Source organism: Nocardia sp. NPDC051929, from assembly GCF_044548645.1.
Taxonomy (GTDB): Bacteria; Actinomycetota; Actinomycetes; order Mycobacteriales; family Mycobacteriaceae; genus Nocardia; species Nocardia sichangensis.
Genome location: NZ_JBIUCG010000012.1, coordinates 1 through 223,977, shown reverse-complemented (window position 1 = coordinate 223,977; position 223,977 = coordinate 1). Strand labels below are relative to the sequence as shown.

Genomic DNA, 223,977 nt, shown 5'->3' with positions numbered 1-223,977 from the left:
GGCGTCCTGCGCGCCGCGCTCCACGTTGTCGAGTTCCTCGCGGGAGAGCGTGAACGGCACCCGCAGTTCGACCAGCGGCGCGACCACCCGCTGACGGGCGAACACCCCGGCGTCCGGCGAATCGATCGCCGTGGTGTGCCCGGTGCCCACCGCCGAGTAGTCGACGCCGTGCGGGCCGGACAGGTCGACGACGCGTCGGCCCGCGATGTGCCGCTTGAACGTGCGCGTCGCCTCCTCCTCGATGGCCGCCCACGCCTCGGAGGTGATCGGCGCTAGTTCGCGATGGAGGTTGTTCATGACCGGATGCTCCTTTTCAACGAGCCGATACCGAGGGCGCCGTCGCCCGCGGGCGCGGCGATGCCGGGCGGATCTGCGGGACCAGCGCCGTCGGTGTCCACGGACACCGCGGATTCCGCCGCCTCCCACGGCGCAGGCGGCAGATCGTCGAGGAAATCGACGGTGGGTGCGAAGAACGAGGTGCCGGTGTGGGCGACGGAGAAATCCAGGATGCGGTCGTAAGCGGCCTCGTCGGTGCCGAGGAACATCCGGGTGAGCATGCGTTCGGTGACGCTCGGCGTGGCCGCGTAGGCGATGTAGTAGGTGCCGAACACGCCCTCGCGCACGCTGCCGAAGGGCATGTTGCCGCGCAGGATTTGGCGTTCGGTGCCGTCCGGATCGATCAGCGTGTTGACCTCGACGTGCGAGTCGGCCGGCTTGATCTCGTCGGGGAGTTCGAAGTCGTCCAGTTTGGTGCGGCCGATGACGCGCTCTTGCTCTTCCACCGACAGCGCGCGCCAGTCCGCCAGCGGGTGCGTGTACTTCTGCACGATCACGTAGCTGCCGCCGGTGAAGTCCGGGTCCTCCTCGCCCACCAGCGCCGCCGCGTAGGCCGCGCGACCCTCCGGATTCTCCGTGCCGTCCACGAAACCGAGCAGATCGCGCTGCTCGAAGTAACGGAAGCCGACCGTCTCGTCCACGATCGTTCCCGCACCGGCCAGCCGATCGCCGATCGCCATGGCCAGCTCGAAACAGGCGTCCTGCACCTCGGACTTGATGTGGAACAGCAGGTCGCCCGGCGTCGCGGGCGCGGTGTGGCGTGCGCCGACGTAACCGGGGAACGGATGCAGCTCAGCCGGTTTCGGGCCGGCGAACAGGCGGTCCCATGCGTCGGAGCCGATCGAGGTGACGCAGGTGAGGTTCGCGCCCGGCAGGCGGAAGCCCACCGAGCGGCGCAGGCCGGTGATATCGGCGAGCAGGTCGCGGACCGTCGCTTCGCCACCCTCGTCGATCGTGGCGACCAAGAAGATCGCGGACGGTGTGAGCGGTTCGAGGATCGGCTGCGGCTCACCCATGATCGACACCCTAATGCCCGACCGGTCCGGCCGGGCTACGGACCCGCATCGTGGTGGCTACATCGCCACCGTCAGCAGGAACGCGACGTCGTCGATCGCCTTGACGCTGTGGCGCGCCTTGGGTATCACGATCAGGTCGCCCTCGGAGCCTTTCCATTCGTTGGCGCCGCTGAGCAGCACCAGGGTGCCGCTGAGCACCTGCAACGTGGCTTCGCCGGTGTTGTCGTGTTCGGCCAGGCTGTGCCCGGCCGTCAGGCCGACCACCGTTTGCCGCAGCGTATGCGTGTGGCCGCCATAGATTGTCTGTGAACTGCGCCCGCTCGTGGCGAGGGCGGCCAGCTTCAGTTGCTGGCGCGCTACCGCAGTCAGCGATTTCTTTTCCATGGACCGCCTTTCGCAGAGCACCACAGCCGGTGCCGGGCTGGTGGCAACGGCTCGAGGCGGGCGACCGGACGCGGGTCCGGCCGCCCGCATATCGAGGAGTATGCCCGAGTCCGTCGCGGCGCGGGCCGGGTTCGACCGTCCCCGCCCGTGGGGGCGGCGTTCGCGGAGCCTCTTGGCGTGGCGCGCTAGGCGGGCCGCCGGGTGTAGTGCCGGATGCGGTAGCGCAGGCCGGTGGCCGAGGTGCGCCACGGCTCCGGGTCGTCGGGCCGCCACTGCGGTCCGATCGACGGCGCGAAGGCGTCGCCCTCGACCGCGGTATCGATCTCGGTGACGCGCAGGTCGGTCGCGAACTCGAGTGCGGCGCGGTAGATCTCGCCGCCACCGGCCACCCAGACCGCGTCCGGGGCGCACTTGGCCAGCGCCTCCGGCACCGATGACGCCCGCTCGGCGCCTTCGGCCGACCAGTCCGGCTGTCTGGTCACCACGATATTGCGCCGCCCGGCCAGCGGCCGGAACCGCGGCGGCAGCGAATCCCAGGTCCGTCGGCCCATCACCACGGGATGTCCCCAGGTGACGTCCTTGAAGTGCGCCATGTCCTCCGGCAGCCGCCAGGGGATGGTGTTGCCGGACCCGATCACCCCGTCCAGGGTCTGCGCCCAGATCAGCCCGACCGTCCGCTCGCTCACACCGCCACCGGGGCCTTGATGGCCGGATGGTGCCGGTAGTCGATCACCTCGACGTCCTCGTAGCGGTAGTCGAACAGCGTCGGCGCGGGATGCAGCCGCAGCGTGGGGAACGGGTAGGGGTCGCGGGCGAGTTGCTCGGCGACCTGGTCCAGGTGGTTGTCGTAGATGTGGCAGTCCCCGCCGGTCCAGATGAAGTCACCGGGCGCCAGCTCGGTCTGCTGGGCGACCATGTGGGTGAGCAGGGCGTAGCTGGCGATGTTGAACGGCACGCCGAGGAACAGGTCGGCGCTGCGCTGGTAGAGCTGGCAGGACAGCTTCCCGTCGGCCACGTGGAACTGGAAGAACGCGTGGCAGGGCGCCAGCGCCATCTTGTCCAGGTCGGCGACGTTCCACGCCGAGACGATGATGCGCCGGGAGTCGGGGTTGGTGCGCAGCGTGTGCAGCACCTGGGAGATCTGGTCGATGTGCGTTCCGTCCGGCGCGGGCCACGATCGCCATTGCACGCCGTAGACCGGGCCGAGTTCGCCGTGGGCGTCGGCCCATTCGTCCCAGATGGAGACGCCGTGCTCGCGCAGCCAGCCGATGTTGGAGTCGCCGCGCAGGAACCACAGCAACTCGTAGACGATCGACTTGAGGTGGACCTTCTTCGTGGTGATCAGCGGGAAGCCCGCCGCGAGGTCGTAGCGCAACTGGTGGCCGAAGACGCTGCGCGTTCCGGTGCCGGTGCGGTCGGCTTTCTTCGTGCCGGACGTCAGCACCAGTCGCAACAGGTCCTCGTACTGGGTGTCGGGAGCCGATGCCGGATCGAGCGCGTCATGAGCCACGTCTGGCAACTCTAGTCTTCGTGCTCGCACACTCGGCGAGCCGATCGGGCGCGTCCCTGGCCACGCCTGACGACGGTGGCCCGCCGCGGCCCTGGCAAGCTCGAGCCCATGCGCAAGCTCTACGTGATCGGCATCGGTGCAGGCGACCCCGACCAGGTCACCGTGCAGGCGGTCAAGGCGATGCGGCAGGTCGAGACGTTCTTCGTCATCGGCAAGGGGGAGGCCAAGCGGGAACTGGTCGACGTGCGGACGGCGATCTTGGCCGAACACATGGATCGGCCGTACCGGATCGTGCCGATCGCCGATCCGCCGCGGGACCGCACGGCCGCCGACTACGTGGACGTGGTCGACGACTGGCACGATCGCCGCTCGGCACTGCTGGAATCGGCGTTCGCCGCGGCCGACGGCGTCGGCGGCATCCTGGTCTGGGGTGATCCCGCGCTCTACGACAGCACGCTGCGGATGATCGAGCGGGTGCTCGCCCGCGGCGTGGTGCGTTTCGACTACGAGGTGATTCCCGGCATCACCAGCGCGCAGGCCCTGGCCGCCCGGCATCGGATCGTGCTGCACGGCATCGGTGAGCCGGTACGCATCACCACCGGCCGTCGCCTGCGCGACGAGGGACTCGGCGCGGAGAACGCCTTGGTGATGCTGGACGGCGACTGCTCGTTCACCACGATTTCGGCCCCCGACGCGCACATCTGGTGGGGCGCCTACCTCGGCATGCCGGACGAGACGTTGATCGAGGGGCCGCTGTCGGAGGTGAGCGAGGAGATCGTGCGCCGCCGCGCCGAGCTGCGCGACCGGAAGGGCTGGATCATGGACATCTATCTGCTGCGCCGCGGGGAGTGAGCCGCCCGCTGCCGTGTGCGAACCGGGCAGGTTGTCGGTAGGGCTGGGTAGTCTGAACCCCGTGCCTGAGCTACCGGAAGTGGAGGCGTTGGCTCAGTTCCTCCGGGAGCATGCGGTCGGCGCCGTGGTCGGCCGCGTCGACGTGGCCGCGTTGAGCGCCGTCAAGACGTTCGAGCCCCCGGTCACCGCACTGTCCGGTCGAGACGTCACCGGCGCGGGGCGCTGGGGCAAATTCCTCGGCATGGAATGCGACGGGCTGTGGCTGGTCACGCACCTGTCGCGGGGTGGATGGCTGCGCTGGATCGATGAGCCGAGCCCGACGCCGCCCAAGCCGGGCGGCAAGAGCCCGCTGGCGCTGCGGGTGCACTTCTTCACGCCCGAAGGGGCGACACCAGCGTTCGACCTCACCGAGGCCGGCACGAAGAAGCGGCTCGCGGTGTACGTGGTGGCGGACCCGAAGGCGGTGCCCGGTATCGCGCGCCTGGGCCCCGACGCGCTGGAGGTGACCGAGGCGCAGTTCGCCGAGATCCTGCACGGCACGTCCCAGCGGATCAAGACCGCGCTCGTGGACCAGGCGCTGCTGGCGGGCGTCGGCAACGCCTACTCCGACGAGATCCTGCATACGGCGCGGATCTCGCCGTTCGCGAACACCAAGACCCTTCCGGCGGACAAGGTGGCCGAGCTGTACACCGCCATGCGCACCGTGCTCACCGACGCGGTGCGGCGCTCGGTCGGACAGGACGCCGCCCGCCTCAAAGGCGAGAAGCGCTCCGGTATGCGGGTGCACGCGCGGACCGGGCAACCCTGCCCGGTCTGCGGCGACACGGTCCGCGAAGTCTCCTACGCCGAACGGTCCTTCCAGTACTGCCCGACCTGTCAGACCGGCGGCAAGATCCTCGCGGACCGGCGGATGTCGCGCTTGCTGAAGTAGCGGCCCGGCTCAGGTCAGCGTCGGGACCCGCACGCCCTGCCAGGCGAGTCGTTTCTCCCGGTCGGGGTCGTGTTCCACGCGCGTGGGGTAGTCGATGATCAGGGTGGACCTGCGGGCCTCCGTGTAAGCGGGCCAGGACGGCAGCGGAGTTCCGGTGCGCGCGAAAGCCAGCCAGTTGTCCTGGAACTGTTCGGTGACCGCCCGCAATCCGCGTCTGCCGCCCGCGGCGGTGAAGGCCCGGCCGATCGGCGTATCCGTCACGCCGAAGACCGGAATGAGATCGGTCGCGTGCGTGGCGCCGATCCCGGCGAGTTGCAGGGCGCGCGGGGCGAAGTCGTAACGGTAGGCGTAGGTAGGCGCGTGCCTGCTGTGACCTTCCATGACCGTCACCGAAGGACGCCAGAAGGTGTAGTCGCCACCCGCCCGCACCGCGGCCTTCGGCCGCGGATAGCCGGAATACGCCGCCTTGATCCTGGACTCCGCCTCGGTGGAGTTACCGAGCGCCGAGCGCAGCCGGTCCGGGGTGGTGGGCAGTTCGTCGGCGAACCTGGCGAACAGCGTGCCCTCGTCGCGGTTGGTGCCGATGATCAGCGGCACCCGGTGCGCGGAGCCGTCGGTGATCGCGTCGACCGGGGAAACCGGCAGGAACTCGCCGTCCACCACCGGGCACACCGGAAAGGCGCCGGGCTGTTCCCGCACCACCTGGCCGATGGTGCGGTCGACCGCGCGGCGGATGTCGTTGGCGCCTGCGGTGCGCAGGGCGGTGTGCGCGGTGTCCGGCGTCGCGCCAAGCGCGGCGACGCAGCGGCGCGCGAAGCCGCGGGCTTCCTCGGCCGTCACTGCCCAGTCCGCGGGTGGGCTCTGAGAAATGGCCTGATGGAAAAGCCCTTTGGCTTTCGGTGTGGCCAGGAGACCGAGTACGGCATGCGCCCCGGCCGACTCGCCGAAGATCGTCACGTTGCCCGGATCGCCGCCGAAGGCCGCGATATTGGTGCGCACCCACTCCAATGCGGCGAGCTGATCACGCAAGCCGAGGTTGGAGTCGAACGGTTCCTGCGCGGTGCCGAATTCGCTGAAGTCGACGTAGCCGAACGCACCCAGCCGGTAGTTCAGCGAGACCACCACCACATCGCCACGCAGCGCCAGTCGCGCGCCGGAGTACAGCCCGAGCGCGGAGGTTCCGATGAGATAGCCGCCGCCGTGGATGAACACCAGCACCGGGCGCGGGCTCGCCGCCGGTGTCGCGGGCACGGTGACATTGAGTGTCAACGCGTCCTCGCTGGTCGGCTGATAGGCGCGCGGCCCGATCCGTGCCCCGGAGCGATGCTGCATCGCCGCGGAGGTGAAGTCCGTCGCCGCCCGAACGCCGGACCAGGGTTCGACCGGCTGCGGAGCGCGAAACCGCAGGTCTCCGATGGGAGGAGCCGCGTAGGGAATGGACCGCCAGCGCAGGACGCGGCGGCCCCTGCGACCGCGGACGACTCCGTCGGCGGTCGCGATATCCGTTGTTGCCACCATTTAGAAATGGTAGCTACGCGCGCCGCGCCTCCAACAGGCGCAGCCAGAACTCGCTGACCGCCGGGAAAGCTGGCACGGCGTGCCAGAGGGTGGACAGCGGCACCCCGCCGACCACGGCGATCGTCGCCGCGTGCAATTGCTCGCCCACGTCGGGGCCCACGAAGGTGGCGCCGAGCAGCGTGTCGGTGGCGCGGTCGATCACCAGTTTCGCGTGGCCCGCGTAGTCGTCCCGGGACAACGCCGACCCGGCCACCTCGATGTCGAGTTCGACGGTCTCCACCGAGTGCCCCGCGTCCCTGGCCGCCGCCTCGGTCAGGCCGACCGCCGCGACCTCCGGCGCGGTGAACACCACTTGCGGCACCTTGCCGTGATCGGAACTCGCCACGAACCGCGGATCCTCCAGCGGCTTGCCCTCGGCCCGCGCGGCGATCACGTCGCCGCACACCCGGCCCTGGTACTTGCCCATGTGGGTGAGCGCGGCGCGGTGGTTGAGGTCGCCGACCACATACAGCCACTCGCCCTCGACATCGCGCGCGGTGAGGTGGTCGTCGACCGCGATGTAACCGTCGGACAGCCCGACCGCGTCCAAGCCCAGCCCTTTCGTGGCCGGTGCGCGCCCGGCCGCCACCACGATCTCGTCCACCTCCAGCGCCGACTCGCCTTCGGGACCCCGCAACCGGACCGTGACGGAACCGCCGTGGATCCGGCCTTCACCGGTGTCCTTCGCGACCGGGCGCTCGACGGAGGTGGGCTCGGTGCGGAAACGCACTCGCACGCCCGCGTCGGTCAGCGCCGCCGCCACCCGTTCGCCCGCGAACGGCTCGTTGGCGGCCAGCAGCGCCGAGCCGCGCACCAGCAGGGTGACCTCGGCCCCGAGCGCGGCCAGCCAGGTCGCCGCCTCACTGGCCACCACGCCGCCGCCGACCACGGCGACCCGGCGCGGGACCTCGTGCAGATTGGTGGCGTCGCGGGAGGTCCACGGCAGCGCGGCGCGCAGGCCGGGCACATCGGGCACGTTCGCGGTGGTGCCGGTGGCGAGCACCACGGCATGCCGGGCGCGCAACTGCCGCCCGTCGACCTCGACCGAGCGCGTGCCGGTCAGGCGGCCGGTGCCGCGAACGACGTCGATGTGGTTGCCGCGCGCCCAGTCGACCTGGGCGGAATCGTCATGGTCGTGCACGAAGGCGTCGCGCCGCCGCAGCACCGCCTCGACGTCGAGGCCGGTGGCCGAAACGCCCGGCATCGCCCGCGCGGCCGCCAGGACGTGGCCCGGTCGCAACAGCGCTTTGCTCGGGATGCAGGCCCAATAGGAACATTCGCCACCGATGAGTTCACGCTCCACGATGGCGGCCGTGCGGTCGCTGCCCGCGACGGCGTAGGCGGCGGCGTTCTCGCCCGCCGGTCCGCCACCGATCACGATGACGTCGTAGTCGGCTGGTGTGCTCGACATCGCCGCGCCTACTGCAGGTAGCCCTCGACCTGCGAGACCGTATTGGCTTGGACCGCGTCCGGGGATTGGCCCTGATCGATCCGCGCCCGGCGGTGACGGAGCAGGTCCCAGGCCTGATCCAGCATCACTTCCAGTTCGGCCAGGCGCTGGCGTTCGGTCCTCGGGTCCAATTCGCCGCGAGTCGCCTGCGAGCGCAGCTGGTGCTCCTGGTCGACCAGTTCCTTGATCCGCGCCAAGATGTCCTGTTCGCTCATGGTCCGTCCTTTCCGGCAGGTGCGGGGCTCCGCGTGATCACGCTGCGCTGCCGCCTCCGGGCCTGTTCGCTGACCCCGACCATGCTACGGCCGGGCGAGGCACGCGGCGGCCTTCGGGACGGCCGCGGCGAGTTCCGGCCAGGACAGCGCCGTGTAGCCGAGCGCGACGCCGAAGTGGTCCCGGCGCGATCCGAGGTGATGTCTGGCCAACCCGTCCAGCGCGACACCGTGCGCCAGGCCTTCCGCGACCACGCGCAGCTCGTCCTCGGCCGACTCCACCGGCACGACGACGTGCGAACCCGCGTCGTCGCCGAGCACGCCGAGTCCGCGGCGGCGCAGTTCGGTCACCGCCAGCGCCCGGCGCGGCGGCAGCATGCGGCGCAGCCTGCGCAGGTGCCTGGCCAGATCACCGTGTGCGGCGAAAGCGGCGAGCACGCGCTGGCCCGCCGTGCTCGGGCCGGTGCCGGTGCGCTCGCGGTGGGCGAGCACCGCCCCGGCTATCTCCGGAGCGGCGAGCAACCAGCCGACACCGAGACTGGGGGACAGGATCTTGCTAGTCGTGCCCAGGTGGACGACGACGTCCGGAGCCATGGTGGCCAGCAGCGGCAGCGGCGCGGTGTCGTAGCGCAATTCGCCGTCGTAGTCGTCCTCGATGACCAAGATCCCGGAGCGGCGCGCATGCTCCACCAGCTCGACCCGTCGCGCCGCGGGCATCCGCGCGCCGAGTGGGAATTGATGCGCCGGAGTGCAGTACACCGCTTTGATCCGGGACGGCAGCGCGTCGACGCGCAGTCCGTGCGCGTCGACGGGAACCGGGACGACCTCGAGACCGGCCGCCGCGAATGCCCCTGCGGCGCGCTGATAGCCGGGATCCTCCATGGCGACGGCATCGCCCGGCCGCAGCAGCGCCACGGCCAATTCGCCTACGGCGGAACTGGTTCCCGCCGTCGCGAGCAGCACGGTGTCGCTGCCCGCGCCGATCCCGCGGTGGCGCAGCAGATGCTCGGTGACCGCCGTGCGGAACTCCGATTCGCCCGCGCGGTCCTTGCGCACGAGCGGGGAGTGGTCCGCCGCGGCGCGCCAGGCGCGGCGCCATGCGGCGGGATCGATGGCGTCGACGCACGGCGCACCGGGGCCGAGGTCGAACAGCTGCGGCGCGGCGTCGGTGTCGTCCACGGCGTCGGTGCGCGCGGGCGCGGCGGCCGGTGCGGTCGTCAAGTAGGTTCCGGAGCCGCGTCTGCCGTCGAGCCAGCCCTCCGCGTGCAATTGGTCGTAGGCGGCGGCGACCACTGTGCGGCTCACGCCGAGCCGCCCGGCCAGCGCGCGAGTGGACGGCAACCGGTCGCCGCCGCGCAGCGGCCCGCTGGTCGCCGCGCGGCGCAGTTGGTCGGCGATCTGCACCGACAGCGGTCGCGCCAGGTCGCGATCGAGGTCGAGGGGAAGGTCGTCCAGCACGGCTCCTCCTCGAAGTGGACTGCTGAGAATCATTTGAATTGGCACTTTGATAATGCCATTAGCGGATCGATGCTGGGTTCATGACCGAAACAGTCAGCCCACGGGCTCCCCTCTCGCCGACGCCGCGCAGCACGCCGACCCGGCTGACCGACCGTGCCCGCACCGATCGCGCCGACTTGGACGCGGTGCTCGACGCCGGGCTGATCTGCCACTTCGGTGTGCTGCTCGGCGGCACGCCGGTCGTGTTGCCGACCGCCTACGGCCGCGACGGCGACACGCTCTACCTGCACGGCTCCACCGGCGCGGGAAACCTGCGCGCGGCGCTCGCCGCCGACATCTCGGTGGCGGTGACCTTGGTCGACGGCGTGGTCTACGCGCGTTCGGCCATGCACTTCTCGATGAACTACCGCTCCGCGGTCGTGCTCGGCCGGGCGCGGGAGGTGACCGAGCACGACGAACGCCTGCACGGGCTGCGCGTGATCGTCGAGCACGCCGCACCGGGCGCGTGGTCGCGCGTGCGGCCCCCGAGCAAGAAGGAGCTCGCCGCCACGAAGGTGCTCGCTCTCGACCTCACCGAGGCATCGGTGAAGGTCCGTGCGGGCGGCCCGAAGGACGACCCGTCGGACGTCGACAACGGCGGCGTGTGGGCCGGTGTCCTCCCGCTGCGCCAGATGTGGGACGCCCCGATCGACTCCACGGACCTGGACCCCGGCGTCCCGGTCCCCGCGGACGTCCTGGAGCGCTCGGCCTCCGTCCGCTGACCACTTGTGGGGTGTGGACGACGAGCACGAGTCCGGAGGTGGCGGCGAGATCGACCGCTGAGCGTGAACGGCCGCTCGCGTTTTCGTGCGCGTCACAGCGGGTGCGGCGCGTCGATCCGCTGCGCGGGCGTGGACTCGTGGCGGGCCGCCGAGGCGGATGGGAGGCAGGCGAGCAGCGCCGCGAAGGCCAGCAGCCAGAGGCTCCACAGCACATAGCCCACGAAGTTGGTCTGCGCCATGAGCGGGATGTCCAGCGGGACGAGTACTCCGCTGAGCACCAGGACGGCGCAGACGTAACCGAGCACGCTCCACGCCGCGGGCATTCTGTGCCGCAACGCGATGGCGACCAGGGCCGTCCACGCGGCGGTGAGGGTGTATCCGGCCGTCTCGCCGAGGCCGGTGCCGAGCGCCGCGCCCAGCACCTCGAAAGTGCGCACGGCCGAGGAGCCGGGGCCTTCCTCGGCGGCCCGCGCCGCCAGCGCCGGAACCGCGACGGGCCAGCGCAGCAAGCCGATCGCCTGCACGGCGGCGGCCGCGACGCCCGGCGCGACGGCGGCGCGCATGGCCGGTGTGCGGTCCAGCTTGCCGATCAGAACCGCCAGCGGCGCCAGTGCGGCGGCTGCGACGGCCAGCACGACGAACCAGGCGACGACGGCGCTTTGGTTGTGCCGGAACAGGGTGAGCACTTCGGCCGCGGGTTCGCGTAACACGTGCGGATAGTCGAAGGCCGAGCCGAGTCCGGCGAAGGCGACGTTCAGGGTGATCGGCGCGGCCACCAGCAGGGCGATGGCGGGCCAGGGGCGTGCGGGCATGGCGTCTCAATTCTGGCTGTACGGGGTACAGGTAGCTGTACGGGGTACAGTCAACCGCGTGGCAACGGCGAAGTCAACACCAGGAGAACGCAGGACCAGGCCCGAGCGACGGGCGTTCAGCGACACGCAGATCGTCGATGCCGCCATGGAACTCATGGACGAGGGCGGTGTCGCCGCGGTGTCGATCCGATCGGTCGCGACTCGGCTGGGCGTGAATCCGAACGCGGTCTACACCTACGTCGCGAGCCGGGCCGACCTGGAGCGCGCGGTGGTCGAACGGGTGCTCGGAGCGGTGCCGGTCGCCGTGCTCGCCGACCCGGGCGTCGAACCCCGCGCGGCCGTCCTGGAATTCGCCCGTGGACTACGAACCGAGGTGCGGAGACATCCCGCGGTGGCGGGGTTGATGATGAGCGCGCCCATGGACGGCGACGCCGCACGAGACGTCGGGGAGGCGTTGCTGAACTGTCTGGCCAGAACCGGCCTCTCCGAGGAGGACTGCGCCCGCGCGGCCTACGCCGTGATGGTCCAGGTCATCGGCTCGCTCGCCATGGAAGTCGCGGAAACCGACGGAAGACCACCGCTGGCGCCGGAATCCGAGCGGATCGCCGGTCGCGCGGCCGCGTTCGACACCGTCGACGGTGATCGTTGGCCGCGCACCCGGGCGAGTGCCGCCGTACTGGCGCAATGGATCTCGGACGCGCAGTTCGACTGGGGACTGCGCGCGCTGCTGGACGGATTGGTGCGGCGCGACGGTCAGAACCAGAACGGGGCACCATAGCCGGTCGTTTGCGCGGTTGCCCTTTTCGAATCGGCCCGTACGGTGACAAAAGGCATGGCCGAGGCCGGTGAAAGGCAACCGCTGACATTCAACGGGGTATTCGTGTGCGCGAAAGTGTAAGGGAATTCGGATTCCCCGTCGATTTCCGCCGCGCCGACCACCGCCGCCGTGACCGAACCGGGGGCCAGATTCACCGCGAGTTCGCCGGCGACGCCCGCCTCGACGCCGATACTGGGCTGGATGGCGACGGCGGCGCCGACGCTGACGCTCGGCGGCGCCATCAGTTGCAGGGAGGGCATCATCATGTGCTGATCGGGCATGTTCATCTGCAAGGAGGGCGCCTCCCAGGTAAGGGACCCCTCCAGGCCGAAGGAGGGCGCGATCCCGGCGTTGATTCCGACGCTGGGTGAGATACCGATCGAGATGCCGTTGGAGATGTCGACCGCGCAGCCGACCAGATATCCGACGGCGATCTCTCCGCCGCGCAGCGCCGTGGGGCCGTCGAGAGACACCGAGAAGTCTCCGGACACCCGCACCGAGTGCACGAACGGAATTCCCGGCGCGATGTCACCGGCGGCCGCGAAGTTGTTGGCGTTCGCCGACGCGATCAGATGCAGTCCACCGGCGTTGATCTCTCCTGGCGCGGCGCCCGCTGCGGAATCGGAAACAGCGAAAGCGCCGGTAGCGGTCACCACCACCGCGATGATCGCGGCGAGAGTACGCGAATGCCTTCGGTTCATCATGCTCCAGTCGAGTATCGATGGAATCGGAACTTCTTGCGCGAAACGGACTTGCACGGCAAATGGGTCGTCGCGGCCCTCGCTCGGCATACGCCGCAGACTTTATCGGGCAGTGCCGCCGACGACGGTGATCCTGCCGACACGGCGAGTCGGCCGACCCGACCGATCGCGGTCGTCGGCATTCGCGCGAATCGCCGTGACCGGCGAGCGAAACTATCGGATTTCATACCAGGTCGACAAAACTCACCGCTGTTCGCCGAAATTTTGCGCGTGTCGTTTGAACTCACCGCGCGAAAATCCGTGAGTCGGCTGCGCGCCCGTGGATATGCCCGCCCTCGGCGGGCGCGCCCGTGGCTCGGCGTGTCAGTTCGCGGGATTCACCACGCGGATGCGTGCAAGCCCGCGGATTTCGCCGCGCGCACCGCCAGTTCGCGCAGCACACCGGCGGACTCGATCCGCTCCGGGTCGAGCGAGACCAAGCTCAGCACGTAATCGTCGCCGATACGGCAGAGGTAGCCCGAGAGTCGGGTGCGGGGCAGTCGCGAACTGGTGAGGCCGGGATGGATGGCGCGAGCGGCGACGCCGGTGCAGCGGTGTGGGCCGAGTTCGAGCAACGAGGCCGGGAGCGTGCCGATATTGGAGCACAGAACGTCTCGTTCGCCCGCACCTTTGGACAGTGCGTAGGCCCAGCGGTCCGGAATCACCTGGAGGAGTTCTTCGGGCATGTCGTTCGGCGCGGACATGCGGTGCTCATAGGCGGAACGGGCCAGCGCGCGGATTGTCGCCGGGGTGTCGGCGCGGGTGATCGCGATGCGCGTCATGGCGAGATCGTTGTCGACGCGGGGTTCGTCGCGGGTGTCGACGGGCAGACTGGTCTCGATCGTGTCGCCGGGAAACCCGCTGTCCCAGAGCACGCTCGCGACGAGGTGGATGAACAGGCTGTTGGCCGTGCCGCCGTCGCGCGCCGCCACGCGATCCCACTCCGCGGCCGGGCATTGCAGGATCGCGCTGTGCGTCGCGTTGTCGGCCCTGCGCGTCCGCTCGTCCCGGCTCGGCGCGGCGGGTTGCCGCGGAACTCCGTGCCGTAGCGCCGCCGCGGTACCGCGCAGGACGATCGACCACTGGCGGCGGGCGTCGGCCCAGTCCGATTCCCGTGCGGAGAGATCCGCCGGACGTACCCGAGCGCCGCCCAGGGCGTCGTCCACCGCGAGCACCAGCGCGCGCCCGTCGGCCAGCACGTGCGAGCACGTGAGGGAGACGACCGAACCACCGTCATCCAGCGCCGCGGTCGAAAGCCGCCACCCAGGGCCGTATTCCGGATCGAGCCCGGCGCCCTGCGCGTCGGCCCAGTCGAGCAGGTTCGTGACCGGGAGGACGCCCTCGGCGCGGCGTATCGGATACGCCCGGACATTCGGCCGCCAGGCCCGGCGAGCTCCCGGCACGCGCGGGCGAACCACTCTGCGTCCCAACGGGCCCGACCGCAACGCCTCGTGCACCCGCACCAGCAGTGCGGGGTCCACCCGGTCGGCTGTCCGCCACAGCCCCTGCAAGGCGATCGGCGTGCCGAGCCCCCGGTGGCCACGCAGGAAGATCTCGTCGACGACGCTCAGCCGGCCCATGAGGCTCAGGCGCGAGCGCCGTGCCGGCCCGCGCCGGCCGCGAAGCGCTGCGCGCCGTCCAGCGCGCCGTCGGCCAGCGCCGTCAGCCCGTGGCGGAACTCGTTGCGCAGCGCGGACTCCTCGGTCATCCCCTCCTGCTCCAGCATCGACATCCGGTCCGAGCGCAGGCAGGTCTGCGGCAGCGCGGCCAGTTCGGCGGCAAGCGCCTCCGCCGCGCGGCGGGCTTCGCCGGTGGGCACCACGCGATTCACCAGCCCGATTCGCAGCGCCTCCTCGGCGGCGACCGCGCGGCCGGTGAGCACCAGGTCCATGGCGCGGCCCGCGCCGATGATCTGCGGCAGCCGGACAGTGCCGCCGTCGATCAGCGGGACGCCCCAGCGGCGGCAGAAGACGCCGAACGTGCTGTCCTGTTCGGCGACCCGCAGATCGCACCACAACGCGAGCTCGAGCCCGCCCGCCACCGCGTAGCCGGAGACCGCGGCGATCACCGGCTTGGACAGCCGCATCCTGGTCGGTCCCATCGGGCCGTCACCGTCCTCGGCGGCCCGGTTGGAGCGCTCGGTACCGAGTGCCTTCAGGTCGGCTCCCGCGCAGAAGGTGCCGCCGTCGCCCCATAGCACCGCGACCGCCGCATCGGGGTCGGCGTCGAACTCACGGAAGGCGTCGGCCAGCGCCGCGGCGGTCGGCCCGTCCACGGCGTTGCGTGCTTCGGGCCGGTGCAGGATCACGGTCGTCACGGGGCCGTTGCGTTCGATGAGTACCGTCACGCGCTCGACCATACGCCGTAAAAGCACCCTTGTGTGAAGAAATGAATTCGTGCTTCACTTCTTGGGTGGCCTACCGCAGAACTCCCGCTGTGCAGGCCCGCCTGGACGCTCAGGCGGGGCTGATCGTGCAGGCCGCGACGAAGGTGCTTTCGCGCGGCGGCTACGCCGCGCTGTCCATGGCGGCGGTCGCGACCGAGGCGGGCTTGGCCACCGGCACCGTCTACAAGAACTTCGACGGCAAGTCCGCGTTGGTGCGGGCGGTGTTCCGGAAGGTGGTCGCCCGCGAGGTCGCCGCCGTGGCCGCGGCGGGCGCGCTCGGAACGGCCGTCGAGCGGGTCACCGCGGCCGTGGAGACCTTCGCGGGCCGCGCGCTGAAGAACCCGAACCTGGCCTACGTGCTGCTCGCCGAGCCGGTCGACGCGGCCGTGGACAGTGAACGCCTGCACTTCCGGCGGGCGTTCGCCGAGACCTTCGAATCGGCGGTGGCCGAGGGCATCGCGCGGGGCGAGATCCCGCCGCAGGACCCGAGGATCAGCGCGGCCGCGTTGGTCGGCGCGATCGGCGAGGTGCTGGTCGGGCCGCTCGCCGACGCGCCGCACGGCGAATCGGTCGTCCCCGAACTCACCGCTTTCGCGATGCGCGCACTCGGCGTGCGCGACGACCCGGGCGCGGGTGGCGCCCGGCTGGAAACAGGAGTGTCAGATGCAGACGCATGAAGTCTTCAACCAGGTGCCCGACATCGTGCCGTTCGACGTGTCGCGAAATCCGGCGCTGCTCGAGGGCCTGCACCGGGAAGGGGCGGGCTGGGCGGAAGCCGAAGTGCGAGAACTGGGCGCGCTCGCAGGCGGCGCGCAGGCGCAGGAGTGGGGCAGGCTGGCCAACGAATACCCGCCGGTGCTGCGCACGCACGACCGTTACGGGCACCGCATCGACGAGGTCGAGTTCCATCCGCACTGGCACGACCTGATGCGCGTGGCCGTCGAGCACGGCCTGCACGGCGCCCCGTGGCTGGACGACCGGCCGGGCGCGCACGTGGCGCGTGCGGCGAAGTTCTACACCTGGGGCACCGCCGACGCGGGCCACATGTGCCCGATCTCGATGACCTACGCGGTGGTCCCCGCGTTGCGGCACAACCGGGAACTGGCGGCGAAATACGAGCCGCTGCTCGGCTCCCGCGTCTACGAATTCGGGTTGCGTGAGCCGTCCACCAAGGCCGGGCTGATCGCGGGCATGTCGATGACCGAGAAGCAGGGCGGCTCGGACGTGCGCGCCAACACGACCACCGCGACGCCGCAGCCGGACGGCTCCTACCGGATCGTCGGCCACAAGTGGTTCACCTCCGCGCCGATGTCGGACATGTTCCTCACCCTGGCGCAGGCGCCCGGCGGCCTGTCCTGTTTCCTGCTGCCCCGGGTGCTGCCGGACGGCACCCGCAACCCGATCCGCATCCAGCGACTGAAGGACAAGCTGGGCAACAAGTCCAATGCCTCTTCGGAGATCGAGTACGAGAACGCCTCGGGCTGGCTGGTCGGCGCGGAGGGCGCGGGCGTCAAGACCATCATCGAGATGGTGAACATGACCAGGCTGGACTGCGTGATCGGCTCCGCGACCGGTATGCGGGCGGGCGCGGTGTACGCCGTGCACCACGCGCGGCACCGGAAAGTATTCGGCGCCGAGCTGATCGACCAGCCCGCCATGCGCAACGTGCTGGCCGACCTGGTGATCGAGTCCGACGCCGCGACCACCGTCATGATGCGGCTGGCCGGGGCCACCGACCGGGCGGGCGGCGATCCGGCCGAGGCGGCACTGCGGCGCATCGCGCTCGCGGTCACCAAGTACTGGGTGTGCAAGCGGGCGCCCGCGCATGCGGCCGAGGCGCTGGAATGCTTCGGCGGCAACGGATATGCCGAGGAATCCGGTATGCCACGGCTGTACCGGGAGGCGCCGCTGATGTCGATCTGGGAGGGGTCGGGCAATGTCGCCGCGCTGGACGCGCTGCGTGCCATGGGGCGTCAGCCGGAGACGGTCGAGGCGTACTTCAACGAAGTGTCGCTCGCCAAGGGCGAGAATCCGCGCCTGGACGACGCGATCGCCCGGGTCGGCAAGGAGTTGTCGGATCTCAACGACATCGAGTACCGCGCGAGGCGCGTCGTCGAGCTGATGGCGCTGGTGCTGCAAGGCGCGCAGCTGGTCCGGCACGGTCATCCCGCCGTCGCCGACGCGTTCTGCGCGACCCGGCTCGGCGACGACTGGGGCATCGCGTTCGGCACGCTGCCCACCGGCGTCGACACCGGCGCGATCATCGAACGGGCATTCGTCTGAGCTTGCCGAGCAACCGGGGACCGGTTCGGGTGAAGCGGTCCCCGGAGGCGAGGTGTCCGAATCGGCCCAGGAGTCCCCGCGCCGCAGATCTCAGAGGGCGTCGAGCCAGGTGAACATGTGGTGGAGCAGGGTGGAACGGGCGCCATAGGCGCAGTGCTCCCCGGCGCCATCGACACTATGCAGGGGAACCAACGTTGTGGGGCAGGTCAATTCGCGGTGTAGGCGCTCGGGCTGGCCCGCGAAGAAGTGGTCGTTGTCCGGGGCGAAGATGAGGGTGGGCGCCGTGATGCGATCGGCGAGGCCGTCGAGGGTGTATTCCCTTGTGCGGCGCAGGTATTCGGAAATGGTGGCGGTGCCGAAGGACCACGGGCCGTTGCGCAGCGCCCACCGTGTGCCGGTGTGGTTGGCCATCATCAGATGCGCGACCGGATCCGCGACGTCATCGCGGCCTGCCATGACCCACTCGGCGGCGACGGCCGGGATGCTCGCGAAGTTCACGTCGTAGTAGCTGTAGATGCCGCCGTCGAGAATCAGCCCGGCGACGCGGTGTTCGAAGGCGGCGGCCCGCGGGGTCAGGAAGCCGCCCAGGCTGTAGCCGTACAGGTAGACGTGCTCGGCGTCCACTTCTGCCCGCGTCAACGCGTAGTCCACGACCGGGGTGAGGACCGCTTCCCAGTCGGGGCGGAAGAACAATCGCTGATGCCGCAACGCGGCACCCTGGCCGGGGCCGTCGTAGGCGAGGACGTTGTAGCCGCGCGGCAGTGCCGCGGCCGCGAGGGCGAAGTACGCCTCCTCGGCCGGGGAATCGAAGCCGCTGGTGAGAATGATGGTCGGCCGGGGTGCGCCGGAGTCGTCGGCCAGGAACAGCAGGCCGGGCAGATGGGTGTCCTGGTAAGGGATCTCGACTGCCTCAACGGGCGTGTCCATGAGTTGGGCGGCTTCGGCGAAGGTGTCCTGGGCCCGTGCGAACAGGTCCTTCGCGACGGGATCGTCGAACGGATCGTCGCGGCGGAAGAACTCGGCGGTGCGGTAGTAGTTCGAGGCGCGCAGCAGCGCCTGTCTACCTCCGAGCGCGCGCGCCCGGTCTCCCGCGACGGTCCACTGTGTGCACCATGCCTCCTCGTCACCGTCGGGAACGGCGCGTGCGACAGCCAGCACCTCGCCGAGATCGGCGCCGCCGAACTCGGCGAAGCAGGCGGTCCGCAGCGCCTCGAAGGCAAAGGACTCGTCATCGAACAGGAACTTCACCGGAATCTCCTACGTCTATCCGACTACGTCAACACGATGGCGTATCGACGTTGAAACCGTAGATTACAACTACGTGTAAACGCAACCGTATCGTCGTGGCATGATGGGGGCATGACAGCCGAACGACGCCGTCCCGCCGGGGCCGCCGTAATGCAACCGCAGGTGACGGAGGCCATCACCGAAGCGGTGCTCGCCGAATTGGCGGAGGTCGGCTACGGCCGGCTCTCGATGGAGGCGGTGGCGCGGCGGGCCGGCGTCAGCAAGCCGACGGTCTACCGGCGTTGGCGATCGAAGGAGGAGATGGTGACCGCTCTCGCCTCGACTCTGGCGGTCGCGGCCGCCGAGACTCCGGACACCGGCACCCTGCGCGGTGATGTCCGGGCCTATCTGGAGTCGGCGGCGGGCATGCTGTCCCATCCGTTGGCGGCCAGGGTCATTCCCGATCTGTTGGCGGAGGCGTCGCGCAATCCGACACTGGCGCAGTCGCTTCTGGTCGGTGCGCGGGACACGCGGCGCGAGCGGGCCGCCGATATGCTGCGGCGGGCTATCGCCCGCGGCGAGCTGCCCGTGGATCTGAACCTCGATCTGGCGCTGGACATGCTCGCCGGACCGCTTTATTGGCGGCTGATGATCGTGGGAATTCCGATCGAGCCGGACTATTTGGGCCGGCTCACCGACCTGCTCATCGCGGGTTGGCGAGGCTGAGTCCTGCCTCTCAGGCGGGGCGGGTCAGCACGCGTTCGACCAACGCGGTGTCGCAGTACTCGACCACCTCGCGCAGCTTCCCGTCGGCGACCCGAAAGACGAAGCAATAGGTCTGGTTGTAGGTCTCCCCGCGCGTGGTCACGGCCTCGGCGCGGGCCTGCACGACGACGCGGTCGTCGGCTGCGACGATCGTGTCCGCGGCCGAGCGGTATGCGGTGAACTGAGCCATCAGCGGACGCAGGAGTCCTTCCAGCACAGCTGATTTCGGCTGCCACGTACCGCTCCAGGACCAGTCGCCGGGGAAGACCCAGCGGAAGTCGTCGGCCATGGCGTCGCTGAGTGCGCGGGTGTTGCCGAGGGACATCTGCTCGAAGATGTCGGTGAGCAGCTTCTTGTTGTCGAGCGCGGTCATGCCCACGACGCTAGGGCCGCCCAAGGTATGCGACAAGCGACTGTCTTGCATATGTGGTATGAGAATTGCGCATGGATGAGTTCACCGTCTCCGGTCTCCGCGTGGTGCGGGAAGCCGCCGCCTGCGGGTCCTTCTCGACGGCCGCGGAGAACCTCGGTTACACCCAGTCCGCGGTGTCCAGGCAGATCGCGCTCATGGAGCGGGCGGCGGGCCGCGCGCTGTTCGAGCGACACGCCCGCGGCGTGCAGCCCACCGAGGCGGGGCGGATCGTGCTGCGGCACGCGGACGTGATCCTCGGCGAACTGGAGCAGGCCCGGCACGACATCCGTCATCTCACGGCGCGCCCGGCGGGCCGCCTGCGCGTCGGTGCGTTCTCCACCGCGATGGCCGCCTTGGTGCCCGGGGCGATCTCCGCGACCCGTGACCGGCAGGTGCGGATCTCGCTGCGCGAGGGGCTCAGTCCCAGACTGCTCACCGCCGTCTCGCGCGGACGCCTCGACCTCGCAGTGGTGACCGCGCCGGACCCCTTGCCCTCCGGCGTGGAGATCGAACCCCTGGTGGACGATCCGTTGCTGGTCGCGGTCCCGCCCACGCATCCGCTCGCGGGCGCCACCAGCGCGACCCCCGAGGTATTGCGCGATGAGCGATGGATCGCGGGCAGCCAGGAGCCGTCCGCCACCCTCCTCGGTGCTTGGCGCGACCCGGACTGGGAGCCGGACATCGCGTTCGTCGCGCGTGATTGGTTCGCCAAACTCGGTCTCGTCGCGGCCGGACTCGGTATCACGGTGGTCCCCGGCATCGCCGTCCCCGTGCTGCCGCCGACCGTCGCGCTGCTGCGCATCGACCACCCCGCCGCGGTTCGGCGCACGGTCATCGCGCATCGTGGCGACCGCGGAGCCGCCGATTCGCGCGGTGCGTTCGCCGAAGCGCTGCGCGACCGAGCGGCCGACTTGTCCGCCCAGGTACGCCAGCGCCTTCGCTGATCGCCGCGTTGTTCTCGTGGACCGGAACCACGGGGGCAGCGCCACGAACGGACACGGCGACAAGCCCGCGCCGCATACGCTTCCGCTCCCGCCCTCCTGGAGCGTGATCCGCGCCTTGCCCAGCTGGAGCCGGGCAAGCGCGCGCGGCATCACTCTGTGGACGAGTGTGGATACCTTTGCGAGGCGCGAGCGCCGGTCAGCGGAAGTGGCGATCCGAAGCGGTGGACCGCCGGTAGGGTGGCGGCGGTGGCAGGGCAGTTCGTCGACAGACCGTTGAGCTGGTTGGTCCGGCGGGTGCTGGATCGGGCCGGGCGGGGAAGGTATCTGCTCGGCATCACGGGGCCGCCCGGCGCGGGCAAATCCGCCTTGTCGATCGCGTTGCGCGACGCGATCAATACCGAGGTGGACGGAGCGGTCGCCGAAATCGCGCCCATGGACGGATTCCACCTGTCCAACGACGTCCTGCGGGCGGCAGGAAGCCTTGCGCGCAAGGGTGAGCCGGACACTTTCGATGTCGACGGTTACGTTTCGGAGCTGCGCCGCCTGCGCACCACGCCGGTAGGCGAGCCGGTGCCGTGGCCCACATTCGACCGGTCCATTGATGCCCCGGTTCCCGGTGGCGTGGTGTTCGACCGGCAGTCCATCGTCCTCACCGAGGGCAACTACCTACTGCTCGATGACTTCGGGACGCGGCGGTGGTCCGCGGTTCGCCCATTGCTGGACGAGTGCTGGTACCTGGACGCCGCGCGCGACGTGATCGCGAATCGCCTGCTGGACCGGCACATTCGCGGTGGCCGCACCCCCGCGGCGGCACACGACAAAGTGCACCACAGCGACTTGCGCAACGCTGACCTGGTCGCGACCACCCGCGAGCGCGCCGACCTCTTGCTGCGCTGGCATGCGGGAGGCTATGCGGTGGCCGGTCCGCCCCGGGCATCAGCAGTCGATCCGAGCATCTCGTAGCCGACGCATCCCTGGGATCGCAACGCGCATCGTCCGGCGCGTGCGGCGTCTCTTGCGCTCCACCTGGGCCGATGATGGAGGAATGACGGAGAATCGCGCAGTCGGCAGGTTGTCGCGTGCTTTGCACAACCTGCTGGCCGTGGTGTGCGCTCTGCTGTTCTACTACTTCCTGCCGCTGAAGGCTTTGCATCTGGGCCGGTTGTCCGGCGTGTCGGCGCTGCTCGCGTTCGTCGTCGGCGTCGCGGGCTTGATCTGGCTGGCCCGGTGGCGCATCCGGCGGTACATCATGGATCCGCGCGCGACCGTCGGGCGCATCAACGACGTGCTGCTCGTGGTCTGTGTCGTCGTCACGTTCTTCGCCCTGTACTACTACGTGCTGGAATCGCGCGCACCCGGCCAGTTCGAGGGCCTGCACACGCGGACCGACGCGCTCTACTACACGGTGGTCACGCTGGGCACGATCGGCTACGGCGACGTGCACGCGGTGGGGGACGCCGCGAAGGTGGCCACCATGGTGCAGGTCGCCTTCGACCTGGGCGTCATCGGCATCCTGATCGCGATATCGACCTCACACATCATCCAGCAGTTGAACGAGGCGCAGCGCAACCGTCCGACGGGCGGCGGCGACTAGCGCCGAGCGTCGCACGCGATCAGCGGTTGGCGCGGTACCAGCGAATGAGCGAATCGGTCGACGAGTCGTCCTGCGGTTCGGGGTCTTCCGCCGACGTGAGCAGCGGCGCCAAGGCGAGCGCCTGCTGTTTGCCGAGTTCGACACCCCACTGGTCGAAACTGTCGATGCCCCAGATCGTGCCCTCCACGAACACCTGATGCTCGTAGAGCGCGATCAGCTGACCGACGACCGACGGGGTGAGTCGCGGCGCGAGGATGGTGGTGGAGGGACGGTTGCCCGGCATCACCTTGTGCGGCACGATCGCCGGATCGGTGCCCTCGGCGGCGATCTCCTCCGCGGTCTTCCCGAAGGCGAGCACTTTGGTCTGCGCGAACAGATTGCTCATCAGGATGTCGTGCATGCTGCCGGTGCCGTCGCTGGTCGCCAGATCGTCGGTGGGCTGGGCGAATCCGATGAAATCCGCTGGAATGAGGCGGGTGCCCTGGTGCAGCAATTGGTAGAAGGCGTGCTGGCCGTTGGTGCCCGGCTCGCCCCAGAAGATCTCGCCGGTGGAGGTGGAGACCGGGGTGCCGTCGGCGCGGACCGACTTCCCGTTCGACTCCATGGTCAACTGCTGGAGGTAGGCGGGAAAGCGGGCCAGATCGTTCGAGTACGGCAGCACCGCATGCGATTCCGCCCCGAAGAAATTCGAGTACCAGACACCGAGCAGGCCGAGCAGCACCGGAGCGTTCGCCTCCAGCGGCGCCTGGGCGAAGTGCCGATCCACCGCGTGCATACCGGCGAGGAACTCCGCGAAGCGCTCCTTGCCGACGGTCGCCATCACCGACAGGCCGATCGCGGAGTCCACCGAGTAGCGGCCGCCGACCCAGTCCCAGAAACCGAACATGTTCGCGGTGTCGATCCCGAACCTCGCGACCCGCTCGGCATTGGTGGACACCGCGACGAAGTGCTTGGCCACGGCGTCCTCACCGAGCGCGGCGACCAGCCAGCGCCGGGCCGCGGTCGCGTTGGTGAGCGTCTCCAGGGTGGAGAAGGTCTTGGACGCGACGATGAACAGGGTGGTGGCCGGGTCGAGCCCGGCCAGCTTCGCGACCAGGTCGGCGGGATCGACGTTGGAGACGAACCTGGCGCCGATGCCCGCGTCCTCGTAGTGCCGCAGCGCCTGGTGCACCATGACCGGACCCAGATCCGATCCGCCGATGCCGATGTTGACCACCGTCGTGATGCGCTCGCCGGTCGCTCCCCGCCACGCGCCGGAGCGCAGCGCGTCGGTGAACTCGCCCATCCGCCGCAGCACCTCGTGCACCTCGGCGCCCGCGTCGACGCCGTCGATGACCATGGTCTCGCCTTCGGGCAACCGCAGCGCGACGTGGCCGACCGCGCGGTCCTCGGAGGTGTTGATGTGCTCGCCACGGAACATCGCGTCGCGACGATCGGGCACGCCCGCCTCGCGCGCCAATTCCACCAGCAGATGCAGGGTTTCGCGGTTCACGCGGTGCTTGCTGTAGTCGATGCGCAGGTCCGCCACCTGGACGGTCAGCTCGCTGCCCCGGGCCGGGTCGTCGGCGAAGAACTCCCTCAGGTGTCGTCCCGCGACGGTGCCGTGGTGATCGTGCAGTTTCCGCCATGCCGCCGTCGCGGTGATGTCGCTGCTCACGTTCGCCGAGACTACAAGCAGGCACCGCCGCGCGCACGGCTGCGGGCGCGGAAGTCGGTCGAATCGGCGTCGAAGGTGGACACCCGTTGCCACACCGGACTTACCCCGACCGTGCACACGAGGGCGCAACGCGCGAGCCCATGCGGTGGACGTGGGTCCGATCCGGGGTCCGCGTCCGTTCCAGGATGAGGTCTCGCGGCATAGGCTGGCCGCATGGTGTCCGAACGTGAACTTCTCGAATCCGTGCCGACGCAGTTGTGGATCGGAGGGCGGGCCGTCGACGCCACCGGTGCGGGTACCTTCCCGGTGCACAATCCGGCGACCGGGGAGGTGCTGGCGAACGTCGCGGACGCGACGCCGGAGGACGCGCTGCGCGCGCTCGACGCGGCCGTCGCGGTGCAGGACGAGTGGGCGGCCACGCCCGCCAGGGAGCGCGGGGAGGTCCTGCGCGCGGTGTTCGAGCGGATCACCGCCAGCGCGGAGGAGTTCGCCCTGCTGATGACCCTGGAAATGGGCAAGGCGCTGCCGGAGAGCCGCAACGAGGTGCGCTACGGCGCCGAATTCTTCCGCTGGTTCAGCGAGGAGGCCGCCCGCGTGCACGGGCGCTATCTGCACGCGCCTTCGGGCACCGGCCGGATCATGGTGCACAAGCAGCCGGTCGGCCCATGTCTGGCGATCACGCCCTGGAATTTTCCGCTCGCGATGGGGACGCGCAAGATCGGCCCCGCGCTGGCGGCGGGCTGCACGATGATCGTCAAGCCCGCCTCGGCGACGCCGCTGACCATGCTGCTGCTCGGCAAGCTGTGCAGCGAGGCGGGACTGCCCGACGGCGTGCTTTCGGTGCTCACCTCCAGCCACTCCGGCGCGGTGACCCAACCGTTGATCGACGACGCCCGGCTGCGCAAACTCACCTTCACCGGCTCCACCGAGGTGGGCAAGAAGCTGGTGGAGAAATCCGCGAACCGGTTGCTGCGCACCTCGATGGAACTCGGCGGGAACGCGCCGTTCGTGGTGTTCGCCGACGCCGACGTCGATGCCGCGGTGCAGGGCGCGATGTTGGCGAAACTGCGCAACGGCGGCGAGGCGTGCACCGCCGCCAATCGCTTCCACGTGCACAACAGCGTGCTCGAGGAGTTCACCACCAAGCTGGTCGAGGCGATATCCAGCAGTGTGCGGCTCGGGCCGGGCGCCGACCCGGACACGACGCTGGGCCCGCTGATCAACGAGGAGCAACTGCGCACGGTCGGCGAATTGGTCGACGACGCCGTCGCGAAGGGCGCACAGGTGCTGATCGGCGGCAAGGCGCCCGACGGCCCCGGCTGGTACTACCCGGCCACCGTGCTGCGCGACGTCCCGCCGCAAGCCAGGATCCTGCGCGAGGAGGTCTTCGGCCCGGTCGCGCCGATCGTCGGCTTCGACACCGAGGAAGAGGGGCTCGCCGCCGCCAACGACACCGAATTCGGGCTGGTCAGCTACGTCTACACCCGCGACCTCGATCGCGCGCTGCGGATCGCCGAGGGTTTGGAATCCGGCATGGTGGGCGTCAACCGCGGCGTCATCTCCGACCCCGCCGCCCCCTTCGGCGGCGTCAAGGAGTCCGGCTTCGGCCGGGAGGGCGGCACCGAGGGCATCGAGGAATACCTCTCCACCAAATACATCGCGCTCACGTGAGAGCGTGCCGCGGATTCCGCGCCACTGAAGGCGATCGATCGCGCACCTGAGGGTCGAATCCGGCCTGTCGGCGCCGACCCGCGCAGCCCCCCTGCTTTCCGGGGGACGACTTCGTCGATCATCGACACTAGCCTCTACCTGAGGTCCGAGGAGGCGGCGAAGGGGCTGATTGTGAGAAGGTGCGGGTGCCGGTGACGCCTGATTGAGCAACGGCATCGTCAGAGCCTTCTTGCGGGCCGTGGACGATCTGAAACGGCTGACCAAGAGGGAAGCCGAGGGCCTCGCGGACATGAAAACAGGCGCGGCCCGCGCTTCCCGGGAAGTCGTCGATGTGCACACGCACGGGGACGCCGACGGTGCGCTCGCGATCCGACGCGCGGCAGGTGGCGATGCCGGTCCCTTGCGGGATCTGTGCCCCCCGCCGCCGGACCGAGCGTCGCTGAGCCGGGCCGGACAGAGACTCGAAGCCGAACTGAATCGACGTTTCGGCGAGAACGGACCGACCGACGAGGACCTGTATGACTTCATAGCCAACCGTCGGCTGTCCCGGCTGGAGCAATACGCCATCATCGACCGGAGAATCGAGGAAACAGCGGCTTCTCTCGGCCGGGACAGCGCCGACCTACGCGAGCAGATGCGGCGTGAACTGAAGGACGCGCTCGACGGGAAACCGCTCGCCATCCGCGTCCGCGACGACAAACTCGTGGCACTTCTCGAGGAAGGGCGAATCAGGGGGAGCCGCAACCCCGTGGGCGTTCGCGCTCATGCCGAAGAAGAGTGGTTCGGCCCGCACGTCCACGACAACCCGCCCGTCTACGGCTACGTTGCCGTGGACGGAGTGCGTCCTTCCCAAGACGGCATGATCGATGGGTTGTCGGAGCTGAACTACGGCGACAATCAGATCTACCTGAAGCCGGAGGTCCGGTCACGAACGACCATCACGTTCGGTGACTCGCTGGTGGAAAGGGAACGGGCGATACCCTCCCCCCTGGACAACCCGTCGGAATATTCCTATGGCGTCGGAGTGCGCGATCTCGCTCCTATCGGCCGCGACTATCTCGGAGCAGATTTTCGCGCCAGCCATTTCATCGAAGCCCAGATGTTCGATCTCACAACCGCGGACATAGATTTCATCGGGTTGCACCAGTCACCCAGTCCGGCGTTGCGACAGGCGCTGGACCAATCCGGAGTGGATTGGCGTGTCCTGACCAATCGCACGATCGCGGCGGAGGGCAGCCCCGCGGAACGAGCGGCCGCGATCGAACGGACAAGTCAAGACCTCGAGCATCTTCGCCATGTGCATCCCGTTATGCGCTCGCATGCCGAACCGCTCGAAGCAGAGCTGAGGGCCGACCTGCGGGCGCTGAACGATTCCACCTCAGGTGATGGACCGGCCGCCGAACCCGGATAGCGTCGGTGGACGCCTTCCACCAAGCCGACGGTCTGAAAACCTTCCGCGCTCCTCTGGGGGCGGACATGAAGTGACCGCCCCGGGTGGCATAGCCCGGGGCGGTCTATTCGAAAGCGACGGTCTCGCGAGCGCCGCGTTGGGGTCAGATCAGTGGCCGAGACGACCGCGGCCGAGGCGAAGCAGCAGCATGGCGAGGGTGTGGCCCTCTTGGCCGAGCTCGCTGAAGCGCTCCAGCACCTTCATCTCGCGACTGTGCACGAGGCGCGGCCCGCCTGACGCCATGCGCGTCCGGCCGATGATCCGGGAGATCTCCGTCCGGCGCTTGATCGCGGCCAGGATCTCCGCGTCGAGACGGTCGATCTCCTTGCGGAGCTTGTCGATCTCGGCCTCGGTCTGCGGCAGCGCGGATTCGGACCCGGTCGTCGTGGCAGGGGTGCTCATCATTCATCTCCTCGTGTCAGAACATGGATCGGCGGGTGCCGAAGGCTCGTTACCGATCAGTTCTTTCACCGTGAAACAGACCTGGTGGGGCCTTGTATTGTCCCCCCAGAAGGCGTGCTCAGGTACAGGCTCCGCGATCCCGGCGTTCGGCTGGCAGCCGAATCGGATGTCTTGCGAAAGCGCTGAGCATGTCGCCAGTGTGCCACGGGTAGGGGGGTATGCAAAACGTATACGTTTGGCAATGTCGCGAGAAACGCAGGTCGTTTCGCCCGCCCTTCCCACCAGGGGGAGTTCACCCGCCGTTCAGTCGACCGGCGCCGAACCGATACCGATGTCACCCGGGGCTTCATCTCTGTCGGTGCCCGCCGGTAGCGTGGATGGACGATGGACATCACGGTGGCTCCCAAGACGCAGGGCGGTCGGGTCGTGCACCCGGATCCGACATCGAAACCGCAGCTCGCCGGCGGTAACGCGGCGGAGGGGCGGCAGCCTGCCTCCGTTCCCGAGGCGCCGCCAACGGACGCCGAGCGCGAACGGCAGCGCGTCGAGCGGGAACAGCGGCGCGCCGAGGAGGCCGAGCGCCTGCTCGACAGCCTCAATCCACAGCAGCGCGCGGCGGTGGTGCACACCGGATCCCCGCTGCTCATCGTGGCGGGCGCGGGCTCGGGCAAGACGGCCGTGCTCACCCGCCGCATCGCCTACCTGCTGGCCGCCCGCGGTGTCACGCCGGGCCAGGTGCTGGCCATCACATTCACCAACAAAGCCGCCGCGGAGATGCGGGAGCGGGTGACCGGGCTGGTCGGCCCGCGGGCGAACGCCATGTGGGTGTCGACGTTCCACTCCAGTTGCGTCCGCATCCTGCGGACCCAGGCGGCGCTGCTGCCCGGCCTGAACTCGAACTTCTCGATCTACGACGCGGACGATTCCCGGCGCCTGCTCACCATGATCAGCCGCGACCTGGACATCGACGCCAAGAAGTACTCGGCGCGCCTGCTCGCGACGGCGATCTCGAACCTCAAGAACGAACTCATCGACCCGGCCCGCGCCACCGCCGACGCGGAATCGGACGACACGGAGCTGCCCGGCCTGGTGGCCAAGGTCTACACCGAATATCAGCGCAGGCTGCGCTCGGCGAACGCGCTGGACTTCGACGACCTGATCGGCGAGACCGTGGCGCTGCTGCAGCACCACCCGCAGGTCGCCGAGTACTACCGCCGCCGGTTCCGGCACGTGCTGGTGGACGAGTACCAGGACACCAACCACGCGCAGTACGTCTTGGTCCGCGAGCTGGTCGGCCACCACGTGGAAGGCGGCGACGAGGACCGGGTGCCGCCGAGCGAACTGTGTGTGGTGGGTGACGCCGATCAGTCCATCTACGCCTTCCGCGGCGCGACGATCCGCAATATCGAGGAGTTCGAGCGCGACTTCCCCGACGCCGAAACCATTCTGCTGGAGCAGAACTACCGCTCCACCCAGCACATCCTCTCCGCCGCCAACGCGGTGATCTCGCGCAACGAGAACCGGCGCGAGAAGAAGCTGTGGACCGATTCCGGCGAAGGCGACCTGATCACCGGTTACGTCGCCGACAACGAGCACGACGAGGCGTCCTTCGTCGCCCGCGAGATCGACCGGCTGGTCGACCAGGGCGAGGCCAACTACGGCGACGTCGCGGTGTTCTACCGCACCAACAACAACTCTCGCGCGCTGGAAGAGATCTTCATCCGGATGGGCCTGCCCTACAAGGTGGTCGGCGGTGTCCGCTTCTACGAGCGCAAAGAGGTGCGTGACGTGGTCGCCTACCTGCGCGTGCTGGAGAACCCGGAGGACGCGGTGAGCATGCGCCGCATCCTCAATACGCCCCGCCGCGGCATCGGTGACCGAGCCGAAGCCTGCGTGGCTGTCCATGCCGAACAACGCGGGATCGGTTTCGCCGCCGCCCTGCGCGACGCCGCCGAAGGCAAAGTGGCGCTGCTGAACACGCGCGCTCAGCGCGCCATCGCCGGCTTCCTGGAATTGCTCGACGACATCAGGGCCGCGGGCGAACAAGCGGAGTCCGACTTCCCCGACCTGGGCAACGTCGTCGACGCGGTGCTCGAGCGCACCGGTTATCGCGCCGAGCTGGAGGCGTCCGACGACCCGCAGGACGGCGCCCGGCTGGACAACCTCAACGAGTTGGTCAGCGTCGCGCGCGAGTTCAGCTCCGAGGCGCACAACAACGCGGAGGCCGCCCGGCAGGAGGGGCTGTTGCCCGAGGTGGGCGAAGGCGAGCCGGATCCCGGTTCGCTCGCCGCGTTCCTCGAGCGGGTCTCGCTGGTGGCCGATACCGACCAGATTCCGGACGAGGGCTCCGGGGTGGTCACGATGATGACGCTGCACACCGCCAAGGGGCTGGAATTCCCGGTGGTGTTCGTGACGGGTTGGGAAGACGGGCAGTTCCCGCACATGCGCGCACTCGGTGATCCGACCGAGCTGGCCGAGGAACGCCGCCTCGCCTACGTCGGCATCACCAGGGCCCGGCGGCGGCTGTATCTGACGCGGGCGGTGGTGCGTTCCGGCTGGGGCCAGCCGGTGTCGAATCCGGAATCGCGCTTCCTCCAGGAGATTCCGGGTCACCTCATCGACTGGCGTCGGCTCGAGCCCGCCGGTTCACCCGCGACGAGGGGTCTGCGGCGGCGTGGCGGGGACGACGAGGGGCTGGAGCGGGACTGGACCCGCGGCGACGGCTGGGCGGAGCCGCGTCCCGGCTTGCGTGATCGCGGTCCGCGCAGGCCCGCTCCCGGCGGCGCGACCCGCAACAACACGAATTTGGTCCTCGCCGTGGGCGATCGGGTCAGCGACGACAAGTACGGTCTCGGCCGCGTGATCGCGGCGGAGGGCTTCGGCCCACTGGCCACGGTGACCATCGACTTCGGCACCGCGGGCAAGATCCGGTTGATCCCGCAGTACAGCCGGACGTTGGTCAAGCTATGAGCCGCGTAGGCCTTTCGACCCTGCCCTTGCCGGTGTCGCGCCGGTAGCGTCCGCGACGTGGATACGATCGCACAGCATCTCCTGTGGTTCCTGCCCGTGCTCTGGCTCGGCATGGTGCTGGCCATCTCGTTCCTGGAAGCGCCGCTGAAGTTCCGCGCCCCAGGGGTCACGCTGCCGCTGGGGCTCGGCATCGGCCGCCTCGTGTTCCGCGCGCTGAACACCGTGGAGGCTGTGCTCGCGGTGCTGCTGGTGCTCGCCGCAGTGATCGTCGGCCCCGGCGCGGCGACGTGGGCGTGGCTGGGCGTCGCCGCGGCAGTGCTGGCCGTTCAAATCGTGGTGGTGCGCCCGCCGCTCTCACGCCGCTCCGATCGCGTGCTGGCGGGCGAGGAACTGCCGCGCTCCCACGCGCACTATTGGTACATCGGCCTGGAGGTCGTCAAGGTCGTCGCGTTGGTCGCCCTCGCGATCACGGCGGCGCCGTAGGCAACGCCGATCATCGACGGAGCAGGTGCGTCGATTTCCGCCGCCGTAGCTCAGCCAGGGACTTCGCTTGTCGTCGCCGTGGTCCGGGCATTCCGTCCATACCGCGCTCCTCGTGGGATGAGCGGAGCGCGCACCAGTCAGCCGAAATTCGCCAGCCCGACAGCTTCGCACGACCCGCCTCGAGATCGTGTCAGCGCGGCTCTCGCGAGGTGTCCGGCTTCATCCGCCCGGCCTCGATGAGCGTCTGCCGGGCCGCTGCCTTACGCGGGCATTGATCGGCTCGGCATGCCCTGTGCCGTTGCATGGTCTGATGCGCTTCCGGAACGCTCAACGGCGTTTCGGGAGCTTCGTGCGGCCAACCGGTAGGCCACAGCCCGGCGTCGGGCCGCTCGGCGCTGATCCGTTCGCGTTCGCGTGCGGCGCGCCACTCGGCGGCTACGCGATCGATGATCGCTTGCGCCGACATGTCGTCTTGCTCGCCGTCTCGCCACCAGTTGAACCCCATCGCGTTCACCCCTGCTGTTCTCGTTCGTCATGTGGACGCACGCCACCCGGCGGGGTGATGGTCACCGCGGAGCCGCTCACAGCTCGCGATGCGTCCGTTCGGAACGGAGGGACGCGCCCGCCGGGTGGGTGCGGCTGCCAGCGTCGCGCGAAAAACTTCGCTCTGGACTGGGAAAATGGCTACAGCGCGTCTACCGATCCGCATACGATCCACGCATGGGGACGGACGGGGGATTTGCTCCTGACATCGGGGAACGTCTGCGAGCAGCCAGGCAGGCGGCGGGGCTCTCACTGGCCGAACTGGCTGCCCGCATACCGTTCTCGCGCAGCTACCTGGGTCATGTGGAGACCGGAACGCGCGCCGCCTCAGCCGATGTGGTCGCCGCCTACCTGCGCGCATGCGGCGAAATGACATGCGACCCTGTCACACTGGTCAGTATGTTGGGCCGAGCGGACGTCGACCGGCGGTCGTTCCTGCGCACATCCGTCTACAGCGCCGCGCTGTCCGCGACAGCGCTGGCGTCACAGTCCGATGTGGCCCGGTTGATGCGCATCGACGAATCCGCGCACGTAGGCATGCCGGAAGTCCGTGCCGTCCAGGGAATCACGGATGCCTTCTTGCGCATGGACGAAGTCAAGGGCGGCGGCATCGGCCGAACCGCCGTCGCGGAGTTCCTGAGCACCGACGTCGCGTCCCTGCTGCGATCGAGGTTCGCCGATTCGACAGTCCGTTCCGCCGCGTTCAGTTCCGCCGCCGAGTTGGCCTACCTGGCAGGCTTCAAGGCGCACGATGCCGGTGAGGACGGCATCGCGCAGCGCTATTTCCTCGCGGCGTTGCGGCTCGCGGAGGAATCCGGAGTTCCGGGGCAGGACGGTTTCTGCTTCCGCATGCTCGGGTTACATGCCACCGATGTACGACAGCCGCAGCACGCCGCTGAGCTTGCCGAACGTGGAGTGGCAGTGGCGCGCGACAAAGTAGGCCCGGACACCATGTCCTTGTTCCTGGTCGGGCTGGCGCGCTGCTATGCCGAAACGGGGCAGCATCGAGCAGCGCGGAATACGTTGCGGGAGGCCGAGCCGTGGATAGATGCGGAAATCACCACCGAGTTGCCTCGCTGGGCAGCCCTCTGGTGCCCGAATAAGGCGAGCGTAGCCAGGCAGACATCGAAAGCGTTCGCCGCTTTGGGCGACCACGCTGAAGCCGAGCGGTACCTGTTCCTGTCGCATTCGATGTGGAGCGCTGTTACGCACACGCGAATCCACGCGCTTTCCGCCGCGGAGACGGGGCTGATCCGGTGGCGTCTCGGACGGCATGAGGACGCGGCGAAGCTATGGCGTCCCGCACTGCCGATTCTGTCCACCGTGTCCTCGGACCGCGCATCGAAGGTTGTGCGGAAGGTGCGGAAGGTCGCTCCGGAATTGCTCGCCAGCAAGGCAACGTGACAGCGCACAGTACGTTGCTAGCGGCCCGTTGCTCAACGCTCTCCAGCCCAGACCAGTGGTCGTGACCTCCGCCCGGATGGGTTCGGCGCACGTCGGCATGCCGAACTGGGTGCGGCACCCAGAACTGCCGCGCCAGTAAATCGGGTGACGGCTTGCTCGTATGGTCGTAGCCTTCGCGACGTAGCCCGCTTGTACCGTCGAGGACGCCTGATGATCAGCGAAACGATTCCCATGTGGACCTCCCAGCGCACACTGGTCCGCCTGCGCGATTTGCTCGAGTTGTTCCCGCCGAACAACTGGCGGTGGGTGGTCGAGGAGTTCGACGGGACGTTCGGTCGAATGTCCACCGGAATCACTCGTCCCGCCTGGGCACAGTTCCAGGAGATGGTTTCCGCCGGTGCAGTGGCATTCGATTGGGATGGAGTCCAACAGTTCGCGCACGGTGTTGATCAAATGATCGATGGCCGGATTGTCGCGACCGATGAGAACCACACCACTGTGGTTCAGTTGGACGCGTTCGACAGCACCGAATACGAAATCGTCATCGATCCGGGCTGGGGCGGAGCGGCTGCGTTCGTTTCCGCTGTCCGGTCCAAGTGGGCTCCCCGGGACGCATCGTAGGCGAGCAGTCCGGGGGCTCCGACGCTGCGTAGACGTGAGCGATACGGTCCGTACTTCCCTGGCGTGGACCATCCTGCCGGAGAGGCCGCATGACCGGTCCGTTTCGCGGTGTCAATGCGGCAGCAGGTCTGCCAACGCCTTGTCGAGGGTGGGGTAGCGGAAGGTGAAACCTGCCTTCTTCAGTACCTCCGACCTGGCGTGACGGCCGGTCAGACCGAGGGCCGGATCGGAGCGCAGGAGGAGCGCGCCTAGCTTCAGCACGAATTCCGGGGTCGGCGGCGCGGGCGGCCGGTGCAGGCGCTTGCGGAGGACGCGCATCAGCTCGCGGTTGCGAACCGGTGTATCGGTGGCGGCTACCAGGATTCCGTTCGGCAGTTCGAGCGCCGGATCGAGGCCGAGTGCGGCGCGAACGATCGCGAGCCAGTCCTCGATGTGGATCCAGCTGAACCATTGTTGGCCGGGCCCGACTCGACCGCCGAGCCCGGCTCTGGTGAGTTGAGTGAGACGTTTCAGGGCGGGCGCTTGTGCGTCGAGCACGATCGAGGTGCGCAGAATCGTCCAGTGCGCCGCGCGGGCGGAGTCGAAGGCGCGCTCCCACGGTTCGGCGACGCCGGTCATCTGCGGCAGCCCGATCGGCAGGGGAGTGCTTTCGGTGCAATGGGTTTCGCCCGCATCGGACCAGATCGCGGTAGTGCTCGCCTGCACCCAGTAGTCGATCGGCGCGTCCAGCGTCGCGGCGGCGGCAACCAGAGCGCGGGTGGAATCCACTCGGCTGGCCCGTAATTCGGCGATGTCCTCCGGCGTCGGTCGGCAGTCGACCAGCTTCCCGGCGAGGTTGACGATCGCGGTCCGTCCTGGATTACGGAGTGCCGCAACCCATTCGCCGACCGACTTGCCGTCCCACTCCGCTTGATCGAACGGCAGCTGGGGATCGCGACGGCGGGTGAGTATGACGGCGCGATGCCCACGACAGGTGAGGTCGGCGGCGACATGCCTGCCCAGCCCGCCGGTGCCGCCCGGGATGACCACCGTGAGCGCGTCGGCGGCGGGCTCGAGTCCGGCTGAGCGGGCCAAGCGGGCGAAACACACCCGCACATCGGTTTCCAGGAACGCGGCGTCGAGCAGCCGGGCCATACCGGCCGACGCGCCGAGGAAGGTCAACCGCTGGGTGATTTCGGTGCCGCCGTCGCGCGGCGTCAGCGTCCAGGTCAGCCGCATCCGCCCGAGCGGTTCGGGTTGCTCGATCCGCAGCTCCCGTTCCGGCCGGACAGCGGCGACGATGAACGGCAGCACGGCGCGCCCGTGCAAAGCGCGGTGCGCCTGCCCCTGCGGCACATAGCTTCCCGTACTGCCCACTGCGATCGGACTGTCGAGCCGCACCGACGCGATCCCCGGGTTCCATTCCGGCCATCGCGGCGGATCGGCGAGTACCTCCCAGATCCGTTCAGCAGGCAACGCGATGAATTGTGTGTACGTCGTTGTACGTCGTGCCATGGGCTCGACGCTAACCCGATGTCTGCCGCGGGGGAATCGTGTGCATCGTCATGTACCGCGACACACCTCGACTCAACGAGAATGCGCTGGCCAGGCTGCGCGGGCGAAGTCTCGCGCTAGAGGGGGTCGCGCCGGGCCATTACGGATTCGCGACTTGCAATTACCGAGCGGATGAGGCGACCGCGCACGCGGCGAAGTTTCGCACCCGAAGCCGGGCCGCACGCCCGCGTTCATGGTGAGCAGCCCGCTGCGATGGGCGAGCACGGGCTGGCCGGACTGCTGCGAGCAGCTATGTGCTGTAACCGGTTTCGCACCCGCATTCATCGTGCGCGAACACAGCGGAGGAGCGTACATCCACCTCTGGCTTGTGCGATCCATGGTCCGCCGGGTCGCGGCCAGCCGACTGGGAAGGCGCGTCAGGCACGCGTCAAGGCGTCGCTCAGTCGCGCTGCGGGCCGAGGCTGATGCCACGGGTGGCCAGCCAGGGCAGCGGGTCGACCTTGTCGGTGCCGTTCAACCAGACCTCGAAGTGGCAGTGCGGGCCGGTGGAGAACCCGCGGTTGCCGATCGTGGCGATCTGGTCACCGGCGAGCACACGCTGGCCCGCCGACACCGTGGCGGTGTCGATGTGGCCGTAGATGGTGACGGTGCCGTCGTCGTGCAGCAGGCGGACCCACATGCCGAAGCCCGACGCGGGACCGGCCTCGATCACGGTGGCGTCGGCGACGGCGTAGATCGGGGTGCCGATCGGGCCCGCGATGTCGATGCCGAGGTGTTGCACGCCCCAGCGGGCGCCGAAGCCGGAGGTGAAAGTGCCCGCGGCGAACCTGGTGAACAGGGGCCGAAGCTTCGAGGCCTCCTGGGCGGCGAGGTCCTCGGCGTACTTCTGGCCCTTTTGCAGGATGTCGTTGAACTGATCGAGGTTGGCCGGCGCGGAGACGCTCAGCACCTGCGGTGAGTCCGGCGCCGCCGTCGGGTCGGCAACGTTCATCGACTGCGCGGCGATCTCGTGGATCTGTCCGGCGGCTTCGTAGTCGACCGCCTGCGAGGGCTGGTCGGGCGAGGCGAACGCGGCCTGTCCGGCCGCTACGACAGCGCCAGCGGCGACGGCCGCCACCGCGGCGCGTCCCTTGAGCGCGGCGGGCGGCGCGGCCACCCGGTGCGCGCCACCGCGCTTGTTCGTGGCACGGCGCCCCGGGATGACGGTCGGAAGAGCACGTGCGCCCGGCTCCTCGTCGGACTCGGGTTCGGGCTCGGCGGTCTCGGTCGCCCAGGACTCCTCGGGAGCCCAGCAGCCGGTGTCGGACACCCAGGCTCGCTCGTCGGGCGCCCAGGTCTCCTCTTCGGCCCACGCCTCGCCGGAGTTCCACGCCTCGCCGGAGTTCCACGCCTCGCCGGAGTTCCACGCCTCGCCGGAGTTCCACGCCTCGCCGGAGTTCCACGCCGCACCATCGGACCAGGCCTCTTGCTGGGCCCAATCTTGTTGCGGCCAGGCGTTGTTCGTGGCCCAGGAGTTGTCGGAGGCCGCGTTCGCGTGGACCGGCTGGTCGTAGCCCCCGTCGTGGACGGGCGACTCGGTCTCGAAGCCGTATCCGGCGCCGGCGGCCTGCAAGTCGTACTCGCCCTGCGGAGCCTCGTACCCGGCGTAGTGCGGGTCGAACGATGGCTCGGCGTAGCTCGCCGGGGCGAAGGACTCGTCGTCGGGGCGGTAACGATGTCCCGTCCGCGAGCGATCAGTGGGAGCGAAGGTGGAACTGTGGTTCATCGGCGGTGCCACATCGTGAAGCTGGTGGAACTCGAAAGCCGCTTGACCAGCGGCGTCGATCGGTCGAATGCGGAGCGGCTCTCCGTCTGCGGAGCGCTGTGCTGCGTCAAAGCTTGCCGTCCTCCTAGTCGTGACCGTGTTGTGACATCGACCGCATTGACGGTAACGAAACGATTGAGCCGCGACAAGCGGTGCGCCGCTTCCGTAACAAACATGTGAGATTCATCACGCTCGGCCCGCGGAATATCTCACTGCGGTATGGGCACCCCTGAGAGGTCGTTCAACGACAAGTTGTAGTAGATTCCGGCGCGCTCCCGGGTTCCGTCCTCTACCTGGCGCGGTGTCAGCAACCTACTCGCCAGTAGTGTTGGCCAGCGGTTTTGCCGCTCCGAACGACGCCGGGTGACCTGCGCCACTTAGGATGAACGTGGCCGATTGGCCCTCCATGTGACTGGTTAGAGTCCGACCCGACCCGCTTCCGACGTCGGGCCGCCAACAAAGACGTTGTCATCACAACGCAGACGAGACGGTGAGTACATGGATCTCTTCGAATATCAGGCGAAGGAGCTCTTCGTTAAGCACGGAGTGCCTTCGTCCGAGGGCCGCGTCACGGACACGGCCGAGGACGCCCGCGCCATCGCGGAGGAAATCGGCAAGCCGGTGATGATCAAGGCCCAGGTGAAGGCCGGTGGCCGTGGCAAGGCCGGTGGCGTCAAGTACGCCGCGACCCCGGACGACGCGCTCACGCACGCGCAGAACATCATCGGCCTGGACATCAAGGGCCACATCACCAAGAAGATCCTGGTGGCCGAGGCCAAGGACATCGCGGAGGAGTACTACATCTCCTTCCTGCTGGACCGGGCCAACCGGACCTACCTGGCCATGTGCTCGGTCGAGGGCGGCATGGAGATCGAAGAGGTCGCCGCGACCAAGCCGGAGCGGCTGGCGAAGGTTCCGGTCGACGCGGTCAAGGGCGTCGACCTGGCGTTCGCGCGCTCGATCGCCGAGCAGGGCCACCTGCCCGCCGACGTGCTGGACGCCGCGGCCGTGACCATCCAGAAGCTGTGGGAGGTGTTCGTCGCGGAGGACGCCACCCTGGTCGAGGTCAACCCGCTGGTGCGCACCCCGCAGGACGAGATCCTCGCGCTGGACGGCAAGGTCACCCTCGACGAGAACGCCGGATTCCGCCACCCGGAGCACGAGGCGTTCGCGGACAAGGACGCGACCGACCCGCTCGAGCTCAAGGCCAAGGAGAACGACCTCAACTACGTCAAGCTCGACGGCGAGGTCGGCATCATCGGCAACGGCGCAGGCCTGGTCATGTCCACCCTGGACGTCGTCGCCTACGCGGGCGAGGGCCACGGCGGCGTGAAGCCGGCCAACTTCCTGGACATCGGCGGCGGCGCCTCGGCCGAGGTGATGGCAGCGGGTCTGGACGTCATCCTGAACGACAGCCAGGTCAAGAGCGTGTTCGTCAACGTGTTCGGCGGCATCACCGCGTGTGACGCGGTCGCCAACGGCATCGTGAAGGCGCTGGAGATCCTGGGCGACGAGGCCAACAAGCCGCTGGTCGTCCGCCTGGACGGCAACCGCGTCGAAGAGGGCCGCAAGATCCTGGCCGACGCCGACCACCCGCTGGTGACGCTGGCGCAGACAATGGACGAAGGCGCCGACAAGGCCGCCGAACTGGCAGCCGCCCGATAACGACGGCCGAGTAAGGACGAAAAGAAATGTCTATCTTCCTGAACAAGGACTCCAAGGTCATCGTCCAGGGCATCACCGGCGGCGAGGGCACCAAGCACACCGCGCTGATGCTGAAGGCGGGCACCCAGATCGTCGGCGGTGTGAACGCGCGCAAGGCGGGCACCACCGTCGCGCACACCGACAAGGACGGCAACGCGGTCGAGCTGCCGGTGTTCGGCACCGTCGCCGAGGCCATCAAGGAGACCGGCGCCGACGTGTCCATCGCGTTCGTGCCGCCGAAGTTCGCCAAGGACGCCATCATCGAGGCCATCGACGCGGAGATCCCGCTGCTGGTGGTCATCACCGAGGGCATCCCGGTGCAGGACACCGCCTACGCGTGGGCCTACAACGTGGAGAAGGGCGGCAAGACCCGGATCATCGGCCCGAACTGCCCCGGCATCATCACCCCCGGCGAGTCGCTGGTCGGCATCACCCCGGCCAACATCACCGGCAAGGGCCCGATCGGCCTGGTGTCCAAGTCGGGCACGCTGACCTACCAGATGATGTACGAGCTGCGCGACTTCGGCTTCTCGACCTCCATCGGCATCGGCGGCGACCCGGTCATCGGCACCACCCACATCGACGCCATCGAGGCGTTCGAGAAGGACCCGGAGACCAAGCTGATCGTGATGATCGGCGAGATCGGCGGCGACGCCGAGGAGCGGGCCGCGGCCTACATCAAGGCCAACGTCACCAAGCCGGTCGTCGGCTACGTGGCAGGCTTCACCGCCCCCGAGGGCAAGACGATGGGCCACGCGGGCGCCATCGTGTCCGGCTCCTCGGGCACCGCCCAGGCGAAGAAGGACGCGCTGGAGGCCGCGGGCGTGAAGGTCGGCAAGACGCCGTCCGAGACCGCCGCGCTGGCTCGCGAGATCCTGGAGAAGGCCAGCATCAGCGCCTGATCTCCGCGCCGTGCACGAAGGCCGCCTCCGAATTCGGGGGGCGGCCTTCGTCATGTGTGGCGGGGGCTCAGGCTTGGGCAGAAGCCGAGCGTCCGGTCCAGCCACTCGCGGTTCTCCTCGCTATCCATCACGAGGCAGCCGGGCGGATGGTTCATCTCGTTGTCACCGGGAATTCCCCGCTATTGAGAATCCGTGTGGTGTGAAAAGCGCCATCGCGGGCAACAGTTTCAAGGAGCGGTAGGTGGTCTCGCTAGGAGCTTCGCGCCGGACACCGCCGCGACCTGCCGTGATGCGGGCGAATCCGCTCGCCGCGGCCGTCGCGGCGGGATGACCTCGGCGAGGGAGTGCAGTAGCGTCAGAAGTAATCCAGCCGTGAAGACCATGTACGACTCGATTTAGGAGACGACGACATGTCCTACCCGACCGGGGGCTCTGGGTACAACACACCCTCGCCCTCAGCGCCATCCAGCCAGAGTTCGGCCGCGGGTGGTGCCACTTCAGGTTCGAGCGCTACCGGTTCCGATGCCAAAGGTCTGCCGTTCTTCCTGGTGGTCGGCGTAGCGGCGCTCGGCGTGATCAACTTCCTGCTCGGCTTCCTGCCGTTCCTGGGCAGGAAACCGATCGATATCGGCGGCCGCACGGTCAGCACGACGGAGACGGCCAACCTCTTCGAGGTCGCGTCCGGCTCGCCGCTGCTCGGCCTGCTGCTGCTCGGCGGTCTGCTCGCCGGACTGTCGCTGCTGCCCAAGCAGAACTGGACCGGTGCGGCCGCGGCGGCTTCGACCGCCGGCTTCGTCGCGTTGCTGTTCCAGTCGTTCAACTTCGGTTCGGGCAGCGAGCTGAAGGTCGGTGCGTTCGTCCTGCTCGTGCTGTCCTTCGTGCAGGCAGCGGTGGCGATCGCCGCGACGCTGTTCGAGGTGGGCATCCTCAAGGCGCCCGCGCCGCGCCCCGCTGCCGCGCCGAGCGGGTTCGGTCAGGGGGGCTACGGCCAGCAGCCGTCGTACGGACCGGGTCAGCAGTCCTACGGGCAGCCGGGTCAGCAGCCCGGCTACGGCGCGAGCCCCTACGGGCAAGCCGGGTACGGCGCGCAGTCCGCGCCGCCGCAGTTCCCGTCCCAGCAGGGGCAGCCGTCGCCTTACGGGCAGAGCCAGCCGAGCTACGGACAGAGCCAGCAGGGCCAGGCGTACGGACAGCCGCAGTCGCCTTACGGGCAGAGCCAGCCGACCACGGCCTACGGCGCGCCCCAGCAGCCGGGTTCGCCGTACGGCGCGCAGCCGCGCCCCGACGAGAGCGTGACTCAGCACTTCGGCGGCCAGCAGCAGTCCGGTCAGCAGTCGCCCTACGGTTCCCCGAGCTACGGCCAGCAGCAGGCTCAGACCAGCCAGCCGAGCCAGCCGAGCCAGCAGAGCGGTCCGTTCGGCGGCGAGCAGAGCGGCGACCCATCCTCGGACGCCACCCAGGCATTCCGTCCTTCGGACGACAAGAACAAGTAGAGAACTCAGCGGCGTCCTCCCCGGTGCGGCGATCGCGTGCCTGCGGCGCGCCTGACCCGTTCGCGCCGGGGAGGATGCCACGCTGAAATGCCATGAGCTCCTCCAGAAACTCCTCGGCCCGCCGGATCGGCGGGCCGCGCTCGTCGCAGCCGCACCCCGACGCGGACGAAGCCGGGTTTCTGTCCCTCACCCCTGAGCGGTCCAGGGTGCTCATCGCCGTAGCGGGCCGCCCGTCCGCCTTCGGGCTGACCACCCTCGTCGTCCTCGTGCTCGCCACGCTCCTGGCGGCGGGCAGCGATCTGGACGGCGCCTCCGGCGCGATCGCCGCCTCCTGGTTGGGCGTGCACCAGGTTCCGCTGGTGATCGGCAAGACCTCGCTCGGCTTGCTTCCGCTGTTGCCCACCGCCCTGCTGGTCTGGCTGGCCGCGCGGGAATGCGCGCGCGCCGTGGAGCCGCAATGCACTCGAGCGGATCTCGGGTGGATCGTCGGCGCCGCGGTGGGCGGTCCGCTGCTGGTCACCATCGTCTGCCTCGCGGTCACCGAAGACGCTTCCGGTGTCATCGCGCTGCAACCGCCGAACACCCTCGCCGCCTTCGTGTGGGTCGCCGCGTTGTATCTGTTCGCCGCCGCCATCGGCATCGCCGTCCGTCTCCGGCGCGAGCTGTTCGTGCTGCTGCGGCTGCCCGATTGGGCGGTCTCCGGCCTCTACGGCGCGGGCCGGTCCGTCCTGCGCCTGCTGGGTTGCGCGAGCGCTGTGGTGGTGGTTTCGTTCCTCGCCCACATTTCGCGGTTCGGTGACATGTATCAGTCGGCGGGCAATGTCGGCGGCGTCCTCGGCCTGACGCTGCTCTCGCTGGCGTATCTGCCGAACCTGGTGATCCACACCGTCGGTGTGCTGGTCGGTTCCAGCGCGCAGATCGGCGTCGCCTCGTTCGGGGTGTTCTCCGTCGTCGGCGGACCGATACCGGCGTTTCCGTTGCTCGCGGCGGTGCCGACCGGTCCGGCGGCGGGTTGGTGGCCGGTGGTGCTGCTGATCCCCGCGGCGGTCGGCGTGCTCGGCGGGCTGGACATCGCGCGCACTTCCACCGACCGGATCAGCGCGCCGTGGGCCACGCTCGTCTCCGCCGCGCTCGCCGCGCTCGGGCTGACCGTGGCGGGCGCGGTCGCGGGCGGCGAACTCGGCGAGGTGGGCCGGGTCGGCCTGCACCTGCCGATCTTCGCCTCGGTCACGTTCGCCTGGCTGGCGATCCCCGGCTACGCGGGCCTGGTGTTCGCCCGCTGGTTCCTCGTGCCGGTCGGCGTCCCACCGGCGGACTACACCGATCCGTACGACGATTACCCCGACGACGACTACGACGACTACTACGAGACCGACGACTACTACGAGGACGACGACTACTACGACGACTACGACCGGCCCGAGCTGGAGGCCCCGCTGGACGCCGAACTCGTCGACGAGCCGCCCGCGATCGAGACCGTCGGTCGGTCTCACGACCACGCCGCGGGCGACATCGTCGACGCCGAAGTGGTCGAGGCGGACCTGCCGGATAGTGACCGGGTGGACGGTCGTTAGGCTCTAACCCGGCGGTGCCGATTCCGTCCGCTATCCGATCGATCAGGGAGTAGAGCGCTGACGTCCCCGTATGCCTCGTGGAAGCCCGTGACGACGCCGGCCACCGTCGTCGTCCTGGCGTCGGGCACCGGTTCGCTGCTGCACGCCCTGCTGGACGCCGCGGCCGCGCCCGGCTATCCGGCGAAGGTCGTCGCGGTCGGCGTCGACCGGCTGTGCGCGGCCACCACCCATGCGGACGCCGCGGGCGTACCGCATTTCCGGGTGGCGCTGAAGGACTTTCCGGACCGCGCCGCGTGGGATGCCGAGCTCACCGAGGCGGTCGCCGAGCACCAGCCGGATCTGGTGGTGTCGGCGGGCTTCATGAAGTTGCTCGGTCCCACTTTCCTGGACCGGTTCGGCGGACGGATCATCAACACCCACCCCGCCCTGCTGCCCGCGTTCCCCGGCGCGCACGGCGTGCGGGACGCGCTCGCCTACGGTGCGCGGGTCACCGGCTGCACCGTGCACCTGGTCGACGAGGGCGTGGACACCGGGCCGATCCTCGCGCAGGAGGCGGTGCCGGTGCTGCCGGGTGACGACGAGGCCACCCTGCACGAGCGCATCAAGATCGTCGAGCGACGGTTGCTGGCGGAGGTCGTCGCCGCCGTCGCGACGCGAGGCATTGTCTCCGATGGACGAAAGGCAGTTATCCCAGATGAGCGAGTTCTCCGGTGAGTGAACGCAAGCCGATCAGCAGGGCGCTGGTGAGCGTCTACGACAAGACGGGTCTCGTGGAGCTCGCGACCGGTCTGCACGCGGCGGGCATCGAGCTGGTCTCGACCGGGTCCACCGCGGGCAGGATCGCGGACGCGGGCATCCCGGTGACCAAGGTCGAGGACCTGACCGGGTTCCCGGAGACCCTCGACGGCCGGGTCAAGACCCTGCACCCGCGGGTGCACGCGGGCATCCTGGCGGACTCGCGCAAGCAGGAGCACGTCGATCAGCTGGTCGAGCTCGGTGTCGAGGCGTTCCAGCTGGTGGTGGTGAACCTCTACCCGTTCACGCAGACCGTGGCCAGTGGTGCGACGCCGGACGAGTGCGTGGAGCAGATCGATATCGGTGGCCCGTCCATGGTGCGCGCCGCGGCGAAGAACCACCCGTCGGTGGCGGTGGTCGTGGACAGCGGCGACTACGACGACGTGCTGGCCGCGGTGAAGTCCGGCGGCTTCACCTTGGCCGAACGCACAGCTCTGGCGGCCAAGGCTTTCCAGCACACCGCGAGTTATGACGTGGCGGTCGCGAGCTGGATGACCAACGTGCTGAGCGCGGGCGACGCGGCCGAGGACACGGCGGTCCGGTTCCCCGAGTGGCTCGGCGGCACCTGGGAGCGGTCGGCGGTGCTGCGTTACGGCGAGAACCCGCATCAGTCCGCGGCCCTGTACACCAACGGCGACGGCAGCCCTGGGCTGGCGCAGGCGCGGCAGTTGCACGGCAAGGAGATGTCGTACAACAACTACGTCGACGCCGACGCGGCCTGGCGCGCCGCCTACGACCACGAGGCTCCGGCCGTGGCGATCATCAAGCACGCCAACCCGTGCGGCATCGCGCTCGGCGCCGACATCGCGGAGGCGCACCGCAAGGCGCACGCCTGCGATCCGGTGAGCGCGTACGGCGGGGTGATCGCGGCGAACCGCGAGGTCACCGTGGAACTGGCCGAGCAGGTCGCCGAGATCTTCACCGAGGTGATCGTCGCGCCGTCCTACGCCGACGGCGCGGTGGAGGTGTTGCAGCGCAAGAAGAACGTGCGCATCCTCGTGGCCGAGCCGCCGACGCGCGCGGGCGCCGAACTGCGTCCGATCAGCGGCGGCGCCCTGCTGCAACAGCGTGACGTGCTGGACGCGCCGGGCGACGACCCGGCTCATTGGACCTTGGCCGCTGGCGAGGCCGCCGACGCGGAAACGCTCGCCGATCTGGCGTTCGCCTGGCGCGCTTGCCGGGCCGTGAAGTCCAACGCCATTCTGCTCGCGCACGACGGCGCTTCGGTCGGTGTCGGCATGGGCCAGGTCAACCGCGTGGACGCGGTGGGTCTCGCGGTCCAGCGGGCCGGGGACCGGGCCAAGGGGTCGGTGGCGGCCTCCGACGCCTACTTCCCGTTCCCGGACGGTCCGCAGACCTTGATCGCGGCCGGTGTCCGCGCCATCGTGCAGCCCGGCGGTTCGGTGCGCGACCGGGAGACCATCGACGTCGCCCGCGAGGCGGGCGTCACTCTCTATCTCACCGGGGCCCGCCACTTCGCCCACTGAGTTCGATGGTTCCGCGACGCCGCGTCGGATCGAGGATCCGGCGCGGCGTTCTTCGTTCGATTCCCGCCCGTATCGCGCGGTCGGGCAAGGGTTTCGGTGGTCCCCTCCGAGAACTGTGCTCGGGCGCATCAGGAGTCGTGCGAGGCGGCCCGTCGCAAGCCGGCAGCTATTCGGTTACGAGTGAACAGGGCGGGACCAGCCTGTCGTGCGCATCGAGCGCTAGACCGCGCTGAGCACCGTGCGGTTTCCGAGTGGCTCTTTCAGCGGTACCTCGAGGGTGCCGAAGATCGCGATCATCGCGCACATCCGGCCCACCGCCTCGGCGCGGCTGCCGGAGCGCAGTTCGACCGTGACCGTCGACGCGGTCTCGGTGACCGTCGCATCCACGCCGTAGCACTCCGGCGAACCGGTTTCGAAGTTCACGGCTATCTTGTTGTCTCCCAATCGTGTCCACGATTGGAATGGGATCGGATGCGCGCCGACGATGGACGGGTCGGCGGTGAATTCGTTGCCCTGGTTCCCGCGCGGGTCCTCGGTGGGCGTGCGCGCCGCCGCGCTCGAAGAGGCGCTCGTGCTCGGCGTTTTCCCTTCGTCGTCCGAGCCGCCGCAGCCCGCGGCGGCAAGACAGGCGAGCACTACGGCGACAGCTGTGGCGGCGCGTCCGGCCTGGATCCGATCCATACCGACACCCTAGTCCCGGCGTCGGTTCACCTACCGCACAGCGGGTGCGTCGTGCACTGGGACGAACCCCACAGTGAACGTTCCGCGAACCCTGCGCGTAATAGCTCCCAAAGTCGTTCGGGGGCAGTAAGTTCTGCGGGGATGCGCGCCGGAGCCGTTGCGGCGCTCATCATGTCGGATGCTCTACCAGCTTTTTCCGGAAAGGAAGTATCGTGGTCGACACGCTGCGCGTAGGCGAAGAACTCGGGCGAGGGCAGTCCCTCCAGGGCGGGGCTTACACCCTCACCCTCCAGGACGACGGCAATCTAGTGCTGTCCGAGCCGGGCGGGAATGTCGTGTGGGCCACCCAGACGCACGACCAAGGCGTGGAGCGGGCCGTGCTGCAGCACGACGGCAACTTCGTCCTCTACAAGAGCGACGGCGCGGTCTGGGCGACGGAGACCAACGACCAGGCCGCCGATCGGCTGGTCGTGCAAGCGGATCGCAATGTCGTGCTGTACGGCACCGACGGCAGCGCGCTGTGGGCTTCCGGCACCGACACCGACACTCCGCTGCCCGCCCCGGAGCCGGAAGCGGAACCGGTGCAAGAGCAGGTCGCGACTCCCGCCGCCGAGGAGGTGCCGCCTCCGCCGCCCGCGCCGGAGCCGCGCACCTACACCGTCGAGCCGGGCGACACCCTGTGGGCCATCGCCGAGCGTTTCTACGGCGACGGCAACCGCTACCAGGAGATCGCGGACGCCAGTGGCATCCCGAACCCGGACGCGATCAACCCCGGCCAGGTCCTGACCATCCCGTGACCCGGCCGGTTCGGTAGCGACGACGACAAAGACCCCCGGTGCTCGCGCATCGGGGGTCTTTCCGGTTCGCTCGTGTCGCGGAGTGCGCCTAGCGGCTGGTGAACGGCAGCAGCGCCATCTCACGGGCGTTCTTCACCGCGACGGCGACCTGGCGCTGCTGCTGCGGGGTGAGCCCGGTGACCCGGCGGCTGCGGATCTTGCCGCGATCGGAGATGAACGTACGCAGCAGGTTCACGTCTTTGTAGTCGACCGTCTCGATGCCGGCGGCGATGAGCGGGTTCTTCTTCGGACGGCGGGCCTGCTCTGCGCGAACCTTCTTCGACGGTGCTCGCTTGACTGCCATATGACGAGTTCCTTCTCACGAGATCAGTGGTTGTCTACCAGCTCGATTTGTGCACACCGGGCAACTCGCCCCGGTGGGCCATCTCGCGCACACGCACACGGGAGAGTCCGAACTTCCGGAGGTGACCGCGCGGTCGTCCGTCGGCGGCGTCCCGATTGCGCAATCGTACCGGACTGGCGTCGCGCGGCTGCCGCCGCAGTTCGGCCTGGGCGGCGGTGCGTTCGGCCTCCGGTGTACCCGGCTTCCGGATGAGCTCCTCGAGTTCGGCGCGGCGGCCCGCGTATCGCGCCACGATCGTCCTGCGCTGCTGGTCGCGCGCGATCTTCGACTTCTTGGCCATCTCAGCGCTCCTCACGGAAGTCGACGTGCCTGCGCACCACCGGATCGTATTTGCGCAGCACGAGGCGGTCGGGGTCGTTGCGGCGATTCTTGCGGGTCACGTAGGTGTACCCGGTGCCTGCCGTGGACTTCAGCTTGACGATCGGGCGGATGTCGGTCGATTTCGACGCCATGGGTCGCTCCTCAGATCTTGTCGCCACGGGCTCGGAGCCGCGCCACCACGGCCTCGATCCCGTCCCGATCGATGGTCTTGATGCCCTTGGCGGAGACGGTCAGCGTGATGCGCCGGTCTTCGCTGGGCAGGTAGTAGGTCTTGCGCTGGATGTTCGGGTTCCAGCGGCGGCCGGTCCGCTTGTGCGAGTGCGACACGGACTTGCCGAATCCGGGCTTGCGCCCGGTGACCTGGCAATGGGCCGACATCCGGACTCCCTCCAGTAGATGATAATCATTTTCGACAACGACTGCTCGACAATGTACCGTTGCCGTACAGCAAATGAAAATCGTTACTGAAAGGGGTTCCCGGTGGCTGCGGATTCCACCCTGGTCCCACCCGGCCGCGACCGCAGAACGCCCGTGCTGGTGCTCGCCGGTTTCGCCGGACTCGCCGCGGCGGGCGTGGATCGCGCGGCCGCGGTGCTGGGTGCGGCCGCGGGCACCGTCGTGGTCCGCCACGATCTGACCCAGCTGCGGGAGGGCGTCGTGCGTCGCACGGTGCGCACCGCGACGCAGGAGACCTCGGCCGTGCTCGAGCTCGCGCACGGCTGTGTCTCCTGCACCCTGCGGATGGATCTGCTTCCGCTGCTGTGCACCCTTTCCCGGCGGCAGTCGGTGGATCGCATCGTGCTCGCGCTCGACCCCGCGTTCGAGGCCGAGGCGGTATGCCGAGCCATCGCGCACGTAGTGGTCACCGGCGTGCACGGTCGCATCGACGGCCCGGCCGGGCGCGACGTCCGGGTGGACGCGGTCCTGACCTGCCTGGACGCCGGGGTCTGGCTCGCCGACGCGACCGGCGACGAGACGCTCGCCGAACGCGGTCTCGCGGCCGCCGAGGACGACCGGACGGTGGCGCAGGTCGCGGTCGGGCAGGTCGATTTCGCCGATGCCGTCCTCGTCCTCGGCGCCGCCGCGGACGGAGCGCTGCTCGTCGCGGTCGAGCGAGGCAAGCTCGCCGCGGTCCTGGCCAGGCTGGTTCCCGGCGCGCCGATCGCCTGGGTGGACGAGCCGGGTTCCGTCACGCCCGCGCTGGTCGAAACGCTGCTCGCGCGCGTCCCCGCCGATTCGCGCCGTGGGCGGGTCTTCGACGCGCACGCACCGCTTCTGCGTGGCCGACCGCCCTTGACCAGTGACTACGGCGTCGAACTCGTGGAGTTCGCCGCGGCGCGGCCGTTCCATCCCGCCCGCCTGCACGAGGCGCTCGACGTATTGTTCGACGGCGTCGTGACCGCGCGCGGCCGCCTGTGGCTGGCCACCCAGCCCGACGAGGTGGTGTGGCTCGAATCCGCCGGCGGTGGCCTGCGGGTGGGCGGTGCGGGGCGCTGGCTGGCCGCGATGCCGGAAGCGGAACGGGCCGAGGCGGACCCGGAGCGTCTCGCCATGGCCGCCCTGCGCTGGGACGAGCGATTCGGCGACCGGGACGTCTCGCTGTCGATCCTGGTCCACGACGCCGATCCGGCACAGATCCGGGAGGCGCTGCACTGGGCGCTGGTGGACGACGACGAACTGCGCCTGGTCGAGCGCGCGCCGGAGCGGGTTGCCCGGTGGGAGGACCCGTTCGGCGAGTGGCACGCCGATCCGTGCGCGAGTGACGGGGAGGCGCAGCAGCCCGTGCAGGACCTGAAAACCCCTAAAGGAGAGGCGAAATGAAGAAGGGCATCCATCCGGACTACCACCCGGTGGTCTTCGAGGACGTGAGCACCGGCAAGCGGTTTCTCACCCGGTCCACGGCAACCGGTACGCGCACCGTGGAGTGGGCCGACGGCAACACCTATCCGTTGCTGACGGTGGACGTCACCGCCGATTCGCACCCGTTCTGGACCGGTGCGCACCGCGTGCTGGACGCCCAGGGGCGGGTGGAGAAGTTCGAACGCAAATACGGCAAGCGCGTGCGGAAGGAGGCCTGAGATGGCGGTACCGAAGCGGAAGATGTCGCGGTCGAACACCCGTAGCCGCCGGTCGAACTGGAAGGCCGCACCGGTGGATCTGGTGGCGGTGACCGTCGGAGGCGTCGTGCGTCGGGTGCCGCGCAGGTTGGTCGCGGCCGTGCGGCGCGGCTTGATCGACGTCGAGAAACTCTGAGCGGTAGGCCCGCACGGAGATCGTAGGAGCTTCCGTGCCCGAGGCCGCGAGCGACGGCCGATTGCTCGACCGATGCCGACTTCGCCTCGAACGGGCCGGATGCTGGTCTACTGTCCGGAAACGGGCACGTCGGTGCCCTTCGGAAAAAAATTTCCGGTCGGTTATTGTCAGTGTAGCTATCTCCTAGCTATCAATGTGGCCCGCATCACGTCGCACTATTGCGCCAGAAGTGATTGCGGCTGGATAGCCAAACACGGAATCCCGGACTATCGGTCGGTTTTCGGCCGAGGAAAAGTTCGCCGAAAATGATGCGCGCGCAGCCCGATACCGGTACCCTCGTCGTCGAGGGCGGGTTCTCTTGGTTTCCGAGAGAACCCGCTCATCGCCAATTTCGGGGCCGTTCAGCCGGTTTCGCTCGCCCCCTCACTCCCGCTCACCGAGCCGCGCGCGTTCGTCGATCGCGCCGGTGTGGGTTCGGTCTTTCGAGGTCAACGCCGTAGGCCCGGCGTCGCCGCCCGGTGTGCGCCGCTCGCCGTCGTGCCCGGGCAGGCCGGGAAAGTCCGGCAGCAGAGCCTCGAGGCGGGCCAGCTGTTCACCGACAAGCGCCGCGGGACCCTCGATCAGCGACAGCGGCCACGGCCAGTGTCGTCCGTTCCAGCGCTCCACCTGCTCGGTCAGCTCGGCCGTCGTCGCCTCCAGTTCGCTGATCTCGGTGCGCAATTCGCCTACTTGCGTTCGCAACTCGACGGATTCGCGCTCCAGCGCGGCTATTCGGGTCAGCGCCGCGGCCAGTCCGTCCACCAGCGTCCGATTCCGGCCGTCCGCGTCGGCGCCCAGCTGCGGCCAGCCGGACAAGTCGGGTCCGCGCAGCTGAATCTGGATGTCGCGCAGCACTGCCTCTTGTTCCGGCGTCACGTCCGGCTCCTCCTGTTCCACGAAATCCCACTGGCCGAAATCGATCGTCTCGGCCTCGTTCACGTCACAGCGCACGCCGCCGACCGTCACCTGGCGGCGCGTCTGATGAATGGCACGCCTGGTCTCCACGTTCGTGCCGGACCAGGCGTCGGTCTGCCACGCCCAGGTCGCGTACCCGGCGTCCAGTGCGCGGCTGACCACCCAATACCCGCCGTAGATACCGACGTTCGCGCGGCCGAGCACGGTCGCGGCACCGTCCAGATAGGCGTTGACGCGCAACTGGTCCTGTTGCGTCGCGTCGAAATCCGCGGAGAAATAGATCGGCCGGTCCACCCGGCCGCCGCAGCGCAGCACCTGGGCGAGGGCCGCACGCGCGTCGACGATGCCAGCGCCGTAGCCGTCCAGCATCCGCGCGGCCGTGGTCTCCCAGTTCGAGACGAGCGAGATACCATGCGCCCGCAGATCGTTCGCTTCGGACGGAGTGAGCAGCTTGCCGGGCAGACTCGGGCCGCCGTCGGACAGATACCGCACCACGAAGTCGTACCCTGCCGCCCGAATCGCCGCGCCCCCTGGACGACCCGCGGCGTAATCGAGACCGAAACGCATGGCTTCCACTGTAAGTGGGCCGGGCGGGTGAATCCGTGGCATCGCCGAATCCAGCCCGCCCACGGGGATCGGTCAGCGGAAAACGGTCGATCCGCCCCGAATCGCGCCGCGAAACCGGATCAGCGGGCTGGCTCCAGCTTCGGCCTGCGCGGCTTCGGTGGTGCGGCCAACTCGCGGCGATCCGGTGCGATCAGCACCGCGGAGATCGGCACGGTCAGCGCGAGCAAGCCGATGACGAACATCGGGAACACGAAGTCGAACAGCTCCACGCCGTCGGGCACCTTCGCCGACCGATTGACGTCGAAATGCAACGCGGCCACCGCCGTGTAGTAGGTGGCGGCCACGCCGACGCCGAACAACAGCACCGTCGCGGCGCGGGCCATCGGGAAGCGCAAGGTCTGGAACAGCCACAACGTCGCCGTCGCGGTGATCACCCCGATCACGGCGGAGACGACGGCCAGCCAGGTCGTCACGCCCACCGAACCCTGGATCTCCAGTGAGCCGATGCCGAGGTAGTGCGTGACGCCGATGCCGAGGCCAAGTACCAAGCCGCCGGGCAGCAGCAGCGCGAGCCGGGGCGTGCGCCCGATGATCAGCAGTGCCGCGAAGACGGCCACGATGGACACCACCAGCGCCGCGACCAGCCTGCCCGGGTCGTAACGCATCGCGCTGCCGGGCACTTTCAGGCCCAGCATGGCCACTGAGGTGGCCAGCCACGCACCGACGCCGCCCAGCGATATCGCCGCCGAAACCAGCCACACCAGCCGGAACTGGACCGAGCGCGCGCCGTGCACGATGCAGGCGAGGCCGACCACCGCGCCGAGGACGGAAATGCCCACCGACAGCCCGACCAGCCAATAGCCGAGCGCGAACTGGTCGACGGACGTGGTGGCGGCACTACCCGCGGCCAGCACCGCGACCTCACGCATGGCGGGCCGTTCCTTCCAGTTCGCTGGCCTTCAGCTGGGCGATCGCGTACTCGGTGACCGCGGCGAGCGCCTGGCGCACCTCGATCGCGTTGCGCGCGTCGATGTCCACGATCGGGACGCCCTCGCGCACCGAGAGCGCCTCGCGCAGTTCCGCGATAGGGAAACGCGGTGCGTCGGGGAAGCGGTTGACCGCGATCAGGAACGGCAGCTTGCGCGCCTCGAAGAAGTCGACCGCGGCGAAGCTGTCCTCCAGCCGCCTGGTGTCGATCAGCACCACGGCGCCGATCGCGCCGCGGATCAGGTCGTCCCACATGAACCAGAACCGCCGCTGGCCCGGCGTGCCGAACAGGTAGAGCACCAGGTTGCCGGGCAGGATGATCCGGCCGAAGTCCATGGCGACCGTGGTGGTCTCCTTCTCCGGCGTCTCGGCGAGATCATCGATGCCGTCGGAGTAGCGGGTCACCATCGCCTCGGTGCGCAGCGGAACGATTTCCGAGACCGCGCCGACGAACGTGGTCTTGCCCGCGCCGAAGCCACCCGCGACGACGATCTTCGTCGAGGCGACCCGGTTCTCGAAGCCATCCGGGCCGGGGGCGTTGCCCGATCCGAGATTTCCACTTGGCCCGGGGTGTCCACTGGGCCCCGGATTCCTATAGGGCGCGGAGTCCACGCAATGTCCTTTCCATCAGGGAACGGCGCTCGTCATAGCTCGCCTCTTCGGTCAGGGTCGAATGCACGCGCATGGTGCCGTCGACGACCAGGTCGCCGATCACCACACGGACCATGCCGAGCGGCCGGTCCAGATGTGCCGCGATCTCCGCGACCGACAACCGATGCGTGCCGAGTCGCAGTATCTCGGTACGGATGTCGCCGGTCGGCCAGTCGAGATGTGCAGTGTACGACAAGGTTTCGATGACCGCCTCCAACGGCAGGTCGATCGCGGGTTCGGTGCGCCCCGAGGTCAGGGCGTAAGGCCGGACGCGCGTGGTGGGTCGTGGTCCGGGACCGTATGGGTTGGACATCTCACGCTCAGACAGCGGTGCGCGCGGTGGCGGTGACCACCGAGCCCACCCGATCGACCAGCAGTGCCATCTCGTAGCCGATCCGGCCGATGTCGTGCGTCTTGTTCGCCAGCACGGCCAGATGCGAGCCGTTTCCGACGCTCATCACCAGCAGGTAGCCGCGCTGCATCTCCACGATGGACTGCATCACCTTGCCGCCGTCGAACAGCGACGCCGCGCCCATGGAAAGGCTGGCGAGTCCGGCGGTGACGGCGGAGAGCTGTTCGGCACGGTCGCTGGGCAGGTGCGGACTGGTGGCCTGCAACAAGCCGTCCGCCGATACGAGCACCGCATGGGACACGCCGGGCACATCGCGGGTGAAGCGGGCGACCAGCCAGTTCAGATTCTCGTCCGTGGTGCTGTTTTTCGCGTTGGTCATGCAAGCCCTCCGTCGTTGTACTGCGCATTGGCCCGCCCGCTGCGGACCCCACTGAGATGCCTGGTCAAATTGTTGCGGATTTCTTCCGGATCGCGCGGGCCCGCGTCGTCCGCGGGCGCCAGGCCGCCGGGCACCAACTGGGCGCCCGGCCTGCGAATCGGCAGCCCGCCGACAGTGCGCGCGGTGGTGGTCGGATGGCTGGCATCCTCGGCGGCCAGCCAGCCCGCGTCACCAGGCGAGGACCACGAGCTTTCCGGCGATTGCGAGGTCGAGGGCTCGACCAGCCATTCCGAGACCATGCGTTGATAGATAGGGGTCGGGGAGGCGCCTGCGACCGGCTGCAACCGGGAGGAAGTCACCGTCGCGGGTTCCGGCGCCGCCTCCTGCGGTGGCTCGACGGGCGCGGCCGGCTTCCGGATGGGCAGACCGGAGCGGGCGGTGGTCTGCGGCGCGGGCGGCTGGCTCGGCACGGTGGGTGTGGGACCGGTCGCCGGCTCGTCGTCCTTGACCTCGGTCCACAGATCGGTGCGGGTGGGCTGCTGCTCGACGGCGTGCTCTCCCGCGGTGGGCGTCACCGCGGCGAACGGACCGGTGGGTGTGCGGTCGTCCGCGCGCGGCGTGAGCACCGGCCACGGCTGGGTGGCGGGCTGATCCGCCGGGTTGACCGCTCGCCCGACCGGTGTGGAGACCGTGGGCTGGTCGGGAGTGTCGGCGACGCGGATGGCCGGACGGCGCTGCGGCAGGCCGGAACTCGTCACGCCGAAACGCGCGGTGTCGCGCTGGGGCAGGCTCGGCACCGGAACCAGGTTGCGCGGCTGCGCGCCGGTGGGCGGCGTGACCAGGGAGGGCAGCTGGTGCTCGGCGGTGATATCGAGCGGCTTGCCCGCCGGATCGGTGACGTCCATCGGCGGCGCGACCAGCGCGCCGGGTAGGTGCACGCTTGCGGTGATGCCCGGCTGCTGCGCCATCGTGGACGTGCGGCGCAGGCTGACCGTGATGGTGTGCCGCTTGGCCAGGCGGCCCACGACGAACAGGCCCATGCGGCGCGCGGTCTCGACGGTGACCTCACCACCGGAGGCGAGCCGGTCGTTGGTCGTCTGCAGGTCTTCCAGGGACATGCCGAGGCCGCGGTCGGTGATCTCGATCAGGTAGCCGCCGTCCACCGCGCGCGAAACCATCACGGTGACCGGCGTGGTCGGCGGCGAGTACCGCAGCGCGTTGTCGATCAACTCGGCGAGCAGGTGCTCGATGTCGACGGCCGGCTCGCCAGCGACGATGCCGTCGGGCACCGCGCCGATCTCGACGCGCTGGTAGTCCTCCACCTGGGAAACCGCGCTCCACAGCATGTCCGACAGCGGCACCGGGTGCAGCTGGCCGCGGCGCAAGGCGGTACCGGCGAGCACCAGCAGGTTGTCGCCGTTACGGCGCATGCGGGTGGCCAGGTGGTCGAGGCGGAACAGGCTCTGCAACCGGTCGGTGTCGTCCTCGTCGTGCTCGAGATCCTCGATCAGCGCCAGCTGCTGCTCGACCAGCGATTGGCTGCGGCGCGAGAGGGTCTCGAACATGTTCCCGATCTGCAGGCGCAGACGGGCCTGGTCGGCGGCGAGGTTGAGCGCCTGCTCGTGGATCTCGTCCACGGCGCGGGCCAGCTGGCCGATCTCGTCGGTGGAGTGCACCGCGACCGGGGTGATCTCGGGCGTGGTGCCGCCCGCGCGCACCACGGCGAGTTCGTCGGGCAGCTTGATGTGCGCGACCTCGAGCGCGTCCCGCCGCAGGCGGCGGACCGGGACGACCAGGGTACGAGCGACCGAGAGCGCCAGGGCGAGACCGGCGAGCAGCATGCCGATGACGATCGTCGTCTCGCGCAGCGCACCGGCCTGCGCTTCGGTGGTGCGCGCGGCCAAGGCGCTGTCGATGGTGTCGATCAGCTGCGCGGTGGTCTTCTCATAGGTGTCCGAGCTGATCAGCAGCGAATCGACGACGGCGGGATTGGTCGCCGGATCGGCGGCGTTCTGGCTGAAGGTGCCGAGACGCGTCTGCACCGCGTCCAGCAGCGGGCGCATGTTGCCCGCGTAGTCCGGCAGGATCTGCGCGTACTGGTAGATCATCGTGATCTCGGCGCCCGCGGCGACCAGCACGCGGGGCCGCACGCTCGGGTTGCGGCCCGCGTCCGGCGAGCCGATCAGCATGCGCTGCTGGGTGAGCACGCGCCGCGCGGTCTGCACCGAAGCCAGCTGCAGGAAGTACCGCTGGATGACCAGGTCGTCCACCGACGGCGAGAGCGCGAGCGCGTTGCCGATGCGGACCATGATCTCGTCGGACTGCTCGCCGACCATGGCGGGTGAGCCGTTGCGCAGGCTGTTGCGCATCGTGGTGCCGGTGGCGATGGCCGAGGCGAGTTCGGAGGTGACCCGGCCGCTGACCTTGGTGGTCTGCAAGGCGGCTTCCAGTTCGGCCAGTGCCTGGTCGAACTTCGTCAGCGCGGCGTCGGTCTGCGGGTCCGCGGCGTTGCCCCAGGTGGCGGTCGCGGTGACGCCGAGTTGCTCGGTGGCCGAACCGAACTTGACGATCGGCCGGATGATGATGGCTTGTTCGGTCGCCGCGTCCAACTGCGACATGGTGCGCAGTTCGTTGTTGATTCGGAGCACGGCGAAGACCGTCGCCAGCAGCACCGGAAGCACCAGCACCACGCCAACCTTGCGGGTGACCGACCAGTTCGACAGGCTGAATTGCCAGGACCGCGGTGCAGCTTCCATCCGCTTCCGTCGCCTCCGCTTCACCAGTGACCTCGGGCGCGCGTGGCTGTTCGGTATTGATTCAACCCGCAAAGAACCAACTAGAGGTCTTCTTTTTACCGCACGGAACATACCGTGCAGAGTGGTCATCGGCAATCCGGGGGAGCCGCCGCGCAAATTACCGAATATGGCTATAGAGAACGAGTTTCGCGGTGGAATGCGTAAGGGACGCGTCAACTTCTCCGCGGGGCCGTGGAAGACCCTGGTCACCCCCGGTTGACGGGTGCGACGCGCCGTGGCGTGTCGTGGCTGCTCACCACGGCGTGTCGGGAGCGCCCTCTCAGTTACCTCTCAGTCGGTGCGGTCAAACTGGTGGCATGCGCATTCTGGTGGTCGATGACGATCGGGCGGTCCGGGAATCGCTGCGCCGGTCGCTCACCTTCAACGGCTACTCCGTCGATCTCGCGGTGGACGGTGTGGACGCGCTGGAGAAGGCAACTGTCCAGCGACCCGACGCGCTCGTCCTGGACGTGATGATGCCCCGGTTGGACGGGCTCGAGGTCTGCCGCCGTCTCCGGAGCACGGGCGATGATTTGCCGATACTGGTTCTCACCGCGCGGGATTCGGTATCGGAGCGGGTCGCCGGGCTCGATGCCGGGGCGGACGACTATTTGCCGAAGCCGTTCGCGCTGGAGGAACTGCTGGCCAGGTTGCGCGCGCTGTTGCGGCGCACGGCCGCGGGCCCGGGGGACGCGTCGGAGGCGATGAAGTTCGCCGACCTGTCGCTGGATCCGGTGACCCGCGAGGTGTCCCGCGGCGCCAGGCAGATCAGTCTCACTCGTACCGAGTTCTCACTGCTGGAAATGCTGATGGCGAACCCGCGCCGCGTCCTCACCCGTAGCCGCATTCTCGAGGAAGTCTGGGGCTACGATTTCCCGACCTCGGGAAACGCGCTCGAGGTCTACATCGGTTATCTGCGCCGCAAAACCGAGGCCGAGGGCGAGCCGCGGCTGATCCACACGGTGCGCGGCGTCGGCTATGTGCTGCGTGAAACGCCGCCGTAGGTCCTCGGTCATGGCACGAACACCTCCCAAGCGTCCCGCCGTCGCCGCACTCGGCCAGCGTCCGTCCGAGTCCGTGGACATGCGGCCGCCCATGCCGTTGACGCGGTCGGTCTCTCTGCGGTGGCGGGTGACGCTGCTGGCCGCCTCCGTGGTGGCGATCGCGGTGGCGGTCACCTCGATCGCGGCGTACGCGCTGGTGGCGCGCGCGTTGTACGCCGACGTGGACGCCCAGTTGCGCAGCCGGTCCACGGCGGTGATCGCCAGCAACCCGTACGGGTTCAACAACCTGAATCTGATGGTCGCCGCCGCCTTCTACGACGACACCGGCATCGCGCTGATCTATCCCGATCTGCGGCGCTGGCTGCCGCCGCAGTCCACCGATCCGCCGGTGGGGCCGCAGGAGGTGGCCGTGGCCCGCGGGGAACGCAGTTCGTCGCTGCGCACCGACGGCGATCAGCGCGTGCTCGCGGTCTATACCAACTCCGGTGCGACGCTGGTCATCTCCCAGCGTCTGGACCGCACCAGGGAGGTGCTCGACCGGCTCGCCTGGCTGTTGTTCGTGGTCGGCGGCTGCGGCGTCATACTGGCCGCCGCGGCGGGCACGGCGGTCGGCCGCACGGGCCTGCGGCCCATCGCGCGGCTGACGGCGGCCACCGAGCGCATCGCCCGGACCGACGACCTGACCCCGATCCCGGTGACCGGTGACGACGAACTGGCAAGGCTTACAGAGAGTTTCAACACGATGCTGCGCGCGCTCACGGAGTCGCGCGACCGGCAGCGCAGGCTCGTCGCCGACGCCGGGCACGAGCTGCGCACGCCGCTGACGTCCCTGCGGACCAACATGGAACTGCTCATCGCGTCGAGCCGTCCCGGCGCTCCGCGCATCCCGGACGAGGACATGGCCGGACTGCGCGCCGACGTGATGGCGCAGATCGAGGAGTTGTCCACGCTCGTGGGCGACCTGGTCGATCTCGCGCGGGAGGACGCGCCGGAGACCGTCTACGAGCGCGTGGATCTGGGCGAGGTCGTGGAACGCGCGCTCGAGCGCGCCCGCCGTCGCCGCACCGGCATCGAGTTCATCGCCGACCTACGGCCGTGGTTCGTCTACGGGCACGAGGCGGGCTTGGAGCGTGCAGTGCTGAACGTGCTCGACAACGCGGCCAAGTGGAGCCCGGCGGGCGCGCAGGTGCGCATTCTGATGCGGGAGAGCGGCCCGGGGTTGCTGGAGCTGTCCATCGACGACGCCGGTCCCGGTATTCCGGCGGGGGAACGCGAGCTGGTGTTCGAGCGTTTCTATCGGGTCATGTCGTCGCGATCGATGCCGGGCTCGGGCCTCGGCCTGGCGATCGTCAAACAGGTGGTGACGAAACACGGCGGTACGATCGCCATTGATACCTCGCAACGCGGCGGCGCCGTCGTTCGCATCGTGTTGCCCGGCGAGCCGGGCGCGCCGGTATCCGATTGACGCAATAGCGAGCGGCGGAACTCCATTTCCGACACAATCTCGAGTTCTGTGCGGAATATTCGTCGTCGGTGAGGTATTTCGGACAATGCTCCGATTGGTTTGCGGCAGGATTTGAGACATCAAGTTGCTGGTGATTCTATTTAGCACCGGCTCCTTGGCAGCTCTCGGAAAACTGAAAGCGCGGTCTCAGTCCGCTCTCAGTCCCCGCGGCCAACCTGGACGAGACGTGAGCAGAAACGAGGAGTCCATGACCGAGGATTCGAAGGATCGCCGGGAGCCGGGAGCGCCGGACGCGAGCGCGTTCGGGCCGGGGGAGGCGCACGCCCCCGGTTACGGCCCGCAGACAGCGCAGCATCCCACCGCGCAGTTCCCTCCGCAGCACCATCCGGCCGCGCCGTTCCCCGGGTATCCGGCGTCCTTCGGTCCACCGGCCGACGCCACGCAACCGCACGGCCCCTACGGCGCGCCGCCCGCACCGGCCCGGCGTCCGTTCCGCGCGGGCCTCGCTGCGGGCGCGGTCGCGCTCGCGCTGGTCAGCGGCGGTATCGGCGGTGCGGTCGGTGCGCTGGTCACGCACGGCGACGACGGTCGGGCACCGGTGACCAACGCGCTGGACGCTCCGAAGCCGAACGTGAGCAACGCCGTGAACGCTCCGGCCGGTTCCACCCAGGCGGTCGCGCAGAAGGTGCTGCCCAGCGTCGTGATGATCAAGGTGGCCAGCAGTAAGGCCGAGGGGGAGGGTTCCGGGGTGATCCTGTCCTCCGACGGCCTGATCCTGACCAACAACCACGTCGCCGCGGGCGGCGGGCCCAGCGCCAAGATGGAGGTCGTGTTCTCCGACGGCAGCAGCGCGCCCGCCACGCTGGTCGGCGCCGATCCGGTTTCCGACCTGGCCGTCATCAAGGTATCCGGGAAGACCGGCCTCACTCCCATCGAGCTGGGTGGCTCGGCGAATCTGCAAGTCGGCCAGCCGGTCGTCGCGATCGGGTCGCCGCTCGGCCTTGCGGGCACGGTCACCACGGGCATCGTGTCGGCGCTGAACCGGCCCGTCATGACCACCGGCGACGGAAGCGAGGCGGGCGCCGCGGTCAGCCCGGTGATCGACGCCATCCAGACCGATGCCGCGATCAACCCGGGCAACTCGGGTGGCGCGCTGGTGGACGGCAGCGGCAAGCTGATCGGCATCAACACCGCCATCGCGACGCTCGGGCCCGCCGAGACAGCGGGCGGCCAGACCGGATCGATCGGACTCGGGTTCGCGATCCCCGTCGATCAGGCGCGCCGGGTGGCCGACGAACTGATCAAGACCGGCAAAGCCACCTACGCGCAGATCGGGATCACGGTGTCGCGGCAGCAGGACCCGGCACAGCAGGTTTCCGGCGCGAAGGTTCGCGACGTCACGGCGGACGGCCCCGCCGCGCGCGCGAGCATCCCGCCGGGGGCGGTCGTGACGAAGGTCGACGACCGCCCGATCGATTCCGGGAACGCGCTCGTCGCCGCGGTGCGCTCGCATCAACCGGGAGACAAGGTGAAAGTCACCTACACCGATGATCAAGGCAACAATGCCAAGACCGTCGAGGTGACCCTCTCCGGCGCGCCGGCGGACGGCGGCCGGTGATGCGCGCGGTGCCCGGCGGGCCTGGGCCGATGATCGATGTGGACGCCGACGTTCTCGGTGCGGCCGCCGAGTTGCTGGACGCAGGCGCTACGGTGAGCACCATGGAAATCGATGCTCCTGTGGCGGGGCGTGCTCTGGTGGTGGTCGTGGACGATCGGACGGCGCATGGAGGTGTTGACTCGCTCGGCCCGCTGGTCACCGAGCTGCTCACCGAAGCGGGTTTCCTCGTGGACGCGTCGGTGTCGGTGCAGGCCGACGAGGTCGAGATCCGCAACGCGCTCAATACGGCGGTGATCGGCGGCGTCGATCTGGTGATCTCCGTCGGCGGTACGGGCATGTCCCCGCGCGACGTGACGCCGGAGGCCACCTCGCAGGTGCTCGACCGCGAGTTGCCGGGGATCAGCGAAGCCCTTCGTTCCTCCGGCCGGGTGGCAGGCTCGCTGGACGCGGGCCTCTCCCGCGGTGTGGCAGGCGTGTCCGGAAGCACCTTGGTGGTCAACCTGCCCGGCACCCGTTCCGCCGTTCGCGACGGCATGGCGACGCTCGGCCCGCTCGCCAGCCGGGTGATCGGTGAACTCTCCGGATTGGTCGAGTAATCACCGCCCCCACGCCTTCTGAACACCCTCGCCCGGCGGCTCGCCGGGCGAGGGATGCCGCGCGCTTGGCGAAGGTCTTCGGCGACGCGCTGCCCGACACCACCGCCGACGAGCGCGACGAACGCGACGACGTCCGGTCCGCTGACGACTGGCTGCGCGCCCAGGTCCCCCCACATCACGGCTGAGTCCGTTATCTACGTAGTAGCTACGTAGTCCTTGTCCCGGCTTCGAAACACGCCAGTGATCATTTCTGACCGGAAGTAATCCGGACGAGATCCTTGCGGTCGTGTCCCGTATCCGTACGCTGGCCCTTCTGTGCCGCCATCTCGGTTTTCTCACCTGAACCGGCTGTAGCGAACCGGTATTTATGCACGTCAAGCCATATTCGGATGTGCGCAAGTGTGATGCGGGTCACCTTGAACTTTACGAAACTTTTCGTTGCGGCGGTCGTTACGAACCGTTTAATCTCCCATCGAGCCATTCACAATGGGACCCGCAGTCGTGGGTGCCGGCACGCGTGAAAGCCCACTCGGCGGAACCCGGCTCGGTTCCGTTGCCTCCCTGCCCGTTGCGCCGAAATAACAACCGGTTACACATCGGCAACAAAGGGGCGACACACTGAGCTGGGCCTGAGAGGACCACTGTCCAGCCTCGATGGTCGAGGTTGACTGTTTGAACCTGATGAGGGGAAGTATGAGCGAGAACCGCACCAAAGGTCTGCGCCGCGGTGCCCGCGTCGCGGGCGTAGGCGCTGCCGCGGCTGTTGCCATGGGCCTGCTTTCGACCGGTGCCGCCAATGCCGATACCTTCGTGCCGTTGCCGGACGGCCAGAAGGTAGGGCCGGGCGTGACGATCACCCGGAACGGAGAGCGGGCCCTGATTTCGCCGTCGCTGGCGGCCAACGGCGCAGGCCGGGTGGTCTGGGTGTCGGGCAACGCCGTCGCCGATGTCGCCGAGACGCCGGAAGGCACCGTCGGCCCCAACAACGGTCCGACGGGCAACCCCGGAACCAACAACTCCTCGACGCATGGTTCGTCGCAGTTGAGCACCGGTTACATCGTCGGCTGCCAGGTCAGCATCGCCGACGACGCGATCTCCGCCGGTGTGTCGGGCAGCGTGAACCTCAGCGGCGCGAGCGCCGGTGGTTCGATCGGCGTCAACCTCGGTCCCGGCGAAGTGAAGTTCGTTCAGATCGACTACAAGGACATCCTCAAGGCCGGTGTCTACTCCGTCGAATACCAGGATGCCGAGATCCAGATTCAGGGCTGCGCGGGTTACGCGCAGGCGCGTTCGTACACGGTCGTCGAGATCATCGGCGATCACTACTCGAAGACCACCCTCTACGGGATGCCGTTCAGCATCGGCTGACGTCTGTCGAATCCAACGAACCATCTTCCCGCTGAAGCGGACTCAACCCTCGAGGGATACCAAACCATGATCAACCGTAAGAACCTGGCGCGGATGGCCGGCCTCGGCGCCGCTGCCACCATCGCCATGGGCCTGTTCTCCACCGGTGCGGCGAATGCCGACACCTTCGTTCCGCTGCCGGGCGGGGAGCTGACCAAGACGCTGTCCGATGGCACCGTTGTGACCATCCGTCTGGTCGGCGAATCGGCCAACATCAGCCCGTCCATGGGCGCGACGCCGTTGCACCGCAACGCATGGGTCTCGGGCAGCGCGCAGGTCGAGCTCTCCGGCGCGGCCGGGGGCAAGATCTTCCCGGGTTACACCGTGGGCTGCCAGGTGAATATCGCCGGTGGCGGTGCGACCGGTGGTGTGGACGGCAATGTCGATTGGAGCGACGGCCAGAACGTCACCGGTGGCGTCGGTGCCAACTCCGGCGGCAACCTCTCGCTCGGCCCCGGCCAGGCGAAGTCGTTCTACGTCTTGGACCTGGAGCAGGCCGACGATTTCGGTAACGAGACGCACAAGACCCGTAATGCCTTCAAGGGCACGAGTGGTTCGGTGACGTGGGCTGATGAGACCATCGGTCTCAACGGCTGCGGGGGCTATGCCCAGGCGCGGGCCTTTGTCAGCGTCGAGGTCGAGACCGACAATGTCATCACGTGGGTGACGTTGTGGGGACAGCCTTTCAGCCTCGGCTGAGTGAACGGCGGGTGAAAAGCCCATAGCGACAGATGAAATGGACCCCTCGCAGCGCGGCGGGTCCATTTCGTCATGAATTCGAATGTGCCGCAAGGGCTGCGCGATCCTAGTCGGATCCGTTACTTCGCGAGACGAATTGCCTGAATTTCCGGAAAAGTCTGGTTGATACCGAATAGCATTGTTTCGTCCGAGATCGCTCGATGACGCGATGGGCCGGCGGAACGTCTGGTGGACAACACATTCCACTGCGTGCCGTCGGCTTTGGAGGGACACGTCCCGCCTCGACACCCTGGGGCGGGCGGATGCAACCTGATGAGGAAAAACATGAGCAAGTACCGCATCAACGGTCTGTCTCGAGGCGTCCGCGTCGCGGGCGCCGCCGCCGTGGCGGCCGTAGCTACCGGTCTGTTGTCGACCGGCGCTGCCAATGCCGATACCTTCGTGCCGTTGCCGGACGGTCACAAGGCAGGACCTGGCGTGAACATCGCTCGCACCGGTGAGCGCGCCCTGATCTCCCCATCCCTTGCCGCGAACGGTGCCGGCCGTGTCGTGTGGGTTTCGGGGAACGCCATCGCCGATGTAGCCGTCACCCCCGAAGGAACGATCGGGCCGAACAACGGTCCGACCGGGAATCCGGGAACGAATAATTCGTCCACTCACGGTGCCTCGCAGTTGAGCACCGGTTACGTCGTCGGCTGCCAGGTCAGCATCGCCGACGACGCGATCTCCGCCGGTGTGTCGGGCAGCGTGAATCTCAGCGGCGCGAGCGCCGGTGGTTCGATCGGCGTCAACCTCGGTCCCGGCGAGGTCAAGTTCGTTCAGATCGATTACAAGGACATCCTGAAGCCGGGTGTGTACTCGGTGGAGTATCAGGATGCCGAGATCCAGATCCAGGGCTGCGCGGGTTACGCGCAGGCGCGTTCGTACACGGTCGTCGAGATCATCGGCGATCACTACTCGAAGACCACCCTCTACGGGATGCCGTTCAGCATCGGCTGACGCGGGTCGGATCCATCAATCTCTTTTCGCTGAAGCGAACTCGAATCTTTAGGGGAATCACCGTCATGTTCGATCGTAAAATGTCGGCACGCGCGGCCGGGCTGTGCGCGTCCGCGGCCATCGCGGTAGGCCTGCTCTCCACGGGTGCGGCGAATGCCGACACCTTCGTTCCGCTGCCGGGTGGGGAGCTGACCAAGACGTTGTCCGATGGCACCGTTGTGACCATCCGTCTGGTCGGCGAATCGGCCAACATCAGTCCGTCCATGGGCGCGACGCCGTTGCACCGCAACGCGTGGGTGTCCGGTAGCGCGCAAGTGGACCTGTCGGGTACGGCCGGGGGCAAGATATTTCCGGGTTACACCGTGGGCTGCCAGGTGAATATCGCTGGTGGCGGTGCCACCGGTGGTGTGGATGGCAATCTGGACTGGAGCGACGGCCAGAATGTCACCGGTGGCGTGGGTGCCAACTCCGGTGGCAACTTGTCGTTGGGTCCGGGTCAGGCGAAGTCGTTCTATGTGCTCGATTTGGAGCAGGCCGACGATTTCGGTAACGAGACGCACAAGACCCGTAATGCCTTCAAGGGCACGAGTGGTTCGGTGACGTGGGCTGATGAGACCATCGGCTTGAACGGCTGCGGGGGCTATGCCCAGGCGCGGGCCTTTGTGAGCGTCGAGGTCGAGACCGACAATGTCATCACGTGGGTGACGTTGTGGGGTCAGCCCTTCAGCCTCGGCTGAGCGCGGGATACTCACGCGAACGGGCCCGTCGCCGACGGGCCCGTTTCGCATGCGGCACAGTCGAACTCAGAATTCGTGCCGCCCGCCCGAGCTGGTCTGGCCCTCGGCGAGCAGGTCGCGGATCTGGATCAGCACCTCCGAATCGGTGAGTGTGGTGTCGTCGGGCCGGAAGCGCTTCTTCAATCGCGCGGCGGGCAGCACCAGCACGAAGAACAGCACCGCGGCGATGATCAGGAAATTGATCACGGCCGTGATGATGGGACCGACCTGGACAAAGGTCGCCGGCTTGTCGGCCACCAATCGGAAACCCAGGCCGATATCGCCGGGCCCGCCGATGACGGCGAGCAGCGGATTGATGATTCCGTTGCTGATCGCGGTGATGATCGCGACGAACGCCGTACCGATGACCACGGCGACCGCCAGGTCGATCACATTCCCGCGGAACAGAAAATCTCTGAACTCTTTGAGCATGGCCGGTGTCTCCTCTTTTCCGTGGAGCTGGGCAGTCCTGCTCGGCGGTACCCGCGCGCCGGTAGGCCCGATGCTAATGAGCCATCGGCGAATATTCGGCGAAGCATGATCGGCGGGTCAGTGAAAGACGACGGTGAGTGCGGTGCGCAGGGACGCGCCCGCGACGGCGGTGGCGTGCTCGGCGTCCATCGCGACCAAGACCACGCGTTCGGCGGCTCCCCTCCCCGCGCCGGCGCCTGAGACGAGCACTACGGCGGCATCGGTGGCGAGCGTGCGGGCGGGACGGGCGCCGGGCCCACCCGCGTCTTCGGCGCCGATCACGTCGACGCGATCGCCCGCGCGCAAGATGTCGGCGACCGCCGTATCGGCGAGGCGGACGGGCACGATCCGCGCCTCGCGGGAACCGGCCGCCGCCGCGGCCAAGCGCGGGCCGACGACGCGCAGGTCGGTGAATACCTCGCCTCGGCGCATGGCGCCGGTCAGCGTCGCGCCGACGAGCGCGCCGGGATCGGTGACCGCGCCCGCCGGTAGCGTGCCCGCCTCGCGCGGGACGGCGCGCAGGTCATCTGCCTCGAGAAGTCGTCCTGGCGCGAGGTCCCGGCCCGCGACGAGCACCGTGGTGCGTTCGGCGCCGGGATCACCACGAAGGAAGAGGAACGCCGCGAGCGCGGCGAGAACGGCGGCCAGCGATCGTCGGGCGAGGACGGCGTCGGCCCAGGGCGGGCGCTGCCACCCGGAGACATTCCAGCCGCGGCCGAGATCGGCGAGTGCGCGAGTCATGGCCGGATCCTATGGCCGGACGTGCGCTCGCCCGGCCAGGATCAAGGTGGGCTGTGGATAGGTGACCGGCTGTGGAAAACCGTCGAATCAGCTGGCTACGGCCGTGCTGGTGGACGCGGTCGACCCGCTCGACGAGCCGGAGTCGGAAGAAGTGGAAGACGAACTCGAGCTGCTGTCGGACTTGGCGGGCTCGCTGGCGGTGGAGGAGCCACCGCGGCTGTCGGTGCGGTAGAAGCCGCTGCCCTTGAAGACGATGCCGACCGAGTTGAACAGCTTGCGCAGCTTCCCGGAGCACTCCGAGCACACGGTCAGCGCTTCGTCCGTGAACGACTGAACGATGTCGAAGCGGTTGTCACACTGGGTGCACGCATACGAGTAAGTAGGCACAGGATCCTCCGCGGTGTTCGTCGATCTGGCACTCTACAGCCGACAGTGCCAACACCGCCAATCGGTGTTTCATTCCCCAGGGTAATCGTCGCCCAGCCGGCGCAGGCCACCGCGCGGCGTGAGCGCCCAGCCCATGCGCAGGTCGTGCGGTTCCTCCGGCAATCGGTCGACCAGTTCGTCGTCCCGGACCACCGCGACCAGGCGCGCGTCCGGCCGTGCGGCGGGTAGCGTGCGGTCGTAGTAACCGGCGCCGCGGCCGAGCCGCACGCCGCGCAGGTCCACGGCGAGAGCGGGGACGAGGATCAGTTCGGCGCGGGTGACGGTCTCCGGCGGCAGCACGGCGCCGGTGGGTTCCAGCAATCCGTAGCGGGCGCGGCGCATGGCGCTCGCTCCGGTGTATTCGGCCCAGCTCAGCGGTCCCGGCGGCCCGGTGACCGGCAGCAGTACCCGCGCACCACCGGCCAGCAGCGCGTCCAGCATCGCGGTCGATCCCGGTTCGCCCGCCACCGGTACATACGCGCAGACCCACCCGCGAGCGCTGACCGCTTCGACCGCTGCGGCCAGGGCGAACGCTTCCTTTTCGCGTTCCGTGGCAGGTATCACAGCTCGGCGGGCGAGGAGTTCGGTGCGCCATGCATGTTTGTCGCGCTCGCCGGGCATCTTCACAGTGATCACCATAGGCTCACCCCGGGACCGGTCGGCGCGACGCCGATCCGGCGGCGTGATGGATGGATAGGGTATGCGTATGACAGCAAAGGCCGGACAGCCCGGTGACGCCGCAGTGGTGTCGTGCTTCCGCACGGCCGTGGTGCCCGCTGCCGGGCTCGGAACGCGGTTCCTGCCCGCGACCAAGACGGTGCCCAAGGAACTTCTTCCTGTGGTGGACACACCCGGCATCGAGTTGGTCGCCGCCGAGGCGGCCGGTTCCGGCGCGGAGCGGCTGGTGATCGTCACGTCTCCGGGCAAGGACGGCGTCGTCGCGCACTTCGTCGAGGACCTGGTGCTGGAGAGCACGCTGGAGGAGCGCGGCAAGTTCAAGCTGCTGGAGAAGGTCCGCAAAGCGCCGGGACTGCTCGATGTCACCTCGGTGGTGCAGGAGGAGCCGCTCGGGCTCGGGCACGCCGTGGCCCAGGCCGAGCGGGCCCTCGACGCCGACGAGGACGTCATCGCCGTCCTGCTGCCCGACGACCTCGTGCTGCCCCGCGGCGTGCTGGATGTGATGTGCCGGGTGCGCCGCAAGCGCGGTGGAACGGTGCTGTGCGCCATCGACGTCCCCAAGGACGAGGTCAGCGCCTACGGTGTCTTCGACGTCGCGCCCGTGCCCGACGCGGTGAACCCGAATGTGCTGCGCGTCAAGGGCATGGTGGAGAAGCCCGCGCTCGCCGACGCGCCGTCGACGTTCGCCGCCGCGGGCCGGTACCTGCTCGATCGCGCGATCTTCGACGCGCTGCGCCGCATCGAGCCCGGCGCCGGCGGCGAACTGCAACTCACCGACGCCATCGCACTGTTGATCGCCGAGGGGCATCCGGTTCATGTGGTGGTGCACCGTGGGTCGCGCCACGATTTGGGCAACCCGGGCGGTTATCTTCGTGCTGCGGTCGATTTCGCACTGGAACGAGAGGAATACGGCCCCGCTCTGCGGGAGTGGCTGCAGCACCGCCTCGGTCCGGACTGGGATCCGCAGCTGACGACCGACGACTGACGGACCCGGCCGGGGGTTTCGCCGAGAGTGGACCGTCGGGTACGAATGATGGTCACCGCGGTGCGCGCGAATGCGCTTGCGCCGCGGCGGGATCGCGCGTGCGGGCGAGATCGGATGGAGTGCGGAGAGGATCAGGAAGGGCTGGATGCGCTCGGTTGAGGATCAGCAGATCAAGGTGACCGCCGCGGCGGTCGCGCCCCGGCCGGTCCGGGTCGCGATCTCCGAGGCCCAGGGCCTGCTGTGTGCCGAGGACGTCGTCACCGAACGGCCGTTGCCGGGCTTCGACCAGGCGGCCATCGACGGTTATGCCGTGCGCAGTGTGGACGTGGCCTCCGCGGGGGCCGACATTCGGGATGAAGAAGGCGAACTCGTCGACCTGACCCTTCCGGTGGTCGGCGAGGTGGTCGCCGGTTCACGTCAGCCGATCCGCTTGCAGCCTCGCCAGACCGTCCGGGTGGACACCGGCGCGCCGATGCCGACGCTCGCCGACGCCGTGCTCCCGCTGGATTTCACCGATGGCGGGCGGGCCAGGATCAAGGTGTACGAGCCGGTGCGCTCCGGCGACTACGTGCGGCGGATCGGTGACGACGTCCAGCCGGGCGATGTGGCGGTGCGTGCGGGAACCATCATCGGCGCAGCGCAGGTCGGGCTGCTCGCCGCGGTCGGTCAAGACAAAGTGCTGGTGCACCCGCGTCCGCGACTATCGGTGCTCTCCGTGGGCGGCGAGCTGATCGATATCGACCGCACCCCGGGCCCCGGCCAGGTCTACGACGTGAACTCCTACGCGCTGGCCGCGGCCGCGCGGGATGCGGGCGCGGACGTCAACCGTGTGGGCATCGTGAGTTCCGATCCGCGCAGGCTGCGCGACGTGGTCGAGGGGCAGCTGGTGCGCTCCGAGGTGGTCGTCATCGCGGGCGCGGTCGGCGGCTGGGCTTCCGAACAGGTCCGAGAGGCGCTGGAAGGCCTCGGCGAGCTCGAAATCACCCGCGTGGCCATGCATCCCGGCTCGGTGCAGGGCTTCGGGCGGCTCGGCCGCGACGAGGTGCCGACGTTCCTGCTGCCCTCCAACCCGGTGGGTGCGCTGGTGGTGTTCGAGGTGATGGTGCGGCCTTTGATCCGAATCGCGTTGGGGCGCAGGCATCCCATGCGCCGGATCATCAGCGCGCGAACCATCACGCCGATCAGTTCCATGGAGGGGCGCAAGGGGTACCTGCGCGCGCAGCTCATGCGAGACGAAGCCACCGGCGAATACCTCGTGCAGCCGCTCGGCAACGGGAACTCGTCCTCGCACCTGCTCGCCACGCTCGCCGAAGCGAACAGCCTGATCGTGATAGACCCGGACGACACCGACATCCGCACCGGTGACGAAGTCCAGGTCGCCTTTCTCGCACAGCGCGGCTGAGACGTGGAAGCTATGAACGTTTTCCGGGCCACGCAGCATCCGGGTTGGCCCGCGCGACTCGGCCCGGTTCGGGTGGCGGCGGGGCAGGTGACCTTGCGTCCGGTGCGGCTGCGCGACGCGGCGGCCTGGAGCCGGATCCGGTTGCGGGACAGAGCGCATCTCGAGCCGTGGGAGCCCACCGGCCGCGGGGCGTGGGAGGCGCGCAACCACGCCTCCAACTGGCCGTCGCTGTGGTCGAGCCTGAAGGCGGAGGCCAGGCGCGGCGCGATGATCCCGTTGGTGATCGAAGTCGACGGCGCGTTCGGCGGGCAGCTGACCGTTGGCAATATCGTGCGCGGCGCACTGCGCTCGGCCTGGATCGGCTATTGGGTGGCCAAGGATCTCAGTGGGCAAGGCGTCGCGACGGCGGCGCTGGCGCTCGGTCTCGACCACTGCTTCGGGCCGGTCGGCCTGCATCGGGTGGAGGCGACCGTTCGACCCGAGAATCTGGCCAGCCAGGCGGTGTTGCGCAATGTCGGTTTCCGGGAAGAGGGGCTGCTGCGGCGCTACCTCGACGTGGACGGCGCCTGGCGGGATCACCTGCTGGTCGGCATGACCGTCGAGGAACTCGCCGGAACGGTCCTGGACCGGCTGGTGCGAGAGGGGCGCGTCACCCTGCTGTAGAACCGGCCACCGGATCGCGGTGACATTGGTGGGAATGTGACAGGTGTGGCGGATGTGCACGGCGCGCCTGCCGGAACTTGGTGCTACCCGGAATTAGCCTACGGACGTCGATGGTGCGTCTTGTGCCATCGGCAGTGAGCCTGCGAGGGGATCGGCGTCCGCGCCGTCGCGTCGGACGGGGGCCGGCCGAGCGCGGGGCGTGTGACGCGCCGCTGGCGGGCCGAGCCGGAGGAAATCCAGGCGGGACGGAGGTGTTGACGCGATGCCGAATTCGATCCTGTGGATCGGTCTGGTCGTGCTCTGGGTCTTCGTCCTGTTCCCGATCCTCGCCGACCGTCACCCCAGAATCCGCCGGACCACCGACGCCGCGCTGGCAACCAGGGTCCTGCACCGCGGCGGCGGCAAACGGCGTCTCAAGAAAGGCCCGGCCGCCGGGCACGAAACCGATCCGAACTGGCGGCCCCGTGGGCGACACGATGGACGCCGCGTACCGAGAGAGTATCCCCACAGCGATGATGCGGAGGACCGGATGACGACACCGGCCGACGAGCCCGTCACCGAGACCGACGAGGAGAACACACCCGCGGCCGACGACGCCGTGGCATCCGACATCGCTGCCGCCGAAACGGACGACATCGAGATCGACGACTTCGCCTCCGCCACACCGGAGGAGGACGAAGCGGAGGACCGCGAGACGCGTTACGACGAGCCGGACGACGACGAAGCCGCCGAAGTCGCTGCGAAGATCGACGCGGGGACCGATGATGACCGCGTGGGCGCACACCACCCCGAGCCGGTCGCGGCCAGAATCCCGCCTGCGCGCTCCACCGCGCCCGCCATCGTGGACTACGACGAGTACGACGACTACGACGACGCGGGCCCGGACGAGCCGGATTTCGTCCCCAGCCGCCGTGGTCGTGGCGGCTACGATCCCGAGGCCGACGCCATCGCCCGCGCGGCCCGCTACACCTTCCGGCAGCGCGCCGTGCTCGGCCTGCTGCTCACCGCCATCCTCTTCGGCGCCCTCGCGTTCGTGTTCACCCCCATGCTGTGGTGGGGTTGCGGACTCGCCCTCACGGTGTTGGCGACCTATCTGGCCTACCTTCGCAAGCAGGTGCGGATGGAGGAGGAGATCCGCCGTAACCGGGCGGCCCGCCTCAACCGCGGCCACCAAGACGAAGCCGATCCACGCGCGCGCCGGGGCCGCGCCGGGCGCGGCACCATGGACCGCGACACCGCCCGCGCGATCCGTCGCCGCTCCACCCTGATCGAGCCCGACGACGAAGACCCCATGTTCGCCCACCTCGACCCCTTCGACCCGGCCACCGCCCGCGCCCTGCGCACCCGCACCAGCGGCGACATCCGCCGCGCGGCGGGCGCGTAGTGCATCGCATTTCCGCAGGTCAGGATACCGATTCGGAGTCTAGGGGGCTGGCCTGATACAGTGTCACAGCGCGGTTCCCCGGAACCGCACGGGGCTATAGCGCAGTTGGTAGCGCGTCTCGTTCGCATCGAGAAGGTCAGGGGTTCGATTCCCCTTAGCTCCACTGAATGGCGAAGCCGCAGGTCATTGGCCTGTGGCTTCGCTGTTTTTTGACATTGTGCGAACACCCTGCGGCGGTTCAGTCATCGGCCGTCCTCCACACGGATCAGTGGTGGATCACCGCACCGAGCCGCGGCAGGACGAGTCGTTTCCAACTGCGCTCCACGGAATTCAGGTCGCTGGCCTGGCGGCGGGTATCACTGCGGGCCATCGAGACGGTCGCTCAGTCGCTTCCGACGCGCGTGGGAGATTGCGAGATTCTCAGTACTCGTTCAACGGAGCAGAGGGGGGAAAGGTGACCGGTAGAGCCGCCAAGGACCGGTGGAAGGGGCCAGGCCGCCAGGTCGGTGCGTCGGCCGGTATGGCCAGCTGGATCTCGGGCAGCGCATCGAGAAGCTGATCGATGGCGTTTTGAGCGAGCAGGTAGGCCACCGACTGCGCGGGGCAGGCATGTGGGCCGATGCCCCACGCCAGATGCGAGCGATTGCCTGTGTGAGTCTCGGTCCGGATCTTGGGGTCGTTGTTGCAGCCGGCCATGCTGATGAGGATCGGCTGGTGCGCGGGCAGCCAGACGTCGTCGATGAGGATCGGCTGACGGGGGTAGGTGGTGAGGAGGTTCGCCAGCGGCGGGTTCTTGAACAAGACTTCGTCCAAGGCGTCTCGGGTGGACAGGTTCCCGCCGACGACACTTCCGCCGAAGCGTTCGTCGGTAAGGATCAGCAGCAGGGTGTTGCCGATCAGGTTCTGTTGCAGTTCGATCCCGGCGCCGTAGACGCTGTTCAGTTGGTGGATCATCTCCAGTTCATCGAGTTCGGCCGGATGCCGCAGTAGTAGCGAGGTGATGTCGTTGCCAGGATGGGTCCGTTTGAGGGCCAGCAGTTCCAGCAGCGCCTCGATGATCATCTTGTTGCCGTCCTCGGCATCGATCCCCTCGAACATCGCGGCCATGCCCGCGGCGACCCGCTGTCCGATTTCCGGCGGGCAGCCCAGCAGAGCATCGGTGACCGCGAATGCGAGCGGCAACGCGTACTGACTGATCAGATCAGCTGTACCGGCCTGGCAAAAGGTGTTGATCAGCGGGAGGGCGATCTTCTCCACCGTGGCATCGAGAGCGTACAGATCCACCGCGTTGATACTCGTGGTGATTGCCTGCCGGTAGCGCTGTAGGGCCGCTCCGTCGCTTCGACTCCCGGTGGGGCGCCACTCCATAAGCGGCAGGACGGGGCAGTCGGCCGGGATGTTCTGCTGCCAGGTGCGCGGATCGACAGGGAAGTGCTCGGGATCGTTGAGGATCCGCAGCGCGGTGTCATACCCGACCACCAACGTGGCCGGCACGCCCGGCGCCAACTCAACCGGAGCCAAAGAGCCGTATTGTGCTCGCATTTCGTCGTAAACACGGTGCGGATCCGCGGCGAATTCCGACGAGTACAGCGACACCCTCGGACCTTCGGTAGCCATCGGCGAGCCGTGGACGACTGGACAGGCCGGGGTTTCCAGTCGGGACCGTGGCGTACTCAAGAATGGTGCTCCAGATGTTCGTGTGTGCTGTTTTGGGGACGCGGTCTTCGGTGCATCCCTGTTTCGGTCGCCGAACCATTGCTGCAACTTCGAGAAGCGTACTTTCCAAGGGGATTTCGTGCCACTCGTTCCGCGCCGCATCGGCAGCAGCCGATGCGAGGTATCGTGCGTCGAATGCGGTTGGTGAAGGTCTGATGGGTCGATGGCGTGCTTTCTTGCCGCCTACGACCTGGCCCGCGGCGCGCCCCTGGCACACGACCGCTCACATTCGCCGAGTACCTACCGGTGTGATTCGAATAGCCGGCCCTGCGACCGTCAGCAGGTTCGGGTTGTGCAGCATTAGGCCCACCAAAGGCGAGTGCTCGGGTAGAGCACTCGCCTTTTTGTTTCTGTGTGGCGTCTGGCCGGGCTCGTGTCCACCACCGAGCGGCAGCGGTGTTGTGCCGATCCCGGCGATGCTGCGCGAACCAGCAGGACCTACGCGGCGATGGTGGTGACGCGGAGGTGCGCCGCGATATCGGTGGGGGAGCCGGTGTAGTGGAGGGTGCGTAGGCCGAGGCTTGCGGCGGCTTGGCAGTTGTCGGCGCGGTCGTCGACGAACAGGACGCGGCTGGGGTCGCGAACTCCGGTCGCGGCGAGGGCGTTTCGGTAGGTGTCGGGGTGGGGTTTGTTCATGCCGAGGCGGGCCGAGTAGAGGGCGTCGGTCATCAGGGTGCGCCAGTCGGAGGCGTCGAGGGCATCGCCGACCGGGTGGGGTGCGTTGGAGAGCAGCACCATCGGGAGATCTGCCCGGCGGGCATGGTGGAGGAGGGCTACGACGCGGTCGTCGGTCCGGGTCCACAGCGCGGTGTCGACGGCGCGCAACTGGGTGAGCAGTTCCGGGTCCGGGCGATGGCCGAGCACGGTGGTCCAGAAGTCCGCGTCATCGAAGTCGCCGGAATCGTAGGGTTCGCGGGCGCTCCAGAAGACATTTTGGAAGAGCTCGAGCTGGTCTGCGTGCCATCCGGCGAGTTCGGCGAGCTCGCTCCACATGGGAACAGTGGGCTGCAGGCCGATGACGCCGTTGTAGTCGAAGATGACCGCGTCGAGTTCCACGGACTGGTGCGGTAGTGCAGTAATCACCGGTGCTCCAAGGCTTGATGGGACGGACGGCCACGCCTGCGAGGACAGGGTGGCAGGCATGAGGGGATGCCGTGGGTATGACGATTCCTGCCTCCTTCCATGACGGAAGAGGCGTGCGAACTGTGGATCGAAGGAAGGTTCCGCGAGTCAAAGGCTGGAGGTGGTGCGCGACGCTGCGCGAACAAGCCGAAACCTACCAAGGGGTACGTCGGGGTACCACTCGAGACGGGCCTTGGTGATCCGCTCCACAAAGTGCCGTCCGCAGGTCTCACCGGCGTCGGAATCGAGATCACTCACCGAGGTCGGACGACAGTCTGCGCACGAATAACGTTCGGCGCTTGTCGTTCTCGGAGATGCGCAGTGCGTCGGGAGCCGCCGTCGGGCCCCATGGGCGGCAGGTCGAAACGCGATCGAACCGGGGCGGCTCGCTGACCGTCGGTCGAACGATGGATACCGGAACAACGTTGTGAGCTGCGACGATTCGTGCCGGAGTCGCCCCGGAGCGGGTGCCGTGTCGATTCGGGATGGAGGTGCTCGGGATGGCCGACGGGCAGGGGGCTGGGGACCTGGTTCCGGCAGGGCGGCGGGCGGCGGCTTGGGGGGTGGATTTCGGTCTCGTGCTGGGGTTGGCGGTGTTGTTGGGAGCGGTGACGCACTATCGGATCGCCGATTACCTTTCGGGCTGGGCGGATCTCGCTGGGACCGGCGTGTGGGATGTGATTCAGTCGAATGGGAACTGGGGTGGGGCAGGCAAGACGTTCGGTATGGAAGTCGTGCATACGGTGCTCGTCTTCATCATCGAAGCATTCGGCGCGTTGATCGCGGCGACGTTCGCTTATCAGTTCGCTGGATTGGCTTGGCAAGGACGGACTTTGGGCAAAGCCCTGCTCGATCTCCGAGTGGGGTCGGTGCGCGGCGGCGAGGACCGACTGGGGCGGGGGCAGGCGGCGCGGCGCGCTTTCGTGGGCACGATGACCGACGTCGGGCTGTACTCGTGCGCGTGCATCGCGCTATTGGCGGGCCGGTTCCTTCTGTCCTTCGTGCTGTGGCTGATCGCGATCGTGGTCTTGGTGATCAACGCGGTGTGCGTCTTCGGTTCGAGTCGCCGCTCCCTGGTCGATCGCGTCGCGGGAACTGTTGTCGTGCAGGCCGGACTGTTGCGGAAGTCATTGGAAACAGCCAGGGATCACGTGGTTGTGCAGCGCGGAATTCAGGGCGCGCAGGAGGGGATCGAGCACATCCAAACGGCGACACGGCAGATAGCGCAGCTTGCCACCCCCGAGCAGATGCGTCAGCTGCGCGATTCCGAACGGGCCGCGCAACTGCGCGAACTCGGGCAAGACGTCGGTCGTCGGACCGCGGAGTCGGCTCGGCGGGCGGTCAGATCGGAACGTGGTCAGCAGGCGCAGCGTGTGGCCAAGCGGGCTGGTGCGGGGCTGCGGGGAGCATACGAGCGGCGTCGTGGCACTGGGAACCGTGAGGGATGACGATGGATTACTTATCCGAGGACGATTACTCCGCCACGATCGGCGCCGACCGCCTCACCGTTATGTTGCGCAAGGCGGAAGGGGCCGCGAAAAGCTTGCGGGCGAGCAACTGCGCGCCGGAGATCTGGAAGCTGCGCGAGTGGAATCCGGTCAACCCGTCGGCCGTGTTCACCGGATGGAAGCTGCGGACCTATCGTGGCAACGATTGGGAGGACGGTGGCGGGCGGTATCGCCACATCGTCAGCGAGTTGATCGTCAGTTTGCTCGACGAATCCGGTGCGGTCTACCGGGGTGTAGTGGAGCAGCGCAAATACACCGCGGATCTACCTGCCGCTTCCGCACGCAGCTGGGAATTCACGGTGTGGAACGAAGGCATGCTGACCTCGTGCAACAGAGTCGAGTCCGTCGATCAGGTGGTGGCGATGGAACGGGGTCATCGCGGGTATGACCCGGTCGCGCCCGGCGGCTTCTGCGACTCGATCAGCGCCGACTTGGACCAGTTGGTGACCCGCCGCCCGCCGCGCGAACGACCTTCCGCCGTGAGTCGGCCGAGGGAAGCGCCCAAGAAGGCGCGCTCATGGTCGAGGTGGTTCTTATACCGGGCAGCCCGCTCGCGTAGGCGAAGGCGCCGAGGAATCCCGCGCCTGCCTGCCCTCTCAGGCGGTGGCGGTTCGCAGTGCGAACCATCCCGTGCCGGGGTCGGCGTAGCCGTGGTACATCAGGCGCACTCGCTGATCGACTTCGAAGAGGCGATAGACCGCGAGCATGGCGCGGGCGGTCGCTTCCTGCTGGAAGTCGTCGATGCGGCGGTACCCGATCGGGTGCTCGGGCAGCAGCTCCAGGCGGGTGAGTTCGGTGGGATCGGTGACTTCCAGGCCCATCGGTGCGGCGTCGGTGATGTGGTGGTCGTGCAGGATGTCGTGGATCCGGTGCGGGTCGGGGCGGCCGGAGCGGAATCGGTGGACTTCGGCGCGCAGCGCTGGACCGGCGGGCTCGCTCTCGACCACGTCGATCAGTTCGGGATCGACGCTCGGTGTTCCGGTGTCCTCGGCGATCGGGGTTTGTTCGAGCAGGTGCAGCATGTTGCCGCCGGGAATCAGTGGCTCCGGGGCGAGGAACAGGGTGACCGTCGGGCAGACGCAGCCCTGGCCGAGCAGACAGACACGCATGTGGAACGAATCGGGCATGCGGCCCTCCTCCATCGGGACGGGCCGTGAGTAGACGGCCCTTTGCTGGATCGGGACTTCGTGGTGTGCCGATCGCGGAATCGCCCTGGCGCTTCTACGGTCGACCGTGCCGCAGTTCCCCAGTCTAGGAGCCGGGCACCGCCCGCGCATCGGCATCTTCCGCCTCGGTTCACGGAAGATGGAGGCAGGAAAAGCGGGCGCAGGGTGATGATCAGCCGGGCAGACGGCAGAGTCCGAGGGTCTTGATGCGCAGGGCTCCGAGGCTGATCTTGTCGCGATATCGGACGCGGCGGTGAAGCGGGGACGTGGCGGGCGCAACCGCCGCTCAGCTGATCCGTATCTCGACCGGCGGAGCCGCTACGTGCGGATAGTCGGTGGTCACGTCGACCCGCACTCGACCCGGGCCGGTGGGCAGGGCGGCGAAGACGGTCGCGGCCGGCTGATTCCGAGCGGTCTTGTCGCTGACGGGCACGGCCACCGTGCCTGCCGCGCCGGTGTCGAGGTTGCGCCAATTGGCGAACGCCGTGAAGGTGCACGGCATGCCCATCGGCGTGTCGCTGACGAAGCTGATGCCGAAACGGGCCGCCCCGGGCATTCCGGCGGGCGAGGAGACGCCCGCTCGGCCTTCGCCGTAGCAGGTGTCGCCGAAGGTGCGGATGACTCCGATGTTCACGAATGCGGGTTCGTCCGCGGTCGCGGGACCCGCCGACGCCGCGAACCCGCCGACGCACAGCGCCGCGATCAGGGCGCTTCGTCCGACCAACTGCCTGTTTCGCACTGCCGATCACGCTCCTTCTTCGTCGAATCGAGCACTCTCGGACGGTCATTGTGCCCCGTTCGTCGGCGTTCGCGGTTCGATCGCGCGGCACGGCGTCGCGTGTCGACCCGGCACGCGAGCGGCGCACGCACGCATAGCATCGGATTGTGGAGCGAGGATCGTTGCTGAAGGCTCGGGCCGGCGGGAAACTGCACGGCGGCAATCACGGGATCGCGCCGGAAGAGGTGGTGGCCGCGCAGCGGGCCCGCATGCTGGTGGCGATGATCGAAGCGGCCGCGGACAAGGGCTACGCGGCGGCGACGGTGGCGGACGTGCTGAAGCGGGCCAAGGTGTCCAGGATGACCTTCTACCAGCACTTCGCGAACAAGGAGGCGTGCTTCCTCGCCGCCTACGACATGGCCGTGGAGATCGTGATGACCAGGATCACGGGCGCGCTCGCCGCTGACGGCACGCCGCTCGAGCGGATCGATCGGGCACTCGACGCCTACTTCTCCACCCTCGCGCAAGAACCACAGGTGGCGAAGGTCTTCCTGGTGGAGGTGTACGCGGCGGGAAGGCCGGTGCTGGAGCGGCGGTTGGCGACCCAGGCGGCTTTGGTGGACGGTTTCGCCGAGGCGCTCGGCGCGACGCGCCCGCATCAGCAGCTGGCGGGCGAGGCGGTGATCGGCGCGGTCGTCTCGCTGGCGACCAACCGCGTCGTCGCAGGGGACTTCGCCGCGCTGGCCGGGTTGCGCGAGCCGCTGATGTCGTCGCTGATCAGGAATCTGGTGTGCGGCCGGACAGTCGTCCGGCGACCGCGGGCAGCCGATCCAGCATCGCCACGGTGAAATCGGCCAGCAGCGCGATCAGCCCGTCGCGGTCGACGTCGAGTCCCCCGTCCAGCCATACGAGAACCAGTTCGGCCGCGCCGCCGGTGATCAGCTGGGAAGTCGCGGCGATCGCGGTGTCCTGCCCTTCGGGCAGCTCGAGCACCAGGCGGGTCTGCTCGATGATGACGTCGGCGACCTGGCGCATGCCCGCGAACCGGCTGCGCATGAGCGCCTCGTCGCCGTAGGTCTGGGCGAACGCCACTTTCGCGCGTCGCGGATCGTCGGTGAGTTCGACGATGAGGGCCGCCACTCCGGCGCGGATCCGGTCGGCGGGCGTGCCCGTGGTCTCGGCGACGGCGGCCTTCGCCCGGTCCAGCGCCGCCTGCTGGATCTCCACCAGCACCCCGGAGGCCAGCGCATCGCGGTCGGCGAACGCCTCGTAGAAGAAGCGCGGGCCGACCTTGGCCTGTTCGCACACCCCGCGCACGGTCAACGCCGACAGTCCCTGTGTGCCGATGATGTCGAGGGCGGCGTCGAGCAACCGCCTGCGCCGGTCCTCGCGGCGCTCGGCCGTGGAGGCTCCGCGGTAGGTGCCGCTGACGGTACGGGTCACCCCGCCAGCTTGGCACAGCCAAAATTGGGAAACAACCGTTTACGGAAACGATGGTTTCCTCTATCGTCGGACTATCGCAGTGTCGCGAAGGGAAGACGGTCATGAGTCTGCTTGTGCCCCAGTCGTTCGATGAGATCTCCGGCACGATCCGCCAGGCGCGGACCACCTGGGCGTGGCACGCGCAGCGCGCGGCCGCGCGAGCGGTCGCGCATTACCCGGCGCAGGTGCGGCCGCTGGCCGATCCGCCGCCGGGCAGCGGACTGAAACCGGTGCTCGGTGACTTCGGGCTCCCCGGCATCGGATACACCTTGCACGCGTTGGCCGACCCGATCCAATTCGCGCGGAAGCGTTTCGACCGCTTCGGCCCGGTGCAGTGGTTCGGCATGCTCGGTCGGCGCATGGTCACCTTCGGCAGTCCGGAGGGCTACGAGGCGGTGATGCTGGACCGCGACAAGGTGTTGTCGGCGCAGCGCGGCTGGGAGTGGCTGATCGGCCCGTTCTTCCGCGGGGGTCTGCTACTGCGCGATTTCGACGACCACCTCTTCCATCGGCGCGTGATGCAGCAGGCCTTCACGCGGCCGCGGTTGATCGGGTACCTCGACCTGACCACGCCTCGGATCACCCGCGGCATCGCGCAGTGGGAGCCCGCCGACGATTTCCCGGTCTACCGGTCGATCAAGAAACTGCTGCTCCAGCAGGCCACCGAAGTCTTCGCGGGCGCCGAATCCGGCGCGGGCTCGGCACGATTGGAGCGCGCCTTCGAGGACGCGGTGCGCGGCGGGGCCGCCTTGATCCGGGCGAACGTGCCGGGCGGTGTGTGGGCCCGCGGCGTGCGCGGCCGCCGGGTGCTCGAGGAGCACTTCCGCCGCGAGTTGCCCGCGAAGCGCGCGGGCGGCGGCAGCGATCTGTTCAGCGTGCTGTGCCGGGCCCGCACCGCCGACGGCGATACCTTCACCGACGCCGAGGTGATCGAGCACATGATCTTCGTGATGATGGCGGCCCACGACACCAGCACCATCGCCGCGTCCATGCTGGTCTACGAACTCGGCAGGCACCCCGAATGGCAGGAGCGGCTGCGCGCCGAATCCGTCGCGCTGGGCAAGCCGGCGCTGGACTACGACGATCTCGAACGCCTGCCCTCGCTCGATCTCGCGTTCAAGGAAGCGCTGCGGGTCTACTCGCCGGTGGCCCAGCAGGTCCGCGAAACCATCGCCGACGCCGACATCCTCGGCTACTACCTGCCGAAGGGGACGTTCATCCTCTGTGGCACGTACGGGCTGATGCGCAACGAGGAGTACTGGCACGATCCCGATACCTTCGACCCGGAACGTTTCGCCGAGCACCGTCGTGAGGACAGATCGCACCGCTTCGCCTGGGCGCCTTTCGGTGGCGGGGCGCACAAGTGCATCGGCCTCTACTTCGGCGGCATGACCGTGAAAGCCGTAGTGCATCAAATGCTGTTGCGGTATCGCTGGAGCGTGCCGGACGGCTACCAGCTGCCCCTGGTCGCCGGAACCGGACCGGTGCCCGCCGATGGTTTGCCCATCCGGCTGGAGCGGATCGTCCGATGAGGATCATCGCCGACCGAATCGTCTGCGCGGGGCACGGCATGTGCGAAGCGCTGGCGCCGGATCTGTTCCGGGTGGGCGCGGACGGGATCGTCGTGCCGCCCGACACCGTCACGAGCGATCGGGAGCTGCTCGAGCTCGTCGTCGACAGCTGCCCGGTCGCGGCGCTGCGGCTGAGCTGAGGTCTCCCGGCTCGTTTCGCGTCCTCGGCGCTGGGTACCGCGAACTGCGATATTCGAGCCCATCGACGCGAGAGGACCACATCTCATGGCGACCTGCGATACGTGCGGAAACGAGTACGACAAGACGTTCACCATCACCCGCGACGGCCAGTCCGCCACCTTCGACAGCTTCGAATGCGCGATCACCGCCATGGCCCCGACCTGCACGCACTGTTCCTGCCGGATCGTCGGGCACGGTGTGGAGGCGCGTGGAGACTACTTCTGCTGCGCGCATTGCGCCCACGAAGCGGGTCATCCGGCCCTGGTCGATCACGTCTGAACCCGCTGCCGAGCGGCGATGCGCGACCGATCACCCGCGCGGCGCGTGGCTTCGCCGCACCTCGAGCCCCGCGACCCGCGCCGCTTCGGCCAGCACCGCTTCGAGCATCGCCGGAGTGAGTCGTCCGGTGAAGGTGTTCTGCTGGCTGACGTGGTAGCAGCCGAACAAGTGCAGCGGACCGCGGCCCTCCTCGGCGGCGGCCAGTTCGACGTGCGCGCCGTGGCCGAATCTCGGTCGCGGGCGCGGCACGGCCCAGCCCGCTTCGGCCAGCACCGGAAGCAGTGCCTGCCAGCCGAACGCGCCGAGCACCACCACCGAGCGGACGGTGGGCGTCAGCAGTCGCAGTTCGGTCGCCAGCCAGTGTCCGCAGCGATCTCGCTCCTCCGGCGTCGGCTTGTTGTCCGGCGGTGCGCAGTGCACGGGAGCGGTGACCCGCACGCCGTGCAGCCGCAGGCCGTCGTCGACGCTGACCGCGGTCGGCTGGTTGGCCAGACCGACCGCGTGCAGCGCCGCGAAGAGCACGTCGCCGCTGCGGTCGCCGGTGAACATGCGGCCGGTCCGGTTGCCGCCGTGCGCCGCGGGCGCGAGTCCGACGAGCAGCATCCGCGCGTCCGCCGGACCGAAGCCGGGCACGGGACGGCCCCAATACGTCTGGTCGCGGAAGGCGGCGCGTTTCTGTCGCGCGACGAGCTCGCGCCAGGCGACCAGACGCGGGCAGGCGAAGCAGTCGGCGACCGCCGCGTCGAGTTCGGCGATGGTCCGGCACACGTCAGCACCGGCCGTACGAGGCGGTGGCGTAGACCGCCCATACCGTGCGGCGCCCGAGGGCGTGGCAGCGTCGGTCGGAGATCGGTGTCTCGTGCATCAGAACTCCCTTCGGTGGTCCCAGGGGAGGGACGAACCGGGCGATCGTGCCCACGGTGCGCCGACGCGACCGGCCGGTGCCGTCGATCGTTGATCGGTCCCGTCCGGACGGTACCGCTTCGGACATCTGTCCAGTTCAGCGGGGTGATCGAGCGGCCGCCGGGTGCGATATGTGATCGGTACCACCCGGTCGGGGTTGGTAGCATGGCGGTTCCGACCGACCGGATGCGGTGGTTCACCTCCGGCTTCTTTCGAAAGAGTCTTTCCATGCAGTTTGAGATCGTCGAGCGGGACGAGACGTGGGTTGCCGGGCTGCCGGTACGCAGCCCCAAACGTGCGCTCGGGGAACTGCGTGACCGGGATCTGGAGGCCGCCTGGGCGGCGGTGTTGCACCAGGAACTCGGCGGCCCGTTGGCCAGCGCCTACACCGACTACACCGGTGAGCTGGGCACGTACAACACCCAGATCGTCGGCTATCAGTGCGCGTCCTTCGCCGACGTCACCCGCGGTCACCTGGTCGCCCGGCTGCCGCGCGGCGCCTACGCACGGTTCTCCTCGGTCGGTAACTTCCCGCAGGTGATGACCGACCTGTGGACGCAGATCGCCTACGCCGAGGAACACAACCAGATCAAGCGGACCTACACCGGCGATTTCGAGTGCTACCCGCACGCCTACAAGATCGATCTGTACCTGGCGGTCGACGCGCGATGAGTTATGCGATCGCGGTGCGTGCCGAGGCGGTCTACGGCGGGCTGGTCGTCCCGCGCGTGCGCCCGAGCTTCAAGGTCAGCAACAGCGACCTCATCGAGTTCCTCAAGGACCGCCTGCGGGACCGGGGGGACGGCGTGGACCGTCCGATGTACACGGTGTACGTGCCGGATCCGGCCGGGAACTACAACGCTGTGGTCTGTTTCGAGTACCCCGCGCCGGACGCGGTGCCGGTGGGTGACGTCTTGGTGCGTGTCCCGAAAGGCGTCTATGCCCGGTTCGCGCCGAACGGCGACTATCACGATCCGGTAGAGGACGTCTGGGCGCAGGTCGACGACGCGACGGCGTCCGCCGAGATCACCCGGGCCTACCGTGAAGAGATCGAGATCTGGCACGCCCCGGAATCGGTCGAGTTGTTCATTTCAATCCTCGTTTAAATTGCTAATCGGTAACTGACCTCGGACCGACTGGTCTCCATGTTATTTCCGATTTCGAATACGCCGGTTCTGACCTGCGAAAATATGGCGTGTACCACAGAGTTTTCGGAAGATTAACCGGACGGCTGGTCAATTCCTGTCCGATGACGGATACTGCCCTGGGCAACTTCGTCTCGGCTCGGGGCCGCGGAGGGCTGCATCGGGCTGGACTATCGCGCATGGCAGCGCGGCGATGGAGTAGGAACAACATGACTGTGGATCTGATTGCAGTCGTGCCGAGGAACTCCCGTGGGCGGGGAGTGCGACGGTATTACGACGCGCAATCCGAGTGTGCGTTCTTTGTCTCCGAACCGGGCGTGCAGCCGGAACTCTGGGACCGGTATCTGCACGGGGCGTGTGCCGTTTACCGGCATTTCGGAGTCGAACACGCGCTCGAATACGAAACGGTCGCCGACGGTGCGTCATCGGCGCTGTTCTTCGCCGCGCTCGACGCCGACGGCGACATGGTCGCCGGGGTGCGGATGCAAGGTCCGTACACCGACGCGCGGCAGGCGCACGCGCTGGTCGAATGGGCCGGTCAGCCGGGCGCGGACGACTTGCGGCAGATGATCGCCGACCGGATACCGCAGGGCGTGATCGAGGCCAAAGGCGCGTGGGTCGCTCGCGATGCCGCCAACCGGGGCGAACTCAGCGCGGCGATCTCGCGCACCGTGCTGCACGGCGCGCGCCTGCTCGGCGCCCGCTACGGCTTCGCGACTGTGGCCTCCTTCACCGTGGCCCGCCACGAGGCGTGCGGTGCGGTTGCGGCCGAGCGCATTCCCGCGGTGCCGTATCCGGACGAGCGCTACCGAACGGTTCCGCTGTGGTGGGATACCCGGAGCTATGCCGCCTCAGCCGAGGAAGCGCAGCGATCCCTGACCCAGCGCGAACAGGACGCGCTCGGCCTGTCGACCGCGCGTACGCCCGATGTGCGATGCGGGATCGGGCGGCCGACGGAGGGCCGGCGCGGACATGGGCGATGACCGGAGCCGAGCGGCGGACCACCGGCCGCTGATCATCGACCCCGCCGATCCGGAGGACGCGCGGATACTCGCCGCGCTGCGCGCCGACCCGCGCATCGAAATCCTCGATCTGCGTGCGTCGTTGCGCGCCGAATACAGCAGAATGGTTGCCGCGCCCGATATTCCGGAGGGGCACGAAGCGGATCGCTGGATCTATTATCCGTGGCGCGCCGCGGTGGTCGGATTGCCGGGGCCGCGTACTTTCCGGATGATCCGGCTGGATCGTAATCGGAACAAACTGACCAGAGCCGAACAGGACCTTTTGGCCGAACGCACGATCGGGATCGTGGGACAAAGCGCCGGGCACGCGATCGCGCATCTGCTCGCCATGGAGGGCGTTTGCGGCGGATTGCGCTTGGCGGACCTGGACGATATCGAGTTGTCGAATCTCAACCGGGTGGCCGGGACGCTGTTCGACATCGGCGTCAATAAAGCGGTGGTAACCGCACGCCGTATCGCCGAGTTGGACCCTTATCTCCCGGTGCAGATCTTCGCGGCCGGGGTCGACGAGAATTCGGTGGACGAATTCCTGGACGGACTCGCGATCGTGGTCGAGGAATGCGATTCGCTCGATATGAAACTCGTGATTCGCGAGGCGGCGGCCCGGCATCGCATTCCCGTACTGATGGAAACCAGTGACCGTGGTTTGCTGGACGTCGAGCGTTTCGATCTCGAAGCCCGTCGTCCCGCGTTCCACGGATTACTCGGCGAGGTCAGCGCCCGGGATTTGCGGGGACTGACCTCGCGGGAGAAGGCGCCGTACGTGGTGAAGCTGCTCGGCGCCTCCGGGCTGTCGCCGCGGCTGGGCGCGAGCCTGGTCGAAGTCGGCGAGACGGTGAACAGCTGGCCGCAGCTGGCCGGTGACGTCGGCCTCGGCGCCGCGAGCGTGGCCGCCGCCGTGCGGCGCATCGGACTGGGGCTGAAGCTGGATTCCGGTCGCGTCCGGATCGATGTGGAACGGCATCTCGACGAGCTGGCCGACCCGCCGCCGAACGACGAGCCGGTGTGGGCCGATGCGCCGCCCGAGTCCGTCACCGGGCCCATCGCAAGCGTCCTCGCCTGCGCGCAACGGGCTCCATCCGGGGGAAACATGCAGCCTTGGTCGTTGCGGGCCGGCGCGGAGCACATCGCCATCGAGCTGGCGCCCGAGTGCAGCACGGCGATGGACATCGGCTATCGCGGCAGCGCCGTCGCACTCGGCGCGGCCGTCTACAACGCGCGGGTCGCCGCGGCCGCGCACGGAATCCTCGGCCCGCACGAGTTCGTCGAAGGAGCGCCGGGGTCCGGTCGTCTCGTCGCCCGCTTGCGGCTGGGGAACGATCGCAGTGCCGAGCTGGCGGCCGACTATCCCGCCGTTCTGCGACGCGAGACCAACCGCAGGGTCGGCACCGGGGCCCCGCTGGCAGACGGCGTACTCGACGCGCTCACGGCGGCCGCCGAAGCGGCCGGTGCGCATGTGCGCGCCGTCGTGGAACGGGAGGACATTGAGGAAGCTGCGAGGTTGCTGGGGGATTCCGATCGGGTCCGCTATCTCACGCCCCGCTTATACGAGGAAATGCTCGCCGAAGTCCGTTGGGCGGACGACACGCCGGAGACCGGAATCGATGCGCGCAGCCTGGAACTGACCGACGACGAATGGGCGGCATTCCAGATCACCACCCGCGCCGACGTCATGGCGCAGTTGCGGTCCTGGTCGGGTGGAGCGGCGCTGGGGAAATACACCGGTGACCGGGTGCGGTCCAGCTCCGCCATTCTGGCCGTGACATTCGACGCGGCCGACCCTCGATTGACCGACTACGCGGCGGCGGGCGCGGCGGTCGCGCGGGTTTGGGTGCGGGCCGAGCGCCTCGGATTGTGCGTGCAGCCGATTTCCCCGGTATACCTCTACGCCCGACGCCATGCGGAACTTGCAGCGATTTCCCCCGACTTCACGGATACACTAACGTCACTTCAGGGCCGTTTCCTGGACCTGCTGGAAGTGCCCGAGCATGAGACCATGGCGTTGGTGCTTCGCCTGAGCTACGCCTCCGCCGCCACCGTACGCAGCAGGCGGCGTCCGGTGCTCGGTGTGGACACCAGTAGTTAGCGCGATCGGAGACAATGTGCCACGGCGGACACTCGACTCGTTGGTGACCCAGGTCGCCTCTGAGCTCATGGGTGTGGACGCCACGACCATGGTCGCCGCCACCGAACGCGTGCTCGCGCAACTGGTCGAGTACTTCGACGTGGATTTCAGCTACGTGCGGCACACCGACCGCGAACGCCGGGCAACCGTGCTCATCGCCGAGTGGCCGCACCGGCAGAACATTCCGGATCCCGATCCGCTCGGCGTGATCTACTTCGACGGCGCCGACCCGGTGTTCCGCGCCCTGGAGAACGCGACCGAGCCGATGGTCGCGCGCCCGACGCCGGAATTCGCCGACTACCAGGAGACCGTGCGCCGTGGTTCCGGCATCGTCGGGGTGACCTCGGCGGCGGTACCGCTGATGTCGCGTGGCGAGCCGACCGGTGTGCTCGGGTTCGTCAAGTCGGGCGATCGGGAGTGGAGCAATCGCGAACTCAACGTGCTCAAAGCCATCGCGGCGCTGTTCGCGCAACTGCAAGCGCGGGTGGTCGCGGAGGAACGTCTCCGATACATCGCGCTGCACGACGACTTGACCGGCCTGGCCAACCGGCGCGCGCTGCTCGAGCACATGGAGGAGCGATTACGCGCGGGAAGCCCCGGCCCGGTGGCCGCTTTCTTCCTCGACCTGGACCGCTTGAAAGCACTCAACGATTTCCTCGGTCACACCGCAGGGGACAACTTCATCCGCACCTTGTCGACGCGCCTGCGGGAGAACCTGGACCCGAACGACATGATCGCCCGACTGGGCGGCGACGAATTCGTCATCGTTCCCGCCAAGCCGATGGACGCGGTGGCCGCCGAGTACGAGGCGAACCGCATCCAGCAGTTGATCGCGCGGCGCGTCACCGTCGGCGGCGAGTCGGTCAGCCGGGGCGCCAGCGTCGGCGTCGCGCTCGGCTTCCCCGGTGAGACGACGGTCGCCGACGTGCTGCGCCGCGCCGATCACGCGTTGTTGTCGGCGAAATCGGGCGGCGGCAACGGCGTCGCGGTGTTCACCGACACCATGCGCGCGCAATTCGAACTCCAAGACGACGTGGAGCTCAACCTGCGCGGCGCGGTGTCGGACGGCTCGCTGCTGCTGCACTACCAACCCGAGGTGGATCTGCGCACGGGCCGCATCGTGGCGTTGGAGGCGCTGGTTCGCTGGCTGCACCCGACCAGGGGATTGCTGCCGCCCGCCGCGTTCGTCACCGTCGCCGAGGCCACCAACCTGGCCGGCGAACTTGGCCGCTGGGTGATCCGGTCGGCGTGCGCGCAATTCGCCGAATGGCGCAGGCGCGGTCTGGCGGGCAACGTCGTGATGCGGATCAACGTGTCGCCGGTGCAGTTGGTGAGCCTCGATTTCGTCGAGCGCATCGAGGACATCCTGCGCCTGTTCGGCATCGACGGCAGCTCGGTGTGCCTGGAGATCACCGAGCACGTCGTGGTCCAGGACCTGGCCCGGACCCAGGTCACGCTGCGCGGACTCAAGCGGATGGGCGTGCAGATCGCCATCGACGATTTCGGCACCGGCTACAGCTCGCTGTCGCATCTGAAGGCGCTGCCGGTGGACGCGGTGAAGATCGATCGGGGTTTCGTGCAGCGCCTCGGCGCCAGCACCGACGATCTGGCAATCGTGAAATCCATCATCGGCCTGGCCGGCTCGTTCGGGCTGGGCGTCGTCGGGGAAGGCGTCGAGACGGCGGTCGCCGCGCGCACCTTGGTCGGCCTCGGCTGCTACCGCGCGCAAGGCTTTCTGATCGCGAAGCCGATGCCCGCCGAGCAGGTCGAGACGCACCTCACCGCGGGCCGGATCCCGCTTGATCTCGATCTTCCGCGGGCCGGGCGCGGGCTGCCCGCGCACTGAGATCACCGCGACAGCCGCCGGTTATCCGGTTCTTTCACGGCCGTTCACGCACCGTTGGGCGCGGGTAACCCGATCCGCTGCACGATCGGCCACGTGCGCATAGTTCAGCTTGCGAACTTCTACGGCCCGCGGTCGGGTGGGCTGCGCACGGCGCTGCACCATCTGGGCGAGGGTTACGTCGCCGCGGGACACGATGTGGTACTGATCGTGCCGGGCCCGCGCCGGTCCGAGGAGATCCTGCCCACCGGCGTCGTACGGATCACACTGCCCGCGTTGGCCATTCCGTGGACCGGGGGTTACCGTGCCGCGGATCCACGCCGGGTGGCCGACGTCCTGGACGGATTGCGGCCCGACGTGCTCGAGGTCTCCGACCGGCTGACGCTGCGCGGATTCGGCCGCTGGGCGCGGCGGCGCGACGTGGCAGGCGTGATGATCTCGCACGAGCGGCTCGACCGGCTGCTGGGGCAGGTACTGCCCGGCCCGGTGGCGCGGCGCTGCGCCGATGTGGCCAACCGGCACACCGCCACCGACTACGACATCGTCGTGTGCACCACCAGCTTCGCTCGCGAGGAGTTCCTGCGCATCGACGCGCGGAACGTGGAGCTGGTCCCGCTCGGCGTCGATCTCGATCTGTTCAACCCGCACCGGCGCGATCGCAGGCTGCGCGCCGATCTGGGGGTGCCGGGTCATCCGCTGCTGGTGCACTGCGGCCGGTTGTCGGTCGAGAAGCGGGTGGATCGCAGCATCGAGGCGGTCGGCGCGTTGCGGGCGGCGGGTATCGAGGCGCGATTGATCGTCGCCGGGGACGGCCCGCGCCGCGACGCGTTGCAGCGGCGGGCCCGCACGCTGGCCCCGCTGCCTGGCGGGGTGCCCGCCGTGCACTTCACCGGCTTCATCGCCGAGCGCGCGATGGTCGCCAAACTGCTCGCCACGGCGGATGTCTCGCTGGCGCCCGGTCCGCACGAGACTTTCGGCCTCGCGGCGCTGGAAGCGCTCGCGGCGGGCACGCCCGTGGTGGCGAGCCGATCCTCCGCGCTGGCCGACATCGTGACCGCCGACTGCGGCGCGGTGGCCGCCGACCATCCGTCCGCGTTCGCGCGGGCGGTCAGCGACGTGCTGGCCATGCCGCAGGCCCGCAGGCGCAGCGCCGCGCGCAGCCGGGCCGAGCAATTCACCTGGCCGCGAGCCGTCGCGGGCATGCTCGCGGTTCTGGGTCGTTAGCGGCGTCCCGGTCGGCGGCCGCCGACTGGACTACCCTGCGGGGAACCGATTCGGCGATTCGAGATGGGATGCGCAGTGCTGGGTAGAGGTCGCGGGCGAGCGGGTCGAACGACGGTGCGCGATGCGAAGGTTCTGGTCACGGGCGCGGCGAGCGGCATCGGCCGGTCCACCGCGCTGGCCGCCGCCGCGGACGGCGCCGAACTGGTGCTCACCGATGTCAATGCCGAGGGCCTGGACGCCACGGTGACGGACATCCGAGCCGCGGGCGGACGTGTGGCTCTGGCGCAAGCGCTGGACATCACCGACTACGACGCGGTGCGCGCCTTCGCCGACCGGGCGCACGCCGAACTCGGCAGCCTGGACGTCGTCATGAACATCGCGGGCACGTCGGTCTGGGGGACCGTGGAGAACCTGGAGCACCAGCACTGGCGGCGCATGGTGGAGGTCAACCTGATGGGGCCGATCCACGTCATCGAGACCTTCGTGCCGCCCATGGTGCGCGCGGGCAAGGGCGGTGCGCTGGTGAACGTGTCGTCGGCGGCGGGCCTGCTCGCGCTGCCCTGGCACGCGGCTTACAGCGCGGGCAAATTCGGCATCCGCGGCGTATCCGAGGTGTTGCGGGTGGATCTGGCGCAACACGGCATCACGGTGCATCTGGTGGCGCCCGGCGCGGTGAACACGCCGCTGGTGCGCAGCGTCGAGCTGGTCGGAGTGAACAAAGAGGACCCGAAGATCAAGCGGCTCACCGCCGCGTTCACCGAGCACGCGGTGCCGCCGGAGCGGGTGGCGACGGCGATCCTGCGCGGGATCGAACGCAACCGGTTCCTGATCTACAGCTCGTTCGACATCCGCTTCGGTTACTGGTGGAAGCGCAAGTTCGCCTTTCCCTACGAGTTCGCGATGCGGCGCACCAGCGCCCGGTTCAGCAGGCTGCTGGCTTCGACGGGCAATTGAGCTGCACGTCGAGCACGCGCGCGCCGGGACCTTCGGCGCCGAGCCGGTCGTGCTCGTTGACCAAGCGGCAGGTGCCGAGGGACAGGCAGCCGCAGCCGATGCAGCCGGTGAGGCTGTCGCGCAATCGGATCAGCTGGGTGATCCGGTCGTCCAGGTCGGCGCGCCACGTGGTGGACAAGGTCTCCCAATCGCGCCGGGTGGGCGTGCGGCCTTCCGGTAGTTGATCGAGGGCCGCCCTGATCTCGCTCAGCGGTATGCCGACGCGCTGGGAGATGCGGATGAACGCGACGCGGCGCAAGGTCTCGCGGGCATATCTGCGCTGATTCCCGCTGGTGCGTCTGCTCGTGATGAGCCCTTCGCGTTCGTAGAAGTGCAACGCGGAGACCGCGACTCCACTACGCTCGGAGAGCTGCCCGGGGGTCAGCTCCTTCGCCCGCCAATCGGCTGCTGTCGACATGCACGCTCCTCCCAATCACCTCAACAATACTTGAGGTTAGGGTGTGCTGGGACCGGATTCGGCGATCGCGCACCGATCCGCACGCCGAAGCCGGGATTTCCGTGCTCTTCCGGCCGCGGCGCACTACGGTTCGATCATGGGAGCAGATGCTGTGTCCGCGCGGGAGGGTGCGCGTTTGGCCGTGACGTCCGAAGTCGGCACGCTGCGTACGGTGCTGCTGCACCGGCCGGGCAACGAGCTGCGCAGGCTGACCCCGCGCAACAACGATCAGCTGTTGTTCGACGGCATCCCGTGGGTGGAGCGCGCGCAGCAGGAGCACGACGCGTTCGCCGAAGTGCTGCGTGGCCGCGGCACCGAGGTGCTGCTGCTGTCGGACCTGCTCGCCGAGACCATCCAGGTCAGCGGCGCCGCCCGGATCCAGGGCATCTCGGCCGCCGTCGACGCGCGCAGGCTCGGACACACGCTGGCCGACGAACTGGCCGCCTTCCTGCGCGGCGTGCCCGCAGGGGAACTGGCCGACATCCTCATGGCGGGGATGACCTTCGACGAGTTGCCGTTCGGGCCCGACGCCACCTCGCTGGTGCGCCGCATGCACCACGGCGGCGACTTCGTCATCGATCCGCTGCCCAATCTGCTGTTCACCAGGGATTCCTCGTTCTGGGTCGGTCCGCGCGTGGCGATCACCTCCCTCGCGCTGCCCGCCCGCAGCCGGGAGACCTCGCTGACCGATCTCATCTACGCGTTCCATCCGCGTTTCCTCGGGGTGCGCCGGGCGTACGAATCGCACACCGCGCCGATCGAAGGGGGCGACGTGCTGCTGCTTTCGGAGGGCGTGGTCGCGGTGGGCGTCGGCGAGCGCACCTCGCCCGCCGGCGCGGAAGCCTTGGCGCGCAGCCTGTTCGACGATGACCTCGCGCACACCGTGCTCGTCGTGCCGATCGCGCAAACCCGCGCGACGATGCACCTGGACACGGTGTGCACCATGGTCGACGCGGACGCCGTCGTGATGTATCCGGCGGTGCGCGAATCGCTGTGCGCCTTCACCATCCGCAAGGCCGACGACTACGGCGGACGGCTCGGCAGCGGCCGGGTCGGCATCAGCGGTCCCGACCCGTTCCTGCCCGCGGCCGCCGAGGCGATGGGCATCGGCAAGCTGCGGGTGATCGACACGGGCCTGGACGGCGTCACCGCCGAACGGGAACAGTGGGACGACGGCAACAACACCCTCGCGCTCGCGCCCGGCGTGGTGGTCGCCTACGAGCGCAACGAGATGACCAACGCCAGGCTGGAGGACGAAGGCATCGAGGTGCTGCGCATCCCCGGCTCCGAACTCGGCTCCGGCCGGGGCGGCCCGCGTTGCCTGTCCTGCCCGCTGTCCCGCGACGAGTTGTGAGCGCGGGCATGTTCACCATCACCGTCTCGCACGACTCGACTGTGCCGCCCTACGAGCAGCTACGCCTCGGCATCATCGCCCAGGTGCGTTCCGGCGAACTGACCGCAGGAACCAAGATCCCGACCGTCCGCGCCCTTGCGGCTCAACTCGGCCTCGCCCCCAACACGGTGGCACGCGCCTACCGCGAGCTGGAGGCGGACGGCGTGGTCGAAACCCGGGGCAGGCAGGGTTCGTTCATCGCCTCCTCGGGAGACCCGACCCGCGACGTGGCAGGCCGCGCGGCCACCGCCTACGTCGCGACGGTGCGCAGATTGGGCTTGGACGACGCCACCGCCCTGCGCTATGTGCAGGCGGCACTCGAGGCCTGACCTCTTATCTCCAGCTGGGGAGCCAGAGGTGGTCGTGCCAGTTGCCCGGGGTGATCGGTAGCGCGGTGAGAATCGGCCACAGCCAGATGAAGTTGGCGATCACCAGGCCCAGGTAGAGGCAGACCGCGAGTAGTCCGAGGCTGCGCCGTTCGTTCGGCGGGGTGGGCAGGTAGATCCCGGCGGGGCTGCGCGGGATGGTGCTGGGGTGCGCGGGGCCCAGCACGTCGCCGAGCACCAGCGCCACGCCCATCACCAGGAACGGAGCCATCGGGACGGCGTAGAAGTAGTACATCTGCCGGTCGAGGGTGGCGAACCAGGGCAGCAGCGCGGCGCCGTAGCCCACCAGCACCGCGCCGTGGCGCCAGTCGCGACGGACCACCGCGCGCCACAGCATCCAGGCCAGCACCGGAAAAGCCACCCACCAAATGGCGGGCGTGCCGATCAGCATCACGGCCTTCACGCACTGGGTCTGCCCGCAACCGGTGACGCCGCTGTCTGCGTAGTAGTACAGCATCGGGCGCAGGCCCATGGGCCAGGTCCACGGCTTGGATTCCCAAGGGTGATGGTTGCCCGCCGAATTGGTCAGTTCGGTGTGGAATTCCAGCGACCTGGCGTTGAAGTACCAGAGCGAACGCAGCGCGCCCGGCACCACATGCGACCAGAATCCTCCGGTGCCGATCGGGTCCGTCGGCGCGGACGGATTGCCGGGCATGTACCGGTACACGCCGGTCTCGCTCGCGAACCAGGCCCAGTAGCTGGCCAGATAGATGCCGAGCGGCACGAGCACCAGCGCGTACAGCGCGGGCCCGATGTCCCGCAGCGCGACCCCGAGCCACGGACGGCGTACCCCGTAGAGCCGCCGCGCCGAGAGGTCGAAGTAGACGCTCATCAAGCCGAAGGCGGCGATGAAATAGATTCCGGACCATTTGGTTCCGCAGGCCAGCCCGAGCAGCAGGCCCGCGCCGAAGCGCCACCAGCGCACCCCGAGGCGCGGTCCCCAGTCGGTCACGCCGATCCGGCCCTCCGCGTCGGCGCGCGCGCACCGAGCACGCACCTCGTCGCGGTCGACGATCAGGCAGCCGAAGGCGGCGGTGACGAACAACGCCATGAAGATGTCGAGCATGCCGATGCGCGAGGAGACGAAGGTCAGCCCGTCGGCGATCAGCAGGATGCCCGCGATCGCGCCGATCAGGGTGGAGCGTGTCATCCGCCGGGTGATCCGGATCACCAGCAGCACCAGCACCGTTCCGGCGAGCGCGGCGGTGAAACGCCAGCCCCAGCCGTTGTAGCCGAACATCGCCTCGCCGATCGCGATGAACTGCTTGCCGACCGGGGGATGCACCACCAGCCCGTAGCCGGGGTTGTCCTCCACCCAGCCGCCGGTGAGCATCTGCCAAGCCTGCGGGGCGTAGTGCTTCTCGTCGAACACGGGGGTGCCCGCGTCGGTCGGGTAGTTGAGCATGGTGAAGCGCGTCACCGCCGCGATCGCGGTGAGGAACGCGGTCACCAGCCAGCCGCGCGCGCGGTCGGTCGGCCCGAAGTCGCGTGGCGGCCGCAGCGGCCCCGGGCTCGACCAGGATGGCACGGTTCCGAACCGTGCGGTCGCGCGCTGGTCGGTCACCTGGGTCACGCCCCGATCGTATGCTCCTCCGCCTCTCCGGGTCTTCAGGCCGTACTAGTTGGGTGGTTCGGGATTCGCGTTCAGGTCCTGCGTGAGTGCCGCTGTAGTTTTGGGCGTACCCGGTGAGTTACCCATGTGCTCACGAGATCGGCTGTACGTGTCGAGAACGGGCCCGGCGGATTCGCGGTCGGCTGCCGGCGTGAGTGAGATTCGTCTCGAAGGCATGCGGGATTGCTTCCGCCGGTGCGGCCGAACCTCGTTGCCGCCGGTATCTGCTGGGGCCGGTGGCGTCGGTGGATAGGCTGCGGGTTGGCGGTTGTCGCCGGATACGTGATGCGGACAGGAGTGCGGTGGCTTACGAGACGGCGGGCGGGCTGGTGCTCGCGGCGACGCCGATGGGTGATGTCGGCGATGCCTCGCAGCGCCTGCGCGAAGCGCTGGCGACGGCCGATGTCGTCGCCGCCGAAGACACCCGCCGCACCAGGGCGCTGGCCAAGGCGCTCGGCGTCGAGATCTCCGGCCGGGTGGTCAGTTTCTACGATCACGTCGAGACCGCCCGGATTCCGATGCTGCTCGACGAGATCGCCGACGGCCGTACGGTGCTGCTGGTGACCGACGCGGGCATGCCGTCGGTGAGCGATCCCGGCTACCGCATGGTGGCGGCGTGCGTCGAGCGGGATCTGCCGGTGACCTGCCTGCCCGGACCCTCGGCGGTGACCACGGCGCTGGCACTGTCGGCCCTGCCGGTGGAGCGGTTCTGCTTCGACGGATTCCCGCCGCGCAAATCCGGCCAGCGCCGGGAATGGTTGCGTACCTTGGCCACCGAACCACGCGCCTGCGTCTTCTTCGAGGCGCCGCATCGGCTCGCCGACTGCCTGGCCGACGCGGTCGAGATCCTCGGCCCGGACCGCCGCGCCGCCGTCTGCCGGGAGCTGACCAAGACCTACGAGGAAGTGATCCGGGGGACCCTGGCCGAACTGGCCGAGTGGGCCGTCGATGGCGCACGCGGCGAGATCACCGTGGTGCTCGCGGGCGCCCAGCCCGCCGCCGCCGATCCAGCGGACCTGGTGGACGCCGTGGAATCCCGAACCGCGGCGGGCCTGCGCCTCAAAGACGCCTGCGCCGAGGTCGCCGCCGCCCACGCCGTGTCGCGTCGCGAGCTCTACGACGCGGTTCTCGCCGCGCGCCGCACTTCCTAGCCGACCGCGACTTCGGCTGTGCGGTTCGCTCCGCGCGGGTGGTCGACCCGAAGCTGGGTGGCGGGCATGATCATCGGTATGACTTCTCTGGAGAGCAAGGCCACGACGTTTCTCGGGTTGCACGTGCCGGGTGATCCGGGCGTCTTCCCGACGGTGTGGGATGCCTGGTCCGCGAAAGTCGCCGTGGCGGCGGGCTTTCCGGCCTTGACGGTGGGCAGTCATCCGCTGGCCGATTCGATCGGCCGCTCGGACGGCGAAGGGATGACGTTCGACGAGTCGCTGACCCGGGTACGGCAGATCACGGCGGCGGTGGAAGTCCCGGTGTCGGTCGACATCGAGTCCGGCTACGGACAGGAGCCCGCGCGGCTGGTCGAGGGCCTGCTCGAGGCAGGGGCGATCGGACTGAACATCGAGGACACCGTGCACAGCGAGGGCAAGCGCCTGCGCACGGGCCAGGAACACGCCGACCTCGTGCACGGACTGCGCAAGGCCGCCGACGCGACGGGTGTGCACCTGGTGATCAACGCGCGCACCGACCTGCTCCTGCGCCAGGACGGAGACGAGGCCGACCGGGTGGACCGCGCTATCGAGCGGCTGCGGCTGGCCGCCGAGGCGGGTGCGGACGTGCTGTTCCCGGTGGGCCGCCACGCCGACGCCGACATGCGCCGCCTGACCGGCGAGCTGCCGCTGCCGATCAGCGCGACCGTCCTCCCGGATCAGGCCGACAAGGCCGCCCTCGCCGACCAGGGCGTCGCGCGGATCACCTTCGGTCCGTTCCTGCAGGCCGCGCTGACCAAGGAGATCAATACCCTGCTCGACCCCTGGAAGTGACATCGCGGAACAGCTGTGTGAGCGGTATCCGGTCGCCGCGACGACGGTGCCCGAGCCCCACCGGGTGACCGGTGGGGCGGCGGTGCGTCGGGTAGCGCGAGGACGCCATCCCGGTGACGGTCGCCGTGCCTTCAGGAGGGAACGGGAAGCCCCAGCGCGCTCATGACGAACTGGACGAACAGCGGCGCCAGATCCGGCACGCGCGCGGGTCCGTCCGAGACGATGACCCGCCGCGTGCGCTCGCCGATCGCGTCCGGGATCAGGGCGATCAGCCCGTCGGACAGTTCGGGGAGCGTCGGGTCCGCCGCCCGCGCCTGGTCGTAGAACACCCGGTACAGCTGGGCGAACCGGTCGACGGCCAAGTCGCGGTAGCCGACGGCCTCCTGGTTCACCTTGAACGACTCCACGAGCACCAATCGGGCGAAATCGGGCTCGGTGGCGACGGTCTGGCAGAAGGTGACCACGATGGACTCGATCTTCGCGTAGGCGTCGGCGTCCGGCGGCAGCTGGGCGAGTTCGTCCACGATCCGGGTCGCCATGATGTCGACGCCGGTGTGCACCGCCTCGGCGAAGCACTCCTCTTTGTTCGCGAAGTGGTCGTAGAAGGTCGTCCGCGAAACCCTCGCCCTGGCAACGATGTCGGTGAGGGTGGTGGCCGGGTATCCCTTGTTGTCGACGGACTCCACCATCGCCTCGACCAGCCTGCCGCGCTGCGACGTGAGCACGGCTTCGCGTGCCGCCCGATGCCGCTCGGCGAAACCGGACCGGTGAACGGATGCCGTCGCGTGCTGCTGGCCCATGTGTGCCCTCTCTGTGCCGGAACCGATTCCGAACGGAACGTCGTCGTACCGATCGCACACGGTCCGGGGCGTCGCCAGGCCGCGAACCGGTGTTTCATTATCCGACAACACATTCCACGGCGGGAAGGCAGGTGGATCCACTCGTGGGCATGTCGCCGTGGAACACCGCTAAAGTGTTGTGCGCCTTACCGTTACGGCAGGCCGGAGGCGGTCAGTCCTTCGGTTCGACGTACTTCGGGAACACCGGTTCCGGCGCGGGCAACGCCAACCCGGGCTCGATCGGCGTCGCGATGTCCGCGAACGTCCGGCTCCGCTGCCCCAGCTGGTCGAGGATACGGCCCGCCGACCCCGGCAGCACCGGCTGCACCAGGATCGCGACGATGCGCAGCACCTCCAGCGTCACGTACAGCACGGTGGCCTCGCGAGTGAGATCCTCCGGGGTGCCCGACTTCGCCAGCGCCCACGGCGCCTGCGCGGAGAAGTACCGGTTCGTCTCGCCCAGGGTCAGCCAGATCGCCTCCAGCGCCAAATGCATCTGCTGGGCGTCGAATTCGGTCCGGCAGCGCTCCAGCAGACCGCCCGCCAGATCCAGCAGGGCGCGGTCGTCGTCGGTGAACTCGCCGGGTGTCGGCACCACGCCGCCGCAGTCGCGCGCGACCAGCTTGGTGCTGCGCTGCACCAGGTTGCCGAACTCGTTGGCCAGGTCGCTGTTGATCCGGCTCACGATGGCCTCGTGGCTGTAGCTGCCGTCTTGGCCGTAGGAGATCTCACGCAGCAGGAAGAACCGCACCGCGTCCAAGCCGTAGTCGTCGACCAGCTCCAGCGGGTCGACCACGTTGCCGACCGACTTGGACATCTTCTCGCCCTTGTTGTACAGGAATCCGTGCACGAATACGCGTTTCGGCAGCTCCACTCCGGCCGAGAGCAGGAACGCGGGCCAGTACACCGTGTGGAAGCGTGTGATGTCCTTGCCGATGATGTGCACGTCGGCGGGCCAATACTTGCCGAAGGCGGCGGAGGAGGTGTCCGGGAAGCCGACGCCGGTGAGGTAGTTGGTGAGCGCGTCCACCCACACGTACATGACGTGGTCGGGATGGTCGGGCACCGGCACGCCCCAGTCGAAGGTGGTGCGCGAGATGGACAGGTCCTTCAGACCCGCCTTGACGTAGCTGACGATCTCGTTGCGCCGGGTCGCCGGCGCGATGAATTCCGGATGCTCGTCGTAGAGCGCCAGCAACTTGTCCTGGTAGGCCGACAGCCGGAAGAAGTAGTTCGACTCCTCGGTCCAGGTGACCGGCGTCTTGGAGTCGGTGGAGATGCGGGTGCCGTCCTCCAGCACCGTGGTCTCCTCGTCGGTGTAGAACGCCTCGTCCCGCACCGAGTACCAACCGGAGTAGTTGCCGAGGTAGATGTCGCCGTTGGCCAGCATCCGCTCCCAGATGGCGACGCTGGCGGCCTGGTGGTCGGCGTCGGTGGTGCGGATGAACCGGTCGAAGGAGATGTCGAGCGTCTTGTCCAGCGCCTCGAACACGTCGGAGTTGCGAGCCGCGAGCTCTTCCACCGGGATGCCCTCGGCGACCGCGGCCTGCTGCATCTTCTGGCCGTGCTCGTCGGTGCCGGTCATGAAGAAGACGTCGTAGCCGTCGAGGCGCTTGAAGCGGGCGATGGCGTCGGCCGAGATGTACTCGTACGCATGCCCGATATGCGGCGCGCCGTTCGGATAGGCGATGGCCGTGGTGATGTAGAAGGCGGGGCGGTCGACTTCGCTCATGGTGTGTCTACTGTAATGCGCGTGCATTCTTCCGCTCGCGTGAATATGCCCCTCGCCGATTCGCGGGTTCCCGCGTCCGCGCCGCGGGGTGGCCGCCGATGAGCGCGAAGCGTTCCGCGCCGGAGCTGCCCGAGCCGCTGTCGCCGATCGTGGACGCGCACACCCACCTGGACGCCTGCGGCGCGACCGACGCGGCGTCGACCGTCGCGATCGTCGACCGGGCCGCCTCGGTCGGGGTCGGCCGGGTGGTCACCGTCGCCGACGATCTGGACGCCGCGCGGTGGGCGGTGCGGGCCGCACACTGGGACGATCGGGTGTTCGCCGCCGTCGCGCTGCATCCGACCAGGGCGAACGCGCTCGACGACGAGGCGAAGGCCGAGCTCGAGCGCTTGGCCGACGACCCGAGGGTGGTCGCTGTCGGCGAGACCGGCCTGGACTACTACTGGCCGGGCAAGCTGGACGGCTGCGCCGACGTCGAGACCCAGATCGAGGGCTTCCGCTGGCACATCGACCTGGCCAAGCGGGTGCGCAAGCCGCTGATGATCCACAACCGCGAGGCCGACCACGACCTGCTGACCGTGCTGCTGGACGAGGGTCCGCCGGAGCGGGTGATCTTCCACTGCTTCTCCTCGGACACGAACATGGCCCTGTCGTGCGTGGCCGAGGGCTACATCCTGAGCTTCTCCGGGACGGTGAGCTTCAAGAACGCGCACGAACTGCGCGAGGCGGCCAAGGTGGTGCCCGACGACCAGATTTTGGTCGAGACGGACGCGCCGTATCTGACCCCGCATCCGTTCCGCGGAGCGCCGAACGAGCCGTATTGCCTGCCGTACACCGTGCGGGCACTGGCCGAGGTGCGCGAGCAGGATCCGCTGGAACTGGCCGAGATCACCACCGCCAACGCGCGTCGCGTCTACCGGATCTGAGCGGGGGCGCCCGCCAAGGGGCGCGTACCCGAGGGCGTCACGGATGCCCGGAATGCATCGCTGTATGCGAAATGTGTCCTATGTCACTTTCGGCGTTCCGTTTTGTGATTTACCTGCGGGGTCGATATTCGATCGTGATATTGAAAAGGCCCTGTTCCGGAGCTTGCTGTTGTCGGCGCCCTGCCCCCTCGTTATCGTGCTGTGACCATGTCCCCCTTCATGCGGATCAACCAGTCGCGTTCGCCGCTGCTGTACATCGCGGTCGGCGCACTGCTGCTGACGCTGATCGTCGGCGCCGGTCTCGCGATCGTGAATCGCAAGACGGTGACCGTCGTCGTGGACGGCGAGAAGCTCTTCCAGACCACGATGTCGCGCGACGTGCGCGGCGTGTTGAAGGCCGCGGGCTTCGCGGTGACCGACCGGGACAAGGTGGCGCCCGCACTGGCCGCGCACATCGCCGACGGCGCGACCATCACGCTCAACCGCGCGAAAGAGGTCGACCTGTCGGTCGACGGTATGACGCAGAAGGTCTGGACCACCGGGGTGACCGCGGGGGAGGCGCTCGAACAGCTGAAGATCCCGAAAGAGGTGTACGTCTCGCCCGCCCGCGAGGAGCGGCTCCCGCTGCAGGGCGGGACGCTGACCATCGCGACTCCGCGCGTGGTCTCGCTGGTCGACGGCATCGGCAATCCGGTGGACGTGCGCGCCGCCGCGCCCACCGTCGGCAAATTCCTCGAGGTCACCGGCATCCCGCTGCTCGAGCAGGACTCCGTCGAACCGGCCGCGGCCACGCCCCTGACGAACGGCTTGCACGTCACCGTGACGCGCAAGCGGGTCGAACAGCAGACCGAGACGATGCCGCTGGACCCGCCGGAGAACGTCATCGAAGACCCGGAGATGAACATGAGCCGCACGGTGGTGGAGTCGCCCGGCGCTCCCGGCGTGCAGAACGTCACCTTCGCGGTCACCATGGTCAACGGCCAGGAAGTGGACCGTAAACCGGTCGCTTCGACCGTCACCGTGGCGGCGAAGCCGAAGACCGTCCGCAAGGGCGCCAAGCCTGGCACCGAGGTGCCCCCGGTGCGCGACGGCGCGATCTGGGACGCGCTGGCCCGCTGTGAGTCGACCGGCAACTGGTCGATCAACACCGGCAACGGCTACTTCGGCGGTGTGCAGTTCGACCAAGGCACTTGGGAGCGGCAGGGCGGGCTGCGGTACGCCCCCCGCGCGGACCTGGCCACCAGGGAAGAACAGATCGCCATCGCGGAGATCACCCGGCAGCGGCAGGGTTGGGGCGCCTGGCCCGCTTGCACCGGTCGCCTCGGCATCAGCTGACGCGGGGGAGACGTCGCGGCAGGCCGGGTATGCCGGTTGATAGATTCTCGAGGTGTCCGAACCTGATATTTCCGCCCGCGGGAGTGCGGCGCTGCTCGGGCCCGCCGAAGTGCGGGTGCTCGCCGAGCGGTTCGGGGTCCGGCCGACCAAGCAGCTCGGGCAGAACTTCGTGCACGACGCGAACACGGTGCGGCGGATCGTCGCGGCCGCCGGGGTGGGGCGCGGGGACGTGGTGCTCGAGGTCGGGCCCGGTCTCGGTTCGCTGACCCTCGCACTGCTGGACGTGGTGGACTCGGTGGTCGCCGTCGAAATCGATCCCGTGCTGGCGCGCCATCTTCCGGTGACCGTCGCGGACCGGGCTCCGGAACTCGCGGAGCGCCTGTCGGTGGTGGAGGCGGACGCGCTGCGCGTCACCGCGGCGGACCTGCCCGCCGCGCCGACCGCGCTGGTAGCCAATCTCCCGTACAACGTGGCCGTCCCGGTGCTGTTGCATCTGCTCGCCGAACTGCCCGGCATCGCGGTCGCTCTGGTGATGGTGCAGGCCGAGGTGGCCGATCGCTTGGCCGCCGAGCCCGGCGGCCGCATCTATGGCGTGCCCAGCGTGAAAGCGGGCTTCTTCGGGACCGTCCGGCGTGCGGGGGCGGTGGGCACGCAAGTGTTCTGGCCGGTGCCGCGGGTCGAGTCGGGCCTGGTCCGGATCGACCGCTTCGCCGAGCCGCCGTGGCCGATGGACGACGAGCACCGCCGCCGCGTCTTCGAAGTCGTCGACGCCGCATTCGCGCAGCGGCGCAAAACGCTGCGCGCCGCCCTCGCCGCCTGGGCCGGTTCGCCTGCCGAAGCCGAGCGCCGTCTGCTCGCCGCGGGCATCGCTCCCACCGCTCGCGGCGAAACCCTCGACACCGCCGCCTTCGTCCGGCTGGCGGCCCAGGCGTAGCGCGTCGCACAGAACAGTGGCTCCGCTACCGGCGTCGGCCGGTGCGCGGAACCACTGGTGGCGACCGGTCAGACGGCGACTTCGTAGCCTGCTTCGTCCACGGCGGCGACAATGTCGGCGTCGGCGATCTGCGCGGTGCTGTCGACGCGGACGGCGCCGCTGGCGAGATCCACATCGACGCCGGTCACGCCGTCGATCTTGCCGATCTCGGTCTTGACGGAGCTGACGCAGTGCCCGCAGGTCATCCCGGTGACGGTGTAGGTGGTGGTGGGCATGTCCGACTCCTTCGCATCCATATCATTCATACGGGCGGGGGGTACCCCGACATCGAAAGATACCCCCTCCGGGTATATGTCCGCAAGAGGCGGCCGGGCCTCACACGCCTTCGGCCAGTTCCATCCAGCGATCTTCGGCCGTTTCCTTCTCCGCGAGCACCTGCTTGAGCTCCGCGCCCAGGTTGACCAGCTTGTCCGGGTCGGTGGCGGCGTCGGCCAGCGCGACGTGCAAGCGCTGCTCGCGCTCGGACAGCTTGTCGATGGCGCGTTCCAACCGGGTCAGCTCCTTGCGGGCCGCGCGGTAGGCCGCGGAATCGGTGGCCGGGGCGTCGGCGGGCTTGGCATCGGGTGCGGCGGTGCGGGTCTGGTTCGCCGCGAGGGCCGCGCGCTTGGTCAGGTACTCCTCGATGCCGCCCGGAAGGTTGGTGAGCTTTCCGTCGCCGAACAACGCCCAGGTCGAGTCGCAGATCCGTTCGATGAGGTACCGGTCGTGGCTGATCACGACCAGCGTGCCGGCCCAGTTGTCGAGCAGGTCCTCCAGCTGTTGCAGGGTGTCGATGTCCAGGTCGTTGGTCGGCTCGTCGAGCAGCAGCACGTTCGGTTCGGACATGAGGATGCGGGTCAGCTGCAGGCGTCGCCGCTCGCCGCCGGACAGGTCGCCGACCGGCGTGCGCTGGCGGGCGGGGGTGAAACCGAGTCGCTCGGCCAGCTGTCCCGCCGAGATCTCCTTGTCGCCCAGCATGATTCGCTGCGCCACCTGCTGCACCGCCTCCAGCACGCGTAGGTCGGTGGGCAGGTCGTCGAGTTCCTGGCGCAGCCAGCCGATCTGGACGGTCTGGCCTTGGATGCGCTTGCCCGCGGCCAAGGTCGCGTCGGTGTCGCCCGCAAGGGCGCGCAGCAGCGTCGTCTTGCCCGAGCCGTTGACGCCGACCAGGCCGACGCGCTCGCCCGGCGCCAGCCGCCAGGTCAGGTCGCGCACCAATTCCCGGTCGTCCGGCGTGGTGAGCGTGACGTCCTCCAGCTCGACGACCACGCGGCCGAGGCGTTTGCGCGCGAAGGCGGCCAGCGAGACGCTGTCGCGCGGCGGCGGCACGTCGGCGATCAGGGCTTCGGCGGCCTCGACCCGGTAGCGCGGCTTGGACGTGCGTGCCTGCGGGCCGCGCCGCAGCCACGCCAGTTCCTTGCGGGCCAGATTGCGCCGCCGGGCCTCGGAGGCATCGGCCTGGCGGGCGCGCTCGGCGCGGGCGAAGATCCAGTCGCCGTAACCGCCCTCGTAGCTTTCGACCTTGCCGCCGACCACTTCCCAGGTGTTGGTGGCGACGGTGTCGAGGAACCAGCGATCGTGGGTCACCACGACCAGCGCGCTGCGGCGGCCGAGCAGGTGCGCGGCCAGCCACTGCACACCCTCGACATCCAGGTGGTTGGTCGGCTCGTCGAGCACGAGCAGGTCGAGTTCGCGCACCAGCGCGGCGGCGAGCGCGACCCGGCGGCGCTCGCCGCCGGAGAGGTTGTCCACCAGGGTGTCCATGCCGAGGCCGGCGATGCCGATGCCGTCCATCACCGAGCGGATGCGCGGGTCGGCGGCCCATTCGTGTTCGGCGACCTCGTCGGTCATGGCGTCGTCGGCCAGCCCGGCCAGCACCACCGATCCGACCGTCGCGCCCGCGGGCAGCACACCGCGCTGCGTCACCACAGCCATGCGCAGGCCGCCGAGTCTGCTGACCCGGCCGCTGTCGGGTTCCTCGATGCCGGTGAGCACCTCGAGCAGGGTGGTCTTGCCGCCGCCGTTGAGGCCGACGACTCCGATCCGTTCGCCCGCGTGCACGCCGAGCGAGACATTGTCCAGCAGCGGCTTGATCCCGAAGCTCTTGTGGACCTGTTCGAGATTGATCAGGTTGGACATGGATCCTTCCGTGTCTTGCGGGGGCGGTCCGATGAGACCTACCTGTCGCGGCCCTGGGGCCCCGGGCCAGCGTACCGATGTGGGCGGACCGCCTGTCGTCCCGGCGAACGGCGGCGAGCTTGCGGTACGAACAATGTTCGTTTAGATTGATCGCGAACGAACGCTGTTCGTTCTCATGCAACCGAATCGGCGCTCCCCAGAAGTACAGCCGCAGAGTGGGACGCCCGCCTCCTATCCGAAGGCGTCGGCGGGCGGCACTATTCCCATTCCGCATGCTCTCTGGAGGATTCTCATGCACGTCGGCCTCGGCCTGCCCATCTCCGATCCCGCCGCGTTGCTCGACTGGGCTCGGCGCGCCGACGCGGGCCCGTTCCGCACGCTCGGCCTGCTCGACCGGCTGGTCTACGACAATCCCGAACCGCTGATCGCGCTGGCCACGATCGCCGGCGCGACCAGCCGCGTCCGAGTGCAAACCGAAGTACTGCTCGCGCCGTTGCGCGACCCGGTGCTGCTCGCCAAACAGGCCGCCACGCTGGACCGGATGTCCGGCGGGCGGCTGGTGCTCGGCCTCGGCGTCGGCGGCCGCGCCGACGACCACCTCGCCTCGGGCACCGACCTGCGCACCCGGGGCCGCCGCCTCGACGAGCAAGTCGCGCTCATGCGCCGCCTGTGGGCCGGTGAGCCCTACGGCGACGAGTGCGGGCCGATCGGCCCCGCGCCACTGCGCCCGGAAGGGCCCGAGATCCTGTTCGGCGGCTTCCAGCCCGCCGCACTCGAGCGCGTCGGCCGTTGGGGCGGTGGCTTTCTCGCCGCCGCACCGCCGTCGTGGGCGGGCGGGCTGTTCGACACCGTGCGCCGTTCCTGGACCGACCACGGCCGACCGGGCGCGCCGCGGATCGTCGCCCAGGTCAACGTCGCCCTCGGTCCGGACGACGTCATCGAAGACGCACGCGCGTCGATGGGCGCCTACTACGCGTTCACCGGCCGCGCCGAAGGCATGCTCGAAGGCATGCTCACCACGCCCGCCCGGATCCGCACCGCCATGGCGCAATTCGGCGATCTCGGCGCGGACGAGGTGATGTTCTATTGCTACGGCCGCGACGCCGATCAGGTCGATCGGCTCGCCGACCTGCTGCCCTGAGCGAGGCCGCGCATCGGTCGCACGGGATGCGGCGATGTCGAGCGTTCCCACTCGATCGGCTCGCCGACCTGCGTACCGCAACGATCGCGCGCAGGGCCGTCATGCTGAGCGTTCCCGCACGTACGGCAGGCCACATAGGGTTTCGTGCTCGCCGCAGTGTCGTCGGCATCACCACCTCGCAGTGGACACCCCGCCGGAGCTACGGACGGTTCGGCAGGAACCGTGCCTGAAGTGCCCGCTCGGCGGCTTGCGGCGTCGGCCGCAAGCCGCCGCGTCCGGTCGCGGCCAATGGCGGTCAGTGCTTACCGGGTGCGTCGCCGCTGAGGACGCGCGCGCCCGGCACGGGTCCGCTGGCGGTCCGCACGCTGCGGCAGACGCCCGCGCCCGCGAGTTCGGCGGCCACCGAGATCGCCGACTCCTCGCTCTCGCAGAGGAACGCGCAGGTGGGCCCGGAACCGGAGACCAATCCGGCCAGCGCGCCCGCGGTGATGCCCGCGCGCAACGTACGGCGCAGTTCCGGCTTCAGCGACACCGCCGCCGCCTGGAGATCGTTGCCGAGCAGGGGTGCGAGCTGCCGCGCATCGCCGGAGGCCAACGCCTGCATCAGTTGCTGCGGCTCGCCGAGCCGGGGCGGTTCGCCGTGCTCGCGCAACCGGTCGAGTTCGGCGAACACCGCGGGAGTGGACAAGCCGCCTTTGGCGAACGCGAGCACCCAGTGAAATGTATTGCGGGACAGCACCGGCAACAGGCGCTCGCCGCGGCCGGTGCCCAGCGCGGTGCCGCCGTGCAGGGCGAACGGCACGTCGCTGCCGAGTTCGGCCGCCACCGCGGTGAGTTCCTCCCTGGACAGTCCCAGGTCCCACAGTTCGTTCAGCCCGACCAGCGCGGCGGCGGCGTCGGCGCTGCCGCCCGCCATGCCCCCTGCCACCGGAATGCCTTTGGCGATGGCGATTTCCACCAGGGGAGCGCGGCCGCCGAGGTGCGCCAGCCGGACGGCGGCTTTCCATACCAGATTCGTCCGGTCGGTCGGCACCTCCGCGGCGCCCTCACCCGTGACCCGGACGGCCAGCGAAGCCGACGGCGCGATCTCCAGATCGTCGCTGAGGGACAGTGCTTGGAACACCGTGGTCAGGTCGTGGTAGCCATCGGCCCGCAGGTCGCCCACTCCGAGATGGAGGTTCACCTTCGACGGCGCCCGCACGGTGACGGGACTCGGCACAACTGACAGCACGGTGCTAAAGCCTAATAGCTGCAGCCGGACGGAGTCCGTCCTCAGCCTGCGCATGGCCGCAGCGAAGGCGAAGGTACGCCTGATGGGAGCGGCCGGGCCATGCGGGTCCGCAGCTCGCGCGCGAGAAAGGCGCTTACAGCAGCGCGCCGCCGGTGGCATCGATCCACTGCCCGGTCACCCACCGGGCGTCGTCGGAGGCGAGGAACCCGACGACGTCGGCGACGTCGTCGGCCTGCGCCACGCGGTGGAGCGGGGACATCGTCGCCACCGACGCCTGGGCTTCGGCGTTGCGCAGCCAGTTCGCGTTCATGTCGGTGTCGATGATCCCCGGCCCGACCGCGTTCACGGTGATGCCGCGCGCGCCGACCTCCTTCGCGAGCACGCTGGTGAAACTGTCGAGCGCGGCCTTGGTCATGGTGTAGGCGATCAGTTGCGGCATGTACGCGCCGTGGGTCAGTCCGGTGGAGATGTTGACGATCCGCCCGCCTGTGCGCAACCGGTCCAAGCCGAGGCGGGTGATGAAGAAGGGAGCCTTGGCGTTGATCGCGAAGACCCGGTCGAACGCCGCCTCGTCGGTTCCGGCGATCGGCTCCCTGATCCCGTCGGTGCCCGCGTTGTTCACCAGGATGTCCAGCCCGTCGGCGTGCGCGTCGAAGGCCGCCCACAGCGTCTCGGCGTCGCCTGGCACGCCCAGTTCGGCGCGGATCGCGAACGCCGCGCCGCCCGAAGCCTCGATCGCGGCCACGGTCGCCTTCGCCGCCTGTTCGTCGCGGTTGTAGTGGACCGCGACGCGTGCGCCGTCACGCGCCAGTCGTTCGGCGATCGATCGCCCGATGCCCCGGCTGCTCCCGGTGACCAGTGCCGTCTTGCCCGTCAGTGCGCCCATGGCGCGCCCCTTTCTCTAGCGACCGCTACAGAAAGAAAGGTAGCACATTCTCTAGCGATCGCTATAAAATTGCGCCATGAGCACGACGACCCGAGGGCGGCCGCGATCCTTCGATCGGGACGCGGCGCTGGACAAGGCCATGCGGCTGTTCTGGGCCCGGGGGTACGAGGCCACCTCGATCGGGGACCTGACCGCGGCCATTGGCATCGGCGCACCCAGCCTGTACGCGGCGTTCGGGGACAAGAAGACGTTGTTCGGCGAGGTCGTCGCGAAATTCGGCGACCGCTACGGCGGATTCGTCGCGAGGGCGCTGGCCGAGGAGGACACCGCGGAGGCGGCGGTACGGCGGATTCTGCGCGAGGCGGCGACGGAATACACCCGGCCGGAATGCCCGCACGGCTGTCTGGTGATCAGCGCGGGCGTCAACACCACCAGCGCCGAGATCGCCGATCTCCTGCGCGATATGCGCAATCGGAACATCGACACGTTCGCCGCGCGCATCCAGGCCGACATCGACGCGGGCGTCCTGCCGAGCCACCTCGACGCGCGCACGCTGGCCCGCTACGTCGGCACGGTGATGCAGGGCATGTCCCAGGCGGCGCGCGACGGAGCAGGCCGGGCCGAATTGGAGCGGGTGGCCGAGATGGCGCTGCGCGGCTGGGGGCCCTAGTGGCCCGAGGCGCGTCCGTCCTGCACGACCACCGGCAGGCAGGTGCGCACGAAGTCCGCGCCGAAGTCGGTGAGCACCACGCTGCGGTAGATCACCTTGGTGCCGAAGCCGGAGCGCTTCAGCATCTCCCGCACCGGTGACTGCGCCTCCAGCAGCTGGTACCGGTTCGGATTGCCGACCGGCTCGCGCGCGTGCTCGATCAAACCGAGCCTGCGCAGGTTGGTCAGGTACTGCTGGATCCGGTTCGGAAAGCGCAGGCCCGCGTGCTCGCCGATCAGCGTGAGCATCGAGCCCAGGCGTTCGGAGCCGAGCGCGCGCGGGCGGCCGGTGCGGATGTCGATCGAGGGCTGTGGCCCGTCCAGATGCAGGAAGCGCAGGATGCGCGCTTCGTCCGGGGTCAACTCGGCGAGCATGCCCGCGAAGGCCGGATGGTTGTCGTCCTCGCCGTGCGGGCTGGCCGACAACCGCAACAGCGCGGCTCCCTGCTCACGCAGCGTCGGCACCGCTTCCTGCGTGGACGGTTCCGTGGCGGCGGGCATCCCGAGCGCCTTGCGCATCGCGTCACGGACCTCGGACTCCGCCTCGGCCAGCACTTCTCGCGGCGGCGCTCCCTCGATGCTGCGCCGTACGACGGTCGAGGTGACGCCGACCGCGGTGCCGACGCTCCAGGACGTCACCCCGGTGACCGCGGTCCACGCGACCCGCGCGACGCCTGTCGCCGCACGCACGGTGGCGAGGGGAACCGTTACCCGTCTGGGTAATTCGTCGGTGTGCGAGATGTCCGAAGCCGGCCGCCGGGCGATCTCCTGCGATGGCTCGGCATTCGCCGCCGCCGCGTCGAGGTGCTCGACGGCCTGGATATCGCCGTCGTCCGGACCCGCTACAGCCATGATGTCGCCACTCCCGTTCCGAAGATCAGGATATGAGCGTATCCGGCGAACAGCCCCAACACGCCGCCATGGACGAAAAGGAGCCATTCATCCTGCTTGATGGCCGCGCGCAGCATGTCGACGAAGTCCGGCGGCGACAACATCGCCATCTGCCTCGCGATGTATTCGTTGATCTGCCTGCCCTGGCGGACGTTGAATTCCGGGTCGGCGAACGCGATCGGCGCGATGGCCATGGCTTCGCTGGTGAACGTCGATTGCAGCGAGTCGTATTCGCGGCTGCCGAGCACGAACTTGACCGCGGGACGCGCGGGACCGAGCGCGCGGTCGGCGGCCGGGCGCAGCGTGTCCTCCAGCATCTGCATGGTGCGGTCCGATCGGGGGCCGTTGAGCAACTCGTCGCCGATATTCGCCACCGTGATCACCTGGCTGGAAACCAATTCCGCGTATCCGTCGGTGATTTCGGACTTGCGTTTGATCAGCAGGCCCTGCCGCCACGGGACCCACCACTTCGGATACGCGGGCGCGAAGATCATATTGATGCCGATCCAGTTGACCACCCAGCCGATGATCACGCCGCCGATCGGCAGCACGACCAGGCTGGACCAACCGGTCAGATGCAGGATGGCGACCAGCAGCACACCCATCGGCGCGCCGAAGTAGAAACCGAAGTTCTGCATGAAACGCAGTTCCTTCGCGCCGAGCACCTGGAACAGCGTGTTGAGCAGATGCGGCCGGGCCTGGAAGTAGCGGATCACCATCTGCTTCACATCGAGCAGCTGATCGATATTCGCGCCCAATTCCTCGGTCAGCTCGCGCAGAATCTCCGGCAGTTGCTGGCGCACCCTGGCGTGCACCATGTCGCGCACCTGGGCGGGCAGGTTGTACCAGAGCTGCGGATGCTCGCGGCGCAGGATGTCCTCGACGATGTCCTTGATCTGCGCGTCGGCGATGCTCGCGAGGTGCTCGGCCAGCTTGTCCGGCTCGAGCTCCCGATAGAAGTCCGCGACGCTGCCGAGTTTGGCCAGGCCCTTGTCGACCGCGATGCTGGCCATCTTGTCCGCGCGCGACGGGACGATGCCCTGCCAGCCGAACCGGCCGTCGTAGCTCAGTAGCGGGAGAACTTGAATTCGCTTGGGAAGGAACGGATACAGCGCGCGCAGGCCGGGAACTCGGATGCCGTGGAAGGCGACCGGCTTGAACAGCATGAGCACGCCGGTCCAGTTGGTGATGTAGCCGATCACGCCGGTGAAAAGCGGTATGGTCACGAGCTCGAGGAGGATCGTCGGGTGGATTCCGAAAACGCTCTCTAACACGACACCCTCCTGCCGATACACCGGTGATCGCCGCCTCACCGGCAACCAAAACTAGCACCCCCTCGGCGAAGAAACCTTATTGCGCGCCGCGCGCCGGTCGCACTGTCCGAGTCAGGCGGTGCGAATGCCCCGCGACACAAGGGGAAGTAATCTGTGGGACGGATTCGTTCCCCCGGCGATATCGGAGAAAACGTGGCAGACGACAGGACCGGACAGGACGTGGTAAGGCCAGGTCCTCGCGCCGTCGAGCGCAGTTCGGATGTCGAACAGCGGCAGATCAGCAATGAGGCACGGCTGATCCGCGGTGTGTTCCGCGCGGCCGGAGTGGCCGCGGGCACCGTCGTGCGCGGAAGCCAATGGGCGGTCGGCACGACCTACGAGGTCACCAGGGAGATCACCCAGGCCGCGCTGGACGGGGAGTCCTCGGCCGAGATCGCCGAGCGGACCGGAAACGCGTTGCGCTCCATCGCTCGCAGCGCGCTCGGCGTCACCGAGGGGTCGGTCCGGGAGATCGTCAGCTATGTCCCGACCTCCAACGGTCCCACCTCGCAGCAAGCGCTGGCCGTCGGGCCGTACCTGCGCTCGGCGAGCACGGAGGAGTTGCGCCGCCGCGGCGACGCGCTGCTGGCCAGGTCCGCCGACGTCTACTTCACCGAGGACGTGCACCCGGCCTACGACCGCATCCTCGACGAGCTCGCTCCCGACGAGGCGCGCATCCTGCGCTTCATGGCGCTCAACGGCCCGCAGCCGTCGGTCGACGTGCGCACCAACCGTCCGCTGGGGATCGGCTCGGAACTGGTGCAGGGCGACCTCACCTCGGTGCCCGAGCAGGCCGGGGTGCGCTACCCGGACCGGTCGCGGTCCTACCTGATCAACCTCAACCGCCTCGGGCTGACGCTGACCTCGGACGATCCGGTGGTCCTGAGCCGCTACATGGTGCTGGAGGTGCAGCCCGTGGTGGAGGCGGCGCTGAAGAAGGCGGGCCGGGCGCCGAAGATCGTCCGCAAGAGTCTCCGGCTGACCGAGTTCGGTGAGGACTTCTGCCGCACCTGCTTCACGATCGGAAGCTGACACCCCGAAGTTGATCTTCGTCGGAATGTTCTCTCTCGTCGCGATAGCAATCTGATACAACTCTCCCAATCCGGCACTCGGGATGGGATTGTTGAGGGTATGGATCAGCGAACCGGCGGGCAGGGGCGCGGCGACCCAGGTTTGGGCATCGCTGGGCAAACGCGTAACGACCGGGGCAAGGGTCCCGGTAATCAGCAGCGCGACGACCCGGGTTTTCCCCCGGGCCGGCAGGAGCGCGGCGGGGTGGACATAGATTCGAGCGGACCGGAGCCCGAGGAGGGAGATATCGGCACGGCCGGTCCCGCGCCGAGCCGTGGTCAGCGGGCGGCGAGCACCGGCGAACGAGATCCCGGCGACCTGCGCGCCGACGAGCGGCTGCCCTTCGACGCGGGGCCGATCGACTTCGGGCGGGTGCGCGACGACCCACGCCTGACTCGCGGCGAGGAGCGGGAGCCGGACGACGTGTCGGCGATCTCGCGGTTGAAATACCGGTACCTGCGTACTCTCGACACCAAGTCGTGGGATGATTTTGCCGACACCATGATCCCCGAGGCGACCGCGACCTACAGCGAATATCTCCAGTTCGAATCGCGCGAGGCTTTCATCGCGTTCATGCGCAACACGCTCGGGCCGCACGTGATCACCGAACACCGCTGTGACCACCCCGAGATCGATGTCGAAGGCGACACCGCCACCGGCACCTGGTACCTCGCCGACACGGTGCTCATTCCGGGCCACAACATGCTGCTGCGCGGCGCGGCCTTCTACACCGACCGCTACGTGCGCTGCGACGACGGGCGGTGGCGGATCTCGCACACCGGCTACGAACGCACCTACGAAGTGGTGCTCTCCCTCAGCGACCTGCCCAGCCTGCGCCTGACCTCCAGCCGCTGGGGCCTGATCGCCAAGGAGGACGGCATCTCATCGATCGAACGCGACCCCGGCGCCGCGCCGCTGCGGCCGGAGTCCGAGGCCGGCTGACTCAGTCGGCCGTAGCGACCAGGGGCTCCAGGGTGAGCGCCGGGTGCTCCTTCTCGATGTATTGCAGCCGCCACTTGTCGCTGAACAACGCGAGCAGCGCACCGTCTGAGCGGGTGAACACCTCCACCCCGCGCTGCCGCCCGAGTTCGTCCGCCGACGCGGCGTCGGTGCGCCGGGCCAGCGTGTATGCGAGGTGTTCCATCGTGGTCTCGACGTTGAACTCCGCGAGCATGCGCGCGGTCACCACTTCGAACTGCATCGGGCCGACCGCGGCCAGCACGGGAGACGCGTCGCCGCGGATGTCGTTGCGCAGCACCTGCACGACGCCCTCGGAATCGAGCTGGTCCACGGCCTTGCGGAACTGCTTGTATTTGCCCGCGCTGCGCGCCCGCAGCACCGCGAAATGTTCCGGTGCGAACGAGGGGATCGGCGGGAACTCCACCTTCTTGTCCACGAACAGCGTGTGCCCCGGTGCCAGCGCCGTCGCGTTGACCAGGCCGACGACGTCACCCGGGTACGCGGTGTCGACGGTGGCGCGCTCGCGGCCGAACACGGTCAGCGCGTACTTGGTGGCGAACGGCCGACCGGTCTGCGCGTGGGTGACCACCATGCCGCGTTCGAATTCGCCGGACACGATCCGCATGAACGCGAGGCGATCGCGGTGGGCGGCGTCCATGCCCGCCTGCACCTTGAACACCACCGCGCTGAACGGGTCGCCGGTCTCGCGCGGCTTGCCGTCGACGTCACGACGCGAACCGGGCGCAGGCGCGAGCGCGACCAAGGTCTCCAGCAGTTGCCGCACGCCGAAGTTCAACATCGCCGAGGCGTAGATGACCGGCGAGGTCTGCCCGGCGAGGAACAGCTCCTGGTCGTGGTCCTGGCCGGTGGCCGAGAGCAGTTCGCTCTCCTCCGCGGCGGTGCTCCACGGCTCGCCTTCGCGCGCCTCCGCGGCCTCCGGGGTGATCGACTCCTCGGGCGCGATGGTCGCGCCGCCCGCCGTGCGCGTGAAGTGGATGTATTCGAGCGGGACGCCGTCCGGGCCGCGGCGCAGCAGGCCGCGGAAGTCCCCCGCGATGCCGACCGGAAGGAACAGCGGGGTGGGGGTGAGTCCGATCCGCTCGTTGATCTCGTCGAGCAGTTCCAGCGGCGCCCGCCCTGGCCGGTCCCACTTGTTGATCACGGTGATCACCGGGATGCCACGGTGGCGGCAGACCTGGAACAGTTTCAGCGTCTGCGGCTCCAAGCCCTTGGCCGCGTCGATCAGCATCACCGCGGCGTCGACGGCGGTGAGCACCCGGTAGGTGTCCTCGGAGAAATCGGAGTGGCCGGGGGTGTCGACCAGGTTGATGACGCTGTCCACATCGGAGCCCTTGGCCCGGTAGTTGAACTGCAGCGCGGTCGAGCTGACCGAGATGCCGCGCGCCTTCTCCATCTCCATCCAGTCCGAGACGGTCGACTTGCGCCCGGCCTTGCCGTGGATCGCGCCCGCCTCGGAGATCATCCTGGCGTGCAGGGCCAGCGCCTCGGTGAGCGTGGACTTGCCCGCGTCGGGATGGGAGATCACCGCGAACGTGCGCCGGCGGGCTACCTCGGCGGATAACCCACGGGGTGCGGGCGCGACAACACCCTCAGGGGAGGCGCTCAACGCAAGACAACCTTTCGCAGACGACCGATCGGCAACCCCGCCAGCGTACGCGACTCGCTCGAGCGCGGGCCGAACCGCCGGTGACCACCCGATTCAAAGAGCGCCTCTGCGCTGGGGTATGGTGTTCGGGTTGTCTCGGCGAGGGTGACCGCAGACCAGTTTTGCGACACCGTGATCGACGCGGCGCGGCTTCCGGCCGTCCCTGTTCGGTCTTCGCCCCGACGAATAGACCATCCGTCAGGTGTGCAGCACCCCTGACGTGTAACTGACAGCCCGGAAGAGCCGTAGGAGTAGATCCAGTCATGTCCGACGTCAACCTTCTCGAAGCATCCGTACGCACCGAGTTCGGTAAGGGCGCAGCGCGCCGTACCCGTCGTGCGGGCAACGTCCCGGCCGTGCTGTACGGCCACCAGGCCGACCCGCAGCATCTGTCGGTGAACGCCCAGGCCTTCGCCGCCATCCTGCGTGAGCACGGCACCAACGCGGTGCTGAACCTCGTCATCGACGGCAAGAAGCAGCTCGCGCTGACCAAGTCCGTCGTGGTGCACCCGATCCGCCGCTACATCGAGCACGCCGACCTGCTGATCATCAAGCGCGGCGAGAAGGTCACCGCCGACGTGAACGTCACCGTCACCGGCGACGCCGCCCCCGGCACCCTGGTCACCCAGGAAGCCACCACCGTCTCCGTCGAGGCCGACGCGCTGAAGCTGCCCGAGGCCATCGAGGTCTCCGTCGAGGGCGTCGAGGCCGGCACCCAGATCACCGCGGGCGAGCTGCAGCTGCCCGAGGGCGTCGACCTGGCCGCCGATGCCGAGACCCTGATCGTCAACGTCATCGCCGCCCCGGCCGCCGAGCCCGTCGAGGGCGAGGGTGCGGGCGAGGCCGAGGGCGAGAGCGCTGAGTAGTACCGAATCGTCCGCCGGGCCCGCGCTCGTCGTCGGACTGGGCAACCCAGGTCCCGAATACGAGCGCACCCGGCACAATGTCGGTTTCCTGGTCGCCGACGTGCTCGCCGAGCGCGTCGGCGGCCGTTTCGGTGTGCACAAGAAATCCGGCGCCGACCTGCTGCAGGCGCGGCTGGACGGGCGTCAGGTGCTGATCGCCAAGCCGCGTTCGTTCATGAACCTGTCCGGCAGGCCGGTGGCCGCGCTGGCGAAATTCTTCTCCGTGCCGCCGACCGAGGTGATCGTCGTGCACGACGAACTCGACCTGCCGTTCGGCTCCATCCGGCTCAAGCGCGGCGGCGGTGAGGGCGGGCACAACGGTCTTCGTTCCGTCTCCAGCGCCCTGACCACCAAGGACTACTTGCGCACCCGCATCGGCATCGGCCGTCCGCCGGGCCGCCAGGACCCGGCCGATTACGTGTTGAAGCCGTTCTCCACGCCGGAGCGCAAAGAGGTCCCGGTGATCATCGAGCAGGCCGCCGACGCGGTGGAACTGCTGCTGCGCGTCGGGCTGGAGACCGCGCAGAACCAATTGCACTGAGCGGCACTCGGCCGATCACCCGCGCGGCAGATGCATCGCGGTAGCGGCCCTGCGCAGTTTGCCGGAAGACGTCTTCGGTAGTGCGCCGGGACCGAGCACGGTGACGGTGCGTGGCCGCGCGCCGACCTCCGCGAACACCGAGTGCACGATCTCGCGCTCGATGCGCTTGACCTCGTCGGGATCCTGGTGGCTGCCGCTCTCCACCACCACGGCGAAACTCTCCCGCTTCTGGCCCGCGTCCAGGCGCACCGCCACCGCGTTGCCCGGCCGGACGCCTGCCACCCTGGCCGCCGCGCGCTCGATGTCGGTGGGGTAGATGTTGCGGCCGCCCATGATGATGACGTCTTTGATCCGGCCGCACACCACGATCAGTCCCTCGTCGGTGAAGTAGCCGATGTCGCCGGTGTCCAGCCAGCCCTCGTCGTCCCGGGCCGATTGGAATCCGTCCACCGTCACATAGCCGGAAGTGACCGCGGGACCGCGCAATTCGATCACGCCCACCGAGCGGGCGGGCAACGGTTGACGTTCGCTGTCGACGATCCGGCCCTCCAGGTTGTCGACCAGATAGCCGAGGGTGGGCAATCGCCGGATGTTGGCCGGTTGGCCGTGCTCCACCGGCACGGGCACCGCCTTGCCGATCGCCTCGAGCAGGTCGGCGTCGATCACGTCGAGCACCTGTCCGTGCCCGGGGTCGGGGATCGACACGGCGAGCGTGGTCTCGGCCATGCCGTAGACCGGGGTGAGCGCCATCGGGTTGAGGCCGAAGCGTTTTCCGGCCGCGGCCAGCGCCTCCATGGTGTCCGGGTCCACCGGTTCGGCCCCGTTCCACATGTACCGCACGCTGCTGAGGTCGAACGCGCCTTCGTCTGCCTGCCGCAGCCGCCGGGCGAGCAGCGAATAGGCGAAATTCGGTGCGGCGGTGACAGTTCCACGGTACTTGCTGATCAGCTCGGCCCACAGCAGCGGCTTGGTGAGGAAGTCCAGCGGCGTCACGCACACCACTTCGGCGCCGAATTGCATGGGGACACTGAGGAATCCGACCATGCCCATGTCGTGGAACAGCGGCAGCCAGCTGACCATCACATCGTCGGCGAGCTGGAATTTCACCCGGTCGAACATGGCGTAGGCGTTGACGAAGAAATTCTCGTGCGTGATCCGCACCGCCTTGGGCGAGCCGGTCGAGCCGGAAGTCAACTGCTGCAACGCGATATCGCCCTCGGCGGTGGGCACCGGATCGATGTCGGGGCCGCCGGGCAGCTGGTCGATGCGCACGACGGTGATGCCGCGTTCGCGCAACAGCGGCTCGGCCGCCTCGAACGGCGCGCCGAGCACGACCGCGCGGGCTCGGATCATGGTCAGCACGGTTTCGGTGTCGCGCGCCCAGACCACCAGATCGGTGCGCGGAGTCGGCTGGTGCAGCATGGTGATCGACGCGCCGCGCATCCAGATGGCCTGGCAGGCCGGGGCGATGTCGACCGGCATGCCCGCGAGCACGCCGACCGCGTCACCGTGCCCGATACCGGCTTCGGCCAGCCCGCCCGCCATGCGCCGGGCGAGCCGGTGGATCTCCGACCACGTGCGCCGCAGCGGGGCGCCGGGCTCGCCGGTCACCAGGCCGCGCTCGGAGGTCTGTGCGGTCGCATACATCTCGTCGGTGAATCTGCTCAAAGTCCCAACTCCTCCATCACCAACCGTTGCCGGGAACCGGCCTCCCCCGACTATCACGCCATAGTGGCCCAGCGTTAACCCCATTTCCAGGGGCGCAGGTCAGGGGCGCGAAACAGCGGCCGGAAAGGTTGCGGCGTAACGATCGACGTAGCACCGGCCGGAGCGGGCGGCCAGTTCGCGCATCAACTCGTCGGTCGCGGCGCGCACCGTCCGGCGCTGCTCGGCGGGCGGATAGCGACGCGGGGCGCCGAACGCGATACGCACCTTGCCGAAACGCAGCAGACGGCTGCCGCGCGGGTTCACCCGATCGGTGCCGGAGAGGGTCACGGGAACGACCGGCGCGCCGGTGGCCATGGCGACCCGCAAGGTGCCGGTGCGTCCGCGATAGATCCGGCCGTCGGGGGAACGGGTGCCTTCGGGATGGATCGCCCAGACCCCGCCGTCCGTCAGGATGCGGGTGGCGGCGGCCAGCGCCGCGGCGGCCGCGTCACCGCCGGTCCGATCGACCGGCACCTGTCCGGAGACCGAGTAGAACCAGCGGTTGATCCGGCCGCGCACGCCTTTTCCGGTGAAGTACTCCTGCTTCGCCAGGAACGTCACGCGCCGTGGCACGACCAGCGCGAGGTAGAGGGAGTCGATCACCGCGAGATGATTGGCCGCGATGATCACCGGTCCGGTTCGCGGAATGTTGTCCAGTCCTTCGACCGTCGGCCTGCCCAGCAGTCGCAGCAGCGGACCGAGTAGGACGTACTTGAACAGCGGGTACCACACGTAGACCTCCAAGGGCATTGGGCGTAGACACTGTCTACCCGATCTCGTAGACAGTGTCTACACCCGGTGTGCGGTCACACAGCGACAGGCGTAGACAATGTCCGCATGGCCGAGAGCGAGTCGCTACGAGATCGACTGGTCGACGCCGGTGTCGATCTGCTCGAAGAGGTCGGCGCCGCGGGACTGGGATTGCGGGTCATCACCCGGGCCGCGGGCGTCTCGCACGGTGCGCCGCGGCGGTATTTCCCGACCCACCGCGCACTGCTCGCCGCCATCGCGGCGCGCGGTTTCGCCGATCTCGCGGACCGGTTCGCCGCGGTGGACGCCGGGGCCGCGCGCGATCGTCTCACCCGGATGAGCGCCGAGTACATCGCATTCGCCGCGCGGCGGCCGGAGATGTTCACCCTGATGTTCCGGCACGACCTACTCGAAGGCTCCGGCGAGAATCTGCGGTCGGTCAGCCTGCCGCTGTTCGCGCGGTTCGCCGAGCTGGTCGGCGCGGCGGCGGAATCGGGCGCGATCGACCCGCGCCACCGTGCGATCGCTCTGTGGACCAATGTGCACGGCATCGCCACCGCACAGGCCAATCGAAGCTTGCGCCTGGTCGACCCCGGAGTGGACGCGGCGGCTCTGGTGGCCAGGGCACTGGCCGTGCATCTGGCCTGACCGTTCCGTGGCGCTCGCGGCTCAGGCGCGCAGCTGCGCCACCGCGGCGACGAAGCGATCGAGCTCGTCGAAACCGACGAAGCAGTGCGGCGAAGCGCGCACGACGGAGGCCAGGCCGCGGCCGGTCATGTCCAGCAGGGTCGAGCCCGCGTGGCTGACCGTGACGGTGATGTCCCGCGCCAGCAGCCGGTCGCGCACCTCGACGGACTCGACGCCGTCAACGGTGAACGACACGATGCCGCTGTGCCGGATGCCGAGATCGCGCACGGTGACGCCGGGAATCTCCGGCAGCGCCTTGCGCAGGTGCTCGGCGCGGGCCGCGATCGCGGCGTAGACGTTCTCCGGGCCCAGTTCGAGCAGATATCGCACGGCGGCGCCCAGGCCGAGGCGGCCCGCGACGTCGCACTCCCAGAACTCGAAGCGGCCTGCGTCGGGCGCGAGCCGGTAGTCGTGCGGGCCGGTCCATTCCGCGCTGTGCAGGTCGAGCCGGCCTGGTTCCATGGAGCGCGCCAACTCCGGCCGCAGATACAGGAATCCGGTGCCGCGCGGGCCGCGCAGCCACTTGCGTCCGGTGGCAGACAAGGCGTCGACGCCGAGCTCGGCCACGTCCAAAGGCAGCTGCCCGGCGGACTGACAGGCGTCCAGCAGCACCAGCGCGCCGACCGAGTGCGCGATCCTGGTCGCCTCCGCGGCCGGGTTCACCAACCCGCCGTTGGTCGGCGCGTGCAGGATCGAAACCAGCTTGACCCGTTCGTCGACCAGCGCGGTGAGCGCGTCGAGGTCGATCTGCCCGCTGCCGTCGCTCGGAATCCGCTCCACCGTGGCGCCCGTGGCGCGGGCGCGCTGCAAGGCGGCGATGGCATTGCTGGCGTAGTCCGCCTCGGAGATCAGGATGCGGTCGCCCGCCGCGAGCGGGACCGAGTAGAAGAAGTCCGCCCAGGATCGGGTGGCGCTGTCGCTGAGCGCGATGCTCTCGGGTTCGGCGTTGATCAACGCCCCGATCGCGGTCTTGACGTCGGCGAGATCGTCGAGCCGCTCGTTCGCGGCGCGATAACCTCCGACCTCCGCTTCCCGCAGCAGATGCGCGACAACGGTGTCGGTGACGACTCGCGGCGGTAGCGACGAGCCGGCGCTGTCGAGGAAAACGGGTCCGGGTTCCGGCCCGGACACGCATCCGGGAGTGTCGGCTCGTACGCGAGCGTCATCCAGCATGGAGCCGACCTTATCGGGTCGATTGTTCGGCTTCATGTCGGTTTCTTGTCGGTCCGCATGGCTACGCTGGATGGATCGCCGCACGCGAATTTCGGCCCGTGAGTGGAATACCACCGGGCCGAATGGCGATAACCGAAGAACAGCGGACAACGTCCCGACGCCCACTGGAGGTTGGCATGGCGGTCACGCTCGAGAGTCCTGAGTCGGCCGGTTGTGCCACCGAGCAGGGAGAACTGTCCTCCCGCGCGGCGGCGGAGGCCTATATCGGCGGGGTGTGCTTCAAGCTCGGACCACCCACGCTGATCGGCGCCGAACTCGAATGGCTCACGGTGCAGGGTGAGTGTTCGGCGTCCGGACCTTCGGCCGCTCCGCGCCCCCAACTGTCCGCCTTGGCGGACGCTCTCGGACCGTACGCACCACGGTCCATCGCCCCTGATTCGCCGGCGCTCGCGCTGCCGGGGGGCAGCCGGGTCACTCTCGAACCCGGTGGTCAGATCGAACTCTCCAGCGCTCCCTACGAAGCTGCCGCGCAGCTGTGTGATCGACTGCGCGATGATGCCCGCCTGTTGCGGGAACTTCTCGAATCCCGGTCCATCCGCCCCGTTTCCGTCGCCGCCGACGCGGACCGCCGTCCCAAACGCTTGCTTCAGCTGCCGCGCTATCGCGCGATGGAGCGCTCCTTCGGCGGCATCGGGCCGTTCGGCAAGCTGATGATGTGCAACACCGCGGCCGCCCAGGTCAGCGTCGACGCGGGCGCCGACCGTGCGGACGTCACCGCGCGGTGGACCGCCCTGTATGCCGTCGGCCCGGCCCTGCTTGCCGCCTTCGCCTGTTCACCCGTCCTGCGTGGCGCGCCGCCCGGAGCGTGGGCCTCCCAGCGCATGCGGGCCTGGCTGCGGCTGGACAACACGCGCACCCGTCCGCCGGTGCTGGACTGGACCGACCCGGTGGCCGCCTACGGCAGATGGGCGCTGGACGTGCCGCTGCTGTGCGTGCGCCGACCCGACGGTGCGGCGGAATGCGGCGACGCCGACGGATGGTCCGCGCCGCCCGGGGCCACCTTCGCCGACTGGCTGTCCGGCGCGCTGGACGACGAGGTAGGCCGCCGCCCCGACACCGGCGATCTCGACTATCACCTCACCACGCTGTTCCCGCCGGTACGCGCGTCCGGCCACTTGGAGGTCCGCTACATCGACGCGCAGCCCGGTGACGCGTGGACCATTCCCGTGCACGTGTTCGACGCGCTCATGTCCAGCCCGTCGGTGGTCGCTGAGGCGAGCTCGATCGCGGCGCCGCTGGCGGGCCGCTGGGTCGATGCCGCCCGCTACGGATTGGCTGATCCGGACATCCGGGCGGGCGCGGTCGCCCTGCTGCGTCTCGCGGCCGAGCACACCGCGACCGACGAGGCGGCCCGCGCCGTCGAGTCCGCCGCCGAACGATGTCACCGCGGTCGCACCCCGACCGAGGACGACATCGAGCACGCCCCGAGCCCGCGGCTTCCGGGAGTCGCCACGTGAACCAGCCGCGCTGCCCTGGCGCTACGCAGGCCCACCGGGCCGCCGCCAGCCGAATCGCCGCCGCCGACCCCCATGAATCCCGGAGATATTTTTCGTGACCACTTTCCAACCCGCCCCCACCGACAACTTCGGCACCGAACAGCTCAGGGATCGGATCGCCGACGTTCTCACGCGCGCCCGCCTGCGCACCCACACGCTCACCGACTGCGTCGACGAAGCCGAACTCGTGGCCCAGCATTCCCGGCTGATGAGCCCGCTGGTCTGGGATCTGGCGCACATCGGCAATCAGGAAGAACTCTGGCTCGTGCGCGACGTCGGCGGACGCGACCCGGTGCGCGCCGACATCGACGAACTCTACGACGCCTTCAAACACGCCCGCGCGAACCGGCCCACGCTGCCGCTGCTCGATCCCGCCCAGGCGCGCGACTATGTCGGCACCGTACGCGACAAGGTGTTGGACGTACTGGAGCGCAGCGATCTGCGCGGCCGTCCGCTGATCGACGACGGATTCGCCTTCGGCATGATCGCCCAGCACGAGCAGCAGCACGACGAGACCATGCTGGCCACCCACCAGTTGCGCACCGGCGCCGCCGTGCTCTCGGCGGCGGACGCCCCGGCTGCGACGGCGGCGGTCGGCGCGGAAGTCGTGATCCCCGCAGGGGAATTCCTCATGGGCACCTCCACCGACCCGTGGGCGCTGGACAACGAGCGCCCCGCCCATCCGGTGCGAGTGGCCGGTTTCGCGATCGACGCCGCGCCGGTCACCAATGAGCAGTACCTGGCCTTCGTCGACGACGGCGGCTACGAACGCCCCGAACTCTGGTCCGAGCGCGGCTGGGCGCATCGCGTCGAGGCGGGCCTGGTCGCGCCGCAGTTCTGGGAGCGTGATCCGTCCGGGCATTGGTGGCGGCGGGTGTTCGGCGTGATGACCCCCCTGCGGCCGCGACAGCCGGTCGTGCACGTGTGCTGGTTCGAGGCCGAGGCCTACGCGAACTGGGCGGGCAAGCGCCTGCCCACCGAAGCGGAATGGGAGAAGGCGGCCCGGTTCGATCCGGCCACCGGCGCGTCGCGCCGATTCCCTTGGGGCGACGCCGATCCCGACGTCGCCACCGCGAACCTCGGGCAGCGGCATCTGGAACCCGCCGAGGTGGGCGCGTATCCGGCCGGCGCGTCCCCCGCGGGCGTGCACCAGTTGATCGGGGACGTGTGGGAATGGACCGCTTCGGGTTTCGAGGCGTACCCGGGGTTCCGGGCGTTCCCGTACCGCGAGTACTCCGAGGTCTTCTTCGGCGGTGATTACCGTGTGCTGCGCGGCGGTTCCTTCGGCACCGATCCGGTGGCCTGCCGCGGCACCTTCCGCAACTGGGACCATCCCATCCGTCGCCAGATCTTCGCCGGGTTCCGCCTGGCGCGGGATCTGCGGCCCGGAGAAGGGGAGTGAGCGCCGCCCGTCGTGCCGGGCGATGGTGCGGCCGCGGTCCCGCGGCGAGCGGCCCGCGCCTCGCGACGTCGGCCCCGGCGGGTGCGGATGTGTAGACACTTGGGTTACGTCGGCCCGCCGGTGCGGGTGGGCGACATGTTGACCCTCGGCTCCCATTCGCTGCGCACCCAGGCGTGGGCGCCGCGCGACATGCGTCACGGCGGCACCATCAACGCCGACGGTTTCGGCGTCGCCTGGTGGAGCGTCACGCCGGACGACACGGTCACCGCCAGCCGCTACCGCAACGCCGAGCCGATCTGGACCGACCCGGCCGTTGACGAGGTGCTGCCGCAACTGGAGTCCGCCGCGGTGCTCGGGGCGGTGCGCTCGGCGACGGTCGGCATGCCGGTCGAACGGTCCGCGTGCGCGCCGTTCACCCGCGACCGCTGGGCGTTCAGCCACAACGGCGTGGTGCCGGACTGGCGCCGCACCCTGACCGGCGTGGCGGCCGAATTCGCGGTCGTCGCGGCCGGACTCGGCGCCGAGGACCTGTTCTCTCCGGCGCGGCTGCTGGAGGCCGAATCCGCCACCGACGCGGCGACGCTGTGGGTGCTGCTGTGCGATCTGCTGTCGACCGGCGCACCGGACGGCGAGTGGTCGGCGGCTCCGGCGGCACTGCGGCTGCTCGTCTCCGCGATCCTCGACCGGGCGCCGGAAGCACGCCTGAACCTCCTGCTCTCCGACGGTGCGCAACTGTGGGCGACCACCTGCCACCACTCGTTGTCGGTGCTGGTCACCGACGATTTCGCACTCGTGTCCTCCGAACCGTTCGACGACGACCCCCGCTGGCAGTCGGTCCCGGACCGCAGCCTGGTGAGCGCCAGGCCCGGCGCGCTGTCCGTCGACCCCCTCCTCTGACCCGAAAGGCCGGTGCCATGACCGCAGTCACGCTGGACATCCACCTGACCGAAGACGACCTGAACACCGCGCTCCGCTCGGACGCCAGGCTGGGCCTGACCGCGAACCCGAAATGGTTGCCGCCCAAATGGTTCTACGACGCCAAGGGCAGCGAGCTGTTCGAGCGGATCACCGAGCTGCCCGAGTACTACCCGACACGCACCGAGCGCGCTCTGCTCGAACGGGTGGTCGACGAGATCGCCGACGCCGCCCAAGCGGAGGTACTGGTCGAACTCGGCGCCGGATCGGCGGCGAAGACGCGCCTGTTGCTCACCGCTCTGAGCGCGCGCGGGCCGTTGAAGAAGTATGTACCGCAGGATGTTTCGTCGGCAGCGCTGCGGGCGGCCGCCGACGAGGTCGCGGTCGAGTTCCCTGGGCTCGCCGTGCACGGTGTGGTCAGCGACTTCACCGACACGCTGGCCAACCTCCCCCGCGGCGGACGCCGGATGATCGCATTCCTCGGCGGCACCATCGGCAACCTCGTCCCCGCGGAACGGGCGGAGTTCCTCGCCAGGATCCACGACTTGCTCGAGCCGGGGGAGCAACTGCTGCTCGGGGCCGGGCTGGTCACCGACCCGGCGGTACTCGTTCCCGCCTACGACGACGCGGCGGGCGTCACCGCCGAGTTCAACCGGAACGTCCTACACGTGCTGAACTCTCGCCTGCGCGCCGACTTCGCGCCGGAGAAATTCCGGCACGTCGCGGTCTGGGACGCCGAACGGGAGTGGATCGAGATGCGGCTGGTGGCGAGCGAGGACATGACCGTCGCGGTCGGCGATCTCGACCTCACCGTGCGCTTCGGCCGCGGCGAACAGATGCGCACCGAGATCTCCGCCAAGTTCCGCGTCGAGGGCCTCGAAGCCGAACTCGCCGCCGCAGGCTTCGCCACCGGACACGTGTGGACCGATCCGGACGATCGTTTCGCGCTGCTGCTCGCCGGGCGGCGCTGACCACGTGTCGATCGGCGGCGCTCACCACGACGGGGCGCCGCCGACCACCGCCCCGAGCCACTCGACCAGCGGCCGCATCGTCTCCCAGGCGGCGCGGACTTCCTTCGCCGTGCGCGGCGTGTCCAGCCAGGCGGGCGCGCCGAATTCCCGGCCGCACGTGATCGACTTGTGCCGCAGCAGGTCGATGCGCGGGTGGTCGGCGTCGTAGCCCTTGGGTCGGGTCTTCAGCTTCTCGCCGCCGATGGTGAAGCCCGCGTCGGTGAGTTTCGCGAGGATCGCCACCAGTTCCGGTCCGCGCACCTCGTCATCGATGGTGGCCCGCAGCTGCGCGAGTTGCTCGGACGAGCCCTGGTAGAAACCGCCACCGACGAACAGACCCCCGGCATTGATCTGGACGTACCAGCCGACCCCCGCCGCGGCGCGCACCACGGCGCCCTGCGCGGTCTTGTACGGCGACTTGTCCTTGGCGAACCGCACGTCGCGGTAGGGCCGGAAGATCTTGGCGGTCCCGAAATCCGGCTCCAGATCGGCCACCAGGGCCTTCATGGGCGCGAGCACCGACTCGTCGTAGATCTTCTTGTGCGCGGTCCAGAACGCCTTGGAGTTGTCGGCCTCCAGGTCTTCGTAGAAGTCGAGCCCGGCGAGCGGGAAACCCGCGAATCCGGTCATGCCCGCACACCCGCCGCGCTGATGTCACCCGATAGACGCATACCGAAAATCTACGTCGTGATGTCTCCGCCGAACACGACGAACCCCACGATGAGGCCGATCACCATCCCGACGGCCGCAGCGATCGCTGCCCATTTGCCGAGCGATTCGCCCTTGTTGCGCCCGATGATGCCCAGGATTATCCCGGCCGGGCCGAACAAGATCGGGCAGAACAGCACCGCGGTTATGGCGCAGACGAAGCCGATGATCGAGTACACCTGGCTGGTCGGCTGCTTCGGCGGGGTGGCGTAGGGCTCGTACCCCTGCTGCGGATAGGACGGGTAGCCGTACTGCGGCTGTTGCGGCCCGGACGTCGGGTAGCCGTACCCACCGCCTGGCGGGTACTGCGGTTGCCCGGTCGGCGGATACGGCTGCTGCGGGGAATACGGCTGCTGAAAGTCACCGGGCTGCCCGCTCGGCGGATAAGGCGGTTGCCCGCCCGAACCGTACTGCGTGTGCTCGTCCGGCGTGAACCGCTGCGTCGTTTCGTCGGGAGGCTGTGGCCCGGAACCCGGCGAGGGAGCCCCCGGCGCGGCGGGTTCGGCGCCCCAGGACTGCTGCTCGCCCCCGCCGTTGGCGCCCCAAGGCCGGGGTTCGGCGGGCTGGCCGCTGGGCTCGGCGCCCCACTGGCCGCCCAGCGCTCCCCCGGGCGGCGAGCCGCTCGACTGCCACCATTGGTCGGCCGGGCCCGGCTCGTGCTCCGGCGGTAGCGCGGCGGCGGGATCGTGCTCGGTGGGTCGTCCACCGGGCGTCTGCGCCGGGGCGGAGCCGGTCGACGGCTGGGCAGGCTCGTCACCGGAGGTCTCCCCGGTCGGCTTCGACGGTGACTCCGGCGGCCGCTGCTCGTCGGGGTGGTCCGGATCCTTCGGCGTGCTCATCGCACCCTCCTCGTGTCGTCCCGGTCACGCAACCTATGCCTACCACGGTGAGCGCGTCGTCATAGCCGATTGCTACAGGCGCGTCGGGGACGGAGCAGGTTCAGAGATCCTCGTCGTCGATGATCTCGATCGCGGCCACCTCGGCGGACCGGTCGTCCGACTCGTCCGCGGCGAGGGTGTCGCGGGCCGTCCACTCCTGGTCCAGCTCGTCGTCGATGCCGAGCCTGCCGTCGTCCTCGTCCTCGTGGTAACGGATGCGCAGTTCGTCGGGCGGATCCTCGATGTTGCGCTGATACTCGCGGATCTCGTCCTCCTGGTCGTCGTCCCCCATCTCGGTCTCCAACGGATCACGGTCCATACCCTCAGTATCCCCACTGATCGCCGCGGCTAACGCGGACACGAAAACGGCGGCTCGGACCGTAGTCCGAGCCGCCGTTCTCGCGGTAAGAGCTCTATGCGTTTCCGTTGAAAAGACCGGTCACGGAGCCGTTTTCGAAGACCTCGCGGATCGTGCGGGCCAGCAGCGGCGCGATGGACAGCACGGTCAGCTGCGGGAACTTCTTCTCCTCGGACAGCGGCAGGGTGTTGGTCACCACGACCTCCTTGGCGCCGCAGTTGGCGAGGCGCTCGGCGGCGGGCTCGCTCAGCACGCCGTGGGTCGCGGCGATGACCACGTCACCGGCGCCCGCGTCCTTCAGCACCTTGACCGCGCCCGCGATGGTGCCGCCGGTGTCGATCATGTCGTCGATCAGGATGCAGGTGCGGCCCTCGACCTCGCCGACCACGCGGTTGGACTTGACCTGGTTGGGCACCAGCGGGTCGCGGGTCTTGTGGATGAACGCCAGCGGCGAGCCGCCCAGCGAGTCGGCCCACTTCTCGGCGACGCGCACGCGGCCGGAGTCGGGGGAGACGACGGTGATGTGCTCGAGGCTATAGTTGGTGCGGACGTACTCCGCCAGCTGCACCTGCGCGTGCATGTGGTCGACCGGGCCGTCGAAGAAGCCCTGGATCTGGTCGGTGTGCAGGTCGACGGTGATGATCCGGTTCGCGCCCGCGGTCTTCAGCAGGTCGGCGACCAGACGGGCCGAGATGGGCTCACGGCCGCGGTGCTTCTTGTCCTGGCGGGCGTACGGGTAGAAGGGCAGCACCGCGGTGATCCGCTTGGCCGAGCCGCGCTTGAGCGCGTCGATCATGATGAGCTGCTCCATCAGCCACTGGTTCAGCGGCGCGGGGAAGCTCTGCAGGACGAAGGCGTCGGAGCCGCGCACCGACTCCTCGAACCGGACGAAGATCTCGCCGTTGGCGAAGTCCCGTGCCACCTGCGGCGTGACGTGGACGTCGAGCTCCTTGGCGACCTGCTCGGCCAGCTCAGGATGAGCGCGTCCCGAGAAGAGCATCAGGTTCTTCTGGTTGTCCATCCATGACGCGGTCACTGCTGTTTGCCATCCTTTTGCTCTATTGCCTGACCCGACATCTCCTTGGCCGCGATGGCTTCCGCCGCCGCGCGCGCCGCGTCCGTCCCTGGACGGTGTCGCTGCACCCAGCCCTCGATGTTCTTCTGCGGTCCACCGGACACCGCGAGAGCTCCGGGCGGAACGTTTCTGCGCAGTACAGTACCCGCCGCCGTATAGGCTCCGTCACCCACCGTCACCGGCGCGACGAACATGGTGTCGCTGCCGGTGCGTACGTGCGAGCCGACGACGGTGTGGTGCTTGGTCACGCCGTCGTAGTTGACGAAGACGCTCGACGCACCGATGTTGCTGTGCTCGCCGATGGTGGCGTCGCCGACGTAGGTCAGGTGCGGGACCTTCGAATGCGCGCCGATCGAGGCGTTCTTGGTCTCGACGAACGCGCCGAGCTTGCCCGTGTCGCCCACGATGGTGCCCGGCCGCAGGTAGGCGAACGGGCCGATGGTCGCCTTCGGGCCGATGGTGGCCCCCTCGCCGTGGGTGCGGATCACCTTCGCCCCGTCGCCGACGACCACGTCGGTGAGCGTGCTGTCCGGGCCGACCTCGGCGTCCTCGCCGACGACGGTGTTGCCGAGCAGTTGCACACCGGGCAGGATCACGGCGTCCCTGCTGATGCGCACGCTGGCGTCCACCCAGGTCGAGGCGGGATCCATGATCGTGACGCCCGCGCGCATGTGGCGTTCCAGGATGTAGCGGTTGAGCGTGCGCGCCGCCGAGGCCAGCTGCACGCGGTCGTTGACGCCGGTGACCTTGGCCGCGTCGACCAGGCGTGCGCCGTGCACCGGGTGTCCGGCCTCCCTGGCCAGGCGCAGCACGTCGGTCAGGTACAGCTCGTGCTGGGCGTTGGCGGTGGACAGGCGGCTGATCATGGTGCGCAGCACCGCGGCGTCGAACGCGTACACGCCGGAATTGACCTCGGTGATCGCGGCCTGTTCCGGGGTGGCGTCGGCGTGTTCGACGATCTCGGCGAGCTGGCCTTCGGCGTCGCGGACGATGCGGCCGTAACCATTCGGGTCCGGCGGCACGAAGGTCAGCACGGTGACCGCGGGGCGTTCGGCGTAGCTGCGGTGCTCATCGAGCAGCGCGGCCAGGGTGTGTCCGTCCAGCAACGGCACGTCGGCGGAGGTGACCAGCACGTCGCCGGTGAAGCCGACCGGCAGGGCGGCAAGCGCGCACTGCACCGCGTGGCCCGTGCCGAGTTGCTCTTCCTGGATCGCCGGGGTGATCTCCCGGCCGAGATCGTCGGCCACCGCGGCCACCGCGGCGCCGACTTGTTCGCGATCGTGCCCCACCACGGTGATGAGGTACGCGGGGTCGATCTCGTTCGCCGCATGCAGCGCGTGCGCGAGCATGCTCCGACCGGCCAGCGAATGCAGGACCTTGGGGGTCTTCGACCGCATTCGTGTCCCGGCACCGGCTGCGAGAACGACGACGGCGGTCTGCTGTGGCATGGATCTCCCTCGGCTGCCTGTCCTCGTGCTGGGCGTCGTCGTGCTTGGTCAGCGATGTGCGGGCCAACGATAAGTCATCGTGCTCTCGAGCTCCGCCGCCAGGACTCGAACCTGAACTCTCTGAACCAAAATCAGATGTGCTGCCATTACACCACGGCGGATTGCCACACCGGCGGTTGGCGAAACCCCCGCCGCTGTGCCATGGCACGGGATGAATCCTCGCATACTCGCCCGCCTCCCCGCGAATTGTTCCCCGCGCGGCATCTGGTATTCGGGCCGGACCAGCGCGGGAGCGCTCCTGTCCTCCGGCCGGGCAGCGCTCGGGCGGAGGACCGCTCGATCGCCGACTACAGCGGAGAGCCCCCGCGTCCCCTCGCCCCGGAGAAGCGGACTGCCGACCGGTCTGGGACAGTGGTATGCGAATGTCGATGTCGTGCGTCGGAGCCCCGATGTGACGGCTGACCAGGCACGCACGAGGGCGGATCGCCGGGCTCGCCCGCGGTCCCGTCCCGGCATGCGCTCGTCGGCTCGGCGGGAACCGTCGAGGCACTCACGACCGGCAACAACGCGGGAAGGGCGGAGGAGCAGGGGTGTCTTCGAGTGAGTCGCATCGAGTGTCCCGTCCACGGATGACCGGCACCCAGCGGCGTCAGCAGCTGATCGAGATCGGGCGCGCGCTGTTCGCCGAACGCGGTTACGACGCGACCTCCATCGAGGAGATCGCGCAACGCGCCCAGGTCTCCAAACCCGTGGTGTACGAACACTTCGGCGGCAAAGAGGGGTTGTACGCGGTCGTCGTGGACCGGGAGATGTCGATGCTGCTGGACATGATCACCTCCTCGCTCACCCAGAACCGGTCGCGCATCCGGCTCGAACAGGTCGCGCTGGCGCTGCTGACCTATATCGAAGAACGGACCGACGGGTTTCGAATTCTGGTGCGAGATCAGCCCGCCGCCGCCGCCGAGGGCAGGTACTCCAGTTTGCTCAACGAAGCGACCAATCAGGTGGCGCACATTCTGGCCGGAGATTTCGCGCGGCGCGGGTTCGACACCAGTCTGTCCACCCTCTACGCGCAGGCGCTCGTCGGTCAGGTCGCCACCGCCGCCACCTGGTGGCTGGACGAGCGCAAACCCTCGAAAGAGGTTGTGGCGGCCCACTTGGTGAACCTGTGCTGGAACGGGCTGAGTCATCTGGAAGCCGATCCACAACTGAGTTCGGAATGGCGCGCGGGCGCCGGTGAGTGACCCGGATTGTTAACCAGCAAATTGCGCGACGGCTCTCGCCGAATGCTCGAATTGGCTGCTGGACGCGCGCCTGGTGGTACGGTTCACCCATCCTTTGGGTGCTGTTCGGGCGGTAAGTCGGTCAACTTCGGGATGTCGGTCTACTTCAGGATGGCTGGTTTTGGGATGACAGGCGGATCTGATGGCTAGGCAAGCGCGCGCGGAGATCACCCGCGACTCCGTCCTGGCAGGCGCTGCCGATGTCTTTCTGCGCTTGGGATATGCGAATGCGAGCCTGAGCGAGATCATCGCGCAGTCCAATGTGACCAAGGGCGCCTTGTATTTTCACTTCGGCTCCAAGGAGGAGCTGGCGCGCGCTGTGGTCGACCAGGGCAACGAGCGGTTGACGAGCTCGTGTCAGGGCTTCTTCGATCCGCGAGTGCCCGCGCTGGAGGCGTGCATCGGCATCACCTACGTCGTCGCCGATCTATCGATGAACGACCCGATGGTCGGCGCCATGCTGAAGCTGACCCACCAGATCGGCGACTACCGCGGCGCTCAAGGCGACAACATCGCCAAGAACTGGGGCGACACCTACCGGCTGCTCGCCGAACGGGCCATCGCCCAAGGCGACCTGATCGCCGACCTGGACGCCGAGGTCATCGGCCTGCTGTGGCAGGAGATGGCCGCGGGCGTGCACATCATCGCCGTCGGCACCGAATCCATCGACCAGATGGCGGTCCGGATGGAGCGCGCCTGGTACTTCTTGCTCCCGGCCATCGTCCCGGCCGAGAAGCTCTCGTACTTCAGGGAATTCGCGGCAAGACGTTTGCGGCGCTACGTGCCGTAACTTTTGGCAGCGCCTGCGGCGCCGCGAACGGCGCATGCTCGGTCTCGCTTCGCTCGAAAGACGTGGTTACGGTGCGCTGGGCGCGTCGGTATCGAAGCTTGCTGCCCGGTGCACGCGTGTGGTGGCTGGCTGGCTGTGGGCTCGGGCTGTTCTTTCGTCGCGTGCGCTGCGGTCGTGGAAACGCGAGCCGGGCCGCGAACGGCGGATGCTCGGTCTTGCTTCGCTCGGAAGACGTGGCTGTGGGTGCGCTGGGCGCGACGGTGGTCGAGCTCGCTTCGGGCAACGTTCGCCCTGTCGAGTCATGGGTCGGGGGCCTGCGGGGGGATGGATAATCTCGCGGCATGCATACGCATCGGAGCTTCCACAATCCTCCTGCTCTGCCGCATGAGGTGGTAGTCGCGGTGTTGGAGCGGGCACTCGGAGACCGCGCGTACGAGTTCGAGGCGGCGGATGCTCTGGTTGGCAGCGCCTTGAACGACGACGATCGGGAGTTCGTCGAGCACTGGTGTGTGCAGGTCGGAACCCGGGCTGTGGCCGGCAGCCCGCTGCTCGGGCTGGCCGGGCTGTGCCTGGGACATACCGCTCGGCGATTCGGGCGGCTCAGCGATGAGTCCGTTGCGTTGGCGCGCTCCTTGTCGGCGCGTGCCGAGGCGGATCCGTCGGACGTGGACGGGCGGGCACTCGACGGTTTCGATGACGTCCGGAGTTTCCTGCACCTCTGGTGAAGGGCCCCGCAGTGTGCGTCGGGCGATTCGCCCTGGCTATCGTAGGTGCTCGTCGGTGGTGTGCTTGTTCCGCCGGATGACGTAGCCGCGAATCGTGCTGACGACTCCGCCGGGACCTTCTCGCTGTGGCTCGCTTCTCGCCGGGAGGAGCCGGAGCGTGTTCGGGTGGGCGGCCGTGTCGGCGACGAAATAGATCGCGGATGGGCGCTCTGGTACCGGGCGGGGGCGGCAGTCGCCTCGCGGCGGCGCGGGCGCTGCAAAAACAAGATGCCCGCTTAACTAGACTCGGTTGGCCGCTCGAAACGTGTCGCCTGCGCTCAGGAGTTGTCGATGTCCACCCACCGCCCCCCGTTGGCGGGACTGGCCGCCGCGGCCGGTGCCGATTCCTCGCTACGGACCGTCGCGGAGCTGATCGGCACATCGTCGGTCGAGCTGGTCGCGCCGTCGGCGGTGCGGCCGTTCGTCGCGTCGCGGTTGGCCGCCGAGCGGCCGTTGGTGGTGGTCACGGCCACGGGGCGGGAGGCAGACGACCTGAGTGTCGAACTCGTGGAGATGCTCGGTCCCACGGTCGCGCAGTTCCCGTCCTGGGAGACGCTGCCGCACGAGCGGCTCTCGCCGGGCGCCGACACGGTGGGGCGCAGGCTGGAGGTGCTGCGCCGGATCGCCCACCCCGGCGACCCGCATTTCCCCGCGCCGCTGCGCGTGGTGGTGACCACGGTGCGGTCGCTGATGCAGCCGATGGCGGGTGGGCTCGGCGAGATCGAGCCGATCGTGCTGCGCGTCGGCGCCGAGCTGGACTTCGACGAATTGCTCACGCGGCTGGTGGAATTCGCTTACACCCGGGTCGACATGGTGGGCAAGCGCGGTGAGTTCGCGGTGCGCGGCGGCATCCTGGACGTCTTCCCGCCCACCGCCGACCATCCGGTGCGCGTGGAATTCTGGGGTGACGAGGTCACCGAACTGCGGCCGTTCTCCGTCGCCGACCAGCGCTCGCTGCCGGACGTCGCGGTGGACGTCGTGGTCGCGCCGCCGTGCCGGGAACTGCTGCTCACACCCGAGGTGCGCGAGCGGGCGGCCGAGGTCGCCGCCGCCAACGCGGCTGACGCGGCGCTGGTGGAGATGCTGGAGAAACTCGCGCAGGGCATCCCGGTCGAGGGCATGGAAGCGCTGTTGCCGGTGCTGCAACCGGGGCAGTTGCGCCTGCTCACCGAGGTGCTGCCGGAGGGAACCCACGTACTGCTGTGCGATCCGGAGAAGATCCGCACCCGCGCGGCCGACCTGGTACGCACCGGCGAGGAATTCCTGGAGGCATCCTGGACCGCGGCCTCGTTCGGCGGCGCCGCGCCGCTCGGCGGACACGGCCTCGACCTGGCCGCCTCCGCCTACCGCCCGCTGCCCGAGATCCAGGCCAGCGCCGAGCGACAGGGCCTGCCCTGGTGGACGCTGAGCCCGCTCGCTTCCGGTGATTCCTCCGAGGTCGTGCTGCCGGTGCTGCCCGGCCCGGCCGCGCGCGGGTCCGACGAACTGGTGGCGACCATGTTCGCCTCGTTGCGCGCCCACGTGCTCACCGGCGGCAGGGCCGTGGTGGTCGTCGCGGGCCACGGGACGGCGCAGCGCATCCTGGAACGGCTGGCGGACGCGGAGGTCCCCGCCGCGGCGCTGGAGGCGGGCGCGGAGCCGAACGAGGGCGTGGTGGGCGTGCTGTGCGGCTCGCTGCACGACGGCTTGGTCTTCGAGGGCGCCGGTCTGGTGGTCGTCGCCGAATCCGACCTCACCGGCAACCGGGTCACCGCGCCGACCGAGGCCAAGCGGATGCCCGCCAAACGGCGCAACCAGGTCGACCCGCTCGCGTTGAGCGCGGGCGACATGGTGGTGCACGACCAGCACGGCATCGGCAAGTTCGTCGAGATGATCGAGCGCACCGTCGGCGGCGCGCGCCGCGAGTATCTGGTGATCGAGTACGCGCCGAGCAAACGCGGCCAGCCCGGTGACCGGCTGTTCGTGCCGATGGAGTCGCTCGACCAGCTCTCCCGCTACGTCGGCGGCGAGATGCCCAGCCTGTCGAAGCTCGGCGGCTCGGACTGGGCCAACACCAAACGCAAGGCGCGCAAAGCGGTTCGCGAGATCGCCGGCGAGCTGGTGCAGCTGTACGCCGCCCGCCAGGCCGCGCCCGGTCACGCGTTCGGACCGGACACGCCGTGGCAGAAGGAGATGGAGGACGCGTTCGCGTTCACCGAGACCGTCGACCAGATGACCGCCATCGCCGAGGTGAAGTCGGACATGGAGAAGGCCGTCCCGATGGACCGCGTGGTCTGCGGCGACGTCGGCTACGGCAAGACCGAGATCGCGGTGCGCGCGGCGTTCAAGGCGGTGCAGGACGGCAAACAGGTCGTCGTGCTGGTGCCGACCACGCTGCTCGCGCAGCAGCACCTGCAGACCTTCACCGAGCGCGTCGCGGGTTTCCCGATCACCGTGAAAGGCCTGTCCCGCTTCACCGATCCGGCCGAGGCCCGCGCGGTGCTGGAGGGAATGGCCGACGGCGGCGTCGACATCGTGGTTGGCACGCACCGGCTGTTGCAGACCGGCGTGCGCTGGAAGGACCTCGGCCTCGTGGTGGTCGACGAGGAACAGCGATTCGGTGTCGAGCACAAAGAGCACATCAAGGCGCTGCGCACGCACGTCGACGTGCTCACCATGTCGGCCACCCCGATTCCGCGCACCCTGGAGATGAGTCTGGCGGGGATTCGCGAGATGTCGACCATCCTCACCCCGCCGGAGGAACGCCACCCGGTGCTCACCTACGTGGGCGCCTACAACGACAAGCAGGTCACCGCCGCGATCCGGCGCGAGTTGCTGCGCGACGGCCAGGTGTTCTACGTGCACAACCGGGTGTCGTCGATCGACAAGGCGGCCAAGCGGATTCGCGATCTGGTGCCCGAAGCGCGGGTGGCGGTCGCGCACGGCCAGATGAACGAGGACGCGCTGGAGTCCACCGTGCAGGGCTTCTGGCAGCGCGAATACGACGTGCTGGTGTGCACCACGATCATCGAGACCGGTCTGGACATCTCCAACGCCAACACCCTGATCGTGGAACGCGCCGACGCGCTGGGCCTTTCGCAGTTGCATCAGCTGCGCGGCCGGGTCGGGCGCAGCCGGGAACGCGGCTACGCCTACTTCCTCTACCCGCCGGAGAAGCCGCTCACCGAGACGGCCTACGACCGACTGGCCACCATCTCGCAGAACTCCGATCTCGGCGCGGGCATGGCGGTCGCGATGAAGGACCTGGAGATCCGCGGCGCGGGCAACGTGCTCGGCGCCGAGCAGTCCGGCCACGTCGCAGGGGTCGGCTTCGATCTCTACGTGCGGCTGGTCGGGGAGGCCGTCGAGGCGTATCGCGCCGCCGCGGACGGCAAGCCGATCACCACCGAGGAGGTCAAGGAGGTGCGCATCGACCTGCCCGTCGACGCGCACATTCCGCCGGACTACATCGCCAGTGACCGGCTGCGCCTGGAGGCATACCGCAAACTCGCCGCCGCGCAGGATGATTCGGCGCTCGCGCAGGTCGTGGAGGAACTCGTCGACCGGTACGGCCCGTTGCCGGTGGAAGTCGGGCGTCTGGTGTCGGTGGCCAAACTGCGCCTGCTCGCCCGCGAGTACGAGGTCACCGAGATCGCGGTCACCGGGACGACCTTGAAGATCTCGCCGCTGCACCTGCCCGATTCCAAGCAGATGCGCCTCAAGCGGCTCTACCCGAGCGCGGGGTACCGCGCCGCGTCCGGGGTGGTGCAACTTCCGCTGCCGCGCGTGCAGGACAGTGTCGGGGCCGAGCGCGTCCGCGATGTCGTGCTGCTGCAATTCGCCGCCGATCTGTTGCTGGCGTTGGACGGGAAGGCGCAGGGAGCGGTCGACCTCACCGTCGCCGCCGAGATGGCGCCGCGATGAGCTCGACACGCGACGAGTCCGTTCTGCGGGCCGCCCGCCATCGCGCGGTTCACGGCGTGGAGCGCGACGGGGAGGCGACACCGCGCACGGACACCGCGGTGGTCGCGGCGGGGCTGGCCGGGGCGGTCGAGGTCATGGACCGGCTCTGGCATTTCGGTGGGTGGGAGGTCACCCAGACCCACGACTCGCTGCGCCCCTACCTGCTCGAGGAGACCTACGAACTGCTCGACGCCATCCAGCACGACGATGCCGAGACGATCAAGGAAGAACTCGGCGACCTGCTGCTGCAAGTGCTCTTCCACTCCCGGATCGCCGAGGCCGCAGGCGAATTCACCGTCGACGACGTCGCCGCCGCGCTGGTGGCCAAGCTGGTCAACCGCAGCCCGCACCTGGTGGATTCCGCGATCGATCCCGACGCCTCGGTGGCCGAGAAGATCGCCGCCCAGGAACGCGCTTGGGAAGAACGCAAATCCGCCGAGAAGTCCCGCCGTTCCTGCCTGGACGGCATAGCCATGGCCCAGCCCGCGTTGGCACTCGCCGAGAAGATCGTCTCCCGCGGCACCAAAGCGGGCCTGCCACCCGCCCTCGTTCCAGAAGCCCTGCGCGTCGTGCACCTCGGTGGCCCGGAAAGCGCCGAAGAACGCCTCCGCAAAGCGACGCTCACCTTCGCCACCGCCATCCGCGCGGCGGAGGACAGCGCGGAAAAGGAACGCGGCGAACGTCTTCCGCTCACCGCCGAGGATTGGCACGCCTTCTGGCCGGAGGGAACCGAGTAGGACTCCCGCGCGGCCGTCCGATTCAGGGAAACTGAAAGAATGCGGTACCCCGAACTGAACGCACGACCGCGATGGCAGTCGACCGGGAACGGCAGATTCCCCGTCGCCGCCCACGTCGACGGCCAGTGGTGGGTCCTACGGATGAACGGCTTTCCCGACCACCCGCTGTGGACACTGTTCATCAATGGCGCACCCCGTTTCGACATCGACGACACGCCGCCCACTTGGGGACGACCGAGCGACCGGTCCGCACCGCCCCTCGACCCCGACACCGCCGAACGAATCCTGGCCCCGGTCCACCACTTGGTCGCCTACGGAAGCGAAGTCGGTGACCCCTGTGACGACCCGGTCTGCTGCGGGTGACTCCGCGATTCGTGTCGTTCCACTCGGCCGGCAGCCTGGGCTGAAATCGTCGGTCTTCATCAACCGACCGCGGGGGTTTCCGCTCCGGAGACGGCCTCTCGGTGGAGGCGACCGCGCGCTCGGGTGCACCCGAGGTAGCCTGTCTCGGAGGGAGGGGCCAATGCTGATCGATTTCGTTCCTGACAAGAGTCTGTACCCCTTCGAGTCGCGCTGGTTCGACTCGTCGGCGGGCCGGGTTCACTACATCGACGAGGGGGCCGGGCCGCCGCTGCTGTTCTGTCATGGCGCTCCGGCTTGGAGCTTCCTCTACCGCCACATCGTGAAGGACCTGCGCGACCGGTACCGGTGTATCGCCGTCGACTATCCGGGTTTCGGATTGTCCGAACGTCCCGAGGGCTTCGGATACACGATCGCCGAGCACACCGCGGTCCTCGGCGAACTGATCGATCACCTGCGGCTCGACGGCTTCGTTCTGATGGGACAGGACTGGGGCGGCCCCATCGGTCTGGGCGCGAGCGCCGCGCGCGCTGATCGGGTGCGGGGGATCGTGCTGGGCAATACCTCGTTCTGGCCGACCGAAGCGCTGGCGAATCGGGCGTTCAGCGTGATCATGGGCAGCCGTCCGATGCAGCGGCGGATACTCGAACAGAATTTCCTCGTCGAGCGCGTCCTGCTCGCGGAACTGGGGCGCAAGCTGAGCGCGGCCGAGGCCGACCACTATCGCGCGGTGCAGCCCACCGCGGAAGCCCGACGCGGACTCGCCGCGACGCCCAAGGAAATTCGTGCCGCACGCCCGCTGCTGGACCGACTCGCCCGAGATGTGCCCGTCCTGCTCGGCGACAAGCCGGCCCTGTTGGTGTGGGGAATGCGGGACATGGTGTTCCGTCCGAACGCCTGTATCCCGCGAATGCGGGCCGCCTTCAGCGATCTCGACGTAGTCGAGCTGCCGCACGCGCGGCATTTCATTCAAGAACACGCACCGGAAGCGATCGCCGCGGCGATCGCGAAGCGGTTCCCGTGAGTTCGACCGGAGGCGAAACGTGCCGCGCGGGTCCTCCGGCGCTCGATGCCGATGGAGCACGAGGCCGAAAGACCGGCGCGGCGAACCCGAATCGAACCGTCAGACGTTGACGCCGTAGTCCCGGGCGATGCCCGCGAGCCCGGAGGCGTAGCCCTGGCCGATGGCGCGGAACTTCCACTCGTTGTTGTGGCGGTAGAGCTCGCCGAAGATCATGGCCGTTTCGGTGGAGGCGTCTTCGGTGAGGTCGTAGCGGGCCAGTTCGACGCCGGTGGCGGCGTCGACGACGCGGATGAAGGCGTTGCGGATCTGGCCGAACGACTGGCCGCGTGCGTCGGCGTCGTGGATGGACACCGGGAAGAAGATGTTGGTGATGTTCGGCGGCGTGGCGGTGAGGTCGATGTTGATCACCTCGTCGTCGCCCTCGCCCGCGCCGGTGAGGTTGTCGCCGGTGTGCTCGATGGATCCATCGGGCGAGCGCAGGTTGTTGTAGAAGACGAAATGCTGATCGGACAGCACTTTCAGATTCGGTCCGCAGGCGAGCGCACTGGCGTCGAGGTCGTAGTCGGCGCCGGTGGTGGTGCGCACGTCCCAGCCGAGCCCCACCGACACCTTGGTGAGATTCGCGGCCTGCTTCGACAGCGAGACATTGCCGCCTTTGGCCAGAGTGACGCTCATGATCCCCTTCCGCGCGGCACGGCCGGTGCCGCCTCTTTCTCTGCTCCCGGGAACGCCGGGCCGATCTAGTTCTGGTGGTCTGCCCAGGATCTCAGGGTGTCGACCCGGCCCTTCAGCGCCCGCAACTCGCTCTCGTCGTCGAGCACCGTGCGCTGGATGCCTTGCACGACCGCGAAGGCCGACTGGCGATGGTCGTCGATCACGTCGACGTCGATGCGGACGGCGACGTAGTCGGCGGCGTCGGGCATCTGCTCGGCGACCACGTGTGCGGTGCCCCTTGCGCACATCGCCACGTTGCCCCCACCGAGGATCAGCAGGGCCACCTCGGGATGTTCGCGCAACCGCGCCAGCGAACCGCGATCGTACTTGAGGCTGATCAGGATGCGCCGGTCACCGGCCCGCACCGGCCAGGACACCGGAATCGCATGCGGTGCAGGGTCGGTGGTCACCAGTACACCGATCGTCTCCAGTGGCCATTCCGGGAGCGCGTCCAGCTCGGGATGATCTGTCGAGTTGTGCTGACGTTGGGCGGGGCTCGCTCCGGCTGCCATCTTCGTCACCTCATGGATCGTCGAGCGCGGCGGGCTGTGCCGCGCTTGATAGCAGTCTAAGGCGCTGTGCGCCTTGCGCGCTGGCGCTGGGCGCTTTGTCCGGACCGCGCTTCGGTGACCAGCGGCGCGTGCCCGGCGCCGGTCAGGCCGAGATCAGCGCGGGAATGTCGAGCGCGGCGGCCCACTCCCTGGCCATGTCGCGCACGCGGACCTCTGCCGACGCGTCGTGTCGCGCGTGCTCGCCCACCTGCACGGCGCCGCGCGCGGCGAGTTTCTCGGCGATGATCTCGCCGCCGCGGTTGAACGTGTCGCCGTACACGATGTCGCCGAGCCCGAAGACGGCGAAACGCAGCCCGTGCAGATCCGGCGTGTCGCGGTCGAGCGCGTCGGCGAAGGGTTCGGCGCCGGTCGGCAGCTCGCCGTCGCCGTAGGTCGAGCACACGACGACGTGGAAGTCGCGGACGTCCAGATCCGCGAGGTCGAAGTCCGTCATGTCGTGCACTGAGACGTCGTGCGCCCCGCGCAACTCCGCGGCGATGGTGTCCGCCGCGGACTCCGCGGTGCCCATCTCGGATCCGAACAGAATGACGACGCGCACCGGCACAACCCTTTCTCTGATGATATGGTGAGCCTATCCTAATTATATTGCCCAGTGTGTGCCACGACCGTGGGCAGCGCACGGACAGGTGCGGTTCAGCCGCACCGATTGACGGAATGTCGAGCGCGTTGCATCATTCGTAGAGGTGCCCGGAGTTTCCTGGGCAGACCACTTTCCAGTCGGCCGATGACCGTCCGGCGTGCAGCTGCCACCCGTGCCATTCGATCGTTCCCGCACGAGTGCAGCGTTTCCATCCATGACGCCATGCGCGTCCGGCCGTGAGTGAGGTGAAACGAAATGGTCTACCAGTCGTCTACATACCGGGTGATCAATTCGTACCCGCGCTTCGGCACCCTTCCCCACTTCTGAATGTCACCGCGCCAGGCGCGCGGTCCTCGCACGTCGATGCCCCGGCATCGACGGATCGGCGCTCGGCGCGGTGCCCCGGACGCAATCTTCAGACCGGTGGTTCGACGGAAGTGGAGGCAGTCATGACGGACAGGGGAGCAGTGGACTCGGGGGCGGTGGAAATGGTCACGCGGGCCATGGCGAGCAATCTCGCCGTGTCCGCCGCGATGATCGAGGATCTCGGCTACCTGCGCGCGGAACTGGCCGCCGCGGAGGTGCCGTTCCTGCTGGTGCGCGACAGCGGGCACCGGCTCGTGCTCGCGGCCGACGCGGCGCAGCGCCTGATGGTGCGCCGGGTGACCGCCGCGGCGATGTCGGCGGGGTTCTCCTGTGTCGAATTGCGGCACAACGTCTTCCGGCTCGGGCGCGACCACGACCCGGCGCACCATGTCGAGCTGGAGCTGTGGGAATACCACGGCGACACGGTGACCTGCCCGCGCCCGAACGCGCTGACCCGCCCGGTCTTCGACCTCGCCGACGTTCAGCGCACGCAGGTGCGGCTGTTCGACCGGACCTGGCCCACCCTGGCGGACATGTTCGCGCCGCAGACCGGTGACGTCGGGTTCGATATCGACCTGGTGTTCTCCTGGGTGGACGGCTCCGATCCGGAATTCCGCGCGCGCCGCGCCGGGATGCTCGCTCAGGTCGTGGTCGGCGAGGGCGACGACGCGGACGCCAGGATCCGCCAGATCGACGAGTTGAAGTACGCCCTGCGGTCGGTGCACAAGAACGCGCCGTGGATCCGCAGGATCTTCATCGCGACCGACTCCACGCCGCCGGAGTGGCTGACCGCGCATCCGAAGGTGACCGTGGTGCCCGCGGCGGACCACTTCCGGGACGTCAGCGGCTTGCCGGTGTTCAATTCGCACGCGGTGGAATGCCAGTTGCAGCACATCGACGGGCTCAGCGAGCACTTCCTGTACTCCAACGACGACATGTTCTTCGCACGTCCGGTGCGTCCGTCGATGTTCTTCACGCCGGGCGGCGTGAGCCGATTCATCGAAGCGGACACCAGGATCGGGCCCGGACGCAACAACGAGCGGCGCAGCGGTTTCGAGAACGCCGCCCGGGTGAACCGGGCGCTGCTGGCGGAGCGCTTCGGTTATGTCATCACGCGGCACCTGGAGCACACGCCCGCGCCATTGCGACGCAGCGTGCTCTTGGAGATGGAGGAGGAGTTCGCCGCGGACTTCGCGCGCACGAGCGCGAGCCGGTTCCGCGCGGCCACCGACATCTCGGTCACCAATTCGCTGTATCACTACTACGCCATGCTGACCGGGCGCGCGGTGCCCCAGGAGTCGGCGAAGATGCGGTACGTCGACACGACCAGCTACCACGGTCTGGCATTGCTGGACGGGCTGGCGCGTCATCGCGACGTCGACTTCTTCTGCCTCAACGACGGCAGTTTCCCCGAGGTCGCCGAGTCCGACCGGGTGCGGATCGTCTCGGAGTTCCTGGCCCGCTACTACCCCGAGCCCGCGCCGTGGGAACGGCTCAGTACACCGCCTCGTCATCCGCTTCCGGAGTCGACGCAGGGCGCCGCATGACGTGCGGGATGCGCGCGGCGGGCGGGATCACGATGCCCTCCTCCGTCAGCCGTTGCCGCGCCTCCTCCGGCGTGGCGGGAGCGCCCACCGTGCGACCGCGCTCGATGGGCACCACCGAGTGCACCACGGTGTCCGGATAGATGTGCACGTAGTTGAAGGCCTGCGCGCCGTCCCGGCCGCGCAGGCCACCCTGCGCCACACCGAGATCCTGGCTGTAGCAGGTGGCCGACGCCACCGAGACGGGGATGCCCGCGAACGTGGCGCTGGTGGAGAAGTGCAGGTGCCCGGCGAGGACGGCGCGCACGTCGGTGCCGTCCAGCACGTCGGCCAGTCGGCGCTGGTCCCGTAGTTCCACGGTGACGGCGAGGTCGATCACGCACGGCACCGGCGGGTGGTGCATGGCCAGGATGGTGCCGAAGGGCGCGGGCTCGGCCAGGACCGAGCGCAGCCACTCCAGCTGGTCGTCGGAGATCTCCCCGTAGTGGTGGCCGGGCACCGAGGTGTCCAAGGCGACGATGCGCAATCCGTCGATCAGATGCACCCGGTCCAGCGGGGAATTGGTGGGGTACTCGTGGAGCAGGCGGGCGCGGAGGGCGGCGCGGTCGTCGTGGTTGCCGGTGACCCACACGATGGGCGCCTGCAGACTTCTGGCGAATGGTTCGACGATCGACTTCAGCTTGGCGTACGCGGCGGGCTCGCCCCGGTCGGTGAGGTCGCCGGTGAACACGATCGCGGTCGGCCGGATCCCGCTCGCCGCGGCCTGGTCCAGCAGTTGCCGTAACCGCAGGTCGGCGTCGACATCGCCGTACAGGGGGTCGTGGCCCGCGATGAGATGTGTATCGCTGAAGTGGAACAACACATGATCCGGACGCGGATACTCCGCGACTCTGGTGATGGACACCGGACCGAATCCCTCCTGGCGGTTTGCCCGCCATTGGCTTGGCTCCGTCGCCACGATAGCGCCGGTTACGGACAGGTTTCCCGGCGGTTGATGAAGACTCGCTTGCGGGAAGGTGAGGTTTCGGTGTCGGACGCTGGGTGAACGCGGGTGGATGTGGGATTGGTCACCGACCGAGGGCGTCGGCGGTGCGCAGGGCGTCCACGACCATCGCGGCATCCACCGTGAAGGGTTCGTTGTGGATCGTCTCGCCCGGAGCGGTCGCACGCTGTGCGATGGCCGCCAGTGTCTCGTCGTCGGCCTCGGGCAGCCCGAGGGCGGCCAGCGTGGTCGGCAAACCCACCTCGGCGCAGAAATCCAGCACCGTGCCGATCTCGGACGCGGGCGCGCCCTCGAGCACCAATTGGGTGAGGGTGCCGAACGCGACCTTCTCGCCGTGCAGGAACGGGCGCGTTCGCGCGGCGGCGGTCAGACCGTTGTGCACGGCGTGCGCCGCGGCCAGCCCGGACGATTCGAAGCCGAGTCCGGAGAGCAAGGTGTTGGCCTCGACGACGCGCTCCAGCGCCGGTGTGACGCCGCGGGTGCGGACGGCGGTCAGCGCCTGCGCGCCGTCGGCGAGCAGGGTGCTATAGCAGAGTTCGGCCAAGGCGGCGGCGCTGCGCGTGGAGGCGCCGCCGCGCATGTTGCGCACCTGGGCGGCGCTGCACGTGCGCGCCTCGAACCAGGTCGCCAGGGCATCGCCCATGCCCGCGGCGAGCAGCCGGGCCGGGGCCTGCGCGACGACCGAGGTGTCCACCAGCACCAGCGCCGGATTCCGCCGCACGAGCTGATACGCCTCGAACTCGCCCGCGTCGGTGTAGATCACCGACAGCGCGCTGCACGGTGCGTCGCTGGAGGCGGTGCTCGGGCAACTGATCATCGGCAGATCGAGGTCGTCGGCGACCGCGCGGGCCGCGTCGAGCACCTTGCCGCCGCCCGCCCCGAGGACGACCGTGCTGCCGGATTCCTCGACGGCGTGGGCGATCCGGGCGATCTCGGCCCGGCTGCATTCGCCACCGGACAGATGGATCGAATAGGCGATCTTCGCGTCTGTCAGCGAGCGCTCCCAGGTGCTTGCCAGCAGCCGGAAAGCGCTGGAGCCCGCCACGATGAGCACCGGCCCGCCGATGCCGAGGCGGGTCATCTCCGCCCCGAGCGCGGCGGTGGCGTCCCGGCCCTGCACGTAGTGCCCCGGCGAGGAGAACACGCTCAGCATCCGGCACCTCCCGATCCCGGGCCGCGCACGTCATCCCGGCCCGGCCGACGACGTTTTCAACGCTACGCGACACACCCTCCGCCACGGTCGTTGTCGAGAGAACCCGCACGCGTGGAGCGCCGACGGTGATGGCCGAACCGGGTCGGCGCGAGTCCAGTTTCCGTGGTCGGTGCCCACGATCTCGATCGCACGTTCCGGCACCGGCAGGCCCGGAGTCCGCCGGACCTTCGCGATCGCACGGTCCGAGCACGGCTCCCGAGCGTCGAAGCTCCGGTCGAAGCCGCTGCGGGCGCTGCCCCGCGACGGGCCGTCGGGCCGGTACACGGCGGGTTTCGAGGCATCCCCGTCCCGGGCTGGACTAGCTGCTCCGAGGCCGCCCTTCGGCACCGCGAGTGGCGTGCCGGGGCAGCCCCGGAACGGGGTAGGCGTCCGTCGTGGACCACGTCGGACCGGTTCAGCCCAACTTGTCGTGCGGCCGGGGGCCCGGCCGATGCGGCTTCGGCGATCGCGAGAGCCGTCCGACGACCCGGAGGTGCCCGGAGCGCGATCGGGACCGATCAGCTCTGGGTCGTGAGGGTCTCCGGGAGCAGGTGCGGGCGGTCGCGGTCCTTCTCGTCCAGCAACGCGAAGTAGCGGCGCAGCATGAGGATCGCGGTGGTGGCCAGGCCCGCGGTGAGTCCCCACCAGACGCCCGCCGCGCCGAGCCCGGCCGGATAGGCCAGCAGCAGGGCTACGGGCAGGCCTACGCCCCAGTAGCCGATCAGGGAGAGCCGGAAGCCCGCGTTGGTCGCCTTCAGCCCGCGCAGCAGGCCGGTGCCGATGTTCTGAGCGGCGTCGAAGAATTGCAGCACGATGCCGATCAGCAGCAGGGTGTGCGCGACCTGGATGGTGTCGGCGTCCGAGGAGTCCAGGAAGGGGCGCAGCACCAGATCGGGGGCCATCACGTACACCGCGCCCGTCACCGCGGCGATCACCGCGGCGTGCCGCAGCGCCAGCCAGGCCAGTGCACGGGCGTGCGCATGCTCGTCGCGCGCGACCGCGTGGCTGACCAGGATCGACGCACCGTGCGAGAGACCGATCGCCACCTGGAACACGATGTAGATGATCTGGTAGACGACGTTGTGCGCGGCCAGCGCCGCCGGGCCGATGCTGCCCATGACCAGCGCGAGCACCGAGAACATGCCGGCCTCGGAGCCGTAGGTCAGCGCGATCGGCGTGCCCAGTCGCAGCTCGGCGCGCACGGTGGTGAGCCGCACCGGCAGCGGCGTGCCGGGCAGGGTGCGGCCGAGTTCCTCGTCGCGCCACACCATCACCCAGAACACGCCGAAGGTGATCAGGAAGACCAGCGAGGTCGCGACACCGATACCGGTGAGCCCGAGTTCGGGCAGGCCGCCCTTGCCGTGGATGAAGCCCAGCGCCAACAGCAGATTCAGCACCACCGAGCCGAGCGTCACCAGCAGCAGCGCCTGCGGGCGCTGCATGCCGACCGTGTACTGGCGCAGCACCTGGAACCACAGGCACGGCAGCAGGCCCGGCGCGAGCGCCATCATCAGCGGGCGGGCGTCGGCGAGCACTCCCGGGTCCTGGCCGAGCCAGGGCAGCGCCCAGCCGAGCCCGATCAGCACCGCACCGCCGAGCAACCCGGCGATCGTGGCGATCGCGAAGCTCGAGCGCAGCAGGTCGCGGATCTCCGGATCCGGTGATTCGCCGCGTTTGCCCGCCGCGCTCACGGCGGTGGCGATCTGGTTGCCGCTGCCGGTGATCAAACCGACGCACATGGTGCGGATCTGGTTGAACAGCACGATCGCCAGGCCGCCCGCGGCGACCTGCCGCACGCCGAGCGTGCCCATCAGCGCGATGTTCGTGGTGGATACCGCGATCTGGGCGAGCTGGGTCAGCGCGATCGGCGTCGCGAGCGCGGTGAGCCGCCCGCCGTCGCCGCGGAAACTCGTCACGATCACCGGTTCTCCTTCACAGAGGGCGGGAGCGTCGTCCCGCGCGGGCGCAGCGTCGCACCGTACCAACGACCGGACCTCACCGCGCTTCCACCAACGTGCTCCTGGCGGCGGGCGTGTAGCGCCGCAGCAGCAGCGCGATCTCGCGTTCGGTGCCGGGGTCGAGCAGGTCGCGCTCGTTCATCCACTCGTCGTCGAACACCGTGTCCAAGTACTTCTCCCCGCCGTCGCACACGATGGTGACCACGGTGGAGCCCGGCGGGAACTCCTCCAGCCGGGTGAGCGCGGCGTACACCGAGCCGCCCGCCGACCCGCCGATCATCAGCCCCAGTTCGGCGGCGACCGCGCGGGCGGTCGCGAAGGCCGCCACGTCGGTGACCTTCACGCCCTCGTCCAGCAGCGAATAGTCCACGGCGGTGCCGATGGTGGCGCCCGGCGGGGTGCCGGTGCCCGACTGCCAGTACGGACCGCCCGGCCCGCCGAAGGCGATCGAGCCGACCGGTTCGACCCCGATGACGTGCGGCGTGCAGCCGAGCTGGCGCAGCCGGGTCGCGGTGCCGAACAGCGAACCTCCGGTCCCCACGGCGGACAGCAGGATGTCGACCCGGTCGACGTCCTCGAGCAATTCCTCGGCCACCGGGTAGTAGCCCACCGCGTTGGCGTCGTTGTTGTGCTGCTCGGTGAAGTACGCGTCGTCCCGTTCGGCCGCCATCGCCTCGGCCAGGTCCTCCCGTGCCGAGGTGGCCAGGTTGTCGTCGCCCTCGTCGGCGACGAACACCAGTTCCGCACCCATTGCCCGCATCGCGCGCAGTTTGTCCTTACATGCGTGATGGTCGACCACTGCGGTGAAGCGATACCCACGTTCCGCGGCAACTACCGCGAGGCCGAGCCCGGTGTTGCCGGATGTGGACTCGATGATATGTCCGCCACTGCGTAGCAAACCGCGACGCTCGGCGTCGAGCACCATTTCGCGCGCCATCCTGATCTTGGCCGCACCGGTCGGGTTGAACTGCTCCAGTTTGAGCAGCAGGCGGGTGCCGGTCGCGGTGGCCGCGAGCTCGAACAGCGGCGTGCGGCCGATCAGATCCGTCACGCGCGTGACGAGCGGCATCGAGGTCTCCTGGTTCTGGTCGGGAAGTCGGGTCAGCTGCCGTCGCGGGTCCAGCGGAAGCGATCGCCGGGTGCGTCGTGCAGTACGACTTTCGGTGGGATGGGCAGTTCGTGAAACGCGGACTCGTTCGAATCCATCTGATAACCGGCGGTATTCGGGTAGATCAGCAGATCGCCGACCTCGGCGGGGCGAGGCAACGGCACCCGCCGCCAGCTCAGCATGTCGGAATCCAGACAGGTGGCCGCCCCGACGCTGGTCGGCGTCGCGGTGCCGGGCCGCGCGGGCCACAGCACCGGATCGGGCAGATACTCGCTGTCGAACCATTGCTCCGAGAGACTGAGGCTGGTGCCGTCCACGGTGAGCAACCGGTAGGGCTGGCCGTGCGCGTGCCTGGTCTTGCTGCCTTGGACGCGAAAGACGGTGCAGCCCGCGTGCGCGAGCAGCGCGCGCCCCGGTTCGACGGCCAGCCGCACGGCGTTGTCGCGCAGTCGTCCGGCGAGATCCGCGTGGTCGAGGATCTGCGCGAGCATGGCCGCGCCGGGCACCGGAAAGTGGTACGGATAGTACGAATCGAAGGCCTTGCCGGAGTGGAACCACTGCCTGCCCGCCCGCGCCGTGAACTCCGTCGCCGCGTCCGCCGGAACGTAGTCGACGCCGAAGCCGCCGCCGATCGACACGGTGGTGGCCGGATGCCCCAGCGTGCGCGCGTGCAGACAGCGGGCGATCAGCTCGCCCGCCAGTTCCGCGCGCGCCACCGCGTCGTAGCCCGACAGATGGAAACTGAAGCCCTCCAAACGAATCGAATCGCGTGCGCCGCACAGCGCGAGGGCTTCCTCGATTTCGCCGGAGGTCATGCCGAACCGGCTGGCCGAGGCCGCGGGCAGCACGCGGATCAGCACTCGCGCGGGCCCGTCGGCGGGCGCCAGCGCGGCGAGCCGTTCGAGCTCGCCGAGATCGTCCACGGCGATCAGCGCACCGTGCCGGGCGGCCAGCCACAGCAGGTCGTCCGCCTTCGCCGGTCCGGTCACCATGAGCTCGGCACCGCGCACGCCTTGTGCCAGCGCGGTGGTCAGTTCGCCGACGCTGGCGACGTCGACGCCCGCACCGTGTTCCGCGCAGGCTCGCGCGACGCACGCGGCCTTGTTCGCTTTCTTGCCGTAGTAGATGGCACCTTGCACCCCGGCGCTCTCGAAAGCTCCGTGGAAGGCCCGGATGTTGTGGCCGACCCGCGCCGGGTACATCACGTGGAACGGCCCGCCCAGCGTGAAAGCGAGGTCACCGAGCAGGTCCGGATCGGCGAACAGGCGGCGCTCCCACGGATCGAGATGCGCGGGCATCGGTGACGCGCTGATCGAATCGCGCGTGGCCGCCTCGTCCGCGGGCGCCACGGTGACACTCGCGTGTTCTAGTCCCACCGTGCACCTCCGTGCGCTAGTCCCACAGCGGTACCTCCGTGCCACGGCCTTCCGCGATCGCCCGCTCCGCCAGCGCGTGGGCCACCGCGATGTCGGTCAGCACCAGCCCGCTGTTGTAGACGAAGAGGCGCTCGTCGTCGGAGCGACGCGCGACCGCACGGCGATCGAGGATCTGCGGCAGCTCGGCGTCCACCGTGCGCAGCGTGCCGTCGGGTCCGGCCATGTCGGTGCCGGTCAGCGCCATCTGCTCGGCGCTGGTCGCGATCACGCGGTCGGCATCGGTCAGCGCGGACGGCGCGAGCCCGTAACCGACCAGCACCGCCACCGAACCGGGGGCCAGATCGTCGGATTCGAGCGCCACTTCGGTGGCCGGGCCCGCCGTGGCCAGCACGACATCGGCCGTGGCCGCCGCGGCGCGTGGATCGGTGACGGTCTCGAGCAGCGCGTGCGGATGGTGCTCGGCGAGCACGCGATGCACGGCTGCCAGGCCCTCGGGGTGCGTGCCGTAGACCATCAGCTTGCGCAGCTGCGGGTTCGCGGCGAGCAGATGCGGAAGGGCGTTGCGGCCCTGGGTTCCGGTGCCGATCAGCAGCACGCTCTCCGCGCCCCGCCGGATCGTCTCGCGCACCAGCAGAGCCGACACCGCGGGCGTGCGCAACGCGCCGACCCGCGCGCAGTCCATCATCGCGATCGGCGCGCCGGTGCTGTCGTCGTAGAGCGTGATGGTCGTGTAGTACCGCTTCGTGCTGCGATCGTGGCCGGGGTCGAACTTGTAGGAGGTCTTCATCGCCACCACGCGCCTGCGGCCGTCCCGGCCGAGCATGGCGTAGGCGACCGACCAGCCGTCGGGGTTGGCGACGCTGAGCTTGCGCGGATTGTCCGAATCGCCCGCCGCCAGGGCGAGATACGCCTCTTCCACGGCGCGTACCACCGCGGCCGGTGTGATCGGCACGTCGGCGAGGTCGCTTCGGCTCAACACCCGCAGGGGTGTGCTTCGGTCACGCGTGCTCAAGGGGTCCTCGATCATGTCGTACTGCATCCCGCTCATGAGTGCCGCTCTGAACCGGCGGGGTGGCCGCCGTCCGGAACGGGGCTACGGTTTGTTGCCCGTAGCCATTCTCGTCGGCTTCCTCGGCCCGCCGTCGGCGTTCCGGAAGCCGGATGTTCACTCGCTTGAGCCACCGGTCGGTGCCGTCGTACCGGGCGGTGAACGGCACTCGGCCGTGCACGGCGACGTCGTTGTCCACCAGCAACAGCTCGCCGGGGGCGAGCGACGCGGTGACGCAGACACGTTCGAGCTCGGCGGCGAGTTGTTCATATGCCGCGCGGAATTCCGGGTCGGCGTCGTCGAGCGGTGTGTACGCCGGGTCGTAGCGCAGCGTCTGCCGGTCGGCGCCCGCGATGCTCCACAGCGTCGGAATCGGTGCGGCCGGGTAGGTTTCGTGACCGTCGCCGTAGGAGACATCCGGCAGGATCGGCAGTGCGGGAGTGCTGAGCAGTTCGCGTTGCGCGGTGGACAGTTCGATCCGGCGCACCGACGACACGGTGGTGCCGACCAGATCCGGGTTACGTAGGCAACCGAGCATCAGCAGGTGGGCGCGCTCCGGATGGAAGGCGTCCTCGGTGTGCGGGCTGAGCAGCGCTTTGCTGCTGGCGCCGGACTGTTCGTGTTCCTGACCGGCCGCGGGAACGATATTGTTGACCAATCGGCCGTCCTGCTGGCCCTGCCAGCCGAACGGCTCGCCCGCGCTCCGCGCCAGCAGCAGCATCACCAAGTCGAGTTCGAACGAACGCGCGCGCCGCTCCGGATCTCCGCTCCAGCGCGCCGCCTCCCGCCAGTTCGGCGGAGTCGGTCCGAATTCGTTGTCCACCAGCGGAAGACGACCGACGACTGTGGCGCCCGCGGGGGTGGCGGGCGGGCGCATGGCGTGGCGCACTTCGGCGGGGAGCCGTGCCGCGCCCGCATCGATCCGTTCGATGAGCGCGGGGTCCGAGAGGGTGCGCGCCGCGGCCGCCGGATCGGCGAGTGCGAGATCGAGCGTGACCGATATCTCTCTGGCGACAGCGCGCACCGCGCGGCCCGCTTCCGGGGAAAGCTCGCGTCGTTCGAGGTCTAGGGGGTGAAGCGGCTTACGTTCGGAGAGAACGCTTTTCACCGGGTATCCCTTCTTCGCAGCAGTGGGAAAAGCAGGGTTCACGATTAGTATGGGAAGGTAGCCCTTTGTATGAAGTGAAGCAAGGCTTACCTAAACGAGTCGGCAAAAAATAGCCGAATCGCATAACTTCGGCTCGGATGAAGTCGGTCCGGTGGACGTGCCGGGGCTCGGTCGGGGGTTTGCAGGAGATGCGCCCTTGCACTGCCGTTTTGATGCCGGTATCGGCGAGTCGCGCCGCGCATTAGGCTAGCCTGTCCTGATCGAGGCACTGTGTGCGGTACCGCCGTGGGTTCGGTTCAGGAAGAGGGGCAGCACAATGGTTTTGAATCGAAGGGACTTGCTGCGGTCGAGTCTCGGCGTGGGGGCTGTGCTGCTGGTGGCCGCTTGTTCCGATGACGCCGACGTGTCCGGGCCCGCGCGACCTGGCGGCACGCTGCGAGTCGGTGCGCTCGGCACCGCGGCGCGCATCGAACGCGATCCGCACGCCAACCTCAGCAACGACAGCGACTTCCTCGTCACCTCCCTGGTCTACGACGCCCTCACCGTGCCGGGCGGCAACCCGAACGTCGTTCCCCGCCTGGCGAATCGGTGGGAGCCCGACGCCGACCGGCGGCGCTGGAGCTTCACCCTGGCCGAGAACGCGACCTTCCACGACGGGACACCGGTGACGTCCGAAGATGTCGTGTGGTCGCTGCGCAGGCTGCGCACGGTCGGTGGCGCGTCGAAGATGCCGGTGGCCGTGGAGGACATCTCCGCCGACGGGCCGAACCGGGTGGTGCTGGCCGTGCCCGAACCGAATACCCAACTGCCGCTGCTGGTGCGGCTGATGACGTTCACGGTCAAAAAGGACACCACCGATTTCACCAAGGCCGTGGGCAGCGGACCGTTCCGGTTGGAGTCCTATCAGGGCGGCAACGCCCGGCTGGTGCGCAACGAGCGGTGGCACGGCGGGCCGCCGCCGCTGGACGCCATCGAGGTAACCATGTTCGAAAGCGTGACCGCGCTGGGCAACGCGGTGCTCGGCGGGCAGATCGACCTGGCCTCCAACGTCGGCGCCATCGCGGGCCGCACCGCCGAGGGACGCGGCGATCTGGCCGTCGTGCGCCGACCGAACGATACGGTGGTCGGTGTCGCCATGCGCAGCTCCGACGGCCCGTTCGCCGACGCACGGGTGCGCACCGCCCTACGGCTCGGCATCGACCGCAAAGCCTTGGTCAACCAGGTGCATTCCGGATACGGAACGGTGGCCAACGACATTCTCGGCACGGCCGATCCGCTCTACGACACCTCCCTCGCCCAGCGCACCCGCGACCTCGATCGCGCGAAAGCGCTGTTGCGCGAGGCGAAATTCGACACCGGGCGCAGCTACCCCTTCGTCACCAAGGCCGAGGCGCCCGGTGAGGTGGAATCGGCGAAGGTGATCGCCACCCAGCTCGCCGAGATCGGTGTCCGGCTGGACGTGGTCACCCAGGAGCCGAACGCCTTCTACGACCAGACCTGGTTGAAGGCGCCGCTGTACACGATCTCCTGGGGCACCAACGACTCCACCCTCTTCTTCGCGAGCAAATTGCTTTCGAGCGGATCGAACCGCAACGAAACCGGTTTCGCGGACGCCGAATTCGACGCCGCGACCGCGAAAGCGCTCGCCGCGCGCACCGACGCGGAGTACCGGCAGGCGAATCAGGAGTTGCAGCGCATCCAGTACGAGCGCGGCGGCTACCTGGTCTGGGGCATGGCCGACGGCATCGACATCGCCGCCTCCCGGGTGCGCGACCTGCCCACGCTCGGCGGGTTCGCCAGGGTCCAGCTGGAGAAGGCCTGGCTGGCCGGGTGATGCTGTTCGCGCGACTGCTGCTCCGGCGCGTCATCCTGCTGGTGACGCTGCTGGCCTGCGTCTTCGTCGCCGTGGACCTGCTGCCGGGCGACGCCGCCCGCGCCGTCCTCGGCCGGGAGGCCACGCCCGAGCAGATCGCCGCCAAAGAACACGAACTCGGACTGGACCGTCCCCTGGCGGTGCGGTTCTGGAACTGGATCGCGGGCGTCGTGACCGGCGATTTCGGACGTACCGCGCGCGGACGGCCGGTCGACGACCTGCTCGTCGACAAGTTCCCGCCGACGCTGCTGCTCGGCGGTATCGCCCTCGCGGTGACCGTGCTCGCGTCGCTCGCGCTCGGCGCGTGGTGGGCGACGCGTCCGGGCAGCGTGGCCGCGCGCGTCTTGCAGCCGACGACGACCACCGCGGTGGCCGTTCCCGAATTCGTGATCGCCACGGTGCTGATCCTGGTGTTCGCGCTGGCGCTGGGCTGGCTGCCCGCCGTGACCATCACCGGCCGGTCGGGGATGCCGGCCGGACCGGAGATGCTGGTGTTGCCGGTGCTCGCGCTCGCGTTGCCCCAGATCGGATGGAACACCAGGGTGGTGCGCGCCGCCTTGTCCGACGCCGCGCTGGCTCCGCACGTGGAAAGCGCTGTGCTGGATGGGCTTTCGGGCCGTGCGGTGCTGGCGCGGCACGTGCTGCCGTTCGCGTTGCCGACGATAGTCGCCAGCTTCGCCACCACGGTCGGGATGCTGCTCGGCGGTGCTCTGGTGGTGGAGACCGTGTTCAACTATCCCGGTCTAGGGGCGGTCCTGGCCGGTTCGGTGGCCGATCGGGACACTTCGGTGGTGGCCGCGGTGGTCGCGTTGTCCGGGGTGCTCATCATGGTCGTGCTCGCCGCCGCCGACGGCATCCGCGCCTGGTCGTTGCGGGGGCGGCGATGACGGCTCCCGCGAAGATCGCGCGCCCGGCGCGGTGGCGGCTCGGGTGGCTGGCCGTCGCGCCCGCTCTGCTGGTCACGCTGGCGGCGGCGCTGGGACCGACGCTGGCGCCGCACCCGGCGGAGGAAGCGATCGGCATCCCGTTCGGCGATCCCGCTGCCTGCGCGCCGTTGGGCACCGACCGGCTCGGCCGCGACGTGCTCAGCCAGTTGCTCTATGGCGGTTGGGGATTGCTGCTGGTGGCCGCGGTGATCGCGGTGTCGGTGACCGGACTGTCGTGTGTCCTCGGCGCGGTCGCGGCGCTGCGCCCGCGGATCGGCCAGTGGATCGAACTCGGCACCGACTTGTTCATCCTGCTACCCGCGGTGCTGGGGATTCTGCTCGTGCTGACCTCGTGGCCCGACGCGGGAACCCTGGGACTGATCGTCCTGGCGCTGCTGTTCGGCGTTCCCTATTGCGCGCGGATCTTCACGGCCGCCGCCGCTGGGGTCGCGGCGTCCGGATATGTAGAGAGCGCGCGAGCCGCCGGTGAGTCGCTCGGGCACCTGGTATTCCGGGAAGTGATCCCGAACCTGCGCGCGGTGTCGACGACTCAGCTCGGGCTGCGTTTCGTGGCGGCGGTCTATCTGGTGAGCACGGCGTCCTTCCTCCAGTTGCCCACGACGCTCGGTGCGAGCAACTGGGCGGTCATGGTGCGCGAGAACGCCTCCGGCATGCTGCTCAACCCCTGGGCCGTGCTCGCTCCGAGCCTCGCGATCGCGATCGTCGCGGTGAGCGTGAACCTGGCGGTGTCGGCGTTCGGGCGAGGGGAGCGGGAATGAACGTGAACGTCACGACGAGCGCGCGTCGGACGGCCGAGGCGGATGACGCCGGGCAGGTGCGGGCCGATCTCGTCGCGGTCGACGGCCTGACCGTGCTGGGTCCGGACGGGCGAGAATTGGCCGGACCCGCGACTTTCCGGATACCGGCGGGCACGGTCACGGCGCTCACCGGCCCGTCCGGGTCGGGCAAGACCACGGTGATGCGCGCACTGCTCGGGCAACTCCCGTCCGCGGCGGCGCGCACGACGGGCTCGGCATCGGTTGCCGGACACGATGTGCTGGCGCTCGATCGCGTTGCGCTGCAACGCTTCCGACGTCAGCATATCGCTTACGTCGGGCAGGATCCCGGGTCGGCGCTGAACCCGCTGCTGCGCGTGCGCGCCCTGTTACGCGAGGTCGCGCCGCGCGCGCCCGAGTCCACCCTGATCGACACGCTCGCGCTGGTCGGTCTGTCGCCGGACTACCTTCGACGCCGCCCCGGTGAATTGTCCGGCGGTCAGCAGCGTCGCGTCGCCCTCGCCAGGGCGCTGATCCGCCGGACCGGCGTGCTGGTGCTGGACGAGCCGCTGGCCGGGCTGCACGGCGCACTGCGCACCGATATCGCCGGGCAGCTGGCGGCACTCGCCCGCGAGCGTTCGGCGGCGATCTTGCTGTCCGGGCACGACACCGCTCTCGTGCACTCGATCGCCGACGACATCGTCGAACTCGGCGCGGTCCGTCCGGCGTCCCCGCCTCCGTCTCCGTCGGGCGGTACACAGGTGCGTGCCGAACGGCGAAGTGCTCTCCCTCCGCCGGACGTCGCCTCGACCGGAGAGCGAGCGCGCAACTGTCACAAGCCTTCGGCCGTCTCGACGGACAACCGACCGCCCGACGTCGTGCTGCGCGCCGAGAACATCAGCGCCTCGATCGACGGACACCGGGTGCTCGCCGACATCGACCTCGCGCTGAAGGCGGGCTCGGCGCTCGCGGTGGTGGGCGCGTCGGGCGCGGGCAAGACCACCTTGGCTCGCGTGCTCGCGGGGCTGCACCATTCGGCGACCGGATCGCTCGAACTGCGTGGCGACCCGATCGCCGTTGGGGCGAACCGGCGAATTCACCATGGCGCGGGCGGCATTCAATTGGTCACTCAAAACCCCCGGTCCGCGCTCAACCCGCGCCGCACCGTGGCGCAAACGCTCGGCCGCCCTTTGCGGCGGATCGGGCGGGTCGCACGCCGGGATCTCGCGTGGCGGATCGAGGAAATTCTTGCCGCCGTCGAGCTTTCCGCCGACCTGGCCGCCCGCTATCCGCACGAACTGTCCGGCGGCCAGCGGCAACGAGTCGCGCTGGCCCGCGCCCTCGCCGCCGAACCCGCCGTGCTCCTGTGCGACGAGATCACTTCGGCGCTGGACCACACCACCGCGGCGGCGATCATGGCGCTGCTGGATCGGATCCGGTCCGAACGTGACACCGCCTTGCTGGTCATCACACACGACATGGCCTTGGTCGCCGGATACTGTCCCCGGCTGATCGTCCTCGACCAGGGTTGCGTCGTCGAATCCGGGGACACCGGAACGGTGCTCACCGCGCCGACGCACAGCGCGACCAGCGAACTGCTGGTCTGACACGGCGACCGTGCGGGTCATACGCGCTTTCGACACGCAGTGCGCTCGGTCACCGGCTTGCCGCGGACCCGCGCCGGCATCTGGATGATGGAAGGGTGTTGCGAAAGACCGGCGTCTCGGCCGCCATCGTGGTGCTCCTCGGGCTCGCCGGTTGCGGGACCGACCGCACCCCGATCCCAGAGGGCATCCCGCCCGGCCCGGGCGCCCCGCTGCCCGTGATCGACCTGGACGCTCCCGGTCGCACGGCCGTCCAGTTGCGCGGCTGGGCCGATGAGCAGGCCGATGGGCTCGGCATACCGCCGATCGCGCTGGAGGCGTACGGCTACGCGGCGGCCGTGATGACCAGGGCCCGTCCCGACTGCGGCATCGCGTGGACGACGCTCGCGGGCATCGCGAGCGTGGAGAGCAAGCACGGCACCCATCGCGGGGCGCAGCTCGGCGCGGACGGCTCGGTCCGCCCGCCGATCATCGGAGTCCCGCTGGACGGCTCGCCGGGCGTCGCGTTGGTGCGGGACACCGACGGCGGCGTGCTCGACGGCGATCCGGAGCACGATCGCGCCGTCGGCCCGCTGCAGTTCATCCCGGAGACCTGGAAGCGCTGGGGCGTCGACGCAAACGGAGACGGCGTCGCGGATCCGCAGAACATCGATGACGCCGCGCTCACCGCAGCCAGGTATCTGTGCGCCAGCGGCGGCGACCTCACCTCCGAGCACGGCTGGCAGCGGGCGTTGCTCACCTACAACCAGTCGCACAGCTACCTGTTGACCGTGCGCGACCGGGCCGCGAGCTACAGCATCGGCCGCCGGGTGTGATCTCCCGGTCGCCGGAGTGCCGGTTACCCGCCTCGCCGCCGGGACGATAGGCTCGCAGCGCACGGCCCATCCCGTGAGACATACCGTGTCAGCAGCCGAAGGAGTGTCTTTTTCGTGGCCATCATCGAACAGGTCGGAGCTCGCGAGATCCTCGATTCGCGCGGTAACCCCACCGTCGAGGTCGAGATCGCTCTCGACGACGGCACCCTGACCCGGGCGGCTGTGCCCTCCGGCGCGTCCACCGGCGAGCACGAGGCCGTCGAACTGCGCGACGGCGGCGAGCGCTACGGCGGCAAGGGCGTGCGCAAGGCGGTCGAGGGCGTGCTCGACGAGATCGCGCCCGCCGTCATCGGCCTGGACGCCGTGGAGCAGCGCACCGTCGACCAGGTGCTGCTCGACCTCGACGGCACCCAGGACAAGTCCCGGCTCGGCGCCAACGCCCTGCTCGGTGTCTCGCTGGCGGTGGCCCGCGCCGCCGCCGAGTCCTCCGGCCTCGAACTGTTCCGCTACCTCGGCGGCCCGAACGCGCACGTGCTGCCCGTCCCGATGATGAACATCCTCAACGGCGGCGCGCACGCCGACACGGGCGTCGACGTGCAGGAATTCATGGTCGCCCCGATCGGCGCGCCCACCTTCAAGGAGTCGCTGCGCTGGGGCGCGGAGGTCTACCACGCGCTGAAGTCGGTGCTGAAGGCCAAGGGCCTGTCCACCGGCCTCGGTGACGAAGGCGGTTTCGCGCCCGACGTGGCGGGCACCAAGGCGGCGCTCGACCTGATCAGCGAGGCCATCGCCAAGACCGGCCTGAAGCTGGGCAGCGACGTGGCGCTGGCGCTGGACGTGGCCGCCACCGAGTTCTTCACCTCCGGCAGCGGCTACAAGTTCGAAGGTGTGGTGCGTTCGGCCGAGGAGATGGCGCAGTTCTACGCCGAGTTGATCGCGGCCTACCCGCTGGTGTCCATCGAGGACCCGCTGTCGGAGGACGACTGGAACGGCTGGGTGACCCTGACCGACCAGATCGGCGAGAAGATCCAGCTCGTCGGCGACGACCTGTTCGTCACCAACCCGGAGCGCCTGGAGGAGGGCATCGCCAAGGGCGCCGCCAACGCGCTGCTGGTCAAGGTGAACCAGATCGGCACCCTCACCGAGACCCTGGACGCGGTGGAGCTGGCGCATCGCAACGGCTACAAGACGATGATGTCGCACCGTTCCGGCGAGACCGAGGACACCACCATCGCCGACCTCGCCGTCGCGGTGGGCAGCGGCCAGATCAAGACCGGCGCCCCGGCGCGCAGCGAGCGGGTCGCCAAGTACAACCAGCTGCTGCGCATCGAGGACGCGCTCGGTGATTCGGCGCGCTACGCGGGGGACGTCGCGTTCCCCCGCTTCGCGTTCGAAGGCTGAGCTGGGGCACGAACCCCGGGAGTACCGCGAAGTAGAGACCGAGGCGTGAGATGACGGAGCGACGTGCGCGTGGGACCAGTCCGGCCGGACGCGGGGACCGCCGCACGTCGCGTGCCGCCGGATCGCGCCCGGCCGACTCCGCCGCCAAGCGCGGTCGCAGGCGATCGGAGCCCGCGGAGAAGCCGAAACCGCGCAAGACTGGTTCGGCCGGCGACAGGCACGACCACACGTTTCTCGGCCTCTCCACCGGCAAGGCGGTGATCCTCGCGATGGTGGTGTGCGGGCTCGCGCTCACCCTCGCCGTGCCGATGCGCACGTATTTCACCCAGCGCGCGGAGGCGGCGCAGCTGGCGCAGCAGCGCGAGGAACTCGAGACGGATCTGGCCCGGCTGCGGGATCGTCGTGCGCAGCAACAGGATCCGGCCTACATCCGCAGCGAGGCGCGGGACCGCCTGCGTCTGGTGATGCCAGGCGAGACGCCGTATATCGTGCAGGTGCCCGGCATCGAGGCGCCCGCGCCGCCGCCCGCGCCCACCAGAGCCAGGGACCCCCAGCCTTGGTACACCGATTTGTGGCGCAGCATCTCCGAGCCGCAGCCGACGCCCTAGGCCGCCGCGCCACCACCTCGAGCACCGGAAGGACATAGGTGACCGCACCCACCGACCAGGATCTCGCGATCATCGCCGAGCAGCTGGGCCGTGCGCCGCGCGGCGTGCTCGCCATCGCCTACCGCACCCCGGACGGGATCCCGGCCGTTGTGAAGACCGCGCCCCGGTTGCCGGACGGCACCCCCTTCCCGACCCTCTACTACCTCACCGATCCCCGGCTCACCGCGGAGGCGAGCAGGCAGGAATCGGCCGGCGTGATGCGGGAGATGACCGAGCGGCTCGCCGCGGACGAGGAGCTGGCCGCCGCCTACCGCGCCGCGCACGAGAGCTATCTGGCCGAACGCGACGAAATCGAATCGCTCGGCACGGATTTCACCGGCGGCGGGATGCCCGAGCGGGTCAAGTGCCTGCACGTGCTGATCGCCCACGCATTGGCCAAGGGGCCGGGCGTGAATCCGCTCGGCGACGAGTCGGTGGCGCTGGCCGCCGAACACGGCTTGCGCGGCACCGCGATTCCGGCCGACTGGCCCGCGTCCCGGCCGAGTAGCGCGCGAGAGACTGGAGCACAGTGATGAGTGACCGGGTAGCCGCCGTGGATTGCGGCACGAACTCCATCCGACTGCTGATCGCCGACGTGCTCGACGACGGGCGGTTGGCCGACGTGCACCGCGAGATGCGCATCGTCCGCCTCGGCCAAGGCGTCGACGCGACCGGCTCGCTGGCGCCGGAGGCGATCGAACGCACCCGCGCCGCCCTGGCCGACTACGTCGCGCTGATGCGCGAGGCGGGCGTCGGCCGGGTGCGGATGGTGGCGACGTCCGCCACCCGGGACGCCGCCAACCGGGAGGATTTCTTCGCCATGGCGCGTGCCGAACTCGGCGCGGTGGTCGCGGGCGCGGAAGCCGAGGTGATCACCGGCGACGAGGAGGCGCGCCTGTCGTTCGCCGGCGCCATCGGCGAATTGTCCAGCGCGGCGGGTCCATTCGTCGTCGTCGACCTGGGCGGCGGTTCCACCGAGCTGGTGTTCGGGGACAGCGCGGGGGTGCGCGCCGCGTTCTCCGCCGACATCGGCTGCGTCCGGATCACCGAACGGTGTCTGGCGGGCAACCCGCCGACCGCCGAGGAGATCGCCGCCGCCCGCGCCTTCGCCACCGAGCGGTTGACCGAAGCGTTCACGCACGTCCCGGTGGAAGGGGCGCACACCTGGGTCGGCGTGGCGGGCACGATGACCACGCTCGCCGCGGTCGCGCTCGATCTCCCCGAATACGACTCGGGGCGGGTGCATCTCACTCGTTTGACCTCGGAGCAGGTGCATCAGGTCTGCGACCGGCTGATCGCCATGGACCACGATGAGCGCGCAGCGCTGGGGCCGATGCACCCCGGCCGGGTCGACGTGATCGGCGGCGGCGCGGTCATCACCGAAGTACTGGCGGAGGAGTTGTCCCGGCGCGCGGGTATTTCCGAGCTGATCGTCAGTGAGCACGACATCCTCGACGGCATCGCACTGTCGATCGCCTGATCCGGCTCGGCGTGGCCGCGGTCAGGTCTGTGGGACGTGTCCGTTCAGCTTCACCTCGGCGTGCGTCTCGGTTCCGGCGCGGACTCCGATTCCGGCGTGACCCGCACGGCGCGCCTTGCCGATGGCGATATCGGCGAGCCGGGAGAGCGATTCCATGTTCCGCGGCACCAGCAGGAGTTCTTGCAGCGCGTTGGGCATGAGCCGGCCCAACCCGCGTTCGGCGTGCTCGTACATCCGGATCTGGGTCTCGTCGGTCGCGGTCTCGACGAGTTCCAGCCGGATCCACGCGGCGCCGAACGGCGAGAGCTTGGCCTCTAGTTCGAGCATGTGCGGCGGATCCACCGACACGACCTCCGTGGTGTCGCTCACGGTGAACGGCCATACGCCCGCGCTGTAGTGCAGCGACGCGCCGACGCCGGGCCATTCGTCGTCGACGTCGCGAATGTGCGTGGCGCCGACGACCCAGGCGGCGAACAGCCATCCGTCGGCCAGGACGGAGAAAACCTGCTCCGGTGTAGTCGGCACGGTGATTTCCACGTGGACCATCAGCTCAACGCTTTCTGGGTGCGGGCCGGTTTGCCTGTCGATTGCGGGGTGCCCGATAGGTGCGGGGGCAAACCACCGGCCGCGTCCAGGTTCCGCGGCCCGCCTGAACAGAACAAACGAATCCTCCCCGGCGCGCTTCGAGATGCGATCTTCGGAGCATGGTCGAAGCGAAAACATCGCGGGAACCAGTGGGGACACGAACCGTGTTCGGCCACCCGATCGGGCTGGCCAACTTGTTCGGCGTCGAACTCTGGGAGCGCTTCTCGTTCTACGGGATGGTCACCATCCTCGGGCACTACCTGCACTACTCGGCGACCGACGGCGGTCTGGGCCTGGGCAAGGACACGGCCGTGGGCATCGTCGGCGCCTACGTCGGCGGCCTGGTCTCTCTGCCCACCGTCCTGGGCGGCTGGATCGCCGACCGTTTGCCCGGGATGGAACTCACCCTCTTCTACGGCGGCGTCGTGGTCATGGCCGGGCACATCGCGCCGGCCGTGCACTCGACTCGCCCCGGAGGCTTTCCGGGCTCAGACAATGGCATTGTATTTTTTTCTCGGTTGGTCTCGGCACGTCGGTGTCGGGTAGTTTGGCTCGGTTCTATGACCCAGGTCACGAGTTCGCCTATTTCGGTATCACCGGGACGGTCATGGTGTGTGCGGGGCTGATCGTCGCCGCCATCGCACCATGGATCAGCAAATTCATGGCAGGCGTGCATTGACTCGCCGTCTGGGTACAGAACACAAGCAATTGGCACGAATTAAGGAGAACGCGTGACGAAACCCGGGCCACAAGCCGATTCGGCGGGTGATGTCTCGTCTCGGTGGGGCGGTCTGTTCCGCACCAAGTCCGTCGAACAGTCGATCCGCGACACCGACGAACCCGACTCGAAGCTACGCAAGGATTTGACCGCCTGGGACCTCACCGTCTTCGGCGTGGCCGTCGTGGTCGGCGCGGGCATCTTCACCCTCACCGCGCGCACCGCGGGCACCGTCGCGGGTCCGTCCGTCTCGCTGGCCTTCGTGTTCGCCGCGATCGCCTGCGGACTGACCGCGCTCTGCTACGCCGAGTTCGCCTCCACGGTGCCGGTGGCGGGCAGTGCCTACACCTACTCCTACGCCACCTTCGGCGAGCTCGTCGCCTGGATCATCGGCTGGGACCTGATCCTGGAGTTCGCGCTCGCCGTGGCGGTGGTGGCCAAGGGTTGGTCGCAATACCTCGGCGAGGTGCTCGGCACCACGTCTCCGATCGCGCACTTCGGCCCGGTGAACTTCGACTGGGGCGCGGTGCTGCTCATCACGGTGCTCGGCGTGCTGCTCGCGACCGGGACCAAGGTGTCCTCGCGGGTGTCGGCGGTCGCCGTCGCCATCAAGCTGGGCGTGATCGCGCTGGTGCTGGTCGTCGGCCTCACGTACTTCAAGTCCTCGAACCTCTCGCCCTACATCCCGCCGTCGCAGCCCGGTGAGCGGGGCGAGGGGCTGCGGCAGTCGCTGTTCTCCTTCCTGACCGGCGCCGGGCACAGCAACTTCGGCTGGTACGGCCTGCTCGCCGCGGCCAGCCTGGTGTTCTTCGCGTTCATCGGCTTCGACGTCGTCGCCACGACGGCGGAGGAGACCCGCAACCCGCAGAAGGCGGTGCCCCGCGGCATCCTGGGCTCGCTGCTCATCGTGACGATCCTGTACGTCGCGGTGTCGCTCGTGCTCACCGGCATGGTGCCCTACACCGAGTTGTCCCATGGCGACGCGACACTGGCCACGGCGTTCGGCATCCACGGGGTGACCTGGGCGAAGAACATCATCTCGATCGGCGCCCTCGCCGGGCTCACCACGGTGGTCATGGTGATGTATCTCGGGCAGACCCGGGTGCTGTTCGCGATGTCGCGTGACGGGCTGATGCCGCGCAAGCTCTCGCACACCGGTAAGAACGGCACGCCGGTGCGGGTCACCGTCATCGTCGGCGTGGCGTGTGCGCTGCTGGCCGGGTTCGTGGATTTCGGCACGCTGGAGGAGATGGTCAACATCGGGACGCTGTTCGCGTTCGTGCTGGTGTCGGTCGGCGTGCTCATCCTGCGGCGCACGCGTCCGGACCTGCCGCGTGGATTCCGGGTTCCGCTGGTACCGCTGATCCCCATCCTGGCGGTGCTGGCGTGCGTGTGGCTGATGCTGAATCTCTCGGTGGAGACCTGGCTGCGGTTCCTGGTGTGGATGGTGATCGGGTTCGTCGTCTACTTCGCCTACTCCCGGCACAACTCCGTGCTCCGGAAGGCATCCGTCACCTAGGACGCGGCCGGAGTTCGGGTGTGGGGTGGCGGCGGATAGCCTGACGCCGTGTCGCAGCGTGAGTTGGTTGTTCTCGGGACCGCTAGTCAGGTGCCGACGAAACAGCGAAACCACAACGGGTACCTGCTCCGGTGGGACGACGAGGCGATCCTGTTCGATCCCGGTGAGGGCACGCAACGGCAGATGACCTATGCCGGTGTGAGCGTCACCGGGCTCACCCGGATCGCCATCACCCATTTCCACGGCGACCACAGTCTCGGGCTGGCCGGAGTGGTGCAGCGGATCAACCTCGACCGCGTGCCGCATCCGGTCGACGTCTGCTTCCCGGCGTCCGGCGCGGCGTACTACGAGCGCCTGGTCAACGCGACGTCGTACTATCACCGCGCCGAGCTGCGGCCTCGCCCGATCCTCGCCCCAGGTCCCGTCGACCTGCCCGAGGCGGCGTTCACGGTGACGGCGGTGCGGCTCTCCCATCCGGTGGACACCTTCGGCTATCGGCTCAGCGAGCCGGCCGGCCGGCGGATTCTGCCGGACCGCTTGCGCGCCCTGGGATTGCGCGGCCCGATCATCTCCGAACTGCAAACGCGCGGCAGTGTCGAATTCGAGGGGCGCACGATCACTTTGGCGGAGATCAGCGAACCGCGCTCCGGTCAGAACTTCGCCTTCGTGATGGACACCCGGCTGTGCCCCGGAATCGGGGAGCTGGCCGCCGACGTCGACATGCTCGTCATCGAAGCCACGTTCCTGGACGCCGACGAACACCTGGCCCTCGAATACGGCCATCTCACGGCGGGCCAAGCCGCCCGGGTGGCCGCCGACGCGGGCGTTCGCACCCTGGTGCTCACCCACTTCTCCCAGCGCTACCGCGACCTCGACGAGCACTTGGCCGAAGCGGCGAAGTACTTCTCCGGCGAGATCCACATAGCCACCGACCTCGCCAGGATCCCGCTGCCACCCCGGCGCTGACACTCCGCCGCGAACATCCGACACGCCGAGATGACGCGCGGACGCTAACACCAGCCCGCCGCCACCGATCTAGTTCTCTGGGACGCCTGCCAACCCGGGCTGCGAACAACCGCCACCGGCACCGGTCACCCGACCGCGCCGTCCGGCACCCGGCCACGGCCGACGCCCCGCCACCCCGACAAATTGTCGGAATTCCGGTACAGCCGTACGACTCGGTACGCTGTCCCGGACGCCCCTATAGCCCAATTGGCAGAGGCAGCGGACTTAAAATCCGCCAAGTGTCGGTTCGAGTCCGACTGGGGGCACTTACTGAGCCGAAGGTCGATCGCTTCTCTCGCTGCCCTTCGCACCCATGCGGACGCCCTCCGTCTGCAGTCCTCGGGTCGAGCTACTGTGCCGACCTGTACCAGGGAGCTGGCAGTGCGAGCGCTAGGACATCGGTCCATTCCACGAGAATTCGGTCGACCAGGTGAGTCCTGCCGTGTGGTCGGTAAGGGTCAGCTCGAAGTCCCAGGGCGTGTCTGCGATGTCGTCCGGGATCGGGGCCTGGAAGGTTCTGATCGTTCGTGTCGCCGAGGTCGATTCGCCGGCCACCACCTCCGAGGTTCCGAAGTTGGCGCGCAGGACGGCATCGACCTCGTAGTCCCAGATGGATGGTGCGCGTTCGTCGAGCGCGGTTGCGGTGTAGAGGAACTCGATGCCGTTGGGATCGAGCGTGATCGGTCCGATCCAGGCCTCGATCGGACCATCCTCGTCGGTTACGAAAGCTGGATTCGTCAGCATGGCCAATCGGCCCCGTGGATCGCCCAGCGGCGCTGAGTAGACGATGTCGTTCGGCCGAGACAGTCGCCTCACCCAGGGACCGTCGGTGGTGACGTCGTCGATGGTCAGCTCGATATCGAGCGGTGTCGTATCCGGGCCGAGGTCGGGCAATGTGAAGGTCGTGCCGGCGTGGGTGTCGGACGAGCTGCTTCCCCAGCCCACGTCGGTGGCCACACCGTTGGCCAGTGCCGACACCCCGACCTGGTAACTCCGCAACGACGGCGCGGCATCGCCGACCACTTCCGCCGCGAGGGACAGCCGCAACCCGGTGGGCGTACGCAACGCTGGTCCGACCCAACTCAGAATTCCGTTGCTGCCGTCGGACACGAATTCCGGGGGCGCCCACACGGCCAGTACACGATCGGTAGTGCGCTCGCTCGGTGACATCGTCGGCTGTGCTCCTCTGGATCGCGTTGGCGGAGGCGGAACGATCTGTTCGGGCCCTGCGATCGCCCCTAGATCAACGTAACAGTGCCGCGCAGGCTGCTTCTGCTGTGCGTCGGCTTCCCCGGCAATTGCGGCGACCGGCTGACCGAACGGCGATCACCCGGTCGCGTCGCACTAGCCGCGTTATCACCCACCCTCAACATCGCCGCAGGGCAGCGAGGCCACCTCTGAGGTCCCGGAAGTTGCGTGCTTACCGGCGCTGATCCAGCCCTTCGCCCGGTATCTGTTGGTGGTGTTCGTCCGGCAGCGATCGTTGTGATACTGCATGACAACCACCTGCTTCCCTTCATCGAAAGCGGGGTTGCTCCTGCGTAACACCTGTACCCACGAGTCGCCGACCTGCGTCTCGAGCTGGACGGTGACCTTGTGCGGATGCCAGTCATCACCGGTGCACTGGGACGTCACTCCCCATTCGATGTACCCGTTCACGGCCCTGATCACATGGAAGTTCCCGGCACACGCCCCCGACCCGGCGGCCGCTGCGGCCGGGTTCGTGATCATTCCCGCCACCGCAAACGCGCCTACGGTGAGTGTCGCCACAATAGACTTATGAATCTTCATAGTTTTCCACCCCGAGAAATATGTTGAGACGTCGCCACTTTCGGCGTTCGCTGCGCGCTGTGCACTGCGGAGAAATGTGGTGACACTGGATATGACGCATCGCAACGCCGACCGGTTCCACTGATTCGCAGACTCTTAGTGTCCGAGCCGCGCCTCCTGCCCTGCGTCGTCGGCGTCGTGTGGCGGGCCGGACGCACGTTGCCACTAGCCCGTTCGACACGCAGGCGGATCAGAGCTCGTTCTGCGAGTGGATCTCCCCTTCGATGCGCTGGCGTATTGCGTCCACCGTGCGGTCCTGGGGAATGTGCTCGGGCCACAGTATGACGAGTGCCAGTACGACCAGCGGCAGACCGATAGCGACGATGAAACCCAGCGCGATCAGGGTGCCCACCCCACTACTGTGCGCAGCGCCGAACCCAGCGGGTATTCCCGCGTGCCGGTGATCAGGTCGGCCATCTCGGTGACGGCCCACCAAGGCGTATCGGGTCTCAGTATGCCGAGGTGAGGGACAACCACCGCGTCGGCCATGTGCTCCAGCGCGTACTGGACTGCGATCAGCGCCGCCAACGCGGCTTGCGCGTCTGTGTGCACGGTGTAGACGATTCTCAGCCTGTGCCGCTGCACCAGCGCTTCGAACTCGGTTGGATCGTGGTCACTGTGGAGCAGAGCTACAGCCTGCCTTGGCCCCTGTTGGTCCGTCACTAGCCCCTCCTGATTCCGTTTGGTTACACCCGGTATCGAGGGGTCGATCGCCATCACCCCGATACCGGGTGTTGACGAAAAGCCTCTTAAATGTTCATGCTTCCAAGGGCTAGGTCTGGAATAGCCTTTTACCCTGGAGGTATGAGCCTTTCGACACATGCCGGACAGGCGATCGCGGCCGAGCGGAAACTCGCGGGCCTGAGCCAGCGCCAACTGGCCGACCGCGCCAACTACAGCCTGGCCATGGTCAAGGCGGTCGAGCAGGGACGCGAACCAGCAAGCCCGGCGTTTCTGGCCGCCGCCGCGCGGGTACTGCGCGTGGAACCCGAACGGCTGACCGGCATCCCGTACCGCGACCTCATCGAGAAGGACGGGCCGCTGGAGGGGCTGGCCGAATTACGCGCCGTGCTCGCCGAGGGTGCGTACGTGCGCCCTGTCGAGCCGCCCTCGCTCGCGGCACTCGCCGCAGAGATGGCCGCGGTGGACCTCGCGTATCGGAACGACAAGGGTCGGGTCGCGCTTGCACGTATGCCGGACTTGCTGCGACGACTGTATGGAGCACTGCATAACGCTGCCCACGGAGAGCGTGGAGCGGTGTTCTCGCTGTTGTGTGCCGCCTACGTGACTACTGAACGGCTATGCAGGCGATTCGGATTCATACATCTGGCACCGACCGCACTCGATCGGCTCGAATGGGCTGCGGCATCGGCGGACGATCCTCGCTACGCGGCTCAAGCCAAAATCAAACGCGCGCGAATTCTCATGTACCACGACTCCAACGACACCGGCCTTCGGTTGGTAGAGAGTGCGCTCGACGAGATCGAAGGTGACGACGAAGCATCCAATGCGGTGCGCGGCTATGGGCACCTGTGCGGCGCGATCGTGGCCGCGCGGAGTTCCCGTTCCGATATCGCCGCAGAGCACATCGATCATGCGCGGCGTCTTGCTCCGGCAATGCGCGGTGAATCCGACCTGTACGGCACCCTGTTCGGCCCTGCGAACGTCGGTATCCACTCCGTTGCCGTCGCGCTCGAAGCGGGTGACCCCGGCAAAGCAGCGCACGAAGGCTCAGCTCTTCTGCTTCCTGGCAAAATTGCACCGCCTCGAGCGGGGCACCACTGGCAGGACGTGAGCCGCGCGTGGCTGATGATCGGCAAGCCGGACCAGGCGCTCGACGCCCTGAACCGTGCCCGCCGCGTCGCTCCGCAACAGACCCGATTGCACCCGTCGGTCCGTGAAACGGTGTATGGCATCGCGGCAGCGCAGCGCAGACAGACCAACAGCCTCACCGGGTTTGCCTCGTGGCTCGGCGTACAACTGTGAGCGCCACCATGGATATTGCAGATCGGCAAGCCCTGTGGCTTCGTGATCGGTGCTACCGGCTGCACGGCACGGGCAGTGGGCGATCGCGACATGACGTAGCTGTAACGGCGGTGAGTTGCGGGCCACCCGGCCCGCAACCTGTCAGCGTGAGAGTCCGTGGGCGCGGGCGATGATGCGTTCCATGGCGGTGCGGGGGAGAAGGCGGCGGAGGATGAAGAGGGCGGGGGCGTTGCTGCCTACGGCGTAGAGGGGTTGGGGGCGCGGGGCTTCGATCGCTTTGACGATCGTGGTGGCGACCTTTTCTGGGGTGATGCCCTTGGACTGGTTTTCGTCGAGTTTCGCCATGAAGGTCGTGAAATCGGCGGTGTGGGGGGAGCCGTCGGTGAGGTACTTGGTGCGGCGTTCGCGGAGTCCGGTGTCGATCTGGCCGGGCTCGACGGCGGTGATCCAGACGCCGAAGGGGGATTCCTCGAAGCGGGCGGCGACCGCGAAGCCGCGCAGCGCCGCCTTGGTGGCGACATAGGAGGAGCGGTAGGGCATGGGGAAGCTGGCGAGCATCGACCCGACCATGACGACGCGCCCGTAGCGGCGATCCCGCATGCCGGGCAGCACCGCCTTGGTCAGGGCGATCGGGCCGAGCACATTCAGCTGGAACAGTCGCTCGACGGCGTCGGTGGGCAACTCGGCCAGCGGTCCCGCCTGGCTCTCGCCCGCATTGTTCACGAGCACGTCGACGTGGTCCAGACCGGCGGCGAAGGCCTCGATCGAAGCCGGATCGGTGAGGTCGAGCGCGCGGTACTCGACCTCGGGCAGCACGGCGTCCGAACCGATGGCGTCGGGATTGCGGCTGGTGCCGATCACCCGATACCCCCGCCCGGCCAGCGCGGCGGCCGTAGCCTTCCCGATTCCGGACGACGCACCGGTGACCACAGCGACGCGAGACATAACGCTCCTTTTCGACGGCAACATGCTGACGATATCGTCAGCTCTCGCTCTGTGCTACCAGAAAGTAACTTCGGTGCCGTCGATGTGCTGCGGAGCCGACCGCACGACGAACGCGGCGTCGATGCCCGCCCGGCCCAATGGCGGTGGGAAACGGGAGTACAACACGTGGTGGCGGCTCGGATATTGCCCATTGAATTCTGCATGGCGGGTTCGAGCCCGGACGTGGCGTCGGCGGGCTGTCGTGTGTGCCGCGCTCGCGTGGTTCGCGGGCCTGTGAGCTGGGCGGACGGGTGTGCATGGCGACGTGGGATGCGCACCGGCGCAGTCGAAATCGTTCACCGGAGGGAAGCCGTTCCGGATGTCGGCGGTGGAGGGATGGGGCTAGTGTTGGCCGGCGCGGTGCAGGCCGGAGACGCTGCCGCGTTACCCCCGACGCCGAGGAGATTGTGGTGGTTGTCGATACCGTCCGCGAGGAACAGGCGATCCGTCAGATGACGGAGCGGCTGGTCGAAAACTACACCGAGACTTATTCTCCGGACCATATCGAGAGCGCCGTCGGTGCGGCGCGGCGGAAATTCGAGGGCCGCCCGGTGCGGCAGTTCGTCCCGATTCTGATCGAGCGGTTGGTGCGGCGGGAATTGGAGAAGTCTCCCGAGGCGGAAGTGCAACCCACCACGGTCCCGATGGACAAGTCGCCGCAGGCCCCCGCCGCCGCTCCCGGGAAACTGTCGGAGATCCGTGAGCTTTTGTCGTCCAAGAAGCGTTTCGCACCGTACGCCGTGGGCGCCGTCGTCGTTCTGACGGTGATCGCCGTGGTTCTCGCCGTGCGGCAACCCGCTCCGGAGGCGCCCGCCGCCGCTCCCGCGCCCGCCGCGGCGCTCACGGTCGTCCACGGTGTGGTCGGCTCGGAGAAGATGCCGTTCTTCTCCGACCCCAAGGTGATCGACGCGCTGGCGCGCAACGGCGTGCGCGTCGAGGTCGAGCCCGCCGGTTCGCGGCAGATCGCCACGTCCATCGATCTCACGAAATTCGATTTCGCCTTCCCGTCCAGCGAACCGGCCGCCGAGCGAATCCAGCGGCAGCGCAACGTGACCGCGAAATACACGCCGTTCTCCTCGCCGATGGCCGTCGCGACGTTCGCGCCGATCACCGAGCTGCTCACCCGGGCGGGAGCGGTGCGCCCCGGCCAGGTGCCGACGCTCGACCTGCGCCGCTACCTCGAGCTGGTGCGCAACGGCACCCGCTGGGACGAACTGCCCGACAACACCGCCTACCCGGTGCGCAAGAACATCCTGATCTCCACCACCGACCCGCGCAGCTCCAACTCCGCGGCCATGTATCTGGCCGCGGCGAGCTACGTCGCGAACAACAACACGATCGTGCAGGGGCAGAACGCCGAGCAGGCCGTCCTCCCCGCGGTGTCGCGGCTTTTCGTGGGCCAGGGTTACACCGAGAACACCACCGAGGGCCCGTTCAACAACTACCTCGCCACGGGTATGGGCCCGACGCCGATGGCCTGGATCTACGAGGCGCAGTACGTCGAGGCGACCGTGCGCGGCCAGATCAAACCCGAGATGACGCTGCTGTACCCGTCACCGACGGTGTTGTCCCGGCACACGCTGGTGCCGTTCGGCGCGGCGGGTGACCGGCTCGGGCGCCTGCTGTCCACCGACCCGGAATTGCAGCGCCTGGCCGCCGAGCACGGCTTCCGCACCAACGACGGCGCCCAGTTCGCGAAGGTCGTCGCCGAACGCAACGTCCCGGTGGCCCCGGACCTGCTGGACGTCGTCGCCACCCCGACCTACGACACCCTGGAGCACCTGCTCGACGGAGTAACCAAGTCCTACAACTGAACCCGGGGCGGATCGCCGCTAGCGTTTCGGTGGAGAGGATCCGGGCACCCTCTTCGCATCAGATACCGGAACAACGGCCGGTATCGCGGCGGGAGGAACGACCAGTGACAGCGGACGACGGCCCATGGGAGATCCCTCCGATCGATGACGCCCCGGATATCGCGCGCGACTCCGCGCCGCCGCCGGGAGCGACGATGGCCGACACCAGGAACTGGCCGGGGTACGGGTTGCTGCTGGTCGCCGCGGCGGGTGCGATAACCGCGGCGGTGCTCGCCGGCTGGGGGTTCGGCAGGCTCTCGGTCGTGGCCGCGATCATCACGGTCGTCTTCCTGCTGATCGGGGTGGGCCTGATCGTGCTGGAGCAGGTGCGGGCCCGCAGGCACGCCGCACCGCCCGCCGAACGGGCCACCGTGCCGCCGGGGTACTGAGGAGCGTCAATCCCGGGGCAGGAAACCCGACTCGATGAACTCCCGGACGAAGGTGTCCACTACCGCACGGTCGATCTCCGGGCAGGCCATGCCGGTGTCCGCGAGCGCGGCGCGGGTGTGTTCGTCGGCCCAGTCGAGGTGACCGGCGAGTCCGGCGAAGTCGTGGCTCAGCAGGGCCGCGCGCACCAGCGAATCGTCGCCGAGCGCGTCGCGCCGCCGCGCTTCCCTGGCCAGGCCCGCGCGCACCGTGTCCTCCGGCATCGTCGCCACCGGCAAACCGTGCGCGCGCAGACTGGCGAGGATCTCCCCGACCGCTACCGGGGCCCGATTGACCAGGTGATAGACGGTTTCCGAGCGCGGACGAGCCGAGATCTCCACGATCGCGCCCGCCACATAGCTCACCGGAACCAAGGAAACGGTCGCCTCGCCCACGTCGGGCGCCATGCCGAGCATCGCGGCGGCTCGCACCATGTTCCACAGCGAATCCTGCGGGCTGTTGACGCCGATGTCCGGGCAACCGCAGATGGTGCTCGGACGGTAGATGGCGATGGGCACACCACGTTCGCCTGCTTGGCGGACCAGTTCCTCGGCGGCCCATTTGGAGGCGAGGTAGCCGTTGCCGGACACCTGCCCCGCGGGTAGGCGGATGTCCTCGGTGACCACCGGCGAATCCGGCGTCGCGGCGACGGCCGCGCCCATGGTGGAGACCAGGTGGAACGGCTTGACCCGCCGCGCCGTCGCCAGCCGCAACAACTCGCGGGTGCCCTCGACGTTGGCCTGCCGTAGCCGGGCATAAGGATCGACGTGATTGACGCGCGCGCCGTTGTGATAGATCACGTCGATGCTGTCGGCCAATCGGTCGTAATCGGCCGGGTCGAGGCCGAGGCGCGGTGCGGTGAGATCGCCCGCGACGACGACGATCCGCTCCGCGGCGGTGGTTCCGGAGAGCCGGTAGTGGCTCAGCGCACCGAGGATTCGGTCGATGCCTTCCTCGGCGTCGGCGGCGCGCACCACGCACCACACCCTCGCCTCGGTGCGATCCAGCAGGGCTTGCAGCAGGTGTACGCCGAGAAAGCCGGTCGCGCCGGTCAGCAGGATCTCCTGTGGCGGACCGGTGTGCGCGGGCTCGCATCCGCCGATGCCGATCTCCGGCTCCAGCACGGCGTCGCGTTCGGGCGTCGCCGCGGTGGGGGCGGACCCGCCCGCTAGTCGCGCCGCGAGGCCGCCGACGGTCGGGGTCGCGAGGATCGCCGACATCGGCACGTCGCGGCGGAGCCGCTCCGACAGCCGCTGGTGCAATGTGAACGCGAGTAGTGACGACCCGCCGAGTTCGAAGAAGTCGTCGGCCACCCCGATCGGGGACACGCCGAGCACGTCGGCGAAGACGTCCGCGACCGCGCGCTCCAGTGCGGTGCCGGGCTGCGCACCGGTGCGTGCGGCGAATACCGGCTGGGGTAGCGCGGCGCGGTCGAGCTTCCCGCTGGTGTTCACCGGCAACGCGTCGAGCGCCAGCACCGCCGACGGCACCATGTAACCGGGCAGCACGCGAGCGACCGACTGACGCACGACATCCGGGTCGACCGTGGCCCCCGGCGCCGCGACGACGTAGCCGACCAGCCGGTCACCGGCATCGGAGCCCTTGACCGCCACCGCGGCCCGGCCCACCGCAGGGTCGGCCAGCAAAGCCGCTTCGATCTCACCGAGTTCGATGCGGTGGCCGCGGACCTTGACCTGGAAATCCGTGCGGCCCAGATAGTCCAGGGTACCGATGCGGTGCCAGCGCACGAGGTCACCGGTCCGGTACATCCGTTCGCCCGGGTGCAGCGGATCGGCGACGAACCGGGCCGCGGTCAGACCCGGCGCGCCATGGTAACCGCGGGCCAGCTGAATGCCACCGAGGTAGAGCTCGCCCGCCACTCCCACCGGAACCGGCCGCAACCGGTCGTCCAGCACGTGGCAGCGCGAATTCCATTCCGGCACACCGATGGGAACGCCGGCCGCGGTGCGATCGGCGGCCGAGACCGCGTGTCGCGTGATACTCACCGCGGCCTCGGTAGGTCCGTACAGGTTGTGCAACTCGGCCGTGGTCACGTTCGCGAAGGCACGCGCGGTTTCCGGCGGCAGCGCCTCTCCGATGACGAAAACAGCTCGTAGCGAGGACAGTTCGTCCGCCGTTGCCTGCTGGGCGAATACCGTGAGCATCGCGGGAACGAAATCGGTGAGCGTCACCCGGTGCTCGGCGATCAGCCGGGACAGCGCCGCCGGGTCGCGATGCTCGTCCGGTCCGGCCAGCACCATCCGCGCGCCCGCGCGCAGCGGCAGGAAGTAGCCCCACAGGGACACGTCGAAGGTCGCGGGAGTTTTGTGCAGATAGACGTCGGTGGCGTCGACAGCGTATTCCGCCTGCATCCAAGCGAGCTGGTGCACGATCGCCCGATGGCTGATCGCCACGCCCTTGGGGCGGCCGGTCGACCCGGAGGTGTAGATGAGATAGGCGGGGTGGTCGGCGTGCCACGGTGTCCGGCGCTCGGCGTCGAGCACGGGTTCCGCGCCGAAGCGGTCGAGGTCCAGGGTGTCGATGTCGTAAGCCTCGGCCGCGGTGAAACCGTCCGCCGCGGTGGTCAGCACGCACCGGGGCGCCGCCGATTCGAGCACGTACCGGATGCGCTCGGCCGGGTGTCCCGGGTCGATCGGCACCCAGGCCGCGCCCGCCGCCACGATCGCGTGCAGCGCGACGACCTGCTGGATCGACCGCCGCATCGCCACCGCGACGACGGTCTCCGCACCCACGCCTCGTTCGATCAGCCAGCGAGCCAGCCGCGCGGATCGTTCGAGCAGTCGCGCGTAAGTGAGCGTCTCGGATCCGCAGACCACCGCGATCGCGTCCGGCGTCGCCGCGGCCTGCCGCGCCGTCGCGGCGGTGAGCGGCTCGGCCCGCACGTCGTGCTCGGCTCCGGCGCCCCAGGAGCGGATGCGTTTGTGCTCGACCGGGTCCATGATGTCGATGTCGCCGACCACGGCGTCGGGCTCGGCCGCGACCCGCAGCAGGGTTCGGATGTAGCCGTCGAGGAAGCGCTGCACCGTGTGCTCGTCGAACAGGTCTGTGCTGTAACCGAATCGGATGATGATCTCGCCGGGCTCGCCGTCGTCGTCGCGGATGTCGACCACGCCGATGTGCAGATCGGTTTTCGCCGTGTCGGCGTCCACGTCGAGGAACGACACGCTGGGCCCGGACAGGTCCAAGGTGGCCTGCGTGAAATTCTGGAAGGCGAAGCCGACCTGGTAGAGCGGGTGGCGTCCGGGTGATCGGGTCGGATCGACGGCGTCGACCACGTGCTCGAACGGCACCTCGGAGTGCGCGAAGTTGACCAGATCCCGTTCCCGGGTGCGGTGCAGCAGAGCGGTGAAACTCTCCGCGGGCTCGATCCTGGTCCGGGAGACGGTGGTGTTGACGAACATGCCGACGACATCCGCGAGCGCGGGCTCGGCCCGGTTGGTCATCGGCACGCCGATCGCGATGTCGTAGCTTCCGGACAGGCGGGCCAGCAGCACGGCGAGCGCCGAGCGCATCACCATGAACAGCGTCGATCGGTGGGCGCGCGCGACGGTGAGCAGGTCGCGGTGCAAGGTCGCGGGCACCGTCCGCTGAGTGGCCGAGCCGCGCAGTGTGGCCACCGGCGGGCGCGGCCGGTCGGCGGGCAGGTCGAGTTCGTCGGGCAGACCGGCCAGCTCGCCGGTCCAGTACGCCAGTTGCCGCGACAGCGGTGAATCGGGGTCGTCGCGGGAACCGAGCAGATCCTGCTGCCACAGGGCATAGTCGGCGTACTGCACATCCGGTGGCAGCCAGGCCGGGGCGGCTCCCGCGCTACGGGCGGCGTAGGCCAAAGCGACGTCGCGGGCCAGCGGCGCCAGCGAGGATCCGTCGGCGCAGATGTGGTGAAGGGCGCAGACCAGGACGTACTCGGTGGGGGTACGCAGCAGCCGGACGCGCAGCGGCACCTCGGCCGACACGTCGAACCCGTGCCGCAGGATGGCGCGGACGCGGTCGGGTACCGCGTCGTCGGACAGTTCCTCCACCGCGAAATCGTCTACCACCTGCTCGGTGCCGAGGATGAGTTGCCGCGGTCCGTTCGCGTCGGCGGGATAACTCGTACGCAGCGACTCGTGCCGCTCGACCGTGTCGGCGAATGCCGCGCGCAAGGCGGGAATATCCAGCTCCGACAGCCGCAGCGCGAAGCCGATGTTGTCCACCGAGGACGTCGTGTCGAACTGGTTGCGCAGCCAGAACCGCAGCTGGGCCGGCGACAGCGGGATACGCTCCGGCCTGGTCCGTGCGCGCAACACCGGGCGTGCGGTGTCGAATTGCTGCGAGCGGATCGCCTTGGACAAGGTGGTGACTGTCGGATGGTCGAACACCAGCCGGGGTGGGATGCGCAGCCGCCATGTTTCGCTCAGGCGCGCGGCGACCTGCGTCGCCAGCAGCGAGTTGCCGCCCGCCGCGAAGAAATCGGCGTCCGCGCTGAACCGCTCTCGGCGCAGCACGCGTGCGAAGACCTCGGCGACCGTTTCCTCGCCGAGGTCGACGGCGGGCCGGTAGTCCGGCTCGTCCAGGGCGCGCACGCGCAGCGCGGGCCGATCGGCCTTGCCCGTCGGGGTGCGTGGGATCCGATCCACGACCGTGATCGTGTTGGGCACCATGTACTTGGGCAGCAGCGCGGCCAGCGCGTCGGCCAGCGTGGCGGGGTCAGGGGCATAGCCCGGTTCCGGTTGGACGAAGGCGGCCAGCGTGGTCTCGCCCGCGGCGGTCTTGCGGTCGACGGTCACGGCCAGCCGGACGCCGGGCTGTGTCGACAGGATGGCGTCGATCTCGCCGAGTTCGATCCGGAAACCCCTGACCTTGACCTGGTCGTCGGCCCGGCCGAAATAGTCCAGATGGCCCGAGGTGGTGCGCCGGACGAGGTCGCCGGTGCGGTACATCCGCGAGCCGGGCGGTCCGAACGGATCGGCGAGGAACCGCTGTCCGGTCAGATCCGGGCGTCCGTGGTACCCCCGCGCCACCCCGGGCCCGGACACGTACAGCTCGCCGACGACGCCGACGCCGACCGGGCGCAACCGGTGATCGAGTACCTGGCAGCGCATACCCGGCACAGCCGACCCGATGGTGACCGGTGCGTCCGGTGACAACGGCGGGCTCAGCGTCGCCATGATGGTGGATTCCGTGGGGCCGTAGGCATTCTGGAACAGACGGCCGTCGGCCGCCCAGTGCCGGGGCAACATCGGCGGGCACGGCTCGCCGCCGACCATGACCGAACGCAGGGCGGGCAGTCCGGTCGGCTCGATGGTGGCCAGCGCGGACGGAGTGAGGAAGGCGTGGGTGATCGCCTGCCGTGCGAGCAGTTCCACCAGTGCGGTGCCGCCGTACAGGGTCGGTGGGGCGATCACCAGCGTGGCGGCGGAGCAGATCGCGAGCAGCAACTCCAGCACCGAGGCGTCGAAGCTCGGTGACGCGAAGTGCAGCACCCGCGCGTCTTTGTCCAGCGCCTGCCGCGCGGCCAGTTCGGCGCACAGCGGGGCGAGCCCGGCATGGGTCACGGCGACGCCTTTCGGGCGTCCGGTCGATCCCGATGTGTAGATCACGTAGGCCGCGTGGGTGGCGCGAAGTCGAACGGGGCGTTCGAAATACGCGATCGGGCTCGCGGGATTCGCCGCCACCTGTGCGATCACTTCGGCATCGTCCAGCGCGAGCCAGCGCACCTCGGTGGGTAGTGTCGCCGCGTGGGCGGCCTGGGTCAGGCCCAGCGCGGCACCGCTGTCGATGACCTGGAACTTGATGCGGGACAGGGGAAGTGCCGGGTCCACAGGGACGAACGCCGCACCGGACTTCGCGATCGCCCAGACCGCGAGCACCGAATCGAGCGAACGCGGCAGCGCCACCGCCACCGCTGTTTCGGGGCCCGCGCCCGCGGCGATCAGCGTGCGGGCCAGCCGCGAGGAGCGCGCGTCGAGGTCGCGGTAGGTGATCTCGCTGTCGTCGCAGACCACGGCGACGCCGTCGGGATTGTGCTCCGCGGCGGCGGCCAGCAGCGCGGCGAACGTCGGCGTGGCCGATTCGGCGGATCTGCGGCGGCGGCCTTTCCGGGCGGGTGGACGAGTATCCCGGATACCGCTGGTCATGTAATCGTCCCGTTCCGCGTGGCAGTAAACGGCCAGATGCTACAGCCGCACGGCGGGATTCCTCAACGATGAGAAGGCGATACCGCTCTGGTCGAACGGCGGCGCGTGCCGCGAGCCGTTGGCACGCGCGTGAGCCCGAGCGGCACGGTTCAGCGGGTGCCGTGCCCCTGACAGGCGGTCAGCGCGGTGTTCTTCGTGGCGTTGAACCGGTCGATCGCGGCGTTCAAAGTGTCGGTGTCGGCGCGGCGGGCCAGCGTGTCGGCCAAGGCGTTGGTGTCGTCGCGGTAGGCGCGCAGCGGGGTGGCGATCCCGGACGGCACTTCTCTGGTCACGCTCTGGTCCACCGAGCGCCCGTTGTTCCGCAGCGTCGTGACAGCCGCGTCGGCTTTGCCGTTCGTATCGGGATCGCCGCGGCCTTTCGTGTTGCTTGCATCGATGTAGTCGTTGAACGCGCGTACCGAGCTGCCGTTCGCGGCCAGGAAGGCGTCACAGGCCGACTTGGTGGCGCGTTCGGCCGCGGCGGCCCGTGCCGACGAGGCGGCGGCCGAGGAGGAGGTGACCTCGGAGGCGTACGCGGCCAGGTCGGTCCGGTTGACCTCCGCCGTGCCGGAGATCTGCTGTGCGCAGGCGCCGATGGTCAGCGCGCCCGCCGCGGTGGCCGTGGCGGCCACCAGCCGGCCCGCGCGTTCGAGTCGTCGCATGGTCGGTCCCTCGCTCCCCTCGGAAGTCCGGCCGGGACGGATGAACGGAGCCGGACAATCCGAAGGTACGTCGCGGGGACCCGCCACGCCGAGCCCGCGCCGATAACGATGGCCAACCGATATCGGCGCGGGGGAGCGGTTCAGCTCTGGCCGAGCATGGCTCGCATCTGCGCTATTTCGGCCTGCTGGGCGGCGATGATCCGCTGAGCGAGCGCCTTCGCGTCGGCGTTCTCGCCCTCGGCCAGCTCGGTCTGGGCCATGGCGATCGCGCCCGCGTGATGCTCGATCATCATGGTCAGCCATTGACGGTCGAAGTCCGGACCCGATGCCGCGTCCAGCGCCGCCATCTGTTCGGCGGACATCATGCCGGGCATCTCGTGGCCGCCGTGCCCCTCGCTCGGGGTGGGCGCCGGTTTGCCGAAGCTCTGCAAGAGGGTGGTGATCTGCTGCATCTCCGGCGCCTGTGCTTGCTCCACCTGCGTGGCGAGCGCACGCAGCTGCTGGTTGTCGGTGTGCGTCGGCACCAGCCGCGCCATTTCGACGGCTTGGGCGTGATGCGGATACATCATCTGGAGGAACATCACGTCCGCGTCGTTGTGCGCCGCACGGGCGGGCGCGGTCGTGACGGCCGCGGTGGTGGTCGAGGTGCCGTGCTCGGTGGTGTGCCCGGTGTCGGCGTCGCCGCATCCGGCGAGGCTCACCGCGGCCGCCGCGGCGAGAACGAGGGCCGATCGGGTGCGAGTGATGAACATGGGGTCGCTCCTTGCGAAGTGCGAAGTCTGAGGACGGAGTGGACTGCGCCGCCACCGTGGTTCGGACACACGGCGGCGACGGAGTTGTCAGATCCGCAGAATCGCCAGTTCGGCCAAGGTGAGCACGGTCCACGGCGGCGGTCGTGCACGCCGCGCCCGCCAGTGCCGCGGTCGTGCCGCACCGCCGCCGGGGCGATCGAACGCCAATCGGCGGAGCAGCACCAACGCGGCCAACGCGATGGAGGCGGCCAAGATGAACACACAGCCGTGCAGTGCGCTGTGCTCGCCGTCGCACCCGCCGCCCGCGCAGTGGGACATCTTCGCCGCGACGGTCGCGTGCCATGACGCGCCTGAGGTCGCCTCGACGGCTCGAGGCGCAGACGAGTCGCGGGAAGCGACGGCCGGTGCGGATGCGCCCGGGGTTGCCCGGACGGCTGGCGGGGTAGTCGAGTCGCGGGAAGCGACGGCCGGTGCGGATGCGCCCGGGGTTGCCCGGACGGCTGGCGGGGTAGTCGAGTCGCGGGAAGCGACCACCGGTGCGGATGCGCCCGGTGTGCCCGATAACTCCTGGCCGCGTTGCCGGTCGTCGCGGTGCGCCCTGTCCTGAGGTCGATCGTGGCCGGTCGGAGCGGCGCCCGAGGATTGCGGTGTCGCGTGTCGATGAGGAAACCCGGGCGCGGCGGCAGCTCGTTCGAGTCCGTCGGCTACCGCGTCGGAGGCGGCCGCGAGGGTGTGCACGCCGGCCGCGTGGGCGTGGCCGGAGAACCCGAAGACCGCCGAATGCATCGCGACGACCCCGGCGACCAACGCCAGCACCCCTAGGAGCTGGGCGAGCCCGGCGGCGGGAAGTGCGCGGCGGTCGACCACGAGTACCGAGTCTAGCCCCCGCTCTCGATATACCCGTTGGCGGTACCGGTATCTAGGAGCTCGCGACGTCGACGACCAATCGGGTCGGGTTGGGCAGCGTGGTGACGGTGAAGGAGGGCCGGTCGGCCCGTACGCCGATGAACGACTGCGTCACGCCCTCGAACACCGTCGTCCGGTAGACGCCCGCGATGCCGGAGACCGCCGCGTCGACGGCCGGGTCCGGGCCCTCGTACGGTGTCACGCCGCTGTCGAACGGGTAAGCCGAGCCCAGGATTCGTACTTCCAGAATCGACCGGCCCGCCACGTCCACCGGATTGCCACTGGCGTCCTGCACCGCCCGGTCGGTGTACCGGACGATCCAACCGGGCGTGCCCGCCCCGCCGAGTTCGTAGACCACGCGATCGAAACCGGGCTGACTTCCCAGCCGCACATCGGTCACCGTGAGCGCGGTGTCGCCGGAAGGCTTGCCCTGCTTCGGTGCGGTGTCCCCGGGGGCTGGGGCCTGCGCTACCGCGACCGACGTGGCGGGTTTCGACGCGGCCGGTGGGCCCGGTGCCGACTCGCCGTCCCCGCAGCCCGCGAGCAGTGCCGTCGCGACCGCGACCATGAGCACCATCCTGTTGCGCATGGCCCGATGCTACTCAGCGAAAGGCCTCGGACGGCGTAACCGGAGAGCGTTGCGGCGCATTCGCCATCGGCCCGCCGCAAGCTACGCGGAGGTGCGAACACTCGTGCACCTCGAATGGTCGGTCTGCCGAGCCCGATTAATTGCTATTTGATTGCCATGGTTCATGTCCTGTGTGCGAGACTCCTGCCGTCGCCGGCGGAGTGAGTGCCGGCGCCGGATCGCCCCTCCGTCGAGCCCGAGGGGATCGGCGGTTGATCGAATGCCGTATTCACCGATGCGTCCGCGAAACCGCTTGTCCTGACCGGATTCAGCGTGCGGAGCGCCGTGCCGGGAATCCGGCGGAATCGATAGGGCGGGGTGGGCGCGACCATGCGGCAACGATCTAGCACACTTGAGGCGTGGGAAATGTCGAGGACGTACTTGGCCGGTTGCGGCGGTATCCGGACGTGGAGGCGCTGAACCTCTACGCCGTCGACGCCGCCGATCGGCTGATCCTCGACGTCGCGGCCGACGCCCTCGCGACTGTGAATAGCGGGAAAGTAGCCATCATCGGTGACGCCTATGGTGCACTGACCCTCGGCGCTATCGCGGGACACGATCTGCGCGACGTCCGGGTGCATCAGGACTTGCTCACCGGCGAACTCGCCCTCGCGAACAACGCCCGCGCGGTGGGCTTGTCGGATCGCTACACCGCGCACCCGCTCGGCCCCGAGTTGCTGCGTGATGCCCAGGTGGTCCTGCTTCGCCTGCCCCGGATGCTGGCCGGTCTGGCCGAGGTCGCCGACACGATCGCGCGCTACGCGGATCCGGCGGTCGAGGTGTTCGCGGGCGGGCGGGACAAATATCTGACCAAGTCGATGAACGACGTTCTGGCGCAGTCGTTCTCCGAGGTGCGCGCAAGCCGCGGCAGGCAGAAGTCGCGGACCCTGCTGGTGGCCGGACCCAAGCCCGTAGCCGGTCGACCGTTCCCGGTGCGCGACCGGCTGGACGAACTCGGTCTCGACGTGGTCGCGCACGGCGCGGCGTTCTCCGGGGCCCGCCTGGACATCGGCACCAGGTTCCTGCTCGAGCACCTGAGACTGATGAAGCCGGACGCGCGCGACGCCATCGATCTCGGCTGCGGCACCGGCATCCTTGCCGTCGCGCTGGCCAAGGCGCGGCCGGGTATCAAGGTGATCGCCACCGACCAATCCGCCGCCGCGGTCGCCTCGGCGCGGGCCACCACCGAGGCGAACGGGGTCGCCGACCGAGTGTGCGTCGTGCGCGACGACGCCATGTCCTCGGCGGCGGACAACAGCGCCGACCTGGTGCTGTGCAATCCGCCGTTCCATATCGGCGCGGCCGTGCACACCGGATCGGCCATCAAAATGTTCGCCGAGACCGGGCGGGTGTTGCGCCCGGGTGGAGAGCTGTGGACGGTGTACAACTCGCATTTGAACTATCGGGCCGTAGTCGAACGGATGGTGGGCCGGACCGAAGTGATGGGCCGCAACCGGAAATTCACCGTGACTCGGTCGGTGCGTGGTCTGCACGACCCACGACAAAGGTAGAGTCCGAATTGTCCGGCTCTGTGCGACTCCCCGGGAACTCGCGACGGATGACAAACGTTGGACAGGGCAGTTGGATATCGAGTGAAGCAACTCGATGAACAGCGGCAACGACTCCAGAAAGGGACGCCGTTCACATGCGTACCACGAGCAATCCGGTTTTCAGGAACCTGCCAAGGCAGGAGGGCGGTGGATACGCCAGCTTCGGTTCCGGCGTGACCTCCGCCGGCCAGTTCGGCAACCAGTACGGCCAATACCCACAGCAGTACGGCCAGTACCAGCAGGCTCCCCCCACCACGCGCTCGATGACCATCGACGACGTGGTGACGAAGACGGGCATCACCCTCGCGGTGCTCGCGCTGTCCGCGATCGTCTCCTACGGCCTCACCAACGCCAACACCTCGCTCGCGCCGCTGTTCGTGATCGGCGGCGGCCTGGTCGGCCTGGTGCTCGTGCTGATCGCGACCTTCGCGAACAAGATGGACAACCCGGCGATCGTGTTGTCCTACGCCGTCGCGGAGGGCCTTTTCCTCGGCGCCCTGTCGTTCATGTTCACCAATATCGAGTTCGGCGGGGTCGGCGGTAGCGCGCTGATCGGTCAGGCGGTGCTGGGCACCTTCGGTGTCTTCGCGGGCATGCTCGTGGTCTACAAGACCGGCGCCATCCGCGTGACGCCGCGCTTCACCAGGATCATCGTCGGCGCCATGATCGGCATCCTGGTCCTGATGCTGGGCAACCTCGTCGCCAGCTTCTTCATCGACGGCGGCCTCGGCCTGCGCGACGGCGGTCCGCTCGCGATCGTGTTCAGCCTGGTGGTCATCGCCATCGCCGCGTTCAGCTTCCTGCTCGACTTCGACGCCGCCGATCAGCTGATCCGCGCGCAGGCTCCGGAGCGGGCGGCCTGGGGCGTCGCACTCGGCCTCACCGTCACCCTGGTGTGGCTGTACGTGGAGATCCTGCGGCTGCTGAGCTACTTCCAGAACGACTAGCCGATACGACGAAAGGGCGGTCGCCGGATATCCGGCGACCGCCCTTTCGTCCGCGGGTCAGCTCAAACGCTCGATGACCATCGCCATGCCCTGGCCGCCGCCGACGCACATGGTCTCCAGACCGAACTGCTTGTCGTAGGTCTGCAGGTTGTTGAGCAGCGTGGTGGTGATCCTGGCGCCGGTCATGCCGAACGGGTGTCCGAGTGCGATCGCGCCGCCGGAGACGTTCAGCTTGTCCTCATCGATCTTCAGCTCCCGCGCCGAGCCGAGGACCTGCACCGCGAACGCCTCGTTGATCTCGACGAGGTCGATGTCGTCGATGGTCTTGCCCGCCAGCGCCAGCGCGCGCTTGCACGCCTCGATCGGGCCGAGACCCATGATCTCCGGCGACAGACCGGACACGCCGGTGGAAACGATTCGCGCCAGCGGCGTCAGGCCCAGCTCCTTGGCCTTGGTGTCGCTCATGATGACCAGCGCCGCGGCGCCGTCGTTGAGCGGACAACAGTTGCCCGCGGTGACGGTGCCGTCCGGGCGGAACACCGGCTTCAGCGCGGACACTGCCTCGTAGGTGACCCCGGCGCGGGGGCCGTCGTCCTTGCTGACCACGGTGCCGTCGGGCAGCGTCACCGGGGTGATCTCGCGCTCGAAGAAACCGTTCTTGATCGCCTCCTCGGCGCGGTTCTGCGACCGTACGCCCCAGCGGTCCTGGTCCTCGCGGGTGATGCCGGTGGAGGTCGCCACGTTCTCGGCGGTCTGGCCCATCGCGATGTAGACGTCCGGGATCAGGCCGTCCTCGCGCGGGTCGTGCCAGATGCCCGCGCCGCCCTCCGCGGTCTTCGCGGTGCGCTGCTGCGCTTCGGCGAACAGCGGGTTCTGCGTGTTGGGCCAGCTGTCGGCGGAACCGTTCACATAGCGCGACACGGTCTCCACACCCGCGGAGATGAACACATCGCCTTCGCCCGCCTTGATCGCGTGGAAGGCCATGCGGGTGGTCTGCAGCGACGACGCGCAGTAGCGGTGCACCGTGGTGCCCGGCACGAAGTCGTAGCCCAGCTGGACGGCGACGACGCGGGCGATGTTGAAGCCCTGCTCACCGCCAGGCGAGCCGCAGCCCAGGATCAGGTCGTCGATCTGGGCGGGGTCCAGGGCAGGCACCTTGTCGAGCGCTGCCCGCACAATCTGCGTGGTCAGATCGTCGGGCCGCAGGTCGACCAGCGAACCCTTGCGGGCCCGGCCGATCGGGGAGCGTGCGGTCGAAACGATGACGGCCTCAGGCATGAGGACTCCTTGGGTCGGACGGTTCTGGCGAACCGGAGTTGTTACTCACGGGTTCGTACCGAATCTACGTCCCGTCGCGGAGTACCGAAAGCGCCTGTCCCGCCCAGTGCCTCCAGCAGCGCCGGGAGCAATTGCGCTGCGGCCAGTTCGTAGCCGGCCGCCGACGGGTGGAAGCCGTCGGCGGCGAACAGCAGCTCCGGCGCGGCGCGGAACTCGGGGGCGAGCAGGTAACCCATGCGGACGGGTTGCCCGCCCGCGACCGTCGTCGCCACGTGCTGCGCCTTGGCCAACCGCACGCTCCAGTTCTGCACGACGGTGCGCAGCGGCTGGGGAATGGCCGCCACAGTGCCGAGATTCGGGCAGGTGCCGACCACCACCACCGCGTCGGCGCGGCGCAACCGGGCGACCGCGGCGGCGAGCCTGCGCGCGGAGGCGCGGATCGAGTGCTTCTTGGTGACATCGTTGGCGCCGACGAGAATGACCGCGGCATCCGGCGGCGGGCCCGCGACGAACATCGCGTCCACCTGCCCGGCCAGACCCTTGGACGTGGCGCCGGAGATCGCCTTGGTGCTCAGGCGGATCCGCTGCCCGGTCGCCTCGGCGAGTCCTCGGGCCAGGCGCACGCCCGGCACCTCGTCGGCCACCGCGCAGCCGAGGCCCGCCGCGGTGGAGTCGCCGAAGATCATCAGATGGAGGTCGGCGTGCTTGCCCGCACGCCACGGCTCGGGCTCCGCGCAGCCCGCGGTGTAGATGCCGTCGGCTTCCGGCGGCTTCGAGGTGTCCCGGCCGATCACTCCGCGCGCGACGCCCGCCTGCGCCATGAGCAGACGGTAGGTCGCCCACCACGCGGTCCCCGCGCCGGAACCGGCGAGCACGGCCGCGGCACCGGTCAGCGCGGCCGCGCGCCAGCGAAACTGAGGTGCGCTCACGCCAGGAATTTTACGAAAATCCGCCGAGTCGACCAGCGGCGAACATAGGCGCACCGGCAGCCGTTGCGGGCTTCCAGGCGTCGCGGGTGCGTCGACGGATGGTCGGGCGATAGGCCACCGACGATCAGCAGCAGCCGGACGGTCGCCGAGTCGGCCATCGAGAATCCGGTGCGCGTGGAGCGTTCTGTGATCGCGGACCGTCGCGTGTGCGCAGCGCGTCGCAGCAGGATCGAGGACCTGGCTTCGGCTGCTGCTGAGTAGGGGGCGCAGCTGCCCTGCGGTCCTCTGACCCCGCACTGTCGTCGGCAAACGTGTGTGGATAACACCCGCTCGGGTCAGCTCGGGACCCGCGACGGCGGGGTCGCCGCAAGGCAGGCCCGAAATGTGCGCGTCGCGATCCGCCGAGGTCAGCCCGGTACGACGAAGCTGCCGCGGGCCGGGATGCTCGCCGCGTCGGTGGAGATGGTGACCTCGACCAGGCCGGGGCCCGTGTCCTGGAACAGCGCGTATTGGATGCTGCCGTAGATGCCGGTGACCACGATGTTGTCGTAGCTGCCCGTCGCGCCGGTGGTGACGTTGCGCCACGCCACGGTGGTGCGGACCTCGCACAGCGGCGCCAGCGGGTAGGAGCCCGGCCCGATGCCGTTCACGGGCAGCGCGCGCACGTTGAGGATGGCGCGCCCGGGCCATTCCGGGCCGGTGTCGGCCCAGGTGCGGATGCTTGTCCAGCACAGGCCGCCGCGCGCGAGCGTCGGCACCTGCGGGAATTCGACGGTGGCCGCCTCCGCTGGAGCGCCGGATCCGACCACTAGGGCCACTGCCGATCCGGCCAGAAGCATTGCGGCGCGGGCGATGTTCGGCTGCCTCATGGCAGCGATCCTAAGGCCGCGGGCCCCGGTTCGCCGGTAGTCCGCGGCCGCTGCACACGGCGTGCGCGAACTCACAGTTAGTGCGTCTGCAACTATGGGGGCCATGCGCATCGCGGATCATGTCGTGGATCTCATCGGCAACACGCCGCTGGTCCGGTTGAACTCGGTCGTGGGACCGAACGCGGGGCTGGTCGCTGCCAAGATCGAATACTTGAACCCGGGCGGCAGCTCCAAGGACCGGATCGCGGTGAAGATGATCGACGCCGCCGAGCGGTCCGGGAAGCTGCGGCCCGGCGGCACCATCGTCGAGCCCACGTCCGGCAACACCGGTGTCGGCCTCGCCCTGGTCGCGCAGCAGCGCGGCTACAAGTGCGTGTTCGTCTGCCCGGACAAGGTCAGCGAGGACAAGCGCAACGTGCTGCGGGCTTACGGCGCCGATGTCGTGGTCTGCCCGACCGCCGTGCCGCCGGACCACCCGAACAGCTACTACAGCGTCTCCGACCGCCTGGTTCGTGAGATCGACGGCGCGTGGAAGCCCGACCAGTACTCCAACCCGGGCGGCCCGGAAAGCCACTACGAGACGACCGGCCCGGAGATCTGGCGCGACACCGACGGCAAGGTCACCCACTTCGTGGCGGGTGTCGGCACCGGCGGCACCATCACCGGCACCGGCCGCTACCTCAAGGAGGTCTCCGGCGGGAAGGTGCGGGTCATCGGCGCCGACCCGGAGGGTTCGGTGTACTCGGGCGGCACCGGGCGGCCGTACCTGGTCGAGGGCGTCGGCGAGGACTTCTGGCCGTCGGCCTACGACCCCGCCGTGCCGGACGAGATCATCGCGGTCTCCGACGCGGATTCCTTCGAGATGACCCGTAGGCTCGCCCGCGAGGAAGGCTTGCTGGTCGGCGGTTCCTGCGGCATGGCGGTCGTCGCGGCCGTCGAGGTGGCGCGGCGCGACCCGGACGCGGTGGTCGTGGTGCTGCTGCCCGACGGTGGACGCGGCTACCTGTCGAAGATCTTCAACGACGAGTGGATGAGTTCCTACGGGTTCCTGCGTGAACGGCTGGACGGCACGGCCGAACCGCTCGTGGGCGACGTCTTGCGCGGCAAGTCCGGCGAGCTGCCGGACCTGGTGCACACCCACCCGTCGGAGACGCTGCGCGACGCGATCGAGATCCTGCGCGAGTACGGCGTCTCCCAGATGCCCGTGGTCGGCGCCGAGCCGCCGGTCATGGCGGGCGAGGTCGCGGGCAGCGTGTCCGAGCGCGACCTGCTGTCGGCGGTCTTCGAGGGCCGGGCCAACCTGACCGATTCGGTGGCCCAGCACATGAGCCCCTCGTTCCCGCTGATCGGTTCGGGCGAGCCCATCTCCGCCGCGACGAAGGCGCTCTCCGACACCGACGCGCTGATGGTTGTCGAGGACGGCAAGCCCGTCGGCGTGATCACCCGCCACGACCTGCTCGGTTTCCTCAGCACGGGCAACATCGGGAAGTAGACGAGACCACGGCGAGCGGCGAACCCGGAAGCCGAGTCACGGCGGCTTCCGGCCGAACGCCTATGCCGGTCTCCTGCCGCGGACCGTTTCGCGGACGCCGCCGGTGATCAGGTCGGTCCATTCGTCGGCCAGCAGCGCCAGTCGGTACCAGGCTGCGTGCACCCGGGTGTCGGACACTTTCTCGGCGGTGTGCAGCAGATGGCTGGCGTGGACGTGGGCGGCGGCCATGCGGTCGACCGTGGCGCCGATGGATTCGCTGCGCAAATGGTCGGTCGCACGCCTTCGGGGCAGTCGGTCGACCACCCACGCATCGATCGTGGCCACCAGTTCGGCGCGGCGGCAATCTATTCCAGCGGCGGCCAGCGGATCGGAGTGGCGCTGCCGGTGCAGCGCTGCCAGCGTCCTGGCCCAGCCGACCAGGGGGTGGTCTTCGCCTGACTCGCTCGGGTGCCCGCCGAAGGCGGCGACCAGTTCGCGCTGATCCGGCAGCGGCCGTACGACGCCGTGCGAGCGTCGTGGCAGATGGTCACGCACGAACATGGCAGGCTCCCAGCGCATTCGGAACGGACCGCCGTACGCCGCGGTCGATCGACAAGCTGTGCATCGTGCACCTCCGATGGTGTGGTGGTGGAGGCATCGCCCCAATGCCGGGTCCCTCTAAAGGATGCGCGCTTTCGCTGGCCTACCGGTGACACCCACATGGCACTTGAATGACAAGACGTAACAATGCGCTAGCTTCCGCCCGCACACGCCTGTGAGGTGCGGTTTCGCGGGCCCGGCGCAGCTCAGCACAGGTCGTCGCGGGTGCGCGGACGTATCCGTGCGCGAGCGATTCAGCCGGGGAGGATCTGGTGGGTCATCGCGAAGACGGCCGCGCCCGCCCGGGTGTGGCGGCCGGTCTTGGAGCGGATTTCGGCCAGATGGTGGGTGACGGCGCGCTCGGGCAACAGCAGTTCCGCGGCGATCTCCCGGCCGCAGCGGCCGCGGGCCCTCAGCCGGAGGATGTCGGTCTCGGCCTCGGACAGGCCGTGGACAGCGGGGATGGTGGTGTCGTCCGCGGCGGCACGGACGACGGCGGCACAGGCATCGCCGTCCAGTCGGCCCGCCGCGACCTCGGCCGCCAGTTGGGCAGCGGCTTCCTCGGGCCGGGCGGCGGGGCGATAGGGCCGCGCTTCGGTGCAGGCCGCGAAAACATCGGCGGCCGCGAGCAATCGAGCACCGGGTGGAAGGTCGCGCTTGCCCCGCGGGTAGCCGCTGCCGTCGAGTCGTTCGTGGTGACCCGCCGCGAGATCGGCCAGCGCCGCCAGCCCGGGGCAGCGGCGCAGGATGCGCTCGGTCCGAAGACTCTGCAGCCGAACGCGTTTCCAGTCCCAGGGTCCCAGCGGGCCGCGACGGTCCCAGACCGCGCTCGACACCGCGACCCGGCCGAGATCGTGCAGCAGGGCGGCGGCGCGTAGTGCCGCTCTTTCGTCGGCGGGCACGCCCATCCGGACGGCCGCGGCATCGGCGAGGCCGGCCACGTGCGCCGAATGCCCCAGCAGATAACGGCCTTTCAAGTCGACGATCATGGCCAGCGCCAGACCGGGCCGGTCGAGTTCGGCGGACGGAAGCGAAGACCGCGTCCCCGGTTCCGCGGCGAGGACGGCGGCCAGCAGGTCGGGAACGTCGAGCACCGCGCGGATGGCATCGGCATCGCAGACGGCCACCAGGTCGGGGTCGAGATGGCCGCCGGCCCGGCGCCGCAACTCGTCGAGAACGACGCCCTGCCGTCTCGCCACAGTGCCCAGAGCGGAGCGTGTTCTGTCGTGCGGGGCGGCCGGATGCGCGTTGCCGTGGCCCGAGACGGTCGCGAGTTCATCGCCGACCGCGTCCAGCGCGAGCACCGCCTGTTCGGCCACGTGCAGAACGCGGCCCGCGATCGAAATGGATTCCCCGCGCAGCCGGTTCGGCGCACCCAGTCCGTCCCAGCGTTCCTCCACCTCGGTCAGGGCGCGGACCGAGGCATCCGGCAGACCCAGGTGCGATCCGAGCGCCTCGACGACCTCGCTCGACGAGCGCAGCGCCTGCGTGGCGCCGGACCGCAACCGGGCGACGAACCGATTGCGCAGCGCCGATTGGGCGGCGGGCGCCCAGCCGCCGAATCGGCGCAGTTGCTCGGTGAAGACGGCGGAATCGCCCGGATCCAGCACGTGGCAGGCGCGCTGGAAGGCGATGTCGTCCGCATACGCCTGCGCGTTCTCCGAGGCGCGGCCGGTACATCCGAGATCGACGAGCAGGGCGGCATGGAAGACCGCGCGGCGATCGGCTTCCGGCAGCCCGATCCGCGCGGCCAGGTCGGTGGCGACCAGGCAGGTGGCCAGCCCCTTCTCGAACGGCATACCGGCGGCGAGATCGGTGGTCAGCGACAGTGCCGCGAAAATCTCGGCGGCGCGGATCGACGACATGCACCGACAGTAGTGTCCATACGCGGCTCGCGCAGACCCGAATCCGTTCTCGGAGATCGTGATCCGCGTCGTGACCGAGTCGGCGTCCGATCGGCTACAGAACGGTGGTCCGGCGCGGAAAGGGCGGATTCGCCCGGATGCCGTCGGCGAACGGCATCCGGCAATCCATCCGCACCCTTTTCGCCGCGTTCCGCACCACGCCCGGCGGCATCACGCCGGGACGGGGCGGATCAGCGGAGCGCGCGGTCGCTACGCGGCTCCGCCGCCGAACGGCTCGTCAGCGGAAAGCGTTCGCGTCGGTCAACGCCCGGCCCAGCACGAGCTGGTGTACCTCCGCGGTACCCTCGTAGGTGAGCACCGACTCCAGATTGTTCGCATGGCGCAAGACCGGGTAGTCGAGCGTGATGCCGTTGGCGCCCAAGATGGTTCGGCACTCGCGGGCGATCGCGATGGCCTCGCGCGTGCTGTTCAGCTTGCCCGCGCTCACCTGCTCCGGCGTGACCGCGCCGCGGTCCTTCAGCCGTCCGATGTGCAGCGCGAGCAGCTGGCCCTTGCCGAACTCCAGCGCCATGTCGGCCAGCTTGGCCTGGGTGAGCTGGTAGGCGGCCAGCGGCTTGTCGAACACCTCGCGGGTCCTGGCGTACTCGATGGTGGCCGCCAGGCACTCGCGCGCCGCGCCGAGTGCGCCGAAGACGATGCCGAAGCGCGCCTCGCTCAGGCAGGCCAGCGGCGCGGCCAATCCCCTCGACCCCGGCAGCACCGCGTCCGCGGGCAGGCGAACCTCGTCCAGGTCCAGTTCCGCGGTGACCGACGCGCGCAGCGACAGCTTGCGGTGCATCTCCCGCGTCGTTAACCCGGGCGTCCCGGCCGGGACCAGGAATCCGCGGATCACCTGCCTGCCTTCGTCCTCGGTCTGCGCCCAGACCACCGCGACATCGCTCACCGAGCCGTTGGTGATCCACATCTTCGAGCCGCTCAGCACCCAATCGGAGCCGTCGCGCTTCGCCCGGGTGCGCATGCCGCCCGGATTCGAACCGAAGTCCGGCTCGGTCAACCCGAAACAGCCGAGCGCGCGGCCGGCGGCCAGCTCCGGCAGCCACTGCTGTTTCTGTTCCTCGGAGCCGAATTCGTGGATGGCGGTCATCGCCAGCGACCCCTGGACCGAGACCATGCTGCGGATGCCGGAGTCCACCGCCTCCAGCTCCTGGCAGGCCAGACCGTAGGTGGTGGCCGACATGCCCGCGCAGCCGTACCCCTCCAGATGCATGCCGAGCAGTCCCAGCGCGCCCAGCTCAGGGGCGAGCTCGCGGGCCGGGAAGGTGCCCGCCTCGAACCACTCCGCGACGTGCGGGCGCAGTCGCTGCGTCGCGAAGCTCGCGACGGTGTCCCGGATCTCGCGCTCGTCGTCGGACAGTAGCGTGTCGGTGGCGAACAGTTCTTCCACAGTGACCATGGACTCAGCCTAAAGGGGCGGCGAAATAGTGAGACCGAACTCACGCCCCTTGCTTCGGTGCAAGATTTCCGTGCTGGTGGTGACGTCGGTGTAATTCGATCGGATCGAGGGGCGCTGTCCCACTATGCCGACGCCGTTGTGCGGATTCGTCCGTTTCGCCTGCGTACGCAGCGGCGATATGCCTACACCGGGAAGTTGCCCGGGAATCGCCCCGATTAGGCTGAGCCCCATGAGCGAGCTGGGATTCTCCACACGGGCCGTGCACGCCGGGTATGAACCCGATCCGCAGACCGGCGCGGTGAATGTGCCCATCTACGCGAGTTCGACGTTCGCCCAGGACGGCGTGGGCGGGTTGCGCGGCGGTTTCGAATACGCCCGCACCGGCAACCCGACGCGGTCGGTACTGGAAGCGAACCTCGCCGCGCTGGAATCGGGCCGCTACGGCCGGGCGTTCGCGTCCGGCATGGCCGCGACCGACTGTGCGCTGCGGGCCACGTTGCGTCCGGGTGATCACATCGTGATCCCCGACGACGCCTACGGCGGCACCTTCCGGCTGATCGACAAGGTCTTCAGCCAGTGGGGGATCGAGCACTCGCCCGCGCACGTGTTCAACGTGGACGAGATGCGCGCCGCGATCCGGCCGAACACCAAGCTGGTGTGGATCGAAACCCCGACCAACCCCCTGCTGAGCATCGGCGATATCCCCGCGCTGGCCGACGTCGCGCACGCGGCGGGCGCGAAACTGGTCGTCGACAACACCTTCGCGACGCCCTACCTGCAGCAGCCGCTGCTGCTCGGCGCCGACATCGTGGTGCACTCCACCACCAAGTACCTCGGCGGCCACTCCGACGTCATCGGCGGCGCGCTGATCACCGACGATCCGGAACTCGACGCGGCGTTCGCGTTCCTGCAGAACGGCGCGGGCGCGGTGCCCGGCCCGTTCGACGCGTTCCTCACGCTGCGCGGCACCAAGACCCTCGCCCTGCGGATGGATCGGCACTGCGACAACGCCGAGACCATCGCGGAGTTCCTGTCCGGGCACCCGTCGATCTCGCATGTGATCTACCCCGGCCTGCCGGAGCACCCGGGCCATGCCGTCGCGGCGAAGCAGATGCGGCGCTTCGGCGGGATGATCTCGGTGCGCCTCAATGGTGACGTCGAAGCCGCGCGGAAATTCTGCGCGCGGACCGAGGTCTTCACCCTCGCCGAGTCCCTGGGCGGTGTCGAGTCGCTGATCGAGCATCCGGCCGCGATGACGCACGCCTCCACCGAAGGTTCCGAGCTGGAGGTGCCCGCGGACTTGGTGCGGCTTTCGGTCGGCATCGAGGATGTCAGCGACCTGCTTGCGGACATCGAGCAGGCATTGAGCTAGGTTCACGGACATGAGGAAGCGGCCGCACCCGATGATCGGGCGCGGCCGCTCGTGTCCGCGGGGGTATCGGCCTGCCGTGGCGGCGCGACCGAGAGCGTCAGCTGTGGTAGGGCTCGGCGCTGAGCAGGGTGACCTTCATCGTGTTCCCATTGGGCAGCGTGTATTCCCTGGTCTCGCCCACCTTGGCGTCGATGAGCGCGCCGCCGAGGGGCGAGTTCGGCGAGTACGTCTCGAGCTTGGAATCGCGGAGACCCTCCTCGCGGGTGGCGATCAGGAAGGTTTCGGTGTCCGTCTCGTCGCCGTCGTAGTAGACCTTGACGACCGACCCGGGAAGCGCCACGCCGGACTTGGTCGGTGCGACGCCGACCTTGGCGTTGTTCAGCAGCTCTTGCAGCTGGCGAATGCGCGCCTCCTGCTGACCCTGCTCCTCGCGCGCGGCGTGGTACCCGCCGTTCTCCTTGAGGTCGCCCTCTTCCCGGCGTTCGTTGATCTCGGCGGCGATGACCGGACGATTGGCGATGAGCGCGTCGAGTTCGCTCTTGAGCCTGTCGTGCGACTCCGGGGTCAGCCAGGTCACTTGCGTCTCAGTCATCTCGATCACTCCCTAGTAGTTGTTCCCGGCAGGCCGGGATTCCCTGAGCACCGGCGTGTGCCCACCCGGAAGCGGGCACGCGCCAGTCGACGGCTAGAGCGATCCTGGGAAGTTCATCGAACCCCGACAGGCCCCGGTCACGGGCGAAATCGCAAGCCCGAACCCTCAGCGCTGGCCGCCAATGCAGCAAACACGGCTCCGAGCTCCGGAACCGTGTATCACGCCATTTTAGCATGATTCACAAATGTGCAGGTCGGAGTTAATTTCGCGGGCAAATCGCCGGTTTATGCGCGGAAATCAGCCAACTCGCAGATAGCTGGGTACCCGATCGCTGCACGCGTACACGCTGCCCGACACGGGACGCGCGGACGAGCGCACGACGGTGGTCAACTCGACCGTCCCGCTGCTCGACGGCTCGATCAGCACTTCCCTGCGGCCGAGTTCGGAGCCGTCGCGAGCCATCGCGCGGACGAAACACACCACCGGCTGCTGCGGGTCGGCCCGGGTGACCTTGAGGTGGATGGTCATGGTCGAGTCGTCGACGACGACGTAGCCGAGCTGCTCGGCCTCGATGTCCTCCGGCCCGTACTTCTGATAGCCCAGGTAGGCCACGCCGAGCCCGGCGAGCACCACCAGCACGCCGAGCACCGGCACGATCCAGCGGCGCGGCTTGCGTGGCCCGGTGCCGTAGCGGTCGGGCGGGGGTCCGCCGGGAGACGCCGCCTTCGCGTCGCCGCCGCTCTCCGGCGCGGGCTGGCTCATCGTGGTCGCTCCCGGGGGGTACGTCGGAACAAATGTGGGTCGAATGGAACTATAGGTAACGAAGCCCCGACACCCGCGACCGAGAGCGACGGAGAACGAGACGTGAGTGGCCTTCGCCTCATGGCGGTGCACGCCCACCCAGACGACGAATCCAGCAAGGGTGCCGCGACGACCGCCCGTTACGCCGACGAAGGACACGACGTCCTCGTCGTGACGCTGACCGGCGGAGAGCGTGGAAGCATCCTGAACCCGGCCATGGACACGCCCGGCGTCCTGGAGCGGATCCACGAGATCCGCCGTGAGGAGATGGCCGCCGCGGCCCGTGCGCTCGGCGTGCGCCAGCACTGGCTCGGTTTCGTCGACTCGGGCCTGCCCGAGGGCGACCCCCTGCCGCCGCTGCCCGAGGGCAGCTTCGCGCTGGTTCCGCTGGAGGAGGCCACCGAGGCCCTGGTGCGCGTGGTGCGCGAGTTCAAGCCGCACGTGATGACCACCTACGACGAGACCGGCGGCTACCCGCACCCCGACCACATCCGCTGCCACGAGGTGTCGATGGCGGCGTTCGAGGCGGCGGGCGACCCCGAGCGCTTTCCCGGCGCGGGCGAGCCGTGGACGCCGCTCAAGCTGTACTACGACCACGGCTTCAGCATGAAGCGGATGGAGATCTTCGCCGCGGAGTACGAGCGCCTCGGCGAACCGTTCCCGCTGCAGGAGTGGCTGGACCGGATGCGCAAGTACGCCGCCGAGCGCGGTGACATGTTCGCCAGGATCACCACCCAGATCGACTGCGCCAAGTACTTCCCGCAGCGCGACGACGCCTTGCGCGCGCACGCGACGCAGATCGATCCGAACGGCGCGTTCTTCGCCATTCCGATGGAGATGCAGCAGCGGTTGTGGCCGACCGAGGAGTTCGAGCTGGCCAAGACCCGCGTGCGCACCGAGCTGCCGGAGACCGACCTGTTCGCGGGCATCGAGGACGAGCGGTCGTGACGTTCGTCCTGCTCGCCCAGACACCCGGAACGCCGACCGGCCCCGAGTTCGGCAAGGCGTCGCCGCTCGGCCTGGTCATCATCCTGATTCTGCTCGCGGGCACCTTCCTGCTGGTCCGGTCGATGAACCGGCACATCAAGGGCCTGCCTGCGACCTTCGAGCCCGAGCACCCGGAACCGGACCAGGAGGCCGACGAGGGCACCGAGCACGGCATCACCCGCCGTGCCGAGGAATCGAAGGGCGCCGACCCCGAAGGGCGAGCCGAATCCGGCTGAGCGGCGAAACCCTCGCTGACCTGCTCGTTGTTACCTTTCCGCGCTCTCTTTCGTCAATGAGGTAGTCGCGGCGCGAACCACGGCCTTTCGTCGAAAGCCGACACCCCGGTTCCCGCGCGCGTCTGCTTCCGAACGCTGAGAGTCAGGACGAGCAATGACATTCGACGAACTGCGGGCCACGCTGCCCGGCCGCGTGCTGGTGGCCGGTGACGAGGGCTTCGAAACCGCGGCGCGGCCCTGGACGACGACCGTCGACCAACCGGTGGCCGCCGTGGTGCGGGCCGGAGACGCCGGTGACGTCGCGGCCGTGGTCCGGTACGCGGGCCGCGCGGGCGTGCCGGTGGTCACCCAACCGACCGGACACGGCGCGTCCGGTGGCGTGCCCGAGGCGATCCTGCTGCGCACCGGGTATTTGGACGGCATCGAGATCGATCCCCGGCGTCGGGTGGCGCGCGTGGGCGCCGGAGTGTCGTGGGGTCGGGTGCAGGCGGCCGCGGCCAGGCACGGGCTGACCGGGCTCGCGGGCAGCAATCCGGTCGTCGGCGTGACCGGCTACACCCTCGGCGGCGGCATGAGCTGGTTCGGCCGCAAGCACGGCTGGGCCGCCGACGCGGTGCGCGCGTTCGAGATCGTCGACGCGGAGGGCGCTGCGCGCCGGGTCACGGCCGAGGACGATCCGGACCTGTTCTGGGCGTTGCGCGGCGGTGGCGGCGACTTCGCCGTCGTGACGGCGCTCGAGTTCGATCTGTTTCCCGCGCCGGAGCTGTTCGGTGGCCGCATGCTGTGGCCGCAAACGCGGATTCGCGAGGTGTTCGACGCATTCCAGGAGATCACCGCGGCGGCTCCGCACGAACTGTCGGTGTGGTTCCAGCGTTTGCAGATCCCGGACGCACCGCCGATGGTCGGCGTGGACGCGGTGTATCTGGGTGATCCTGATCGTGGACGGACGCTGCTGACCGCCCTGGACGCCATCGGGGATCTCATTCTCGACAAGCGCGGCGTGTTCGGGGCCGCCGACATCGGCGCGGTCACCGCCGAACCCACGGACCCGAGCCCGTCGCTGTCCCGTGCGGAGCAGCTCACCGATCTCGGCGACGCCGTGGTCAAGACCCTGATCGAGGAACCGGTCGCCCCGCTGGCCAATGTGCAGATCCGGCACCTGGGCGGCGCCCTGGCCGAAGCCCGGCCCGATGGTGGCGCGCGCGGCGCGATCGCGGAGCCGTACCTGCTCTACTGCCTTGGTCTCGGGCTGCCGCACCTGCGCGATGCGGTCGAGGCGCGGCGCACCGCCATCGTCGGCGCGGTGAGCGGGCAGATCAGCGGCCACAAGCCGTATACCTTCCTCACGCCCGGCGAGACGGCCGACGCCGCTTTCGACGCCGCGACGCTGAACCGGCTGCGCGAGGTCAAGCGTGCCCGCGACCCGCACGGCGTCATCCGGGCCAACTATCCGGTGTTCGGGTAGGCCGCGGAGCAGAACGGCCAGTCGGGGTCGCGTCCCGCTGCCAGCAGCGCGATGGTCCGGAGCTCCGCGTCGGTCAGGCCGCCGAGCGCGTGCCGGTGGTCCGGTGGACCCACGGGCCGAGGTCGGGAGGCGATCTCGGCCCCGCCGCCGTTCAGAACGGCCAGTCGGCGTCGCGTCCCGCCTCCAACAGCCGGATCATCCGGAACGCCACGTCGGTCAGGCCGCCGAAGGCGTGCCGGTGCGGGGTGCCGCTGAGGGCGTGCCCGTAGCGGTATCCGGCCAGGTTCCACGTGTAGAGCGGTACCCCGAGACGAAAGGAATTGCCGCACCCCATTTTTCGGAGCGGAATGGCCGAGGAAAAGCGGCGACGGGCTGCTCGCCGTATCGAGCGACCGAAATGGTTTCGGCAGGAATTGAACCCGAAGTAACCGTTGCCTGCGCACCGGAGACGCGCCGAATCTTTCGCCCGAGCGAGACGGTCCGCTTCGCGGGTGCGCGAATTCGGTGGTAGTGCGCCCGAGATGAAATTCGGCGACGGAACGTACCGCTCCGCCATTGAGCTACCGGACCATGGGGTCCGGGCGGGACTCGAACCCGCAACCTGTCCATTAGAAGTGGAAGTGCCTGCGCACCGGGCGCACCACCGAGGGGAGCGGGGCCGTCCGGCCCGCGCATTTTCCTTCGCGGTCACGAGAAGCACACTGTCGGCAACTATCTCGACGCAAGGTGGAGTTCGCATTGCCGCGCGCTTGTCGGTGTCCTGTGTTACCAATTCAGCCAAACCGCTCGACCGAAGGAAGCTCATGGACAACGTGATCGGACAGATCGACCGTGCACTGGATGCGACCGGAGCGATCGTCGCCGCCGTGGGAGGAGCGGATCTGACGACGCCGACGCCGTGCCGGGACTGGGATGTCCGCACCGTTCTCAACCACACGGTCGGCGGTATGCACATCTTCGCGGCGGCCCTGAGCGGCATGGATACCGGCGCCGACCACGAATCCGACTGGCTCGGCGGTGATCCGCAGGGCGCGTACGCCGCGGCGGCCGAGGTGGACCGCGCGGCCTGGCACCGGCCCGATGCGCTGGACGGCACGGTGGGCATCTCGCTCGGTGAACTGCCCGGCCCCGCGGCCGCGCTGGTGCATCTCACCGAGATTCTCGTGCACGGGGTGGATATCGCGGTGGCCATCGATCGGCCGGATCTGGCCGACGACGGGTTGTGTGGCGAATTGCTCGCCACCATGCATGCCGCGGGTGGCATCGATTCCTTCCGCGCACCCGGCATTTTCGGTCCCGAGGTGCTGGTCGCCGACGACGAACCGGCACACCGCAGACTGTTGGCGTACGTCGGACGCGAGGTACTGGCGCGCACGTAGTCCGTCGTTTTCGGCGGGTGTGTCGAAACCTTCAACTGTGCCGAAGATTTTCGACGAGTTATTCCGGCAGGCAGTTCCGCGGAAAGCAGACGATATGCCCAGCCGCTTCCCGCGCGAAGTTCGGGCGCCCGAGTTCTGGGCGGCGACGGGTATACCGGCTCGAGCGAACCGAGCCCTGTGGATCCGGAAACCCTGCCGTGGACTGCTCTACCAATTGAGCCACCGGATCGAAACGATCCGGACGTGACTCGAACCGCAACCGATCGCGTGTATCGGAAGTATCCGTTGCCTGCGCACCCGGTTCGGCAATCGGTCCTATGCAACCGGCGCAGCTCAATTTGCTATGGAACCGGAAAGCCGGGCGGCGTATGGCCGATGGTGGTGGTGACCTTCTGGGCCGATGACAACCAGACGCTTGCCGCGCCGGCCAGGCGCGACACCATTACGGTTTCCGGCGTTCTGGCCGACCTCGCGGTCCGCTCGTGGGACCGGCATCTGCTCGACCTGGCTCTGACGTTCTGGCCCCGGCCCGTCGGGGCCGTGGTGTGCCGAGCCGAGCGCGCCGGCTCCTTACTGAGACGTGAGCGTGCGGCGAACCGGTTGACGCAGAATGGTTTTCGTCCTCTCGTTCGGTGTCCGGCGCGGGTCGGACAAGTAGATCTCGTGGTGGCGGCCGTGGTGCGCCCATCCCTCGGCCGCCATGAGGGCGTCCATGCGAGCCAGGGTCTCGGGCTCGGTCGCGTACGGGCCCAGGTGCAGGACCTGGATCGCCTCGCCCTCGGTGAGTCGTTCGAAGGACGCGCCGGTCACCATGTCGGCGGTCACCACTTCCGGCATGCGAATCAGCAGTTTCCAGTGCCATTGGTCGCGTGGAACCGTCAGTGGCGGAGCGTCGGATTCGACCCACCACAGGCCCTCGAGTTTGGGCACGACGAAGTCCTGCCCTGCGGCTTTCGCCGCCTTCTTCGCGCCGTACGCGGCCCGGTAGAGCGTTTGCACCGCCGCCGCGTAGACCGGGCCGTCAGGGTCCCCGATTCCTTCGACCGTCACGTAGTCGTATGCGCTGAATGTCCGGACCACAGGTCGCGTGCTCGCTCCGTAGTAGTGGCCATCGGTTCGGGCCAGATCGATTTTCATTCCTCGACCGTGTCGTCTCCCGCCGCGGGAGAGTCAAGGACGACGTACCCACACGGCGGCGGGAAGGGTCGTACGGTGGAGCCATGAACCGGCTCGGAGAGGCGACGTCCCCGTACCTGCGGCAGCATGCGGACAACCCGGTGCACTGGCGGGAGTGGGACGCGGAGGCACTGGCCGAAGCGCGGGAGCGGGACGTGCCCGTTCTGCTGTCGGTGGGGTACGCGTCCTGTCACTGGTGCCACGTGATGGCGCACGAGTCGTTCGAGGACCAGGCCACCGCCGATCAGATGAACGAGAACTTCGTCTGCGTGAAGGTGGACCGGGAGGAGCGACCAGACCTGGACGCGGTCTACATGAATGCGACGGTCGCGATGACGGGGCAAGGCGGCTGGCCGATGACCTGTTTCCTGACGCCGGACGGCGAACCGTTCTACTGCGGCACTTACTACCCGAAGCTCCCGCGCGGCGGCATGCCGTCCTTCACCCAGCTGCTCACGGCGGTCACGGAGACCTGGCGCACCAGGCGCGACGAAGTGAATCAGGCCTCCGCGCAGGTGGCTGCTGCGCTGCGCGACCAAGCGGCGGGACTGCCCGACGCGGACCTGACGATCACCCCGGAGCTGCTCGCCCATGCCGTCGCCGCCGTGCTGCGCGACGAGGACGCCGAGCACGGCGGATTCGGCGGCGCTCCCAAATTCCCGCCCTCGGCGCTGCTCGAGGGACTGTTGCGGCACTGGGAGCGGACCGGTGACCCGGCGGTGTTCCAGGTGGTCGCCCGCACCGCCGAGGCCATGGCGCGCGGCGGCATCTACGACCAGCTGCGCGGCGGGTTCGCGCGGTATTCGGTCGACGCGGCATGGGTGGTGCCGCACTTCGAGAAAATGCTCTACGACAACGCGCAGCTGTTACGCGCCTACGCGCACCTCGCCCGCCGCAGCGGGTCCGAGCTTCCGGAATCGTTGTCGCACCGGGTCACCCGGGAAATCGTGCGGTTTCTCCTCGATGACCTCGGGACCCCGCAGGGCGGTTTCGCCTCGGCGCTGGACGCCGACACGCACTTGGAGCCCGGTAAGCCCGGTGTCGAAGGCGCGACGTACGTGTGGACGCCCGCCGAGCTGGCCGGCGTGCTCGGTCCGATCGACGGGGCGTGGGCGGCCGAGTTCTTCGGCGTCACCACCGCCGGAAACTTCGAACAGTGCACCTCGGTGCTGACCAGGTACGCCGAACCCGCCACGGCGGAGGACCACGCGCGGCTGGAACACGTCCGTGCCGCGTTGATCGCCGCCCGCGATCGACGCCCACAACCCGAACGCGACGACAAAGTGGTCACCGCATGGAACGGTATGGCGATCACCGCGCTCGCCGAGGCCGCGGGCGCGCTGGACGAACCGGAGTGGACCGCCGCCGCCGTCCGATGCGCGCGATTCCTGCTGGCCGAGCACGTGGTGGACGGTCGGCTGCGACGTGCATCGCTCGGCGGCGTCGTCGGCGCGGCGCCCGCCATCCTGGAGGACCACGCCTGGCTGGTCACCGGCCTGCTAGCGCTGCACCAGGCCACCGGCGACCTCGGCTGGCTGGACGACGCCCAACGCCTGCTGGATACCGCGATCGAACACTTCGCCGACCCCGATCAGCCGGGCGGCTGGTTCGACACCGCCGACGACGCCGAAACCCTAGTCGCCCGCCCCCGCGACCCGATCGACGGAGCCACCCCCGCAGGCGCCTCCGCGCTGGCCGAAGCGCTGCTCACCGCCGCGGCCGCGAGCGACCCGGAAGGCGCCGCCCGCTACCGGGAACTGGCCGACCGCACCCTCGAGCGCGGCGCGATTGTGCTGGCACGCGCGCCGCGCTCGGCGGGCCAGTGGCTCACCGTCGCCGAGGCGGCCTTGCGCGGCCCGCTGCAGGTCGCCATCGCCGCCGAATCGGCGGCCCAGCCCACCGAGTTGCTCGCCGCGGCCCGTGCGGCCGCACCCGGCGGCTCCGTCGTCCTTGCCGGGGCCCCGAACGCCGTCCCGCTGCTGGCCGATCGGCCCTTGGTCCGCAACGCCGCGGCCGCGTACGTCTGCCGCGGCTCCGTCTGCGACCTCCCGGTCTCCACGCCCGACGAGCTCCTGATGGCGCTTCGGCGAAACTGACGACAGCACCTCCGGCCACCATCGGCCGGTTGGCGATAGACGGTTCGAGTCGGACGCCCCGTCGACGGAGGGCGTGGCCGGAAATGTGGTCGGCCCCTGGCGGCCCGGGCGGTGCACCGGCGGCCCGGTGGGTGCGGGAAGGAGACAACGATCGGAGCTGAGGCGCTCGATCACGCGGCTGTGAGACGGCCGAGACCATCGCGACACGATGCCAGGTGGGCGCACGACGACGTTCGTGCCGCCGAACGCAACCGAGCGGGCCCGATGCGGTCGGTGCACGCGCGTTCGGTCATGTCGCCATCGAGACGGCCGCTGAACCGCCGTGCCGAGGGTGCTTCGCTGTTCACCCAGCTGAGTGGACTAGCGCCGAGGCGGGGCGTCGAACTCGGCGTCCGGCAACTCGGTGCCACGGGGCGGCTCTGCGGCCGTGTGGATTTCGATGACCGGGTTCGTGTCCGCGGGCAGGTCGTGGCCGTCCAGCTGATCGGTGCGGGTTTCGATGTGTTCGGGCCGGGCGCCGGAGGTGTCGATGTCGGTCCAGCAGAACGTGGGGTTCTTCATGCCGCGTAGCACGATGGTGTCGTAGAACGTCCACTTGGCGCGCTCGTGTTCCGTAGCGGCTTCGATCACCGCTTGGCTCACCAGGATTCGCCGTGGCACCTCCTTGGCCGCCGTGGTGAGGCGGGCGGCCTCGTTGACGGCGTCGCCGATCACCGTGAATTCCAGGCGGGTGTCGGAGCCGACGTCGCCCGCGAAGACCCCGCCGCGCGCGACGCCGATCCCGATGTCGAGTTCTCCGGTGGCGAGCACCTCGTCCCGGATGCGGCGCGCCGCCCGCAGTGCCGGAGTCGCGTTGTCGCCCAACGCGATCGGCGCTCCGAAGACGCACAGCGCCGCGTCGCCCTCGAACTTGTTGACCAGTCCGTTGTTCTCCTCGGTCGCCGCGACGACGATCGCGAGCAACCGATTGAGCTTGGCCACGAACTCCTGCGGCGGCAACCCGGTGGACAGCTCCACCGACCCGGTCACATCGACGAACAGCGCCGACACCTCACGCACGTCGCCGGTGAGATCCGCCCCGCGAGCCAGCGCGCGCTCGGCCACCTCGGCCCCGACGTGCCTGCCGAACACCTCACGCATCCGCTCGCGCTCGCGCAGGTTCGCCGCCAGTTCGTTGACCGAATGCTCCAACCGGCCGATCTCACTGGTGCTGCCGATCGGCACCCGGACGCCGAGATCGCCTTGCGCGATGCGGTCCAGCGCGCGACGCAGGACGCGCATCGGCGCGGCGACCGCGCGGGCGAGGAACGCCGTGGCCAGCGCGCCAACTCCGATGCCGACCGCGGACAGGTAGATGGCGGTGCGGACCCGGTCGGGCGCGGCCGCTACCGGGTCGGCCAGCACGACGATCAGCATGAGCAGCGGAAGCGCGGCCGCCACCGCCCAGGTCAGCACGACCCGCACCAGCACAGAGGAACTCCAGTGCATGGTCCAGCCGAGCACCCGGGCGACCACCGGGATCGTCGGCCGGATCAACCGGTCCACGATCAGGAAGGTGACCGCCGCCGACTCGAAGGCGCCGATCGTGAACAGCGACGCCGTCACGCCGGGGTCGTTGTCCGGGCTCAGCCGCGCGAAGACCGCGGTCGCCACGATCACCCCCGGAATCCACAGCGCGATCGCGCGCATGCTGATCGCGACGGGTAGGTGCAGCAAGCGCCGCGCCTCCACCTCCGTGGGCTTGCGCCCGGCGTCGAGCCAGCCGAAGTACACCTTGCGGTCGCGCACCGCCAGGACGATGCCCGCCAGGAATCCCGCCGCCGGATAGATGCCGACGAAGGCCAGTGCCCGCAGCCAATCCGTGCCCAGCCTGCCGAGGAACCCGTTCAGCCACAGCTGGGTGACGATCACCGCGAGGCCGCTGAGATTCGCCGTGGTGACCAGAGCGGCCAGACCACCCCGCGCTTTGAGCGCCCAGACGACGAGCTTCGCGATCATAGGGCTCGCGATCTCGATGACCGTTCCATCGCCTGCGCCGCCCTCTCGTCCGCCCTCCGGGTCGACTCTATGCGCTCAGCGCAGGACGACGAGCCAGACCGCCGCGTAGTGGGTCAACGCCGCGAGCACCGTGGCCGCGTGGAAGAACTCGTGGTGCCCGAAAACCCCCGGCCACGGGTTCGGCCATTTCGTGGCGTAGAGGATCGCGCCGCCGCTGTAGAACAGGCCGCCGATCAGCAACAAAATCAGCGGTGCGATGCCGATCTGGCCGTTCAGTTGTCCGGCCACCGGCACGATGGCCCAGCCCAGCAACAGATAGAGCGGAACGCCGACCCAGCGGGGAGCGCCGGGCCACAGCAGTTTGAGCGCCACTCCGGCCAGCGCGCCCGCCCAGACCACGACCAGCAGCGTCTGCCCGGTTCGTCCGGGCAGGCCGAGCAGGGCGAAGGGGGTGTAGCTGCCCGCGATGAACAGGAAGATCATCGAGTGGTCCGCTCGCTTCATCCGGATGCGAGCGCGGGCGGTCGGCCAGGTCACCCGGTGGTAGACCGCGCTGACGCCGAACAGCCCGCACACGGTGAGCCCGTAGATCAGCGTCGACCATCCCGCGGTCGCCGAGACCGTGCCCGCGGTGGCGATCAGCACGACGGCCGCGATCGCCGCGACGCCGACGGCCCAGGTGTGGATCCAGCCCCGCATGCGCGGTTTGACCAGCGCCTCGGCGAGTGCTTCGCCCGCCGTGGCGGGGACCGGTGTGACCGTTGCCGCATCGGCGGCGCCGACCGATTCGGACACGAGTACCTCCTAAGGGAACAGCCGGAGCAGTCTTTCCGCGGCCCAACGCCGGACCGAGTGCAGACGAGGTAGTTGAACCCGTCAGTAACCTACGCAACCGTAACTTGCGTGCTCCTGGCCACTGTACCGGCGTATCGCGGTCGATGCCGCGTTCGTGTCGCCGAGGCGTAGGGTTGCCCGCGTGGAACTTCCGAGTCAGGTGCGGGGTCTGCCGTATCGCATCTACGAGGCCCGGCTGTCCAGGCAGCTGGCCGGCAAGCAGCATCCCCGGCACGTCGCGGTGATGTGTGACGGCAATCGCCGGTGGGCGCGGGAGAACGGTTTCACCGACGTCAGTCACGGCCATCGGGTCGGCGCGCTGAAGATCGCCGAGCTGGTCGGCTGGTGTGCGGCCGAGGGCATCGAGATGGTGACCGTCTACCTGCTGTCCACCGAGAATCTCCAGCGTGATCCCGATGAGTTGGAGACGCTGTTCGAGGTCATCACCGACGTGGTCGAGGAGCTGTCGGCGCCGGAGCAGAACTGGAGCGTGCGCATCGTCGGCTCGCTCGACGGCTTCCCCGAACTGATCGCCAAGCGGATGCGCACCGCGGCCGAGCGCACCGACGGCCGCAACGGAGTGCACGTCAATGTCGCGGTCGGCTACGGCGGCAGACAGGAGATCACCGACGCGGTGCGCTCGCTGGTCCGCCAGGAGATCGCGGCGGGCGAGACCGGCGAGGACCTGGTCCAGTCGATCACCGTGAACGCCATCGGCCAGCACCTCTACACCTCCGGCCAACCGGACCCGGACCTGGTGATTCGCACCTCCGGCGAGCAGCGGCTGTCCGGGTTCCTACTGTGGCAGAGCGCATACTCGGAGATATGGTTCACCGAGGCGTACTGGCCGGAGTTCCGCCGGGTGGATTTCCTGCGGGCGCTGCGCGACTTCGCCGCGCGTCATCGCCGTTTCGGCGTCTGACTCGATGTCGGTGCGCTGAATCCCGCTCCGGTATCGTTCTTCTCGCGTACCGTCCGGTCTCATGAGCTCGCTCGACCGCCGGCCCGCGCTGGGCGAACCGGACGACTCGATCAGCTATGCGGACTTCGGTAGACGCTTCCTGGAGTACGCCGCCTCCGAAGCGCGCATCGCGGGCGCGTTCGACCAGCTGACCGGCAGCGCATTCGATTTCGGCCCCATCGGGGTCGGTCCCGGCCGACTCGCCAAGGTGACCGCCCAGGTCAGGCTCGGGTCGTCCAGGCTGAGCCGTCGCGACGACGAGACCATCGCGTTCGAATTGATAATCCCGCTGGAGGTCGACCTGCTGCTGCACCTGGCGGTCGACCGGCACCGGTTCCACGTACAGGGCACCGTGCACCTGCACCTGACGGTACGCACGGCGGCGCCCCTGCGGGTGGTGATCGATATCGCGGAGCCGCGGCCTGCCGACGTGCACATCGATGTCGCCGCCGCCACGCGGCGCGGGCAACTGCTGCGCGTCCTCGCCGGCGTCGATCACGAGATCAGGCGTTTCGTCGCCCGCTATATCTCCGCGGAGATCCGTAAGCCGCACATCGCCGCGGTCCGCGATATCGATGTCGCGCAGCGACTCGACGATGCGTGGAAATTGTAATCGGAATCACAATTTCCGTAGCCGCAGCCGATTGATGCTGTGGTCGGCGTCCTTGCGCAGCACCAGGGTCGCGCGCGGGCGGGTGGGCAGAATGTTCTCCACCAGATTCGGCCGGTTGGTGTTGTTCCAGATCTCCTGCGCGGCGGCGGTCGCCTGCTCGTCGGTGAATCCGGAGTAGTGGTGGAAATGCGCGTTCGGGTCGGCGAATGCGGTCTTGCGCAAGGTGAGAAACCGTCGCACGTACCACTTCTCGATGTCTTCGATACGCGCGTCGACGTAGATCGAGAAGTCGAACAAGTCCGACACCATCAGGCGCGGACCGGTCTGCAGCACGTTCAACCCCTCCACGATCAGAATGTCGGGTTGGCGCACGCAGTGCAGCTTGCTCGGCACGATGTCGTAGGAGATGTGCGAATACACCGGGGCGCAGACTTCGGCCGCACCGGATTTCACCTCGGTGACGAATCGCAGCAGGCTGCGGCGGTCGTAACTCTCCGGGAAACCCTTGCGGTGCATGAGGCCGCGCCGGGTGAGTTCCGCGGTGGGATAGAGAAATCCGTCGGTGGTGACCAGGTCGACCCGCGGGTGGTGATCCCAGCGCGCCAGCAGCGCTTGCAGTACGCGCGCGGTGGTGGACTTGCCGACCGCGACGCTGCCCGCGACGCCGATCACGAACGGTACCTGCTGGTCGGGATGGGTTTCGCCGAGAAATGTCGCGGTCGCGGCGAACAGTCGCTGACGAGCGGCCACCTGCAGGTGGATGAGGCGAGCGAGCGGGAGATACACCTCCGCGACTTCTTCGAGATCGATCTGTTCCCCGAGACCGCGCAGGCCGACCAGTTCTTCCTCGGTGAGCACCAGGGGAGTCGATTTACGCAGGGTCCGCCACTGTTTCCGGTCGAATTCCACGTAGGGACTCGGCTCGCTCATTCGTGCCATTTACCCGACACTCCGTTTCAGCAAACACGCACGGTTACCGTGCGGATCCGGTGAGATTCGGTCTAGCTGTCGCCGCATAGGCGAATTCTGCTCTGCGTCAGCATCGTGGGCCGAGCGGGGTACCACTACCGGCTGGTAACCGACTCGATGACACAGGTGTGAGCCGCTAATGTCGGCTGGCATGGAAGCGCATCCGCTCGTGACCGAATACCTGCGGCTCGGCCTCGCCTTCGACCGGCTGGAGGAAGGATTCGTCGACGCCTACACCGGTGATCCGGCGCTGCGCCGCGAGGTGCGGAACGCGCCCGCACCGCAGCCGCGCGAGCTGGCTCGCCGTGCCGCCGAGTTGCGCGCCGCGGTGCCGGAGGCCGGATTCGCGCCCGAGCGCGCCGAGTTCCTCGACGTGCACCTGCGCGCGCTGGAGTGCTCCGGACGGAAATTCGCGGGCGATGACATCGGCTTCATCGAGGAGGTGCGCGCCTACTTCGACGTCGACATCGCGCCCGGTGACGTGGACGACTACCGCGACGCGCACCGGCGGATGGACGAGGTGCTCGCCGGGGACGGTCCGCTGGCCGAGCGGGTGGCCGCCCATCGCAAGGCCGACGAGATCCCGCCGGAGCGGTTGGCGGTGTGCGTCGAGGCGTTCTCCAGCGCGTTGCGCGAGCTGGTTCGCGCCCGCTACCCGCTACCCGACCACGAGCACGTCACCTACGAGGTGGTCGGCGACAAGCCCTGGTCCGGGTTCAACTACTACCTGGGCAACTACCACTCCCGGGTCGCGATCAACTCCGACCTGAAGCAGCACATGGCGCACCTGCCGCAGCTGATCGCGCACGAGTCCTACCCGGGGCACCACACCGAGCACTGCCGCAAGGAAGCCGGGCTGGTCGCCGCCGGTCAGGCCGAGCAGACGCTGTTCCTGGTGAACACGCCGCAGTGCCTGATGGCCGAGGGGCTCGCCGATCTGGCGTTGCGTTCGATCGTCGGCCCTGGCTGGGGCAAGTGGGCGCAGGAGATCTACGCCGATCTCGGGCTGCGCTTCGATGGCGAACGTGCCGAACGCCTTTCGAACGCCTCGGCAGACCTGCTGAGCGTGCGCCAGGACGCCGCGCTGCTGCTGCACGACCGGGGCCGGTCGCACGACGAGGTGGCGGAGTTCTTGCAGACCTGGAGCCTGACGACGCCGGAGCGGGCGCGCCAGTCGCTGCGCTTCCTGTCCTCGCCGCTGTGGCGGGCCTACATCTCCACCTACGTCGAGGGATACCGGTTGCTGGGCGGCTGGCTCGATCGCGCGGCCGACGCCGAGGACCGGGCCGACCGTTTCCGCAGGCTGCTCGACGAGCCACTCACTCCCGGGGCGGTACGCGCGGCGGCGTGAGGCTACCGGATCGCCGCGCAGCCCTGTCCGCCCGTGGAGATGCTGCGAACTCTCACCACGGAACCGAATCGGTGGCCCGGCCGTACGTCGCGGCCTCGGCGCGATCGTCCGCGCACGGCCGCCGCGTCTGTCGAGCGGTCGCGGATTTCCGGTGCGCGGTCAAGCTCCGGCGAAGGTGATGCGCACCGAGATCGGATCGCTCTCCAGCGCTTTCATCGTTCGCTCGGCGACGGCGGCCGAGACGCGGCCCTTGGCGAAGGTGCGCGAGCGAGCCACCACATCGTCCTCGGGCACGAAGGAGGCCGTTCCGGTGCGCCACTCTGTGCCCTGCCGCAGCCTGATGTGCGGGTCGGCGGCGATGTTGCGGGCCCAGCCGGACCGATAACCGTGCTGCGAGATCAGCCACGCGCCGGTCTCGTCGATCGACGCGGTGACCGGCACCCGCCGGGGCTGACCGGATCTCGCGCCGACCGTCTCCAGTTCGGCGATCAGCGACGACCGGATGCCGAGCCGGTCGAGCAGGCCGACGGCCGGGTTCACCAGGTAGCGGCCGATGAGGCGTTCGCGCCGGAATTTGCGTACCGCGGCGCTCGGTGTTCGTCCCGCCATGACAGTTCTCCTCAGGATCGATGTGGGCGGAAAATGGCGCAGGTGGTGGTGGCGTGCGCGACCAGGCGGCCCTGCTCGTCGACCACGCGTCCCTCGGCGGTCGCGGTGGTGCGCCCGAGGTGGATCGTGGTGCCGGTGGCGGTGAGCCGCTGTCCGTCGGTGGGCACGGCCCGGACGTAGTTGATCTTCAGTTCCAGCGTCGTGTAGCCGACGCCTGGCTCCAGGGTGGTGTGCACCGCGCAGCCCATCACCGAGTCGAGCAGGGTGGCGCAGATGCCGCCGTGTGTGGTGCCGAGCGGGTTGGCGAAATCGGGCCGGGTGCGCAGCGCGAAGACCACCTTGCCGTGCTCGAGCTCATCGACCTCCATGCCGAGCAGGTCACCGATGAACGGCGGGCGATCCGTTCTGGTCATCGCGACACGCAGGAGTTCCAGACCGGACAGCTGAGTCGGGTCGACGGTGGTTTCGGACATGAATCGCATCCTTTCGATGAACCGATCGGTCCACATCTGACATGATTGCAGCATGGACCGATCGGTTCACGCAACAGTGAGCAAGGAACTCGCATGACCGCAGGGCCGCGCACCAGGCTGATCGAAAGCGCCATCGAACTCGTTCGCGAGCAGGGCGTGCACGCCGCCGGACTGGCCGCCTTACTCGAACGCGGCAAGGCCTCGCGCAACTCGCTCTACCAGCACTTTCCCGCAGGCAAAGGTGAGTTGGTCGAGGCCGCCACCCGGGTCGCGGGAGCCCGGATCGCCGGAGTGGTCGAGAAGATCACCGCCGCGCCGCCTCCGGGCTGGTTCGATTCGTTGCTCGGCTGGTGGGTCACCACACTGGAGCGGACCGGATACCGCGCCGGGTGCCCGATCCTCGGGGCGGCGCTGGCCGAGTCCGAGCCGCGAGTGCAGGCCGCGGCGGGCGAAGTGTTCGCCGACTGGCACGAGCGGCTCGGCTCGGCGCTCGCCGATGCGGGTATGTCCGCCGAAGAGGCGCGCTCCTTCGGCAGTTTCGTGTTCAGCGCGCTGGAGGGAGCCATCGTCCAGTCGCGGGCGATGAAGTCCACCCGGCCGCTGGAAGACGCCCAGCGGCATCTCGCGGTGCTGTTGGAGAACTACTTGCCGGAGGGCGGCGCGTCCCGCTGAGCGCCTGTCCACCGGATCGAGTGTGGTCCGGCGGACCGCGTGCCGAGCCTGTGCCGACCGAGAGGGGTGAACCCCCTGCTCGAGGACAACGCCGACGGCCCATAGACTGAGGCACGTGACGCAGACGACCGCCTCTGTCAATTCCCAGTCTCTCGGTGAGCTCGATCCGGAGCTCGCTGCCGCGATGGCAGGCGAGCTCGCCCGCGAACGCGACACGCTCGAGATGATCGCCTCGGAGAACTTCGTGCCGCGAGCGGTGCTGCAGGCGCAGGGCAGCGTGCTGACCAACAAGTACGCCGAGGGCTACCCGGGGCGGCGCTACTACGGCGGCTGCGAGCACGTCGACGTGGTGGAGACCTTGGCGCGCGACCGTGCCAAGGCGCTGTTCGGCGCCGAGTTCGCCAACGTGCAGCCGCATTCCGGTGCGCAGGCGAACGCCGCGGTGCTGATGTCGCTGATGGACCCGGGCGACAAGCTGCTCGGTCTCGATCTCGCGCACGGCGGTCACCTCACCCACGGCATGCGCTTGAACTTCTCCGGCAAGCTCTACGAGGTGCACTCGTACGGAGTGAGCAAGGAAGACCACCGCGTCGACATGGACGAGGTGCGCGACATCGCCTTGCAGGCGCGTCCGAAGGTGATCGTGGCGGGCTGGTCGGCCTACCCGCGCCACCAGGACTTCGCGGCGTTCCGCTCGATCGCGGACGAGGTCGGCGCCTACCTCTGGGTGGACATGGCGCACTTCGCCGGTCTGGTCGCCGCCGGTCTGCACCCCTCGCCGGTGCCCTACGCCGACGTGGTGTCCTCGACCGTGCACAAGACCCTCGGCGGTCCCCGCTCCGGCCTGATCCTGGCCAAGCAGGAGTACGCCAAGAAGCTGAACAGCTCGGTGTTCCCGGGCCAGCAGGGCGGCCCGCTCATGCACGCCATCGCCGCCAAGGCCGTCGCGTTCAAGATCGCCGCGGGCGCGGAGTTCAAGGATCGCCAGGAGCGCACCCTGTCCGGCGCGAAACTCCTGGCCGAGCGGCTCACCGCCGCCGACGTCAAGGGCAAGGGCATCAGCGTGCTCACCGGCGGCACCGACGTGCACTTGGTGCTGGTCGACCTGCGCAATTCCGAACTCGACGGCCAGCAGGGCGAGGACCTGCTGCACGAGATCGGTATCACGGTGAACCGCAACGCCGTTCCGTTCGACCCGCGTCCCCCGATGGTCACCTCCGGCCTGCGCATCGGCACCGCCGCGCTGGCCACCCGCGGCTTCGGCGACACCGAGTTCGCCGAGGTCGCCGACATCATCGCGAGCGCGCTGGCCGGTGGCGCCGACCTGGACGCGTTGCGCGCCCGGGTGAGCAAGCTGGCCAAGGACGTCCCGCTGTACGACGGTCTGGAGGACTGGCGCCTGCTGGGCTGAATCGCCGAGCGCTCAGGACGACACGATCAACGGTTGTCCGGGGGCGAGGACGTGGACGGACGTGTCCGGCGCGATAGCGGCGGATGCGTCGACGTAGAGCCCGGGGTCGCGCTGGGCCTTCGTCATCACGCGGTCGCCGATCGGGCCGCTGGTGAACGCGTAGTGGATGGGAACGGCAAGGCGCGGGCGCAGGGCTCGGGTGAGTTCGGCGGCCTGCGCGGCGTCCATGACGACCTGCCGGTTGAACGCGGGGCGGATGCGCAAACCGTTGACCGGTAGCAGCGCCAGGTCGAGTTCCGGATAGCGCACGGCCACCTCGTCCAATTCGGCGATGCGCAAAGTGTCGCCGCCGAAGAAGACGCTCGTGCCGTCGGCGCGCAGGACGAAGGTGATCTCCGGTACGCCGTGACGTGCGGGCGCCGCGGTGACCTCGATCGGGCCGAGGTGGGTCTGCTCCCACGGATCCAACTCGACGACATTGCGGAATCCGGCGGCACGGACCCGGGATGCGAGGCCGCGGACGACCGCGAACGGGACGGACTTGTCGGGGTAGGCCGCCAGTGTGCCGAGATCGCAGTGATCGTAGTGGCCGTGGCTGATCACGATGCCCGACAGTTCGGGCAGGTCCGCGGCGGTGGCAATGCTGCGCGGCTCACCCTGCCGATAGAAGGGCCGCTCGGACAGCCACGGGTCGGTGAGAATTCTCGCTCCCCCGAAATCGAGCAGAACGCTGGCATGCACTACGCGAGTCACACTGACCGACATCGAATTTCCTGACTAGACGGGTGTCTGCTGACAGTTGTTAGTGGACACCCGTCTTGTTAATCTGTCAAGGTGCCGCCACCGAAGAGGAATCGAAACCCCCGCGGTGCGGGAAGCAAACTGCGCGAGGACTTGATCGAGGCCGCGAGTGGTCTACTGGAGACGCTGGACGGTCAGGAGTCGCTGTCGATGCGCGCCGTCGCGCGCGCGGTGGGCATCGCGCCGCAGAGCATTTACCTGCACTTCGCGGATCGACGGGAACTGCTGACCGCGGTTTATGAGGCTCGCTTCGCCGAGTTCGGCGCCGTGCTGACGGCCCTGCCGGACGGCGATGCTGCCACTCGGCTGCGCGAGATCTGCCGGGCCTACTGCGCATACGGCTTGCACCATCCCGGCCATTACCGCGTGTTGTTCGCGACCGCGGGCACCCCGGGCTGGGAACCGACCGATGCTCAATTGCCCGGCCTGCCGGTTTTTCGTCACCTGGTGGATGCGGTGGCGGCCACCGGCAGCGCCGATCCCACCGCTACCGCGGCTTGCCTGTGGGCGGCCCTGCACGGTCTGGTGATGCTGCGCCAGGATCGCCCGAGCTTTCCGTGGCCGGATCTCGACGTGCTGCTCGACACCCTCGTCACCGCCCACCTCGCGGCGCGGTGATCCGGTACTACCTGTCCATGCGCGCCTTCGCCCGCACGATGGCCTCGTCCAGGTACCGGGCGATATCGGCGCTGGTACCCGGCCGGATCATCAGGGCGCGGTTCGCGGGCACTTCGCAGTAGCGGCCGTCGGGCGTGTCGATCCAGCGGAGGCGGCCGGTGCGCAGCGGTTCGGCGTTGCGCGGCCCGAGCAGCACGACGGCGGTGCCGCGGGTGGCGCACGACTGCCGCCAGAAGCGCCGGTAACGCTCTTTCGCCTGGCTGGCGGGCGTGTTGCCGAACACATCGGGGCGCTCGTCGTTGAGATCGTCGAGCAGGAAGCTCTTCTCACCCACCGTTCCCGCCGTGGCGTCCGGGAGCAAGCGCACCACTTCGGTGGCGAGCTGATCGACCCGGCAGCGGCGCAACCGGACTCGGCCGCCGTCCGGCGCGGGCGACTGCACGGCGAGCACGCCGGAGCCGGAACGGGTGCCGCAGGCGACGGCGCGCAGTTCGACGCCCGCACGCGTGTTGTCGTAGCCGAACAGCTCGATACGCCAGTCCGGAACGGCCAGCGTGCTGATCGCGCTGCGCAGTGGCAGCCGTTCGTCTCGCCCGAGCTCGGCGCGGAACTGCTGCTGATACGCCTGGTACTCGTTGAGTCCGGGGAAGCGGCTGGTGAACCGGAACGGAAACGGCATGCGGTCCAAGCCCGTTGCGAACCACGCCGCGGCGAACTGCTCGGCCGACAGTGACCACTGCGCCGTCATTGCTCACCGAGTACCGGCGGCACCGTCGGTTTCACCTCGCCGAGCAACTCTTTCGCGTGCTCCTCGGTGCGCAGGTACTTCGGCGACTTGTGCTCGTCGTCGTCCGTGCGCCTGCCGCGCATCCCCGGCGGCATCATGCCCGGGTACCCCGAAGCGCCCGTCGCTCCCGGGCGCCCCGGTGCGGCGGGTTGCCCGTTCGCCGCGGCGGGGACGGTGGGCTGGGCGGGCCGAGAGGTGCCCGGGCGCGCTTGGTTGTCCGAGGCGTTCGGGGTTCCGGTCGTGCCCGGGGTGGCCGGCTTGCTCGGCGTGCCGTTCGGTCTGCCGTTGAACGAGGTCGGGACGACGGTGGTGGGCGTCGTTTGCGGCGGCGGCGAGGAGAAGGGCGCGACCGATGTGGCCGAAGTGGACGTCGGCGTCCTCGCGGCGGTGGATGCCGGAGTGGTCGGCGTGGCGTCCTGGCTCTGGGAAACCGCCTGAGACGTGACGGTTTGCGGTGTGTTCTCGGCTTCCGGCTGCGCTTGGTTCGCCTGCTCGCCGTCGTCCGCCGAACCGGCGGGGGAGGCGGTGTCCGCGGCCGAAGGCGAGCTGCCGGATGGGGAGTTGTCCGTGGACCGGGCGCCCGCCACGGCCTGCGAGCCGACGTCCGCGCTCGTCTCCACGCCCGTGCCGGTTTCGGCACCGATCGGCGCCGCGGCGGCCGGAGCGACCGGGGGCGGGAGCGTCGGGATAGCCGGAGCGGTGGCCCCGTACGGCTGGATGTACTGGGTGTTCATCTCGTCGCGGGCCTGCTCCTCCCGCGAATTGCGCTGTGCCGGATCGGCCGTGCCATTCGAGGTGTCCAGCACATCCGGCACCGACAGCTTGAACTTCGCCGCGGCGTCCGCCGCCGCCGACAGCGGCAGACTCTGCGCGCCGAGTGCGTCGCCGAGTTCGCCCACCCGCGCCGCGTAATCTCGCACGCCGCGGACCGCGCTGTCGGCCGCCGCCCCCTCCCAGTGCTGTTCCACCGCGTTCTTGATCGCGTCCTCGAAGCGCTGGCCCGCGTTCGTCACCGCAGCGGCGATGGCCGACCACGCGGCGAACGCACCGTCGAGCGCGGCCGGATTCATCGCCTCGGCAGCCTGTTTGATCTCCGCGTGCGAGAAACTCTGCGCGTTCTCCGGATCGGTGATCGCGCGTCCGTCGGTCTGTCTCATGATCGCTTCCCCCGGTGTTCAGCTGCCCGCGGGCAGCAGCGGTGCGACTGCTCTGGCGATATCGGTGGCGATATCGCAGGCGACGAGGTGCTTGTTCGCCGACGTCTGCGGCACATTCGTCAGGATGTAGAGCGAGCCGGATCTCATTTCGACGTTGATCGTGCAGCCGCCCGGTACGTCCGGACGGGCTTCGTAGCGGACGGCTTTCCGATTGCCCGCCGAGATATCCACGGCAGCAGGGTATTTGCTGCGTACCTGTTCGATGGTGCCGTTGGTGGTCTCGACGACGAATCCGTACCCGGCCCGTGCGACATACCGGCACCCCCTCCAAGTGACGCCGCCCTGGCTGTCCTGTTTGGGTTCCGGGGGTCTCGAGTCCCACTGGCGCTCCGCGAGCAAATGGGGTGTGAGTGCGGTGCAGGGATCGAACGCGGGCTGTGCGTTCGTCTGTGGTGATGCGCTCGAACGGGACTCGGTCGCGCCGGTGGCCGATGTGGCCGGATCGTTCGATGTCGTCCCGCCGCATCCGGAGAGCAGGACCGAGCTCGCCGCTCCCGCGACGAATCCGATTGCTCGAAAGGCTGTTCCGGCCTTCATACGCTGAGCTCCCGCAGTGCCGCCGCGAATTCCGTATCGGTCCGAACGTAGCCGTCGCGGATGGCTTCGAACATGGATTTGATCTCTTGCGCCACGGAGATGTACTCGGTGAGGGTGTCGAAGGCGTTGTTCGGGCCACCGAAGGCCTTTTCGCGGAACAGCCGCACCAGTTCGAGGGCGGAGGTCAGCTTCGGATTGTCTTCGCCCAGCCCCCAGCGCTGCCGCTCACCGAGCTCGCGCGCGTCGGTTTGTGCCGCGACGAGCGTGTCGATCAACTCCTGGCAGGCCCGGTCGATGTCCACGAAGGCTTGCGGGTCCATCCGCACCCGCAACGCCCCGGTTTTCGCAGCTTCGATGTACCCGGGAAACGGGCTGTCCGCCATTGCCGCCCCTTCCGTCAGTGCCGTCTGACCTTATAGACGCAACCCGTCTCGCTCCGGTTCCATCGAAACACAGCCGAATCCTCTGGTCGCCCCGTCGCGCCGCTCGTCGTCGGCCGCGCGACGGTTCCCAACTGGGATGTTGTGCCGGGCCCCGGCGGGTGCGGCGGGGCCGATCGCTGTCAAGGCCGCTGACGAGCGGTCAGCGCGCGTTCGCCGCGGCGACCAGCGCGGGGTAGTCCCGCAGATCGATGTCGTTGGCGGCGTTGTCGCCGAATTTCGCCATCAGCGCGAACATCCGGGAACCGAGGAACCAGTTGCGCATCTTGATGCCCCGCGCGGTCTTCGGGGCCAGGAAGCGACCCGCGTTGCTGTTGCCCGCGATCTTCGCGTAGCGCTTCATGTGCTCGTCGTAGCGAGCGAAGGCGACAGTGTGGTCGCCGCCCGCCAAGGCCAGTTCCCCCGCGATGACGTACGCGCCGACCACGGCGAGCCCGGTGCCGAAGCCGCCGAGGGTGTTCCCGTACCCGGAGTCGCCGACCAGCGCGACACGTCCTTTGGTGTAACCGTCGGGCATCTGGACCTGGCTGATCGAGTCCATGTAGAAGTCGCCGAATTGGGTGAGTTCGGCGAGCATTCGCGGCACCTCCCACCCGACTCCGGCGAAGGTCTCGGCGAGGATGCGCTGCTGAGCGGCGATGTCGTCGCGGGCGTAGTCGAGCTCGGGCGCGGCGAACATGTACATCTGCTGCGCCTTCGGTCCGCCGCTGACCGCGAGTCGGCCGGGAGCGTTGTGGCCGCGGGCGACCACCCGCTCGCGCGGTCCGGTGGTCTTGCCGCTCCACGGGCTGGCGCCCGCGACGGCGTAGTAGTAGCCCAGGTGCTTCACGAAGTCCCGCTCGGGACCGAACGCCAACCTGCGGACCCGGGAGTGGATGCCGTCGGCGCCGAAGACCAGATCGAAGGTGCGGGCGGCCGCGTGCTCGAACTCGACGTGCACGCCGGCCGAGGTCTCGGTGAGCGCGGTGACCGAATCGCCGAACAGGTATTCGCAACGGTCGGCGGTGCGCCGGTAGAAGATCTCGGCAAGGTCGCCGCGCAGGATCTCCACATCGCCGCCGGTGAAATCACCCGACATCAGCGCCAGCTCGGCGCCCCGCTCGTCCACGAAGACGGTGTCGGTCGTGCCCGTCTTGCGCTGCTCGATGTCGTCCAGCACGCCCATCCGTTCCAGCACGGTGCGGTGGGTGCTGCCCTTGAAGTCGATCGCCTGACCGCCGGGGCGCAACGCCGGAGCGCGCTCGACGACGGTGACCGCGAAGCCGTAGCGGTGCAGCCAGTAGGCCAGCGCGGGTCCGGCGACGCTCGCGCCGGAGATGAGCACGGTGGTGTTGCGCATGGAGTTCTCCTCGTCTCAAATCTGCGTCCGATGGAAACTGTATCCGATGGACGCTGATTAGCGTATGGTAGACACAGTTTCACGTCAAGACGTTCTCCGGAAGGATTTCGGGCATGCCGACACCGACCACACTGGAACTGCTCTGGGGTACCGGTCAGCGGCCCAAGCGCGGACCGAAGCCCGCGCTGTCGCTGGAGCGGATCGTCGCGGAGGCCGTCGCGCTGGCCGACGCCGAAGGGCTGGCGAACCTGTCCATGCAGCGGCTGGCCGAGCGCCTCGGCTTCACCAAGATGTCGCTGTACCGCTACGTGCCGGGCAAGGCCGAACTCGTCGCACTGATGCTGGACACGGCGCTGGGCGCGCCGCCGGAACTGAGCGCGGGCGAGGAGGCGTCGGAGAACGACTGGCGCGACCTGCTGCGCGTGTGGTGCGAGACGATCTACGCGCGCTTCAGCGCCCACCCCTGGTCGATGGAGGTGTCGGTCGGTTTGCGGCCGGTCGGCCCGAATGAAGTCGCATGGATGGAGTCCGCGCTCGGCGCGCTCGCCGGGACCGGGCTCACCGCCGCCGAACGGCTGGACACGATCGTCCTGCTGACCGGGCATGCCCGCAGCCTGGCGCAGCAGGTGCGACTGGCGGACGCCGACGAATTCGAGAAGCAGATAGCGGCTCAGTTCGCCGAAATGGTGGCCGCCGCGGCCGATCGATATCCGGCCGCGGTCGCCGCGTTCGCGGAGGGCGGCGCGGCCGCGGGCGGGGACGGCGCGCTGAAGTTCGGCATCGAGCGCATCCTCGACGGACTGGCCGTGCTCATCGCGCGCCGCGGGTGACCGCAGCGGCCTACGCTCGGACCATGACCGACGAACCCGACCTGAAACAGGACTCGACCACCACGGTGCGGGAGTTCTTCGCCGCGCTGGAAATGGGCGCCTCGGAGGAGGCGATCGACCTGTTGCACCCCGACATCGTCTGGAAGAACACCTCGCTGCCCGATGTGAAGGGCATCCGCCGGGTCGGCGGCGTGCTGCGCGGCCTGCGCCGCGACTGGCTCGGCTTCGGAGTGGACATGCACCACATCGCCGCCGACGGCGACGTCGTGCTCACCGACCGCACCGACTACCTGCGCTTCGGTCCGGTGCGCGTCGGGTTCTGGGTGACCGGCACCTTCCGGCTACGCGACGGCCGAATCATCTTGTGGCACGACCACTTCGGTTGGGCGAACTTCCTGCGCGGCACGGCTGTCGGCCTCTGGCGCGCGGCGCTCACCCGCCGCTGACCTGGTCTCAGGAGTGCTGGGCCAGGTAGTCCAGATAGACCGGTCGCAGCACCTCGGCCACCGCGCCGTCACCGGCGTGGACGTAGTCGTCGAGCATGGGCAGCACGTACTTGATGTCCGCCTCGCTTTCGCCGACATTGCCCGCGGCGGCCTCCGCGGCCGGGATCGACGTGAGCAGCCGCCACAGGAACTTCACATCCCCCCGCCGCACGGCGAGCTTCATCGCCCGGTCGTGCAGCTCCTTCGACGACAGCTTCTCCAAATCCTCGTTACCGGACATACCAGCGACTCTATCCGCCGAATCGGGCGACAGCGACCGCGTGGCGAATCCCGTCCCGGCCCGGACGTCGTGCTGCGATAACCGCTATGACACCGCAACCCCGGCCCGGCTTCCGGATCAAGCGCGTCTACGACGATCCCGACCCCGACGACGGCACCCGGGTGCTGGTCGACCGGCTCTGGCCGAGGGGCATCACCAAAGCGCAAGCGCGGGTCGATCGCTGGCCCAAAGCGCTCACCCCGACCACCGAATTGCGGCGCTGGTTCCACGCCGACCGGGACGCGCGCGGCCCGGAATTCGCCCGCCGCTACCGTGCCGAACTCGCCGCGCCGGAGGTTCAGCAAGATTTGCGGGATTTGCGTGCCCTGGCAGCCGAAGCTCCGGTGACATTGCTCACGGCCGTACAGGATCCGGCGCACAGCCATGTTCCGGTGTTGCTCGACGTGCTGCGCTGAACCCTCGCGACGTGCGGGTTTACGACATGTTCACGGACACGCCTCGCAGTCCCCGAGCGCGGACACCGGAATCGGAGGTAGCGTCGGGTGTGCGGGCCGCGGCGGTGTGGCTCGTACGGGAGGTCCTGACCGTGACTGAGCTACTCAGTACGAGGGGGCCGGAGCCCGGCCCTCGTGGCATCTGACGGCAACGTCGGGTCCATCAGGACGGACCGGTCCAGCGAGATCGTTCGTGCGACTGCCGCATGAACACAGAGGAGCCCACCGTGACTGCTGCACGCTCCGTTTCCGCTCCCTCGGCGAACTCCCGCTCCGCGAAAGGCGGAGCCGCCGCGAAGGGGGCCCGCCCCTCGCAATTACCCGGCAAAACCTTCGTCATCGACACCTCCGTCCTGCTGTCGGATCCCGGTTCCTTCACGCGGTTCGGCGAACACGACGTGGTGTTACCCCTGGTGGTCATCAGTGAACTCGAAGCCAAACGGCACCACCACGAGCTGGGCTGGTTCGCGCGAGAAGCTTTGCGCAATCTGGACGATCTGCGCCTGCAACACGGCAGGCTGGATCAGCAGGTGCCGATCGGCACCGAGGGCGGAACGTTGCAGGTGGAACTGAACCACACCGATCCCGCGGTCCTTCCGGTCGGCTTCCGCACCGACACCAACGACTCGCGGATCCTGGCCTGTGCGCTCAATCTCGCGGCCGAGGGCCGCGAAGTGGTGTTGGTGTCCAAGGACATTCCGCTGCGGGTCAAGGCCAGTGCGGTGGGCTTGCACGCCGACGAGTACCACGCGCAGGACGTGGTGACCTCGGGCTGGTCCGGCATGGTCGAGCTCGACGTCAGCACGGCGCGCATCGATCAGCTCTACGCCGAGTCGGTGATCGATCTCGACGAAGCGCGAGAACTGCCCTGCCACACCGGCGTCCGGCTGCTCGGCGTCAGCTCGAGTGCGCTGGGCCGGATCACGCCGGACAAGCGGGTGCAATTGGTCCGCGAGCGCGAGGCGTTCGGGCTGCACGGGCGTTCCGCCGAGCAGCGCATCGCACTCGACCTGCTGCTGGACGAGAGCGTCGGCATCGTCTCGCTCGGTGGCCGGGCCGGGACCGGCAAGTCGGCGCTGGCGTTGACGGCGGGCCTGGAGGCGGTGCTGGAACGGCGCACGCAGCGCAAGGTGGTGGTCTTCCGCCCGCTGTACGCGGTGGGCGGCCAGGACCTGGGCTATCTGCCCGGCACCGAGAGCGAGAAGATGGGCCCCTGGGCGCAAGCGGTCTTCGACACGCTCGACGGGCTGGCCAGCCGCGAGGTGATGGAGGAGGTGCTCAGCCGCGACATGCTGGAGGTGTTGCCGCTGACCCACATTCGCGGGCGGTCGCTGCACGACTCCTTCGTGATCGTGGACGAAGCCCAGTCGTTGGAGCGGAATGTGCTGCTCACGGTGCTCAGCCGTCTGGGAACCGGCTCGCGGGTGGTGCTCACCCACGACGTGGCCCAGCGCGACAACTTGCGCGTCGGCAGGCACGACGGGGTCGCGGCGGTGGTCGAGAAACTCAAGGGCCATCCGCTCTTCGCGCACATCACGCTGACCCGTAGCGAGCGCTCGCCGATCGCGGCGCTGGTCACCGAGATGCTGGAGGAGTACGGCCCCAACGCCTGATCCCGCGACGCCGTTCGACGGCGTGTTTCACCGCATGTCCGGTGGGTATCATCGGCCGCGATAGCAGTTCGATATGACCCGGTGGCCGCTCGTCGGTCACCGGGTCATCGTCTGACCAACGGCCGAGGCTATGCGCGGCGTCGTCACGGAATCCGTGGTGCGCCGGCAGCCCACAGCGAGAGGATGGACATGCACCACTTCGCTCGACGAACGGCTGGATTCACCGCAGTACTCGCCGCGGCAGGGCTGGTCCTGGCCGGCTGCGGCGGCGACGACAACAAAGACAACGGCGCCAAGACCGGTATGGCCAGCATGACCGGTATGGTCACCTCGATCGCGAGCCCCACCACCACCGCCGGGATGACCACGCACACCGGCGCCGGCCCGACGACCACGGGCGCGGCCGAGGCGACGACCAAGATCGCGACCCCGGCGGGGGAGATCGCCGTCTCCGGCGCCATCTACGACAAGTATGTGCAGCTCGGCGGCCCGACCGGTCCGCTCGGCGCACCGCTGCAGGCCGAAGAGGACGCACCCGACGAGGGGCACTACCAGGACTTCGCGGGCGGCACGATCTACGAACCCAAGGAGGGCGAAGCGCACGTCGTCTGGGGTGAGATCCGCAAGGCCTGGGAAGACAACGGCGGCGCGCAGGGACAGCTCGGCTACCCGATCAGCGACGAGAAGGACATCCCCGGCGGCAAGCAGAGCGACTTCACCGGCGGCACCATCACCTGGGTGAACGGTACTATCACGGTCACGCCGAAGTAGGAACCAGATACTCGGCGTCCGGGATCGCGGTGTGGTCTCGGTTGCCTGTGAATCCCATCCATCCGCCCCGCTCCGCGGGCCAAGCCGCTAGGTTATCTCGGTGCAAACTCTCCTGACCGATCGCGAATTGCTCGAATCGCTCGCGGTGGACGTAGAACTGCTGCTGCGTAAGCACGTGGACGCCGCCGATGGGTGGCAGCCGCACGATTTCGTGCCGTGGGACGACGGGCGCAACTTCGCCTTCCTCGGCGGTACCGACTGGGCGGCGGAGCAGTCCGAGCTCGGCGAAACCGCCAAGCTGGCGTTGACCGTTTCGGTGCTGATCGCCGACAACCTGCCCTCGTATCACCGCGAGATCGGCAAGTACCTGCGCACCGGCGCGTGGTGGCGCTGGGTCGGCCGCTGGACGGCCGAGGAGAACCGCCACGAGATCACCATCCGCAACTACCTCATGGTGACCAGGTCCGTCGATCCGGTAGAACTGGAGCGGCTGCGCATGGAGCACATGACCAAGGGCTTCCGCCGCCCGGCGATGCACTTGCTCGACGTGCTGGCGACCTGCGCGTTCGAAGAGGCCGCCAGCGCGATCCGGCACCGCAACATCGCGGCGCTCGAGGAGAACCCCCTGGTCACCGCCATCGCCGAGCGCATCGCGCTGGACGACGAACTGCAGTCGGTGTTCTTCGCCGACCTGGTCTCCGCCGCGCTCGATCTGGCGCCGGACCAGACCGTGCGGGCCATCGCCGACCGGGTCGCGGGCTTCGAGGTCCCGACGGTGACGTTGCCGGACGGCCGCGACAGCGATGTGGTGCTCGCCGAGGCGGGCATCTACGACCGCGCCAAGGAGGGTGAGTTGGTGTTCGCCCCGCTGCTGAAGCGGTGGAACATCTTCACCCGCACCGATTTCGGTCCGGAAGGGGAGCAGGCGCGCGAGGAGCTCGCGCACTTGCGCGACTGATCCGCATCCCCGGGGGCAGCGCACGAACGCCACCTCGACAGCCTTCCGGCTACCGAGGTGGCGTTCGTTTCGGCGCGGGTCAGTCCTGCTCCTTCACCTTCGCCATGGCGAGCACGTCGAGGCGGCGGTCGAGTTCCTCCTCGGTCAGCTTCTCGTCCAGCAGGCCGCGGTCGATGACCGTCTGGCGGATGGTCTTCTTCTCCCGCAGCGCTTCCTTCGCGACCGCCGCCGCCTCCTCGTAGCCGATCGCCGAGTTCAGGGGCGTCACGATCGAAGGCGACGACTCGGCGAGCGTGCGCAGGTGCTCGACATTGGCGACCAGGCCGCGCACGCACTTGTCGGCGAACAGCCGGGAGACGTTGGCCAGCAGGCGGATCGACTCCAGCAGGTTGCGCGCCATCACCGGGATGTACACGTTCAGCTCGAATGCGCCGTTCGCGCCCGCGAACGCCACCGCGGCATCGTTGCCGATCACCTGCGCGCCCACCTGGGTCACCGCCTCGGGCAGCACCGGGTTCACTTTGCCGGGCATGATCGAGCTGCCCGGTTGCAGATCCGGCAGCTGGATCTCGGCCAGGCCGGTGAGCGGACCAGAGCCCATCCAGCGAATATCGTTGGCGATCTTGGTCAGGCTCACCGCGATCGTGCGGAGCGCGCCGGACGCCTCGACCAGACCGTCGCGCGCGGCCTGCGCCTCGAAGTGGTCCTCGGCCTCGCGCAGCGCATCGATGTCGGTGGCGCGCACGAGTTCCGTGACGACCTTCGCGCCGAAACCCTCGGGCGCGTTCAGCCCGGTGCCGACCGCCGTGCCGCCGATGGGCAGCTCGCCGAGCCGCGGGAGCGTGGCCATGATGCGGTCGATGCCCGCGGCGACCTGCCGGGTGTAGCCGCCGAACTCCTGGCCGAGGGTCACCGGGACGGCGTCCATCAGGTGCGTGCGGCCGGACTTCACCACGGTGCGCCATTCCGTGGACTTGTCCAGCAACGCCAGCCGCAGATGCTCCAGCGCGGGAACCAGATCGGTGATGACCGCTTCGGTGGCGGCGAGATGCGTTGCGGTAGGGAAGGTGTCGTTGGACGACTGGGACATGTTCACGTCGTCGTTCGGGTGGACGGTGACGCCCTTCGCCTTGGCGAGCGAGGCGATCACCTCGTTGGCGTTCATGTTCGAGCTGGTGCCGGAACCGGTTTGGAAGACGTCGATCGGGAACTGATCGTCGTGTTCGCCACGCGCGATCTCGTTCGCCGCGGCGATGATGGCATCGGCCTTCACGGGATCGAGCAGCCCCAAATCGCGGTTGACCGTGGCACACGCGGCCTTCAGCAAGCCGAGCGCGCGAATCTGTGCCCGCTCCAAGCCGCGTCCGCTGATCGGGAAGTTCTCCACGGCCCGCTGGGTCTGCGCCCGCCACAAAGCGTCCACCGGAACCCGGACCTCGCCCATGGTGTCGTGCTCGATGCGGTACTGCGTCTCCTCGCTCATGATCCCGACCCTATGCCGCGGCAGCGGCCCGTGGGGCAGCCACGCCTGAGGTCATTCGCACACCTCGGCAGGCCTTCGCTCGGGAATACGAACCGTTGGCTCAGGCGCCCGAGCATGCGCCGTGGGGGGGGCGGGGGGGGGGGGGGGGGGGGGGGGGGGGCGGCCGGCGGGCGCGGGGCCCGGGGGGGGGGGGGGGCCCGCCGCCCCCCCCCCCCCGCGGGCGCGGCCCCCCCCCCCCCCCCGGCGGGCCAAAACAACCACGGTGGGGTGTGTTTTTTG

217 protein-coding genes, 3 tRNA genes and 1 pseudogene (1 of these 221 only partly in view) are annotated in these 223,977 nt (G+C 69.0%); 114 read left to right on the top strand and 107 right to left on the bottom strand.

Going from position 1 to position 223,977, the window contains the following annotated elements; genetic code table 11:
* The 5 genes from ACIHAX_RS18195 to ACIHAX_RS18175 all read right to left on the bottom strand — a co-directional run.
* Window positions 1-297, bottom strand: partial view of a family 1 encapsulin nanocompartment shell protein gene (locus tag ACIHAX_RS18195; RefSeq protein WP_397278592.1) — the 5' portion only. The gene continues 504 nt to the left of window position 1, outside the view; 297 of the gene's 801 nt are visible here — the first part of the coding sequence; its start codon is at window positions 295-297; its stop codon lies off the left edge, out of view.
* On the bottom strand, window positions 294-1,352 hold the full coding sequence (locus ACIHAX_RS18190) for a Dyp-type peroxidase (RefSeq protein WP_364428689.1): 1,059 nt from the start codon (window positions 1,350-1,352) through the stop codon (window positions 294-296). Before ACIHAX_RS18190 ends, ACIHAX_RS18195 begins: the two co-directional genes overlap by 4 nt.
* Before the next feature lie 57 nt (window positions 1,353-1,409).
* Complete coding sequence (locus ACIHAX_RS18185; RefSeq protein ID WP_355074712.1) at window positions 1,410-1,736, bottom strand: cupin domain-containing protein; 327 nt, start codon at window positions 1,734-1,736, stop codon at window positions 1,410-1,412.
* Between the two features lie 185 nt (window positions 1,737-1,921).
* Complete coding sequence (locus ACIHAX_RS18180) at window positions 1,922-2,422, bottom strand: dihydrofolate reductase (protein ID WP_355074710.1); 501 nt, start codon at window positions 2,420-2,422, stop codon at window positions 1,922-1,924.
* Window positions 2,419-3,246: a thymidylate synthase gene (locus ACIHAX_RS18175; RefSeq protein ID WP_364428694.1), complete on the bottom strand. Its 828-nt coding sequence runs from the start codon at window positions 3,244-3,246 to the stop codon at window positions 2,419-2,421. Before ACIHAX_RS18175 ends, ACIHAX_RS18180 begins: the two co-directional genes overlap by 4 nt.
* Before the next feature lie 108 nt (window positions 3,247-3,354).
* Between ACIHAX_RS18175 and cobF the strand changes: the two genes are divergently transcribed.
* Together cobF and ACIHAX_RS18165 are read left to right on the top strand one after the other, a co-directional pair.
* Window positions 3,355-4,098: a precorrin-6A synthase (deacetylating) gene (cobF, locus tag ACIHAX_RS18170; protein WP_397278589.1), complete on the top strand. Its 744-nt coding sequence runs from the start codon at window positions 3,355-3,357 to the stop codon at window positions 4,096-4,098.
* A 61-nt stretch (window positions 4,099-4,159) separates the two neighbouring features.
* Window positions 4,160-5,029, top strand: coding sequence for an Fpg/Nei family DNA glycosylase (locus tag ACIHAX_RS18165; protein ID WP_397278587.1), 870 nt, complete (start codon window positions 4,160-4,162; stop codon window positions 5,027-5,029).
* 9 nt (window positions 5,030-5,038) lie between these two features.
* On the opposite strand, the gene ACIHAX_RS18160 is transcribed toward ACIHAX_RS18165, so the two are convergent.
* The 4 genes from ACIHAX_RS18160 to ACIHAX_RS18145 form a co-directional block, all read right to left on the bottom strand.
* Entirely contained in the window at window positions 5,039-6,547 is a 1,509-nt protein-coding gene (locus ACIHAX_RS18160) for a carboxylesterase/lipase family protein (protein ID WP_397278585.1), read from the bottom strand.
* A gap of 13 nt (window positions 6,548-6,560) precedes the next feature.
* On the bottom strand, window positions 6,561-7,997 hold the full coding sequence (locus tag ACIHAX_RS18155; protein WP_397278583.1) for a dihydrolipoyl dehydrogenase family protein: 1,437 nt from the start codon (window positions 7,995-7,997) through the stop codon (window positions 6,561-6,563).
* Between the two features lie 8 nt (window positions 7,998-8,005).
* Entirely contained in the window at window positions 8,006-8,251 is a 246-nt protein-coding gene (locus ACIHAX_RS18150; protein ID WP_355074698.1) for a DUF2630 family protein, read from the bottom strand.
* Window positions 8,252-8,335: 84 nt separating this feature from the next.
* Window positions 8,336-9,706: a PLP-dependent aminotransferase family protein gene (locus ACIHAX_RS18145; RefSeq protein ID WP_397278581.1), complete on the bottom strand. Its 1,371-nt coding sequence runs from the start codon at window positions 9,704-9,706 to the stop codon at window positions 8,336-8,338.
* 80 nt (window positions 9,707-9,786) lie between these two features.
* On the opposite strand from ACIHAX_RS18145, the gene ACIHAX_RS18140 reads away from it, so the two are divergent.
* Window positions 9,787-10,467, top strand: coding sequence for a pyridoxamine 5'-phosphate oxidase family protein (locus ACIHAX_RS18140; RefSeq protein WP_397278579.1), 681 nt, complete (start codon window positions 9,787-9,789; stop codon window positions 10,465-10,467).
* Between the two features lie 92 nt (window positions 10,468-10,559).
* On the opposite strand, the gene ACIHAX_RS18135 is transcribed toward ACIHAX_RS18140, so the two are convergent.
* Entirely contained in the window at window positions 10,560-11,279 is a 720-nt protein-coding gene (locus ACIHAX_RS18135; RefSeq protein WP_397278577.1) for a DUF4386 family protein, read from the bottom strand.
* A gap of 58 nt (window positions 11,280-11,337) precedes the next feature.
* Here ACIHAX_RS18135 and ACIHAX_RS18130 point away from each other — a divergent pair, with 58 nt between their 5' ends.
* Window positions 11,338-12,057, top strand: a complete 720-nt coding sequence (locus tag ACIHAX_RS18130; protein WP_397278575.1) for a TetR/AcrR family transcriptional regulator — start codon at window positions 11,338-11,340, stop codon at window positions 12,055-12,057.
* Here ACIHAX_RS18130 and ACIHAX_RS18125 read toward each other — a convergent pair.
* The 3 genes from ACIHAX_RS18125 to ACIHAX_RS18115 form a co-directional block, all read right to left on the bottom strand.
* A complete protein-coding gene (locus ACIHAX_RS18125) occupies window positions 12,033-12,797 on the bottom strand; it encodes an MspA family porin (RefSeq protein ID WP_364428719.1) in 765 nt (254 codons plus the stop codon). The genes ACIHAX_RS18130 and ACIHAX_RS18125 overlap by 25 nt on opposite strands.
* 377 nt (window positions 12,798-13,174) lie before the next feature.
* Window positions 13,175-14,416, bottom strand: a complete 1,242-nt coding sequence (locus ACIHAX_RS18120; RefSeq protein ID WP_397278573.1) for a hypothetical protein — start codon at window positions 14,414-14,416, stop codon at window positions 13,175-13,177.
* Window positions 14,417-14,421: 5 nt separating this feature from the next.
* Complete coding sequence (locus tag ACIHAX_RS18115) at window positions 14,422-15,195, bottom strand: crotonase/enoyl-CoA hydratase family protein (protein WP_397278571.1); 774 nt, start codon at window positions 15,193-15,195, stop codon at window positions 14,422-14,424.
* Window positions 15,196-15,248: 53 nt separating this feature from the next.
* Here ACIHAX_RS18115 and ACIHAX_RS18110 point away from each other — a divergent pair, with 53 nt between their 5' ends.
* Together ACIHAX_RS18110 and ACIHAX_RS18105 are read left to right on the top strand one after the other, a co-directional pair.
* The gene (locus ACIHAX_RS18110; RefSeq protein WP_356963809.1) at window positions 15,249-15,899 is read left to right on the top strand and encodes a TetR/AcrR family transcriptional regulator; all 651 of its coding nucleotides are present in this window, start codon (window positions 15,249-15,251) and stop codon (window positions 15,897-15,899) included.
* Window positions 15,886-17,505: an acyl-CoA dehydrogenase family protein gene (locus ACIHAX_RS18105; protein WP_364428727.1), complete on the top strand. Its 1,620-nt coding sequence runs from the start codon at window positions 15,886-15,888 to the stop codon at window positions 17,503-17,505. The genes ACIHAX_RS18110 and ACIHAX_RS18105 overlap by 14 nt, the downstream gene beginning before the upstream one ends.
* A gap of 90 nt (window positions 17,506-17,595) precedes the next feature.
* On the opposite strand, the gene ACIHAX_RS18100 is transcribed toward ACIHAX_RS18105, so the two are convergent.
* The gene (locus ACIHAX_RS18100) at window positions 17,596-18,753 is read right to left on the bottom strand and encodes an alpha/beta fold hydrolase (RefSeq protein ID WP_355074679.1); all 1,158 of its coding nucleotides are present in this window, start codon (window positions 18,751-18,753) and stop codon (window positions 17,596-17,598) included.
* Between the two features lie 111 nt (window positions 18,754-18,864).
* Between ACIHAX_RS18100 and ACIHAX_RS18095 the strand changes: the two genes are divergently transcribed.
* Entirely contained in the window at window positions 18,865-19,458 is a 594-nt protein-coding gene (locus tag ACIHAX_RS18095) for a TetR/AcrR family transcriptional regulator (RefSeq protein WP_397278569.1), read from the top strand.
* Between the two features lie 10 nt (window positions 19,459-19,468).
* Here ACIHAX_RS18095 and ACIHAX_RS18090 read toward each other — a convergent pair whose 3' ends face one another.
* Window positions 19,469-19,870: a nuclear transport factor 2 family protein gene (locus ACIHAX_RS18090; RefSeq protein ID WP_364428734.1), complete on the bottom strand. Its 402-nt coding sequence runs from the start codon at window positions 19,868-19,870 to the stop codon at window positions 19,469-19,471.
* 71 nt (window positions 19,871-19,941) lie between these two features.
* Here ACIHAX_RS18090 and ACIHAX_RS18085 point away from each other — a divergent pair, with 71 nt between their 5' ends.
* From ACIHAX_RS18085 to ACIHAX_RS18075, 3 genes are all read left to right on the top strand, one after another.
* Window positions 19,942-20,853, top strand: coding sequence for a LysR family transcriptional regulator (locus ACIHAX_RS18085; RefSeq protein ID WP_355074673.1), 912 nt, complete (start codon window positions 19,942-19,944; stop codon window positions 20,851-20,853).
* Between the two features lie 246 nt (window positions 20,854-21,099).
* Window positions 21,100-21,816 (top strand): nucleoside/nucleotide kinase family protein, encoded by a 717-nt coding sequence (locus ACIHAX_RS18080; protein WP_397278566.1) that lies wholly within the window; start codon window positions 21,100-21,102, stop codon window positions 21,814-21,816.
* Between the two features lie 82 nt (window positions 21,817-21,898).
* On the top strand, window positions 21,899-22,447 hold the full coding sequence (locus tag ACIHAX_RS18075) for a potassium channel family protein (RefSeq protein WP_364428743.1): 549 nt from the start codon (window positions 21,899-21,901) through the stop codon (window positions 22,445-22,447).
* Window positions 22,448-22,466: 19 nt separating this feature from the next.
* On the opposite strand, the gene pgi is transcribed toward ACIHAX_RS18075, so the two are convergent.
* A complete protein-coding gene (gene pgi / locus ACIHAX_RS18070) occupies window positions 22,467-24,104 on the bottom strand; it encodes a glucose-6-phosphate isomerase (protein WP_364428746.1) in 1,638 nt (545 codons plus the stop codon).
* A gap of 213 nt (window positions 24,105-24,317) precedes the next feature.
* Between pgi and ACIHAX_RS18065 the strand changes: the two genes are divergently transcribed.
* Together ACIHAX_RS18065 and ACIHAX_RS18060 are read left to right on the top strand one after the other, a co-directional pair.
* Window positions 24,318-25,775, top strand: a complete 1,458-nt coding sequence (locus tag ACIHAX_RS18065) for an NAD-dependent succinate-semialdehyde dehydrogenase (protein WP_364428749.1) — start codon at window positions 24,318-24,320, stop codon at window positions 25,773-25,775.
* A 634-nt stretch (window positions 25,776-26,409) separates the two neighbouring features.
* Window positions 26,410-27,186 (top strand): hypothetical protein, encoded by a 777-nt coding sequence (locus tag ACIHAX_RS18060; RefSeq protein ID WP_397278563.1) that lies wholly within the window; start codon window positions 26,410-26,412, stop codon window positions 27,184-27,186.
* A 147-nt stretch (window positions 27,187-27,333) separates the two neighbouring features.
* On the opposite strand, the gene ACIHAX_RS18055 is transcribed toward ACIHAX_RS18060, so the two are convergent.
* Window positions 27,334-27,627, bottom strand: a complete 294-nt coding sequence (locus tag ACIHAX_RS18055; protein ID WP_062977356.1) for a chorismate mutase — start codon at window positions 27,625-27,627, stop codon at window positions 27,334-27,336.
* A gap of 384 nt (window positions 27,628-28,011) precedes the next feature.
* Between ACIHAX_RS18055 and pcrA the strand changes: the two genes are divergently transcribed.
* Window positions 28,012-30,597, top strand: a complete 2,586-nt coding sequence (pcrA, locus tag ACIHAX_RS18050; RefSeq protein WP_397278561.1) for a DNA helicase PcrA — start codon at window positions 28,012-28,014, stop codon at window positions 30,595-30,597.
* 111 nt (window positions 30,598-30,708) lie between these two features.
* Window positions 30,709-31,080 carry a hypothetical protein gene (locus tag ACIHAX_RS18045; RefSeq protein WP_397278638.1) on the top strand — a complete coding sequence of 124 codons (372 nt, stop codon included), beginning with the start codon at window positions 30,709-30,711 and terminating at the stop codon, window positions 31,078-31,080.
* A 190-nt stretch (window positions 31,081-31,270) separates the two neighbouring features.
* Here ACIHAX_RS18045 and ACIHAX_RS18040 read toward each other — a convergent pair whose 3' ends face one another.
* Window positions 31,271-31,585 (bottom strand): hypothetical protein, encoded by a 315-nt coding sequence (locus ACIHAX_RS18040; RefSeq protein ID WP_364428761.1) that lies wholly within the window; start codon window positions 31,583-31,585, stop codon window positions 31,271-31,273.
* Window positions 31,586-31,800: 215 nt separating this feature from the next.
* Between ACIHAX_RS18040 and ACIHAX_RS18035 the strand changes: the two genes are divergently transcribed.
* Window positions 31,801-33,027 (top strand): helix-turn-helix domain-containing protein, encoded by a 1,227-nt coding sequence (locus ACIHAX_RS18035; protein WP_397278559.1) that lies wholly within the window; start codon window positions 31,801-31,803, stop codon window positions 33,025-33,027.
* Window positions 33,028-33,366: 339 nt separating this feature from the next.
* Entirely contained in the window at window positions 33,367-33,648 is a 282-nt protein-coding gene (locus ACIHAX_RS18030) for a hypothetical protein (RefSeq protein ID WP_364428767.1), read from the top strand.
* 111 nt (window positions 33,649-33,759) lie between these two features.
* Here ACIHAX_RS18030 and ACIHAX_RS18025 read toward each other — a convergent pair whose 3' ends face one another.
* Window positions 33,760-35,142, bottom strand: coding sequence for a DUF1731 domain-containing protein (locus tag ACIHAX_RS18025; protein WP_397278557.1), 1,383 nt, complete (start codon window positions 35,140-35,142; stop codon window positions 33,760-33,762).
* 439 nt (window positions 35,143-35,581) lie between these two features.
* Complete coding sequence (locus tag ACIHAX_RS18020; protein ID WP_397278555.1) at window positions 35,582-36,907, bottom strand: M23 family metallopeptidase; 1,326 nt, start codon at window positions 36,905-36,907, stop codon at window positions 35,582-35,584.
* A 537-nt stretch (window positions 36,908-37,444) separates the two neighbouring features.
* Here ACIHAX_RS18020 and sucC point away from each other — a divergent pair.
* From sucC to purH, 6 genes are all read left to right on the top strand, one after another.
* Complete coding sequence (gene sucC / locus ACIHAX_RS18015) at window positions 37,445-38,611, top strand: ADP-forming succinate--CoA ligase subunit beta (RefSeq protein ID WP_355074652.1); 1,167 nt, start codon at window positions 37,445-37,447, stop codon at window positions 38,609-38,611.
* Window positions 38,612-38,637: 26 nt separating this feature from the next.
* Window positions 38,638-39,552, top strand: a complete 915-nt coding sequence (gene sucD / locus ACIHAX_RS18010) for a succinate--CoA ligase subunit alpha (RefSeq protein WP_355074650.1) — start codon at window positions 38,638-38,640, stop codon at window positions 39,550-39,552.
* 410 nt (window positions 39,553-39,962) lie between these two features.
* Window positions 39,963-41,045: a DUF5336 domain-containing protein gene (locus ACIHAX_RS18005; protein WP_355074648.1), complete on the top strand. Its 1,083-nt coding sequence runs from the start codon at window positions 39,963-39,965 to the stop codon at window positions 41,043-41,045.
* Between the two features lie 92 nt (window positions 41,046-41,137).
* Window positions 41,138-42,619 (top strand): DUF6350 family protein, encoded by a 1,482-nt coding sequence (locus ACIHAX_RS18000; RefSeq protein ID WP_397278552.1) that lies wholly within the window; start codon window positions 41,138-41,140, stop codon window positions 42,617-42,619.
* 87 nt (window positions 42,620-42,706) lie between these two features.
* Complete coding sequence (purN, locus tag ACIHAX_RS17995; protein WP_355074644.1) at window positions 42,707-43,333, top strand: phosphoribosylglycinamide formyltransferase; 627 nt, start codon at window positions 42,707-42,709, stop codon at window positions 43,331-43,333.
* Window positions 43,330-44,901, top strand: coding sequence for a bifunctional phosphoribosylaminoimidazolecarboxamide formyltransferase/IMP cyclohydrolase (gene purH / locus ACIHAX_RS17990; protein ID WP_364428783.1), 1,572 nt, complete (start codon window positions 43,330-43,332; stop codon window positions 44,899-44,901). The genes purN and purH overlap by 4 nt, the downstream gene beginning before the upstream one ends.
* Window positions 44,902-45,120: 219 nt before the next feature.
* On the opposite strand, the gene ACIHAX_RS17985 is transcribed toward purH, so the two are convergent.
* Window positions 45,121-45,582: a hypothetical protein gene (locus ACIHAX_RS17985; RefSeq protein ID WP_356963830.1), complete on the bottom strand. Its 462-nt coding sequence runs from the start codon at window positions 45,580-45,582 to the stop codon at window positions 45,121-45,123.
* A gap of 212 nt (window positions 45,583-45,794) precedes the next feature.
* On the opposite strand from ACIHAX_RS17985, the gene ACIHAX_RS17980 reads away from it, so the two are divergent.
* Entirely contained in the window at window positions 45,795-46,379 is a 585-nt protein-coding gene (locus ACIHAX_RS17980; RefSeq protein ID WP_355074638.1) for a LysM peptidoglycan-binding domain-containing protein, read from the top strand.
* An 88-nt stretch (window positions 46,380-46,467) separates the two neighbouring features.
* On the opposite strand, the gene rpsR is transcribed toward ACIHAX_RS17980, so the two are convergent.
* The 4 genes from rpsR to rpmB are packed head-to-tail and all read right to left on the bottom strand — an operon-like array spanning window position 46,468 to window position 47,481.
* A complete protein-coding gene (gene rpsR / locus ACIHAX_RS17975; RefSeq protein WP_011211513.1) occupies window positions 46,468-46,722 on the bottom strand; it encodes a 30S ribosomal protein S18 in 255 nt (84 codons plus the stop codon).
* Between the two features lie 34 nt (window positions 46,723-46,756).
* Complete coding sequence (gene rpsN / locus ACIHAX_RS17970; RefSeq protein ID WP_364428788.1) at window positions 46,757-47,062, bottom strand: 30S ribosomal protein S14; 306 nt, start codon at window positions 47,060-47,062, stop codon at window positions 46,757-46,759.
* A 1-nt stretch (window position 47,063) separates the two neighbouring features.
* Window positions 47,064-47,234, bottom strand: coding sequence for a 50S ribosomal protein L33 (gene rpmG, locus ACIHAX_RS17965; RefSeq protein WP_327110225.1), 171 nt, complete (start codon window positions 47,232-47,234; stop codon window positions 47,064-47,066).
* 10 nt (window positions 47,235-47,244) lie between these two features.
* Entirely contained in the window at window positions 47,245-47,481 is a 237-nt protein-coding gene (gene rpmB / locus ACIHAX_RS17960; protein WP_355074634.1) for a 50S ribosomal protein L28, read from the bottom strand.
* Window positions 47,482-47,583: 102 nt separating this feature from the next.
* Here rpmB and mrf point away from each other — a divergent pair, with 102 nt between their 5' ends.
* Genes mrf through rpmF form a run of 3 tightly spaced genes read left to right on the top strand, consistent with a single transcriptional unit; the run spans window position 47,584 to window position 49,356 of the window.
* Window positions 47,584-48,924, top strand: coding sequence for a ribosome hibernation factor-recruiting GTPase MRF (gene mrf, locus ACIHAX_RS17955; protein WP_397278548.1), 1,341 nt, complete (start codon window positions 47,584-47,586; stop codon window positions 48,922-48,924).
* Entirely contained in the window at window positions 48,921-49,181 is a 261-nt protein-coding gene (locus ACIHAX_RS17950) for a type B 50S ribosomal protein L31 (RefSeq protein WP_356963833.1), read from the top strand. The genes mrf and ACIHAX_RS17950 overlap by 4 nt, the downstream gene beginning before the upstream one ends.
* A gap of 1 nt (window position 49,182) precedes the next feature.
* Window positions 49,183-49,356 carry a 50S ribosomal protein L32 gene (rpmF, locus tag ACIHAX_RS17945; protein ID WP_355074628.1) on the top strand — a complete coding sequence of 58 codons (174 nt, stop codon included), beginning with the start codon at window positions 49,183-49,185 and terminating at the stop codon, window positions 49,354-49,356.
* A gap of 423 nt (window positions 49,357-49,779) precedes the next feature.
* On the opposite strand, the gene ACIHAX_RS17940 is transcribed toward rpmF, so the two are convergent.
* The 6 genes from ACIHAX_RS17940 to ACIHAX_RS17915 form a co-directional block, all read right to left on the bottom strand.
* Entirely contained in the window at window positions 49,780-50,877 is a 1,098-nt protein-coding gene (locus tag ACIHAX_RS17940) for a glycoside hydrolase domain-containing protein (protein ID WP_364428801.1), read from the bottom strand.
* A gap of 119 nt (window positions 50,878-50,996) precedes the next feature.
* The gene (locus tag ACIHAX_RS17935; RefSeq protein ID WP_355074624.1) at window positions 50,997-51,806 is read right to left on the bottom strand and encodes an MHYT domain-containing protein; all 810 of its coding nucleotides are present in this window, start codon (window positions 51,804-51,806) and stop codon (window positions 50,997-50,999) included.
* The gene (locus ACIHAX_RS17930) at window positions 51,799-52,356 is read right to left on the bottom strand and encodes an ATP/GTP-binding protein (RefSeq protein ID WP_039801302.1); all 558 of its coding nucleotides are present in this window, start codon (window positions 52,354-52,356) and stop codon (window positions 51,799-51,801) included. Before ACIHAX_RS17930 ends, ACIHAX_RS17935 begins: the two co-directional genes overlap by 8 nt.
* 100 nt (window positions 52,357-52,456) lie before the next feature.
* Window positions 52,457-52,828, bottom strand: a complete 372-nt coding sequence (locus ACIHAX_RS17925) for a DUF742 domain-containing protein (RefSeq protein WP_040782732.1) — start codon at window positions 52,826-52,828, stop codon at window positions 52,457-52,459.
* 7 nt (window positions 52,829-52,835) lie between these two features.
* Entirely contained in the window at window positions 52,836-53,246 is a 411-nt protein-coding gene (locus ACIHAX_RS17920) for a roadblock/LC7 domain-containing protein (RefSeq protein WP_355074622.1), read from the bottom strand.
* Complete coding sequence (locus ACIHAX_RS17915; protein ID WP_397278545.1) at window positions 53,243-56,002, bottom strand: ATP-binding protein; 2,760 nt, start codon at window positions 56,000-56,002, stop codon at window positions 53,243-53,245. Before ACIHAX_RS17915 ends, ACIHAX_RS17920 begins: the two co-directional genes overlap by 4 nt.
* A 356-nt stretch (window positions 56,003-56,358) precedes the next feature.
* On the opposite strand from ACIHAX_RS17915, the gene ACIHAX_RS17910 reads away from it, so the two are divergent.
* The 8 genes from ACIHAX_RS17910 to ACIHAX_RS17875 all read left to right on the top strand — a co-directional run bounded on the left by ACIHAX_RS17910 (window position 56,359) and on the right by ACIHAX_RS17875 (window position 64,566).
* Window positions 56,359-57,045, top strand: a complete 687-nt coding sequence (locus tag ACIHAX_RS17910) for a response regulator transcription factor (protein ID WP_355074618.1) — start codon at window positions 56,359-56,361, stop codon at window positions 57,043-57,045.
* 79 nt (window positions 57,046-57,124) lie between these two features.
* Window positions 57,125-58,510, top strand: a complete 1,386-nt coding sequence (locus tag ACIHAX_RS17905) for a HAMP domain-containing sensor histidine kinase (protein WP_355075036.1) — start codon at window positions 57,125-57,127, stop codon at window positions 58,508-58,510.
* A gap of 247 nt (window positions 58,511-58,757) precedes the next feature.
* On the top strand, window positions 58,758-60,128 hold the full coding sequence (locus tag ACIHAX_RS17900; RefSeq protein WP_355074616.1) for a trypsin-like peptidase domain-containing protein: 1,371 nt from the start codon (window positions 58,758-58,760) through the stop codon (window positions 60,126-60,128).
* A gap of 29 nt (window positions 60,129-60,157) precedes the next feature.
* Window positions 60,158-60,724 carry a MogA/MoaB family molybdenum cofactor biosynthesis protein gene (locus ACIHAX_RS17895; protein ID WP_355074614.1) on the top strand — a complete coding sequence of 189 codons (567 nt, stop codon included), beginning with the start codon at window positions 60,158-60,160 and terminating at the stop codon, window positions 60,722-60,724.
* Between the two features lie 693 nt (window positions 60,725-61,417).
* Window positions 61,418-62,092, top strand: coding sequence for an MspA family porin (locus ACIHAX_RS17890; RefSeq protein WP_355074612.1), 675 nt, complete (start codon window positions 61,418-61,420; stop codon window positions 62,090-62,092).
* A gap of 66 nt (window positions 62,093-62,158) precedes the next feature.
* Window positions 62,159-62,830 carry an MspA family porin gene (locus ACIHAX_RS17885; protein ID WP_364428815.1) on the top strand — a complete coding sequence of 224 codons (672 nt, stop codon included), beginning with the start codon at window positions 62,159-62,161 and terminating at the stop codon, window positions 62,828-62,830.
* Between the two features lie 324 nt (window positions 62,831-63,154).
* The gene (locus tag ACIHAX_RS17880) at window positions 63,155-63,829 is read left to right on the top strand and encodes an MspA family porin (protein WP_355074608.1); all 675 of its coding nucleotides are present in this window, start codon (window positions 63,155-63,157) and stop codon (window positions 63,827-63,829) included.
* Between the two features lie 65 nt (window positions 63,830-63,894).
* Window positions 63,895-64,566 carry an MspA family porin gene (locus tag ACIHAX_RS17875; RefSeq protein ID WP_356963840.1) on the top strand — a complete coding sequence of 224 codons (672 nt, stop codon included), beginning with the start codon at window positions 63,895-63,897 and terminating at the stop codon, window positions 64,564-64,566.
* Between the two features lie 66 nt (window positions 64,567-64,632).
* Here the strand turns inward: ACIHAX_RS17875 and mscL are convergent, their stop codons facing one another.
* From mscL to ACIHAX_RS17855, 4 genes are all read right to left on the bottom strand, one after another.
* Window positions 64,633-65,037 (bottom strand): large conductance mechanosensitive channel protein MscL, encoded by a 405-nt coding sequence (gene mscL / locus ACIHAX_RS17870; RefSeq protein WP_355074604.1) that lies wholly within the window; start codon window positions 65,035-65,037, stop codon window positions 64,633-64,635.
* Between the two features lie 117 nt (window positions 65,038-65,154).
* Window positions 65,155-65,817 carry an SAF domain-containing protein gene (locus ACIHAX_RS17865; RefSeq protein WP_355074602.1) on the bottom strand — a complete coding sequence of 221 codons (663 nt, stop codon included), beginning with the start codon at window positions 65,815-65,817 and terminating at the stop codon, window positions 65,155-65,157.
* An 87-nt stretch (window positions 65,818-65,904) separates the two neighbouring features.
* Window positions 65,905-66,204 carry an FmdB family zinc ribbon protein gene (locus tag ACIHAX_RS17860; RefSeq protein ID WP_355074600.1) on the bottom strand — a complete coding sequence of 100 codons (300 nt, stop codon included), beginning with the start codon at window positions 66,202-66,204 and terminating at the stop codon, window positions 65,905-65,907.
* A gap of 69 nt (window positions 66,205-66,273) precedes the next feature.
* Entirely contained in the window at window positions 66,274-66,882 is a 609-nt protein-coding gene (locus ACIHAX_RS17855; RefSeq protein WP_364428823.1) for a 5-formyltetrahydrofolate cyclo-ligase, read from the bottom strand.
* Window positions 66,883-66,949: 67 nt separating this feature from the next.
* Here ACIHAX_RS17855 and ACIHAX_RS17850 point away from each other — a divergent pair, with 67 nt between their 5' ends.
* The 5 genes from ACIHAX_RS17850 (at window position 66,950) to ACIHAX_RS17830 (ending at window position 71,518) form a co-directional block, all read left to right on the top strand.
* The gene (locus tag ACIHAX_RS17850; protein WP_355074597.1) at window positions 66,950-67,906 is read left to right on the top strand and encodes a UTP--glucose-1-phosphate uridylyltransferase; all 957 of its coding nucleotides are present in this window, start codon (window positions 66,950-66,952) and stop codon (window positions 67,904-67,906) included.
* A gap of 145 nt (window positions 67,907-68,051) precedes the next feature.
* Window positions 68,052-69,308 carry a gephyrin-like molybdotransferase Glp gene (gene glp / locus ACIHAX_RS17845; protein ID WP_356963844.1) on the top strand — a complete coding sequence of 419 codons (1,257 nt, stop codon included), beginning with the start codon at window positions 68,052-68,054 and terminating at the stop codon, window positions 69,306-69,308.
* 12 nt (window positions 69,309-69,320) lie between these two features.
* Complete coding sequence (locus ACIHAX_RS17840) at window positions 69,321-69,971, top strand: GNAT family protein (protein WP_355074593.1); 651 nt, start codon at window positions 69,321-69,323, stop codon at window positions 69,969-69,971.
* A gap of 262 nt (window positions 69,972-70,233) precedes the next feature.
* Window positions 70,234-71,355, top strand: a complete 1,122-nt coding sequence (gene glpR, locus ACIHAX_RS17835) for a gephyrin-like molybdotransferase receptor GlpR (RefSeq protein WP_364428829.1) — start codon at window positions 70,234-70,236, stop codon at window positions 71,353-71,355.
* Between the two features lie 90 nt (window positions 71,356-71,445).
* A tRNA-Ala gene (locus ACIHAX_RS17830) sits at window positions 71,446-71,518 on the top strand.
* Window positions 71,519-71,775: 257 nt separating this feature from the next.
* Here ACIHAX_RS17830 and ACIHAX_RS17825 read toward each other — a convergent pair.
* Together ACIHAX_RS17825 and ACIHAX_RS17820 are read right to left on the bottom strand one after the other, a co-directional pair.
* Window positions 71,776-72,972, bottom strand: a complete 1,197-nt coding sequence (locus ACIHAX_RS17825; protein ID WP_364429111.1) for a cytochrome P450 — start codon at window positions 72,970-72,972, stop codon at window positions 71,776-71,778.
* A 537-nt stretch (window positions 72,973-73,509) separates the two neighbouring features.
* Window positions 73,510-74,154, bottom strand: a complete 645-nt coding sequence (locus ACIHAX_RS17820; protein WP_397278540.1) for an HAD family hydrolase — start codon at window positions 74,152-74,154, stop codon at window positions 73,510-73,512.
* A 539-nt stretch (window positions 74,155-74,693) separates the two neighbouring features.
* Between ACIHAX_RS17820 and ACIHAX_RS17815 the strand changes: the two genes are divergently transcribed.
* Window positions 74,694-75,641, top strand: a complete 948-nt coding sequence (locus ACIHAX_RS17815) for an RDD family protein (RefSeq protein WP_397278538.1) — start codon at window positions 74,694-74,696, stop codon at window positions 75,639-75,641.
* 25 nt (window positions 75,642-75,666) lie between these two features.
* Here the strand turns inward: ACIHAX_RS17815 and ACIHAX_RS17810 are convergent, their stop codons facing one another.
* The 3 genes from ACIHAX_RS17810 to ACIHAX_RS17800 form a co-directional block, all read right to left on the bottom strand.
* Entirely contained in the window at window positions 75,667-75,813 is a 147-nt protein-coding gene (locus ACIHAX_RS17810; RefSeq protein WP_397278536.1) for a hypothetical protein, read from the bottom strand.
* 484 nt (window positions 75,814-76,297) lie between these two features.
* Entirely contained in the window at window positions 76,298-76,828 is a 531-nt protein-coding gene (locus tag ACIHAX_RS17805) for a hypothetical protein (protein ID WP_355074585.1), read from the bottom strand.
* Window positions 76,829-77,153: 325 nt separating this feature from the next.
* Entirely contained in the window at window positions 77,154-77,606 is a 453-nt protein-coding gene (locus ACIHAX_RS17800; protein ID WP_355074583.1) for a hypothetical protein, read from the bottom strand.
* A gap of 146 nt (window positions 77,607-77,752) precedes the next feature.
* Here ACIHAX_RS17800 and ACIHAX_RS17795 point away from each other — a divergent pair, with 146 nt between their 5' ends.
* A complete protein-coding gene (locus tag ACIHAX_RS17795; RefSeq protein ID WP_397278533.1) occupies window positions 77,753-78,433 on the top strand; it encodes a TetR/AcrR family transcriptional regulator in 681 nt (226 codons plus the stop codon).
* Here ACIHAX_RS17795 and ACIHAX_RS17790 read toward each other — a convergent pair.
* The gene (locus tag ACIHAX_RS17790) at window positions 78,363-79,028 is read right to left on the bottom strand and encodes a TetR/AcrR family transcriptional regulator (protein WP_397278531.1); all 666 of its coding nucleotides are present in this window, start codon (window positions 79,026-79,028) and stop codon (window positions 78,363-78,365) included. The genes ACIHAX_RS17795 and ACIHAX_RS17790 overlap by 71 nt on opposite strands.
* Before the next feature lie 101 nt (window positions 79,029-79,129).
* Here ACIHAX_RS17790 and ACIHAX_RS17785 point away from each other — a divergent pair, with 101 nt between their 5' ends.
* From ACIHAX_RS17785 to ACIHAX_RS17775, 3 genes are all read left to right on the top strand, one after another.
* Window positions 79,130-80,599, top strand: coding sequence for a cytochrome P450 (locus tag ACIHAX_RS17785; protein ID WP_397278529.1), 1,470 nt, complete (start codon window positions 79,130-79,132; stop codon window positions 80,597-80,599).
* Window positions 80,596-80,778: a ferredoxin gene (locus tag ACIHAX_RS17780; protein ID WP_355074575.1), complete on the top strand. Its 183-nt coding sequence runs from the start codon at window positions 80,596-80,598 to the stop codon at window positions 80,776-80,778. Before ACIHAX_RS17785 ends, ACIHAX_RS17780 begins: the two co-directional genes overlap by 4 nt.
* Before the next feature lie 85 nt (window positions 80,779-80,863).
* Window positions 80,864-81,097, top strand: coding sequence for a hypothetical protein (locus ACIHAX_RS17775; RefSeq protein WP_039801014.1), 234 nt, complete (start codon window positions 80,864-80,866; stop codon window positions 81,095-81,097).
* Between the two features lie 30 nt (window positions 81,098-81,127).
* Here ACIHAX_RS17775 and ACIHAX_RS17770 read toward each other — a convergent pair whose 3' ends face one another.
* Window positions 81,128-81,865: a uracil-DNA glycosylase gene (locus tag ACIHAX_RS17770; protein ID WP_364428854.1), complete on the bottom strand. Its 738-nt coding sequence runs from the start codon at window positions 81,863-81,865 to the stop codon at window positions 81,128-81,130.
* A gap of 363 nt (window positions 81,866-82,228) precedes the next feature.
* On the opposite strand from ACIHAX_RS17770, the gene ACIHAX_RS17765 reads away from it, so the two are divergent.
* The 7 genes from ACIHAX_RS17765 (at window position 82,229) to ACIHAX_RS17735 (ending at window position 90,313) form a co-directional block, all read left to right on the top strand.
* A complete protein-coding gene (locus ACIHAX_RS17765) occupies window positions 82,229-82,672 on the top strand; it encodes a GyrI-like domain-containing protein (protein WP_355074571.1) in 444 nt (147 codons plus the stop codon).
* A complete protein-coding gene (locus ACIHAX_RS17760; RefSeq protein ID WP_364428858.1) occupies window positions 82,669-83,106 on the top strand; it encodes an effector binding domain-containing protein in 438 nt (145 codons plus the stop codon). Before ACIHAX_RS17765 ends, ACIHAX_RS17760 begins: the two co-directional genes overlap by 4 nt.
* A 248-nt stretch (window positions 83,107-83,354) precedes the next feature.
* Entirely contained in the window at window positions 83,355-84,128 is a 774-nt protein-coding gene (locus ACIHAX_RS17755; RefSeq protein WP_355074568.1) for a hypothetical protein, read from the top strand.
* On the top strand, window positions 84,118-86,253 hold the full coding sequence (locus ACIHAX_RS17750) for an Rv1355c family protein (protein ID WP_364428862.1): 2,136 nt from the start codon (window positions 84,118-84,120) through the stop codon (window positions 86,251-86,253). Before ACIHAX_RS17755 ends, ACIHAX_RS17750 begins: the two co-directional genes overlap by 11 nt.
* A 67-nt stretch (window positions 86,254-86,320) precedes the next feature.
* On the top strand, window positions 86,321-88,138 hold the full coding sequence (locus tag ACIHAX_RS17745; protein WP_355075033.1) for an EAL domain-containing protein: 1,818 nt from the start codon (window positions 86,321-86,323) through the stop codon (window positions 88,136-88,138).
* Window positions 88,139-88,231: 93 nt separating this feature from the next.
* The gene (locus ACIHAX_RS17740) at window positions 88,232-89,359 is read left to right on the top strand and encodes a glycosyltransferase (RefSeq protein ID WP_364428865.1); all 1,128 of its coding nucleotides are present in this window, start codon (window positions 88,232-88,234) and stop codon (window positions 89,357-89,359) included.
* 63 nt (window positions 89,360-89,422) lie between these two features.
* Window positions 89,423-90,313 carry an SDR family oxidoreductase gene (locus tag ACIHAX_RS17735; protein ID WP_356963855.1) on the top strand — a complete coding sequence of 297 codons (891 nt, stop codon included), beginning with the start codon at window positions 89,423-89,425 and terminating at the stop codon, window positions 90,311-90,313.
* Here the strand turns inward: ACIHAX_RS17735 and soxR are convergent.
* Window positions 90,282-90,770, bottom strand: a complete 489-nt coding sequence (gene soxR / locus ACIHAX_RS17730) for a redox-sensitive transcriptional activator SoxR (RefSeq protein WP_067795363.1) — start codon at window positions 90,768-90,770, stop codon at window positions 90,282-90,284. The genes ACIHAX_RS17735 and soxR overlap by 32 nt on opposite strands.
* A 136-nt stretch (window positions 90,771-90,906) precedes the next feature.
* Between soxR and arcA the strand changes: the two genes are divergently transcribed.
* Both arcA and ACIHAX_RS17720 read left to right on the top strand, forming a co-directional pair.
* Window positions 90,907-92,163 carry an arginine deiminase gene (gene arcA, locus ACIHAX_RS17725; RefSeq protein WP_355074561.1) on the top strand — a complete coding sequence of 419 codons (1,257 nt, stop codon included), beginning with the start codon at window positions 90,907-90,909 and terminating at the stop codon, window positions 92,161-92,163.
* Between the two features lie 8 nt (window positions 92,164-92,171).
* Entirely contained in the window at window positions 92,172-92,531 is a 360-nt protein-coding gene (locus ACIHAX_RS17720; protein WP_355074559.1) for a GntR family transcriptional regulator, read from the top strand.
* Between the two features lie 4 nt (window positions 92,532-92,535).
* Here ACIHAX_RS17720 and ACIHAX_RS17715 read toward each other — a convergent pair whose 3' ends face one another.
* Window positions 92,536-94,161 carry a dolichyl-phosphate-mannose--protein mannosyltransferase gene (locus ACIHAX_RS17715; protein ID WP_397278524.1) on the bottom strand — a complete coding sequence of 542 codons (1,626 nt, stop codon included), beginning with the start codon at window positions 94,159-94,161 and terminating at the stop codon, window positions 92,536-92,538.
* 341 nt (window positions 94,162-94,502) lie between these two features.
* On the opposite strand from ACIHAX_RS17715, the gene rsmI reads away from it, so the two are divergent.
* Together rsmI and ACIHAX_RS17705 are read left to right on the top strand one after the other, a co-directional pair.
* Entirely contained in the window at window positions 94,503-95,351 is an 849-nt protein-coding gene (rsmI, locus tag ACIHAX_RS17710) for a 16S rRNA (cytidine(1402)-2'-O)-methyltransferase (protein WP_379250804.1), read from the top strand.
* Between the two features lie 78 nt (window positions 95,352-95,429).
* Window positions 95,430-96,182: an isocitrate lyase/phosphoenolpyruvate mutase family protein gene (locus ACIHAX_RS17705; protein ID WP_364428878.1), complete on the top strand. Its 753-nt coding sequence runs from the start codon at window positions 95,430-95,432 to the stop codon at window positions 96,180-96,182.
* Between the two features lie 131 nt (window positions 96,183-96,313).
* Here ACIHAX_RS17705 and ACIHAX_RS17700 read toward each other — a convergent pair whose 3' ends face one another.
* On the bottom strand, window positions 96,314-96,982 hold the full coding sequence (locus ACIHAX_RS17700) for a TetR/AcrR family transcriptional regulator (RefSeq protein ID WP_355074553.1): 669 nt from the start codon (window positions 96,980-96,982) through the stop codon (window positions 96,314-96,316).
* A gap of 211 nt (window positions 96,983-97,193) precedes the next feature.
* Entirely contained in the window at window positions 97,194-98,780 is a 1,587-nt protein-coding gene (gene metG / locus ACIHAX_RS17695; RefSeq protein ID WP_397278521.1) for a methionine--tRNA ligase, read from the bottom strand.
* Between the two features lie 71 nt (window positions 98,781-98,851).
* Between metG and ACIHAX_RS17690 the strand changes: the two genes are divergently transcribed.
* The 3 genes from ACIHAX_RS17690 (at window position 98,852) to rsmA (ending at window position 101,948) form a co-directional block, all read left to right on the top strand.
* Entirely contained in the window at window positions 98,852-99,679 is an 828-nt protein-coding gene (locus ACIHAX_RS17690) for a TatD family hydrolase (protein WP_364428885.1), read from the top strand.
* Between the two features lie 207 nt (window positions 99,680-99,886).
* On the top strand, window positions 99,887-101,014 hold the full coding sequence (locus ACIHAX_RS17685) for a transglycosylase family protein (protein ID WP_397278519.1): 1,128 nt from the start codon (window positions 99,887-99,889) through the stop codon (window positions 101,012-101,014).
* Window positions 101,015-101,066: 52 nt separating this feature from the next.
* Window positions 101,067-101,948, top strand: a complete 882-nt coding sequence (gene rsmA / locus ACIHAX_RS17680; protein WP_364428889.1) for a 16S rRNA (adenine(1518)-N(6)/adenine(1519)-N(6))-dimethyltransferase RsmA — start codon at window positions 101,067-101,069, stop codon at window positions 101,946-101,948.
* A gap of 68 nt (window positions 101,949-102,016) precedes the next feature.
* Here rsmA and ACIHAX_RS17675 read toward each other — a convergent pair whose 3' ends face one another.
* Together ACIHAX_RS17675 and ACIHAX_RS17670 are read right to left on the bottom strand one after the other, a co-directional pair.
* Window positions 102,017-102,223: a cation transporter gene (locus ACIHAX_RS17675; protein WP_364428892.1), complete on the bottom strand. Its 207-nt coding sequence runs from the start codon at window positions 102,221-102,223 to the stop codon at window positions 102,017-102,019.
* A gap of 100 nt (window positions 102,224-102,323) precedes the next feature.
* Window positions 102,324-104,126 (bottom strand): ABC-F family ATP-binding cassette domain-containing protein, encoded by a 1,803-nt coding sequence (locus ACIHAX_RS17670; RefSeq protein ID WP_397278516.1) that lies wholly within the window; start codon window positions 104,124-104,126, stop codon window positions 102,324-102,326.
* 292 nt (window positions 104,127-104,418) lie between these two features.
* Here ACIHAX_RS17670 and ACIHAX_RS17665 point away from each other — a divergent pair, with 292 nt between their 5' ends.
* Complete coding sequence (locus tag ACIHAX_RS17665) at window positions 104,419-105,267, top strand: LLM class flavin-dependent oxidoreductase (RefSeq protein WP_397278514.1); 849 nt, start codon at window positions 104,419-104,421, stop codon at window positions 105,265-105,267.
* A gap of 295 nt (window positions 105,268-105,562) precedes the next feature.
* Here ACIHAX_RS17665 and ACIHAX_RS17660 read toward each other — a convergent pair whose 3' ends face one another.
* Together ACIHAX_RS17660 and ACIHAX_RS17655 are read right to left on the bottom strand one after the other, a co-directional pair.
* Window positions 105,563-106,498: a 4-(cytidine 5'-diphospho)-2-C-methyl-D-erythritol kinase gene (locus ACIHAX_RS17660; protein ID WP_397278512.1), complete on the bottom strand. Its 936-nt coding sequence runs from the start codon at window positions 106,496-106,498 to the stop codon at window positions 105,563-105,565.
* 133 nt (window positions 106,499-106,631) lie between these two features.
* Window positions 106,632-107,384 (bottom strand): SDR family oxidoreductase, encoded by a 753-nt coding sequence (locus tag ACIHAX_RS17655; RefSeq protein ID WP_364428902.1) that lies wholly within the window; start codon window positions 107,382-107,384, stop codon window positions 106,632-106,634.
* Window positions 107,385-107,460: 76 nt separating this feature from the next.
* On the opposite strand from ACIHAX_RS17655, the gene ACIHAX_RS17650 reads away from it, so the two are divergent.
* A complete protein-coding gene (locus ACIHAX_RS17650; RefSeq protein WP_364428905.1) occupies window positions 107,461-108,054 on the top strand; it encodes a TetR/AcrR family transcriptional regulator in 594 nt (197 codons plus the stop codon).
* On the opposite strand, the gene ACIHAX_RS17645 is transcribed toward ACIHAX_RS17650, so the two are convergent.
* Together ACIHAX_RS17645 and ACIHAX_RS17640 are read right to left on the bottom strand one after the other, a co-directional pair.
* Window positions 108,051-108,944 carry an Abi-alpha family protein gene (locus ACIHAX_RS17645; RefSeq protein WP_397278509.1) on the bottom strand — a complete coding sequence of 298 codons (894 nt, stop codon included), beginning with the start codon at window positions 108,942-108,944 and terminating at the stop codon, window positions 108,051-108,053. The two genes, ACIHAX_RS17650 and ACIHAX_RS17645, sit on opposite strands and share 4 nt — an antisense overlap.
* Entirely contained in the window at window positions 108,935-110,209 is a 1,275-nt protein-coding gene (locus tag ACIHAX_RS17640) for a hypothetical protein (protein WP_397278507.1), read from the bottom strand. The genes ACIHAX_RS17645 and ACIHAX_RS17640 overlap by 10 nt, the downstream gene beginning before the upstream one ends.
* Before the next feature lie 240 nt (window positions 110,210-110,449).
* Between ACIHAX_RS17640 and ACIHAX_RS17635 the strand changes: the two genes are divergently transcribed.
* Both ACIHAX_RS17635 and ACIHAX_RS17630 read left to right on the top strand, forming a co-directional pair.
* On the top strand, window positions 110,450-111,328 hold the full coding sequence (locus tag ACIHAX_RS17635) for an Abi-alpha family protein (RefSeq protein ID WP_355074531.1): 879 nt from the start codon (window positions 110,450-110,452) through the stop codon (window positions 111,326-111,328).
* A gap of 429 nt (window positions 111,329-111,757) precedes the next feature.
* Window positions 111,758-112,309, top strand: a complete 552-nt coding sequence (locus tag ACIHAX_RS17630) for a nuclear transport factor 2 family protein (RefSeq protein WP_355075029.1) — start codon at window positions 111,758-111,760, stop codon at window positions 112,307-112,309.
* Window position 112,310: 1 nt separating this feature from the next.
* Here the strand turns inward: ACIHAX_RS17630 and ACIHAX_RS17625 are convergent, their stop codons facing one another.
* A complete protein-coding gene (locus ACIHAX_RS17625; protein WP_355074529.1) occupies window positions 112,311-113,954 on the bottom strand; it encodes a peptide chain release factor 3 in 1,644 nt (547 codons plus the stop codon).
* A gap of 302 nt (window positions 113,955-114,256) precedes the next feature.
* Between ACIHAX_RS17625 and ACIHAX_RS17620 the strand changes: the two genes are divergently transcribed.
* Together ACIHAX_RS17620 and pth are read left to right on the top strand one after the other, a co-directional pair.
* Window positions 114,257-114,859, top strand: coding sequence for a 50S ribosomal protein L25/general stress protein Ctc (locus ACIHAX_RS17620; RefSeq protein ID WP_355074528.1), 603 nt, complete (start codon window positions 114,257-114,259; stop codon window positions 114,857-114,859).
* Window positions 114,825-115,439, top strand: a complete 615-nt coding sequence (pth, locus tag ACIHAX_RS17615; protein ID WP_355074526.1) for an aminoacyl-tRNA hydrolase — start codon at window positions 114,825-114,827, stop codon at window positions 115,437-115,439. The genes ACIHAX_RS17620 and pth overlap by 35 nt, the downstream gene beginning before the upstream one ends.
* Window positions 115,440-115,454: 15 nt before the next feature.
* Here the strand turns inward: pth and ACIHAX_RS17610 are convergent, their stop codons facing one another.
* Complete coding sequence (locus tag ACIHAX_RS17610; protein ID WP_355074525.1) at window positions 115,455-117,107, bottom strand: fatty acyl-AMP ligase; 1,653 nt, start codon at window positions 117,105-117,107, stop codon at window positions 115,455-115,457.
* 99 nt (window positions 117,108-117,206) lie between these two features.
* Window positions 117,207-117,878 carry a lysophospholipid acyltransferase family protein gene (locus ACIHAX_RS17605; RefSeq protein ID WP_397278635.1) on the bottom strand — a complete coding sequence of 224 codons (672 nt, stop codon included), beginning with the start codon at window positions 117,876-117,878 and terminating at the stop codon, window positions 117,207-117,209.
* 105 nt (window positions 117,879-117,983) lie between these two features.
* Between ACIHAX_RS17605 and ACIHAX_RS17600 the strand changes: the two genes are divergently transcribed.
* The gene (locus tag ACIHAX_RS17600) at window positions 117,984-118,544 is read left to right on the top strand and encodes a TetR/AcrR family transcriptional regulator (RefSeq protein ID WP_355074523.1); all 561 of its coding nucleotides are present in this window, start codon (window positions 117,984-117,986) and stop codon (window positions 118,542-118,544) included.
* Window positions 118,545-118,565: 21 nt separating this feature from the next.
* Here the strand turns inward: ACIHAX_RS17600 and ACIHAX_RS17595 are convergent, their stop codons facing one another.
* Entirely contained in the window at window positions 118,566-119,756 is a 1,191-nt protein-coding gene (locus ACIHAX_RS17595; RefSeq protein ID WP_364428914.1) for an aminotransferase class V-fold PLP-dependent enzyme, read from the bottom strand.
* Window positions 119,757-119,932: 176 nt separating this feature from the next.
* Between ACIHAX_RS17595 and egtA the strand changes: the two genes are divergently transcribed.
* The 4 genes from egtA to egtD all read left to right on the top strand — a co-directional run bounded on the left by egtA (window position 119,933) and on the right by egtD (window position 124,600).
* Complete coding sequence (egtA, locus tag ACIHAX_RS17590; RefSeq protein WP_379255387.1) at window positions 119,933-121,273, top strand: ergothioneine biosynthesis glutamate--cysteine ligase EgtA; 1,341 nt, start codon at window positions 119,933-119,935, stop codon at window positions 121,271-121,273.
* A 94-nt stretch (window positions 121,274-121,367) separates the two neighbouring features.
* On the top strand, window positions 121,368-122,714 hold the full coding sequence (gene egtB / locus ACIHAX_RS17585; protein WP_355074517.1) for an ergothioneine biosynthesis protein EgtB: 1,347 nt from the start codon (window positions 121,368-121,370) through the stop codon (window positions 122,712-122,714).
* Between the two features lie 87 nt (window positions 122,715-122,801).
* Window positions 122,802-123,611 carry an ergothioneine biosynthesis protein EgtC gene (gene egtC, locus ACIHAX_RS17580; protein WP_364428923.1) on the top strand — a complete coding sequence of 270 codons (810 nt, stop codon included), beginning with the start codon at window positions 122,802-122,804 and terminating at the stop codon, window positions 123,609-123,611.
* A gap of 17 nt (window positions 123,612-123,628) precedes the next feature.
* Window positions 123,629-124,600 (top strand): L-histidine N(alpha)-methyltransferase, encoded by a 972-nt coding sequence (gene egtD, locus ACIHAX_RS17575; protein WP_397278503.1) that lies wholly within the window; start codon window positions 123,629-123,631, stop codon window positions 124,598-124,600.
* A 21-nt stretch (window positions 124,601-124,621) separates the two neighbouring features.
* Here the strand turns inward: egtD and ACIHAX_RS17570 are convergent, their stop codons facing one another.
* The 6 genes from ACIHAX_RS17570 to ACIHAX_RS17545 all read right to left on the bottom strand — a co-directional run bounded on the left by ACIHAX_RS17570 (window position 124,622) and on the right by ACIHAX_RS17545 (window position 129,267).
* On the bottom strand, window positions 124,622-125,269 hold the full coding sequence (locus ACIHAX_RS17570) for a DUF2461 domain-containing protein (protein WP_364428929.1): 648 nt from the start codon (window positions 125,267-125,269) through the stop codon (window positions 124,622-124,624).
* A 50-nt stretch (window positions 125,270-125,319) separates the two neighbouring features.
* The gene (locus ACIHAX_RS17565) at window positions 125,320-126,186 is read right to left on the bottom strand and encodes a hypothetical protein (protein ID WP_397278501.1); all 867 of its coding nucleotides are present in this window, start codon (window positions 126,184-126,186) and stop codon (window positions 125,320-125,322) included.
* Between the two features lie 100 nt (window positions 126,187-126,286).
* Entirely contained in the window at window positions 126,287-126,544 is a 258-nt protein-coding gene (locus ACIHAX_RS17560) for a hypothetical protein (protein WP_355074508.1), read from the bottom strand.
* A gap of 94 nt (window positions 126,545-126,638) precedes the next feature.
* Window positions 126,639-127,604 (bottom strand): ribose-phosphate diphosphokinase, encoded by a 966-nt coding sequence (locus ACIHAX_RS17555; protein WP_379255422.1) that lies wholly within the window; start codon window positions 127,602-127,604, stop codon window positions 126,639-126,641.
* A gap of 11 nt (window positions 127,605-127,615) precedes the next feature.
* Window positions 127,616-129,106: a bifunctional UDP-N-acetylglucosamine diphosphorylase/glucosamine-1-phosphate N-acetyltransferase GlmU gene (gene glmU, locus ACIHAX_RS17550; protein ID WP_355074505.1), complete on the bottom strand. Its 1,491-nt coding sequence runs from the start codon at window positions 129,104-129,106 to the stop codon at window positions 127,616-127,618.
* 90 nt (window positions 129,107-129,196) lie between these two features.
* Window positions 129,197-129,267: transfer RNA gene (locus tag ACIHAX_RS17545), tRNA-Gln, on the bottom strand.
* A 468-nt stretch (window positions 129,268-129,735) separates the two neighbouring features.
* Between ACIHAX_RS17545 and ACIHAX_RS17540 the strand changes: the two genes are divergently transcribed.
* The 7 genes from ACIHAX_RS17540 to ACIHAX_RS17510 all read left to right on the top strand — a co-directional run bounded on the left by ACIHAX_RS17540 (window position 129,736) and on the right by ACIHAX_RS17510 (window position 138,006).
* Entirely contained in the window at window positions 129,736-130,350 is a 615-nt protein-coding gene (locus tag ACIHAX_RS17540; protein ID WP_355074504.1) for a TetR/AcrR family transcriptional regulator, read from the top strand.
* A 181-nt stretch (window positions 130,351-130,531) separates the two neighbouring features.
* The gene (locus tag ACIHAX_RS17535) at window positions 130,532-131,179 is read left to right on the top strand and encodes a TetR/AcrR family transcriptional regulator (protein ID WP_159843027.1); all 648 of its coding nucleotides are present in this window, start codon (window positions 130,532-130,534) and stop codon (window positions 131,177-131,179) included.
* A 341-nt stretch (window positions 131,180-131,520) separates the two neighbouring features.
* Window positions 131,521-131,904: a hypothetical protein gene (locus ACIHAX_RS17530; protein WP_397278498.1), complete on the top strand. Its 384-nt coding sequence runs from the start codon at window positions 131,521-131,523 to the stop codon at window positions 131,902-131,904.
* A gap of 330 nt (window positions 131,905-132,234) precedes the next feature.
* Complete coding sequence (gene mfd, locus ACIHAX_RS17525) at window positions 132,235-135,846, top strand: transcription-repair coupling factor (RefSeq protein WP_397278496.1); 3,612 nt, start codon at window positions 132,235-132,237, stop codon at window positions 135,844-135,846.
* A gap of 134 nt (window positions 135,847-135,980) precedes the next feature.
* Window positions 135,981-136,622 carry a MazG family protein gene (locus ACIHAX_RS17520; protein ID WP_364429123.1) on the top strand — a complete coding sequence of 214 codons (642 nt, stop codon included), beginning with the start codon at window positions 135,981-135,983 and terminating at the stop codon, window positions 136,620-136,622.
* A 39-nt stretch (window positions 136,623-136,661) separates the two neighbouring features.
* A complete protein-coding gene (locus tag ACIHAX_RS17515; RefSeq protein ID WP_364428944.1) occupies window positions 136,662-136,985 on the top strand; it encodes a hypothetical protein in 324 nt (107 codons plus the stop codon).
* Between the two features lie 160 nt (window positions 136,986-137,145).
* The gene (locus ACIHAX_RS17510; protein ID WP_397278494.1) at window positions 137,146-138,006 is read left to right on the top strand and encodes a haloalkane dehalogenase; all 861 of its coding nucleotides are present in this window, start codon (window positions 137,146-137,148) and stop codon (window positions 138,004-138,006) included.
* 99 nt (window positions 138,007-138,105) lie between these two features.
* Here ACIHAX_RS17510 and ACIHAX_RS17505 read toward each other — a convergent pair whose 3' ends face one another.
* The 3 genes from ACIHAX_RS17505 to ACIHAX_RS17495 form a co-directional block, all read right to left on the bottom strand.
* Window positions 138,106-138,681: a TerD family protein gene (locus tag ACIHAX_RS17505; protein ID WP_355074495.1), complete on the bottom strand. Its 576-nt coding sequence runs from the start codon at window positions 138,679-138,681 to the stop codon at window positions 138,106-138,108.
* Between the two features lie 65 nt (window positions 138,682-138,746).
* Entirely contained in the window at window positions 138,747-139,232 is a 486-nt protein-coding gene (locus ACIHAX_RS17500) for a pyridoxamine 5'-phosphate oxidase family protein (RefSeq protein ID WP_356966867.1), read from the bottom strand.
* Between the two features lie 142 nt (window positions 139,233-139,374).
* Window positions 139,375-139,830: a flavodoxin family protein gene (locus ACIHAX_RS17495; RefSeq protein ID WP_356966832.1), complete on the bottom strand. Its 456-nt coding sequence runs from the start codon at window positions 139,828-139,830 to the stop codon at window positions 139,375-139,377.
* A 491-nt stretch (window positions 139,831-140,321) separates the two neighbouring features.
* Between ACIHAX_RS17495 and ACIHAX_RS17490 the strand changes: the two genes are divergently transcribed.
* Entirely contained in the window at window positions 140,322-141,785 is a 1,464-nt protein-coding gene (locus ACIHAX_RS17490) for a stealth family protein (protein WP_397278492.1), read from the top strand.
* On the opposite strand, the gene ACIHAX_RS17485 is transcribed toward ACIHAX_RS17490, so the two are convergent.
* From ACIHAX_RS17485 to ACIHAX_RS17455, 7 genes are all read right to left on the bottom strand, one after another.
* A complete protein-coding gene (locus ACIHAX_RS17485; protein ID WP_364428952.1) occupies window positions 141,733-142,686 on the bottom strand; it encodes a phosphodiesterase in 954 nt (317 codons plus the stop codon). The genes ACIHAX_RS17490 and ACIHAX_RS17485 overlap by 53 nt on opposite strands.
* Before the next feature lie 163 nt (window positions 142,687-142,849).
* Entirely contained in the window at window positions 142,850-143,938 is a 1,089-nt protein-coding gene (locus ACIHAX_RS17480; protein ID WP_397278489.1) for a glycerol dehydrogenase, read from the bottom strand.
* A gap of 557 nt (window positions 143,939-144,495) precedes the next feature.
* A complete protein-coding gene (locus ACIHAX_RS17475; RefSeq protein ID WP_356966826.1) occupies window positions 144,496-145,899 on the bottom strand; it encodes an MATE family efflux transporter in 1,404 nt (467 codons plus the stop codon).
* Window positions 145,900-145,972: 73 nt separating this feature from the next.
* Window positions 145,973-147,004, bottom strand: coding sequence for a cysteine synthase family protein (locus ACIHAX_RS17470; RefSeq protein ID WP_364428960.1), 1,032 nt, complete (start codon window positions 147,002-147,004; stop codon window positions 145,973-145,975).
* 32 nt (window positions 147,005-147,036) lie between these two features.
* A complete protein-coding gene (locus ACIHAX_RS17465) occupies window positions 147,037-148,341 on the bottom strand; it encodes an alanine racemase (RefSeq protein WP_397278632.1) in 1,305 nt (434 codons plus the stop codon).
* Between the two features lie 94 nt (window positions 148,342-148,435).
* A complete protein-coding gene (locus tag ACIHAX_RS17460) occupies window positions 148,436-149,446 on the bottom strand; it encodes an ornithine cyclodeaminase family protein (protein WP_379255416.1) in 1,011 nt (336 codons plus the stop codon).
* Window positions 149,418-150,575 carry a TauD/TfdA family dioxygenase gene (locus ACIHAX_RS17455; RefSeq protein WP_364428966.1) on the bottom strand — a complete coding sequence of 386 codons (1,158 nt, stop codon included), beginning with the start codon at window positions 150,573-150,575 and terminating at the stop codon, window positions 149,418-149,420. Before ACIHAX_RS17455 ends, ACIHAX_RS17460 begins: the two co-directional genes overlap by 29 nt.
* A 316-nt stretch (window positions 150,576-150,891) precedes the next feature.
* Between ACIHAX_RS17455 and ACIHAX_RS17450 the strand changes: the two genes are divergently transcribed.
* The 9 genes from ACIHAX_RS17450 (at window position 150,892) to ACIHAX_RS17410 (ending at window position 160,097) form a co-directional block, all read left to right on the top strand.
* Window positions 150,892-152,409 carry an ABC transporter substrate-binding protein gene (locus ACIHAX_RS17450; RefSeq protein ID WP_397278486.1) on the top strand — a complete coding sequence of 506 codons (1,518 nt, stop codon included), beginning with the start codon at window positions 150,892-150,894 and terminating at the stop codon, window positions 152,407-152,409.
* Window positions 152,409-153,335, top strand: coding sequence for an ABC transporter permease (locus ACIHAX_RS17445; RefSeq protein ID WP_397278484.1), 927 nt, complete (start codon window positions 152,409-152,411; stop codon window positions 153,333-153,335). Before ACIHAX_RS17450 ends, ACIHAX_RS17445 begins: the two co-directional genes overlap by 1 nt.
* The gene (locus ACIHAX_RS17440) at window positions 153,332-154,153 is read left to right on the top strand and encodes an ABC transporter permease subunit (RefSeq protein ID WP_364428975.1); all 822 of its coding nucleotides are present in this window, start codon (window positions 153,332-153,334) and stop codon (window positions 154,151-154,153) included. Before ACIHAX_RS17445 ends, ACIHAX_RS17440 begins: the two co-directional genes overlap by 4 nt.
* Complete coding sequence (locus ACIHAX_RS17435; protein WP_364428978.1) at window positions 154,150-155,757, top strand: ATP-binding cassette domain-containing protein; 1,608 nt, start codon at window positions 154,150-154,152, stop codon at window positions 155,755-155,757. Before ACIHAX_RS17440 ends, ACIHAX_RS17435 begins: the two co-directional genes overlap by 4 nt.
* 95 nt (window positions 155,758-155,852) lie before the next feature.
* Window positions 155,853-156,569 carry a lytic murein transglycosylase gene (locus ACIHAX_RS17430; protein WP_364428982.1) on the top strand — a complete coding sequence of 239 codons (717 nt, stop codon included), beginning with the start codon at window positions 155,853-155,855 and terminating at the stop codon, window positions 156,567-156,569.
* Between the two features lie 114 nt (window positions 156,570-156,683).
* Entirely contained in the window at window positions 156,684-157,970 is a 1,287-nt protein-coding gene (eno, locus tag ACIHAX_RS17425; RefSeq protein ID WP_355074472.1) for a phosphopyruvate hydratase, read from the top strand.
* A 50-nt stretch (window positions 157,971-158,020) separates the two neighbouring features.
* The gene (locus tag ACIHAX_RS17420) at window positions 158,021-158,578 is read left to right on the top strand and encodes a septum formation initiator family protein (RefSeq protein ID WP_355074470.1); all 558 of its coding nucleotides are present in this window, start codon (window positions 158,021-158,023) and stop codon (window positions 158,576-158,578) included.
* A gap of 38 nt (window positions 158,579-158,616) precedes the next feature.
* Window positions 158,617-159,150: a DUF501 domain-containing protein gene (locus tag ACIHAX_RS17415; protein ID WP_355074468.1), complete on the top strand. Its 534-nt coding sequence runs from the start codon at window positions 158,617-158,619 to the stop codon at window positions 159,148-159,150.
* A complete protein-coding gene (locus tag ACIHAX_RS17410; protein ID WP_397278481.1) occupies window positions 159,150-160,097 on the top strand; it encodes an exopolyphosphatase in 948 nt (315 codons plus the stop codon). Before ACIHAX_RS17415 ends, ACIHAX_RS17410 begins: the two co-directional genes overlap by 1 nt.
* 21 nt (window positions 160,098-160,118) lie before the next feature.
* Here ACIHAX_RS17410 and ACIHAX_RS17405 read toward each other — a convergent pair whose 3' ends face one another.
* A complete protein-coding gene (locus ACIHAX_RS17405; RefSeq protein WP_355074465.1) occupies window positions 160,119-160,643 on the bottom strand; it encodes an SRPBCC family protein in 525 nt (174 codons plus the stop codon).
* 158 nt (window positions 160,644-160,801) lie between these two features.
* On the opposite strand from ACIHAX_RS17405, the pseudogene ACIHAX_RS17400 reads away from it, so the two are divergent.
* From ACIHAX_RS17400 to ACIHAX_RS17385, 4 genes and pseudogenes are all read left to right on the top strand, one after another.
* Window positions 160,802-161,140: pseudogene (locus tag ACIHAX_RS17400) on the top strand (MFS transporter); the annotation flags it as partial.
* A 273-nt stretch (window positions 161,141-161,413) separates the two neighbouring features.
* Window positions 161,414-162,919, top strand: coding sequence for an amino acid permease (locus tag ACIHAX_RS17395; RefSeq protein ID WP_364428992.1), 1,506 nt, complete (start codon window positions 161,414-161,416; stop codon window positions 162,917-162,919).
* A 48-nt stretch (window positions 162,920-162,967) separates the two neighbouring features.
* Window positions 162,968-163,885, top strand: a complete 918-nt coding sequence (locus ACIHAX_RS17390; RefSeq protein WP_397278478.1) for a ribonuclease Z — start codon at window positions 162,968-162,970, stop codon at window positions 163,883-163,885.
* A 231-nt stretch (window positions 163,886-164,116) separates the two neighbouring features.
* Window positions 164,117-164,190, top strand: a tRNA-Leu gene (locus ACIHAX_RS17385).
* 124 nt (window positions 164,191-164,314) lie between these two features.
* Here the strand turns inward: ACIHAX_RS17385 and ACIHAX_RS17380 are convergent.
* The 4 genes from ACIHAX_RS17380 to ACIHAX_RS17365 all read right to left on the bottom strand — a co-directional run bounded on the left by ACIHAX_RS17380 (window position 164,315) and on the right by ACIHAX_RS17365 (window position 166,306).
* Window positions 164,315-165,094 (bottom strand): hypothetical protein, encoded by a 780-nt coding sequence (locus tag ACIHAX_RS17380; protein WP_364428998.1) that lies wholly within the window; start codon window positions 165,092-165,094, stop codon window positions 164,315-164,317.
* A 186-nt stretch (window positions 165,095-165,280) separates the two neighbouring features.
* Entirely contained in the window at window positions 165,281-165,715 is a 435-nt protein-coding gene (locus ACIHAX_RS17375; RefSeq protein ID WP_364429001.1) for a hypothetical protein, read from the bottom strand.
* 229 nt (window positions 165,716-165,944) lie between these two features.
* Window positions 165,945-166,106: a hypothetical protein gene (locus tag ACIHAX_RS17370; protein ID WP_397278475.1), complete on the bottom strand. Its 162-nt coding sequence runs from the start codon at window positions 166,104-166,106 to the stop codon at window positions 165,945-165,947.
* Window positions 166,094-166,306 carry a hypothetical protein gene (locus ACIHAX_RS17365; RefSeq protein ID WP_397076234.1) on the bottom strand — a complete coding sequence of 71 codons (213 nt, stop codon included), beginning with the start codon at window positions 166,304-166,306 and terminating at the stop codon, window positions 166,094-166,096. The genes ACIHAX_RS17370 and ACIHAX_RS17365 overlap by 13 nt, the downstream gene beginning before the upstream one ends.
* Window positions 166,307-166,558: 252 nt before the next feature.
* Between ACIHAX_RS17365 and ACIHAX_RS17360 the strand changes: the two genes are divergently transcribed.
* Window positions 166,559-167,740 carry a multiprotein-bridging factor 1 family protein gene (locus ACIHAX_RS17360; protein ID WP_397278473.1) on the top strand — a complete coding sequence of 394 codons (1,182 nt, stop codon included), beginning with the start codon at window positions 166,559-166,561 and terminating at the stop codon, window positions 167,738-167,740.
* 141 nt (window positions 167,741-167,881) lie between these two features.
* Here the strand turns inward: ACIHAX_RS17360 and ACIHAX_RS17355 are convergent, their stop codons facing one another.
* Window positions 167,882-168,685 (bottom strand): SDR family oxidoreductase, encoded by an 804-nt coding sequence (locus ACIHAX_RS17355; RefSeq protein WP_397278471.1) that lies wholly within the window; start codon window positions 168,683-168,685, stop codon window positions 167,882-167,884.
* A 449-nt stretch (window positions 168,686-169,134) separates the two neighbouring features.
* Between ACIHAX_RS17355 and ACIHAX_RS17350 the strand changes: the two genes are divergently transcribed.
* Window positions 169,135-170,538 carry a three-helix bundle dimerization domain-containing protein gene (locus ACIHAX_RS17350; protein WP_364429016.1) on the top strand — a complete coding sequence of 468 codons (1,404 nt, stop codon included), beginning with the start codon at window positions 169,135-169,137 and terminating at the stop codon, window positions 170,536-170,538.
* Between the two features lie 104 nt (window positions 170,539-170,642).
* On the top strand, window positions 170,643-170,966 hold the full coding sequence (locus ACIHAX_RS17345; protein WP_355078563.1) for a hypothetical protein: 324 nt from the start codon (window positions 170,643-170,645) through the stop codon (window positions 170,964-170,966).
* 6 nt (window positions 170,967-170,972) lie between these two features.
* Here ACIHAX_RS17345 and ACIHAX_RS17340 read toward each other — a convergent pair whose 3' ends face one another.
* The 5 genes from ACIHAX_RS17340 to ACIHAX_RS17320 all read right to left on the bottom strand — a co-directional run bounded on the left by ACIHAX_RS17340 (window position 170,973) and on the right by ACIHAX_RS17320 (window position 180,088).
* Window positions 170,973-177,140 carry an amino acid adenylation domain-containing protein gene (locus ACIHAX_RS17340; protein ID WP_397278468.1) on the bottom strand — a complete coding sequence of 2,056 codons (6,168 nt, stop codon included), beginning with the start codon at window positions 177,138-177,140 and terminating at the stop codon, window positions 170,973-170,975.
* Window positions 177,141-177,289: 149 nt separating this feature from the next.
* The gene (locus tag ACIHAX_RS17335) at window positions 177,290-177,841 is read right to left on the bottom strand and encodes a hypothetical protein (RefSeq protein ID WP_397278466.1); all 552 of its coding nucleotides are present in this window, start codon (window positions 177,839-177,841) and stop codon (window positions 177,290-177,292) included.
* 140 nt (window positions 177,842-177,981) lie between these two features.
* Window positions 177,982-178,593: a DUF305 domain-containing protein gene (locus tag ACIHAX_RS17330; protein ID WP_355078566.1), complete on the bottom strand. Its 612-nt coding sequence runs from the start codon at window positions 178,591-178,593 to the stop codon at window positions 177,982-177,984.
* An 87-nt stretch (window positions 178,594-178,680) separates the two neighbouring features.
* Window positions 178,681-179,460 (bottom strand): hypothetical protein, encoded by a 780-nt coding sequence (locus ACIHAX_RS17325; protein WP_397278464.1) that lies wholly within the window; start codon window positions 179,458-179,460, stop codon window positions 178,681-178,683.
* A gap of 52 nt (window positions 179,461-179,512) precedes the next feature.
* Window positions 179,513-180,088, bottom strand: coding sequence for a hypothetical protein (locus ACIHAX_RS17320; protein ID WP_397278463.1), 576 nt, complete (start codon window positions 180,086-180,088; stop codon window positions 179,513-179,515).
* A 398-nt stretch (window positions 180,089-180,486) separates the two neighbouring features.
* On the opposite strand from ACIHAX_RS17320, the gene ACIHAX_RS17315 reads away from it, so the two are divergent.
* The gene (locus tag ACIHAX_RS17315; RefSeq protein WP_364429034.1) at window positions 180,487-181,638 is read left to right on the top strand and encodes a methyltransferase; all 1,152 of its coding nucleotides are present in this window, start codon (window positions 180,487-180,489) and stop codon (window positions 181,636-181,638) included.
* A gap of 134 nt (window positions 181,639-181,772) precedes the next feature.
* Window positions 181,773-182,624, top strand: a complete 852-nt coding sequence (locus ACIHAX_RS17310; RefSeq protein WP_355078570.1) for a Bax inhibitor-1/YccA family protein — start codon at window positions 181,773-181,775, stop codon at window positions 182,622-182,624.
* 57 nt (window positions 182,625-182,681) lie between these two features.
* Here ACIHAX_RS17310 and ACIHAX_RS17305 read toward each other — a convergent pair whose 3' ends face one another.
* The 3 genes from ACIHAX_RS17305 to ACIHAX_RS17295 all read right to left on the bottom strand — a co-directional run bounded on the left by ACIHAX_RS17305 (window position 182,682) and on the right by ACIHAX_RS17295 (window position 185,700).
* Window positions 182,682-183,902: an acetyl-CoA C-acetyltransferase gene (locus tag ACIHAX_RS17305; RefSeq protein WP_355078571.1), complete on the bottom strand. Its 1,221-nt coding sequence runs from the start codon at window positions 183,900-183,902 to the stop codon at window positions 182,682-182,684.
* Between the two features lie 41 nt (window positions 183,903-183,943).
* Window positions 183,944-184,831, bottom strand: a complete 888-nt coding sequence (locus ACIHAX_RS17300; protein ID WP_397278460.1) for an SGNH/GDSL hydrolase family protein — start codon at window positions 184,829-184,831, stop codon at window positions 183,944-183,946.
* Window positions 184,832-185,238: 407 nt separating this feature from the next.
* Complete coding sequence (locus ACIHAX_RS17295) at window positions 185,239-185,700, bottom strand: hypothetical protein (protein WP_356966792.1); 462 nt, start codon at window positions 185,698-185,700, stop codon at window positions 185,239-185,241.
* Between the two features lie 103 nt (window positions 185,701-185,803).
* On the opposite strand from ACIHAX_RS17295, the gene ACIHAX_RS17290 reads away from it, so the two are divergent.
* Window positions 185,804-187,192, top strand: coding sequence for a cystathionine beta-synthase (locus tag ACIHAX_RS17290; protein ID WP_397278458.1), 1,389 nt, complete (start codon window positions 185,804-185,806; stop codon window positions 187,190-187,192).
* 60 nt (window positions 187,193-187,252) lie between these two features.
* Here ACIHAX_RS17290 and ACIHAX_RS17285 read toward each other — a convergent pair whose 3' ends face one another.
* From ACIHAX_RS17285 to ACIHAX_RS17275, 3 genes are all read right to left on the bottom strand, one after another.
* Window positions 187,253-187,732, bottom strand: a complete 480-nt coding sequence (locus tag ACIHAX_RS17285; protein WP_355078574.1) for a DUF4254 domain-containing protein — start codon at window positions 187,730-187,732, stop codon at window positions 187,253-187,255.
* Between the two features lie 293 nt (window positions 187,733-188,025).
* Complete coding sequence (locus ACIHAX_RS17280; protein WP_397278456.1) at window positions 188,026-189,636, bottom strand: HD domain-containing phosphohydrolase; 1,611 nt, start codon at window positions 189,634-189,636, stop codon at window positions 188,026-188,028.
* A gap of 277 nt (window positions 189,637-189,913) precedes the next feature.
* A complete protein-coding gene (locus ACIHAX_RS17275; protein WP_397278454.1) occupies window positions 189,914-191,089 on the bottom strand; it encodes an acyl-CoA dehydrogenase family protein in 1,176 nt (391 codons plus the stop codon).
* Between the two features lie 229 nt (window positions 191,090-191,318).
* Here ACIHAX_RS17275 and ACIHAX_RS17270 point away from each other — a divergent pair, with 229 nt between their 5' ends.
* Window positions 191,319-192,461, top strand: a complete 1,143-nt coding sequence (locus ACIHAX_RS17270; RefSeq protein ID WP_355078577.1) for a cystathionine gamma-synthase — start codon at window positions 191,319-191,321, stop codon at window positions 192,459-192,461.
* A 97-nt stretch (window positions 192,462-192,558) separates the two neighbouring features.
* On the opposite strand, the gene greA is transcribed toward ACIHAX_RS17270, so the two are convergent.
* Window positions 192,559-193,053 (bottom strand): transcription elongation factor GreA, encoded by a 495-nt coding sequence (gene greA / locus ACIHAX_RS17265; protein ID WP_028477722.1) that lies wholly within the window; start codon window positions 193,051-193,053, stop codon window positions 192,559-192,561.
* A gap of 297 nt (window positions 193,054-193,350) precedes the next feature.
* Window positions 193,351-193,815: a DUF4307 domain-containing protein gene (locus ACIHAX_RS17260; protein ID WP_355078578.1), complete on the bottom strand. Its 465-nt coding sequence runs from the start codon at window positions 193,813-193,815 to the stop codon at window positions 193,351-193,353.
* 102 nt (window positions 193,816-193,917) lie between these two features.
* Here ACIHAX_RS17260 and mca point away from each other — a divergent pair, with 102 nt between their 5' ends.
* From mca to ACIHAX_RS17245, 3 genes are all read left to right on the top strand, one after another.
* Entirely contained in the window at window positions 193,918-194,802 is an 885-nt protein-coding gene (mca, locus tag ACIHAX_RS17255) for a mycothiol conjugate amidase Mca (protein WP_356966785.1), read from the top strand.
* Window positions 194,799-195,077, top strand: a complete 279-nt coding sequence (locus ACIHAX_RS17250) for a hypothetical protein (RefSeq protein ID WP_356966784.1) — start codon at window positions 194,799-194,801, stop codon at window positions 195,075-195,077. The genes mca and ACIHAX_RS17250 overlap by 4 nt, the downstream gene beginning before the upstream one ends.
* Before the next feature lie 154 nt (window positions 195,078-195,231).
* Window positions 195,232-196,542, top strand: a complete 1,311-nt coding sequence (locus ACIHAX_RS17245; protein WP_397278452.1) for an FAD-binding oxidoreductase — start codon at window positions 195,232-195,234, stop codon at window positions 196,540-196,542.
* Here the strand turns inward: ACIHAX_RS17245 and ACIHAX_RS17240 are convergent.
* Both ACIHAX_RS17240 and ACIHAX_RS17235 read right to left on the bottom strand, forming a co-directional pair.
* Window positions 196,524-196,655: a hypothetical protein gene (locus ACIHAX_RS17240; protein WP_397278450.1), complete on the bottom strand. Its 132-nt coding sequence runs from the start codon at window positions 196,653-196,655 to the stop codon at window positions 196,524-196,526. The genes ACIHAX_RS17245 and ACIHAX_RS17240 overlap by 19 nt on opposite strands.
* A 38-nt stretch (window positions 196,656-196,693) precedes the next feature.
* Window positions 196,694-196,876: a hypothetical protein gene (locus ACIHAX_RS17235; RefSeq protein ID WP_397278448.1), complete on the bottom strand. Its 183-nt coding sequence runs from the start codon at window positions 196,874-196,876 to the stop codon at window positions 196,694-196,696.
* A gap of 469 nt (window positions 196,877-197,345) precedes the next feature.
* Here ACIHAX_RS17235 and ACIHAX_RS17230 point away from each other — a divergent pair, with 469 nt between their 5' ends.
* Window positions 197,346-197,921 carry a TIGR03086 family metal-binding protein gene (locus ACIHAX_RS17230; protein WP_355078583.1) on the top strand — a complete coding sequence of 192 codons (576 nt, stop codon included), beginning with the start codon at window positions 197,346-197,348 and terminating at the stop codon, window positions 197,919-197,921.
* A 570-nt stretch (window positions 197,922-198,491) separates the two neighbouring features.
* Here ACIHAX_RS17230 and ACIHAX_RS17225 read toward each other — a convergent pair.
* Window positions 198,492-199,058, bottom strand: a complete 567-nt coding sequence (locus ACIHAX_RS17225; protein WP_364429057.1) for a GyrI-like domain-containing protein — start codon at window positions 199,056-199,058, stop codon at window positions 198,492-198,494.
* Window positions 199,059-199,141: 83 nt separating this feature from the next.
* Here ACIHAX_RS17225 and ACIHAX_RS17220 point away from each other — a divergent pair, with 83 nt between their 5' ends.
* Complete coding sequence (locus ACIHAX_RS17220; protein ID WP_364429060.1) at window positions 199,142-201,193, top strand: thioredoxin domain-containing protein; 2,052 nt, start codon at window positions 199,142-199,144, stop codon at window positions 201,191-201,193.
* Window positions 201,194-201,553: 360 nt separating this feature from the next.
* Here ACIHAX_RS17220 and ACIHAX_RS17215 read toward each other — a convergent pair whose 3' ends face one another.
* Together ACIHAX_RS17215 and ACIHAX_RS17210 are read right to left on the bottom strand one after the other, a co-directional pair.
* Window positions 201,554-203,191: an adenylate/guanylate cyclase domain-containing protein gene (locus ACIHAX_RS17215; RefSeq protein ID WP_355078587.1), complete on the bottom strand. Its 1,638-nt coding sequence runs from the start codon at window positions 203,189-203,191 to the stop codon at window positions 201,554-201,556.
* 75 nt (window positions 203,192-203,266) lie between these two features.
* The gene (locus tag ACIHAX_RS17210) at window positions 203,267-203,905 is read right to left on the bottom strand and encodes a hemolysin III family protein (protein WP_355078661.1); all 639 of its coding nucleotides are present in this window, start codon (window positions 203,903-203,905) and stop codon (window positions 203,267-203,269) included.
* 262 nt (window positions 203,906-204,167) lie between these two features.
* Between ACIHAX_RS17210 and ACIHAX_RS17205 the strand changes: the two genes are divergently transcribed.
* Complete coding sequence (locus tag ACIHAX_RS17205) at window positions 204,168-204,947, top strand: isoprenyl transferase (protein WP_355078588.1); 780 nt, start codon at window positions 204,168-204,170, stop codon at window positions 204,945-204,947.
* A 61-nt stretch (window positions 204,948-205,008) separates the two neighbouring features.
* Window positions 205,009-205,599, top strand: coding sequence for a hypothetical protein (locus ACIHAX_RS17200; protein ID WP_397278444.1), 591 nt, complete (start codon window positions 205,009-205,011; stop codon window positions 205,597-205,599).
* 6 nt (window positions 205,600-205,605) lie between these two features.
* On the opposite strand, the gene coaA is transcribed toward ACIHAX_RS17200, so the two are convergent.
* Entirely contained in the window at window positions 205,606-206,538 is a 933-nt protein-coding gene (gene coaA, locus ACIHAX_RS17195) for a type I pantothenate kinase (protein ID WP_364429068.1), read from the bottom strand.
* Window positions 206,539-206,719: 181 nt separating this feature from the next.
* Here coaA and ACIHAX_RS17190 point away from each other — a divergent pair, with 181 nt between their 5' ends.
* Complete coding sequence (locus tag ACIHAX_RS17190; RefSeq protein ID WP_364429071.1) at window positions 206,720-207,919, top strand: DUF885 domain-containing protein; 1,200 nt, start codon at window positions 206,720-206,722, stop codon at window positions 207,917-207,919.
* A gap of 159 nt (window positions 207,920-208,078) precedes the next feature.
* On the opposite strand, the gene ACIHAX_RS17185 is transcribed toward ACIHAX_RS17190, so the two are convergent.
* Window positions 208,079-208,528 carry a nitroreductase family deazaflavin-dependent oxidoreductase gene (locus tag ACIHAX_RS17185; protein WP_397278443.1) on the bottom strand — a complete coding sequence of 150 codons (450 nt, stop codon included), beginning with the start codon at window positions 208,526-208,528 and terminating at the stop codon, window positions 208,079-208,081.
* Between the two features lie 11 nt (window positions 208,529-208,539).
* A complete protein-coding gene (locus tag ACIHAX_RS17180) occupies window positions 208,540-209,001 on the bottom strand; it encodes a PaaI family thioesterase (protein ID WP_397278442.1) in 462 nt (153 codons plus the stop codon).
* Between the two features lie 93 nt (window positions 209,002-209,094).
* Here ACIHAX_RS17180 and ACIHAX_RS17175 point away from each other — a divergent pair, with 93 nt between their 5' ends.
* Window positions 209,095-209,673, top strand: a complete 579-nt coding sequence (locus ACIHAX_RS17175; protein ID WP_364429078.1) for a TetR/AcrR family transcriptional regulator — start codon at window positions 209,095-209,097, stop codon at window positions 209,671-209,673.
* A gap of 115 nt (window positions 209,674-209,788) precedes the next feature.
* Window positions 209,789-211,084 (top strand): serine hydroxymethyltransferase, encoded by a 1,296-nt coding sequence (gene glyA, locus ACIHAX_RS17170; RefSeq protein ID WP_355078595.1) that lies wholly within the window; start codon window positions 209,789-209,791, stop codon window positions 211,082-211,084.
* Window positions 211,085-211,096: 12 nt separating this feature from the next.
* Here the strand turns inward: glyA and ACIHAX_RS17165 are convergent, their stop codons facing one another.
* Window positions 211,097-211,849, bottom strand: a complete 753-nt coding sequence (locus tag ACIHAX_RS17165) for an MBL fold metallo-hydrolase (RefSeq protein WP_397278440.1) — start codon at window positions 211,847-211,849, stop codon at window positions 211,097-211,099.
* Window positions 211,850-211,918: 69 nt separating this feature from the next.
* Between ACIHAX_RS17165 and ACIHAX_RS17160 the strand changes: the two genes are divergently transcribed.
* Window positions 211,919-212,503 (top strand): TetR/AcrR family transcriptional regulator, encoded by a 585-nt coding sequence (locus tag ACIHAX_RS17160; RefSeq protein WP_356966761.1) that lies wholly within the window; start codon window positions 211,919-211,921, stop codon window positions 212,501-212,503.
* A 7-nt stretch (window positions 212,504-212,510) separates the two neighbouring features.
* On the opposite strand, the gene ACIHAX_RS17155 is transcribed toward ACIHAX_RS17160, so the two are convergent.
* The 5 genes from ACIHAX_RS17155 to ACIHAX_RS17135 form a co-directional block, all read right to left on the bottom strand.
* On the bottom strand, window positions 212,511-213,251 hold the full coding sequence (locus ACIHAX_RS17155; protein ID WP_397278438.1) for an ESX secretion-associated protein EspG: 741 nt from the start codon (window positions 213,249-213,251) through the stop codon (window positions 212,511-212,513).
* Complete coding sequence (locus tag ACIHAX_RS17150; RefSeq protein ID WP_397278436.1) at window positions 213,248-214,447, bottom strand: hypothetical protein; 1,200 nt, start codon at window positions 214,445-214,447, stop codon at window positions 213,248-213,250. Before ACIHAX_RS17150 ends, ACIHAX_RS17155 begins: the two co-directional genes overlap by 4 nt.
* Window positions 214,448-214,465: 18 nt before the next feature.
* Window positions 214,466-215,044 carry a DUF3558 domain-containing protein gene (locus ACIHAX_RS17145; RefSeq protein ID WP_397278434.1) on the bottom strand — a complete coding sequence of 193 codons (579 nt, stop codon included), beginning with the start codon at window positions 215,042-215,044 and terminating at the stop codon, window positions 214,466-214,468.
* Window positions 215,041-215,427 (bottom strand): hypothetical protein, encoded by a 387-nt coding sequence (locus tag ACIHAX_RS17140; RefSeq protein WP_364429089.1) that lies wholly within the window; start codon window positions 215,425-215,427, stop codon window positions 215,041-215,043. Before ACIHAX_RS17140 ends, ACIHAX_RS17145 begins: the two co-directional genes overlap by 4 nt.
* A 199-nt stretch (window positions 215,428-215,626) precedes the next feature.
* Window positions 215,627-216,823: an FAD-dependent monooxygenase gene (locus ACIHAX_RS17135; protein ID WP_364429092.1), complete on the bottom strand. Its 1,197-nt coding sequence runs from the start codon at window positions 216,821-216,823 to the stop codon at window positions 215,627-215,629.
* Window positions 216,824-216,936: 113 nt separating this feature from the next.
* Here ACIHAX_RS17135 and ACIHAX_RS17130 point away from each other — a divergent pair, with 113 nt between their 5' ends.
* Both ACIHAX_RS17130 and ACIHAX_RS17125 read left to right on the top strand, forming a co-directional pair.
* On the top strand, window positions 216,937-217,653 hold the full coding sequence (locus ACIHAX_RS17130) for a TetR/AcrR family transcriptional regulator (protein WP_355078603.1): 717 nt from the start codon (window positions 216,937-216,939) through the stop codon (window positions 217,651-217,653).
* A gap of 23 nt (window positions 217,654-217,676) precedes the next feature.
* Window positions 217,677-218,099 carry a limonene-1,2-epoxide hydrolase family protein gene (locus ACIHAX_RS17125; protein ID WP_364429096.1) on the top strand — a complete coding sequence of 141 codons (423 nt, stop codon included), beginning with the start codon at window positions 217,677-217,679 and terminating at the stop codon, window positions 218,097-218,099.
* 7 nt (window positions 218,100-218,106) lie between these two features.
* On the opposite strand, the gene ACIHAX_RS17120 is transcribed toward ACIHAX_RS17125, so the two are convergent.
* Window positions 218,107-218,379, bottom strand: coding sequence for a hypothetical protein (locus tag ACIHAX_RS17120; RefSeq protein WP_039800723.1), 273 nt, complete (start codon window positions 218,377-218,379; stop codon window positions 218,107-218,109).
* An 86-nt stretch (window positions 218,380-218,465) separates the two neighbouring features.
* Between ACIHAX_RS17120 and ACIHAX_RS17115 the strand changes: the two genes are divergently transcribed.
* The 4 genes from ACIHAX_RS17115 to ACIHAX_RS17100 all read left to right on the top strand — a co-directional run bounded on the left by ACIHAX_RS17115 (window position 218,466) and on the right by ACIHAX_RS17100 (window position 222,215).
* Window positions 218,466-218,834: a DUF488 family protein gene (locus ACIHAX_RS17115; RefSeq protein WP_355078605.1), complete on the top strand. Its 369-nt coding sequence runs from the start codon at window positions 218,466-218,468 to the stop codon at window positions 218,832-218,834.
* A 266-nt stretch (window positions 218,835-219,100) separates the two neighbouring features.
* Complete coding sequence (locus ACIHAX_RS17110; protein WP_355078606.1) at window positions 219,101-220,486, top strand: PhoH family protein; 1,386 nt, start codon at window positions 219,101-219,103, stop codon at window positions 220,484-220,486.
* Between the two features lie 189 nt (window positions 220,487-220,675).
* The gene (locus ACIHAX_RS17105; RefSeq protein WP_397278431.1) at window positions 220,676-221,257 is read left to right on the top strand and encodes an LGFP repeat-containing protein; all 582 of its coding nucleotides are present in this window, start codon (window positions 220,676-220,678) and stop codon (window positions 221,255-221,257) included.
* 100 nt (window positions 221,258-221,357) lie between these two features.
* Window positions 221,358-222,215 (top strand): acyl-ACP desaturase, encoded by an 858-nt coding sequence (locus ACIHAX_RS17100; RefSeq protein WP_355078608.1) that lies wholly within the window; start codon window positions 221,358-221,360, stop codon window positions 222,213-222,215.
* Between the two features lie 79 nt (window positions 222,216-222,294).
* Here the strand turns inward: ACIHAX_RS17100 and ACIHAX_RS17095 are convergent, their stop codons facing one another.
* Entirely contained in the window at window positions 222,295-223,698 is a 1,404-nt protein-coding gene (locus ACIHAX_RS17095) for a class II fumarate hydratase (protein WP_364429105.1), read from the bottom strand.
* Between the last annotated feature and the right edge of the window lie 279 nt (window positions 223,699-223,977).

Excerpts from the sequence above, each read along its gene's own strand:
- ACIHAX_RS18190 (WP_364428689.1), bottom strand. The coding sequence starts at position 1,352 with ATGGGTGAGCCGCAGCCGATCCTCGAACCGCTCACACCGTCCGCGATC.
- ACIHAX_RS18185 (WP_355074712.1), bottom strand. The coding sequence starts at position 1,736 with ATGGAAAAGAAATCGCTGACTGCGGTAGCGCGCCAGCAACTGAAGCTG.
- cobF (WP_397278589.1), top strand. The coding sequence starts at position 3,355 with ATGCGCAAGCTCTACGTGATCGGCATCGGTGCAGGCGACCCCGACCAG.
- ACIHAX_RS18160 (WP_397278585.1), bottom strand. The coding sequence starts at position 6,547 with ATGGTGGCAACAACGGATATCGCGACCGCCGACGGAGTCGTCCGCGGT.
- ACIHAX_RS18155 (WP_397278583.1), bottom strand. The coding sequence starts at position 7,997 with ATGTCGAGCACACCAGCCGACTACGACGTCATCGTGATCGGTGGCGGA.
- ACIHAX_RS18150 (WP_355074698.1), bottom strand. The coding sequence starts at position 8,251 with ATGAGCGAACAGGACATCTTGGCGCGGATCAAGGAACTGGTCGACCAG.
- ACIHAX_RS18140 (WP_397278579.1), top strand. The coding sequence starts at position 9,787 with ATGACCGAAACAGTCAGCCCACGGGCTCCCCTCTCGCCGACGCCGCGC.
- ACIHAX_RS18135 (WP_397278577.1), bottom strand. The coding sequence starts at position 11,279 with ATGCCCGCACGCCCCTGGCCCGCCATCGCCCTGCTGGTGGCCGCGCCG.
- ACIHAX_RS18125 (WP_364428719.1), bottom strand. The coding sequence starts at position 12,797 with ATGAACCGAAGGCATTCGCGTACTCTCGCCGCGATCATCGCGGTGGTG.
- ACIHAX_RS18120 (WP_397278573.1), bottom strand. The coding sequence starts at position 14,416 with ATGGGCCGGCTGAGCGTCGTCGACGAGATCTTCCTGCGTGGCCACCGG.
- ACIHAX_RS18115 (WP_397278571.1), bottom strand. The coding sequence starts at position 15,195 with ATGGTCGAGCGCGTGACGGTACTCATCGAACGCAACGGCCCCGTGACG.
- ACIHAX_RS18105 (WP_364428727.1), top strand. The coding sequence starts at position 15,886 with ATGCAGACGCATGAAGTCTTCAACCAGGTGCCCGACATCGTGCCGTTC.
- ACIHAX_RS18095 (WP_397278569.1), top strand. The coding sequence starts at position 18,865 with ATGACAGCCGAACGACGCCGTCCCGCCGGGGCCGCCGTAATGCAACCG.
- ACIHAX_RS18090 (WP_364428734.1), bottom strand. The coding sequence starts at position 19,870 with ATGACCGCGCTCGACAACAAGAAGCTGCTCACCGACATCTTCGAGCAG.
- ACIHAX_RS18085 (WP_355074673.1), top strand. The coding sequence starts at position 19,942 with ATGGATGAGTTCACCGTCTCCGGTCTCCGCGTGGTGCGGGAAGCCGCC.
- ACIHAX_RS18075 (WP_364428743.1), top strand. The coding sequence starts at position 21,899 with ATGACGGAGAATCGCGCAGTCGGCAGGTTGTCGCGTGCTTTGCACAAC.
- ACIHAX_RS18065 (WP_364428749.1), top strand. The coding sequence starts at position 24,318 with ATGGTGTCCGAACGTGAACTTCTCGAATCCGTGCCGACGCAGTTGTGG.
- ACIHAX_RS18060 (WP_397278563.1), top strand. The coding sequence starts at position 26,410 with ATGCGGCGTGAACTGAAGGACGCGCTCGACGGGAAACCGCTCGCCATC.
- ACIHAX_RS18055 (WP_062977356.1), bottom strand. The coding sequence starts at position 27,627 with ATGAGCACCCCTGCCACGACGACCGGGTCCGAATCCGCGCTGCCGCAG.
- pcrA (WP_397278561.1), top strand. The coding sequence starts at position 28,012 with ATGGACATCACGGTGGCTCCCAAGACGCAGGGCGGTCGGGTCGTGCAC.
- ACIHAX_RS18045 (WP_397278638.1), top strand. The coding sequence starts at position 30,709 with ATGGTGCTGGCCATCTCGTTCCTGGAAGCGCCGCTGAAGTTCCGCGCC.
- ACIHAX_RS18040 (WP_364428761.1), bottom strand. The coding sequence starts at position 31,585 with ATGGGGTTCAACTGGTGGCGAGACGGCGAGCAAGACGACATGTCGGCG.
- ACIHAX_RS18035 (WP_397278559.1), top strand. The coding sequence starts at position 31,801 with ATGGGGACGGACGGGGGATTTGCTCCTGACATCGGGGAACGTCTGCGA.
- ACIHAX_RS18030 (WP_364428767.1), top strand. The coding sequence starts at position 33,367 with ATGTCCACCGGAATCACTCGTCCCGCCTGGGCACAGTTCCAGGAGATG.
- ACIHAX_RS18025 (WP_397278557.1), bottom strand. The coding sequence starts at position 35,142 with ATGGCACGACGTACAACGACGTACACACAATTCATCGCGTTGCCTGCT.
- ACIHAX_RS18020 (WP_397278555.1), bottom strand. The coding sequence starts at position 36,907 with ATGAACCACAGTTCCACCTTCGCTCCCACTGATCGCTCGCGGACGGGA.
- sucC (WP_355074652.1), top strand. The coding sequence starts at position 37,445 with ATGGATCTCTTCGAATATCAGGCGAAGGAGCTCTTCGTTAAGCACGGA.
- sucD (WP_355074650.1), top strand. The coding sequence starts at position 38,638 with ATGTCTATCTTCCTGAACAAGGACTCCAAGGTCATCGTCCAGGGCATC.
- ACIHAX_RS18005 (WP_355074648.1), top strand. The coding sequence starts at position 39,963 with ATGTCCTACCCGACCGGGGGCTCTGGGTACAACACACCCTCGCCCTCA.
- ACIHAX_RS18000 (WP_397278552.1), top strand. The coding sequence starts at position 41,138 with ATGAGCTCCTCCAGAAACTCCTCGGCCCGCCGGATCGGCGGGCCGCGC.
- ACIHAX_RS17985 (WP_356963830.1), bottom strand. The coding sequence starts at position 45,582 with ATGGATCGGATCCAGGCCGGACGCGCCGCCACAGCTGTCGCCGTAGTG.
- rpsR (WP_011211513.1), bottom strand. The coding sequence starts at position 46,722 with ATGGCAGTCAAGCGAGCACCGTCGAAGAAGGTTCGCGCAGAGCAGGCC.
- rpsN (WP_364428788.1), bottom strand. The coding sequence starts at position 47,062 with ATGGCCAAGAAGTCGAAGATCGCGCGCGACCAGCAGCGCAGGACGATC.
- rpmG (WP_327110225.1), bottom strand. The coding sequence starts at position 47,234 with ATGGCGTCGAAATCGACCGACATCCGCCCGATCGTCAAGCTGAAGTCC.
- rpmB (WP_355074634.1), bottom strand. The coding sequence starts at position 47,481 with ATGTCGGCCCATTGCCAGGTCACCGGGCGCAAGCCCGGATTCGGCAAG.
- ACIHAX_RS17950 (WP_356963833.1), top strand. The coding sequence starts at position 48,921 with ATGAAGAAGGGCATCCATCCGGACTACCACCCGGTGGTCTTCGAGGAC.
- rpmF (WP_355074628.1), top strand. The coding sequence starts at position 49,183 with ATGGCGGTACCGAAGCGGAAGATGTCGCGGTCGAACACCCGTAGCCGC.
- ACIHAX_RS17940 (WP_364428801.1), bottom strand. The coding sequence starts at position 50,877 with ATGCGTTTCGGTCTCGATTACGCCGCGGGTCGTCCAGGGGGCGCGGCG.
- ACIHAX_RS17935 (WP_355074624.1), bottom strand. The coding sequence starts at position 51,806 with ATGCGTGAGGTCGCGGTGCTGGCCGCGGGTAGTGCCGCCACCACGTCC.
- ACIHAX_RS17925 (WP_040782732.1), bottom strand. The coding sequence starts at position 52,828 with ATGTCCAACCCATACGGTCCCGGACCACGACCCACCACGCGCGTCCGG.
- ACIHAX_RS17920 (WP_355074622.1), bottom strand. The coding sequence starts at position 53,246 with ATGACCAACGCGAAAAACAGCACCACGGACGAGAATCTGAACTGGCTG.
- ACIHAX_RS17915 (WP_397278545.1), bottom strand. The coding sequence starts at position 56,002 with ATGGAAGCTGCACCGCGGTCCTGGCAATTCAGCCTGTCGAACTGGTCG.
- ACIHAX_RS17910 (WP_355074618.1), top strand. The coding sequence starts at position 56,359 with ATGCGCATTCTGGTGGTCGATGACGATCGGGCGGTCCGGGAATCGCTG.
- ACIHAX_RS17905 (WP_355075036.1), top strand. The coding sequence starts at position 57,125 with ATGCGGCCGCCCATGCCGTTGACGCGGTCGGTCTCTCTGCGGTGGCGG.
- ACIHAX_RS17900 (WP_355074616.1), top strand. The coding sequence starts at position 58,758 with ATGACCGAGGATTCGAAGGATCGCCGGGAGCCGGGAGCGCCGGACGCG.
- ACIHAX_RS17895 (WP_355074614.1), top strand. The coding sequence starts at position 60,158 with ATGATCGATGTGGACGCCGACGTTCTCGGTGCGGCCGCCGAGTTGCTG.
- ACIHAX_RS17890 (WP_355074612.1), top strand. The coding sequence starts at position 61,418 with ATGAGCGAGAACCGCACCAAAGGTCTGCGCCGCGGTGCCCGCGTCGCG.
- ACIHAX_RS17885 (WP_364428815.1), top strand. The coding sequence starts at position 62,159 with ATGATCAACCGTAAGAACCTGGCGCGGATGGCCGGCCTCGGCGCCGCT.
- ACIHAX_RS17880 (WP_355074608.1), top strand. The coding sequence starts at position 63,155 with ATGAGCAAGTACCGCATCAACGGTCTGTCTCGAGGCGTCCGCGTCGCG.
- ACIHAX_RS17875 (WP_356963840.1), top strand. The coding sequence starts at position 63,895 with ATGTTCGATCGTAAAATGTCGGCACGCGCGGCCGGGCTGTGCGCGTCC.
- mscL (WP_355074604.1), bottom strand. The coding sequence starts at position 65,037 with ATGCTCAAAGAGTTCAGAGATTTTCTGTTCCGCGGGAATGTGATCGAC.
- ACIHAX_RS17865 (WP_355074602.1), bottom strand. The coding sequence starts at position 65,817 with ATGACTCGCGCACTCGCCGATCTCGGCCGCGGCTGGAATGTCTCCGGG.
- ACIHAX_RS17855 (WP_364428823.1), bottom strand. The coding sequence starts at position 66,882 with ATGGTGATCACTGTGAAGATGCCCGGCGAGCGCGACAAACATGCATGG.
- ACIHAX_RS17850 (WP_355074597.1), top strand. The coding sequence starts at position 66,950 with ATGACAGCAAAGGCCGGACAGCCCGGTGACGCCGCAGTGGTGTCGTGC.
- glp (WP_356963844.1), top strand. The coding sequence starts at position 68,052 with ATGCGCTCGGTTGAGGATCAGCAGATCAAGGTGACCGCCGCGGCGGTC.
- ACIHAX_RS17840 (WP_355074593.1), top strand. The coding sequence starts at position 69,321 with ATGAACGTTTTCCGGGCCACGCAGCATCCGGGTTGGCCCGCGCGACTC.
- glpR (WP_364428829.1), top strand. The coding sequence starts at position 70,234 with ATGCCGAATTCGATCCTGTGGATCGGTCTGGTCGTGCTCTGGGTCTTC.
- ACIHAX_RS17825 (WP_364429111.1), bottom strand. The coding sequence starts at position 72,972 with ATGGCTACCGAAGGTCCGAGGGTGTCGCTGTACTCGTCGGAATTCGCC.
- ACIHAX_RS17815 (WP_397278538.1), top strand. The coding sequence starts at position 74,694 with ATGGCCGACGGGCAGGGGGCTGGGGACCTGGTTCCGGCAGGGCGGCGG.
- ACIHAX_RS17805 (WP_355074585.1), bottom strand. The coding sequence starts at position 76,828 with ATGCCCGATTCGTTCCACATGCGTGTCTGTCTGCTCGGCCAGGGCTGC.
- ACIHAX_RS17785 (WP_397278529.1), top strand. The coding sequence starts at position 79,130 with ATGAGTCTGCTTGTGCCCCAGTCGTTCGATGAGATCTCCGGCACGATC.
- ACIHAX_RS17780 (WP_355074575.1), top strand. The coding sequence starts at position 80,596 with ATGAGGATCATCGCCGACCGAATCGTCTGCGCGGGGCACGGCATGTGC.
- ACIHAX_RS17775 (WP_039801014.1), top strand. The coding sequence starts at position 80,864 with ATGGCGACCTGCGATACGTGCGGAAACGAGTACGACAAGACGTTCACC.
- ACIHAX_RS17765 (WP_355074571.1), top strand. The coding sequence starts at position 82,229 with ATGCAGTTTGAGATCGTCGAGCGGGACGAGACGTGGGTTGCCGGGCTG.
- ACIHAX_RS17760 (WP_364428858.1), top strand. The coding sequence starts at position 82,669 with ATGAGTTATGCGATCGCGGTGCGTGCCGAGGCGGTCTACGGCGGGCTG.
- ACIHAX_RS17755 (WP_355074568.1), top strand. The coding sequence starts at position 83,355 with ATGACTGTGGATCTGATTGCAGTCGTGCCGAGGAACTCCCGTGGGCGG.
- ACIHAX_RS17750 (WP_364428862.1), top strand. The coding sequence starts at position 84,118 with ATGGGCGATGACCGGAGCCGAGCGGCGGACCACCGGCCGCTGATCATC.
- ACIHAX_RS17745 (WP_355075033.1), top strand. The coding sequence starts at position 86,321 with ATGGGTGTGGACGCCACGACCATGGTCGCCGCCACCGAACGCGTGCTC.
- ACIHAX_RS17735 (WP_356963855.1), top strand. The coding sequence starts at position 89,423 with ATGGGATGCGCAGTGCTGGGTAGAGGTCGCGGGCGAGCGGGTCGAACG.
- soxR (WP_067795363.1), bottom strand. The coding sequence starts at position 90,770 with ATGTCGACAGCAGCCGATTGGCGGGCGAAGGAGCTGACCCCCGGGCAG.
- arcA (WP_355074561.1), top strand. The coding sequence starts at position 90,907 with ATGGGAGCAGATGCTGTGTCCGCGCGGGAGGGTGCGCGTTTGGCCGTG.
- ACIHAX_RS17720 (WP_355074559.1), top strand. The coding sequence starts at position 92,172 with ATGTTCACCATCACCGTCTCGCACGACTCGACTGTGCCGCCCTACGAG.
- ACIHAX_RS17705 (WP_364428878.1), top strand. The coding sequence starts at position 95,430 with ATGACTTCTCTGGAGAGCAAGGCCACGACGTTTCTCGGGTTGCACGTG.
- ACIHAX_RS17700 (WP_355074553.1), bottom strand. The coding sequence starts at position 96,982 with ATGGGCCAGCAGCACGCGACGGCATCCGTTCACCGGTCCGGTTTCGCC.
- metG (WP_397278521.1), bottom strand. The coding sequence starts at position 98,780 with ATGCACGCGCATTACAGTAGACACACCATGAGCGAAGTCGACCGCCCC.
- ACIHAX_RS17690 (WP_364428885.1), top strand. The coding sequence starts at position 98,852 with ATGAGCGCGAAGCGTTCCGCGCCGGAGCTGCCCGAGCCGCTGTCGCCG.
- ACIHAX_RS17685 (WP_397278519.1), top strand. The coding sequence starts at position 99,887 with ATGTCCCCCTTCATGCGGATCAACCAGTCGCGTTCGCCGCTGCTGTAC.
- ACIHAX_RS17675 (WP_364428892.1), bottom strand. The coding sequence starts at position 102,223 with ATGCCCACCACCACCTACACCGTCACCGGGATGACCTGCGGGCACTGC.
- ACIHAX_RS17670 (WP_397278516.1), bottom strand. The coding sequence starts at position 104,126 with ATGTCCAACCTGATCAATCTCGAACAGGTCCACAAGAGCTTCGGGATC.
- ACIHAX_RS17665 (WP_397278514.1), top strand. The coding sequence starts at position 104,419 with ATGCACGTCGGCCTCGGCCTGCCCATCTCCGATCCCGCCGCGTTGCTC.
- ACIHAX_RS17655 (WP_364428902.1), bottom strand. The coding sequence starts at position 107,384 with ATGGGCGCACTGACGGGCAAGACGGCACTGGTCACCGGGAGCAGCCGG.
- ACIHAX_RS17650 (WP_364428905.1), top strand. The coding sequence starts at position 107,461 with ATGAGCACGACGACCCGAGGGCGGCCGCGATCCTTCGATCGGGACGCG.
- ACIHAX_RS17645 (WP_397278509.1), bottom strand. The coding sequence starts at position 108,944 with ATGGCTGTAGCGGGTCCGGACGACGGCGATATCCAGGCCGTCGAGCAC.
- ACIHAX_RS17620 (WP_355074528.1), top strand. The coding sequence starts at position 114,257 with ATGTCCGACGTCAACCTTCTCGAAGCATCCGTACGCACCGAGTTCGGT.
- ACIHAX_RS17600 (WP_355074523.1), top strand. The coding sequence starts at position 117,984 with ATGGCCGAGAGCGAGTCGCTACGAGATCGACTGGTCGACGCCGGTGTC.
- ACIHAX_RS17595 (WP_364428914.1), bottom strand. The coding sequence starts at position 119,756 with ATGCTGGATGACGCTCGCGTACGAGCCGACACTCCCGGATGCGTGTCC.
- egtA (WP_379255387.1), top strand. The coding sequence starts at position 119,933 with ATGGCGGTCACGCTCGAGAGTCCTGAGTCGGCCGGTTGTGCCACCGAG.
- egtC (WP_364428923.1), top strand. The coding sequence starts at position 122,802 with ATGTGTAGACACTTGGGTTACGTCGGCCCGCCGGTGCGGGTGGGCGAC.
- egtD (WP_397278503.1), top strand. The coding sequence starts at position 123,629 with ATGACCGCAGTCACGCTGGACATCCACCTGACCGAAGACGACCTGAAC.
- ACIHAX_RS17570 (WP_364428929.1), bottom strand. The coding sequence starts at position 125,269 with ATGACCGGATTCGCGGGTTTCCCGCTCGCCGGGCTCGACTTCTACGAA.
- ACIHAX_RS17565 (WP_397278501.1), bottom strand. The coding sequence starts at position 126,186 with ATGAGCACGCCGAAGGATCCGGACCACCCCGACGAGCAGCGGCCGCCG.
- ACIHAX_RS17560 (WP_355074508.1), bottom strand. The coding sequence starts at position 126,544 with ATGGACCGTGATCCGTTGGAGACCGAGATGGGGGACGACGACCAGGAG.
- ACIHAX_RS17555 (WP_379255422.1), bottom strand. The coding sequence starts at position 127,604 with ATGGACAACCAGAAGAACCTGATGCTCTTCTCGGGACGCGCTCATCCT.
- glmU (WP_355074505.1), bottom strand. The coding sequence starts at position 129,106 with ATGCCACAGCAGACCGCCGTCGTCGTTCTCGCAGCCGGTGCCGGGACA.
- ACIHAX_RS17540 (WP_355074504.1), top strand. The coding sequence starts at position 129,736 with ATGACCGGCACCCAGCGGCGTCAGCAGCTGATCGAGATCGGGCGCGCG.
- ACIHAX_RS17535 (WP_159843027.1), top strand. The coding sequence starts at position 130,532 with ATGGCTAGGCAAGCGCGCGCGGAGATCACCCGCGACTCCGTCCTGGCA.
- ACIHAX_RS17530 (WP_397278498.1), top strand. The coding sequence starts at position 131,521 with ATGCATACGCATCGGAGCTTCCACAATCCTCCTGCTCTGCCGCATGAG.
- mfd (WP_397278496.1), top strand. The coding sequence starts at position 132,235 with ATGTCCACCCACCGCCCCCCGTTGGCGGGACTGGCCGCCGCGGCCGGT.
- ACIHAX_RS17520 (WP_364429123.1), top strand. The coding sequence starts at position 135,981 with ATGGACCGGCTCTGGCATTTCGGTGGGTGGGAGGTCACCCAGACCCAC.
- ACIHAX_RS17515 (WP_364428944.1), top strand. The coding sequence starts at position 136,662 with ATGCGGTACCCCGAACTGAACGCACGACCGCGATGGCAGTCGACCGGG.
- ACIHAX_RS17510 (WP_397278494.1), top strand. The coding sequence starts at position 137,146 with ATGCTGATCGATTTCGTTCCTGACAAGAGTCTGTACCCCTTCGAGTCG.
- ACIHAX_RS17505 (WP_355074495.1), bottom strand. The coding sequence starts at position 138,681 with ATGAGCGTCACTCTGGCCAAAGGCGGCAATGTCTCGCTGTCGAAGCAG.
- ACIHAX_RS17500 (WP_356966867.1), bottom strand. The coding sequence starts at position 139,232 with ATGGCAGCCGGAGCGAGCCCCGCCCAACGTCAGCACAACTCGACAGAT.
- ACIHAX_RS17490 (WP_397278492.1), top strand. The coding sequence starts at position 140,322 with ATGACGGACAGGGGAGCAGTGGACTCGGGGGCGGTGGAAATGGTCACG.
- ACIHAX_RS17480 (WP_397278489.1), bottom strand. The coding sequence starts at position 143,938 with ATGCTGAGCGTGTTCTCCTCGCCGGGGCACTACGTGCAGGGCCGGGAC.
- ACIHAX_RS17470 (WP_364428960.1), bottom strand. The coding sequence starts at position 147,004 with ATGCCGCTCGTCACGCGCGTGACGGATCTGATCGGCCGCACGCCGCTG.
- ACIHAX_RS17465 (WP_397278632.1), bottom strand. The coding sequence starts at position 148,341 with ATGCCCGCGCATCTCGATCCGTGGGAGCGCCGCCTGTTCGCCGATCCG.
- ACIHAX_RS17460 (WP_379255416.1), bottom strand. The coding sequence starts at position 149,446 with ATGATCGAGGACCCCTTGAGCACGCGTGACCGAAGCACACCCCTGCGG.
- ACIHAX_RS17450 (WP_397278486.1), top strand. The coding sequence starts at position 150,892 with ATGGTTTTGAATCGAAGGGACTTGCTGCGGTCGAGTCTCGGCGTGGGG.
- ACIHAX_RS17445 (WP_397278484.1), top strand. The coding sequence starts at position 152,409 with ATGCTGTTCGCGCGACTGCTGCTCCGGCGCGTCATCCTGCTGGTGACG.
- ACIHAX_RS17440 (WP_364428975.1), top strand. The coding sequence starts at position 153,332 with ATGACGGCTCCCGCGAAGATCGCGCGCCCGGCGCGGTGGCGGCTCGGG.
- ACIHAX_RS17435 (WP_364428978.1), top strand. The coding sequence starts at position 154,150 with ATGAACGTGAACGTCACGACGAGCGCGCGTCGGACGGCCGAGGCGGAT.
- ACIHAX_RS17420 (WP_355074470.1), top strand. The coding sequence starts at position 158,021 with ATGACGGAGCGACGTGCGCGTGGGACCAGTCCGGCCGGACGCGGGGAC.
- ACIHAX_RS17410 (WP_397278481.1), top strand. The coding sequence starts at position 159,150 with ATGAGTGACCGGGTAGCCGCCGTGGATTGCGGCACGAACTCCATCCGA.
- ACIHAX_RS17405 (WP_355074465.1), bottom strand. The coding sequence starts at position 160,643 with ATGGTCCACGTGGAAATCACCGTGCCGACTACACCGGAGCAGGTTTTC.
- ACIHAX_RS17380 (WP_364428998.1), bottom strand. The coding sequence starts at position 165,094 with ATGTCACCGAGCGAGCGCACTACCGATCGTGTACTGGCCGTGTGGGCG.
- ACIHAX_RS17375 (WP_364429001.1), bottom strand. The coding sequence starts at position 165,715 with ATGAAGATTCATAAGTCTATTGTGGCGACACTCACCGTAGGCGCGTTT.
- ACIHAX_RS17360 (WP_397278473.1), top strand. The coding sequence starts at position 166,559 with ATGAGCCTTTCGACACATGCCGGACAGGCGATCGCGGCCGAGCGGAAA.
- ACIHAX_RS17355 (WP_397278471.1), bottom strand. The coding sequence starts at position 168,685 with ATGTCTCGCGTCGCTGTGGTCACCGGTGCGTCGTCCGGAATCGGGAAG.
- ACIHAX_RS17340 (WP_397278468.1), bottom strand. The coding sequence starts at position 177,140 with ATGACCAGCGGTATCCGGGATACTCGTCCACCCGCCCGGAAAGGCCGC.
- ACIHAX_RS17335 (WP_397278466.1), bottom strand. The coding sequence starts at position 177,841 with ATGCGACGACTCGAACGCGCGGGCCGGCTGGTGGCCGCCACGGCCACC.
- ACIHAX_RS17330 (WP_355078566.1), bottom strand. The coding sequence starts at position 178,593 with ATGTTCATCACTCGCACCCGATCGGCCCTCGTTCTCGCCGCGGCGGCC.
- ACIHAX_RS17320 (WP_397278463.1), bottom strand. The coding sequence starts at position 180,088 with ATGCGCAACAGGATGGTGCTCATGGTCGCGGTCGCGACGGCACTGCTC.
- ACIHAX_RS17310 (WP_355078570.1), top strand. The coding sequence starts at position 181,773 with ATGCGTACCACGAGCAATCCGGTTTTCAGGAACCTGCCAAGGCAGGAG.
- ACIHAX_RS17305 (WP_355078571.1), bottom strand. The coding sequence starts at position 183,902 with ATGCCTGAGGCCGTCATCGTTTCGACCGCACGCTCCCCGATCGGCCGG.
- ACIHAX_RS17295 (WP_356966792.1), bottom strand. The coding sequence starts at position 185,700 with ATGAGGCAGCCGAACATCGCCCGCGCCGCAATGCTTCTGGCCGGATCG.
- ACIHAX_RS17290 (WP_397278458.1), top strand. The coding sequence starts at position 185,804 with ATGCGCATCGCGGATCATGTCGTGGATCTCATCGGCAACACGCCGCTG.
- ACIHAX_RS17285 (WP_355078574.1), bottom strand. The coding sequence starts at position 187,732 with ATGTTCGTGCGTGACCATCTGCCACGACGCTCGCACGGCGTCGTACGG.
- ACIHAX_RS17280 (WP_397278456.1), bottom strand. The coding sequence starts at position 189,636 with ATGTCGTCGATCCGCGCCGCCGAGATTTTCGCGGCACTGTCGCTGACC.
- ACIHAX_RS17275 (WP_397278454.1), bottom strand. The coding sequence starts at position 191,089 with ATGGTCACTGTGGAAGAACTGTTCGCCACCGACACGCTACTGTCCGAC.
- ACIHAX_RS17270 (WP_355078577.1), top strand. The coding sequence starts at position 191,319 with ATGAGCGAGCTGGGATTCTCCACACGGGCCGTGCACGCCGGGTATGAA.
- greA (WP_028477722.1), bottom strand. The coding sequence starts at position 193,053 with ATGACTGAGACGCAAGTGACCTGGCTGACCCCGGAGTCGCACGACAGG.
- ACIHAX_RS17260 (WP_355078578.1), bottom strand. The coding sequence starts at position 193,815 with ATGAGCCAGCCCGCGCCGGAGAGCGGCGGCGACGCGAAGGCGGCGTCT.
- ACIHAX_RS17245 (WP_397278452.1), top strand. The coding sequence starts at position 195,232 with ATGACATTCGACGAACTGCGGGCCACGCTGCCCGGCCGCGTGCTGGTG.
- ACIHAX_RS17235 (WP_397278448.1), bottom strand. The coding sequence starts at position 196,876 with ATGGGGTGCGGCAATTCCTTTCGTCTCGGGGTACCGCTCTACACGTGG.
- ACIHAX_RS17230 (WP_355078583.1), top strand. The coding sequence starts at position 197,346 with ATGGACAACGTGATCGGACAGATCGACCGTGCACTGGATGCGACCGGA.
- ACIHAX_RS17225 (WP_364429057.1), bottom strand. The coding sequence starts at position 199,058 with ATGAAAATCGATCTGGCCCGAACCGATGGCCACTACTACGGAGCGAGC.
- ACIHAX_RS17220 (WP_364429060.1), top strand. The coding sequence starts at position 199,142 with ATGAACCGGCTCGGAGAGGCGACGTCCCCGTACCTGCGGCAGCATGCG.
- ACIHAX_RS17215 (WP_355078587.1), bottom strand. The coding sequence starts at position 203,191 with ATGATCGCGAAGCTCGTCGTCTGGGCGCTCAAAGCGCGGGGTGGTCTG.
- ACIHAX_RS17200 (WP_397278444.1), top strand. The coding sequence starts at position 205,009 with ATGAGCTCGCTCGACCGCCGGCCCGCGCTGGGCGAACCGGACGACTCG.
- coaA (WP_364429068.1), bottom strand. The coding sequence starts at position 206,538 with ATGGCACGAATGAGCGAGCCGAGTCCCTACGTGGAATTCGACCGGAAA.
- ACIHAX_RS17190 (WP_364429071.1), top strand. The coding sequence starts at position 206,720 with ATGGAAGCGCATCCGCTCGTGACCGAATACCTGCGGCTCGGCCTCGCC.
- ACIHAX_RS17185 (WP_397278443.1), bottom strand. The coding sequence starts at position 208,528 with ATGGCGGGACGAACACCGAGCGCCGCGGTACGCAAATTCCGGCGCGAA.
- ACIHAX_RS17180 (WP_397278442.1), bottom strand. The coding sequence starts at position 209,001 with ATGTCCGAAACCACCGTCGACCCGACTCAGCTGTCCGGTCTGGAACTC.
- ACIHAX_RS17175 (WP_364429078.1), top strand. The coding sequence starts at position 209,095 with ATGACCGCAGGGCCGCGCACCAGGCTGATCGAAAGCGCCATCGAACTC.
- ACIHAX_RS17165 (WP_397278440.1), bottom strand. The coding sequence starts at position 211,849 with ATGTCGGTCAGTGTGACTCGCGTAGTGCATGCCAGCGTTCTGCTCGAT.
- ACIHAX_RS17155 (WP_397278438.1), bottom strand. The coding sequence starts at position 213,251 with ATGACGGCGCAGTGGTCACTGTCGGCCGAGCAGTTCGCCGCGGCGTGG.
- ACIHAX_RS17150 (WP_397278436.1), bottom strand. The coding sequence starts at position 214,447 with ATGAGACAGACCGACGGACGCGCGATCACCGATCCGGAGAACGCGCAG.
- ACIHAX_RS17145 (WP_397278434.1), bottom strand. The coding sequence starts at position 215,044 with ATGAAGGCCGGAACAGCCTTTCGAGCAATCGGATTCGTCGCGGGAGCG.
- ACIHAX_RS17140 (WP_364429089.1), bottom strand. The coding sequence starts at position 215,427 with ATGGCGGACAGCCCGTTTCCCGGGTACATCGAAGCTGCGAAAACCGGG.
- ACIHAX_RS17135 (WP_364429092.1), bottom strand. The coding sequence starts at position 216,823 with ATGCGCAACACCACCGTGCTCATCTCCGGCGCGAGCGTCGCCGGACCC.
- ACIHAX_RS17130 (WP_355078603.1), top strand. The coding sequence starts at position 216,937 with ATGCCGACACCGACCACACTGGAACTGCTCTGGGGTACCGGTCAGCGG.
- ACIHAX_RS17125 (WP_364429096.1), top strand. The coding sequence starts at position 217,677 with ATGACCGACGAACCCGACCTGAAACAGGACTCGACCACCACGGTGCGG.
- ACIHAX_RS17120 (WP_039800723.1), bottom strand. The coding sequence starts at position 218,379 with ATGTCCGGTAACGAGGATTTGGAGAAGCTGTCGTCGAAGGAGCTGCAC.
- ACIHAX_RS17115 (WP_355078605.1), top strand. The coding sequence starts at position 218,466 with ATGACACCGCAACCCCGGCCCGGCTTCCGGATCAAGCGCGTCTACGAC.
- ACIHAX_RS17105 (WP_397278431.1), top strand. The coding sequence starts at position 220,676 with ATGCACCACTTCGCTCGACGAACGGCTGGATTCACCGCAGTACTCGCC.
- ACIHAX_RS17095 (WP_364429105.1), bottom strand. The coding sequence starts at position 223,698 with ATGAGCGAGGAGACGCAGTACCGCATCGAGCACGACACCATGGGCGAG.